Here is a 230,686-nt window from a genome sequence, read left to right as displayed (position 1 = left end):
ACCAAATCTTCGCTTACGCCAGCTTTCTCAATTTCTTTCGCAGTAAGCTGTTGGTGTGTCGTACTTGCTGGATGGATGATTAAACTTTTTGCATCCCCAACGTTCGCAACATGAGACCAAAGGCGAATAGAGTCGATCAGTTTTGCTCCCGCTTCTCTGCCACCTTTAATGCCAAATGTGACAATGGATCCCGCTCCTTTTGGTAAATATTTATCAGCCAATTTCTTATCAGGATGATCATCATTACCCGGATAGTTGACCCAAGAAACCGCAGGATGATTTTGTAGATAATCGATGATAATTTTCGTATTTGAAATATGTTCCTTCATTCTCACATGTAATGTTTCCAATCCTACGGCAAATTGAAATGCGCTCTGTGGGCTTAATTGTGGCCCTAAATCTCTAAGCAGTTGAACACGAGCTTTTGTAATAAATGCAGCTGGGCCACATGCTTCACTATACACAATTCCGTCATAGCTTGGATCTGGTTCAGTAAATCCTGGGAAATTCGGTGAATTATAATTAAATTTCCCTGCATCTACAATGATTCCGCCCATTGTCGTGCCATTCCCCAGTAACCATTTTGTTGCGGAATGAACGATAATATCAGCGCCAAAATCAATCGGTCTGCATAGATATGGTGTCGCAAACGTACTATCAATAATGAGCGGAACACCTGCTTCATGTGCAATATCTGCTACTGCTTCAATATCAAAAACACGCAAACTTGGATTCCCGATCACTTCCGCAAATACCGCTCTTGTTCGTGAAGTAATCGCTTCTCTAAAGTTTTCAGGACTATCAGGTGATACAAAATGGACCTTTATCCCATATTTCGGAAGTGTGTTGGCAAATAAATTATATGTACCGCCATACAAAGTGGAAGCAGCTACAATTTCATCCCCCGCACCTGCGATATTCATAATCGCTAACGTGATTGCAGCCATACCACTAGATACTGCTAATGCACCAATGCCCCCCTCTAATAACGCTACTCTCTCCTCGAACGTCGTTACGGTTGGGTTATGAATTCTTGAATAAATATAACCACTCTCTTTCAAACCGAACAAATTAGCTGCATGCTCTGTGCTTTTAAAAGCAAAAGCATTACTTTGATAAATTGGTAATGATCTAGCTCCAGTAGTCGGGTCAGCCTCAAGCCCACCGTGTACACTTAATGTCTCAAATCGATAATTGTTTTTTTCTTCTCCCATGCAAATCCACTCCCTTTTCGTCATTTATTCCTTATTTTTCGCCCTGGCAAACTAAGTGGATGAGAATCAAAAAAAACCTCTTTAAGAAGAGGTTTTTATCAACTCTTCTTATCTTCCAGAGCTAATACTCTGCTGGAATTAGCACCGTGTATGATATTACATACCGGTTGCCGGGCTTCGTAGGACCAGTTCCTCCACCACTCTTGATAAGAAATTATTTTAATTTTCGGTAAATTAATCTTAGGACTAATATATCACGGCCTATAGTGCTCGTCAACTTTATTTTTATTTTGCCCTACGTCAAATATTGCTGCCGGATAAATGGGAACTTAAGAAGACCCATACCTCACACGCATCGACTTTTACCGTGTCGTTGATACGAAGTGTTGTTGGGCCTTCTTTACAATTCCAGCTTTTTTAAGAGAGTATACAAATAAGGGACAGATTGGAATGCGTAAATTTTCTCCAACAATTGTCCTTCTTTAATAAGCAACAAACAAGGGACACTTTCTATCTTATATTGTATTGAGATGGCTGGAATATAGTTCATATTCATCTTGCCGCTTTTTAATTTAGGATACATCTCTAACACTACAGTTAGCATTTTTGAAGCGACCTGACAAGTTCCACACATCGGGGTATACAAATATAAGCAAAAAGTATCCTTTTGTTGAATCGCGTCATTTAATTCTCTTTCATTCCATTCTTGCATGGTAATACCTATCCTCTATTCTAAAAATTTCATTTTCACATCTATTTTAGCTGAAAGTAGCATAGTTGAAAGATGTTTTAGCGGGGCATCCGCCACTTGACGATACATTTTATCTATATAAATATGGGATGCATTGGGCAATTCACGCATCAGCTGTTTCCTAAGTTTTTCTCCAGAATCATCTGCGTCTACGAGGATATAAACATCTTTGTCTTCCAACTCTTCCACAAGTTCATCCAATCGAACTAAAGAGATTGTCCCGTTTGTACAGATAATCTCAATATCTTCATTCAAGATCTTTTTTACTTGACGCTTATCAGAAGTACCTTCGACAATAAGAATTTTTTCAACCTCAGGCTTCACGAACAACATCATCACCCATCTTTTAGTTCATTCAATGTACAAAAGTTAAGCGCCATCCATTACCATGAAGGATCAATCCTGTAGCACGCTACTCGCCTAATCCTAATGGCGGCGGTGCGGAGACGGATTTTCGGGACTTTCTATAATTAAATAAGTATACCTGCTAAGTAGGTAGGTTATATTAGAAGGTTGCGAAGCCCCGTCCCCATGTCCTTCATACAGGAAATTTCAATAATTGACCGATAAAACAAGGAAGACCGTCGCAGCAGTCTTCCTCATTTAACACGTTATCCTTCGTTAATCATTGCTTCGTAAGACTCTGCTGTCATTAATTTCTCAATTTCACTGTTGTCAGACGGTTCGACTACGATCATCCAAGCCTTCTCATAAGGGGATTCGTTGACAAACTCAGGGCTATCATTCAGATCTTCATTCACTGCAACGATTTTACCGCTGATCGGTGCATATAATTCAGAAACTGTTTTAACAGATTCCACGCTGCCGAATGGCTCGTCCGCTTTAATTTCATCGCCTACTTCTGGAAGCTCAACAAACACGATATCACCAAGCTCTGATTGCGCAAAGTGTGTAATTCCGATACGAACCGTTTCACCTTCAGTTTTAACCCATTCATGTTCTTCCGAGTAACGTAGTTCTTTTGGTGTTGTCATTAGTAAATCCCTCCAAGTATGTAGTACTATCACTCTTATAGTATAAAGTAGATTTTCCAATTTGGAAGTGTTTAAATCCAATTCTTCTCAAATTCTTCTTCTTTAAAACCGACTGTTACCTTTTTCCCGTCTGTAACAATCGGACGCTTTATTAACATTCCGTCTGAAGCTAATAACTCTAGCATCTCTTGTTCAGAAGCATCTTTCAAACGATCCTTCAATCCCATTTCACGATACTTTTGACCACTTGTGTTAAAAAATTTCTTTAATTCCAGACCACTGTTACGGAACAACTCTTTCAATTCAGAACTTGAAGGCGGATTTTCCGCGATATGGATGTCTTTGTATGTAAGTTCATGTGCATCAAGCCAATTTTTAGCTTTACGGCAAGTTCCGCATTTTGGATACCAATAAAATGTTAAGGCCATTTTCTCACCACCTATTGATAGAATACCCGTTTTTTAGTCGTAATACAAAATAAACATGACGTAAAAACACCATCATTTTCCACGGAGGATAAATAATATAGTATGCTACATTCGCCTAATCACAATGGTGGCGGTGCGAAGTTAATTTAACGAAGCCCCACCCCCATGCACTTCATTCAAAAAGACTCCCAGAATTCCTGAACAGTGAAGACGCTCAAGTTCTCAGAGTCTTTATTTCATTTTTTAATCTATAACACAAATTTTCCTGCTTCAATTAATTTAACAGAGGCTTCACGTTTTTTAGCAATAACATTGATGGGTGTATGTCTAGTTAACTTGCGAAGAGAAGAAAGCATAATACGCAATGGATCGCCCGTTTCTATAGCAATTAAAGTTTCCTTTGCATGCTGCTCGATTTCATTAAATGCTTCTTGAACGAAGATTTCTGTGTAAAGAACCTTTTGTTTGTTCTTTAGTAATCCATTTCTAGCTATTGCCTTTTCTGTACGCAGAATAACAGATTCAGCCGCATAAGCAAGTGAGACGATATCCGCAATGTTTACCAGAATTTCTTGCTCTTCCTCAAGCTTAGGTCCAAATTTTTGTGCAACAAGTCCTGCCGCAAGCAAGCCGATTTTCTTCGCATTTCTCATTAGCATTTTTTCTTGTGCCAATGGCTCATCGCTCGGTTCCTCAGGCATCATCATCATTAATTCTTCTTGGAGAGTTTGAGCTTTTTGTAGAAGGGGTAACTCGCCTTTTAACGCTTTTTTCAAGAATGTTCCCGATACCAATAAGCGATTGATTTCATTCGTCCCTTCAAAAATGCGATTGATTCGTGAATCGCGGTATGCTCGTTCAATTTCGTACTCTTGCATGAAACCATAACCGCCATGTAGCTGGACGCCTTCATCTACAACATAATCCAACACTTCTGTAGCAAAGAATTTATTCAATGAACATTCAATCGCATACTCAGCAATGGATGCTGCAACCGCTTTGCCATCTTTCACTTCTTCATCTGACAGCTGGCTCATTCTTTGTTCAAAAAGTCCAACTGTACGGTAGACTGAACTTTCGGCTGCAAAGATTTTCGAAGCCATCGTCGCCAATTTTTCTTTTGTTAAGTTAAATGATGAAATGGCTGTTTTGAATTGTTGACGTTGGTTCGTGTAGCTTACAGTAAGGTCGAAGGCACGCTTCGCCCCTCCTACTACACCTACACCTAATTTATAACGTCCGACATTTAATATATTGAAAGCAATAACGTGCCCGCGACCAGCTTCGCCAAGGAGATTCTCAATTGGCACTTGAGCGTCTTCAAGGATCAACGTACGTGTAGACGAACTTTTGATTCCCATTTTCTTCTCTTCAGCGCCGACAGATACACCTGAAAATTCACGCTCTATGATGAAGGATGAGAATTTTTCTCCATCGATTTTTGCGTATACAATGAATACATCAGCAAATGCCGAATTGGTTATCCATTGTTTTTCGCCGTTTAATACGTAGTGAGTACCTTTTTCATTCAGTCTTGCTACAGTTTTTGCCCCTAGAGCATCCGATCCTGAACTTGGCTCCGTCAAAGCGTAAGCGGCAATTTTTTCACCTGTTGCAAGCAGTGGCAAGTATTTTTGTTTTTGATCTTCGTTCCCGAAAAGAACAATTGGCAGAGAACCAATTCCAACATGAGCACCATGTGTAATTCCAAATCCGCCTGCACGAGACATTTTCTCACCAATTAGTGCGGAACTGACTTTATCAAGACCGAGTCCTCCGTATTCTTCTGGAACATCTGCCCCTAACAAGCCGAGTTCACCGGCTTGTTTCAGCAATTTCACTGAGCGATCGAATTCGTGGCTCTCTAAATATTCAACCTCTGGTAATACTTTATTAATGACAAAGTCCTCCGTTGTTTTTGCAATCATTTTTTGCTCATCCGTGTAATCCTCTGGAGTGAATATTCGATCATACGTAATGTCTTCAATAAAAAAACCGCCGCCTTTAATCAACGTTTCAGTTTGCTTAGCCATCTACCGTACCTCCTAATCGAATTCAAGCGTCAGGCCCTTCCTTGTCAGCCAAGAAAATCATTATCCAATTAACTCAAATACTCCAGCAGCTCCCATGCCGCCACCAATACACATCGTTACGATGCCAAATTGCTGATTTCTGCGTTTCAATTCATGAAGCAAGCTTAGCGTTAATTTTGTACCGGTGCACCCTAGTGGATGACCGAGGGCAATTGCACCGCCGTTTACATTCACAATTTCCTCATTTAAACCAAGTTTTCGGATGATTTGGATCGATTGTGAGGCAAACGCTTCATTCAATTCAAATAAACCAATATCTGAGAGGTCCAACCCCGCTAGTTTTAATGCTTTAGGAATTGCCGCTACCGGACCAATCCCCATAATTTCAGGAGGTACGCCAGCTACTGCAAATGAACGAAATTTCCCCAGTGGAACGAAGCCAAGTGAAGTCGCCTTCTCACGATCCATGACCATAACAGCCGCCGCCCCGTCACTTGTTTGTGAGGCGTTACCAGCGGTTACTGAACCTGTTAGTGAAAAAGCTGGTCGTAACTTGCTAAGAATATCTATTGTGGTTCCTTCACGTGCACCTTCGTCTGTCGTAAATTGATAGCTTCTTAAATCAGGCTTTAAATCCGCACCAACAGAATGAATGGTTACATCAACGGGCACAATCTCATCAACAAATTTTCCAGCCGCAATTGCCTTTGTTGCTTTTTGATGGCTCCGAACCGCAAAAGCATCTTGGTCTTCACGAGAGATGCCAAACTTCTTTGCTACTTCTTCTGCTGTATGCCCCATTCCCATATAATATTCAGGTGACGTTTCCGCAAGCTTTGTATTCGGACGAGTCACATGCCCCATCATTGGTACCATACTCATGGATTCTACTCCGCCAGCAATGACTGTATCGCTAAATCCAAGCATAATTCTTTCTGCACCATAGGCAATACTGTTCAAACCGCTTGAACAATAGCGATTGATGGTAATGGCAGGTACAGAATTGGGCAAGCCGGCAAGTGCGCCGATGTTTCTTGCCATATTTAAGCCTTGTTCTGCTTCTGGCATGGCACATCCAATGATTAAATCATCAATGCTTCCTTCGTAATTGCCAGCACGCTTCAATGTCTCTTTCACGACAAGAGCACCTAGGTCATCCGGCCGCACTTTGGCAAGAGAACCTTTTTTCGCTTTCCCAACTGGCGTTCTTGCTCCAGCTACTATTACCGCTTCCCTCATAAGGATCCTCCTTATATTAAATGTAAGAATCTACCTAAATGAACATATATCATGATTAGTTGCTCAGCGGCTTTCCTTTAAGAAGCATATGTTGCATTCTCTGCTGTGATTTTGTCATAGAAATTAAGCTTAAGAATGCTTCTTTTTCTAAGTTTAATAAGTATTGCTCATCCACCTCTGTACCAAATGGAACTTTACCGCCAGCTAGAACAAAGGCAAGCTTTTTCGCAATGACCATGTCGTGTTCAGAGAGATATCCTGTTAGGCGCATCGACTCTGCTCCTAGTAACAGAGTTGCATACCCCGATTCGCCAACTACTGGAATTTTTTCCTTTACTGGAGCCCTATAGCCTTGATCGTGCAAAGCCAGAACCACTTGCTTCGCATCATATATTAAGTGATCTGGATTTACGCTGATTCCATCCACCAGATTCAAGAAATTATTTTCACGTGCTTCTTCTCCCGATGAGGAAACCTTTGCCGTAGCAACCATTTCAAATACTTTGTTTACGACTTTCTGCAAATCAACTTCCACACCTTTTGGCAAGCTTGTCAACGTCTTATAATAAAGCTCTTTCGCTCCGCCACCGCCAGGAATTAAACCAACTCCCGCTTCAACAAGGCCCATATATGTTTCTGAAGATGCTTGAATACGAGCTGCCGGAAGACACACTTCAGCACCTCCGCCTAAAGCCATATTAAACGGGGCTGCAACAACTGGTTTCGAACTATATTTTATCTTTAACATCGCTTTTTGGAACTGAGTGATGACCATATCTAATTCGAAAATATTGTCATCCTGCGCTTCCATTAGCATTAAAGCAATATTCGCTCCGACACAGAAATTCTTCCCTTGGTTACCAATAACCAGACCTTTATAATTCGCTTCTACTTCCTCAATCGAATAGTTGATCATTTGAATGATATCAAGTCCGATTGCATTGTTTGGTGAAGTAAATTCAAGTAATGCCACATCATCACCGATATCAATTAAGGCTGCACCACTATTCTTTTTAATGACCCCTTTTTGTTTTTTCATCTTTTTTAAATCGATTACTTTAGGGTTTTCGATAACTAACTTATATTCACCATGATGGAAGTACAGCATTTCACCTTGTTCATTTTCTTTGTAAAAGTGAGTGAACCCATTTCTTAGCATTTCTTTTATCCATTCTGGTACGTGAACGCCTTCTTGCTCTAATTTCGTTACGGACTTCTCTAGACCAATCGCATCCCATGTTTCAAACGGACCATGTGTCCAACCGAATCCCCATTTCATCGCTTGATCGATTGCTACTATATCGTCTGCGATTTCACCAAGCAGTGCAGCAGAGTAAGTGAGCACCGGGGTTATTATCTTCCACAAGAGCTGTCCGGCACGATCATCCGCATATACGAGCGCCTTCATTTTATTAGAAAAACCTTTTGCCTGCTTGCTCATTTCAGTCGAGGGCGTTTTTAGTTTCTTTCTCGGAATATATTCCAAAGTTTTTGGATTAAGTTCGAGAATTTCCTTTCCTTTTTTCAAATAAAAACCTTGGCCGCTTTTACTTCCCAGCCACTCTCTTTCAACCATATTGTTTACGAAATCAGGAATCTGAAAAACTTCCTTTTCTTTACCAGCTACCTGTTCATATACATTTCTTGCTACATGAGCAAATGTGTCTAACCCAACAACATCGAGTGTACGAAACGTTGCACTTTTCGGTCTACCAATCATTGGTCCTGTGATGGAGTCTACTTCACCGATACTTAAACCTTCTTTTAACATTTCTTGTACAGTTACAAGCAAACCATATGTTCCAATTCTATTAGCTATGAAATTGGGTGTATCTTTCGCTTCGACAACCCCTTTTCCAAGGACATCTTCACCAAACTGTTTCATAAATAAAATCACTTCTGGATCCGTCATTTTTGTTGGAATGATTTCAAGCAGCTTTAAATAACGAGGAGGGTTGAAGAAATGAGTTCCTAGAAAATTCCTTTGAAAGTCTGACGAACGCCCTTTTGCCATAGCCTCAACCGAGATTCCAGATGTATTGGAACTGATGATGCTCCCTTGCTTCCTATACTGATCAACTTTTGCAAAAATTTCTTTTTTCACATGTAAATTTTCAACGACGACCTCAATAATCCAATCGACAGAGCCAAGTTTTTCTATGTCATCTTCAAAGTTACCTGCCTCAATTAGTGCGAGATTACTTTTTGAAGTAAGTGGGGCAGGCTTTTGTTTCAAGAGGTTTTGAATAGATGTACGGCTTAATCGGTTTCTAACCGCTTTATCTTCTAGTGACAATCCTTGTTTCTTTTCATCCTCAGAAAGCTCTCTGGGGACGATATCAAATATATAAGTTGGAATTCCTATGTTAGCAAGGTGTGCAGCAATCCCTGAGCCCATAACCCCTGACCCTAAAACAGCGGCCTTTCTGATTTGTCGAACCAAGTTCATATCCCCCTTACTTAATTGTTTTGAATGAATACTCATTCATTTTTTCATTAAAAAAATACGCGACCTTTTTCTATCTTAAATATAGATGATTTCAGAAAATTCCGCAATCATTATTGGCTAAAAACGCCACTTTTTCATTCAACAAATGGTGACATATTATTTCTCTAACCACAAAGACTAACGAGGTAGGAGGTGATTCGTAAATGGTTAAGCGTAAAGATAACCCATCAAAGGCTGCAGTAAGTGCAGCGAGCGTAAAAGGCAACGCAGGTCCTGGAGTAGAAGGACATGGACAAAACAAAGTGAACAGTACAAATAATCAATTTAAAAAATGAAGTTGTTCCTCACTATAGTATGTATTCCTTTTAATAGTGGTGTTCTTTAGAAGTAAGATGAGGTGGGAGGAAATATGATGCAACAAAATATGCAAGGCAACCAGCCACAGAGCCAAACTCCTATCGGGGTTATGAAACAGCCACCCAAAATGGTTTCAACGAAAGATAGCCTTTATTTAAAAGATATGCTTTCTTGGAATTTACTTGCTATGAAGAAAGCTCATTTCTTCGCCGCTCAATGCCAAGATCAACAAGTCGTGCAAGCCTTGAATAAATATGGCCAAATGCATCAGCGCCATTATAACACCGTACTTGCACATCTTAATCCTGCTCAGCAAAATAAACAGTTCCAATAATCATGATGAAAGGAGATATACAATTTGCCCAATCAAAGTAAAGTGCAAAACCCTGAATCACCTATTCCAAAAACACCACAAATGAATGAACGTGACTTCGTAAATGATATGCTGAGTACAGAAAAATATTTAAAAAGTTCTTATGGAGTAGCATTAAATGAATTGAGCAATCAAACTATGTACCAAGATATTCAATCCATCTATACCGAAGTGGAAACAGCTCAAAGGGAACTTTATTACTTAATGTTTGAAAAAGGCTGGTATGCCCTGGAACAAGAAGACACGCAAAAAATCGGCCAAGCCTATCAACAATTTAGCGGCTATAAAACGCAATTTCCTTATGGCCCTGGAATACAATAAAGTGAATCTCAATCAGCAGAGGGTTTGTTCATCGCCCATTGATTGTGTCGTCAAATCATATGCTAGCGTTTCGTTAAAGCGAGGCGACTAATGTAGGAACGTCTCCTAAGATTGCTCACTTTTTGTGAGCAATGGGCGCCATTCCATCCTGTGATAATCCGACAAGCATAGGATGGAATACGGCGTGGCGTAGATTGCCACAGAGTATTACAGCTTATGACAGAGAGGTTAGCATCTTCAACTAGATTAGGCAGTTATCCTCCGCCTAAGCCTTGTAGGTGCTGCCCCTTAATATAAAAGGAGAAGGCTAAGCCTTCTCCTTTTGTTCTCGATAATCATCGTTAAGTTTTTTTATTTCTTGAATCAGCTTAATCATATCTTGTTTTGCTTCTGGATAGGTGGCATTCCAATGCTTAGCAAGCGCAGGCATCGATTTAGCAATATACGAATAAAGTGCCCAGTATCGTACTTTTTCCTGAAGTTCAGGATCATTTTCACCAGTAAGAAGTTCCGTATATTTCTCAATTAAACCATCAAATTGCTCAGTAAATTGATTGTTCATATCAACACTCCTTTGCAAGTGATTTTTTTAAGAACCTACAAGTCAGCATTTGTGCTTTACTTATTTATCCGTAGAAAACATATATTTCTTATAATGATATCTAATACTAAAAATTAGACCCATCGCCATCATATTTCCCATCAGTGAACTCCCACCATAACTTATGAAGGGAAGCGGAATACCAGTAATCGGCAAAACACCAATAGTCATGCCAATGTTTTGAAATACGTGGAACGTAATCATACTAATGACCCCTACACAAATATACGTATAGAAGTTATTCTTCGTGTCCATCCCTGATTTCGTAATATGATAAATCAGCAAGAAGAACAAACTAACAACAATACTTGACCCAAAGAATCCGAATTCTTCCCCAATCACACTAAAGATGAAATCAGAATGACTTTCTGGCAAGTACACTTCTCTGGCACCGATGCCACCTTCTAATGCTTTTCCTGTCGTTTGCCCTGATCCAATAGCAAGCAGTGATTTCGTTAATTGATATCCTGTTGAACTGGCGTAATTATAAGGGTCTAACCAGGAATAAATCCGTCCAAATTGATATTGCTTGACCCCTAAATATTTTTCTAAAATATCAGGATGCCAGAGAACAAAATATAATATTGTTCCAGCGACTACTGTACCGCCTGCAAAAATAGGTGTTAATATCTTCCACGAAACACCTGAAACAAAAATCACTCCAACTAAAATTGCAATTAATACAAGAGAAGTTCCTAAGTCAGGCTGCAACATAACTAGCATAATTGGTGCCATCGTTACTAGACCTAATTTCAACAACAGCCAGAAATCCGTTGAAAGCGTCTTAATTGGATTTCTTTCATGATGAGCGGACGCTACATTGGCAAGCGCTATAATCAAAAACGTCTTCATGAATTCGGAAGGCTGAATCGAACCTACATGTTTAATGACAAACCAACTCTTGGCCCCATTTATGTTAGGAGCTAACGTATCTGGTGCTATCACTAGCAAGAAAAGTAAAAAAAGTCCAAATCCATATAAATACCAAGTTATTTTCTTTAATTGATCTGAATCAATGGTAATAATAGCTGCAACAATACCTACACCAACCGCGTACCAAAATACTTGTTGTATCAAAAAGTTATTTACATATTGTCCAGATGTCTGTGCACTGTATATCGCAATACAGCTCGTAATAAATAGCAGAAATAGTATAAATGCTAATGTATAATCAATTCTGGATGAAAGTTTATTTTTTGATTCCATATTACTCTCCCCTAAGAAGGATTAAGGGAACTATGTTCAGTTGCATTTTGCGAAAATAATCCCTTTCTTACATCTATCCATTATACTGTATACCTACAAAATCACAACTATATCGTTTGTTGGATATCATCACCATATAATCAAAAATGGGCACCTATCCTATTTTGTTAAATGATAACTTCCTTTTCAAAATTAAACATTGCTTATACTCTAGAAATACATTATACTACTATCATATTTAATTAAATATTCCCATTCACCGATGGGGTAGAGGCTGCAGCTTATAATAGTAAAGCGGACGAGATTCAATGAAATTCATGACTCCGTTTGAAAGGATAAGTTGCCGAAGTTTAGATAGATCATTGACTATCCAGGCTGGCGATGTTTCCGAATAGGAACATCACTGTCACGTTTATCAACGTGGAGAGCTATCTTCGGAAGGATTTAACGGACTTAAACAGCCGTCGATCTTTTTCGACTGCTGTTTTTTTATTTGCTCTTCAAAACTATTTAACCTTCCAAACAAAACCTGTATGACATGATAACAAAATGCCATCATTTACCATTTAGGATTAATCATATACCACGCTACATTCATCTATTCCTAAATGGTGGCGGTGCGGAGCCGGATTTCGAGGTACTTTCTATACTAAAATTAGTATATGCGCTAAGCAGTTTGGCTATATTAGAAGGTTGCGGAACACCATCCCCGTGTCCTTCATACAAAAGGAGTGTGTAAAATATTGGCGAATTCACCAGCTAACCCAACTCAATTAAAAAGGAGTCTTAAAGCACGCCACCTGATGATGATTTCTCTTGGAGGATCGATCGGTACAGGGATATTTTTAGCAAGTGGCGGCGCTATTCATACAGCAGGACCAGGAGGAGCACTGCTCGCCTATGCAGCTGTAGGGATCATGGTTTATTTCTTAATGACCAGTCTTGCCGAAATGGCGGCTTACATGCCAGTAGCTGGGTCATTCAAAGTGTATGCAACGAATTTTGTTGACCCAGCATTTGGTTTTGCCATCGGCTGGAACTATTGGTATAACTGGGCAATTACGATTGCAGCAGAGCTTGCTGCCGTTGTATTGATTATGAAATTTTGGTTCCCAGAAAGCCCTTCAATTATGTGGAGCGCACTTGCACTTGTGATTATGTTTGGCTTCAACTACCTGTCTGTTAAAGGCTTTGGTGAAGCAGAGTTTTGGTTTGCCCTTATTAAAGTTGTAACGGTCATTATCTTTATTATTACTGGTTTTTTAATGATTTTCGGTATTATGGGTGGAGAATCTGTTGGCTTTACTAACTTCACAATCGAGGACGCACCGTTTAATGGCGGATTCTTCGCTATTCTCGGTATCTTCATGGCAGCTGGTTTTTCTTTTCAAGGTACAGAATTACTCGGAGTAGCTGCAGGAGAAAGTGAAGAGCCAGAAAAAAATATTCCAAAAGCCATTAGCACTGTATTTTGGCGGATCCTTCTGTTTTACATTTTATCTATTTTTGTCATCGGGATGATTCTTCCTTATACAGATGAACGATTATTAAGTGATGCGGTTTCCGTAAGTCCATTTACACTTGTATTTGAACGGGCAGGATTTGCCTTTGCTGCATCTGTCATGAATGCCATTATCTTAACATCTGTATTATCCGCAGGTAACTCAGGCATGTATGCCTCTACTCGTATGCTTTGGGATTTAGCACGCGATGGTAAAGCACCGAGATTCTTAGGTAAATTGGATAAAAGAGGCGTGCCAGTCAATGCCTTAATTGCAACTACTTTAGTTGGATCGCTTGCCTTCTTAACCACTTTCTTCGGAGATGGTGCAGTTTATATGTGGTTATTAAATGCTTCTGGTATGGCTGGTTTCGTTACATGGCTCGGTATTGCCATTAGTCATTACCGATTCCGTAAAGCTTATATTGCTCAAGGAAATGACGTTAAAAATCTTCCTTATCGGGCAAAATGGTTCCCATTCGGACCATTATTAGCACTATTTCTATGTATTTTCATTATATTAGGGCAAAACTTTCAAGCCTTTACAGGCGGCGGGATCGATTGGAATGGAGTATTTGTTTCTTATATCGGTTTACCTCTTTTCTTAATCGTTTGGCTTGTCTATAAAGTTAAATACAAAACAAAATTAATTCCTTTAAAAGACTGTGATTTCGAAAGAGAATAATAAAAAAGCAAGGTCAGACTTCACATGAGAGTCTGACCTTTTTAGTATAGCCTGTTCTAATAAATTGGCTCTGTTAAACTTGCCTGTTGATTGCAACGAGAGGCGTTCGCTTTCCGCGGGCGGGTCCGGGAGCCTTCTCAGCGCTGTGCGACTGTGAGGTCTCCCTTTGATTCACTTTTCCCGTAGGAGTTCACACCTTCTGCTCCAATCAACATAGTGCCAAAATCAACAATGAGCTTTAACATAGCCAATAAATTATGGCAAGGAATCTAATATGCTTTCCTCACGTAATCCGGTGATCAAAGCTATCCCCTTACAGTTAATGTGCAGACGGAAAAACTCGTTTCACTGTTTCAGTGAATTCATTGGCAAAACCAGAAATAGGATGGCCATTTCTTACATCATTCGAATAGCCTTGCATCCGATCAATAAAGTCAGGATTCGAGGACACGTACACATTTTCAATTGATGGATCAGCTGCTCTCACTTTATCTGCTATTTTCTCCTCTACATTCCGCGCTAACTCATTGCTTCCTTTATCCGATAGCTCAGCAGCAACATAGGCACTGTTTCCCATTACCATCACTGAAGAACTATTCACTTCTCGCAATTTATTGACTTCCATAGCAAGGTCGTTTCCTTCTCGAATGTTATTATTAGTGTTGTTTCTTACATTATAGTTCCGGTTGTAGTTTCCATTGTTGTCATTGTAGTTTACATTATAGTTCCCGTCATAATTCCCGTCATAATTCCGGTTAGGATTCATGTTTGGGTTATAACTTACATTTGTTGGGTTATCCACACCTGGTTTTTTAGTTCCCTGATTGGCATTGTTGGCTGTACACCCTCCAACAAATAGTGTTGCTATTATTCCGCCCGCAATGATTGCGTTCTTCATATCCATCACTCCTTTTTAGTTATTACAAATTTAGTGTTTGTAAGAGAAGATGAAATATGTAATAAACGAAATAAATAACCTGAAACAAATACTTCCATGTAAAACACTGGTCTTGTTACCTACATCGACCTTCTTATTAAATTTACGCGTCGAAACCAAATTTTCGTTTATTTTGCAGTAAAATCATCTGCATAGACAAAAAAACAGGCAAGAAGAATCATCTTCCTGCCTGTTCCCTTATTCTCCAGATGGTTCTTGAGTAGGTGCTTCCACCGTATTATCCACCGGAGCTTCTTTACTTTCTTCGTTATTATAATTATAGTCAGAAGGTTTAATTGGTGTAAAACCCTTAGGCGTATAGAAACGCAATAAATCTCCATTCACAACCTTATCGGAGTACTGAAGTAATTTTTGCGCAAGCTGTTTTGTTGCATCAATTTCTTCTGTTTCTTCGATTAATTCCCCTGTATTGGTATCATAGTATTTCCCTTTAATTGAAGTGATAGTTGGTGTAACAAAATCTCCATTTCGGAATGGAACCAATTCGTGATGGTCTTTAGACAATAAATCTGTCCCAAATTGAACAAACTCTTTCGTATCAACACCTAATAAGTGCATAAGAGTAGGCATTAGATCAATTTGGCCTCCATACGTATGGTTGACTCCACCCTTGACACCTGGTGCATGAATCAATAAAGGTACACGTTGTAATTGTGCGTTTTCGAATTCCCCAACTTCAGTTCCAAGTACTTTGGACATAGCTCTCATATGGTTTTCTGAGATTCCATAATGGTCACCGTACATGACGATTACGGAATTATCATATAAACCGGATTCCTTTAAATAGGTAAAGAACTCCTTAAGTGCTTCATCCGCATATCTGGCTGTTTGGAAGTAATTATCAACTGATTTATCACCTGTTGTATGAGGTCCAATCGTTGTTAAGTCTTGATTTATCGAATACGGAAAATGGTGAGACACTGTGATAAACTTCGAATAAAATGGCTGTGGCAATTTATCAAGCATCGGGATTGATTCTTGATAGAAAGGCTTATCCATCAAGCCATAGCTCATTGTATCTTCTACATTCATATCGTAATAGCTTGCATCGTAAAAACGATTAAACCCAAGCGCTTTATAAATCTTATCGCGGTTCCAGAATGTCTTATAGTTACCATGAAAAACAGCAGACGTATATCCTTTTTCCCCTAAAATAGCTGGTGCAGCTTGATACGTATTTTGATCATGTGTCGTAAATGCTGAACCTTGTGGCAAGCCGTATAATGAGTTCTCAAGCATAAACTCTGCATCAGATGTTTTACCTTGACCAACCTGATGGAAGAAATTATCAAAGTACATGAAGTCTGTGCTATGCGCTAATGAGTTTAAGAATGGTGTAACTTCTTCTCCATTAAGCTTGTAATCAATAAGGAAATTCTGCATCGATTCCAAATGGAGATAGATCACATTCTTGCCTTTTTCAGCACCGAAATATTCCGGATTTGGTTCAGCATACATCGCTTTTGTAAAATTAACAATTTCAGCGATGTCAGTACTGTTTGCCGTTGCTCGCTGTGCATATGTTTTCGTATTCTGTACAGCATCATATACCATGTAATTATACATACCTAAATATTTAACAATATAGTTACGGTCAAATGTTCTTGTGAGTAGTTGCGGACGGTCTTTTTCCGCTAAAGCAAGGTTTACCGAGAAAATAGCAATCCCAGCAAGGAAAACCATAGCAACCGTACGGCGTTTTATTTTCATTTCACTCGGCTTAATTGCTTTAGAATAATACAAAGCAATTAATATGATTGTATCCAAGAAATACAAAATATCATACGGTTTGAATAACGCTAACACACTTGGACCTAAGTCTCCAAAGTTTGACGCTTGAGTAAGTGTTGGTAAAGTAATGAAGTCAGTAAAAGAACGATAATAAACGATGTTCGAGAACAAAATGGCAGATAAAATGAAATTTAACCGAATCACCCATTTATATGTTTTTTTCCCCTTTGCCAACAATGCGATCCCAAAAAATAGAACGGCTGAACTAATCGGGTTAATGAATAACAAGAATGATTGAAGTTTGTTATCTATTCCTAAATTAAATTCTACCTGATAGCCTATATATGTTTTAATCCAAAATAGTACTACTGCTATTATGAAGAAACTAAGAAGCCTAGTTTGTAAAATACTTCGACTTTTTTTAAGAAAATTATTCATGTTTCACCTCTATTAATCTAGTAATCTGAGCCTTGAACTATGAAGTAAATCCTGATTATTTGTCCTGTTAAATCATTTGCTTTTGAGCATAGAATACATACTATCATTTTCGAACAATAAGTCAAGATAAGCTCTGTGATTATCCATTTATTACCACGGATGCCTATTGTAAAGAAATTGTAACAATTAAGCAAATCCATTGTAAGGTGCTTAATACTCATTATCATATGAACTCTGTTCAAAAATAATAACAGCTTATTATTTATCGCCAACACCATAACCATTACTATAACGGACTTTCACATGACTTTCCATTAAATATCACTTTTTTTCATTTCCATATTTCCCAAGTATAAAGGCAAATTCAAGTCACTCCTTATTCCATAGTGATTCAAAAACCTTTACACTCCCTTTACAATGTTCTAAAAGAAAGAGGGTAAACTTCCATCACTTGGAATGTTGGATCCACAATTATTCTTTAAGCTGATCCTTTCATTATATCATAACCGTCTTGTTTTTTCCACTAAATTACAGAAACAAACCTCAGGCCTCTATTAATCACTTCGACAAGGATCCGATATTACAACTGGCTTTGTCGAAGTTAGTCAGCATAATTTGTGCAGTTTCGACAAGCATGAGGCATCTCACCATCGGAATGTTTGAGGTTGACAGCTCAGGAGATAGACAAACAAATTCTAAGCACTAAGAAAACTCAATTCATACCCAAAATAAAAAAACTAAGTCGGCCTTAAAAGCAAAGGGCCAAACCTGCAATACTACATACAGGATAAGGTGCGTATAAATACAATTACGCAATCCTGTATGTAGCCTACAAGGTCGACCCTTTTAAGACATCCTTAGTTTTTGTTTTTAGAATATTATTTTAGCCCTTCGGAAATTTCATTAACCATTTCCTGAACCGATTCAAGTCCACCACCTGATAGGTACCAGTATGCTGGGTCTAAATAGACGATATTACCTTCTTTGAAAGCTTTTGTTCCTTTTACTAAATCGTTTTCTATCGTTGTTTTAGCAGCAGCACCATCTCCGGCAACTGCATCACGATCGACTACAAATAAGTAGTCAGGATTTTTTTCTACAATGTATTCGAAGCTAATGCTTTGTCCATGGGTTGAAACTTCTAATTGATCGTCCACTGCCTTAACACCAAACACATCATGAATAATTCCAAAACGTGAGTTTGGTCCATATGCACTTACTTTTCCACCGTTAGAAAGAACGATAAGACCAGTTTTTTCAGGATTCACAGTTGTTTTAAGTTCGTCAATGCTCTTTTCAACATTTACTAATTCTTTAGCGGCCTCGTCTTCTTTGCCGAAGATTTCACCGAGTGTTGTAACGTTTTGTTCAAATGATTCCATGTATTTGTTTGTATCTACACCCATATAAATAGTCGGTGCAATTTTTGACAATTCTTCATATGACTCTGATTGACGACCTGAGATAATAATTAAGTCTGGAGCAACTTCTGCTAATTTTTCAAAATCCGGTTCTTTCAATCCACCAGCATTTTCTGTAGTTCCTTCATATTTATTTAAATAGTTAGGAAGTCCTTGATGTGGAACTGCAACAACACTTTCAACACCTAACTTATCTAGAGTATCAAGTGAACCCATGTCGAATACTGCAACTTTTTCAGGAAGGGTTGGCACAGTTGTTTCTCCAAGAAGATGCTTAACCGTGATCTCTTTACTTTCTGATTGAACTTCTTCTTTCTTAACTTCTTCTTTCGCATTCGCATTACTTTTTTCCTGTTTATCTGAACCGCATGCTACCATAAAAATAGCTAACATGGAGATCAATAGTGCTACATATATTTTCTTCATTTCTTCACCCCGAAAAATTTTATTATTATTTCAAATCACTTCAGCAACAAAAACCAACAATTCACTGCATGTTTATTGAATTTACCCAAAACTTCGACAAGATTGATTGATGGGGCCCCATCGTTATCTTAACGCTATATGATGGTAAATCAAATAACCGTTGCAACGATGCCTGATTTCCTTTTTGTTCGTTGAAATGATGAATAACCAAATGGAAACTTCAAGCGTAATACATACAAATTTTATTTTCATTGACGTTCTGGATCATGATATCCATATCATAAATACCTTTTAATACGTCTGTATCAATGACTTGATGGGCTGGTCCATGTTGCACAACTTTACCATCTTTTAAAGCAACAATATTATCTGAGTAGACTGAAGCAAAATTAATATCATGGATGACGATGACAATCGTTTTTCCCATTTCATCTGCCAATCTTCTTAACACTTTCATAATTTGCACAGAATGCTTCATATCTAAATTATTAAGTGGCTCATCTAAAAGAATATATTCAGTATCTTGGGCAATGACCATAGCAATATAAGCCCTTTGCTGCTGGCCGCCGCTTAATTGGTCTAGGAATTTGTCTTGCATATCCGTCAATTCCATGTACGCGATTGCTTCATCAACAAATCTCCAGTCCTCTTTCGTCAATTTCCCTTGTGAATAGGGAAATCGACCAAAAGCGACAAGTTCCTTAATTGTCAGGCGAATATTAATATGGTTCGCCTGTTTAAGAATCGAGATTTTCTTCGCAAGCTCATTGCTCTTCCATTTACTGAGTTCTTGACCTTCTATTAGAATTTCTCCTTCATCCTTAGCAATCAATCGGCTAATCATAGCTAGTACTGTACTTTTCCCAGCACCATTCGGACCGATAAACGAAGTAATCTTCCCTTTGGCAATTTCAATTGAAACATCTTCGACAACCGATTTATTATTATATTTTTTAAATAATTTTTTAACCGTTACCATGTTTTATTCTCCTTTAATAGAAGATAGATGAAATATACGCCACCGATAAAGTTAATGATGACACTTAATGTTGTTGAAAAAGTAAAGACTCTTTCTACCAACATTTGACCTCCAACTAATGCAATAATACTGATTAGCATGGCTGCAGGGATCAGATGTTTATGCTTATATGATTTTATAAATTGATACGCGACATTCGCTACCAATAACCCTAAAAACGTGATTGGACCAACAAGTGCAGTCGATATGGAAGTCAAAATCGCAACTACTAATAATATCCGTTTCATTACGAAATCATAATCGACTCCTAAATTTATTGCCTGTGCTCTCCCAAGTGACATCACATCTAAATATTTTGCAAACCGTAGGAAATAAAGCGTTGTAATAAGCATTAAAATCGCTGCTAGTAGAAGCAAATCAGTTTTTATATTGTTAAAGCTTGCGAACATCTTGTTTTGAACAATTTGGTATTCGTTTGGATCTATCAATACTTGCATGAAAGAAGACAAGCTTGAGAATAGCGTTCCGAAAATCATACCTATTAGTAATAGGAAGTAGATATTTCGGCCTTTTTCATTTTTAAACATAAATCTAAACAAAATACTGGCAAACAAAAGCATGAAAGCGACAGATAGCAAAAAGTTAAAGTTTTTATTCAGAATCGCAATATTTGTCGAACCTAGTACAAATATAACGCCTGTCTGAACGAGCATATACATGCTGTCCAGGCCTAATATACTTGGTGTTAGTATCTTATTATTTGTAACGGTTTGGAAAATGACTGTTGAAAAAGCAATAGCACTTCCGGTTATTATGATGGCCAATACCTTCACTGTCCTAAGTGGCAGAACATAAGCGATGTTAGGACCTAGTTTATAAAAAAGGAATAATGCCGTCAGTAACGTAGCAATTACTGCGAGCATAATTATTTTAAACTTATTATTCATATGCCTTTCTCCTCATTAGAAGATAAATAAATATCACACTGCCAATTACCCCTACTACAAGGCCAATTGGAATTTCAAATGGATAGATAATCAGTCGGCCCAATATGTCGCAGAAAAGCAAAAATACTGCGCCTAATGCTGCTGTATGAGAAAGGCTTTTTTTCAAGTTATCGCCTAAATAGATAGAAACAATATTCGGAATAATTAAACCTAGAAATGGAATCGTACCGACTGTTAGAAGAACGGAAGTTGCTGCTAAAGCTACAATAACAAGACCGATGTTCACAATCAGCTTGTAATTGAGCCCAAGATTGATCGCGAAATCTTCTCCCATCCCAGCTAGCGTAAACTTATTAGCAAACAAATAAGCTACCACCATTAATGGAATACTTATGTAAATCAATTCATATCTACCTGACATGATCATTGAAAAGTCTCCATTTAACCATGTATTCAAGCTTTGAAGCAAATCATATTCGTAGGCAAAGAAAGTCGTAACAGAGCCTACTATATTTCCAAACATTAATCCTACTAACGGAATGAAGATGGCATCTTTATACTTGACCTTTTCTAAAATCTTCATAAATATAAAGGTTCCAGCTAAAGCAAATGCGAACGCGACAAGCATCTTTTCGAATAGACTAGCTGAACTAAAAATAATCATTGCAACCATCAGGCCAAGTCGAGCAGAGTCCATCGTTCCAGCAGTGGTTGGCGAAACAAATTTGTTTCTACTCAGCTGCTGCATGATTAAACCCGTCACACTCATACTAATTCCAGCGACAATAATACTAACTAGCCGTGGTAATCTGCTTTGCAACATAATTTGTACTTGGTCATCTCCAAGATTTAATAAATCAATCGGGCTAATATCCTTTACACCAATGAACAAGGAAGTAAAAGATAAAACAATCAATAATACTAGTAAATATCGTAGCTTCATATTTCGTCCTACTTTTCCCTGGTCTGTTTAATTTGTCTCGAAGTAAATACGGTTGTCCTTTATGGGTCTGACCTCGCGCTCTAAAATCAGTATGTAGTCTCTTATAAACTTATCATTATCTGTATTTTGTTGTTGCGTGGTCTGACCCTTTGCTTATAAGACAGCCTTAATAGAGATAAGTTTGTAATAATGATATTCATTATCAATTAGAATGTTACAGTATCATTCTATCATTATCTGACCGAGTGTCAACCAGTTTTATGGATATGTTAGCAATTATTTCAATTGGGTGTTCTAAATTGCTGATTCATTAGCTATTTCCTATACTAAACTTAACGATTATTAACCGTTAAGTTTAGTATGGAGCACTACTAATTCTTCAGCTAGGTCAGCCAATCTGTGTTTCACATCATCGTTCTCAATTACATTTTCTTTATTGAAGCATTCATTGCTCACAAAGACATTTCTCGTAGCAACATGCGCCTTAAAATATGAAAGTATCGGTCGCAAATGATTTTCTGCAACAAGCATATGCATATTAGAGCCTGCAGTAGAAACATAACCGACAACCTTTCCTTCAAAAACGGTTGTTGGCAAATGGTCAAACAGATTTTTTAAAGCGCCTGTTAAAGAAGACTGATAGACAGGAGTCGCAATGACAAAAAAATCAGCTTGTAAAATTTTATTAATTACTGTTCGTGTATCTTCATTGTATGCATCGAAAGATCTACCATCGACAAACTCCACTTTATAGTCTTTTAAATCAAGAAGCTCAGTCTCTATATGTGGATGTTGACTCGCTTGCGTTAATACTTCATTTACGGCAACAGCCGTTTTTGTACCGATTAATGCCCCTGAAATTCCTAATAATTTCATGATGATCCCCCATCTTCTATTTTTTCTATTCTCATTTAGTCATATTTTTTATTCCACTTATTATATTAACCCAAAACAGTGTGAATTTTTAACTTTTTGCCTTTTTGAGAAGAATTAGGAAAGCATTCAAGTATCACGTTAAGAATTAGGGTGATATAATAAAGGAAAACTTCATTAAGTGGGGGCTTCCCCCGTTAATATGGGATAAAGCTACAATATTCGTTCCCAGGAAAAGCAAAAATAAAAGGAAGAGATTTTATGTTGGCATTTATCAGTAATTTATTTACGAAAAAACCAAAAATCAACCTTGAATTCTGCCAAACAAACTTAGATCGGTTTCTAGACGAAAAACAAGCAGAAAAGTATGGTGACTTTCTAAAAAATCCCCGCGTTTCCTACAAAGAGTATGAATGTTTAAGCGAATGTAAATTGTGCAAGCAGTCTGCTTACGCGAAACTGAATGGTACGATAGTTACAGCGAATGATTCTGGTGATTTATTGGCTCTGCTGAAAGAAGAAATAAAGTGAAGCATTAGTTCAAATGATGATTCGGAACGTATTATAATAGGAAAAACTTGAGTACAATCCAAATAGGATGAAACTCCAATCAGTGGGGGTTTTCTTCATCCCCCACCTACGCTTCTTCGATTCCTCTAAGCCATGCTTCATGTTTGGCTGCCCGTTCGAATCATATGTAATAGAGCAAATGCCTGGGTTCTTCTCACATCTGCTCTTTTTTATTATGAAAAGAAGAGAGTAGCACCCACCGATATTAGGATCTTAGCTTTTTCGCTTTGAACTCCTTTCCTTTAACTCCTTATAACTCGCCATTTTAACCTTTTTACTAACCATTATTGCCTTCTGACTAATCACATTACCTTTTTATCATTTAGTAAATATAAGTTTTTTCATAACAAGTGCTTCCTAGTCATATCGTTGAATAGTGGTATTCGTGCAGTTTTTAAAGGGGGGAATGTAATGGTTCAATATGTAAAAACTGAAATTGACCGGCTGATTATGCAGCTACGGTTAGATCAGCAACCAGATGGCTCCTGGCATTATCCATTTGAAATTGGCATTACACCTGACGCATTTATGATTATCTTATTAAAAACACTCGACATTCAGGATGAAGCTTTCATTCGATCTTTAACAGAAAGAATCATAAGCCGCCAAGGGAATAATGGGGCGTGGAAGTTATTCCAAGATGAACAAGACGGAAATGTCTCACTGACGATAGAAGCCTATTATGCTTTACTTTTATCTGGACTACATCAGGAAAAAGATGAGCATATGAAAAAAGCCCAACAATTCATTACTGCTAAAGGAGGGTTGAGTGAAGCAAACTGGATAACCAAAATTATGCTGACACTTACTGGGCAATTGAAATGGCCGCTTATTTTCCCAATTCCCATCGAGGCTGTATTGTTGCCCCCATCCTTCCCTATCAGTATGTATGATTTATCAGTATATGCTAGGTCAAATTTTCTGCCGATTCTACTGTGCTCTGATCATAAATTTCAAGTAAACATCACATCAGTTCCTCATTTGAAAGACTTGCTATCTTCCCGTTCGGAGGACCCATGGCATGATTTCAGATCTGATGAAGGTCGGGCCTTTGTTACTACGATTTGCTCTGGTGTCAAAAATCTTATTGGTCTTCCTTCTCTCCTGCATAAAATGGCTGTCAGCGGAATTAAAAAGTATATGCTTGAACGCACGGAACAAGACGGGACCCTTTACAATTTTTTTAGCGCTACTTTTTTTATGATTTTTGCTTTACTCTCACAAGGTCATTCAAAGAAAGATCCCATCATTCTAAAAGCTGTCGAAGGATTAAGAGCCATGTCGACTTCGATTGATGGACAGCTACATATTCAATTCACAAGGCCTGAAATTTGGAATACAGCACTCATTACTTACGCCCTTCAAGAAGCTGGATTAGAGATAGATGACCCATCGATCCAAAAAGCAGATCAATATTTGCTCGCCCGTCAACATGTTAAATACGGGGATTGGCGTCTACATAACCCCCAAACGCTTCCCGGTGGCTGGGGTTTTACGGATGGCAACACGATCAACCCGGATATCGATGACACAACAGCTGCACTAAGAGCAATATATCCAACCACTTCTTTAGAGCCATCTGTAAAAAAAGCCTATAATCGTGGGTTGTCATATGTACTATCGACACAGAATGATGATGGTGGGTTTCCCGCTTTTGAAAAAAACGTAGATAGTAAATGGTTGCAGTTATTGCCGATTGAAAATGCTGAATATATACTCATCGATCCCTCCACTCCTGATCTTACCGGAAGAACACTAGAATTCATCGGCAATTTTTCAAATAGAAAAAAAAACACCGGCGCTACAAGAAGAGCTGTAAAATGGCTACTTCAAACTCAGGAAAAAAACGGATCATGGTATGGTAGGTGGGGAATTTGTTATATTTACGGAACTTGGGCAGCATTAACGGGCCTTCGGGCTGTGGGCGAAGTGAGCAATCACCCCGCCATTCAAAAGGCAGCGAAATGGCTAATGAGCATTCAAAACGAAGATGGTGGGTGGGGAGAATCCTGCATAAGCGATCTGCGCAAGAAGTATAATGCCTTAGGAGCAAGCAATTTGACCCAAACTGCTTGGGCCGTTGATGCACTAATCTCCATTTCTCCTACACCAACACCTGCTATTGACAAAGGTATCGCTTATCTTATACATGAAGGGCAAAGATCAAACTGGACAAACGACTATCCGGTAGGCCAAGGCTTACCAGGTTATGTGTATATGCATTACCACAGCTACCGCTATATTTTCCCGCTACTTGCACTAAGTCATTATCAAAGGAAGTATCTTCATAAGTAAGTTATAGAGGGCGTATATCCTATAATGTTAGGGTCAGACCACACAACCACGACTTACAGTTCAGATTTAGCATAAGACCACTATGAACCATGTATATCGTGCATGGTCAGACCCTTTTGGGACGGCACCAGTTCCATATTTTAAATGGATTATTTCTCTTTAATCATCTGGAACACTTGCTCCACATCTTTATCCCCACGTCCAGATAGATTCACAATCAAAATATCATCTTTTGATAATTCTTTTGCTAATCTTATGGCATACGCTATTGCATGTGAGCTTTCTAAAGCTGGAATAATCCCCTCTAGCTTTGATAAGGTTTGGAAAGCTTCTAATGCTTCCTCACCACTAGCTGTCACGTATTCTGCTCTGCCATTTTCTTTCAAATAACTATGTTCAGGTCCGATCCCCTGATAATCTAATCCAGCTGCAATCGAAAATGTTGGTTTGGGGTTTCCTTCTTCATCTAACAATGTATAACTTTTAAAACCGTGAAGAACAGCTGGAACACCTTCTGATAAAGTTGGGGCTTCTTTTGGTTCCACTCCAATTAAACGAACATTTGGTTCATCCAAATAGTGGGCAAATGCACCGATCGCATTACTGCCACCACCCGTACATGCAACAACGGCAGTAGGGAGTTTCCCTTCTTTTTCCAAAATCTGAGATTTAGATTCTTTACTAATAATAGCTTGGAAGTGTTTAACCATTGTCGGGTAAGGATGTGGTCCAACAGCTGAACCGATCAGATAAAAAGTGTTTTTATAATTTTGAATTAAATCCTGTAACGCTTCATCTACCGCTTCTTTCAGTCTCCCTCTGCCTTTTTCGACTGATACGACTTTTGCCCCTAACAATTCCATTCTAAAAACATTTAGTGCTTGTCTTTCCGTATCGACTTTCCCCATATAGATTACGCATTCCATACCAAACATCGCACAAGCAGTAGCCGTAGCCACTCCATGCTGCCCTGCTCCTGTTTCAGCAATAATCCTTTTGGCACCCATCTTTTTTGCTAATAAAATTTGACCAATCACATTATTAATTTTATGAGCACCCGTATGGTTTAAATCTTCACGTTTTAAATAAATTTTGGCGCCACCGATTTGTTTGGACAAATTTTCTGCATGGGTTAATGGATTTTCCCGGCCGACATATTCTTTTAAATAAAACTCATATTCTTTTTGAAATTCTGGATCATCCTTATAGTGTAAAAATTGTTCCTCAATACCATTCATAACTTGTTGTAAATCTTCAGGAATGAAACTTCCTCCAAATTCTCCAAAGTATCCTTTGCTCTCTCTGCTCATACTCGTCATACTCGTCATTTTTTTCTAATCTCCTTTGCTATATTAATTTGTATACTGTAATTATAACTAAATTTTCAAATTATTTTAATTATTATTACCCAGACTTTAGGAAAGGGTTCAATCGATATCTTTATAGCTTGGTTTCACAAAAAAGGATCACGAATAAGATAACTCCCCAGTTTAATGACTGGGGAGTTATCCTTATTCATCATCCTTTAACGTATTACTCATTTAAAAATGCTTTTAAGGCTTTTTTATTCTTTTCCATATCGATTTCCAGAACTAAACCTACTGAATGCCTAGCATCTCTTGCTGTACCATCAATGGGTATCGTCAGCTTTTGAATATCTTGATTGCTATCTGTTAAAAACGAAGTGCCCATTCCTAATAGATTGGCGTAACTAAGATTCGTTAAGATGTACGGCTGAATCGTTCCAACCATTCTTGGTAGCTTTAACACACCTTGAACGCTAGCTAGTTTATCAGCCAGTATTTGCATGACCTTTTGTTGTCGATTGACACGGCCAAAGTCACTATCCGGACCACCGCGCCATCTGACATATCCAAGTAATTGTTCTCCGTTTAATTGTTGAATACCTGGCTGAAGAGTCATGCCTATTCCTTTTGACATTTTCTGTTCCACATCGATTTCAACTCCTTTAGGGAAGGCTACATCAATCGTTTTAGCAAATCCCTTGAAATCGATAATAGCGTAATATTGTAGATCTACATCAAAGTTTTCCTTAATCGTCTTTCTTAATAATTCGGTTTCTCCAAATGCATATGCTGCATTCAGTTTATTTTTTCGATGTCCAGGAATATCTACATAGATATCCCGCATAAGTGATACTAACTTTGATTTTTTCGTTTCTGGATTATATTGAGCAATCATAATCGTATCTGTGCGGGACTTTTCTGTCCCCCTTGTATCTACTCCAAGCAGCAGGATATTAACCCTACCTAGTTCATCTTCCACACCTTTGAATTCAATATCAGACTTTAGATTTTGATCAATATCTGCTCGCGATTTCTGCAATGCCATCTTATATTCAACAAATAAATAGCCTGCTCCCACAATTCCTATAAGAACAATCAATAGAAGAAACGATAAAAAAACCTTCTTCTTTTTCTTTCTTCTATGCTTGCCTGATCTTGTCCCTTTGCTCGGTTTTGTCATATTTGTACGCCCTTTTCGTTTGATCCACTGATTAACCATTCATTGTAGAGGTCAAACCAAGTTAGTAACTCTAGAGAAAATAGGTAGCTGATTTTACACCTTTACTTTTCATCTATTAGGGGTATTATCACACGAAGCGCCCATTAATATTACATTTTTTTAGTCTCAACATGGGTAACCTATAGAGAAAAGGGTCAGACCCCGCAACAACTAAATTAGTGTAAGCTAAGTGTATGAAACACTACATACTGTTTTAGCGTGCGAGGTCAGACCCTAATGAGGAGTTCTCGATTCAATTATTATTTGTCACTCCAATGTTGGTCAATAAACTCATCTCGTCCAGATTGTTTCCGGTCTTCCTTATAATGCTTCGGATTTTTTTTATGAAAGTCTTGATGATATTCCTCCGCCTCATAAAAAGTTCGCGCCGGAAGGATTTCCGTTACAATTGGCTTCTTAAATTTGCCACTGCTCGCCATGTCTTCTTTTGACTTTTGAGCCAATTCCAATTGCTTTTCGTCATGATAAAAGATTGCCGCTCGATATTGACTGCCACGATCTTGGAACTGACCATCTGGATCTGTTGGATCAATTTGCTGCCAAAACAACTCCAACAAACGCTCATAAGGAAAAAGCTCTGGATCGTAAGTAATTTCAACCACTTCATAATGACCGGTTGTACCTGTTTTTACTTGCTCATATGTAGGATTTTTAATGTGTCCACCAGAATAGCCAGAAACAATTCCTCCAATGCCAGGTAATTCTTCAAACGGTGTTACCATACACCAAAAACAGCCGCCTGCAAATGTTGCTTTTTGCATAATTTTTCCCCTTTCAATCTTGCATAAATAATATCATAACTTATTCGCTCCATTAGAAAGAAATCTAATGTCCGATATATTCCTACTTCCTACAATTAGAGACTGACTTTTTCAAAATGCTCGACAATAGGAAATGGATCATAATAATGATGCAAAAGCTTCTTCCACTTCTGATATTCTGCGGATTCCCTAAAGCCTATAGTATGATCCTCCAAACTTTTCCAAGTCACTAACAATAAAGTGAAACTTCAATCAGTGGGGGTTTTCTTCATCCCCCACTGATTGTTAGTCCCGTTCTAGTATCGCTAATATCTCCGCTATCGCGTAGATAAAGCGATACTACGAACCCGATTGGTTCAACTAAACCTTTGAAGATCACAAAGGTAAGTTTCACTTTATCTCACCAATCGGGCTTTTACGGGCAGTTGTCCCCCACCTTGCGCTTCTTCGTTTCCTCTTAGCCTTGAGGTGGGGGATCTTACTGCCCGTTAATGCGGGACAAATATTTCCCTTCTACCTCCAGGCAACGCTGCAAACTGTGAGTAACGTAGCCATCCATCGAAGAAATAATCTTGGAAGCTTTATGAAAAGTTTCTTCGTATTCATCCTCTAGTCCTTGTTTAACTTGTAAAAAAGCCGCTTCTAAAATCATTATGATCGCTCCCTATTTAAGCTATAACAATACATAGCACATCCATATATTTAATTCCATTTATCAAAGTTAAAAAAATCAGATAATTACCACCCTAAGTATAGCCTATGAAAAGATCTTGGTCTATTATGTTTTAGAGCTAAAAAACAAAAAGACTTGCCCGAATGGGAAGCCGTTTTGAGCGCTTGTTAAAAAGCCTTGTACAGTCCAGAAGCTCTTCGTAACTTATTTAAACCAGCCTTTTTCCTTAAATCGAGAAATTGCCTCAATCCGGTTACTTACATCTAATTTATCCAGAATGACGGAAATATAGTTGCGAACTGTGCCCGTTGTTATAAACAATTCATTGGCAATTTCTTTCGTATTTTTCCCATCTGCAACTAGACTAAGCACTTGCTTCTCCCGATCGGTTAATGGATTTTCCTCTTCGAAGGCCATATCAACAAGCTCTGGTGCATAGATACGACGCCCATCCATAATAATCCGAATCGAACTTGCTAAGTCTTCACTAGGACTATCCTTTAATAAATAGCCGCCAACTCCTGCCTTTCGCGCACGTTCGAAATAACCAGTTCGGGCAAACGTTGTAAGAATGATGATTCTGCAAGAGTGCCCCTTTAATTCTTCGGCTACATCTAACCCGCTTTTCACAGGCATCTCAATATCCATAATGCAAATATCAGGTTGAAGCCGATGAACAAGTGCCAGTGCCTCTTCACCATTGCTCGCTTTTCCAACCACTTCCATATCTTCCTCCAAATCAAGTAGAGATCCTAATGCGCCAAGTAACATGCGCTGGTCCTCTGCAATAACGATTCGTATCATACCATCCCCTCCTGTTCTGCCTTCTTAATTCCGTACGGTACGCGAATATAAAGTGTCGTGCCCTCAGAAGATTGGATTTCTAAGCTGCCATTCACGAATTCCAATCTTTCCCTCATCCCTTTTAGTCCATTGCCATGAAAATACTCGGTTTTCTGAATGCCAACCCCATCATCTTGTACTTTTATAAGCAGCTCTGTGCGCAGTTTCTCAATAGACAATTTGCACCAAGTTGCTTTGCTATGCTTGACAACATTATTTACAGCTTCCTTCAAACACATGCTTAACACGTTCTCTACTAACAATGGGGTATTGGTTAGATTCGTATCCCCTTCCATACTAAAGTTCATTTGAGCTGCTTTTAAAATTTGCTTGATCCTCAGAACTTCATCTTCAAGCTTTGTTCCTCGCATTTCGGAAACCAATTCTCGCACTTCATTCAGTGCCGTTCGAGCCGTCTGACGAATATCATTGATTTCATTTTTGGCAGACTCAGGATTAATCTCCATTAACCTGCTAGCAAGATCGCTTTTTAAACCAATAAGGGAAAGTTTCTGTCCCAACGTATCGTGCAAATCACGAGCAATTCGCTGACGCTCTTCGATTTTCACCAACTCAGAAATTCGTTTGTTTGCATCTTCTAATTTCTCTTCTAGCTCTTCAAGATTGTTCCTGCTATAAGTACTAACCGGGAGCAGGATGACACCAATCACACTAATCAGGATAAAGGGAAACTGCGATACGAAGATTTGCTTTTGAAAAATAAACCCTAAACTAACAGCGGCAATGGTTGAAACAATATGAATGATATATAGTGTGATAAATCCAGCTTTACTTTTTACATTGCCAATGAAAAAGGATAGAAATAATGAAAAATAAATATACCCATATAGTGCAGTCATTGCCACACTTATAACGATTTGAATAGCGACAAAGACGTACACTGGCCATCCTTTTAACAAAAATGCGAACCGATAGGAAGCAAAAAACAGGATAATCATGATAATCCCAAAAATGATAACTAGTAATGATGAAGATTTAAAAATAAAATAAAAAGGAAGGATACAACATATGATCCAAATATACGGGCTAAGACCAGTACTTTTTGGAAAAATATGATACCAATTCTTCATAGTGACCTCCTACCTGGCATTTAATTCTAGTATATACTACTAAATTAACAAAAAACCATTCTTTGGCATACGGAATGGTTTTTTCTGTGGAAAAGGGGCGAGGCTTCACAAAATCAGCTCCGCATCGCCACCTTTATAAAGTGATATTATTTATAGAACCTGAACTTTTTCATCGTTGGATTTTAGAGCAGGCGCTCATGGATGTTTTGAGCGGATCTTATTTTTCTTGCAAGCTTTGCTGGTCTGGTCTTATTTTAGTCGTATCAAGCAAATGCTTGATTTCTTTAAAGCTAACGAACGCTTTATTCTTTTGATCGAACAGTCTAAAACGAAGTGACTTTAAACTTGTCCCCAATGTAATCGTCGTTGCCTTTTGCAATGGCGGTGTCGATTCATGTGCCTCTTCTAAGTTATAGTTCGGAACTCTTGGAGCTAAGTGATGAACATGATGGAATCCAATATTACCTGTTACCCATTGCAAGATTTTCGGTAATTTATAATAAGAACTTCCATCAACTGCCGCTTTCACATAATCCCACTCAGATTCACTTTCAAAATAAGAATCTTCAAATTGATGCTGTACATAGAATAACCAAATCCCTAGCGAGCCTGAAACGAAGAGCACCGGAGCTTGTACCAGAAGAAAGGCCTGCCAACCGATTGCCCAGCATAAAAGTGCATAAATCGCTAAAATTGAACCATTCGTTACGTACATATTCAAACGCTCTTTGCGTCTTGCATCTTTTCGATTAAAGCGATTAGATACGAGAAATAGGTAAATCGGACCTAGTCCAAACATGACGATTGGATTTCGATAAAGTCTGTACTGCAAACGGCCCCAGGAAGAAGCGGCAACATATTCTTCTACGGTCATAACCCAAACATCACCTATTCCACGCTTGTCCAAGTTACCACTTGTAGCATGGTGAATGGAATGGCTTCTTTTCCATTGTTCGTATGGAAACATCGTGATAATTCCGCTAATCGTTCCGAGGATTGTATTTGCTTTTTTACTCTTAAAAAACGATCCGTGGGTACAATCATGGAAAATAATAAAGATCCTAACTACAAACCCGGAAGCTATGATGGCAAACACAAGTGTTAACCAATAAGATACCGCTAAGCTTTGATAAGCCGCAAACCAAAGTAAAAAAAACGGCGGGAATGTATTAAAAAGCTGTTTTACGCTTCTCATCATATCTGACTTCTCAAATGGAGCTACATTTTTTCTTAGTTCAGCAGTCTTTTGTTTACTCATGACGTCCCCCTACAAATATCGGTTAGTGAAGTGTCCCATAAAGGGTCTGCCCTCGCGCTCTAAATCAGTGTGTAGTGGTTTCATACACTGTATTTAGAAATTGTGGGGGCTACCCCTTTGCTTGACCCACCCACTTCTTATATATTTATAGTAGAATATAGTAGCATGTAATGATAGACATAAACGTCAAGTAGCCTATATGACAAATGTCATGTGCACGATGCACAAGCGCCAAGTTTCATAGAAAACTAATATAGCGTTAAAACGCCACCACCTACTATGATGGATATTTCATTAAGCACGCTACACTCGCCTAATCACAATGGTGGCGATACGGATTGTATCTGAAAAATAGATAGGCTATATGAGTAAGTCGCGAAGTCGCCCCCATGTCCTACATACAAAACGAACCTTTTACCCGTATAAGTTAATAAACCCACCATTATTATTAGTGAGCAAACGAATAAGACCCCGAAGCTAGGCTTCTGAGGTCGATAATTTTGTAATTCGGCATTTAGTTGTTAATATATTTTTCGTAAATTTCACCAAAGTCTTTCGTATGGTACTGCTCACGAACTGAAGTTAACCACGTAAAACCGAAGTCTGTTAAGTCTCTGTATGTATCTGCTAGTTTATTATCATCTGTTCTTGAATTTTGTAGAATACTGACTGCTTTATCTAAGCTCTGCGATGCCATATCAATGTAGATCTTATTTTCATGAGTGATTTCAGAAATACGCAAAAGTGACTTATATAAATCTTTTAATTGTTCAATTTGATCTTTTTTCACATCAATATCAAATTGTTCTTTCCCCACTTTAAATTTAATCTCAACATCTAAATCAATTTTTCCTGCCGTTTCTAGGAACACATCAGATATGATGTATTGAGAATACGGATATCGTTTTAGTGTTCTTTTAGAGGAAATAGCACTTTCTCCATCCACATGAACGATCGCCAAATTCGTAAAACAGTACTCATCCATTTTTGTCTTGATTAAAAAATAGATCTTTTCATCATCTTCATGCATGATATAATCGTCAGCATCTGTTTTATCATAATCCGAAGGGTGAATAATTGTTCCGATATCTGATAAACCTAATGCATCCGATGCAATTTTTTTAAACATCGTACAAACTCCTCTCAGTAATCAGTATTCCGTTTAATTTTAACAGGATACGGACTGCAGTTCTAGACCCATAACCGCCTATCATGCAAAACCTGTATGGCTTTATAACGCCACCATTTGCCATGAAAGATCACGCTACACCCACCTATTCACAATGGTGGCGGTGCGAAGCCGGAATTTTGGATGCGTTCTCGATAAAATAAATATACCTGTAAGTTGATTGGCTATATGATTAAGTACGTGAAGACCCCATGTCCTTCACACAAAGAGCAGATACCAACATTCAGCTTGGTATCTGCTCTTTTCAAATTTGACAATTAAATTCAATTCCACTCACTAACATTAAAGCTTTACTCTCTGTAAACGAAGTGCGTTTAATACGACCGATACTGAACTAAAGGCCATCGCAGCACCTGCTAACCATGGGGCCAGCAGACCAATAGCTGCAATCGGAATGCCTAATATGTTATAAGCAAATGCCCAGAACAAGTTTTGTTTAATATTTCTCATCGTTTTTTTGCTCATTAAGATGGCATCAGCTATGCTGTTCAAATCTCCACGGATAAGCGTAATATCCGCAGCTTCCATCGCGATATCCGTTCCAGTTCCAATTGCCATGCCAATATCAGCAAGAGCAAGAGCAGGGGCATCATTAATTCCATCGCCAACCATGGCCACTTTCCTGCCAGCCGCTTGAAGTTTCTTCACCTCTTCCGCTTTTTCTTCAGGAAGTACCTCAGCAATGACTTGTTCAATACCTACCTGACTGCCAATAGCCACAGCTGTTCTTTCGTTATCACCCGTTAACATGATGACATCAATATTCATCGCTTTTAATCGTTTTATCGCTTTTTGAGAAGTGGCTTTTATCGTGTCAGCAACCGCAATAACACCTGCAAGTTGTCCATCAATACTAGCGAGCATCGCAGTTTTCCCTTGTCCTTCCAACTCTTCCATGATCGATAATGCGTTAGAAAACTTCACACTATTTTGTTTCATCAGTTTGCGCGTACCTATTAGTACCATTTTCTGATCAACCGTAGCTTTTACACCGAAACCTGGAATGGCTTCAAACTCTTGAACCGATCCGAGCGGAATCTCTTTTGCTTGAATTCCTCGGACAATCGACTCTGCAAGTGGATGCTCAGATTGTTTTTCAGCTGCTCCAATTAATGAAAGAAATTGTTGCTCATTGACAAAAGGTTCTACGATGACATCCGTTAACTCTGGATTACCATTTGTGACTGTTCCTGTTTTATCTAAAATAACCGTATCAATATGATGAGTCGTTTCAAGATGTTCGCCACCTTTAAATAAGATCCCAAACTCTGCCGAACGTCCTGATCCAGCCATGATAGAGGTAGGAGTTGCAAGCCCTAAAGCACATGGGCAAGCAATTACAAGCACTGCAATCATTGCTTCAAGAGCAGAAGCAAACGCTCCGGGATTGACCCAGATTATCCAAACAAGAAAGGTGACGAGGGCAATTCCAACAACAATCGGGACAAATATGCCTGAGATTTGATCAGCGAGACGTTGTATCGGTGCTTTTTTGCCTTGTGCATCTTCCACAACTTTAATAATTTGTGACAGAGCGGTGTCTTTACCAATTTTGGTGGCTTTCATTTTTAGAAAACCATTTTTATTAAGAGTAGAGCCAAATAGAGCATCTCCAATGTTTTTATCTACAGGAATACTTTCTCCTGTTAACATGGATTCATCAACAGCCGCGTTTCCTTCAATAACCTCTCCGTCTACTGGAATTTTTTCTCCCGGCTTCACCAAAAGCGTATCGAGAACGACCACTTCCTCAAGTGGAATCTCAAGCTCAACACCATCCCTAAGGACCAGGGCCGTTTTTGCTTGCAGACCCATTAATTTTTTTATCGCTTCAGAGGAACGTCCTTTAGCTCTCGCCTCGAAAAGTTTCCCTAAGATAATGAGCGTAATCAATACGGAACTTGTTTCAAAGTACAATTGTGCTGCATGATGTTCGCCAATGTTGATAATCGCTTGATAAACACTGTAAAAATAAGCAGCAGATGTCCCCATTACGACGAGTACGTCCATGTTAGCACTTTTATTTCTTAATGCTTTATAAGCACTCACATAAAACTGTTTACCAATGATAAATTGGACGGGTGTCGCGAATATCATTTGCAGCCATGGATTCATGAGAATTGGTGGCATATAAATAAACGATGTGAATGAAAAATGCCCCACCATGCTCCACAATAATGGGAAAGATAAAATGGCCGCGATGATAAATTTCCGCTTTTGCTTTTGGATCTCCTTTTGGCGGTAATCAATCATGTCCTTTTCCTCATCTTTAATAATCGCCTTGTATCCCAATTTTTCTACTTGATGAATAATATCAGCAGGAGAAGCTTGGGAAGGTTCATATTCAACCGTTGCCTGTTCAAGTGCCAAATTTACATTTGCCATAGAAACGCCGTTCATTTTATTAAGTCCTTTTTCAATTCTCGTTGCACATGCTGCGCATGTCATTCCTGTAATAGCAAACTCTGTTTTCTCTTTGACAACCTCATAGCCTAGGTCCTGGATTTTCTTTTCAAAATCTTGATCATCTACCATATCTGGATGATAGGTAATTATAGACTTTTCAAGTGCTAAATTTACATTTGCATCTTCTACACCAGCCATTTTTTTTAAGCCTTTTTCAATTCTTGTTGCACATGCTGCACATGTCATGCCACTAATTTGCAAACTCGTTTCTTTTATTTGACTGCTCATTTTATTTCACCTCTCCAATATACCTTATAGGGGTATATTTTTTGTAAAAAAGGGAGTGCTTTATAAAGCACCCTAACTATTTATTCAACGTCATAGCCTTGATCATCTATCGTATCCTTAATTTTTTCAAGTGTTATTTTATCATGATCAAAAGCAACATCCACTTTTCCGGTCTCTAGGTGAACTTTCACTTCATTCACGCCAGCTAGCTTTGCAACATTGCCCTCAATAGCATTTACACAATGCCCGCATGACATTCCGCTCACATTTAATGTTACCTTTTCCATCTATTCAATTCTCCTTTATTTTTTCATTAATTTATGAATCGTCACTAATACTTCATCAATCACTTCTGTATCTCCCTCATTAAGTCGGTCTACGACACAATTCTTCAGATGGCCTTCTAATAAAATTTTGGCTACGCTATTAAGCGCGCTTTGAGTAGCAGCAATCTGCGTGATAACGTCATCACAATAAGTATCTTTCTCAATCAGACCTTTAATGCCGCGAATTTGTCCTTCGATACGATTTAATCGAGTTGATAGATTCTTTTTGACTAATTCAGATTGATGACCCTTTCGTACATGGGGAGAGTCTTCACTGCATGTATCGTTACTAGAATGAGTATGTTCCTTCATTTCAGTTTCCATATTCTCACCATCCTCAAAATAAATAATACCATACCCCCCTACCCTATGTAAAGTTGAATGATTCGTAACTTACGCAAACACTATTTAATACTTACAGGATTTCCCGTTTAAACTAATATATTCAAAGTGAATCAAGAAATTTACGCTAAATTACTGAACCTACATATTTTAGGCACTAGTCAATTAAAAAGAGGTGGTCCTAAATACAAAGGGTCACACCCCGCAACAACTAAATACAGTAGAAGATACGTGTATGACACGGCATACTGATTTAGTGTGCGAGATCTGACCCTTAAGAAACACTCTTCATTTTAGCTTCTTTTTTTAAAAGAAAGACCCAATGATAACAATCCTACAATTAAAGCGGCAATAGAAAGATATAATGGCGCATTGCTTGAACTTGACGTTGTTGTTTCTTCAGACACCTGTTCTTTAGCTCCATGGTCATTATTAGTAGCATCCGTTGATCCTTCTCCATGTCCATGATCATGGCCAGATCCATCACCCGGATTTACTACAGTTACAGAAGCAGGATATTGTGCATCCGGCGCTCCAATCCATTCAACTACACTGCCATCTTTATACGTTTGATATGCTTTCCAAACGATTTCTGTCGCGTCATCGGCTACTTTTCCTTGCATATTAAACTGTCCGAAGTCAGTTGGTAATAAGCCTTCTCCTTCTGCTGTCCAAGTAACACTCGTAATTTTATCAGATTCATCTTTTTGAACTTCATATTTCCAGCCTGCTTTTGGCTCGAAACGAGTGATGTTTACCTCTTGTGGGAATTTCACTTCAATTTTAGTCGTTGGAAACTCTTCGCTTTCAGACGGAACTCGGACTGTAAACACTTCATATTGCCCTTGTGCAGTTTCCATTGGCTGAACAGTAACATGTGCGCTTGCCATACCGGCAAATAAAGAAAATGCAACAATCATTACTATCGTGAATGTTAATAATTTTTTCATCGTACATTTCTCCAATCTTTTTATTAGCTTTTAGTACACAATAAAATTCTGACTGAATACATGCTCATTATCCTCTGAATCTAATATTCGCGTCTCCACGAGCCAATTCCCAGCAAACGGTAGATATTGGCCATCAACCATGTATTGAACATCCATTGATTGTTTTATCCCCGAAAATGGTACTTGAATCGGAGCGACATCAGGATTGTCTTGGTATTTTAAAAATAGCTCAACCCGTTTAATTGTTACACCCTCTTCATTAGAGCTTGCTTCAACCATAAAATGATTCGTACCAGGTACCTTTGGTGTGATCGTTGTCGTGAATTTGATATTCTTTTCTTGTTCGTGCCACACTAGTGGTTTGTTTTCTGGCATTGGACTTAAGTGAGTGAAGATCCCTACTATGATTAAAATGATGATCATCAGGCCGAAATCAATTTTCAACAATTTTCCAATTGCATTTTCCTGAGCCTTTTTCATGGTATATCGTAAAATAACGCCCGTTACAATGACTAATAAGACTAAGGCGACTTTGATTAAAAGCATAATCCCCCATGTAGTATAGAGCAGATAATGAACTTGGGGTAAAAAGATCAAGGTTGAAGCAATTCCTGTGACGAATAGAACAAGGATACTTATTAAAGCTACTTGAGAGAATATTGGTAAAAAGCGGAAAACGCGCTCTCGTTGCTTGTTCCAAAAAACAAGAATATAAAATAGCCCCCCTGCCCATATCGCAGCTGCGAGTAAATGGATGATATCTATCGAAATTGTACGAATCGGTGGATCAAATGCCATGGCATGTCCATTCATACTCTTTACTGCAAGAATCATTAATACCCACAATCTATCCAACCAGTTAAAACGGAGTAATAGTATAAAACCAGAGAGAGATAGTAGCATGGAAAGAAACCAAGATATCCCTATTGTCGTACCGGTTAATACGGACCAAATTTCACTTGGCGTCCAACTATCTAGCAGTTCTATAAATTGCATAAACCCCATGCCAATGGTTGTAGTCAAAAGCATAATTTGCAAATAGATAGCCCACTGTCGATAACTGGTCCTTATTTCTGGAATGTCCGATTTTTTCAAAGTCCCCCATATAATCCAACCAGTAGCAAGGAGCAATACAATATAATAAAGAACCCTTACTATAGAATTATAGATGCTATACAGAGCAGACTCGTTACCGGCTTTATCTAAATCAAGTTGGTTCATCTTGCTTTTTAGAACCGTTCCCTCACCTATTGAAATGACATAAGAACCTTTTACTGGATGACCATCTGCTGATAATACACTATATGATATGGCGTAGTTCCCGTTAGGCAGAGGCGGCAAATTTTGTTTTATGTATTTTTGATCTTTACCAATCTCTGTTCTACTTTTGCTAACTAGATCGCCATCCTCATTAAACACCTTTATCGAATAAAGTTCTTTTTCAAGTCTTTCATTAAACATAAGAACAATTTCTTTGGGCGAAGACTTTAAATGACTATCTGCAGCAGGAGTAGCTTTTTCTAGCAATGCATGAGCAAAAACTCCTTGTGGAACCGCAAAGATAAAAAATAGCAAACTTACTATTAAAATATTTCTTAGCAAAGTCTTATTCATACTAACAGCAACCTTTACTTTTTTCCCAATGTATTTCCATCACTTCCGAAAATGTTACAACGGTACCGCCAAACCCTCTTACAAATCTTTTTGCATGTTCTTTTTGGTTAAAGGGAAGAAGTTGCGGTTGGCAACAACCTAGATCAAGAGTTGTATCCATTACAAAGTAAGCGTTCCTAGCACTTATCGTTGTACTTGTAAAAAAATCGTCACACAATATCTCAAGAACCTCATGATCAAGCATTTGGTTACGTATGAAGCTACAATGCATACAACACGTGGTTTCTACTCTATTTTCTGTTAAAATTAATCGACAAGAGAGTCGAAAATTAATACTTTTATAACAAACCACACATTCATTTCGATTCGATACGTTTGTAGCTTGATTAGCCAAACTGATACCACCGAATGTTTTTACAACAAATCCTGACTCAACCATTGCTTTTATATCTCTATGGATGGTCATATCTGAAACCTTAAACTTTTTGCTTAACTCAGATATCTTAAGGGTTTTGCGACTTAAGACTAGCTCTTTGATCTGTTTCTGTCTCTCCCTCGCTAACAATCTATTACTTCCCCCTTCCCTTTATCTTATTACTTCTGACATACAAACCAAAACAAACCATAACAATTATTAACAAACTCTAACATTTATATTTCCAGTATACATATATGAATTACACTCAACAATCAGGAAAACCTTATTTTTATGACAATTATATGTCTTACTCGCATTAAAGAACCATCACTGCTCGGTTCATCAGATGAAGTTGTCTTAAAAAGGGTCTAATTCAATCCTTATGGGTCAGACTCGATTCATTTTTTCAAGTGCCCACAACATAAAATAAAGTAAAACTTCAATCAGTGTTCCACTGATTGTTAGTCCCGTTCGACTGTCGCTAAGATCTTCGCTTTCCCTTCAATCGACAGTACGAACTAGGGTTCAATGAATCACAGACTAAGTACGCCACGTCCTTTAGTCTTTCGTCTGTGTGACCCACATCCTATGGACGCAAACTTTACCTTTGAAGACTACAAAGGTAAGTTTCACTGTATCTCACCAATCGGGCATTTACTTTAAAAAGCGAGGCGACTAATGTAGGAACGTCTCCTAAGATCGCTCACGTCCTGCGAGCAACAGAGACGCCAACACATCCTCTGATAGTCCACAAGCATAAGATGGAATACGGCGTGGCGTAGTTTGCCACAGAGTATTACAGCTTATGATCTTAAGTAAGGCTAGGAGCCGCAACTAGATTGGCCAGTTGACCCCACCTACACTTCTCCGATTCTTCTAAACCTTGAGGTGGGGGGCTGCTCGTTAATGCGGGATAAACACTACAAAAAAGACCATTTTACCTTTACCTAAGGGAAAATCGTCTTTTTTCCTGTTTAGACTCGTGCCACCCAGAGTGAAAAATCAGGCATTCAGTTACAATAAAGAATTATTTAAGTGTATAACGCTCTTCGATCTTGTAATATTTCCAGATAAATACGGATACACCCCAAATAATTAAAAAGGCAGCCACTAAAAAATAGCCTAAATTCCCAAAATCGATTGCTGAAATATCATTCCACAATCCACCTGATAAATGCAGTTTTTCTGTTGTAATTTGTGCAAGTTCAACAATCCCTACCACTAGTGCCGCAACAACTGAAATCGCCGTTACTGTTAAATTGTAGTAAACTTTTCGAACTGGTTTATTATGTGCCCAAGCATAACTTTTCGTCATCATTATGCCATCTAACGTATCAAATAAACTCATACCAGCTGCAAATAATAATGGAAGTGAAATAATCCCGAGCACAGGTAAGTTACTTTTTGCTGCACCAGCTGACATCGTCAATAAGGAAATTTCTGTTGCTGTATCGAATCCTAAACCAAATAAGAACCCAATCGGATATATATGCCAGCTTTTTGTCACCACTTTAAATAATGGCTTTAAATAACGTGTAAAAAAGCCTTTAGCCTCAAACATTTTCTCTAAATCTGCTTCAGATACTTTTTCTTCTTTCAACCGGCGGAAAATTTTCCATAGTTGAATAAATAACATTAAATTTAATATCGCTAAAAATACTAAAAAAACGCCAGATACTGTAACACCGATAATGCCACCTATTTCTTGCATGCTAGACATGTATTTAGCAACAAACTTAACAGATACAGCTGTTATTACAGCTAATAAAAAGACGACTGTTGAATGTCCTAATGAGAAGTAGAATCCGACTCCTCTTGAATCTTTCTTTTGTGCAACTAATTTACGAATGGTGTTGTCAACTGCAGCAATATGATCAATATCAAACGCATGACGAATACCAAACACATACGCTGCGATCCCCAAGCCAATAAACGTTGGATGAGTAGGAGCTACTGTAAATAACGCTATGATTCCTAAGACATGGATTACTAAAACACCTAAAATATACCGATTCCATATAAAGTCTTTCCAGTCTCTCCCCTTCAATTCATCAACGACTCCCTTCCTTACGTAATGTACTTTCGAATTCCAATTACAGAAATAAGGATCAATAGCAAACTACATAATAAACGAAATACCGTTTTCGTATAGTTATCATGAGTACATAAACAATCGATTAACATACCGCAATATACAGTCTCTCTCACTTGTCTCCTTTAAAATATTTTGTCCGTTTCTCATCATACTTCTTCTAAAAATCAATTGTATAATTCTTCATATATCCCATTTTTAAAAATTTACTTTCTATAACCGGGTGATCCCAATTTTCATATTCATTATTACAATCAAATGCAACCTCCATCCGTGATTTAATCATTTCTCACGGATGGATAGTTATCTTCTATTGTCGATAATCTTCTGCTTATACATCGGCAAGGTTCGCTGTCTCTCAAATTAAGGTGAAGCAATTATACCTGTTAAACATGAAAAAACTCCATTCATTATACTTGCTCAACTGGTGCCACTGTAAATTTTCCATAACCGACACCTTTTAAACTTGTCAATTTATTACTGAGCTGCTGAATGTCTTTCGCTTTTCCCTTTACTACGATAAGTTCAAGACAACTGGCGTGATCCAAATGGAAGTGTGTAGTGGCCAAGATAAAATCGTGCATATCATGTTGGACTTTTGTAAGTTCATCTAGCAGATTTCTTTGGTGATGGTTGTAAAATAAAAGGATGCTTCCCGCCACAATTTGTTCTTCCTCTTCCCATGTCTGTTGAATAAGGGCGTCACGTACAAGATCACGGACAGCTTCAGAACGATTTTCGTACCCTTTCTGTTGGACTAAGTGATCAAATTTTCGAAGTAAATGACCCTCCATGGAAACTCCAAATCTTTTTAATGCTGAATCTTCCATTGCATCGTCCCCCTATTGTTTATCCCATTCTTCAATATTCCATAAAACTCCAGATCCATGATGCCCTAATGTACGAGTAGTAATGCCACTCACTTGTTTATTTACACCATATAAAGCATCTATATATACAAGAAAATTAAAAGCGGGATCTATTGCTAACTCCTGTTGGAACTGCTCATAAATTTTTGTTCGCTTCTCTTTATCCGTATTAATCCGCGCATCTGTTAATAGCTGATCTACTTTTGCATTTTGGTATGCATTCAAATTATAAAGACCGTCACCAATTTGGCTGCTGTGGAAAATGCGGTATGTGTGATCATCGGGATCAAATGGACTGCCCCAACCAATCATAAAGGCATCCGCTTCTTCAATTTTAATCGCCGACCAATCCAATGGCTTTAAGATGACTGAAACCCCGAGCGGCTTCAATTGTTCTGCTACAACATTGGCAAGCGCCACCCTGACAGGATCACTTATTGGTGAAACTAGTTCAAACTCCAAGCGTTTACCATCTTTAACACGTACACCATCGCTCCCTTTTTTCCAACCTGCATCTTCTAGTAATGTATTTGCTTTTTCGGGCTGATAAGAATACATGTCTTTTTGCGGTGCATTAGCCCATGATTTTTGTAGCGGACCGTAGGCTGGCTCCCCTTTCCCCGCTAACATGCCCTTTACAATTGCTTCGCGGTCAATTCCTAAATTCATTGCTTGACGAATTCTTGCATCCTTGAATAAAGGATTGCGGAAATTGTACATGACGGCCCGGTAATCTGCTGTTGAAATCGTCTTAACAGTAAAGTCATCTGCTGCTTTTACACTTGCAAGTTGATTAGGTTCCATAAGAGCAAGATCAATCTCTCCTGTCTTTAATTGTAATGCACGTGTATTAGCGTCCGGTACCGGTTTAAAAACGACTTCATCAAGCTTTGGTTTCACGCCATAATAAGTGTCGCTGCGCTCGACTGTAATTGTATGATCATTGCTCCACTCTTTCAGTTTAAACGGTCCATTTCCAACTGGATTCTGGTTAAAATCCGTTGTGTTAATATCTTCATCTTGCAAAATGTGTTTTGGAACAATGCCGACCTTCAGCTTGTCAAGCAAAGCCGGAAATGGATTACTTAAGATAATTTGTACTTGATTTTCTTTAAGGACATTAACTGCCTTTATTTCATTGAAATCACCTGAAATCGGTGAATTTGTCTTTGGATCGGTGATTTTATCTAATGTGAATTTAACATCTTCGGCTGTGACAGGCTCTCCATCCTGCCATTTTGCATCATCACGCAGCGTAAATGTGTAAGTCAACTGATCAGATGAAATTTCCCAATCTGTAGCCAAGTCCGCAACAATTTCATTATTTGCTGTCGGTTTTGTAAGGCCCCGGAAGATTAAGCTATCAAGCTCGCTATGCTCTTCTTCATCTAGTACTGGATTTACCTGTTCGATTTCCGCCTCTATTCCATAGACAAGCTGTTTGGTTGTTTGGGATTTATCTGCAGATTTCTCTCCAGCCTTGTCCCCAACACATCCTGAAAGTAACAACATACTTGAGACAAATGTTGATATAAGTACCGTTTTAGTTTTTTTGAATTGCATATTCTTTTCCCCCCAATTTGTTTTTTTCATGTATTCGATCACTAGGATGCAAAGTGAGCATCGACGATAATAAACAATTTGTATAGAAATTTATTGAAGAACTTAGCTCATTTGCATTTGCCTCTTCAACAATTCTTCCATCATCCATAACGAGAATACGATGGCAAAGTGCCATTGCTGCGCGAATATCATGAGAAATAAAGAGAATGGCCGTTTTTCCCTTTTTGTTAATCTCCTGCAAAAGTGACAACATTCTTGCTTGAGAACTCATATCTAAGCTGGCAAACGGCTCATCTAAAATGAGAAGCTCCGGCTCCAATAGAAGTGCCCTTGCAATCGCAACTCGCTGCTTCATTCCTCCTGAAAGCTCATAAGGGTACACGGAACAGATTTTTTCATGCAGACCGACCTTCTGCAATACTTCCTTAACTTTCTTGTGTTTGTTGTCACTTTTCTCTTTCCAATAATCCAGTCCTTCTCCAACAATTTTCTCTACATTCCAGCGAGGATCAAATGATGCTAGTGGATCCTGATGTACCCATTGCACACCTTTTCGAAATGGAGGGTCGCCATGCCAGGTGATTTTCCCCTGCTCATAAGGCTCTAATTGCAATAGTAAGCGGGAAAGGGTGCTTTTTCCACTACCACTCTCACCAATCAACCCAACAATCTCCCCTTTTTGAATGTGAAAGCTGACATCTCTCACTGCTTGTATAGATTGCTTGCGAAACCATTTCTTTTTAAAATAAGCTTTACCTACATTTTCTACTGTGACGAGTGGCCCACCAACGGCTTGATTTAGCTGCTCACGTATATTTGTAAGTTCCCGGTGATAGTGTAGCAATTGCTTCGTGTGCTCGTGAACGGGCTGATCAAATAATGGAACCACGGGGGCAGTCTCGACAACCGTTCCATTTTTCAAAACAACAACGTAATCTGCCATCTCCGCGACCACTCCGAGGTCATGTGTGATAAAAAGAACGCTGCCTCCTGTGCGGGTGCTCCAATCCTTGATTAGATGAAGGACTTCCGCCTGAATACGCGAGTCTAGTGCTGTTGTCGGTTCATCTGCAATCAGCAACAGAGGATTAAGTGCCAAAGCAAGTGCAAGCTGAACACGCTGCCGCATCCCCCCTGAAAGTTCAAACGGATACGATTCATATACATTTTCTGCGTTTTGTAACTGCATATCCTCCAATAATCGAATCGCCCGCTCTTTTACTTCTTTCTTGGAAAGTTCCGTATGAGTGGAGAATAGCTCCAAAAAATGCTGCCCAATGGTTCGCAAGGCATCAAAGGTAGCAGATGTATCTTGAAACACAAATCCCACTTGCGTTCCGCGATAAAATTGCCTTTGCTTTTTGTTCATAGTAAGCACGTTTTTATGATTAAATTCAATCTTACCGGAAGAGATGGCCATCCCTTTTGGCAGTAAATTAAGCATGGCTTTTGCAGTGATACTTTTTCCAGAACCACTTTCACCAATAATGGCAACAATTTCTCCTGTCGGTACAACAAATGAAACATGATCCAAAAGCTGCTGTTCCTCATGATCATTCTGAAGCTGTATAGAAAGGTCCTCAACTATTAATAGATATTCCTTCATTTTCTCCCTCCTTTCTTTATTTGTGGTAGTGCAAATCGGTCTTGCAGTACATCACCTAAAAAAGTAACCGCTAGAACCGTACAGGTAATTAGCAGGCCTGGAAACAATGCAATCCACCATGCGCCAGATAATAAATAACTTTGCGCCCCCATTAACATATTTCCCCATGACGGTTCGTGGGGAGGTATGCCAATCCCTAAAAAGCTTAAAGTGGCCTCTGATAAAATGGCATGGCTCACTCCGCTAATGGACATCACGATAATTGTAGGTAAGCACTGTGGCAGTAAATGTCGAGTGAGTAGTTGAGTTGATGAAGCTCCAACCACAACTGAAGCTTGGATGAAAGTTTCTCCTTTCAACGACATTATTTCTGTTCGGATTAAACGGGCGATCGGCATCCAACTTGTCATGCCGATAATAACAACAACTGAAAGCAAGCTGGATGGGATAAATACTTGAATACCGATCATTAGCAGGATGCTCGGAATGCTTAGGAGTGCATCAAGTATTCTCATCATGATTCGGTCGGCCACTCCGCCTAAAAATCCACTGATAACCCCGAATCCTGCGCCAATCACAATTGCAATGATCATAGCCGCCGCTCCAACAGTAAGTGATATCCGCCCCCCGTACAACAATCGTGTCAATACATCACGGCCCAGTTCATCCGTTCCAAATAAATGAGCAGCACTTGGCGGTTGCAAAGTTTTCGCTAATCCTATCGAAAGTGGATCATAAGATGTTAATACAGGCGCCAATATTGTCGCCAAAAGCAAGAACAAGAGATAACACAGAAGACCATTTACAAGCCATTTTCTTTTTTCACTCATCTGCCTTCCTCCTTCAACAGATGCCGCCGCAGTCTCGGATCAATCCAGGCACAAATGAGATCCACCATGAAACTACCAATAATGACGATACTCATACTCAGTAATATGGCTGCCAATAAAACCGGATAATCATGTGCAAGCGCTGCTTTTAATGAAAGTCTCCCAAGACCTGGCCATGAAAACAATGTTTCTACCACAACTGAACCAGCTAATGAAAGTGAAAGCGACATCCCCATAAAGGAAAGATAGGGAATTGAAGCATTTGGAAAGATATGTTTCCAAAGAATCGTTCTCTTAGAAATACCGCGTGCCTGAAGAGCCCAAACAAACTCTTTTTCCTGTGTGACAGCGATGTGGTTGCGCAATATACGGATATAATAACCAATATGGGACAAGCCCAGAATAAAAGCAGGCATAATAAGATGTTTCAACCAATCTCCTATTCCTCCTTGCCCCATCCCAGATGTTGGTAATACTCCTAAATAAACGGAGAAGAATAGCATGAGCATTAAAGCAAACCAAAATGATGGAAGCGACATGAAGATAAAAGAAGCAACGGTGACAGCATGGTCAAAAAACGAATAACGCCGGAGACCGGTGATAACTCCTAAAAAAAGAGACAAGACGATCGTGATAACTGCAGCCGCTAACATAAGGATAATGGTCGGTTCAACCGCATGAGCGATCATCATTTTTACTTCTTCACCCGTGTTGTATGACCGTCCCCAATCTCCTTGTAGCACACCCATGAACCACTTAGCATACTGAGTATAAATAGGTTCATCCAAACCTAGATTTTCAGCAATACGGATCTGGTCAGCCTTGCTCATTTTTTGAAGCTGATCACCATACATGGCTGCTGCAGGACTACCCGGCAGCATTCGAATAAACGCAAAACAGAGAATACTTCCAATAAGAAGTACTACAATCGATTCACTTAATCTTGAAACAATAAATCTAAGCATATGCCCTCCTTTTTTCTTTATGCAAATCAAAGAACGAACTGCTTTGTATTGCATTTATAAAATTCATTGCCAAATTCTCATAAAAGTGACACACTTTTCGAAATACGTAACACGAATGTACCTAAGTGGCAAATTATTCTCTTAGAAATTCCCCTATGTAATCATACATGTGACACGATTATCCCAATCTGTAACACGGATATACATATTGAATGGGATTTTTACAAACATCAATGCTTATACTATTATCCTTACACCGATTATGCAAGTTTTATGACAGTCCTTTTTATAAAAAATTCACAATATCATCTGGTCGGAGTGGATATAACTTAAAAAATCAAATCATTGCTAATTCTAGTGTTACAAATTTTTCAAATTATTAAATCAAGCAACAGAACGCGGAAATTGGATTCTTTAATTATGACAGTACGACATATAATTTATTCTCAAATAATAGTAGTACTTTTCAAGTATCTACGTATGAACACAATTGATTATTGCAAAAAAAAACCAGGGAAAGTATCCTTAGCCTCTACATAGGTAAAAATGAAGTAATTAGGAGAAATTATAAATGGAGGATTATCAGATCATGTATGATGTTGTCATTATCGGCGGCGGGCCATGCGGCTTAGCTACTGGCCTTGCTTTACAAGAAAAAAGGATCAGTTATGTCATTATTGAAAAAGAAGCGATTGTGAATTCCATTGTTAATTGTCCATTGGATATGCGCTTCTACAGTACTTCAGATCGTTTGGAAATAGGAAATATCCCATTCTTATCTCAAGAAGTACGCCCGACACGAACAGAGTTGTTAAAATATTATCGACTCGTTACAGAACGACAAGCTATTAATATTAAATGCCATCAAAAAGTTGAACATGTTTCAAAAGATGAAGATTCTTATACTGTATATACCGTTGATCGAATGGGTACAAATAGTTCCTATCAGACACGAATGATTGTCATCGCTACCGGAATCTTTGATCATCCGAAAAGAATCGGTGTTGAAGGGGAAAACCTAGATAAAGTTATGCACTATTACAAAGAAGGACATTCCTTCCACGGCCAAGACGTAACCGTAGTTGGCGGGAAGAACTCCGCTGTTGAAGCAGCGATTGACCTGTATCGAAACGGGGCGCGTGTCACACTTGTCCATCGTGGGGACACTGTTTATAAAGGAATTAAACCATCTTTACTGTTGGATATCCGAAATTTTGTCGAAAAGGAAAAAATAAAATTTTATCCTGATTCCAGTGTTGAGGAGATCAATGAAACAAACGTTTGCATACAAACTCCAGATGGTCCGGTCACAATTCCAAATGACTATGTATTTTCACTGATTGGCTATCAACCAGATACAACAATGCTTCAAAACATGGGGATTACAATTGATTCTCAGACATTAGTACCTACCTTTAATCCAGACACTTATGAAACAAACGTTACAAATGTTTTTCTTGCGGGTGTTGTAACAGGAGGCATTACCAATCGTGTTTATATTGAAGATGGACGATTCCATGGATTGAAAATTGCAGCTGAAGTTGAACAACGTCGTAACAGACAAGCATTGAAAAGCAGCTGATTTATTATCTACTTAGCGAAGAAAACTCCCCCAAGTGCTAAATTCTGCCACATAGGAGGAGTTTTTTCGTGAATGCGATTTTCTTATTCTAATCCACTATGAATCATCTCTAAATTCCATTTCATCATTTTAAGATAACTATCTCCATCATGACCTGGTTTTCCTGTTGAATCTGTAAATACTTTGCCTTTAATTTTAACTCCGGTTTCACCTGAAAGACTTTCCATGCTTCTCGGATCTACACTTGTTTCCACGAATAATGCAGGAACTTTCTTCTCCTTCACAATATCAACGATCCGTTTCATTTGATCTGGCGTTCCTTGGTTTTCAGTATTAATTTCCCAAATATATTGAGCGTCAAGTCCATAAGCAGCTGAAAAATACTTGAACGCCCCTTCACTTGTGACTAATACACGGCGCTGTTCTGGAATATCGGCAAATCGACTAACTGCATCGTCATGTAGCTTTTGTAACTCATTCATGTACTTTTCAGCATTTTTTTGATAAGTTTCTTTATTCGTAGGATCTTTCTCGATTAACACATCACGCGCGTTTTTTGCGTATTTAATACCATTTTCTATATTTAACCAAGCATGTGGATCTTGTTCTGTTTCTTTTCCTTTAGAAGTTAAATATTTAGGCTCAACTCCCTTGCTTAATACATATACAGGTGCATCTTTGCCGCTTTTTCCTGTTGTTTCAAGCAGTCGATCAAACCATCCGTTTCCGGTTTCTAAGTTCAATCCATTCTGAAATACGATGTCAGCGTCCGCTGTTTTTTGAAGATCTCGTGGCAATGGATCATACTCATGCGGATCCGTTCCAACAGGTACAATGCTGTAAATGTCGATTTTATCACCACCGACATTTTTTACAATATCGTAAAGAATGGAGTAAGTCGTGACTACTTTTAATTTATCATCCTTCTCTTTTGTGGATGTGTTCGCTTTTGGTGAGCATCCACTGATTACAAATAGTGCAATTAAAAATAATAACCCGATTTTTTTCATTGCGTTCCCCTCCTTTTTTTAACTTTTTATGATCCTTTAAGAGTATGACTTATCTCGTAATGCAGATTTCACCTTTCTTGCTCTAATTGTTCTAAAAAGCACACCTTGTTTAGGTGAGAATAAAAATGCCAAAGTAAAGAGAAATGCGCTGACCAAGACGATCGCCGCTCCAGAGGCTACATTGTAAATAAGACTTAAAAACAAACCGAAAATTGCTGATATTGCGCCAAATGCTGCAGACATGAAAATCATGACCGATAAACGATTGGTCAGTAGATAGGCTGTTGCAGCAGGTGTAATTAACATCGCGACAACGAGAATGACACCAACAGTTTGTAACGAAGCGACCGTTACCATCGTTAATAATGTCATTAAGAAGTAGTGAATTAAACGATTAGGTAATCCATATGCAGCTGACATGGTTGGATCGAAAGAACTGACAAGCAATTCTTTATAGAAGAAATAGACTGCTGCGAGAATAATAATCCCAATAACTAATGTGATCCACATATCTGAAGTACGGACGGCCAGCACATTGCCAAATAATATATGGTATAGATCAGTTGAGCTTTTGACCAATGAAATAAGAATAATCCCAATGGCAAAAAATGCTGTGAAAATAATCCCAATGGCAGCATCATTTTTGATCCGGCTATTTTGACTAACATATCCTATTCCAACGGCAGTTAGGACCCCGGTTAACACTGCTCCGAAGAAAAAGTTTATACCCAGCATGTAGGATATGGCTACCCCTGGTAGCACTGCATGTGATATAGCATCTCCCATCAATGCCATTCCCCTTAGAATGATAAAGCAGCCAATCACACCACATATAATCCCAACCATTACCGAGGTTAATAAGGCCTTTTGTAAAAACGTATATTCCAATAATGCATGGATAAACTCCATTAGACGGTCACCTCATTTTGTTTCATAAATGTAAGTTGTGATTCGTAAGCTTTCATCATAATTTCAGGACGAAATACCTCACTAACAGGGCCTACATCAATAAGCTCCTTATTTAATAATATAAGTTCATCAAAATAAGTATTTGCTTTACTCAAATCATGATGAACAACAAACACGGACTTTCCCTCGTCACGTAACTCTTTTAGAATTCTCACGATCGTTTCCTCACTTGTAATATCAATCCCAACGAATGGCTCATCTAAGCAAAATAAATCTGCTTTCTGCGCTAGCGCTCTCGCAAGGAAAACACGCTGCTGCTGTCCACCGGAGAGCTCTCCAATTTGCCGCTGACTAAATTTCTCCATTCCGACCTTTTCTAAACAGTGGTAGGACCATTCTCTATGTTTCTTTTTCGGTCGGCGAAATACGCCTAAACTCGGATAAGTTCCGAGAAGAACTGTATCAATCACTGATATGGGGAAGGTCCAATCCATATCACTCCGTTGTGGAACGTAAGCAATTTTTTTACGCATTTCATTGATTGATTTACCAAACACTACAACTGTACCTTGATCTTTTGGAATCAGTTCAAGTAAAGATTTAAGGAGTGTAGACTTCCCTGCTCCATTTGGTCCAATAATACCTACCAAATTCCCTTTTTCAATGTTGAAATTTATATTACGTAAAGCTTCATTGCCATGATAAGAAACAAATAAATTTTGAACAGACATTGCATACGTCATTTTCTAGACAACTCCTTACTTCATAATGTTCTATTAAATGAAACTTCAATCAGTGAAGGCTTTCTTCTTTAGCTGACCCAATCGGGCTTTTACGAGCAGTTAGCCTCACCTACGCTTCTTCGATTCTTCTAAGTCTTAAAGTAGGGGGCTTACTACCTGTTAATGCAGGATACAAGGTCTTTCCTAAAGTCATAGATTATAGTTAGAGTTATGTTTTTAGACCGAGCTTAAATATTTAACACATCGACAAATTTGTTGCACCGAGTAAACTTTTATATTTAATATCTTATTATGCTCTAGTCATTTTGTAAACAATAATTTTGATAATTTTAATTAATCACCATATTGTTCTAACCTCGTTCAGCTTGAAGGGGATTAGATTATTTTTTAGATAAATTAATAGGGATTGTTTAGTTCACATTATAAAAACGGATACTTCCAAAAAAAAGGGAGTGCTTTATTCACTAAATTGATAAGAGATAGCCACTCAAGGTCTAAAAGAATTCATAATGTGGAAGAATGCGGGGGCTACTTTCGGTTAATGCGGGATAAAAATTAATTTTTTATGGCCTTCGTTTCATACGTATCCATACTTATTCCCTTTTGAAAAGTCGATAAAGTCCATTTAAAATTAATTTCCATAAGATTGAATGAAAATGATTGTTATTATCAATACTATAAAGAGAAACTTCAATTAGTAAGGATTTTCTTCATTACTAATTGTTAGTCCGCTCTAGTGTCGCTATTATCACCAATCGGGCATTTACGGGCAAGTTATTCGCACCTAAGCTCCTTCGATCCCTCTAAGCATTAAAGTGAAGGTTTTACTGCCCGTTAATGCGGGATAAATAGGAAAAGGATGCCCTATACAGATCTACCCCACAGCTACGACAAACAATTTACACTAAAGTGGATAAACTGTTTGTTGTGTGCTAGGCTAGATCCAATCGGACATCCTCGCAAATTTTACTTAAACTTCAGGAACAAATGTTTTGCAATCCGTTTCTTCGCTATTGGATGCTTCTTTGCCCTTATGACTTACTACATAAATGGACTCGGCTTTACATTGATTACCAGAATCCCAATACTTGCAGTTATTTACCTCACATAAAACATCTTGAGCCATGATATCACACCCCCTCCTTTATTATCATTAACAAATTTGAATGGGTTAATACTACATTTATTACGTATTAAGTTACTCTACATTTTTTTAATACTGTTAAATATCTCCTGCAGATTCTCAGAATTTCCATCATATTCATCTAAATCATTCAAGAATAATGTTAATTGGACTACCCACCACTTCATGAGCCCCACCTCCAACAAATATTTTAACCTTATGCTATTCACCGTTATCCAACTTAACTATAGATAACTGATTATGAAATCATAGTACTTTTTTATGACCGCCCTGGACCTAATTTGGTATTAATAAAACAGTTCTAATCATATTGTTATAAAAGAAAACTTAGAAGGAGTGTAAACTTGTTGATAAAAGTGAAGGTTAGTTTACGGCCCATTGTAAGTAAGCTAAATTTACCAACTGTTTTGAAAACAGCGATACTTCCGGGTGACTCAAAAGAAGCATTATTTATTGCAACCCAGGTAGGAGAGATTTTTTACATAAGAGAAGGAGTTATAAGGACTTTTTTAGATATTCGCCCGCGAATTGTAAAACTTGGTAATTCTGAACCAGGTGTTTCTCCTGGTGGATATGATGAACGAGGATTGCTTGGGCTAGCGTTTCATCCAGAATTTTATTATAACGGTCTGTTTTATCTTCATTATTCAGTAGCTGGAACACAAGGTCCAGCTGCTCTTTCTGAACCTTTTAGGCCTAACCCGTGTGATCCCAGAACTTTAAATCTAAGATGGATAAATAGAGAAACTCAATATGATCATATTGATACAGTTGAAGAATGGATTTTACCATCGAATGGTCAACCTGAAAAACGACGGACATTACTAAACTTAAGAAGACCATTTTTTAATCATAATGGTGTCAATAGCCTAAATTTTTCACCTGAAACAGGAAAACTTGTCTTAACCACCGGGGATGGTGGATCAGGCTATGATCCATTTAATTTAAGCCAAAATGATATGGAAATCGCCGGTAAAATAATTGAAATTGATGTAGTTAAGAATACATTTATCCAAAATCCACCCGTAGTCACACAGTTTAATGAACTTCCCGTACCTATTCAGGAAACACTTACGGTGATTGCCAAAGGTGTTCGGAATATACCGGGCATTTCATTTCAAAGGTTTTATAATCAATATATCAAATATGTGGGAAATGTCGGACAGGTTGTGGTAGAGTCAATTTTTTCTTTCGTTCAGAATAAAACAATACCGGTTACCCAGCTTGTTCAAGCTTTTTTAATGAAATCTGAAACTGACCAAGAAGGATTTATTAACTTTGGCTGGCGGGCGTGGGAAGGTGCTTTCCCTACTGCGACTATAATGGGCTGCTCTGCAAATCCAACTTTTGATGAGAAAACAATTGCTTATTACAATGAAGCAATAACTACTTCAGTGAAACGTATTCAGCCTATAACTAATTATTTTCATAAAGATCCCCGACCAGGTAAATTTGGAGGAACTGCACTTACAGGAGTGCAAGCCTATATGGGGAATGGAATCCCCGCTTTAACAGGAAGTGTTGTGTTTACCGATCTTGCCCTGAAGGAAGAATCTCAATCTCCGGCTAGAGGGGTTTTAGCTTATACTAGGATAAGAACAGATTGTAAACTAAATGATTTTAATGTTATTCAAACCGACTATAATTTTGGGTCTCAATCAGCTTATTATGTTAGTTTGGGGACGAATCTGGATCAAACCAGACTATATTTAGGAGTTTATGGCTCTATGAATGTGACTGATTTTAACCAAGGTACTGTTTTTGAGATTATTCCGTGATTCAAAACTATATAATTCGACTTAATACCTTCAATGCATGATCTACCGAATGACCTTATCAAAACAAAAACACGCTGAAGCCATTGAGGAATTATGAGATGTATGGATAAGCAATTGCCCACCAATTTGTTGGACTATTTATCGAGATGATTTGGAAGACTAAATCGTACATTTTAAAAAATGAACGACCGTTTTTTAATAGCTGGTATTTTTTCTCCCTTCTTCAACCTACCTGCCCCTCATACAATAGAGAGGGAGCTGCCGCAGCAACTCCTGGTTCTCAACAAACACACCCGTTTGTTTAATAATATTATTAATAAGCAAGTTACTATTGTTGCCTATTAACAAGCATGGCCCGATTGGCCCTGCTTGTTATTTGACTATTACATTTCCAACCATTCCTTCATTGAAATGGTACCGACATATCAATTCATATGTACCTGGCTTTTCCGGGTTCACGGTAATGGTTTTTTCTTTTCCCGGCTGGACTTCAGCATCAATTCCAAGTTTTTCCACCGTGAAGGTGTGTTCTTTCTTACCCTTATTTTTCAATATCAACGTTGTCGTTCTTCCATTGGAAATAGTGATGACTTTCGGATTAAAGTAATCATCGTTTATCTCGACCTCAATATCTTTCACCGTCTCCATAGGTTGTGTTACGACACCGGAATCGGCAAATACGCCGATTGAGCCTGAAGTGTTTACAAACACAATCATCGCAAGCAAAACTACCAATCCTGTTAAACACTTTTTCACAAACATTCTCAAGCCCTCCTATCCTATACATTATCCTTTCCAATTCGTGAAATATTATCACTAAAAATTGGGTTCCAACGTGCTTTCAAATAGGAACTCTTTTTATCTGAAACAGTGACAAGAAAAAGATCGACTCAAATGGACGATCTTTTGTAATCCATTCTTATTTAATTAACCTCCCTTTTGGTTTAAAGGGAGCTGCCGCAGCAACTTAATATAAATGTTATTCCAGTAGTAGTCTTTAATCCAACCGTTGTTATAAAATTTACTTAATACCGCTTTTAATGATTGTAACCGAATCAGTTTTGATCATACAAATTCTCCTAATTACCGATTACCTTTAACTGTTTATATAAATAGTAGACTGTTTTCTATTTGAGTTAACAACTATTGAGTATTTATCGTACCCTTCAATGGTTCCTTTTATACGGAAACCTTCAAGACTTATTATTCGGTTAGTTCTCTTAATGCTCTCGATCTACGAACTATAAGAATTTTCCATCTGGATCGCAAAAAAACATGGTATTATTAATCTCAATGTAATGTAAACCTCTTTTTCGCCAACCAAGCGCCGCCAATTACATCAGCATCATTACCTAATGGCTGGTTCTGGTGCGAAAATAATGCACTAGAACCACAGAGTGGTAATACCCTGTTAACCTTGGGATTAAGCAGCTACTCCGAACAACTTATGAATGAATTCAACCTCATTTTGGGCAGACCTTGCCCGTTGATGAGGTTGATCTTTTTTAACCATATGCATAGCTTCGATACCACTCAAAATATTGGTGGCTGTTCGAAACGGTTTCAATCCCAACATAGAACGGACCCGTTTTTTTATAAAACGATGATCTTGTTCCACAATGTTGTTCAGATACCGTATTTGTCGTACTCGTATGCCTTCTGGCATACTTTTTTCTTCTTTTAACTCTTGAATCGCTACAGGATAAACTGGGTTCTTATCAACCGTAATCACACGTGGAGTTGTAGAATGGCAAGTAGCCAAGGCTTTCTTAAAAAAGCACTTGGCTGCTTGTTTATCTCTTAATTCACTTAGATAAAAATCAATCGTATTCCCTTCTGAATCAACTGCACGATACAAATACATCCATTGTCCTTTTACTTTTATGTATGTTTCATCTACTCTCCATGAATCATTGGTCTGCTTGAGATGACGACGAATTCTCTTATCTAAATCAGGGCCATATTGATGTACCCAACGCATAATCGTTGTGTGAGCCATTGATAGGCCACGTTCCTCCATCATTTCTACAAGATTACGAAAACTAAGGTCGTACCGTAGGTACCATCTGACAGTGAGAGGAATAATTTCTGGTTGATAATGTTTCCATTTAAATAAATTTTCCTTAGACATACTGATGACACACCTTTTTTAGAGTAATAGTATCAGTATGTCCAAGATTTAGAGATTAATTGTAATTGTCTTGAAGTTTTTGCACCAGAACCAACTACTTTATATTAGCTTCACCCACTTGTCTTCATTTAATATACGCCGTTACTTGTACCAATACGAGTTGCTCCTGCTTCTACCATTGCTTTCATAATCTCTGGAGTTCTAACACCGCCAGAAGCTTTAACACCTACATTTTCACCTACATGTTTTCTCATTAAGGCTACACCCTCTACAGTTGCACCACCTGTTGAAAAGCCTGTAGATGTTTTAATAAAATCAGCACCAGAATCACGTACAATGTCACTTACTTTTTCAATCTCTTCTTTTGTTAATAGACAAGTTTCTATAATTACTTTAACAAGCGCTTTACCTTTTGATTCTTCCACAACCGCTTCAATATCTTTTTGGACTACATCGTAATTACCCGCTTTTAATTCACCTATGTTAATTACCATATCAATTTCATTAGCACCATTTGCTATTGCATCTCTTGTTTCAAATACTTTTGTATTAGTAGTATTAGCCCCTAATGGAAATCCGATTACTGTACATACTTTTACATCAGAACCTTTCAATACTTCAGCCGCTAATGGAACCCAATATGGATTAATACATACAGATGCGAAGTCATGATCTAATGCTTCACGTAATGTCTTTTCTACAGCCGTTTTTGTTGTATCAGCTTTTAAAATTGTATGATCAATTATTTTATTGTAATTCATTTAATATTCCTCCTTAATTTAAAAAAGCATTAATTTAACTTTGATAATAAACTGTTCCCAAACTTAGGTAGTACCACGTTGAAATTATCTGCAATAGTTGCTCCAATGTCTGAAAAAGTTTTGCTTACTGGAAGTTCTTTTGGTTCTTTTATTTTCTTACTATATATAAGTAATGGAACATATTCACGTGTATGATCCGTTCCGTGATGAATTGGATCATTTCCGTGATCAGCCGTAATCATTAATAAATCATCATCTTTTAATTCTTTTAGCACTTCTGTAAGTCTAGCGTCGAACTCTTCTAACGCTTTTCCGTAACCAATAGGATCTCTTCGGTGACCAAATAAAGCATCAAAATCTACAAGATTTAAGAAGCTTAAGCCAGTAAAATCTGTATGGATTGTTTCCATAAGCTTATCCATACCATCCATATTAGACACTGTACGGAGAGATTTCGTTACACCTTCTCCATCATAAATATCTGAAATTTTACCAATTGCTAATACATCATAGCCTGAATCTTTTAATTCGTTCATTACCGTTCTTTCGTATGGCTTTAATGCGTAGTCATGACGATTTGCTGTTCTTGTAAAGTTTCCTGGCTCTCCTAAGAATGGACGCGCGATTACTCTACCTAACATATATTCTTCACGCAATGTCATTTCACGTGCAATTTTACAAATCTTATACAGCTCTTCAAGAGAAACAATTTCTTCATGCGCTGCAATTTGGATAACAGAATCAGCAGATGTGTATACAATTAATGCACCTGTTTTCATATGTTCTTCGCCAAGCTCATCTAGAATTCCTGTTCCGCTAGCTGGTTTATTACCGATTACTTTACGACCTGTTTTTTCTTCAAGCTCTTGAATTAACACATCTGGGAAACCATCTGGGAACACACGGAATGGTGTTTCAACATTAAGACCCATAATCTCCCAGTGTCCTGTCATCGTATCCTTACCATTTGAAGACTCTTGCATTTTTGTATGGTAAGCTAATGGATTTTCTGCCTTTTCTATACCTGGAATTTCTTCGATATTACTCAAACCTAACTTCGCGATATTAGGCATATTCAACCCGTTCATTTCCTCTGCTATGTGCAATAAAGTATGAGCGCCTTCATCCCGGAAATCCTCAGCATCCGAAGCTTCACCAATTCCCACAGAATCCATTACAATTAAAAATATACGTTTAAAATCTAAAGTAGTTTTCATTTTGAAGGACTCCTTTTTTCATGAAAGTAATGTATAGTAGTTTGATACGTACATTCTGTTCTATCTACTTTATAAAAATGATTAACTTCATTATATTTTTTATCTAATGTAAACCTTAACCTTTTTTAGTGGTACGACAACATTTGCCTAATCTATACTTAAAGAGAAAAGTTTTTATTTCATAATGATAAACAAAGAGTTGATTATTTTTTTATATCAAAATAATTGACCTTACCCTGCTTTCATTTTTTTAAACTTAAGAGATCCTATATGAGAGGAACCTTTTCTCCATAATTCCGGAAACGCTATACCAACTAAAATTAGGAGTATACCTACATATTGAGAAGTTCCTACATGTTCTTTTAATACAACTGCAGACATTAAAATTGCTGTAGGAAGCTCCATAGCTCCTAAGATAGATGCTAATCCAGCTCCTATTAGTGGAACTCCTTTGGAAAACATTAAGGTTGAAAAAAATGGGCCAAAAAAAGCTAAGGCAAAGCCAAACTTCAAAGCTAATTCTATTAGTAATTTTCCATTTGTAAAAAACGTGGGTGGTAAGATGAGCGCACAAATTACAAAACCACCCGAAATCATAAGTGCTGTTTTTGTAACAGGGTTTGCTTGCACAGCAACCTTTCCACTAAGAAGAATAAAGATAGTATACGACACAGCTGCTAGGAACCCATATAAAAATCCGAGCCAATGAACGCTGCTTAATCCAGTTGTAAATATATTGGTAGCGCTAAGTGTCCCTATAAATAAGGGAATTAATGAGAGTATTTTTCCCTTCCCCGGAATCTTACGATTTATAAGAGCTTCTATTAAAACTCCCATCCATGTAAATTGAAACAGAAGTACAATTGCTAATGAAGCAGAAATGTATTGGAGGGCAAGATAGTAAAACATTCCTGTTAATCCTGTTGTAGATCCAACAACAGTCAGCAGCAGAATTTCTTTTTTATTCGGCTTTAAGTACTTATGTGTGATTGTACGCTTTTTACTACCCAAAAGCACTCCTCCCCATAACAGTAGTGCCCCTATGAACATCTGTATTCCAACAACATCATTAACTATAAATCCGTCTTTATAAGCTAACTTTACAAAAGTGGACAATACTCCGTAGCTACAGGCTCCTAATATGATGTAAATGATACCTTTCAAAACCTCACCTCATTTTTCTAGTGTAGTTTTAAAAGAAGTAAAGAGAGGTAAAACACCCTTTACTTCTTTTCTCTCTATTACATTTCTTTTAAAATGCCCTTAACTAATTCAACAAATGTTGCTCTAACTCTACCTGCCACTTCAATGACTTCATCATGACTTAATGGTTGATCTAAAATTCCACATGCCATATTTGTTAAGCAAGAAATACCAAGTACTTTCATATTTCCATGAATAGCTACAAGAGCTTCTGGGACTGTTGACATACCTACAGCATCTGCTCCTAATGTACGAATCATGCGAATTTCAGCTGGAGTTTCGTAAGCTGGTCCACTCCACCAAGCATAAACACCTTGTTGTAAGGTAATATTTTGTTTTTCAGCTACCTTAGAAGCAAGATTGCGTAATTCTTTGTTGTAAACTTCAGAGACATCTGGAAAACGTGTGCCCAGTTCTTCGTTATTTGGTCCGATTAATGGGTTGTTTGCTACAAGATTTAAGTGATCTGTGATTAACATTAAATCCCCAGGTTGAAATGAAGTATTGATGGCGCCACATGCGTTTGTAATAATTAATTTTTCAACGCCAAGTGCCTTCATTACACGTACTGGGAAAGTTACTTCATCTAAAGTAAATCCCTCATAATAATGGAAACGACCCTTCATGGCTACTACAGTCTTTCCCTTTAATTCTCCAATTACCAATTCGTTTGCATGGCCAATTGCTTCAGATTTTGCAAAGTGAGGAATCTCACTATAAGGAATTTTGAAAGGGTTTTCTATTTCATCAGCAAGAGTTCCTAAGCCTGAGCCTAAAATCATTCCAATCATAGGACGATAATCTGTCTTACTCATAATGAAATCTCTAGTTTCTAAGATGTCTTGTACTTTGTGCATTACTAATTCCTCCTTGAATGAATATAAACGTATCTAAACTTAATTTGCTAATAGACAAACTGTTAAATCATGCAATACCTTCTGTAAAAATTGATGTTTCTTAACACTTCGTCAATAAAAGTTTAATTGATTTTATAGCTATTGTAAATAGAATAAAATTCATTTTGGTAAAAAGATATCAAAAATAATCTTAATTAACATTAAAAACAGTAAAAAAAACAGTTCTTTTTACATATTTAACAAAAAGAATAGTAGACCTAGCTTCTTCTTTTTTAATAAATCGGGTAAAATATTAATATATTGGTGATTTATTAAAATTATGTTTTGGAGGAAATCTATGCTAAGGCAATTTGTTGGCTTAACATCGCCAAAGGCGAAAAGCCTAAAACTTTTATATAGTTTAATTCGTAAGTTAGGACCTGTGAGGATAAATACACTATCTGAACTGACTGGATACAAACATACGACTTGTTCACGTTTACTAGACGAACTTGTACAGGAAGGACTTATATACGATAGTGGAAGTGGAGAATCAAGTGGTGGACGAAAACCCTTGATGTACGTTATCAAGCCTGACACTTATTATTTAATTGGAGTAGAAATTACCAGTTTATACACGACAGTGTTGCTCCTCGATCTAAATTTAGGTATCCTGGGCGTAGAAAAATTAAAGATGGATTCACAATGTACGGGAGAGTACACTTTAAATTTTGTGTCGCGATGCGTCGATGAGCTACTGGCTAAACATAAAATTCAAAGGGAAAAATTTCTTGGAATTGGCATCGGAGTTCTTGATCCAATTGATCAAGAACAAGGAGTTATCATAAATCCTCATGTGTTCCCTGCAGAGGGTTGGAAAAACCTAAACATTGTCAACTATTTAAAACAAAAAAATAATACCCTCGTATGTTTAGATAATGGAACAAATTTGGCAGCGTTAGCTGAATACCGTAATAACTATTGGAAAGAAACGGATAATCTAGTTTTTGTCTCCAGTGATATAGGAATTCGCTGCGGCATTATCCTCCAAGGCAGATTGATTAGTAATAAAAACGAAATAGAAGATGCTTTTGGGCACATTATAGTCGATATACATGGACAACGTTGTTCATGCGGATCATATGGCTGTCTGCAGGCATACAGTAGCCTGCCGGCCATTCGTAACGAAGTAATCCGTCGGATGAAACGTGGTAAAATCTCTCTTCTTCAAGAAAAGGTTAATGATGTGGAAGATATAGATTTTCACCATATTTTAGATGCCCTAGAGAGGGAAGATCCGCTTTGTCTAGAGATAGTGAAGGAAGCAGCTTATTATTTTGGCATCGGCCTTACTAATCTAATTTTCCTTTTACGCCCTGATATAGTAATTTGCGGAGGAACCCTAGTACCAAAACCGCTCTTCTACGAAGTGGCCTCTGAAACAGCAAAAAAGCGAATGAATTATTATCCCAATAGCCGTGTCCAGATTATTAAATCAACTGCAGCATACAATATTGTAGCTCAGGGAGCTGGATGTATGGTGTTAGATTATTTCACTGAAGAGATACTTCCATGAATATTGATAGGGTATTATAAGAGAATTTGTCTCATATTCTTATAACTACAAAAAAAGTACGGCTGAAATATACTATTTTAGCCGTACTTTTTTGGATTATGATAATTTTGCACCAGCGAGTAACAATTTCCTGTTTCGGTGTTTCCGCTTTCAAAATGGAACCGTTTATAAAAAAGATGCATTGTTTTGGAACTTGATATTTTAAGAATTGTTATCATACATAGGTTCACGCCATAAAACGATTCCAGATATCTGAAACAACATGATAAAAACTACTATTAAGCACTTACCTTAACATTCTTCATTTCATTAGGATCATGTTTGTATTTAAAGCTTACCGCAAAAACAATTGCAAGAACGAGCGCATACGCTGCAAAAACTAACCAGATACTCTGCCAATCCTTTATACCGTCTACTGTGAAATAATCCACGACTTTTCCACTTACAATTGCGCCTACATAGGCACCAACTCCGTTAACCATTGTCATGAATAAGCCTTGCGCGCTTGCACGAATTCGAGGGTCTACTTCTTTTTCTACGAAAATCGAGCCAGAAATATTAAAGAAATCAAATGCGCAACCGTACACGATCATTGATAATAGTAATAAGATAAATCCTTCAGAAGATGGATCTCCATAAGCGAAGAATACAAAACGTAATGTCCATGCGATCATACTGATTAACATGACCTTTTTTATTCCATATTTACGCAAGAAAAATGGAATAAGAATGATAAAGAATACTTCTGAAAACTGTGACATTGATAATAAAATAGATGGGTATTTAACAACAAAACTATCCTTGAACTCAGGATTCAACCCAAAGTCATGTAAAAATGGGTTTCCAAATGTATTGGTAATCTGCAGCACAGCTCCTAATAACATCGCAAATAGAAAAAAGATAGCCATTCTCTTTTGTTTAAATAGTACGAAAGCATCTAGCCCTAAAAGACTCACCCATGACTTATCCTTCTTCACCTTTGATGGTGGACAGTCAGGAAGGGTTAATGAATACAGCGCAAGCAAGAGAGAAGCACCAGAAGCAACGTATAATTGGATGCTGCTTAATTCAATTCTTAGAAGGCTAATCGCCCACATCGCGGCAATAAAACCAACTGTTCCAAAAACACGAACAGGCGGGAAGTCTTTTACTGTATCGAGTCCTGCTTTTTCTAAAGAAGCGTAAGAAATTACGTTAGATAAAGACTGGGTTGGCATGTAAACCATTGCATTAAAGAACATTACCCAAAACATGTACGTAGGGTCTGAAGCTTGTGCGGCCAGGAATAAAGCGATCGCTCCAAGAAAATGAAAGATTCCATATAATCTATTTGCTTTTACCCAGCGATCCGCAATAATCCCTGCAATACTTGGCATAAGTAGCGCAGCAAGTCCTTTTGTACTATAAACGAGCCCGACTTGTGCTCCAGTAAAATTCAAAGTATTAATCATATAAGAGCCGAGTGTAACAAGCCAAGCTCCCCAAATGAAATATTGAAGAAAAACCATGATTCTAAGCCGTGATTTTATCGTCATTTCTACTTCCTCCTAAGATGATGTGCAAAAGCACAGCGCAAAAATACATTGTCCTACATTCTTGCAATCGTTTCTTTTACTAATTTGATAAATTTCTCTTTTACCATAGCAGCCACTTCAATGACTTCATCATGACTTAATGGCTGATCTAAAATTCCACATGCCATATTTGTTAAGCAGGAAATACCAAGTACTTTCATATTTCCATGAATGGCTACAAGAGCTTCTGGGACTGTTGACATACCTACAGCATCTGCTCCTAATGTACGAATCATACGAATTTCAGCTGGAGTTTCGTAGGCTGGTCCACTCCACCAAGCATAAACACCTTGTTGTAAGGTAATGTTTTGTTCTTTCGCAACTTCTAATACGCTATTGCGTAATTCTTTGTTGTAAACTTCAGAGACATCTGGAAAACGTGTGCCCAGTTCGTCGTTATTTGGTCCGATTAATGGGTTGTTTGCTACAAGATTTAAGTGATCTGTGATTAACATTAAATCCCCAGGTTGGAATGAAGTGTTGATGGCGCCACATGCATTTGTAATTAGTAATTTTTCAACGCCAAGTGCCTTCATTACACGTACTGGAAAAGTTACTTCATCTAAAGTATATCCCTCATAATAATGGAAGCGTCCTTTCATAGCTACAACTGTCTTTCCCTTTAATTCTCCAATTACCAATTCGTTTGCATGGCCAATTGCTTCAGACTTTGCAAAGTGAGGAATCTCACTATAAGGAATCTTGAAAGGGTTTTCAATTTCATCAGCAAGATTTCCTAATCCTGATCCTAAAATCATACCAATCGCAGGACGATAATCTGTCTTACTCAAAATGAATTCCCTAGCTTCTAAAATATCTTGTAAATTATGCATTACTATAAATCCTCCTTGAATGAAATAAAAAGTGTTACTTAAATTTAATTTGATGATAGACAAAATGTTATGTATGAATACTTTTTGTAAAAATAATATTTCTTAACACTTCGTCAATAGAAGTTTAATAGATTTTATAGCAATTGTAAATAGAATAAAATTCATTTTGATAAAAAGTTATCCAGAATAATAGATGTAAAACGCTTCAATAAACGTATTAAGAGGGATTTTACATAGACTTTTTTCATATATATACAAAAACTATTAACGTTGATTATGGCATAAAAACGATTATAAAGATAAAATATGGGATTATAAAAATATTTGTATATTGAAACAGGATATTCCTATTATTCTTAGCAATACTCTTATTAAAGGATTCATGATTAGTAACTGTTCCTTCGAGGGGTAGCGTCAGGATTATGCGAAATAACAACGGTAAAGAAAGAAACCTTGTCCCGTTATTAAGCGCTTTTCTTAAAAAAGTTCACAAACTTTGCGGAGAATAGCGAAGCATCCCTTGACTGGCCTTATGGAGCAAACTCTTAATTCTCACCTCCTTCTTGGTTCTAATTGTAAACGTTAACATCATTGTAAGTAAAACCTATTTCAGCACCTCTTTTTGTATGTGAATTGATTCACATAATGATGTTGTCGTACTACATCATTCATTTTAAAAAGCTATATCTCAAGTAACACAGTAACAATATAATGTTGTAACGAAAGCAATTTCCCCATCTGTTGTTCGTACAATTAGTCTGGCATACAAGGACAAAAGAGTATTGCCAATAGCAAGCAGATATTTTATTGACTTTATCATTGAAAGGTATAGAAATCCTTTATGAAGTTTAATTAAACTTCATGTACACATAATTAAAAAGTATATGGAAACAGTAAAATGTTAAATAATTAGTATAAGACATTCTTTCAAAGAATGTCTTTTTGGCTTTCAAACCATTTAATCAAGTTTCATTATGAATAACTAAGATCTTCATTTAAATATCTAACATTCCTTTATTAAACAATCTGGACCGATTGCTGAACAAGAAAAAAACCTGCATATCAATACAGGACTTTTGATCAAACCTTTTAACAAATTATCGAACTTTATTTCAAATCCACACCCTAAGAGTTTTTTTCATATTGATTTTTATCATCTTGAGTATCTTCTCTGGAATAAAAAAATGGAAAATAACAGTTTGAATCCAGCATAAACTTTCCTAAAATAAAATAAAGCATAAACCTTCCAAACGGAAAATTTATGCTTTATGTCACATTAATATAATAGTAATTCCACCGTATGTATTTGGTGGAGACGGTGGGAATCGAACCCACGTCCAGACATAACGGCACTTAAGCTTCTACGAGTGTAGTCGACATATTATTGTTTCACTTACTCGTTTGCCTATCGACAGGCGGCAGAGCAGCTAGTCTGTTTAGTCTCTTCCTTCTTCCTCAGACGGTGGAATCCGGCGTAGCCCACTTAGAGTGAGTCCCTTACCCTACCACATGGGCCATGGAGGGAGGAACCGCTATCGACTGTTATTAAGCAGCGAAAGCGAAGTTGTTGTTTTGTTTGCCAGTTATAGGCGTTGACGTTTTAACGAGGCCGATCCCCTCGACTCGCAACCTAAGCTCGAACTATCCCTGTCGAATCCGTAGCGTCCCCAAGTATAAGAATGGAGCGTACGAGAGATGAATCGTCAGCTTGTTTGCTGATATTCAGTTGTCATCATCGGTACAAGATTTATTATAGCAGATTCCAAAGGAAAATCAATTGTAAGGTTTTGTAAGCGGACATAGGGCGGGTCTTAGCAACTTAAATAAATGTTGTTTAATATTTGGCTAAGAATTTTTATCATTTTATTCTTATAATCATTTATGCTATTACCAGCCCTATCACACATACCATGTTGGATTTTTGTAAGGTCATCTAGTAGATTTTTTTGGTGATGGTCATAAAATAAAATGATGCTTCCCGCAACAATTTGTTCATCCTTTTCCCATGAATGTTGAATAAGAGCATCTCTCACAAGGTCTCGAACCGCTTCCGAGCGATTTTCATACCCTCTTTGTTTGACTAAACCGTCAAGCTTCCGGAGTAAATTACTCTCCATAGATGGGGTCCTGCGGGCAAAACGCGGATATTATACGGTAGACATTTTTCAAAGAAAATGTTAAAACTGATTTACCATTTCATCAAAGTTACTCATAAAAAATAACCAGTTTAGAACTCAACTGATAATTTAAGCATAAGTCACATATTCAGATCATCGTTAGTTCACTAACGACCGTTCTAACAAATTATTTTTGCCGATCTTCATTATCCCAAGATCGTCATGCTAAACTAAAAACGGACTTACCGTAATCGGCAAGTCCGTGTATCTATTCGTATTTAGCCACCAACATTATGTATTTGGTGGAGACGGTGGGAATCGAACCCACGTCCAGACATAACGGCACTTAAGCTTCTACGAGTGTAGTCGACATATTATTGTTTCGCTTACTCATTTGCCTATCGACAGGCGGCAGAGCAGCTAGTCTGTTTAGTCTCTTCCTTCTTCCTCAGACGGTGGAATCCGGCGTAGCCCACTTAGAGTGAGTCCCTTACCCTACCACATGGGCCATGGAGGGAGGAACCGCTATCGACTGTTATTAAGCAGCGAAAGCGAAGTTGTTGTTTTGTTTGCCAGTTATAGGCGTTGACGTTTTAACGAGGCCGATCCCCTCGACTCGCAACCTAAGCTCGAACTATCCCTGTCGAATCCGTAGCGTCCCCAAGTATAAGAATGGAGCGTACGAGAGATGAATCGTCAGCTTGTTTGCTGATATTCAGTTGTCATCGTCGGTACAAGATTTATTATAGCAGATTCCAAAGGAAAATCAATTGTAAGGTTTTGTAAGCTGACATAGGGCGGGTCTTCGCAACTTATTAAAAAGCCCACTATCTAGAAGATGTGCTTATTTTATTAATATAGCAAAAAAATCCGGCTTCGCACCGCCACCATTGTGATTAGGTAAGTGTAGCGCACTACACGATTTAGCCTTCATGGTTAATGGTAACGTTATAACACAATAAAAGTTTTGTAAATCCCTACATCTTTTGCCGATCTCGAAATGCACGTTCAATATCACGTTTGGCTTCTTTCCTTTTCAAATCTTCCCGCTTATCATATTGTTTCTTCCCTTTACCAAGTCCGATTAGAACTTTGGCAAAACCATTTTTCAAATAGACTTTCAAAGGAACAATGGTGTAGCCTGTTTCTTTCGTTTCCCCAATCAGCTTATTAATTTCTTTACGGTGCAGTAAAAGCTTTCTCGTACGGAGCGGATCATGGTTATAACGGTTTCCCTGCTCATACGGACTGACATGCATATTGTGTAAATAGAGTTCTCCTCTATCAATTTTCGCAAAGGAATCTTTAAGATTCGCTTTTCCAGCACGAATGGATTTAATTTCTGTTCCTTGCAACACGATGCCCGCTTCAAACGTTTCTTCTATAAAATAGTCATGATATGCTTTTTTATTTTGTGCTAATTGCTTACCTGTGCCTTTTGGCATCTTAATCTCCCCTTAAAAAAACTAGTCCGCGTCCCAAAAAGGGGCTTTAGCTTGCACTCAATACACAGTTATAGTGGTATTTAACTAACAATGTATCGTTGCAGGCTCTGACCGTTTTTGGGACAGCTTCCCTGTATTTATCCCGCCTTTACGGGCAGTAAATCCCCCACCTCTAGGCTAGAGGATTCGAAGAAGTTTAGGTAGGGGACAACCACCCGTTAAAGTTCGATTGTTTCACTAACAATCAGTGGGGGATGAAGAAACCCGACTGATTGAAGTTTCACTTTATCTCTTTTTGGGTTTCTTTTTCCGTTTTGCTGCTGGAGCGTTTTCGAAGAATTTTTTCTTCTTTTTCGCCTTGCGTGCAGATCCTTCACCGTTAGTTGCATTGCGTTTTCTGCCGCCTTGACTATTCCCTCTACGGCTTCCGCCTTTACTCTCGTCTTGGTGATCCCCTTTACGTCGTCTACTTGCTCCTGCATTGGCTTTAAAGATTTTCTTTTCTCCTGATATCCGCGGACGACTATTAATCATTCCAAGAATTTCAAAATCTACCGCACGTTCATCTTTGTTCACATTGGCAACTCGAATAGAGATTTCGTCGCCGATTCGGTAAACTTTCGCTTTTCGTTCCCCAATCATCGCCAACTGTCTCTCATCGAAGCGATAGTAATCATCTGACATCGCACTTACATGAACAAGACCTTCAATTGTATTAGGGAGCTCAACGAACATACCAAAATTCGTTACTGAACTGATAATCCCTTCAAATTCTTCACCAATTTTATCAAGCATGAATTCTGCCTTTTTCAAATCATCTGTTTCACGTTCTGCATCTACGGCACGACGCTCGCGTTTTGACGTATGGTCGGCAATCTCACCAAGCTGCGCATCCCATTTCGCTTGTGTTGCATCATCCATTTTCCCTTCAATTAAATAGGTCCGTATGAGTCGATGGACGATTAAGTCTGGATATCGTCGAATTGGCGATGTAAAATGTGTATAGAACTCTGTAGAAAGACCAAAGTGACCTAGACTTTCTGGGTCATATTTAGCTTGTTGCATCGACCTTAGCATGACGGTTGAAATAACCATCTCTTCAGGCTTACCTTGTACTTCCTCAATAATCGTTTGTAATGCTCTTGGATGGACCGAATTCGCACTTCCTCGAACAATATAGCCAAAGTTCGTAATAAACTCAAAGAATCGTTGCAGCTTTTCTTCCTTAGGATCTTCATGGATCCGATAAATAAACGGCACCTTCAGCCAATGAAAATGCTCGGCTACTGTTTCGTTCGCCGCTAGCATAAATTCCTCAATTAGCCGCTCTGCGACAGATCGCTCACGAAGAACTACATCATTCGGATGCCCATCTTCATCAACAAGAACTCTCGCTTCTTTAAAATCAAAATCAATCGCACCACGTTCCATCCGTTTTTTTCGGAGAATCGCTGCCAGTTTTTCCATATCTTGAAACATCGGAACGAGCGGTTCATAGCGTTCCATTAATTCTTCGTCTTGATCGACAAGGATTTTTCTTACATCATCATATGTCATTCGTTCAGTTGTTTTAATCACACTTTCAAATATCTCGTGATTAACTACCTGTCCTGCTTCATTGATTTCCATTTCACATGATAATGTGAAACGGTCGACTTTTGGATTTAAAGAGCAAATGCCGTTTGACAAACGATGTGGAATCATCGGAATCACACGGTCTACTAAATAAACGCTCGTTCCTCTTTCAAATGCTTCACGATCGAGTGGTGAATTCTCCGTTACATAGTGGCTAACATCTGCAATATGTACGCCAAGCTTATAATTTCCATTCTCAAGCTTTGTCACCGTAACAGCATCATCCAAGTCTTTGGCGTCAGCTCCATCAATTGTTACTAACGTCTCATTTCGTAAATCACGTCGATTACCTATTTCACTTTCTTCAATGGTATCAGGAACAGCCTGAGCTTGGTCCAAAACCTCCTTAGGAAATTCAAGTGGTAATCCGTGCTTGTGAATGATCGATAAAATATCAACCCCTGGATCATTTTTATGCCCAAGAATTTGGATAACTTCACCTTCAGCACTTGTTCTACCCTCAGGGTACGAAGTCAAGCGAACAACAACTTTGTGGCCTTCCACTGCACCGCTAGAAACATTTTTTGGAATAAAAATGTCATTAGCAATTTTCTTATCATCTGGAATAACAAAGCCAAAGTTTTTGCTTTCTGAATATGTCCCGACAACTTCCTGAATGCCTCGTTCGATAATTTTTTCAACAGTACCTTCTTTTCTAGATCCAGAACTTTCTGTTGCTACTCTTACCAATACAACATCGCCATGCATGGCGTTTTTTGTTTCATTTGGCGGAATGAAAATATCATCGCTACCGGGTTCATCGGGTGTGACAAAGGCAAAACCTTTCGCATGTCCTGATAATTTTCCACGGATTAAATTCATTTTTTGCGGCAAACCGTAACGGTTGGCACGAGTGCGGATGACAAGCCCTTTTTCCTCCATTTTCACTAGTGCTTTAACAAAGTTTTTGAAATCAGCTGAATCTTCAATGCCTAATGCCTCTTCTAACTCTTGTACCGTTAACGGCTTGTATGCTTCTTCTTTCATATAAGAAAGAAGCTTATCCATATAATCACGGATTTGATCTTCCATCATATCCCTCCTTGGCAGGGTAATTTATCCAGGTATAACAAGCTTTATTCCTCCCACCTCGATTTTGGTAGGATGGGAGATAAACAGCCTGTAAATCCCGATTGTGAGATAGTGAAACTTACCGCTGTGATCTTCAGCAGTTTAGTTGAGGCCCACAGCTCAGACCCGTTGTACATAGTCTGAGTTCGTACGGTCGATGGATCGAAGCAAATGCAAAATCCTTGCGACAGTAGAACAGGACTAACCATCAGTGGAGATGCCTCCTCACTAATAGAAGTTTCACTTAATAATTGTATAAAGGTTATTCAGACCGACCAATCTAAGCTTTCTAGAAATTGGTATACGTCTTCATGAAGCTGCTCTTTCTCTTTATCAAATGTAATGATATGACCAGATTCTTCATACCATTTCAGTTCCTTTTTATCTGATTCAACTTCATTGTAAATAATATTGGCACTATCTGTATTAATCATCGTATCATGTCTACCTTGAACAACGAATGTCGGGGCATAGACATGATCAACATGATTCCGAACATCTGCCATAAGATCTCGTAATGCTGCTAATGTATTCATCGGCGTCTTCGCAAACTGTTCCATTTCCATTTCAATTTGTTCAGGCGTTTTTCCTTCATGTTTTTTAAATTCTCTTGCATATGCTAATACACCTTGATACATCTTTTCTTCACTTTTTAAATACATCGGTGCGCACATCGTTACAATACCCTTTACAGGTACAGTGTAACCTAATTTTAATGAAAATACCCCTCCTAAGGATAGACCGGCAACCGCAATTTCTTCATAGCCATTATGCTTTAGAAAATCATATCCCATCATCACATCTTTCCACCAATCAGAAGGACCGGTAGAAACAAGTTCTTCAGGAGGGACGCCATGCCCTTTATAATGAGGAGCGTGGCTTGTATAACCCCGCTTTTCTAAATATCGACCTAGCATCCGCACATCTGAAGAATTCCCAGTAAATCCGTGTAATAAGAGTACTGCACGCTTCCCGCCTTCAAACGTAAATGGCTGAGGCAACTTAATTTTCATTGTATAAAACTCCTTTATGCTTAATCTGCTCACGTTATTTTCGTTTCATCAATCGATTGATGAATACGTAAATAGTATGGAAGAAACCCAATTTTTCCTTATATGTACTGCCCTTTTATCTTTTAATTAATCGTTTGATTAAATATTCATATTAAATATTAAAACAAAAAAAGCAATTTCAAGCTATTCGAAAGACTTTAATTGGGTAGTATAAGAGTATTCAACTAATTTATCCCGGTTAACAGGCTGTAATACCTCAAGGTAAAGTTTGCGTTTAGCAACACTATTACAGGATTAACTATCAGTGGAGGATGAAACCCCTCCAATAATAGAAGTTTCACTTAATGCTCAATTGTATACTTATAGAAAAAATTACCATCATTTCTTTCCGTAAAAAAAGCCTGGCCATTAAGCCAGACGATTTCTGAGATCTTATATTATAACCCAACGTACGTTACCGCTAGTGTCAAAATAAAGAATAACACAGATAGCACAATTGTTAATCGATGTAAGACTAAATCTAGACCACGGGCCTTTTGTTTCCCAAACAATTGTTCAGCACCACCGGCAATTGCACCAGATAATCCAGCACTTTTCCCTGATTGGAGAAGAACACTTGCAATCAAACCTATTGAAACAATAATTAATAATGTTACCAATATGGTATGCAACATGAATTATACCTCCCGAAACAATTAAGCATTACTTTAACTTTACCACATTGTCAGCTACTCCACAATAAATGATTAGATAAAGTGAAACTTCCGTAAGTGAGCGCACTTCCCACTGATGGTTAGTTGAACCAATCGGGGTTTTACAGGCTGTCTTTCACCAACTTGCTAATTACAGCCTGCTAAACCGGGATAAAGTGAAACTTCAATCTGTGGGGGGTTCTACTGATTGTTAGTTCACCAATCGGCTTTTTACAGGCAACTGTCCCCAACCTATGCTTCTTCGATTCCTCTAAGCCTTGAGGTGGGGATCTTGACTTTCAGTTAATGCCGGAGAAAAGGAATTCGATACAATTATTTAATGAAATGAGGGAATTCTATGTTTCATAAGTTTATTCGACTATTAGATATCATTGCTCTTTTCTTTTCTATTATAGCCGTGTATGCCATCTTTAACTCTGGTAGTATGAATATTGTAAATATCCTATTTATCGTGATCTCACCTACTCTGCTTCTTCTATCAAAATTTAAAGGAAGTAGAACCTTATTATTTTTTGCCTATGTATGCAGTTCTATCTTTTTCCTATCCGTTTTGTATAATGGCTTTTTCAGACAAGATGATTTTTTTCACTCCGGTCTCCTTGCTGTCGGTATTAGTTTATTAGCCATTGTCTTTAGTATCTTCGCTGCTGTCATCGGTTTTGGGACAAGCACTTTAACGATTGTTTGGCTTACACTACACGGACTTGTCGTTTATGAAGCCTTACAATTGGCTGGTTTAGGTGGTTTTTTAGACACCTTTTGGTCACAAAAAGCGATTGAAACAGCCATTTCAAATGATTATGCTTTCCTTCTGATGTTTGTATGGATTGGCTTGTTTCTTGACAAATACGAGAAAGCAATCGTCCGCGAATACATTTCCAGATAATAACACATACATATTATTTCATTTCCAATCACTTTTATGTTATATAAGAATAATGACCAGTAAAATTGGAGGCTTTAAATATGTCAAAAACCAGCATGGCTACCATGCTTTTATCAGCATTATTAATCACTGCTAGTGGATGTTCACATGATGACAATTCTATCGATCAAGAACCTACAACCCAAAAAGAGAAGTCAGTTCAAGCAGAAACATCTAAAACCAAAGGCATTGCTAGTGCCGATCACAATCCAGCCGTACCTGTTACCGTTATGGATCCTGATGCAATTCCTGTTTTAATCAATAAAGAAAATATGCTTCCGGATAACTATAAGCCGGCTGACTTGGTTTATCCAGATGTTAGATTCACTTTTACTGAAAAAATTGAAAAACGAATGATGAGAAAAGAGGCTGCTGATGCGCTTGAGTCACTATTCCAAGCTGCTGACGAACAAGGAGTACCACTTGCAGGTGTATCTGCTTATCGTTCTCAAAAAACACAAACAAGTCTATTCAATCATTATGTTGAGAAAGATGGACTTGAAGCCGCTTTACTCTATAGTGCTACCCCTGGAACGAGTGAGCACCAAACAGGACTAGCCATCGATGTCACATCTTCAGATGGTTCTTGCGCTGTAGAAGATTGCTTTGGCAAAACAGACCAAGCCCAGTGGCTTGTTGACAACGCACCAACCTATGGATTTATCATCCGCTATGAGGAAGGCAAAGAATCCATCACAGGATATAAGTATGAACCATGGCATCTCCGTTATGTTGGCCAAAAATTAGCACAAGATTTAACAGATCGAGGCATAACATTAGAGGAATATTACCAATCAAATGTAGCGGTTAAATAAGAAAGAAACCAATTCAGCTTTACAAATACTTTTTTTCAAAAAAGAAAACTCCTTTTTAGAGGTCAGCTTTGTTTTAAAAACAAGACCAGGATCTCTACAATAGGAGTTTTTTTATTTAGTAAATTTTAACGCTATAAGTTCCATATATGACAGTATTTCGATTACAAATAGTTATAATTATCTTTTAAGCTTTTCCAAAAAATAGGTTAGTGTTGAATCTGCCCTACTTTTCTAATTTCTTATTTTTATAAGCCAATTCTCAATCCTAAAAATGGTAGTAAAAGTGAAACTGTGATGATAGTAAATGCAAATACTAGAATTCTAATTCGCTTACTTACTAGTATTTTTGTTTCTACTGTGTTTAATATGATGATGAATCCACAAACTAATATGATACTATATATTCTGGTTAAATAATCATTAACATATTTAGTAGCCAAAAAAGAACATATAACTATCGTTGATAATATAACAAATTGAAAATAAAATAACGTAATTATTTTCTTCATTCTACACAGCCCCTACTTTCCTCTCTCACTGGATCAAGAGAAAATACAGCACGGCTATAAGATCAAGTCAGCAAATAATCCAATTTAGTCTCCACATCGTGTCGGTAACCGGTATAACGAGATGGATTATTTTCTACCATTTTTAAGTTAAATAGTTCCCCATGCATCATAATATGAAGCAACAACCGTATACCACAACTAGTAACTAAGCAAAGAATCTCTCTCCTGTAACTAGTAATATTAAAATCCCTGGACCTTGATCAGTCATGTGAATGAAGCATCGTTATCATACATATTCTTTTTAACTAGGATTGAATTGAGCATTTCACTCATACACATGATTTCATTCGTAATAATAGTACACTTTTCCATTGCCACACTTCAAATGGCATCGCGTTTAGATTTTCCCTCATAAAAAATTTTAAAATCGCTCTTCCTCTAAACTTTTTTAAGAAAACTACCAAGCGATCCCGTGATAGAAAATCTGCGTCGATTATTGACACAGTATCTGGTCCCCTCCACTAAACACTTTTCCAAATTACTTAAGCAGATTTATTCACCGTGCAATCAACAATTGACACTATTTTTACTAGTTCCCCAGTTAAATCAAGAAAAGGAAGTTGAATAGTATTGTCGAGTGTTCTGACATTTAGTAAATATGGATAAAACGGACTACTTTCTTCATCTAATTCAGCCATATTAAGTATCTTAATAAGAGTATTGTATAGTAAAGGGATGTCATTAATTCTCTTAAATGGATTCAAAAATAAACGTGTTATTTCTTCGAGATAAGATTGCCATATATCTATTAGTAACTTTGTTCCCTTATCAGGGCTAAATCGATATTGCTCAACCTCTCCATCATCATCTATAAAACTTTGGTAAGCAGAAGAACCGTTCATTTGTAAAAAATCCCCTGTATATAATACATCTTTGTAATTTATGACAAACTTTAAGTCTCTCCGATAAAAATTGAATTCACCATTTGTGATTACTCGTTTTAACAAGTAATCTAAAGCTTGTAATTGTTGAACTGAATACATATGAACTATTCACTTCCCTTTCATCTTAACTTAAGGCTCTTTTCTAAAAAAATTGTTTTGCAATTGATGTTTTACGTAAAAAGGATGATTGGATAGGAAAGTACAAGACCCTGAGGGAATAGAAGAAAAGATGTGGCCCACAGCACCCTCTGCTGAGGAGGCTCAGCACCCCGCCCCGTGGATCGCAAGTGACCTAGAGAGGGAATGAACCTTTCCATAAGATTTGTTAGAAAACAACAAACTTTCTGAAAAAACCTAACCCAAAGAGAATTTTACCATACTTAACTATCCGTTATCACTGATTTAATTTATTATTTTCTTTCATAATGTGTTGGTAAATTACAATGAATCATAATTTATAGTGTCAGTTATCCGTATGGAATGGTAGTTAGTCTTTAATTCAAATAAAAAACCTCCTACTTTATGTGTTATACTCACACATAAAATAGGAGGTTTAGTTTAACGTTTGTACGACATCATTTAGTCGTCAATCATTCAACTCAAATTATTTTTTCAAGTTGTAGAAAGATTTGATTCCATCGTATACAGCTAATTCGCCAAGTTCGTCTTCGATGCGAAGAAGTTGGTTGTATTTCGCGATACGGTCTGTACGTGACATAGAACCAGTTTTGATTTGGCCAGCGTTTGTTGCAACAGCGATGTCTGCGATTGTAGCATCTTCTGTTTCACCAGAACGGTGAGAAACAACAGCTGTGTAGCCTGCGCGTTTTGCCATTTCGATTGCTTCAAAAGTTTCAGTTAAAGTACCGATTTGGTTTACTTTGATTAGGATTGAGTTAGAGATACCTTTTTCAATTCCTTCAGCAAGCTTCTTCGTGTTTGTAACGAACAAGTCATCTCCAACTAATTGAACTTTTCCGCCAATGCGGTCAGTCAATAGTTTGTGACCTTCCCAGTCGTTTTCATCTAAGCCATCTTCGATTGAAAGAATTGGGAATTCGTTAACTAGCTCTTCGTAGAAATTAACCATTTCTTCAGAAGTTAAGCCAGTACGGCCTTCGCCAACAAGATCGTATTTGCCTGTTTCTTTGTTATAGAATTCAGAAGAAGCAACGTCCATTCCAAGGTAAATGTCTTCTCCAGCTTTATAACCTGCTTTTTCGATTGCTTCAATAATTACTTCAAGTGCTTCACGGTTTGAACCAAGGTTTGGAGCAAATCCACCTTCATCACCAACTGCTGTATTCAAGCCTTTAGCAGAAAGAACTGATTTCAATGCATGGAATACTTCTGCACCCATACGGATTGCTTCTTTGAATGTTGGTGCTCCAACAGGAAGAATCATGAATTCTTGGAAGTCTACGTTGTTATCTGCATGAGATCCACCGTTAATGATGTTCATCATTGGAGTTGGCAATTGTTTCGCATTGAAACCACCAAGGTAACGGTATAAAGAAAGTCCTACAGATTCTGCTGCTGCATGAGCAACTGCCATAGATACACCAAGAATCGCATTCGCTCCTAGTTTCCCTTTGTTTTCTGTACCGTCTAATTCGATCATTGCACGGTCAACTCCAGCTTGGTCCGTTACGTCAAAACCGATAATTGCTTCAGCGATTACGTTGTTTACGTTATCTACTGCGTTTTGAACACCTTTACCAAGGTAACGAGATTTGTCTCCGTCACGAAGTTCTACAGCTTCGTGCTCACCAGTAGATGCTCCAGATGGAACAATAGCTCGTCCGAAGAATCCAGATTCTGTCATAATTTCTACTTCTACTGTTGGGTTTCCGCGAGAGTCAAGTACTTCGCGTCCGTATACGTGTTGAATGAATGGCATAATAATTCGCTCCTTTTTTTTACAATCCGTTTTATTTTGAAATGATAGACGTTCCTGTCATTTCAACAGGTTTTTCAACTTTTAGTAAATCAAGCATCGTTGGTGCTAGATCTCCTAGTATCCCGTCCGTTCTTAATGTTACATCATTTTTCGTAACAATAACAGGTACAGGGTTTGTTGTATGTGCTGTCATTGGATTTCCTTCCAATGTAACTACTTCATCAGCGTTACCATGGTCAGCTGTAATGATTGCCGTACCGCCTTTTGCAACGATGGCATCGACAACCTTTCCAAGACATTCATCAACCGCTTCAATTGCTTTAACAGTTGGTTCTAGCATACCTGAATGGCCTACCATATCAGGGTTTGCAAAGTTAAGAATGATGGCGTCAAACTTATCCGCGGCAATTTCGCCTAGTAGTGCATCAGTTACTTCATATGCGCTCATTTCAGGCTTCAGATCATACGTAGCAACTTTTGGTGAATTAATCAAAATTCGCTCTTCCCCTGGGAACTCCGCTTCACGTCCACCACTCATAAAGAAGGTAACGTGAGGATATTTTTCCGTTTCTGCAATTCGCAACTGGGTCAGATTATTTTGAGAAAGAACTTCACCTAATGTGTTATCAAGGTTCATCGGTTTGAATGCTACAAAGCCGTCCACTGATTCAGAAAATAAAGTTAAGCAGACGAAATGCAGATTCTTCGGATGCCCTGGACCCCGGTCAAACGAACGAAAATCTTTATTCGTAAACGTATTTGACGTTTGGATAGCTCGATCTGGACGGAAATTATAGAAGATCACTGAATCTTCATCTTGAATCGTCGTAACCGGTTTTTCGTCATCACCGACAATAACAGAAGGAAGGACGAATTCATCGAAGATTCCATTATTATAAGAATCCTCTACACATTCCTTAGCAGAACGGTAGCTTGGTCCTTCTCCGTAAACCATTGATCGATATGTTTTCTCGACACGTTCCCAACGTTTGTCACGGTCCATACTGTAATAACGTCCAGAAATCGTCGCAAACTGACCAACACCAAGTTCTTTCATTTTCGCTTCTGTCGCTTCAATATAGCCTAAGGCAGATTGAGGCGCTACATCACGACCGTCTAAAAATGCATGAACATATACTTTCTTTAATCCTTCATCTGCACAAAGTTTAAGAAGAGCAAATAAATGTTCAATATGGCTATGTACCCCGCCATCAGACAGTAAACCGAATAAGTGTAGGCTTTTATCCTTTGTTTTCGCGTCGTTAATCGCAGCAAGAAATGTTTCGTTTTGTTCAAACTCTCCGCTACGAATCGCCACGTTAACACGAGTTAAGCTTTGATAAACAATTCGGCCTGCACCGATATTTAGATGGCCTACTTCAGAATTCCCCATTTGGCCTTCTGGTAACCCTACCGCTTCCCCACTAGCCGTTAAATGAGCATGCGGGTATTGGCTCCAATAACGGTCAAAATTAGGCTTGTTAGCAGCAGACACGGCGTTGCCAGCTGTTTCTGTACGGCACCCGAATCCATCTAAGATGATAATTGCAACAGGAGATTTACTCATATTGTCCACCTTCTACTAATTGCAAGAACGATTGCGGTTCAAGACTTGCACCGCCAACTAATGCACCGTCAATATCAGACTGAGCCATATATTCTTTAATATTCTCAGGTTTCACACTTCCACCGTATTGAATACGAACAGCCTCAGATGTAGCTTTTGAAAATTGACTTGCTACAACAGAACGGATATGTGCACAAACTTCGTTAGCATCTTCGGCAGTAGAAGATTTACCAGTACCAATTGCCCAAATTGGCTCATAGGCAATGACCATATTTTGAACTTGCTCTTCTGTAAGGCCTTCAAGTGCTTTCTCAATTTGTTTTCCTACTAAATCGTTCGTCTGACCGCTTTCACGCTCTTCTAATGTTTCGCCACAGCAAACGATTGGAACAAGATTATGTTTAAAAGCTGCTAACGCTTTTTTATTCACTGTTTCGTCTGTTTCGTTGAACATTTCGCGACGCTCTGAGTGACCAATCACGACGTAATTCACACCGATATCACTAAGAGCAACAGGACTGATTTCACCTGTAAATGCGCCGTTATCTTCAAAGTGCATGTTTTGAGCTCCAATTTTGACTTCTGTTCCTTTCGCAGCTGTAACTAATTGATCAAGGAATAGCGCTGGAGCACATACTACGGAATCCATTTTATCAGAAGATGGTACAAGGCTTTTTACTTCCTCTATAAAGCTTTTCGCCTCAGAAAGTGTTTTATTCATTTTCCAGTTTCCTGCAATAATTGGTTTACGCATATTAGTCCCGTCCTCTCTTTCGTATCTTATTTATCGTTTAATGCTACGACACCTGGTAGTTCTTTACCTTCCATAAACTCTAGGGAAGCACCGCCACCTGTTGAGATATGTGACATTTTATCAGCAAGCTTGAATTTTTCAGCAGCTGCAGCAGAGTCGCCACCACCAATGATGCTGTAAGCAGATGAATCAGCAAGAGCTTGTGCAACATGTTTTGTTCCATTTGCAAAGATGTCAAGTTCAAATACACCCATCGGTCCATTCCAAATAACAAGTTTAGAGTTGTTAATTACATCCGCGTAGATTTCGCGTGTTTTTGGCCCGATATCAAGTGCTTCCCAATCAGCTGGAATTGAGTCAATAGCGACTACTTTATTGTTTACATCCGGTCCGAAGTCGTCTGCTACAACAACATCGACAGGCATGTATAAATTAACGCCTTTTTCTTTTGCTTTTTGGATGAAAGATTGAGCAAGCTCAATTTTATCTGCTTCAAGAAGTGATTTACCAATTTCATGACCTTCTGACTTAACGAATGTGTAAGCTAAGCCACCACCGATAATTAAGTTGTCCACTTTTTCTAGCAGATTTTCAATTACACCAATTTTATCTTTAACTTTCGCACCACCAATGATAGCTGTGAACGGACGTTCAGGATTAGAAAGAGCTTTACCAAGTACTTCTAATTCTTTTTCCATTAACAAGCCAGCAACAGCAGGTATATAGTTTGCAATCCCTTCTGTTGAAGCATGGGCACGGTGAGCAGCACCGAATGCATCATTTACGTATACGTCTGCAAGCTCAGCGAAAGATTTAGCCAATTCTGCATCATTCTTCTCTTCCCCAGGATAGAAACGGACATTTTCTAAAAGTAAAACGTCTCCGTCTACCATTTCAGAGATTTGTTGTGTAACAGATTCCCCATATGCTTCGTCTGTTTTACGAACGTCCTTACCTAATAATTCACTTAATCTCTTAGCAACTGGAGTTAAGCGTAACTCTTCCACTACCTGACCCTTTGGGCGTCCAAGGTGACTAGCTAGAATTACTTTCGCTCCAGCATCAATCAAGTGCTGAATTGTCGGTAATGCCGCACGAATTCTTGTATCATCGGTAACCTGACCATCTTGCATCGGTACGTTGAAATCAACTCGGCAAAAAACTCGTTTACCTGCTACGTTAATTTCCTTAATGGATTTCTTGTTCATGACCAAATAACCTCCTTTAATTAAGAAAAGCGTAAACGCCTTGTTCAGCTTCCGAAGTAAATAGGGATTGAACCATGAAGGGGTTCTTTACCTTCTTTGAGCAATCATCTTTTTCACAGGAAGCTAGCGGTGAAGAATTTCACTTGCTTTTTATCAGTCAAAAAGGGAGAGGGCATAATCCCGTCTCCCCTTTTCACTGTTATTATAGATGTTTTTCGCTTTTTTAGCCAAATATTCACAGGAATAATAATGTTTAATTTCTGTAAAGATTAAAGACCTTTTTTAGCGATGTAATCGATTAGGTCAACTACACGGTTTGAGTAACCAGTTTCGTTATCGTACCATGAAAGTACTTTAACCATGTTACCTTCCATAACCATTGTAGACAATCCGTCAATTGTAGAAGAAACAGGAACACCATTGTAGTCAGTAGATACTAATGGAAGATCATTGTAAGCAAGAATGCCTTTTAATTCGCCTTCAGCAGCTTCTTTTAACGCACTGTTTACATCTTCAGCTGTAACGTCTTTTTCAAGTTCAGCAACAAGGTCAACAATTGATACGTTTGGTGTAGGAACACGCATAGCCATACCGTTAAGTTTTCCTTTAAGTTCTGGTAATACAAGAGCTACTGCTTTCGCTGCACCTGTAGATGTAGGAATCATGTTCTCAGCTGCTGCACGTGCACGACGGTAGTCTTTGTGTGGCAAGTCAAGAATTTGTTGATCATTTGTGTATGAGTGAATTGTTGTCATCATTCCACGTTTAACTCCGAACTTGTCGTTCAATACTTTCGCAAATGGAGCTAAGCAGTTTGTTGTACATGATGCATTTGAAAGCACGTGGTGGTTAGCTGCATCATATTTATCTTCGTTAACACCCATAACGATTGTGATATCTTCATCAGATGCAGGAGCAGAAATGATTACTTTTTTCGCACCAGCTTCAAGGTGTTTTGCTGCATCATTACGAGCAGTGAAACGTCCAGTTGATTCAACAACTACTTCAACACCTAGTTCTCCCCATCCAAGTTGTGCAGGGTCACGTTCTGCTAAAACTTTGATTTTGTGTCCATCAACTACTAGGTAGTCTCCGTCAACTGATACAGTTTCTGCAAGTGTTCCGTGCACTGTGTCATATTGAAGAAGGTGTGCAAGCATGTTTGCATCAGTTAAATCGTTAATTGCCACGATTTCCACATCTGAATTTTTTAATGCTGCACGAAGAACGTTACGTCCGATACGACCAAATCCGTTAATACCAACTTTTACTGTCATAATAAAATTTCCTCCTTTATAGTTGAAAAAAGAATTTTATAAAATTATATAGTAAAGGGAATTTATCCCTTTATTAACTGTTGTGCCGCTGCTTCGTCCGTGATTAATACCGTGGTTTGTGGAGCTCTTTTCATATAAGCTCGAATTGCCTTTGCTTTAGATTCTCCACCGGCAACGGCGATCACTCGCTTTGCTTGATCAAGGTCTTCCAGCTGAATACCAATGGTTTGTACTTTGTGAACTACTTCCCCATCTTCATCAAAGTAATAGCCGAAAGCTTCACCTACGGCCTCTTTTTGTTCAAGGGTTTTGATAATTTCAGATGGTGTTTTTCTTCTTTCTGACATCACCATCGCATCACCAATCCCATGCAGGACGATAGTAGCTGATTTTATTAATGAAATAACATCTTTAATCATCGGTTCTTTCATAAACGATTGATAAGCTTCATCACTGACTTGATCGAGAAGATAGAGCACTTTATATGCAGCATTTGTTTTTTCCGCCATTTTGGCAACAATTACATTGGCTTGGTTCTGAATTTCTTCACCAAGACCTCCTCTTGCCGGAACAAACAAAATATCTTTCCCATTTGAATCTGGGGTTAACATCTTGGCCACTTCGGCCATTGTCGAGCCGCCAGTTACTGCAATGATATTTTTAGCCTTCCATTCCTTTTTCATACGGGCGGCTCCCGCTTTACCTAATTCGCTTTTTACCCACGATGATTGATCACTGTTTCCAGCAACGATAATAACTTCATTAACGTTTAATAATTGCTTAAGTTTTTGCTCCATTTTATCTAAACCCGAAATCTCCCGCATGACTCCTTCTAGTTGCTCGAGTATTTCTACTCCTTCGGTAGAAAGTCGCATTCCAGAGCTGAAAACTTCAATTAGATTTTGATCTTTCAAGAAATCTACTTCACTACGAAGTGTTCTTTCTGTCAAATCCAGACTATTCGCTAAGCTTCGGCGCCCTACAGGTTGCATAAACTTGATATAACGCAGGATATCATATCGTTTCTGCATAATCGCCAACAAATCGGGTAATACTTTCTTTTGTATATCGAGCAATGGATACATCGTTCGTAAACCCCTCAAGAATAAGTTGTGGACTATTTTCGTCCCAGCTAGACATTTTACGTCCCACCAGGAGCAAAAAAAATTCTTTCCTGCTATATACTTATTCTAGCAGGAAAAAAAACGTTCTTCAACTTATATGCTAATTTTTATTTTTCAAGCAATAACGGCCTGTTACAATCCGCGGCCTAGTAATTTATTATAAGAAAAACCAAACTTAAATAATCTGCAAAATAGGAGTCCATTTATTATATATACATAGTATCTAGTGGAATTATTATCTAGTTGGAAGCACCGCTTAAGTTAATGATTATCTGCTTCCTTTTCCACTACCATACAAAACCTGAATGGCGTTAAAACTCCACCCGTTACCATGAAGAATATAACATAAAGCACACTACACTCGCCCCATGTCCTCCATACATAATTGACGTAATTTCATTTCGTCAATTTGGCCGTACTGCACAATCTCTCCTTGCCATTCTATAACTGGAATCATGAGACCAAATCGTTCAATTAACGCATCATTCGTATAGATATCTATTTCTCTATAATCGATGCTTGTATCTTGTTTGATCCGCTCTAGAATCACCTTTGCTTTGTCGCATAATGGACAATTACTTCTTGTGTATAAGTTCCATTCTTTTGGTAGCATGCACTATTCATCCTTTTTTACTTATATCTTTTCCGTTTACTTGAGGATAGAATTCCAAGTTGATCACGATATTTAGCTACCGTCCTACGTGAAAGAACGAAACCATGCTCATTTTTTAGAATTTCCGCAAGTTCTTGATCAGAATGTGGTTTTTGTTTATTTTCAAGCTCTACAATTGTCTGTAATGCTTTTCTCACCTTTGTACCTGATACATCTTCTTGTTCTGTTGATTGAAGAGCAGAACTAAAGAAAGAGCGCATTTCTACCGTTCCAAATGCAGTTTGGACGTATTTGCTACGGACCGCACGACTAACGGTCGACTCATGAATGTCAAGGTCATCGGCAATCTCTTTCATCGTCATCGGTTTAAGAAAGCCCATACCACGAAAAAAATACTCAGGCTGCTTCTCTACAATTTTTTTCATAACGTGTAAGACGGTTTCTTTTCGCTGAAGAATTCCTTTAGACAGCCATTGATACTCCTGCCATTTTTCTTGTAAAAAGCGATTTACAGTCGGATCCTGATGGTCCTTCATTTTTCGTAAATAAGATTCATTCACATGAAGTTGGAGTGTATCACCTTCGTACTGACCGACCACAAGCTGTCCATCCTGATATTTAACAACAACATCTGGGACAATATAACTCGACTTCTCAGAAGAAAAAATGGCTCCAGGACGCGGGTTTAATGTTTGTATATAATCAAATTCATCTTGAATTTCTTTTAATGTAACCCCAAGATTTCTCGAAATCTCTTTCCATTTTTTATCAACAAATGGCATAAAGTATGTACGAAGCAACGTTTCCGCTAACGGTCTCTCTCCAGCTTGACAGACTTGAATAAGCAGGCATTCTTGAAGGCTTCTGGCACCAATACCGTAAGGTTCAAGTTGTTGCAGAATATCCAAGGACTTTAATAGAGCGCTTTCAGAAATCCCAATTGAAACAGCCGCTTCTTCTACATTAATCCTCAAGTACCCATTTTCATCAATGTTCCGAATAAGATGGATAAACGATTTCAATTCCATTTTCTTAAAAGTAGCTGTATCAATTTGGGAGAGCAAATGGTTCTCAAGAGAAGGTGCTTCTTCACCAATTTGTTCAATCCAATTCGTAGATCTCCCTGTATTCTTCACTTGATTTCTTTTCAATGGCTTTCTCGGAATCTCATGGGATACTGTTGAAGATTCAATGGTTAACAATGGATTTTCCAGCCATTTTGTCTCTAAATATTCTAGCAATTCTTGATTCGAATACTGAAGCAACGCAATAGCCTGACTTAATTCCTGCGTCATTGTCATTTTCATAATCTGGTGTTGATAGAGTCCCGGCTTCATTTCCATACTTTCCCCTCCCCTTACCATTTTACACCACGAATTCAAAAGTGAATAGCGAAACAAGGTGGAAACGCTTACTTTTTTTTAAAAAAATACTTGCTGTCCTGTTTCTTAAAACATGATGAGAAATGAAGCTACTTCCTTTGAACCTACAATGCTTTCATGTCAACTCCATTGTTGTTGACTATTTTCCCATTGATCGCACCATCAAGAACAGATATCAAACTAATCACAGTTGTAGACGAGGGCACGTTTTTAGCTACCCAAATGGATTAGGGTATACTACAAGCATTTGGTAACATAAAATTTCTAAACATTGATAAGCCTATCATGTAGTAGTTAGGATAGAATAAGCTTGCGGATGTATACTATCCCTCAAGCTTAAAAATTCAAAGCACCCATTAGTTTGAATCTAAACCTTCATAATTTCTTCACAACAAGTAGTCTCCGGACACGACCAGTTTCTTGCATGTTTCAACGTAATATCGATAAACATAGATAAGGCTGGGGAAATCCACTTGTTTTTGTGATAAGCGACTTGGGAGAAAATTTGTTTAAAGCCACCAACGCAGGGAATAATTTTTAACCTTTCTTCCTTGATTTCATCATTTACTGTCATTAACGGTAAACAAGCAATACCAAGCCCACTCATTACACAACGTTTCATCGCTTCTATACTCCAAAGCTCCATCGTGTGAGAAGGTACGATTCTCCGTTCCCCAAGATATTCTTCAAACATCGTTCGATAACTACATTCTTTCTCATTCGTAATGATACACTCGCCTATCTTTTGATTTTCGTAGCTTTTATCTAAAATATTCAGCGAACAATCAGGACTTCCAACAAGGACAATAGGTTCGTCCAACAACGGACGGACGATCAAATCTGAATCCTGCAACTGTGGCAACATGACAAATGCAATATCTGCACTACCATTAAGTATTGCTCTTTTGTTATCACCGCAGGTGGCATTACTTAAACTGATGCTTACATGAGGAAACTTCTTTCTATATTCACTTAATATGGGTTCTAAGCGGTATACCGTTAGAGATTCTGGAGCAGCAATCTTTAACTCCCCTCTCATATCCTCTCCATCGCTGGTAATGTTTTTGATCCTTCCATAGGTATCTAACATCTCTTGAGTATAGGGCAACAACTTCTTGCCGACATCAGTCAATCTTATCTTTCTACCCATCCGATCAAACAGAGGTGCTCCTAAATGTTCTTCAAGTGCCTGAATATGAGAAGTTACCGTGGATTGAGTGTAACCTAAATGTTCAGCTGCTTGTGTAAAGCTCCCCGTTTCAATAACTGTTTTAAACGTAACAAAATGGCGTATTTCCATCATTTCACCCACTTTTATTTTAATCGTACTTCTATATTATCAAGAAAATCAATGGATAACTTCAAAAATTTCAATTTTACTGATAATTATTTATGAGTTAATATTAAGAACAATAGAAAACAGGAGGATATTATTATGAAGACAACGGAGATGGTTAAGTTTTGAAACGTATACATTATAGCTGGTTTATTCTTGCCATAACATTTTGCTCCATTATTGTATCGGGAATTGTGATGTCATCATCTGGGGTTTTCATAAATCCTTTCGAAAATGAATTTGGCTGGGACCGATCTGTTATTGCACTAGCTTTTGCAATTAGCATGTTTTTATATGGGATATCAGGTCCGTTTATGGCGGCCTTACTTAATGTGATTGGCTTAAAGAAAATGATGATAATTTCTATGGCAACTTTGCTGTCAGGTATCACACTAACATTCTTTATGAATCAATCATGGCAGATGATCATCATTTGGGGTTTGATTATTGGGCTGGGATCAAGTCTTTTTTTAACTGTATTAAGTCCATATGTGGCGAATCATTGGTTTGAGAAAAGAAGAGGCCTTGCAGTAGGGATATTAACGGCAAGTACAGCTACAGGTCAGTTAATTCTACTACCTGTCTTAGCGGCTATTATAGAAAATTATTCGTGGCGTTTTGCGATTGGGTTAATTATGACCCTCATTTTCTTTATGCTTATAATCATCTTTTTATTCATGAAAAACACACCGAAAGATGTTGGAATTCTTCCATATGGACTTGAGGAAGAAACACAAGAGAGCAATGAAAGTCAGAAGGAAAATCCTATTGTCGCAGCGTTCAACGGCTTATTTAGCGCTGTAAAAGTAAAGGAATTTTGGTTATTAGCTGGGAGCTTCTTTATTTGCGGGCTTTCAACGAGCGGATTAATTGGAACACATTTTGTTTCTTACTGTATTAGTTTTGGAGTACCTTTAGTTACAGCGGCTTCAATTCTTTCGTTTATGGGAATTTTTAATCTAGTAGGAACAACTCTATCCGGTTGGCTGTCAGATCGTTTCGATAATCGATGGCTATTATTTTGGTACTACGGTTTAAGAGGGGCTTCACTTGTATTACTTCCTTATGCATTAAATGAGGGTTCTATGACTATGTTAGTTATCTTTACTGTGTTTTATGGATTAGATTGGATTGCGACTGTTCCACCAACTATTAGCATTTCAAGACAAATTTTCGGTACAAAGAAAAGTGGAATTATTTATGGTTGGATTTTTGCATCACATCAGGCAGGTGCTGCAGCAGCGGCATATGGAGGGGGTCTAATCTATAAATTTTTCAACACTTATACTTGGGCGTTCTTCTTAGCAGGAGTTTTTTGTTTATTAGCAAGCTTATTTGTCATTATTATTAAGAAACAACGTTCAAGTCAATTAACAAAAGAAGGAATAATGAATATATAACAATTCATAGAAAGCTAAAACTGCTTTTTACCCTCCATTATGTGTTATTCGTTACATGGTAACCACAATTGAAAAGCACTCAACAAAAAGAGTTCCTATGTTTGTATACAGATCATACAAACATAGGAACTCTTTGATTAAATGACGCCCTCGGCAGGAATCGAACCCACATCTCAAGAACCGGAATCTTACGTGCTATCCGTTGCACCACGAGGGCATGGCATAATTTTTTCAACAAATTTCATTATAGGTCAGTTTAGCGTTGTTTGCAAGAGGTATTACGTTTTAAAATGCAGAAATTTGGGTAGTATGGATAAAGTAGAAATGAACCCAGGCATCTTAGCTCCAAATAAGATACTATATATGAGCTAAAGAAACAGCTTTTTGGTTTTTGTCGAACGAAACATCTTTCTTTTGATTTGTTTTGTTTGACCTTAATTGACCATAAAGTGTATCATACATATATTAAGGATTTACTTACCAGAAATAACTTTTACTAAGAGGAGGAAATTAGCATGAATTTAATTCCTACAGTTATTGAACAAACTAGTCGCGGGGAACGTGCATATGATATTTATTCCCGCCTATTAAAAGACAGAATCATCATGCTTGGAAGCGCAATTGATGATAATGTGTCAAATTCAATTGTAGCTCAATTGTTATTCTTAGAGGCAGAAAATCCTGATAAAGATATTACATTGTACATTAATAGCCCAGGTGGAAGCATTACATCCGGAATGGCAATCTATGACACCATGCAATATATCAAACCTCAAGTTTCAACAGTTTGTATCGGAATGGCCGCGTCTATGGGCGCTTTCCTACTAGCAGCTGGTGAAAAAGGAAAACGTTTCGCTCTTCCAAACAGTGAAGTAATGATTCACCAACCATTAGGCGGTGCACAAGGTCAGGCAACTGAAATTGAAATTGCTGCTAGACGTATCTTGTTCTTAAAAGATAAATTAAATCAAATTCTTTCAGAGCGTACAGGTCAATCATTAGAAGTGATTCAAAGAGATACAGATCGCGATAACTTCATGACTGCTGACCGAGCATTAGAATACGGATTAATCGACAAAGTCATCACTCGTATTGATGATGTTAAGAAAAGTCTAGATAAATAATTTAAGTGTGTCCCATAAGGGTTAGACTTCGCACTCTAAATCAGTATGTCGTGTTTCATACACGTATTTTATACTGTTTTTAGATGTTGTGATGGCTGACCCTTTTTTGGGGACACTCCTTTTTAAGATCATACGTTCCTGTGAATTTGAATATACACACAAAAAGATGCCTAGCACATGTGATTCTGCAGTAAGAAAGGAAAGTTCTACCTTTTCACCTGGAAAACGAACATGTTTCTAAGCACCTTCATCATAACAACTTCAATAATTTCCGTTGTTTGATTGATCATTTATTACGCCTCTTGTTCAATAAATTGTTGCAGGGCAAAAATGGCTTCTTCTTCATCTCTTCCATCCACAATGAGCTGAATCATCGTTCCTGACCCAATCGCAAGACTCATCAGACCCATAATGCTTTTTGCATTTACTTTTCTTCCATCCTTTTCAAGGAATACATCTGATTTGAATCGGTTTGCTTCTTGTACAAATAAGGCAGCTGGTCTCGCTTGAAGACCTGTCTTCAGGCGGACCTCCACTTGCTTCTCAACCATATATTTTCCTCCTTCTTTATTTCTGGGCTACGAATCCTGCGCCGCCTCTCAATTTATCAGCAATTTCATCTATTTTTCGCAAGCGGTGATTGATGCCCGATTTGCTAATATTACCACCTGAAACCATTTCCCCAAGCTCTTTTAAGGTAACATCTTGATAAGCCACTCTCAGTTCCGCAATTTCACGAAGTTTGTCTGGTAAAATACTCAGACCAACTGTTTCATTAATATATCGTATGTTTTCTACTTGCCTTAAAGAGGCACCAATTGTTTTGTTTAAGTTTGCCGTTTCACAGTTTACAAGACGATTCACGGAATTACGCATATCACGAACGATCCGAACATCTTCAAACCGTAATAGCGCTGAGTGGGCACCAATAATATTCAGGAACTCCGCTATTTTCTCAGCTTCTTTTAAATAGGTGATATAGCCTTTTTTTCGTTCAAGAGTCTTCGCCTTGAGGTCAAATACATTCATCAATTCACAAAGTGCATCATTATGTTCTTTATAAATCGAGTAAATTTCTAAATGGTAAGACGATGTTTCCGGATTGTTGACTGAACCACCTGCTAGAAAAGCACCTCTTAAGTAAGCACGTTTACAGCACTTCTTCGCAATGAGCTCTGGTGCAATATTATGATAAAATTCAAATCCTTCACCGACAATTTTCAAGTTAGACAGTACTTCCTGTCCTCCAGAAGATAAACGAACAATGTATACATTGTTTTTCTTCAACTTCATTTTCTTACGGACTAGCAATTCCATTTGCACATCGTAGCTTTTCTTTAAAAGTGTATAGATTCTTCTAGCAATCGCTGCATTTTCTGTTTGAATATCAACTACAAGCTTTTTATTCGAAAACGAGAGCGATCCATTCATTCTAATCAGAGCACATAATTCAGCTTTGTCGCAGCAATCTTTTTCTTCTAGTGTTGTAAGTTCTTTTTTGGTTTCCGAAGCAAAAGACACGGATTCCCACCTCCAATCAGAAAAACCATCACCTGTCCTGTCCTTTTCCTACAAAAAATCTTTTACCAGACTCTAAAGGGAATCATTGAACAGGCCTAAGGCAAACATTAAAGGAAATCCTAATTTCTTATGCCCCAAGTGTTGCAGGTGTAAGGTTAGACAATAAAACTCATTATTAAAACTTAGATGGATCTTGAATTTATCCCGCTTTAACGGGCAGTAAGCCCCCCTAAAAGTTCGTGAGGAACAAAGAAAGGTAGTTTCGGGACCAACTGCCCATAAAAGCCCGATTGGTGAGATACAGTGAAACTTACCGATGCGTGAGCAGAGGTTTAGTTGAACCAATCGGGTTCGTAGTATCGCTTTATCTACGCGAAAGCGGAGATATTAGCGATACTAGAACGGGACTAACCATCAATGGGGGACCAATGCCCTACTGATGGAAGTTTCACCTTATTTCATTTACTAACATTTGATATAGCATACGCGCTACTTTTTTTGTATCGTGCCTAATTGAGTTGCCTTCAAAATTAAAAATTTGCCCTTGAACAATCTTAACTCCAAGTCTTTCCAAACTTTCTACATCAAAAACAACCGGCTTTGCAAATTCTTCTTTATAGCGATCTTGTACATTTCGTGGGATTTCTTGATTATTTACAAGAATACAATCGATAAATGAGCAATTCATATGAGAGTAGATCGCTTGAATATGGTCACTAGCTGTATAATCTTGTGTTTCCCCTGCTTGAGTCATAAGGTTACAAATATATACTTTCTTCGCCTGTGATTGACAAACCGCTTCACCAATACCCGGTACTAATAAGTTTGGCAGAATACTTGTATATAAACTACCTGGTCCGATGACAATTAAATCTGCTTGCTTGATGGCTTGGATTGTTTCTCGGAGCGGTTTAATTTTTTCAGGGCTAAGAAACACGCGCTTGATTTTTTTACCAGAAAACGGAATCTTTGACTCACCGCTTACGATCATTCCATCGGCCATCTCAGCGTGAAGAACTACGCTTTGGTTAGCTGATGGCAAAACTTTTCCTCTTACATTCAAAACTTTGCTCATTTCCTGAACTGCATGGACAAAGTCTCCAGTAATTGAGGTCATAGCAGCTAACAATAAGTTCCCGAGCGAATGCCCCGCTAGTTCATTCTTACTTGCAAATCGATGCTGGAACATTTGTTCAACAAGTGGCTCCACATCCGATAGCGCAGCAAGAACATTCCGAATATCACCAGGGGCAGGAATATCCATTTCATCACGAATCCTACCAGAACTACCTCCATCATCCGCAACCGTAACAATCGCCGTGATATCGATTTGATAGTTCTTCAGTCCGCGAAGCAACACTGGAAGACCTGTACCTCCCCCAATGACAACTACTCTTGGCTGATCAATTTCATTTGGCATTACTCTTCTCCTTAATAATCTTCTTTATGTCACGGTGAGAAACATGAGTAACATATTCATTCCGGAAAGTGTTAGCTAGATACTCAGCAAGCGTAACGGAACGGTGCTGACCACCTGTACATCCGATCGCGATAATAAGTTGAGATTTCCCTTCCCGCTTATAATGAGGAAGCATGAACACAAGCAAATCAATCAGTTTCTCTAAAAACTTCTGTGTTTCTCCCCATTTCAATACATAGCTCGATACTTCTTCATCCAAACCCGTCTTTGGTCGCATATGCTCGATATAAAATGGATTAGGTAGAAAGCGAACATCAAAAACAAGATCCGCATCAATTGGGATACCGTGCTTAAATCCAAAAGACATGACATTGACAGTAAATATCGGTTTTTTGTTTACTGAAAACTCCGTTAAGATTTTTTCTCGTAATTCCCTCGGCTTCAAGGTCGATGTCTGATAAATGATCTGCGCCCGTCCCTTTAACTCTTCTAATAAGCCACGTTCCATTTGAATCCCTTCAAGTGGAAGACCTAATGGTGAAAGTGGATGCGTACGTCTTGTTTCTTTGTAGCGACGTACAAGTACTTCATCATCCGCATCAAGGAAAAGGATTTTTGGAGTTACCCAGGATGTTTCCGCTAAGTCATCTAATGCTTTAAATAAATGATCAAAGAATTCCCTCCCGCGTAAATCCATAACCAATACAACTTTATTCATTTTATTTCCAGATTCTTTCATCAATTCAAGAAACTTGGGTAATAACGTGGGAGGTAAGTTATCAACACAAAAGAAGCCTAAATCTTCAAAACTTTGAACGGCAACCGTTTTCCCAGCTCCAGACATCCCTGTAATTATGACTAAATGCGTTTCACCGATTGGTCCTGTTCCCAATGAAATCCCCCCAAAGTTTTCTATATTATTCAACCTGGATCAAGCCGATATGATAGCAACTTGAATTCAGGTGTATACGTAAAAGTGGCATAGATGATTCCGCTTCCATGAACCATATAATCCAAAATGTGGTAGTCTCCTTCAGCCATTGGCAAATCCTTCAAATCACCAATTGAAACCCAGCTTAGGTCTCCTTCTTCGCATGAATCCACGTTAATTCCGTCTGATTCTGTAGCGAAAAAAGTGAACATCATCCACTCTTCTAAAACTTTTTCGCCTTCTTTAATAATAAACGTAAAAATCCCTTTAATTGCCGGGTTTTTTAAATATACGCCTGTTTCTTCCCGATATTCCCGAATACAGGCATCGCGAACAGATTCACCAGGTTCCATTTTGCCCCCAGGAGCAACCCACCAACCTCTTCTCGGTTTTTTTAAAAGAAGTGTTTTATTGTCCCTTACTAACACACAATTTGTGACACGTTGCACGTCCTTCACCTCAATCGACTCTAATCCAGCATTTTACTGTTATACATAAATTTATTAATTGAAATATATCAACTCTTCGCTATGTAGAGCTACACACAGCAAAAGAAATTATTTAGACAATATATTTGTTTAACTTCTATTATACTATTTTTAGATACGGGCTACAATGAACAAGAATCAGGAAATTGTCTTCAATCCTTATCCTAGACAAAAAAAAGACACAGACGTAAACATCTGTGCCATCCACTAGTTAATATTTTATAAAAGGGGGTCAATTACTACCCTTACTATACCTAAAAGATGTTGCGCCCATGTTACAACATGATTAAAACAGAATTACGAATTGTAAAAAATTCATGACTTTACTTTTAGCTTTTCATTTAGAACTTCTATATAATGTTGGGCACTTTGAGCGGCAATGCTACCATCACCTGTAGCAGTAACAATTTGACGTAGCGTTTTTTCACGAATATCCCCGGCTGCAAAGATGCCAGGTACTTTCGTTTCCATCGTATCGTCTGTCAAAATATATCCGCCTTCATTTGTAATACCTAGGTTTTCGAAAGGCTTAGATAGAGGATTCATGCCGATATAAACAAACACACCATCCGCATTTAATTCCTGTTCCTCTCCATTCACAGTCGATACGAGCGTTAAACTGCCTACTTTCCCATCTTTTTCATGAATTTCTTTCAAGGTGTGGTTCCATATGAAATTAACCTTTTCATTAGCAAACGCACGATCTTGAAGAATTTTCTGAGCACGAAGTTCCACGCGGCGGTGTACAATCGTAACCTTGGAAGCAAAACGAGTTAAATAAACGCCTTCTTCAACCGCAGAATCGCCCCCACCAATAACGAATAATTCTTTTTCTTTAAAGAATGCACCATCGCAGACCGCACAATATGAAACCCCGCGTCCGCCTAATTCTTTCTCACCTGGTACGCCAATTTTCTTATATTCTGCACCTGATGATAGAATGATTGCTTTTGCTTTATATTCCTTTGAGCCAGCGAGTACGGTTTTGTACTCTTCGCCATCGATGATTTCTTTCACATCACCATAGGCATACTCGGCTCCAAATTTCTTGGCATGATCGAACATCTTTGTTGAAAGTTCCGGTCCTAAGATCGTCTCGAACCCTGGATAATTTTCCACTTCTTCCGTATTAGCCATTTGACCACCTGGTATTCCACGTTCAATCATTAATGTTTGCAAATTCGCACGAGAGGTATAAACAGCCGCAGTCATTCCAGCCGGTCCAGCACCGATAATAATTACATCATATATTTTTTCCTCAGTCATAGTATTCACTCCCGATTATCATTACATTTAATATCCCCTATATACTACATCCTATATAACAAATAAAAATACGTCCAAATTTATGCTCACTGAAGCAAGCTATTTACTAATTTAACGTATTTTCCAAGAGTAGAAACTGAAATAAAATGTTTAGCGGCAATTTCCTGCTGACTTTTCTTTTCATTACGCAATCTATACCAAGAATATTCAACGGCTGCAGCCCAACCTGTTGGATTCACAAGTTTAATTTCATTCTTCATTGCTTCTACAAACACCGAAAACCAGGTTAAATATAGGCCTGCCTCCATTAGCTGAATGGGGTGGAAGTGCGCATACAAAATTTCAGCCGTTTGATCGGCAAATTCAATTGCTGAGTTCTCTCGATTCAATTTTTGCATTTCAACTAGTTCCAGGTATTCTTTTTCAAAATCCGTAAGAAGCGGGTTATTACAGAGAGCTGGATGTTTTAGAATATGATCCTTTTTAATCGAATGCTTGGTTAAAAAAAGAGCAAAGATTCGTTCCTCTAAATAATCACTTTCGAAGCGTTTCAAGATCGAAGGCAAATGATCCTCAAACCCATGAAGTGATGCATTCATATCTCCCCATGGCTCAAGTCCTTCTTTTTCAGGGTTTAATTCTAATACCTTTTTCCAGGCCTTCTCAGCAGTTTGCTCATTACCTATTTGATAGGCAGACACAGCTAACCAATAATAAAAGGTATCATCCCCTTCGTGTCCTTGCTTTTGGAGCTGCTTCAACCATTTATACGCCAGATTATATCGCCCAACCAAAGCAAATGTAGAACCTAGTTTAATACGGTGCTCCATTAAAATAGGGCGGACCTTTTCCAAAGTCTTGACCAGTTCATTTATCTTATCTTCACTTTGCTGATAATGATGGAAAACTAATAGATTACATAGTGCATGTAAATTTCCTGGGCTTTTTTCCAGTACTTCCTCTAACGTTTCAAACGCTTTGTCAATTTCTCCAAGATAAAAATAAGCGAGTGCTAAATTATTATACGCAGACCAATATTCTGTGTATTCTTTAATGGTTTCCTTTAACACTTCAACCGCTTTTTCGAAGTTACCTGCTTCTAAACATTCACGAGCCTTTTCTTGTTGGTAAATCAAGCCATCTTGATGAATCAAACTTTCTTCTGTTTCATCAGATTCAAATGTAATTAAATCGAGAAGATCTTCCGCGTCTTCTGTGAACTCTCCATCTTCTTCTTTATCCAAATAAGCACTCGCATGGCGATACGCTTCCTTAAACATTCCAAGATGGGCATAATTATTCGCTAGAAAATAGTGGCATTCTGTCATACATGGGTCCATGTCATTAAGAATGCTTTCAAGTAGATTATTTGAATAACTATATTCACCAATTTCTGTACAAGTAACTGCTAGCTGACATGCAATCATCGGTTCTGTTGGTTCCAATTCAAAAGCACGGATAAGAAATTTTTTTGCATTATATAAATCACGTCTGTGATAAGCTTTTAAACCTTTTGTAAAGTAATATTCTCCCGTCGGATGAAAGGAGAAAACTTTAGCTTGTTTATTCATTTTAGATTCTTTACCCATGGAATCCTCCATCTAGTAGTTGTTTAACCTACGTATTATAACATATTGGAAGAACCTTGGCATCTCGTTGCAATAGCAAACAACATTACCTAAAATAGAAATGATTGTTCTATGATTTTGTTGGCTAGACATGAAAATGAGAAAAGTATCTAATACCTTTCTCATTTTTCGTTCATTCTTTTTTAGCATGTCTTTGCTGTAATACAGCTAATACATCTGCAAATGGCAGTTCCTGTTCTTGCAGTAAGACGAACAAATGATACAGCAGGTCAGCGGATTCAAGCGAAAGTTCATCGTGGTCTCGATTCTTTGCGGCAATAATAACTTCAGCTGCTTCTTCGCCTACTTTTTTCAAAATTTTATCGACGCCTTTTTCGAATAAATAGGTTGTATATGAACCTTCTGGCATTGTTTCTTTTCTCGTTGCAATCAGTTTTTCTAATTGTAATAAGAAGTTCGCATCAGGTTTTGCTTGGAAATTTGTGTTTCTGTTTTCAAATAATGTTTCAGTAAAACAACTTGTCGTACCGGTATGACAAGCTGGACCAGACGGATTCACTTTAACAATCAGCGCATCTTGATCACAATCGTATTTTATTTCGGTAATGGTTTGTATATTTCCACTTGTTTCTCCTTTATGCCATAGCTCATTACGCGTGCGGCTAAAGAACCAAGTTTCACCCTTTTCCATGGAGAGTTGCAATGACTCTTCATTCATATACGCTAGGGTCAACACTTCTCCTGTTACGGCATCCTGAACGATAGCGGGGATCAAGCCTTTTTCATCAAATTTTATCTGCTGTTTCATCTAACAACAACACCCTTCTGTTTTAAAAAGCTTTTCACTTCTTTAACGGACGTTTCTTTATAATGAAAAATCGAGGCTGCAAGCGCTGCATCTGCTTTTCCTGTTGTAAAGACTTCTTCAAAATGAGCGGCACTCCCTGCTCCTCCAGATGCAATAACTGGAACGGAAACTGACTCGCTCACCGCTTTTGTCAAAGCAAGATTAAAGCCTTGTTTTTCACCATCATTATCCATACTAGTGAGAAGGATTTCCCCAGCGCCTCGGTTTACCGCTTCTTTTACCCAAGCAATGACTTCCCAATCTGTCGCTCGTCTGCCTCCATGTGTATAGACACGCCAAGAACCGAGCGTTTCGTCCCAACGCGCATCAACAGCGACTACGATACATTGTGAACCGAAGTAATCTGCTCCTTCTGTAATTAATTCCGGACGTAGGACGGCCGATGTGTTTAGTGACACTTTATCCGCTCCTGCCCGAAGAATTCGTTTCATATCTTCTAAAGAATTAATGCCGCCGCCAACAGTAAATGGGATAGCCAGACTTCCAGCAACAGCCCTTACCACATCAACCATTGTTTCCCGTCCTTCATGTGAAGCAGAAATATCAAGGAATACTAGTTCGTCGGCTCCTTCTTGGTCATAGAACGCAGCAAGTTCGACCGGATCTCCTGCATCTCGTAAAGATACGAACTGAACGCCTTTCACCACTCTGCCTTCTTTCACGTCCAGACACGGAATAATACGTTTAGTCAGCATTTAATCTCCCACCTTTTCTAATGCTTCCTTGACTGTGAATCGATTTGTATAGATCGCTTTGCCAACAATAGCTCCAATAACCCCATGAGCTTGATATTCCTTTAATGTGATAAGGTCTTGTAAGCTGCTTATGCCACCCGAGGCAATAACGCCTTTACCAGTTGCTTCTGCCATTGCAACAATCCCTTCCACATTTGGACCAGAAAGCATGCCATCTGTTGCAATGTCTGTAACGATAAACACTTCTGCCCCGCAATCGGCTAAAGCCTTGCCGAGGTCGATCGCTGTTGTTTCTGATGTTTGGAGCCACCCGTGCGTTGCGACTTTACCGTCTTTTGCATCGATGCCGATTGCAATATGCTTGCCATATTTACTAAGCATAGCTTTGGTGAATTCCGGGTCAGAAACAGCTGCACTACCGAGGATGACTCGTTCAACTCCACCTTCGAGATAGTGGACTACGTCTGCTTCAGTCCTGATTCCACCACCAATTTGTATGCTAGCTCCGAGCTTTTGCGCTGCTTGAATCACATATGAATCATTGATTCTACTCCCTGCCTTTGCCCCATCGAGATCAACCATATGTATCCATTCTGCTCCTTGATCGGCGAAGCTTTTTGCCATGTCAAACGGAGAATCGCCATACACGGTTTCTTGATTGTAATCACCTTGAATTAAACGGACACATTTCCCACCGCGCATATCAATGGCAGGGTAAATTGTGAAATTAGACATATTATTGCCTCCCCTTCACTAGTGACAAGTAATTTTTTAATAGGGACATCCCCATCGAACCGCTTTTTTCCGGGTGAAACTGCATACCGAAAACATTATCCTTCGCGACGATCGCCGGCACGTCCACATCATATTTAGCAGATGCAGCCACTACCTCCGTTTCATTTGTCACCACGAAGTATGAATGAACGAAATATACATAATCCTCTTCAAGTCCTTTTAAAAGAGGAGAATGATTGTTAAAAGTTAGCTTGTTCCAGCCCATATGCGGAACTTTATAAGCATTATTTTTCGAATCTCTACCAGAAAACCGTACGACTTTACCTGGTAGAAGTGACAGACCCTTTGCTGGTCCATTTTCTTCACTTTCCTCGAATAGCAATTGCATGCCTAGACAAATTCCTAATAAAAATCCACCTTTATCTACGTGATTTTTTAGAAAAGTAGCTAATTTCTTACGCTCGAGTAACATCATTGCATCCCTGAACGAACCAACTCCTGGTAAAATGATTCCATCGGCTTTTGCCAGTTCGGCAGGATCATCTGAAATAATAAACTCTGTTTGTAACCGTTCGAGTGCTTTACTAACACTGAACAAATTCCCCATGCCGTAATCGACAATGCCAATCATTTATAACAACCCTTTCGTTGATGGAATGCCTTTAACACGTGGATCGATTGTCGTTGCTTCATCAAGAGCTCTACCGAGGGCTTTGAATATCGCCTCGATGATATGGTGCGTATTTTGACCGTAATGAACAATTACGTGCAGATTCATACGAGCTTCAAGTGCCAATTTCCAAAGAAATTCATGAACAAGCTCGGTATCAAATGTGCCAACCTTCTGTGATGGAAACTCAGCACGAAATTCTAGGTGCGGACGGTTGCTAAGATCGACAACAACCTGCGCCAACGCCTCATCCATAGGCACAAATGCATTTCCGTAACGTTTAATTCCACGCTTGTCACCTAGGGCTTCAATCAACGCTTGGCCAAGACAGATCCCAATATCCTCTGTCGTATGATGATCATCTACCTCAATATCTCCCTGAGCATCAACCGTCAAATCAAAATGACCGTGCTTCGTAAATAAATCCAACATATGTGTCATAAATGGCACACCTGTTTCAATTCGAGATATTCCCTCACCATCCACCGTAAACGCAAGCTTCACATCCGTCTCACCAGTCTTCCTCACAACACTACCAACACGCTCCATACGAACCTCCTCCTAGGGGTCAGACCCCATTTCCCAAATTTATTTTCCTTGTATAAACCTTAATAAATTAACGCTTTAAGTGATTCATTTAGGGGTCAGACCCTATTTCCCGCGTGATTCCACAGCTCTGGCATGGGCTTCGAGGCCTTCAAGTCGTGCGAAGGCTGCAATTTTTTCTGCATTTTTCCTAAAGGCCGTTTGACTGTACATGATGATGCTTGATTTTTTCTGAAAATCATCCACATTTAACGGACTTGAAAAACGGGCAGTGCCATTTGTCGGAAGTACATGGTTTGGTCCAGCAAAGTAGTCACCGACTGGCTCCGTACTGTATCTTCCTAAGAAAATAGCGCCAGCATGGCGTACTTGAGCCATTACTTCAAGTGGATCTTTCGTGATAATTTCAAGATGCTCTGGTGCCAGTGTATTAACCGCTTGAATGGCCTGATTCATATCCTCGCACACAATAATCTTCCCATAATCCCGAATAGACGCTGCAGCAATCTCTCGTCTCGGAAGCATCGCCAACTGCTTATCTACTTCTTTTGCTACCTCATTAGCTAAGGTCTCATCTATAGTGACCAACACGCTGCAAGCTCTCGGATCATGCTCTGCTTGTGACAGTAAATCTGCTGCTACTTCTGCGGCAATGGCTGTTTCATCAGCGAGGACTGCAATCTCACTTGGTCCAGCAATCATATCGATCGCTACATCTCCAAACACTTCTCTCTTTGCTAACGCTACGTAGATATTTCCTGGTCCAACAATTTTATCGACCTTTGCTATTGTTTCCGTGCCATATGCAAGTGCCGCAACAGCTTGCGCTCCACCGATACGGTAGATTTCTGTAACACCAGCAATTTTTGCAGCTGCCAAAACCGAATTTGACAGTTTACCATCCTTGCCTGGAGGAGACACCATCACGATGCGTTCGACACCAGCTACCTTTGCTGGAATCACATTCATCAATACCGATGATGGATACGCAGCAGTTCCCCCTGGTACGTACACACCGACTGCATCAATTGCAGTTAGTTTTTGTCCAAGCATTGTTCCTGATTCATCTGTAGAAATCCACGAATTTTTTAACTGCTTTTCATGAAAGGAACGAATATTTACCGCTGCTTCTTCAATGATCGATCTCTCATAAGCGCTTAGTTCATTTGCTGCTCCATCTATTTCCTCGATCGAAACGGCAAATTGTTCAAGCTTTACTCGGTCAAATTGCTCTGTATAGCGAGCAACCGCTTCATCTCCAGATTTTCTAACTTCATAGATGATCTCTTGTACCGCCTTACGTTGGTCAGCCGTTCCTGAATCTACCGAACGCTTTAATGAGGTCCCTTCTGTAAAACGCTCTATCTTCATCACTCCACCTCCTCACTGATTTACTATTTTTGCAAGCCGATCAACAATTTCCGAAATTCTTTTTTCTTTAATTCGATAGCTCACAGGATTTGCAATTAATCTCGATGTCACATCGGCAATTTTTGCATATTCCACAAGTCCATTTTCCTTTAAAGTTTGGCCTGTCGACACAATGTCAACAATTCTTTCCGCGAGACCAATTAAAGGTGCTAGTTCAATCGATCCGTTCAACTTAATAATTTCTACTTGTTCACCTTGTTCACGAAAATAACTGGAAGCTACGTTTGGATATTTACTGGCGATTTTCGGCGTAATATCACTGATTTTTGTATTGGGAAGTCCAGCTACCGCTAAATAGCAAGTACTTATTTTCAAATCCAGCAATTCATAAACATCCCGTTCTTCCTCCAACATAACATCTTTCCCTGCAATTCCGACATCCGCAACACCATGCTCCACATAGGTGACCACATCCATTGGTTTTGCTAAAATAAATCGTAAATTCTCTTCTTCTACTTCTAAAATGAGTTTTCGAGAATCATCAAATTCTGGAGGGAGTCGGAAGTCTGCTTTGCGTAATAAATCTGCCGCTTCTTCAAAAATTCTGCCTTTAGGCATCGCAATGGTTAGAAAGCTATTCACTTCTTACACCTCCATTTCCGATATACAAATGAACCTCATGAAACGCCTTAGTAAATGCATCAACGTTCTCTAATGCGTTAATTTCTTGAATCGTTACGTTAATCCCTTGTTCACGCTTTTCCTTAGCAAATATTAACGCTTCTTTTCTCCGTTCTGGACTGAATACGACACATACCGTAGTTTCTGTTTCTTTTATTTCTCCCAACGCTTCGGTTAAGCGATCCATTCGGATGGCAAATCCGGTGGCAGATGTGTTCCAACCGAATTTTTCAAGCAAGCTGTCATATCGGCCTCCGTTGCCTATTGGGGAACCGACTTGATTAGCATATACTTCGAAAAGTGTACCTGTGTAATAACTCATATGACTGACTAGCGTTAAGTCAAAAGTGATAAACTCCTCGATTCCAAATTCCTTTAATTGCACGGCCAACTCTTTCAAATCTTGCAGAGTTTCTCTTCCTGTTTCACGTTCAAGCAAAGTAGCAGCCTGACTTAATGTATTCTCCTCACCTCTTAAGCTAACGAAATCAATTAATCGCTGCTTGTCAATCGACGATAAAGGCAATGATTTCACATGCTCACGATAGCCAACATAGTTTTTTTCATATAAATATTTTCGTAATACCGCTGCTCGTTCTTCATTTCCTAAAATACTAATGAATAATTCCTGTAGAAAACCAATATGTCCAATTGCTATTTTGAAATCTTTTAGACCTGTAGCTTTTAGCACATCTACAAGCAATGAAATGATTTCTGCATCAGCACTAATTGATGGATTACCGATCAGTTCGATCCCTATCTGTTCAAACTCCGCAGGGCGACCACCTTCTCTTTGCTGAGCCCGGTACACATTGGCTGAATATGCAAGGCGGAGTGGGATTTGCTGCTTTAATAGCTTAGATGCTGCAACTCGGGCAATTGGTGTAGTCATATCCGGTCTAAGAACAAGGGCATGCCCTTGCTGATCCAGCAATTTAAACAACTGCTGATCTAAGATCGCTGAAGCCTCTCCGATTGTTTCATAATATTCCAAAGTAGGTGTTTCGATAAATTGATACCCCCACCTTTTAATCTCAACACTCATGCGATTTCTTACCGATGCTTTCGTTTCATATAACAAGGGAAGCGTATCTCGCATGCCTAATGGCTTTTCAAACATAAACGGCTTGGTCACATCAACACATCCTTTAAGAATTATCTCCACTCTTATTCATTTTCGCATAACCACCCAAAATAAAACATCTGAAAATACAGATAAAACAAAATACTTTAGTTCACTACCATACTACCGAATTGAAGTTATCAATATTCTACCTTCCAAATAGCACCACGTCAAGCATAATATTTTGGGGTCAGACCCTATTTCCCAACTTCCCTCACATGCCAAAGCCCCCATATAAATCATAGGTTTGTGCACTTTCCCGCAGGGGTCAGACCCCATTTCCCATAATAAAAAGACCAGACCTTGCACTGACTATTTGTAGTTCAAATGGAGTGGTTATTCCACTTTGAACTGTGTAGTGTGCAAGGTCTGGTCCTTGGATATTAGTTATCTATTCGATTCAAATTTCCAATTGCTTCGCTCTTTCTTCTTTCGTATAAATGATGCGCATAGGGTTCCCGCCAACAAATGCGCCTTCCGGTACGTCTTTATGCACAAGTGTACCTGCCGACACAATCGCCCCATCGCCAATGACAACACCTGGTAGAATCGTTGAATTAGCACCGATTAGGACTTCATTGCCAATCACAACTTCCCCAAGTCGATATTCCTTAATTAAGTATTCATGTGCTAATATGGTTGTGTTATAGCCAATAACTGAATTTCTACCGACTGTAATTTTTTCAGGAAACATACAATCCAGCATAACCATAAGTGCAAATGAAGTTTGATCGCCAACCTTCATTCTCAAAAAAACTCGATACAACCAGTTTTTCATTCCTAAGAAAGGTGTGTATCTAGCAATCTGAATCACGCTAAAATTCTTCACAACTTTCCAAAAAGGAACCGTTTTAAAGACATGCCAAAGTGAGTTTGCATCTTCTACCGGGTACCTTGTTGTTCGCCTCATAAGGCTTACCCCTCTAAAATCGTGATTAAATCTGACATCTTCTCAAGAATATAATCGGGATTGTACTGCTCAAGATGCTCTCTGCCTTTTGCCGACCAAGCTACTCCTGCTGTTTTTGTCCCGGCATTTTGTCCAGACAATATATCATGATAGTTATCTCCAATCATGATCGATTCTTCAGGAGACGAACCTAATAAAGCCAATGCCTGCTGAACTGGCTCTGGATCCGGTTTTGCTTTTTTCACATGATCTAGTGTAACAATCACATCAAAAAATTCATCCAGCTTTGTCAACTGCAAGCCCTTCATCACAACAGCATGGATTTTTGTTGAAACAATCGCTAATTTATAGCCGCTCTCCTTCAACGTTTTTACTGTTTCATAAACCTCGTCAAACTCCGTAACTAACAAATCATGATGTTCCCAGTTATGCTTTCGATAATGAGTCACCATCTCTTCTGCACGGTTTGGATCAATACTATGAAATGTATCAATTAGCGGCGGACCATTAAAAGGAATAACATCCTCACGTTTATAGCGGTCAGGATAATAATGATTTAATGTATCCAAAAATGAAGCAACGATTAATTCATTGGTGTTAATTAATGTTCCGTCTAAATCAAATAACAAAGTTGTAATATTACTGTTCATATGCTTCCTTCCTTTGTGAAAACTCCGATCGATTCCAAATCATCCCGATAATCATCGTTAACAGTATGGCTGTTGTAAGCCTGATAACCAACAACGGCCAAACCGGAATCCCAAGCGGAATAAAGATTAATGTATCTTCAACTACAGCATGACACGCCACTAGAAAAATAAAAGCAAGCGTCATATCTTTTTTACTTACATTGTCTTCTTTAGCAGCTTGGATCATGACACCAGCACCATACGCCAATCCGATAGTGAGACCTGCCACCATCGTCATCGATGTATTAGGCTTCATTCCGAGAATTTTTGTAAATGGTGCCAAAGCCTTCGACATAACATCCAGCCACTTCAAATCTTTCATAATCTGCATAATAATCATTAATGGAATAACAATGAAAGCTAATTGTACTACCCCAGATGCAGCCCGTTCCAATCCATTTAGTAAAATCGCCCATACACCGTTAATTTCCGCTGTAGCAGGACTAACAAACCCGTATTTGGCAAGCTCTGATCCACCATGCCAAACTAGATTAATCATAACAGCAGCCAATAAAGCTAAGCCGATTCTAACTGCTAAAATAACCCAAAGCTTTACACCGACCTTCACTGCAACACCAGATTCAATAAATAAATTGTGACTAAACGATAACATGATAGCAACAATGAAAACTTCTTTCACCGATAAATCAAGTGTTAAAATCCCAGCAATTCCTGCATACAAGTTTAAAAAATTACCTAATACAAGAGGAATTGCAGCTTCACCCGGCAATCCAATCATATTCATAAAAGGAGAAATGAAATCGATGATCCATTGTAAAACCGGTGTATATTGAAGAACGGATACAATCAATGTAACCGGAAAAATCACTTTACCAAGTGTCCAAGTAGTTTGTAATCCTACCAGTAATCCCTTTTTCACCGAATGGCCAATCACTACCTCCTCACCCCCAATTCGCTCATTATGCCTCTAAGTATTTTTTATCGGAGTAGCCCCGAACCCTTCTGTAAACCCAAAGAACGATCGCCACTACAATTAATACAATGGAAATAACTTGAGCAATTCGTAGTGTTTCTGTCAACATTAAGCTGTCCGTCCGCAAGCCTTCAATGAAATATCGGCCGACTGAATACCAAATGACATAGCTTAAAAAGATCTCTCCTCTGCGCAAATTCGACCTTCTTAAGATTAGTAATAACGCTACACCCAATAAGTTCCAAAGCGACTCATATAAAAATGTCGGATGATAATAAGTCCCCTCTATGTACATTTGATTAATAATAAAATTAGGTAGATGGAGATTTTCTAAAAAGGCACGCGTCACTTCACCGCCATGCGCTTCCTGATTCATAAAATTCCCCCAACGCCCAATAGCTTGCCCTAATAAAAGGCTAGGAGCAGCTACATCTACAAGCTTCCAAAACGATAGTTTTCTAACTTTCGAAAAAACAATAGCGGTTAAAACTGCACCGATAATTGCACCGTGAATAGCGATTCCACCGTTCCAAATTTGAATGATTTGGCCCGGATTTTGCGAATAATAATCCCATTGAAAAATGACATAATAAATTCGAGCACTAATAATCGCTATTGGAACAGCAAACAGGATCATATCGACAAAAGTTTCCTTACCAATTCCTCTTCTGTCCGCTTCCTTAGTGGCAATAAACAAACCTAGAAGAACACCAACTCCGATAATGATTCCATACCAATGCACTTCCAGAAAACCTAAATCAAAAGCAATAGGATTTAACGGCTGTATATCTTGCTCCATCACATTCCCTCTTTTCTATTCTAAGAAATTTTCATTAAAATTACTGATTTCATCGAATAACCCTTACTTGGATGAAGGATCACTTAAAATTCTTCGTGCCCGCCCCCAGAAATAGTATTGTTCAACCGGCTTGAGAAGATTTCCGCTGCATTGACGCCCATTCTTTTCAAACGGAAGTTCATCGCAGCCACCTCTATAATAACTGCTAAGTTTCTTCCTGGTCGTACAGGAACCGTTAATTTCGTCACTTCAGTATCAATGATTTTCACTTTTTCCTCATCAAGACCAACCCGATCATATTGCTTATTTTTTTCCCATAGCTCTAGATTGATAACGAGTGAAATTTTCTTATTGCTTCTTACGGCACCTGCTCCAAACAAGGTCATCACATTAATAATACCCAGTCCGCGAATTTCCAATAAATGCTCAATCAGTTCAGGAGCATTACCAACTAGGGTATCCTGATCTTCCTGACGAATCTCCACACAATCATCCGCAACTAAACGATGGCCTCGTTTTACTAGCTCAAGCGCGGTCTCACTTTTACCAACTCCACTTTTTCCAGTGATCATCACGCCGACTCCATAAATATCTATCAATACCCCATGGACAGCTGTTGTCGGAGCAAGTTTACTTTCCAGAAAATTAGTTAAGTGACTAAATAGCCGGGTAGTTTTCATACTGGACCGCATCACCGGGACCGACTGTTGTTCAGACGCAATAATTAACTCTTCTGGAACCTCATGCGCACGGCTAATAATAATTCCAGGTGTAATATCCCGACATAGGTTTTCCATTCTGCTCGTTCTTTCAGGCGCACTTAGCTTTTCAAAGAAAGACATCTCTGTCATTCCAAGTAGCTGTATTCTCTCTGCGGGATAAAAATCAAAAAAACCTGCAATTTCTAAACCAGGCCGAGAAAGGTCACTTGTTATAATAGGACGATTAATCCCCTCTTCTCCACTGACTAATTCAAGATTGAATGTATCTATCAAATCTTTCACACGTACTTTTGCCATATTGTTAGCCTCCCTTGGAGTTAAATTATTTCTCTTATAAAGGTAATCTTTATTTTAGCATTTTTCTACTAATATCCAAACAAAGCTTTTGTAAAATCACTCAATTACAAAAATACAAAGAGGATGTCCCTTATTGAAAAGGGTTGACCCTTAGCGACATATACAGTTCAAATAAGCGTAAGTACCACTTTGAACAGTGTATATAGCGCGTGGCCTACCCTTGGGACATCCTCTTGTTCCCTTTTTAACCATAATAAAGTGAAACTTCAATCTTCAGTGTTCTTCATCCCCACTGATTGTTAGTGTTGCTAAGATCCAACAAATCAAAGACTAAGTACGCCGCATCCTCATGTCTTCGTCTGCAGCCCACATTCTATGGGCGCAAATTTGCCTTTGAAAACCACAAGAGGCAAGTTCCAATCGGGTTTGTTTTTACGGGCAGTTAATGCTGGATAAATCTTTACGATACTGAAATGCCACCAGTTTTCGTATCAGCAAACAAGTGTAGAACTGGAACAACATCCTTTGTCGTCTTAAATCTCAACACTTTTTGAATGACATCATTTTTCTCTTCAATAATTTGAATGCCATCTAAGTTTACATTGAAGTTACCAAGATTCGATTTCAACTCACCTTCTACTGACATTCCTGTAGGCAAGATTACATCAAGCTTTCCAGTCACTGTTTTGGCTGAAATATACTCACAATTTTGTTCATCCACACGGCAAGTCACTTGACCAGAAAATGATTGAGCATCAAGATTTTTATAGATTCCATCTACATGTATCGAACCATTTAATGTTTCTGTTTCGATTTTTTCTATAGTTGCTTGGCGAATCGATATATTCCCATTTCCCGTTTCAGCATTTAGTTTTTTTCCTGTCACGTCTTCAATGGCTATTTTTCCATTGGCAGTCTTCACTTTAAAATGATCTGCTTTTAAAGACTCTCCAGAGATAGAACCGTTAAACATACGGATATACACTTCTTCATACTCTTTATTAGGGATGTACAAAGTGACATCCGCTTTTATAAATTTCTGCAATAAATGGAAACGTAATTTTTCATCTTCTACTAAAAAATGTACTTCTTTTAATAGCGCTTCTCTTGCTTCATCCTGCATCGCGCCACGATAAACCTTCGCTTGACATTCAATTCTAATTTCATTATTCGACCACGGGATTACTCTCGTCTTCCCATTTGCAATATCTATCTCAATTTCTTTAAGGGGCGTTTGATCATGGGTAAAAATATGTGAAATCTCATGCGAAGTACCAAAATTGAGATCAAAATCCGATTCTTTGATTTTTTTCACGGCACTCTCTACGAAATCAAAGATTTTCTCTTTGGAAGAGCTGATTTTTTTATTAAAATAATCTTGTTGTTTATCGGCACCTTCTTTATCAAGAACAACTGTCGATAATTCATTGACTAGTACTTGTTCTTTCTTCTCCGATTCTTTACTCGCCTGATCTAGTTCTTCTAAAATCTTTAAAGCTTCATCCGTAGATAGTTTCCCATCTTGAACCATTTGTAGAATTCGCTTTTTTTCTTCATTCATTCCTTTTCCCTCCAATTTCAATCTATTTTTTTCACAGGGTTTTCTCGATTTTCTCTTTTATTATGAATATTATGGAAGCAATGAGTTAGTATTTTGAGTCCAAAAAAATAAAAGCACACTTACTTATTAATACGCCTACTATTCATGAAAGTTTCATCACTTACAAAATTTAACTCCAATAATTTCAAACGACATAATAATCAGCGAATCTAACGCAGTATGTCCATAGAAATGCAGGTTTGCATCCATTTTAATCAATCGTTTGATTAAGCCGCGTTATCGCAAATTTCTGCAAAGCTCATCCTTTCAGACCGTCAAAATATTCACCAATTTATACCTCATATATCCCTTGCAATACTTTGTCTCCTCCATTTTAATCAATCGTTTGATTAAGGACAAAAAACAAGACTTCAAACATTTCCGAAACCTCTACTATACATTCGACAATTTCAAACGACATAAAAAACATCTAATTTCACATCAGATGTCATTAGAGACTACATTTCCACACTCCATTTAATCAATCATTTGATTAAGCGCTATTCTACAAAATTCTTCTTATTATGATTCAACGATACCCCAAAAGGGTCTGACCTAGCACTCACTATACAGTTTTTGTGTTACTTTCACTTCATTTTAACTGTATGTGGTAGTTGCTCAGTCTGACCCTTGCATTATCCCGCATTAACGGGCAGTTGACCCCCACCCAAGTGGGGGTCAACTGCCCGTAAAAGCCCGATTGGTGAGATACAGTGAAACTTACCGCTGGGTTCTTCAGCGGTTTAGTTGAACCAATCGGGTTCGTACTGTCGATTGATCTTAGCGGAAGCGAAGATCTTAGCGACAGTAGAACGGGACTAACAATCAGTGGAAAATCCCCACTGATTGAAGTTTCACTTTATCGGACATCCTTATACATGTTCATGCTCTTTTTCTTTGATTCTCTTTTCCATTCTGATACGGTCTCTTTCAAGAATAGGTTTTAGATATTTTCCTGTATAGGACCCTTCTGCCTCAGCGATTTGTTCAGGTGTACCTGTTGCGATAATCGTTCCGCCTTTATCTCCACCCTCAGGACCAAGGTCGACCAAATAATCAGCGGATTTAATGACATCTAGATTATGTTCGATGACAAGAACAGTATCACCGTTTTCAACGAGGCGCTGAAGGACTTCAAGAAGCCTTGCAATATCATCAACATGAAGACCCGTTGTTGGTTCATCAAGAATATAGAAGGAACGGCCATTTGAACGACGATGAAGTTCAGAAGCTAACTTTACCCGCTGTGCTTCTCCACCGGAAAGTGTGGTTGCTGGCTGACCAAGTTTAATATAACCTAAGCCAACATCTTGAATTGTTTGGAGTTTTCTATTGATTTTTGGGATATTCTCAAAAAATTCAACCGCTTCTTCTACCGTCAACTCTAGAATATCAGCAATATTTTTGCCTTTATATTTCACTTCCAATGTTTCACGATTATACCGCTTTCCATGACACACTTCACAAGGCACGTACACATCAGGTAAGAAATGCATTTCAATTTTAATGATTCCATCGCCACGACAAGCTTCACAGCGACCACCTTTGACATTAAAACTAAAACGACCTTTTTTATAGCCGCGAATTTTCGCTTCATTCGTTGTGGCAAACACATCCCGAATATCATCAAATGCCCCTGTATATGTAGCGGGGTTTGAACGCGGCGTTCTTCCAATTGGTGACTGATCAATATCGATGACCTTATCAAGATGATCAACACCTTTGATTTCCCGAAAAGAACCCGGGCGAGCTTTTGCACGGTTCAGTTTTTGCGCTAATGATTTATGTAGAATCTCATTAACTAACGTACTTTTCCCAGAACCCGAGACACCAGTAACAGCTGTAAATGTACCAAGAGGAAATTTCACATTCACATTTTTGAGATTATTTTCTTTCGCTCCTTTGATTTCAATATAACGACCATCACTTTTACGACGTTCTAGTGGTAACGGAATAAATTTTTTCCCTGACAAATACTGCCCAGTTAATGAATCAGGATCATTCATGACTTCCTGTGGCGTACCTGCAGAAACAATTTTCCCTCCGTGTGCTCCTGCTCCTGGTCCTACATCAATCAAATAATCTGCAGCAAGCATCGTATCTTCGTCATGTTCAACTACGATCAGCGTATTGCCAATTTCACGCATATTCTTCAGTGTTTCAATAAGACGATCATTGTCTCTTTGATGGAGACCGATTGATGGTTCATCCAAAATATATAGAACACCCGTTAAACGGGAGCCAATCTGAGTGGCTAGCCTGATTCGCTGAGCCTCCCCACCAGATAGCGTTCCTGCCGCTCTGCTTAAAGTTAAATATTCCAAGCCAACATTGGCAAGAAAACCTAACCGCTCTTGAATTTCACGCAAAATTAATTGAGCAATTGCTTGTTCTTTTTCTGATAAATCCAGATGTTCGAAAAACTGGACGGCCTCTTCAATCGAATAAGCAGTTGTTTCACTAATCGTTTTGTTTTGGATGAGAACAGATAGGCTTTCCTTCTTCAGTCTTTGGCCTTTACAAGTTGGACAAGCATGTTGAGCCATATACTTTTCCATCTGATCACGGACATAGTCTGAACTAGTTTCTTTAAAGCGACGTTCCACGTTATTCAATACACCTTCGAAAGCGATATAGCTTTCGTGCAATCTACCGTAGTCATTTTCATAACGGAAGTAAATTTTTTCTTTTCCAGAACCATATAAAATCTTATCCAACAAACCTGTCGATAGGTCTTTAACTGGAATATCCATATCAATTCCATAATGATCAGCTATAGCTTTCAATAGTTGGGGATAATATTGCGAACTAGTCGATTCCCAAGGCGCAAGCGCATTTTGGTTTAACGTTAATTCATCATTTGGAATGACGAGCTGTTGATCGACTTCAAGTTTCGTACCAAGGCCGTCGCAATCTGGACAGGCACCGAATGGGCTGTTAAAAGAAAACATGCGCGGCTCCAGTTCTTCTACGGAGAACCCACAATAAGGGCAAGCATGATGTTCACTAAACAAAAGCTCCTCTTCCCCATTAATATCTATCAATACTTTTCCGTCACCTAGCTTTAAAGCACTTTCCATTGAGTCTGCAAGGCGCGCTGCTATCCCATCTTTAATAACGATACGGTCGATAATGACCTCAATCGAGTGTTTCTTATTTTTTTCAAGAATGATGTCTTCCCCTACGTCTAAAATCTCGCCATCTACGCGAACTCTGACATATCCTTGCTTTTTAATATCTTCCAACACTTTGGTGTGTGTCCCTTTTCTTCCTGAGACAACGGGCGCAAGGACTTGCATTTTTGTCCGTTCAGGGTATTCTAAAATCCGGTCCACCATTTGTTCAATCGTTTGTGAGGATATTTCAATGCCGTGATTAGGACATGTTGGTCTACCGATTCGTGCGTAAAGTAAACGTAAATAATCGTAGATTTCCGTTACAGTTCCAACTGTTGAACGCGGATTACGGCTTGTAGTTTTCTGATCGATTGATATGGCCGGTGAAAGGCCTTCAATTGAATCCACATCTGGCTTATCCATTTGTCCTAAAAATTGTCTGGCGTAAGCAGAAAGCGACTCAACATAGCGCCGTTGCCCTTCCGCATATATCGTATCAAATGCAAGCGATGACTTCCCTGATCCCGACAATCCCGTAAGGACGACAAGCTTGTCTCTGGGGATTGTGACGTCAATATTCTTTAGGTTATTGGCTCTAGCGCCAATAACCGTGATTTTTTCCAATGCCATTGTCTTGTCACCCTTCCACTTTCAGCTCGATTAAAAGATCACGAAGCTGTGCTGCCCGTTCGAAATCGAGGGCTTTAGCTGCTTCTTTCATTTCCTTCTCCGTGTTCATAATTAGTTGCTCTCGCTCCTGTTTCGTCATTTTAGTGAAACTAGGTGCTACATCATATGTCTCCGTATCTTCTGCTGCATGAGTCACGCGAATGGAACCACGAACCTCTTTTTGAATAGTTTTTGGAGTAATATTATGTTCTTTATTATACTGCTCTTGAATTTCTCGGCGCCGCTTAGTTTCACTAATGGCCAATTCCATCGAATTCGTTATGCGATCCGCATACATAATTACATGACCATTGGAATTCCGAGCGGCACGGCCAATCGTTTGGATAAGCGAACGCTCAGAACGCAAGAATCCTTCTTTATCGGCATCCAATATCGCAACCAATGATACTTCAGGAATGTCGAGACCTTCTCGTAACAAGTTAATTCCGACTAGTACATCATATTTGCCCATTCGTAGTTCACGAATAATTTCAATTCGTTCTAAAGTCTTTACCTCAGAATGGAGGTACTGAATCTTAATTCCAATTTCTTTTAAATAATCCGTTAAATCTTCAGACATTTTTTTCGTCAAAGTTGTGATAAGTACGCGCTCGTTTCGTTTGATTCGATCCTGAATTTCACCGATTAAGTCATCAATTTGACCCTCAATTGGTCTCACTTCAATATTCGGGTCTAATAAACCAGTCGGTCTAATAATTTGCTCGACCATTTCAGGTGTATGTTCCAATTCAAACGGTCCCGGCGTAGCGGATACAAAAACGGCTTGATGGACTTTCTCCTCAAACTCTTCGAATCGAAGCGGTCTGTTATCCTTGGCAGAAGGCATCCTGAAACCATGATCCACCAGCACTTGCTTCCTCGCCTGATCTCCGTTATACATTCCGCGGATTTGCGGCAAAGTAACATGTGATTCATCAATAACAAGTAGAAAATCCTTAGGGAAATAGTCAATCAATGTATAAGGTGTTGCCCCAGGAGGCTTCAATGTTAAATGTCTAGAATAGTTCTCAATCCCTGAACAAAATCCCATTTCACGCATCATTTCCAGATCATACCTTGTACGCTGTTCCAGGCGTTGAGCTTCTAACAGTTTATCTTCATTGCGCAGCACGACTAACCATTCTTCTAGTTCTTTCTCTATATTATCAATCGCTACCTTCATTTTCTCTTCACGTGTAACGAAATGGGAAGCTGGGAATATCGCAATATGATCCCGTTCAGCCGTAATTTCTCCCGTTAACGCATCCACTTCCCGTATTCGATCGATTTCATCACCAAAAAACTCCACACGAACACAGTGTTCATCACGAGAAGCTGGGAATATCTCAACCACATCCCCCCGTACTCGGAAAGTCCCACGGTGGAAGTCTATATCATTTCGTTCATATTGAATATCTACTAATTTATGTAGCAGTTTATTTCGATCAATCTCCATACCCGTGCGGAGGGAGACAACCATTTCTCGATATTCTTCTGGAGAACCGAGACCGAAAATACATGAGACACTAGCGATAATAATGACGTCTTGACGTTCAAATAGCGCAGATGTAGCCGAGTGACGCAGTTTGTCAATTTCATCATTAATGCTCGCATCTTTTTCAATATATGTATCCGTAGATGGAACATAGGCTTCTGGTTGATAGTAATCATAGTAACTAACAAAATAGCCGACAGCGTTATTCGGGAAAAATTCCTTGAACTCACTATACAATTGCCCTGCAAGCGTCTTGTTATGAGCAATGACTAATGTTGGCTTATTAACTTCTTTAATGACATTTGAAATGGTAAATGTTTTTCCCGTTCCAGTTGCCCCTAGCAATGTCTGATACCGTTTCTCACTTTCAATTCCTTCTACTAATTCCTTAATGGCAGCAGGCTGATCTCCTTGTGGCGAATAATTGGAGACTATCTCAAATTGATCCTTCACTAAGCAATCCTCCATTCTATAAAGTGAAACTTCAATCAGTGGGCGTTTTCTTCATCCCCCACTGATTGTCTTTGAACCAATCGGGCTTTTACGGGCAGTTATCCCCCACCTAAGCTTCCTCGATTCCTCTAAGCCTTGGGTGGGGGTTTACTGCCCGTTAAAGCGGGATAAATATTTCTTGTCTATAATGGATTTATCTACTTTCACCGTTAGGCTTTTGTCTAAAACATTCATATCTATTTATAGCCCTTTATTGAAGCATTCTATACACATTCTACCACAAAGGACAACGAAGAAACCAATAATAAGCGAACGTTCATTCGACAGATTTTCGACAATACAAAACGAATACGGCGCTTAAATTCCAATATTCATCATTTAGGATTCATCCTATAGCACGCTACACTCGCCTAATCACAATGGTGGCGGTGCGGATCCGGATTTTCTTAAAAAAGTATGCATAAGTGTAGTAGATAGGCTATATTAATAAGTCGCGCAGCCCCGTCCCCATGTCTTCATACAAAAAGGAAAATGTAAATGTAGTCAACTAAAAGCTCTGCTATCAGAAAGATTAGCCATTACAAAAAACACATGGCTCGATTTGCACCATGTGTTTATGTAGATAGAATAATAGAAATAATATTGAAGATTGCAGTATACTATTCTTCCTTCATGCTATATTCGTTTTAACATTTTCGTTGAATACCAAAAACCGACTGTTAATGAAAACGCATCTATGATAATTAAAATCCATGTATGTGTGTAACCTTTATATGCCGATGCTGCAATTAATGCAACCGTCAATGCAAGTCCGACATAACGATTAAACGTCACTCTTGAAAATAAGATAACAAGTAAGCCGGGAACGATTAGAGCAGATAAAAACTTAACCATTCTTCCATCTCCTTACAGTCCACTGTAATTTACAGCAAAGCCCATTTACTAATTAAGTAGTTTCAGTTTAATTCATTTATCAGATAAAATCCATTTGTTTACGATTTAAACCGCTTGATAAAATGAAACTTCAACCAGTGGGGTTTTCTTCATCCCCCCACCTATGCTTCTTCGATTCCCCTAAACCTTGAAGTGGAGTTGCACTGCCCATTCATGCGGGATTCATTGCAAATAAATGATATTTACAAATTAGACTCTGTAAAACTTGCCTGTTGATTGGAACGTATGGCGTTCGTTCCAATCAACAACGCGCTTCAACATAGCCAAAAATTAAAAAAAGGAGTGCTCCAAAAGAAAGGGTCAGACACTGCAACAACTAAATACAGTAAAGTTACGTGTATAAAACACAACATACTGATTTAAAGTGCACAGTCTGACCCTTAAGAGATTCAGTTCAAAACTAGATGTAGGCAAAACTATAAAGTGAATCAATCAGTAAGGGTTACTGTCCGTTAATGGGGATGAACCTTGAACAATATGTCTTAGTCTGTCCGCATTAGTAAGGCTCTGCGTCATGTCCCTTTTCAATTGCTTGTTCGGGAGCCTTTTCTCCATCTTTATTGCCAAGAGGCTTTTGACTCGATCCACCTTTTGGCGCATTTGCCAAGCCTTCTCGTAGACGGCGGCCGTATTCTTCATCTGCTTCTTCCGCCAATGCAATCATTTTGGCTTGGATTCGACTGTCTACTGGTGCAAGTCCTGAAACAAGGTTAGAGATTAGTTCATCCTTCTCCCAGTCCTCAAACATGCGATACGTTTCACCGGCTTGTTTCGTATTGTTTTGGCGATCAATGGATTCTCTCACTAATTTCCCTTCAATATAAGGGGTATATTCTTTGCCTTCTTGCTTCGCTTCTTTCAAGCCGCCAAGAAGGGAAGGTTCGTAATTGATATGCGGGTTCTGATTTCCACCTAGATCCACTCGATATTGCATTTGACCACCGCGTTGATTTGTCGCTACCCTTTTCTTAGGTGCATTAATGGGCAGCTGTAAATAGTTAGCGCCGACACGATGACGCTGCGTATCAGAGTAGGAGAATGTTCTGCCCTGAAGCATCTTATCGTCCGAAAAATCAAGACCATCTACCAAGACACCTGTTCCAAATGCGGCCTGCTCTACTTCAGTAAAATAATCTTCTGGATTTTTGTTCAGCACCATTTTCCCAACCGCAAGCCACGGGAACTGGTCTTCAGGCCATAACTTCGTATCATCTAACGGATCAAAATCCAATTCAGGATGATCGTCATCGCTCATCACTTGGACAAGCAGCTCCCATTCAGGATATTCACCGTTTTCAATTGCCTCATACAAGTCCTGGGTAGCGTGGTTGAAGTTCTTCGCTTGAATTTCTTCTGCTTCTTTTTGCGTTAAATTTTTTATCCCTTGTTTAGGTTCCCAATGGTATTTGACAAGAACAGCTTCACCCTCACTGTTCACCCACTTATACGTATTAACCCCTGACCCTTGCATCATGCGATAATTCGCTGGAATCCCCCAAGGTGAGAAGACGAAGGTGACCATGTGAAAGGATTCTGGTGAATTACAGCAAAAATCAAAAAATCGTTCATTATCCTGTATATTCGTAATTGGATCTGGCTTAAAAGCATGAATCATATCGGGAAATTTAATCGCATCACGAATAAAGAAGATTTTCAAATTATTCCCAACCAAATCCCAATTGCCATCTTCGGTATAAAACTTCACCGCAAAACCGCGTGGGTCACGTAATGTTTCCGGAGAATGTGTTCCATGGATCACTGTAGAAAAGCGAACAAAAACAGGCGTTTGTTTTCCTGCCTCTTGGAAAAGCTTAGCTCGAGTATACTTCGAAACAGGTTCATCTCCCGCTTTTCCATATGCTTCAAAATAGCCATGAGCACCGGCACCACGACCATGTACGACCCGTTCTGGAATTCGCTCCCTGTCAAAGTGGCTTATTTTCTCAATGAAATCATAATTTTCTAATGTCGTCGGTCCACGATTGCCAACCGTTCTCATACTTTGATTATTCGTTACTAGGTGCCCTTGACGATTCGTTAAGACATCTTCCGTTTGATTTGGATCATTTGATTGATTGTTTCCCACACTCTTCCTCCTCAAAAATGAACTACTATCTACCTTCCCCTTTTACCAGTAAATAATTCCAAGTTATGATATTTTTATAAAAACCCTTTTTTATTTTCATAGTAAATATTTAATTTGAAGGATTTGTAAGTTTTTTGTAAATCCCATTGACAATCCAATAATTTGAATTTATAATTTATCTTGTATTAAGTTATCTCGAATTAAAAGTATATAATTTCACGATAATATATTGGGGAGGAATTTTATCATGACAAAAACGAAGTGGACAATTGACGTAAGCCATAGTGAAGTAGCATTCTCTGTTAAACATATGATGATTTCTAAAGTGAAAGGTTCTTTTAATCAATTCGATGCAGCAATCGAAGCTGATCCAGCCGATTTAACAACGGCAAATATCACATTCACAGTCGATGTTGCAAGTGTTGATACACGAAGCGAAGACCGTGATAATCACCTTCGTTCTGCTGACTTTTTTGATGTTGAAACATATCCAACATTAACGGTTATATCGAAAAAAATCACCAAAACTGGGGATAATGAATATGAACTTATCGGAGATGTATCATTGCACGGCGTTACTCGCGAAGAAACATTCCAAGTTACATTTGAAGGTGAAGCAAAAGATCCATGGGGCAATGATAAAGCAGGATTTAGCGGATCTGGTAAAGTGAAACGCAGTGATTACGGCTTAACTTGGAATACTGCCCTTGAAACTGGTGGCGTACTTGTTGGCGACCAAATCACATTAAACTTTGACATTCAAGCTGTGAAGCAAGCTTAATTATTTTATTCACGAGAAAAGACCTTCCTGACACGGAAGGTCTTTCTCAATCTTTCCTACAATCTCAACCATTTTAGTCTTTCTTGAGGTGTTGTATTTTTTCCGAACGATCAAAATGGCCGTTTACGTTCCCCATGATCTCCCAGCAATACAGTAATAATTTCTTCTAGCTCCATTGACTCGGATTCAATCCATGCCAGTTTTTCTTGTAAAAAATAACGCTCCGCTTCGTTAGAACGACTAGTTGTAATCAATCGATCACCTTTTCGAGTAATTTCTCCTGGTACAGATTCAAATGAGAGCGGCTGTTCCATCCAGTAGCGCTTGTATTGTGTCGTTAGTTCTTCTTTTAAAAATTGTCCGATCATCTTCCCGTTCTTCATAATGACCACATAGTCTGCGAGTTTACGAATGTCCTCCACTTGGTGGGTGGCAATAATTAAGGCTTTGTCTTCCCGTTCCATCCATTCAACTAACACGTCCATCAGCATTTGTTTAGCCGGTATATCCATTTGAGCAGTCGGTTCATCTAGGACCATAACCTCGGTATCCCTTGATAGGGATAGGGCAAGATTAAGTTTCTGTCTTACACCAGGTGACAGCTTAACGTACCGTTTCATTATTGGAATATCAAACAAATCAACAAGATGCATAAATAAGTTCTGATCCCATTTCGGATACCACTTTGAGATGAACGTCATCAACTCTTTTCCATTGAACGCATTACACCCAATTAGCGACTGGGGCTGATAAGCAATACGCTGATTCCAATGATCTTCATATTGATCAAACTCTTTTCCAAAAAGATGGATTACCCCCTCTTCAGGTTTTACTAAGTTCATCATGGTCTTCAAAAGTGTACTTTTCCCTGCTCCATTATTCCCAACAAGGGCTGTAATTGTTCCTGGTTGAACGGTCAAATCTATCGGTCCAAGTTGAAAGTCATCAATCTTCTTCTTCAACCCCTTCATTTCCAACCATGGTTGCATCTTCTATTCCTCCTTCTTCTTGTTTTTTTTCATTGAAAGGATTTGTTGAAAAATCCCTTCAATTTCTTCGAAGCTATATTCATGTTGAAGTGCAGTTTCCACTCCGTTTGCTATGGCTTCATATACCACAGAAACTTTAATCTTCTCTTTCATCGATTCCGCAACCTCTGCAACAAATGTCCCTTTTCCTTGAACGGTTTTGATGAAACCCTGGTATTCAAGATCTTGATAGGCACGTCTTATCGTAATAACACTGATTTCAAGATCTTTTGAGAGTGCACGAATGGAAGGCAATGATGAGCCTGCAGCCAGATGTCCGCTCGTAATAAGTGTTTTGATTTGTGCTTCAATTTGATGATAAATCGGCACACGTGATTCTTTAGAAAGTCGAATCGGAAGCTCCATCGTGTTCCTCCTTCCTGTTGTAACAAGTTAATTGAAATAATCGTTACGATCTATTTTCTTTTTCATAGAATGTTTCCAATAAGACAGACCATAAAGTGCAGCAATTATGGAAAGTGCGGACGAAATGATTGGCCACCGCTTTGCTGCAAACATCGTCCAACCCACAATTCCGTAATTTGTATACACTGCAATAATGAGTGGAACAAACATACCTACTATGACTAACAAAATACTCGAAAACGCAACGGTGGTAGTGGTTGCTTTTTCCCCTGCGTCTGCTACAGGATAAACAAGACCCCAATATGCATTAAAGCTCAGCCAAATAATTGAAAACACTAGATACGAGTACCATGGCATAAATGCTCTTAGTTCTGGTGAGAAGGAATAAAGCAATACAAGCAATAGAAGCTGGAATGGAACAGAGTAGACAAAATAAACAATAAATCTACTTTTCACTAAAACATCCTTCTGAATAGGCAGTTGATTCAAAAATACAAAGAATGGGGAGCCATACATTCCGTCAGTCAATTTATCTAGTTGAAACCCTTTTGGTCGTACCCAGGCAGCGGCTAATGCAAATGCAAGTAAAAAGATATAATCAAACATCACGATATTTTTTTCCAAGTAGTCGTGCAAAGAGGTAATCAAGAATGCTGTAAATGGGAGAAACATGAAAATCATTAGCAAGATGACTTTTCCAATCGACTTTTTTATTTCAAACCAAGCGAGCCATAAAGCCTGTTTTGAATGACTCATAATAGAACCCTTCCTCTCTCTAAGTGTAATAGTGTTTATATCTATATACACACTATATGATAATATTTACACTTTGACAATACCAATTGTTAAAAAAATCAATTTTTGTGTTTCATTATCCAAATATTTGTTTCACAAAGTTGCAAGTGCTTAATTCCTTTCATTTAACGGCCAAATAAAAAACAGCCTGCAGATCACCTACAAACTGTTAGATCATAACTTATTCAAATGATGGTTTTACCTCAAAAATTGATTGACCACTTTTCCTAATATTCTCAGACTATTTATCGAAACTACTAGTAGATTCAATTTCTGAAAATCTTAATCTATCATAATGTTCTTTGTCCAAAATCAATTGCATAAAGGCAAGTCTCACTAATAAAAACGTCAAAAGAAAACAAATAACGATAAACATAATCCTTAATCCTTTTTTCGCTTCCATTCCCATCATGTACACAATCTCCAAGTTTAATTTTTAGAAAAAACGGTTGCAGTTAGAAATAGAATACACGTTACAGCGAAGATAATTGTCGTGATTGGTTGCGGGACTAAAATGTAAAAGATTGTGCTACATATTAAAATTAAACCACTTACTTCACTAAGAAATTTTAACGCCATATGAATCGATTCCTTTCAAATTTCTATCTTAACGACCTTTCAAAGAAAGTTGTAATCTACTATAATATAATTTATTTAATTATACATAGGTGAGCTTCTGAGCACCATGTAACAAACATCACATTTTTCTAACATTTTATAGAATATTCTGTTTTCTTTAAGAAAATAAGATGGAGTATGCTCGTTCAATGAGCTTCCGATATCTTATTAGGAGGGATCGTTGGTGAATAGTCAATCATACAAAGTTTTATTAAAATCCATCGGAATGGAAACAATTGCAAATTTTAAATACTTGCAAGGAAATAGTGAGATGATAGTTGGTCGCTCAAATAACCAGGAAAAAATCGACTTTCCTATTTTTAATAAGCTGGTTTCTCGACGACATTGTAAAATTTACTTGCAAAATGGCTTAATTTTTATCGAGGACTTGCAAAGCAAGCACGGTACCGAATTAAATGGTCAAAAATTAACTCCCTTTAAATCATATCAATTCAAGGAAGGCGATTCACTCACGTTAATTAGTGGGCTGATTGAATTCCAGATTGAAAAAAATAATGACGATACGATAGAATTTTATGTTGGGGAACGAACGAACACGGGTAAAACGGTGCTCAATGATTCGATGCAAACACTCCAAATAAAAAAAGAGTTGATTAAAATGGCTCATAAAGAATTTACCTGCTTTAAGCTTTTATTTAATCATATCGGCAACATTGCGACAAAGGAAGAAATTATCCAGACCGTTTGGCCTGAGCGTAACATCGCGTCAGATTCTCTCGTAACGGATGAAGAAATCTCCTCATTGATTTATCGAGTACGTAAGAAAGTTGGCCATCACTACACTATTAAATCCATTAAAAATAAAGGCTATTACTTAGAAGAAATGGTATAAGCCTCTCCCATAAGGATCTGATCTCGTACTTTAAATTGGTATGTAGTGTTTCATATACCTTGTACTGTCTTTGGTTGGTGTGAGGTCTATCCCTTTGCTTTAGGAGACACCCCCCTCTAATTTGCATAGAGGATCGAGGATTTCACATAAAAACCCTTATCCTCTGCTCATTTTTTATATTCGTCTATGTAGTGGCTTGAGGGCAATGGCGTTTTTTCAACTTTTCCTACAAGTTATTGCATCGCACCAATGATGATGCCAGCAATGAGGTACGTCACAAGATGGTATCCAATCGTAATGAAATATAGACCGATTGTTCTACTCTCGAACAAGAAATTCATGCCGATTTTCACAGAGATACTAACCCCTATTAGCAACCCAACAATCATTCCCGACATCATTGTTGTTTCTTTCATCATTGTTAATAGCAAGGCTAGTACGAAGGATCCTACTAAAGCAGTTAATGCTGTCAGGATATATGTGAGCGGGCTCCCCCCTGACATTTCCTCTTTTTTCAGTCCAATTTGATTCAGCCACGTATTTCCAAATAAAACGGGTGAATACCACAAAAATCCCAGTACCATTGTAATCATTGTTGTTATGAGTACCGCGAGATAATTCACTTGAGTTAAATCCACAATTTAGCACCTCCTTTTTTGTTCATTATATAATGGTTGCTGTGGAATGACATCTAAAATTTCGTCTTTTACAAAGGCTCTTTTCGTAAAGTTTGTTGGTTTTAGCAAGAAACCAATTCGAACAGATGTTGATTGTAGTGGAAGGTGCGAGACTCCTGCGGGAAAAGCGTGTTGAGGGAGACCCCGCAAGTGCAAAGCACTGAGGAGGCTTCCGAGACCGCCCGCGGAAAGCGAGTACCTGCAACGGAAATCACCCCGGGTTATTAGTGTAAAAATGATTGAAAAGCAACAAAGTATGTGAAAACAGCCTTTACAAATGATGTTGAAAAATTCACTTTTCATGATAGTCCCCCTGCTTTAATCATAACGATCATCATTCATTGTCGGCTGAACCTTGACGTTCCATATCTAGAAGCTGAGTTTTCATTTCCAAACCACCTCGATAGCCTGTCAGCGATCCGTTCTTGCCTACTACACGATGACATGGGACCGTAATTAACACGGGATTTGCTCCAATAGCTGCTCCCACCGCTCGAACAGCGGCTGGTCTCTCGATATAATTCGCGATGTCAGAGTAGGATTTTGTTTGCCCATACGGAATCTCACAGAGTGCGTTCCACACAGCAAGCTGAAATTCAGTTCCGTTATAATCAAATGGAATAGTAAAGCTCTTCCTTTTCCCTTCAAAATATTCGATTAGTTCAGCCGAGTATGGTTGAAGCTTTTCTTCATCTTCAACAAGAGAACTTCCCGGAAAACGTCGCTCTGCCCAAACGGATAATTCCTCAAACGGCCGATTCTGTGAGCCTACAAACACAAGTCCCTTCGAAGTTGCAGCCAGATAAATACTCCAATCCTTGTCTTTCAGCAATGTCCAATAAATCGTCGTTTTATTTTTTATTGCCATTTTACATCCCCTCCGATTTATGTACCTTATTCGCTAATTTGCGATATTCTTTCGGTGTATGTCCGGTTTTCTTTTTAAATAATGTTATAAAATAGGGCGTGTTCGGCATCCCTACAGACATTGCGATATCAGCAATCGTTCGATCTGAATGGAGCAAATACTTTTCTGCCTGGTTTATCCTGATTTGTTGGATAAATTCTATTGGTGTGATCCCTTTCACCTTTTTAAAAGTGCGATGCATATGATAAGGGCTCCCATGGCTCATATCAGCTAGCGTTTCGAGAGTCAGCTTTTCCATATAATTCTTTTCAATGTATTCTGTAATTAGAGCGACCCATTCGCTATCTGGCAATCGCTCCCCAGTTGGTTTACATCGTTTACACGGTCGAAAATTTGCCCGTAGTGCTTGCTCAGCATTCTGAAAAATACAGACATTTTCTTTTTTAGGAACGCGTGATTTGCATGACGGTCTACAGAATATTCCAGTCGTCTTCACTGCATAGAAAAATTGATCATTGTATGTTGCATCATTGTCGATAATGGCCTGCCATTTTTCAGCTGTCATAGATTCCTCAACTTTCAAATGATGATCGTCCTGAAGGCTATCATGGATTCTGTTTGTCATTTCCCTCACCTCTCTTTCCATTATACCCATCATTAAAACGGAACTTATGATTTTAAGAATGTAAAAGCAAGATAGTGAAATAAGTTATGTAATTTTCGTGTTACAACTTAAACTACATATTTATACGGAATGGAGGATTACAATTGCAGAAGGAAAACTGATGAAAGAACTACTGCAGGGTACAGGGAGTTATGAGGGAGCAGAAAAATTTTTAGTAGAATATTGATTTATCAGCCACGTGGCAAAGCCTATGCTACCTTTTATTTATGGGGCGTCCTCTATTAGATCATATATAGTGTCGCTTGTTCCAATCACTAATTTGATTTTTCACCGTGCTGATCACGAAAAAACCAGCTATTCATTACGCTGAAATAGCTGGTTTTTGTTCATAATTCAAATCTAAACCACCCGGCTACGGTCTTTTCGTCCTTCTTCAATAAAAAGAATCCCTAACTCGTGGTGCTCACCTTCAAAAAGGGCACGTTGAACGAAACGAATTTGCCCGTTATGGCCGATAACTTCCATCTTACAATGTGCGCGGTTTTTTTGTAATGCCCTGTAAAATTCATGTTCATTGCTCACTTGTAATCCATTCATTTTCGAAATGATGTCGCCCATTTCCAAGCCCATTTTATCCGCTGGAGTATGTGGAATCACGCCAAGAATTTTGACACCGAGCTTACTTTGGGAGAAGTAGAACGGAAGCTTACGATCTTGCATCTTGGAAAAATAGTGAATCCATTCACGACCCAGCATTGCAAGAACAACTGCCCCAATAGAAAGGTATGGGTACCAGTTACCCCATACGGCAAGCGTTGTGACAATGACAGCAAGGAAAGTAACTTTTCTTCCTTCTGTTCGTATTGCCTTTTGCGGCAGGCTTCCTTGGACGGTTTTGGCAAACCCGATTAGCATTGGAATCGCAAGCGGAGTAAAATGAAGCTCGCCCACCGTAAACACAGGATACCAGTCAATCGGTGCTGCTAACTCGCCTCCTGGAACAAGAATAAATAACGGTAGCAACCAAATTTTTCTCGCTTTATATGTACCAACTACTTGACCACGCTTCGATACGACCAAATTGGGAGATGGTCGTTTACTACCACCATTACTAATCAATATTCCTTCAGCCAATAACAGCAAACCGAGTAATACAGCTAAACCTGGATACACAGCCTTGTCTAGATTTTGAAAACCTGCTGAAAGCATAGGTATGTCTACTTTTCTTCCTGCCAGAAAAACAATCGCCAAGAAGGAAAGACCAACGATATATGCTGGCGAAAGCAAGCGTATCTGAAACGTCAATGACAACAAAATCGTAAATGCGCTCATTAAAGCAATGGCAGCAAACGGAATAACGACACCAGAGCCCATCGTTAAAATAGAAAGAACTACACCTATACAAATCCCTAAAGGCAATAGCTGACGAAGCTCCTGAAATAGACCATTAATTCGAATCGTAAAATCATGTCTTTCCTTTTTCACCCGAAGGTAGCCGACGAACAGGCTAAGAATGATCGACACATAAAAAACAGGATGCACAAAAAACAGGCCAATCCCTTGCCAACAAGCAGCTATCCAATCCACTATCACTATACCCGCACCCTTTCTATCTTCCTTGATAATATGTTAAAAACGGCTTCTGACCCAAAATGTTTATAAAAAAAACATCCATGAAGCGTCTGATCCCAACTCATGCGACGGAAAAGGTTCAGATGCTAAAAACTGTATCACCTCATGAAGGTGGCGGTGCGGAGCTGATTTTGCTAAGCCCCGCCCTTTTTCCACAGAAAAAGGATTTGTAATTTTTTTTACACTTTCTCCTATTCTACCAAATATATCGCCTTCCTGCCTATGAATACGTAGAAAAGTCATCATGAACCTATCAATATTTTTTTAGATTCAGCCTTGTAACCATAATAAGTTCGTACCATATATTTTCCTACCACACCAACCATCTATGAACACCTGCTCCTTCACCAACGATGAACAAGCTTTAGGTTCTATATACTGTATCACCTTATGAAGGTGGCGGTGTGGAGCTGATTTTAGGAAGCCCCGCCCCTTTTCCATAGAGAATAGCCCGGCCGAAGCCGGGCTACCCGTTATTATTGGTGCCTTGCCATTAATTTTAAAGCTGTACGAAGCTGCAAATCATTTTTCTCATCTTTTTTCTTTTTTGCAACGACTTCCTCTAATGCTGCGGCTGTTTTGCTATTAATATTACCGCTCACTGTTAAGTCATTTGTATTTTGAAACGCTCTGACAGCTATTTCAGTTTTTTCATCATAATACCCATCCACTCTACCGGTACTATACCCTAATGAAGTTAGAATTTCTTGTGCATTTTTTATTTGTTCATTGTTCATATCTCGTTTCAATATCTTCTCAGCAGTCAATGGATGAACATTGAAATAGGAAGGTTGATGGACTTCGATTGTCGGCGCGATTCCTTTTTGATGAATCCAATTGCCATTGGGCGTCAGCCATTTATATAAGGTAATTTTAATATTGCTACCATCTCCCATTGGAATCGCCTGCTGCACTGTACCTTTACCGAAAGTCGTCTCGCCAATAAGCGGATATCCACCAACCTCTTGCATAGCACCAGCCAAAATCTCTGAAGCTGATGCACTGCCTTTATCGGTCAAAATAGCAATTGGATAGTCTTTTTTCTTTTCATTCCCACTAAATACTTCTTTTGTTTGTCCAGAACGATATTCAATTTGCAAATATGGCTTGTCTTTCGGCAGCAATTCACCAAGAATACTCTCCACACTTGTCAAGAAACCACCCGGGTTGCCACGAACATCTATGATTAAAGCTCTGATTTTTTCTTTCTCAAGCTCTTTTAACTGTTCTTTAAAATCAGTCGCTGTATTTTGGGAAAAAGAAGTGATTTCGATATAGCCAATCTTTTTGTCATTCTCTTTTTTCACACTTGAAAATACGGTATCAAGAGGAATTTCATCACGAGTGATCGCCATTTTGATTGGATTTGTCACACCTTGGCGCTTAATTTCAAGATTTACAACAGTCCCTTTTTTACCACGTATTTTCAACTGTGCTTCATTAAGATTCATCCCTTCAATCGAATCACCATCGATGCTAATGATCTGGTCTCTCGGCTTCAACCCAGCCTTTTCGGCAGGAGAATCTTTATAAGGTGAAATAATGATGAGTTTATGATCTTCCATACCGATTTCAGTTCCAATTCCGTCAAAGGACGAATCAAGTGCATCATCGAATTGCTTTGCTGTTTCCTTATCCATATAGACGGTATACGGATCTTTTAAGGTTGAAAGCATTCCCTGTATTGCCCCTTCCACCAATTGTGTATCTTCCACTTCTTCTACATACCGTTGATAAATTAAATCATAAGCTCGCTCTACCTTTGCCCACTCTGTATTACCGTACGCGGCCGGCTCCTCACCTGGATGTTCCTCTTTATTGCCCCACAAATATTGATGAACCCCGCTATTTGGATTTGCAACATATCCTCCGCCAGCTGCCCCGATCGTTAATGATGCTACCATCGTTACAGGAAGCGTCCACTTCTTCGCTATCCTTATTTTCATATAAGCCAATCCCTTTCTATAAAGTGAAACTTCAATCTGTGGGGTTTTCTTCATCCCCACTGATTGTTAGTTAAACCAATCGGGCTTTTACGGGCAGTTATCCCCTACTTAGCTTCTTCAATTCCTCTTAGCCTTGAGATGGGGGTATTACTTTCCGTTAAAGCGGGATAACAAAGGTTATATCACAATCTATGAAAAAAAAGGACAAGATATGCGCACGAAAAAAACGAAGCTGTCCCAACATAGTCTGACCTCACTCTATATAAACGATATATAGTAGATGTGGGATCTGACCTTTCGTCATCGGACAGCCTCGTTTCGGCTTTCATTATTCAGTTTTCATTGCATTACATAGAAACATAGTTTAATGGATTCACAGCATTCGATTTCGCTGCATTCCAAGCACCCTTATGTAGTTCGAAATGAAGATGTTGCCCATATGAGTGACCGGTATTCCCCATATATCCAACTTGCTGGCCTTTTGAAACAACTTGTCCAGCACTTACACTCATCGAGTTTAGATGTGCATATACACTTGTGAAAGTTTGACCATTGATGGAATGTGAAACCATGACTACATTACCGTATGAGCTGGACTTATACGCTCGTATTACGACTCCATCTGCCGTTGCAATAACAGGCACTGTACCACTTGCAGCAATATCAATCCCATTATGTGATTTCCCCCAGCGTCCGCCAAATCCAGATGAAACATATCCCGCACTTGGACGAGTAAACGTACCAGACGAAACGGCTGGAGCACTTACGACCTCATTTGAACTTGAGCTTGAAGTTGAACTTGAACCTGAACTTGAAGCTTGTTTTGCCTTAGCAGCAGCTGCTGCGGCGGCTGCCTCTGCCGCTTTCTTTCTCGCTGCTTCAGCTTCAGCAAGACGTTTTTGTTCAAGCTGAATCGCTTGTGCAATAGCCGTTTCCTGGGCTTTAAGATTGACCGCTTCTTCTTCAAGTCCTACCATATCATGTTCTGCATGCTCTTTTTGTTTATGAAGTTCAGCTAATAACACTTCTTGCTTTTTCTTTTGTACTTGAAGCTGTTGCTTAATTTCCTGCAATTCAGCTAGCATTTTTTCTAAATCGGATTTCTTCTTTTCAACAGCGGATTGTGCTTCTTCCAGACTTTTTTTATCTTGCTCATGCTGTTTAATAATATCCTGATCAGCTTCGACGATTGTAGCAACAGCGCTCACTCTATCAATAAATTCACTGAAACTTGAAGCACCAAGAAGAACTTCTAAATAGTTCAAATTGCCGCCGCTCACTTGATAAGACACCGCACGTTCCTTCAAAAGCTCATTTCGTTTCGCAATTCGATCTTTCAACACGACAATCTCTGCTTTTAATGATTCAATTTCAGCATTCGTCTTGTTAATTTCAGCCGTCTTCTCTATTATTTTATTCTCATTTGCAGTCATGTCTTTTTCAAGCTGATCGAGCTGTTCTTCAACTGTTAACTGCTGAGACTCTAAATGTTTAATTTTAGATTCTGTTTTATGAATATCCGATTGAACATCCGTACGTTTTTCCTGAATCGTTGATTTCTTATCTTTCATTTCTTGCAATGATTCTGCATACGCACTTGGCACAGCTAAAAGGCTCCCAAGTCCTAGTATGATCGTTGCACTCATCGTGATGATTCTATTTCTATGCACTTCCCCAGTTCCCCTTTCTTCTCTCCCTTAGACTTTGATATCTTCTGCTCTATTTAGCTAGGATTCTCTGTTTTGGTACGTATTAGATTAGGTTAAAATCGGACTTGCACAGTATGTACTGACTTCTGTGTTGCGCGTCATGGCGTGCAACACAGAAGGTCATTAACGAGCTTTGATGCAATTTCCAAGCTATTTTTACCCGAGTTTTTGAACAACCTCTTATACCTTTAAAAACTTACGCACAGACATCAAACTGCCCCAAATTCCAATTAGTCCACCTAATAGAATAAGAATCGCTGAAATTTGATAAATAAATGGACTTAATGGTAGCAATTCGAAAAATGGAATGTTAATTTTCGGTGAAACGTATTTAAATAGATTCGAGTAGAATACTCCAATTAATCCAATTGGGATTACGGAACCCAACGCACCAAGCCATAAACCTTCAAGGAAGAATGGCCAGCGGATAAAATTATTCGTTGCGCCAACTAATCTCATAATCTCAATTTCTTTTCTTCTTGCCATAATCGTAATTTTAATAGTATTAGAGATCAGGAACATCGCCGTAAACAATAATCCGATAATCAAGACGACGCCAATATTTCGCGCAATATCTACTACATTGAATAAATTATCTACATATTCTTTGCCATATTTGACAGTCTGAACATATTCAAAGGTTTCAATTTTCTTAGAAACCTGGCTTACATCTTGAGGAGTCTTTGTTTTCACAACCAATACATCTCGAAGCGGATTATCTTGCTCAAATAATTTAAAGGCCTCGCCGTTCTCCCCCATACCTTCAATCATATTCGTCAGCTCTTTTTCTTTTGGAGAATATAAGACTGAATCGACTTTGGCGATTTTCTTAATTTTCGCGTCCAGTGCTTTTTGATTTTCTAAAGTTGCAGCCGGGTCGATATGTACCCGTATTTCAACATCATTTTCTACATTAGTTGCGATATGGTTCAAGTTCATCATAATGACTAAAAACACACCAACTAAAAGCAATGTTACCGTTACAGCACTTACAGAAGCAAAGGTCATCCAGCCATTTCTGAGCAAACTCTTACCACTTTCGCGAAAGTGCCGTTGCAATGTATTAAGCTTCATATCCGTATTCACCTCGCATATCATCGCGGGCAATTTTCCCATTTTCTATGGCGATTACACGATGTTTCATATTATTAACAATGTCTTTGTTGTGGGTCGCCATAACCATGGTTGTACCACTCTTATTTATTTCTTCGAAGATATTCATAATTTCCCATGATGTTTCTGGGTCAAGGTTTCCTGTTGGTTCATCAGCAATCACTACTTTAGGCGAGTTGACGATTGAACGGGCAATTGAAACACGCTGTTGTTCCCCACCTGATAGTTCAGTAGGCAACATCCGTACTTTGTGCTTCAAGCCAACAAGATCCAATACTTCCATAACCCGCTTTTTAATTTCATCAGGAGTCTTCTCAATCACTTCCATCGCAAACGCAACGTTTTCGTAAACCGTCAAAGTTGGCAATAGCTTGAAATCTTGGAACACTACGCCGATATTACGACGGAATATTGGTACCTTCGTATTTCTAATCTTCGGCAAGCTCACTCCATTTACAACGATATTTCCAGTTGTCGGAGACTCTTCCCGATACATCATTTTGATAAAAGTAGATTTCCCCGCACCACTCGGGCCTACTACATAGACAAATTCTCCAGCTTTTATTTTGACGTTGATTCCGTTTATAGCAACGACGCCGTTCGAATATGTTTTATAGACGTCTGTCATTTCTATCATATAAATAACCACCTAACTAGCTTTTTATTTCCAGAAAACAAAAGAATCAATGAACGTGTTTTACAAATCTTATTTCGACAAATTCTCTAAAAAAAACCGAAAAAACCACAGGAAACAATCCTGTTGTTTGTACAAAAGCCATTATACCATCAAAGTTTGTCAAATCCGTAATAAAAAATGTTACAGTTTCATTTCAATGTAAATTCCCAATTTTAACAGCTAATGGGTGTAAAAACAACAAAAAAACGTCCTGCACCTAAGCAAGACGTCATTCATTATGTTGTTATTTTTTTTCAGATAACCATTCAGCAACAATTGCAGCTTGGTCTTCTTTAATAAGTTTAGCTGGCATGCCGCCCTTTCCTTCTTTAATGATTGTTTCAATATCTTCTTTAGAAAGTGTCGAGCCGATAGCCTTAAGTTCAGGACCAAATGCCCCTTCAAGATTCGCACCATGACAGCTTGAACATTTGTTTTTATAAATCTGATCTGCTTCACCTGCAGACGTTGTCGTGGTCCCACCTTCATTTGTTGGTTTGTTGGCGTTGTCATTCGATCCACACGCAGCAAGAGCAAGCGTCGTTCCTAGCAATAATGTAATCAATTTTTTATTCACTAAAATGCCCCCTTAGTTAAATAATCCACATCACCAATATTATACCAGTGTTACGCGTGTTTAAAACCCTCCCCTAACACCTCAGCAGCATCCATGACGACGACAAAAGCTTTCGGATCAACGTCTTTTACTAATTGTTTCAAATTGGTGAATTCCGATTGATCAATCACACACATGAGGATCGGTCGTGAATCATCTGTATATCCTCCCTGACCCGATAATCTAGTAACACCTCGGTCTAGTACGTGGATAATTTCATGTCTCACTTCTTCTTCATGATTCGTAATGATCATTGCCATTTTAGAGCGCCTTAGACCTACTTGAATAATATCAATCGTTTTACTTGTCACATATAAGCCAATTAATGCATACAACCCTTTTTCAATGTCAAAAACAATCGCTGCACTCAACACAATTAGTCCATCAATTAACGCTACACAAGTTCCTAAGGACAGATTCGTATATTTATGGATAATTTGAGCCGCAAGATCTGTACCACCCGTTGATGCCTTACCTCTAAAAACAATTCCTAAACCTAAACCAACCCCAATGCCACCACAAATTGAACCGAGCAGTGCATCGTTTGTCCAAGGATCCCAATCTTTTGTCAAAAAGACGATTAATGGCAAGATCAATGTGCCAACTAATGATTTTGCTCCAAATTGCATGCCTAACAAGTACAGGCCACTGATAAACAACGGAATATTGAATGCCCACTGCACATATGCGGGTTCAAAGCCGAATATATCAGTCAATATCGTACTAATTCCACTAACCCCACCCGAAGCAATTTGATTCGGTAAAAGGAAGACGTTAAATGCAATCGCAATGATGGCTGCCCCCACGATTACAAGTCCATACTCACTCAATTTCTCAATCACTGGATGCTTCGGTTCTCGATATCTTTTTCTCATTTAACGGGTACTCCCTTCAACCTCTTTGCCCACGCTTTTGTTTACGATTCAAATCGTTCAAAGTAGTATAGCACCGGGATCTGACCCATGTAAATGGTATTCGGATAAAGTGAAACTTCAATCAGTGAGGGTTTTCCACTGATTGTTAGATGAACCAATCGGGCTTTTACGAGCAGTTGTCCCCCACCTACACTTCTTCGATTCCTCTTAGCCATGAGGTGGGGGGCTTACTGCCCGTTAATGCCGGATAAAGTGAAACTTCAATCAGTGGGGGTTTTCCACTGATTGTTAGCTGAACCAATCGGGCTTTTACGGGCAGTTGTCCTCCACCTACACTTCTTCGATTCCTCTTAGCCATGAGGTGGGGGCTTACTGCCCGTTAATGCCGGATAAAGTGAAACTTCAATCAGTGGGGGTTTTCCACTGATTGTTAGCTGAACCAATCGGGCTTTTACGGGCAGTTGTCCCCCACCTACACTTCTTCGATTCCTCTTAGCCATGAGGTGGGGGCTTACTGCCCGTTAATGCCGGATAAAGTGAAACTTCAATCAGTGGGGGTTTTCCACTGATTGTTAGCTGAACCAATCGGGCTTTTACGGGCAGTTGTCCCCCACCTACACTTCTTCGATTCCTCTTAGCCATGAGGTGGGGGGCTTACTGCCCGTTAATGCCGGATAAAGTGAAACTTCAATCAGTGGGGGTTTCTTCATTCTGCACATAGAGGTGGGGCATACTGTCCAAATATGTGACTCTGCGAACCCAATTTCATTCAATGTATACGCTGAACAACTATTGTGCTACAGATCTTTCTTAGTTTTTGCAATGTCAGGGAAATTAATCATAAGATTTCACGAAAGCTATGCACATAATCCAATAAATCTCCCAGCAACACAAAAGTGGGGAATAAAGTGAACAATAAAAATCCATTTCAAATAAAAAAGGTCCACTAAACAGTTTGCACTGTTTAATGGACCATCATCTATTGAATCTTATAATTTTGAACGCAGATAGGCATCGATGAATGCGTCAATATCACCATCCATGACCGCTTGCACGTTTCCGGTTTCCGTACTAGTACGGTGATCTTTCACCATCGAGTATGGGTGGAATACGTAAGATCGGATTTGGCTTCCCCAGCCGATTTCCTTTTGTTCGCCGCGGATTTCATCCAATTCTGCTTGTTGCTGCTCGAGTTCGCGTTGATATAGTTTTGCTTTTAGGAAGTTCATCGCTTGAGCACGGTTTTTGATTTGTGAACGTTCAGATTGACATGTGACTACAACACCTGTTGGAATATGTGTAATCCTGACAGCAGAATCCGTCGTATTAATATGCTGACCGCCAGCACCGGTTGCTCGATACGTATCTACTTTTAAATCTTCTGTACGAATTTCCACTTCAATGGTCTCATCAAATTCCGGCATGACTTCACAAGAAACGAAAGAAGTGTGGCGGCGGCCCGATGAATCGAAAGGAGAAATACGAACAAGACGGTGAACCCCTTTTTCTGCTTTCAAATAGCCATAAGCGTTATGTCCTTTGAAAAGAAGAGTCACACTTTTAATACCAGCTTCGTCTCCAGGCAGATAGTCGATTGTTTCTACCTTAAAGCCTCTTTTTTCACCCCAACGAGTATACATACGCAGAAGCATGGAGCCCCAATCCTGAGATTCGGTACCGCCAGCTCCTGGATGAAGCTCAAGAATGGCATTATTTTTATCATATTCTTCACTTAGTAACATTTGAAGTTCGTATTCATTCATATGTTTAGAAAGCTCGACGATTTCCACTTCAAGGTCTGCTAGTAGCTCTTCGTCGTTTTCTTCTTTTACAAGCTCATAAGTCAATTCAAGATTTTCATATGATTCATTCAGTTCAGCTAATTGATTGACTTGATCCTTCAATCCATTCGCTTCATTAATAACAACTTGTGCTTTTTGCTGATCGTTCCAAAACACTGGATCGGACATAATATTATCTAACTCAGCTATACGGGCTTCCTTCTCTTCTAAGTCAAAGAGACCCCCTAAAGTCCACTAATTTCTTAGCTGTTTTCTCAAGTTCATTTCTAATTTCTGCTAATTCCATACTATTCACCTCTTAATTATTTTCAAAAAAACGTAATCAGTCTCTACAACTATATGCAAAAAAAGACGGATTCGCAAACTGTATTTCATGTTTCCTTCTTGTTTGTATGAAGGACATGGGGACGGGTCTCCGCGACTTACTAATCTAGCCAATCTTCTTAGCTGGTATACTTCTTTTTATTATAGAAAATACCTCAAAATTCCGGCTCCGCACCGCCACCATTGTGATGAGGTGAGTGCAGCTTGATACCTGATTAATCCTTCATGGTAAATGGTATCGTTTTAACGCCATAGGAGTTTTGTTACACGAATGAAAAAAGAGACGGTAACCATTGACTAAACCGCCCCCTTTTCCTATTTACTCTACATTTCCGTGACAGTTTTTATACTTTTTGCCACTTCCGCATGGACAAGGTGTATTTCTGCCGATTTCAGGCGATTTACGAAGCGGTTTTTTCTTCACCTCTTCTGGGCCTTCTTTCGGATTGACAGCATGTCCTTGGATAACTTCCTGACGTTCTAGATTATTGCGGATTTCTGACTTCATAATATATTTCGCAACGTCATCTTCAATGGCCATGACCATATCCTCGAACATCGCAAAGCCTTCTTGCTGATATTCACGCAATGGATCAATTTGACCATATGCACGAAGATGGATCCCTTGACGTAATTGTTCCATCGCATCAATATGATTCATCCATTTACTGTCCACTGCACGTAAAACGATGACCTTTTCAAACTCACGCATTTGTTCAGGTGACAATTGCTCTTCTTTTATATCATACTGTTCTTTCACTTTCGCAAGGATGAAATCTGCTACTTCCGCTTCATCTTTGCCAGTTAGATCAGCTTCTGTTACTTCACCCTCATCGAACAGATTGCCGTGAACAAAATCGATTAAGCCTTGATAGTTCCATTCTTCACCATCCGGACTTGGGGCAAAATGAGCAATATTACGTTGAATGCTCGCTTCAAGCATATTCTCGACGATATCGCGTAAGTTCTCACTATCCAACACATCAAAACGTTGCTTATAAATGATTTCACGTTGTTGACGCAACACATCATCATATTGAAGAAGCTGTTTACGTGCATCGAAGTTATTGCCTTCAACGCGCTTCTGAGCGGATTCCACAGCACGGGATACCATTTTACTTTGGATTGGCTGCGTATCATCCATCCCAAGCCGCGCCATCATCGCTTTCATATTGTCCGATCCGAAGCGACGCATCAATTCATCTTCCATGGATAGATAGAATTGTGTCATACCTGGATCTCCTTGACGTCCAGAACGTCCACGAAGCTGGTTATCAATTCGACGACTTTCATGTCGCTCCGTACCGAGCACCACAAGACCGCCTAGTTCTTTCACACCTTCGCCGAGTTTGATATCCGTACCACGACCAGCCATATTCGTCGCTATGGTCACGGCGCCTTGTTCACCAGCATTCGCAATAATTTCAGCTTCTCGTCCATGATTTTTCGCATTCAACACATTATGCGGAATCCCTTTTCTAGATAAATACTTTGAAATAATCTCAGACGTTTCAATCGCTACTGTACCAACTAGAACTGGCTGTCCTTTAGTATGCCGCTCCGCAATCTCTTCGACTACGGCACGGAATTTCCCATCCATCGACGCATAGATTAAATCAGCGCGGTCATCCCGAATAATTTCACGGTTCGTTGGAATTACAATAACATTCATATTATAAATATTACGGAATTCTTCTTCTTCCGTTTTGGCTGTACCCGTCATCCCGGAAAGTTTTTCATACATCCGGAAGTAGTTTTGGAAGGTAATTGTTGCAAGTGTCATGCTTTCATTTTGAATCTCCAAGCCTTCTTTCGCTTCAATAGCCTGATGGAGTCCATCACTATAGCGGCGACCTTTCATTAAACGCCCAGTGAACTGGTCAACAATGACGATTTCGCCTTCTTGCACGACATAGTCGACATCAAGATGCATGCTTACATGCGCTTTTAACGCTTGATTAATATGATGATTCAAAACAACATGATTAATATCAAATAAATTTTCGATATTAAATGCCGCTTCCGAACGGTTAATTCCTTCTTCCGTCAGCTGAACCCCTTTTGTTTTTTCATCATACGTATAATGCTTGTCTAACGTAAGCGTACGAACGAAAGCATTCGCTTGGATATATAACTGAGCTGATTTTTGTGCCGAACCTGAAATAATTAATGGTGTACGTGCCTCATCAATCAAGATTGAATCCACTTCATCGATAACAGCAAAATGTAAAGGTCGTTGTACCATTTGCTCTTTATATAGAACCATATTATCCCGTAAATAATCGAAACCTAGCTCATTATTCGTACTATACGTAATATCAGCACTGTACGCTTCTTGCTTCTCTTCCTTAGACATGCCGTTCAGGTTCAACCCAACCGTCATTCCCATGAACTCATACAGCTTGCCCATTTCTTCCGCATCACGGCTTGCTAAGTATTCATTGACAGTAACGACATGAACGCCTTTCCCAGTAATCGCGTTTAAATAGACAGGAAGAGTGGAAGTCAACGTTTTCCCTTCCCCGGTTTTCATTTCAGAAATATTACCATCATGAAGGGAAATCCCCCCCATTAGCTGTACGCGGAATGGATACATTCCTAATGCTCTTCTTGCTCCTTCACGAATCGTCGCGAATGCCTCAACAAGCAAATCATCGACCGTTTCTCCTTTTTGGTAACGCTCTTTGAATTCTTCTGTTTTCCCACGCAGTTCTTCATCTGATAACGAAGCTGTTTTATCCGCTAGCATTTCAATTTGATCAGCCAGCTTCTCAAGACGCTTCACTTCTCGTTTATTCGGGTCAAACACTTTATTTAAAATATTAAGCATTCAATAACGCTCCTCTTTATATAGAAGTCTTTATTAAAAAAGAAAATATATTTTAGATTTAATTAACACTAGATCAAGGATTAATATATCCATTTTATTTCATATTAAATAGGTGCACCCTTAATATTACCATGTATAAAGTGCAGGTACAACTTCACGATATTATGAAAATTTATAGATTTAATACCGTGAAAACGTTAAAATAAGTATTAACAGCCTTACGCATGAAAATATCTGCAGAAAAGTTTTGAGGTGAGATAACATGATCGGTGATCGCGTAAAAAAACTGAGACAAGAAAATAGAATGTCCATGACAGAACTTGCTGAAAAAGCGGGAGTCGCCAAGTCCTATTTAAGCTCCCTTGAAAGAAACCTTCAAACGAACCCATCTATCCAGTTTCTCGAAAAAATCGCCTTAGTGCTGCAAATTCCTGTTGATTCTCTCCTTCACGATGAACCTGTCAAAGATGGGCTTGACGCAGAATGGATGAATATTGTTCAAGAGGCAATGAAATCCGGTGTATCCAAAGATCAATTCCGTGAATTCATTGAATTTAACAAATGGAGATTAAAGCAAGAAGAGTGATTGGAGTATGGATGATCCCATTTTTATCTCTTTACAAATCCAGAATGACGTTAACATACCACCAATTACTATGTACGATATCCCTTGAAGCACGCTAAACTCACCTAATCACAACGGTGGCGGTGCGGAGCCGGATTTCGAAGTACTTTCTTAATAAAATACGTATCTCTGCTTAGTAGATGGCTATATTAGTTCGTCGCGGAGCCCCGCCCCGTGTCCATAAACAAAACAAACCCCTTAAACGAACTGGACTTTCGTAAAAAACCAGTTTGTTTAAGGGGTTTATACGTTTAAATCGTATGATAGGTTGGTTCATCTTTTTTATTTTCTGTTGCTTTTTGCTCAAAGAAACGAAGGACTTCCTCTTTTGTCAATCCAAGTACCTTAGCTTGTACCATTAGCTCAATCCATTCTTCATCAACTATTAGATCTGCCAACCCATTCCCTCCTAAAATACTATGTATTTCAGGCAGTCCAGCCATCATAGCACAATATAATACCTTAGACCCGCGACTTTGCGTCCCTATTTTTCAATAGGTTTGCCTTTTTCTGTATATGAATTTTCTATTTTCTTTGATTATACAGAATTTTTGGTATATTTTATGTAATTTTATGCTATTAAATTTAAATATTTTACCTTATTTTTTTACATATTACGACTAAATTCTACATTTTTTCAACTAGAACAAATTAGGAAATATATGATTGAAAGAATTTTTATGTAAATATATTATATTTACCTTATCAATATTCATGACATATGATCTAGATCTTTTCGACTACGTCTCTTGGTTTTACACTTTTGGTTCGTCAAATATTGTCCAAAACTTAGACAAACATCCTTCATCATAATGGGAGACTTCTAATTAACTACCTTAAAAGTCCGTTGTTGTCCCCATCTAGTTTCACAGGGGATTAGTATTTATCGTTTGCATCATTCAATACAATATTTATATTCAAAATCCCACTATTATCTTTATTTTTTAAGTCATTAAGTTTTACCATTAGATGGATGCTTATAAGAATTGGATCATAAAATGAAATATCCTTGTAAAACATCAAAGGAGCTTTTTCAACCAAGAAAAAAAGCTCCATATACTAACGCTATTGCGATTACATAGGCAGGATGAACCTTCAATTTACCCAATAAAAAATAACTAATAATCCCAATCACTAGTGTCTGAATCCATCCGATTCCTTCATATGCAGTGAAAAAGAAATCATAAGCCATCATCCCTAGCAAGACAGCAATGATTGGACGAACGACGACTGTCATCCTTTTCACTCGAGGGGATTCTTTGTGACGCTTTAAAATACTGAGTAGACCAAGCATTAAAATGAGAGAAGGAGCGACTGAAGCGAATACCCCAATAATAGCGCCCAGTATACCAGCCTGTTCAAATCCAATATAGCCTGCCATTTTGGTAGCAATTGGGCCAGGGAGTGCATTCCCAAGGGCAATCACATCACTGAATTCATGAACAGTAAACCAACCGTATCTGTCGACTACCTCCTTTTCAATTAACGGAATGGATGCCGGACCACCACCGTAGCCGAGAATACCTGATATAAAAAAAGCCCAGAAAATCTGCAAATAAATCATGACTTTCCCGCCTCCTTATTAGGTTCAGAAACAGGGCCTCTCTTCAATAGTGCCCCAATGAGCAGGGAAAAAATGATAATAGCTGGATGCACATTTAACAGTTCCATAAACACAAACCCGAGCAAAACGAAGACAATCGTCCACAGCCAGCCGATACTGGATGAACCTGATTTTTTTAAAAAGTCTAAAGTCATAGTTAGCAGCATCACAGCGACAACAGGAACGACTGCTTGTGACATTCCTGTCACCCACGCTTGATTTTTATAAGCATTCAAGCTTTTCAAAAGCAAAATCATTAAAAGTATGGTGGGAACACAAGATGCAAACACACCATTAAGCAAGCCCCAAAAACCGCCAACACGGTACCCAATATAGCCTGCTAGCTTAGGCGCAATCGGACCCGGCAGCGCATTTCCAAGCGCCAAGACATCACCAAAATCTTCATTATTCATCCACTTATATTTCTCAACTACCTCTTTTTGCACAAGAGGTATCGCAGCAGGACCTCCGCCGAAACCAAGCATGCCAACTCTAAAAAATGCCATAAAAATATTTAATTGCTTCATATTTCACTACACCTACTTCTAATAATCTATCTTTATCATGGACTACTCTGTATGAACCATTGGCACACTGTTGATGGAATAATAGGTTAAATAGTTCTCTTCAACATTATCTAGAGAAATTTCAGTTTAATGTTCTATGCTACTAATATGATTAAGGAGTGAAGATTCAAACTGTATTTTCTCCTCTAATTCCTACAAATGTAGTTTTCACATTCAAGTTAACGTCTTTTTTATACATTACACATCACTAACTACCTAAATTCGTATGTATCAGACATAGGGGATAATCAAGGAACAATTATTATCATGACTAAGATTTTAATGAAATATTCTTTTCCCCTACTTTAGTAGCCTAAAACCAATAATATTATTTTGAATAAAAGAACTTTATTCCACAGCAATACGGTTACATGCCCTGTCTTATCATCTAATAGGAAGGGCTACAAAATCAAAATAGATATTACTTTTTGATGATATTCTACCAATATATTATTAAGGATACAGATGATGTTAAAATTCCATTAAGACTTAAATCTAGTATTTATCTTTATATTATACAGAAATTTCTCCGTATTTGTTTAGTGCCTTGGAATACATCGGATGCTTACTGCTAAATCCCGACAGATGATACCTAAATCATATAACTTTTATTAAACATAACAGGCCTGATTCTCTCCTAAGAAAGAATCAGGCCTTGTATAATTTAACTTATTTTATTTAGCTTGGTTCAATCAAACCATAGCGGCCATCCTTACGACGGTACACAACATTTGTCGTATTTGTATCTGAATTCGTATAGACGAAAAAGCTATGACCAAGCATATTCATTTGCAAGATCGCTTCTTCACTATCCATTGGTTTCAAGTCAAAACGCTTATTGCGGACAACCTCTAATTCAAGTTCGTCTTCTTCAATCGGTGCATTGTTTTTATCCTCAAACACTGGAAAAACATCAGCTGCATTCGTATTTGTACCACGGAATTTTCGGTTTACTTTTGTTTTATGTTTACGAATTTGCCGTTCCAATTTGTCAGAAATCAAGTCAATGGCTGCATACATATCAGCATTTTCCTCTTCTGCACGGAGCACCAAATTCGTCATTGGGATCGTTACTTCCACTTTAGATGTATTATGATTCACTCGTAAATTCACCATTGCCGTTGCATCCGGTGAATTGCTAAAATACCGTTCCAATTTTCCAATCTTTTTCTCTACATATTCCCGTATTGCTGGAGTTACCTCAATGTTTTCACCACGAATATTATAGTCCATAAAGTGAGTCCTCCTTCTAAAAACTATATGATATAGTTCTACGATACCCTATGCATTTCCTTCACAAACAAATAGTTTTGCCAAGTTCATGAAGAAACTATAGAAAATTGGATTAATAGTGGGGTTCGTATCCATCTTTATTATAACAATCTTTACATAAAATTAATACTGAAGAGCATTAAAAGTTTAGATAATTCTATATACTTATATCACTCTTGATAAAATTGATCATAAGGTATATAGTAACTAGTATCTAAAAAGGGAAATAAAGTAATAATATTACATATTATAACTATAAATATACCTATATTAGGAGAACTAATAAAGAATTATCCAATTAATGAAAGGAACGAGTATGGAGGTTTCAAAGGAATGATGAATCAATTATATGTACCTACTGTAGAAATAGATGGTCATATTCATTTAGTTAAATCACAGAAATATTGTGAGTGTAATAGACAATATTGTTATTTTGAACATAGCAGAAAAGATAGAAGAAAGATTAAGTTTAAACCGCTCACAAACATTGATTGCCAACAATGTAAAAATTCCTTATTACTCGTAAAACCGGATCTTACTTCTATACAAGCCTAGCAGGATTCTACGATTATTCGTGATCGATTTCACAATTACATTCGTAAAAACATTCGTGAATTTCTGCTGCCACCCCAAAGATGAAAAAAGGTTCAGGTTCCCAAGAAAATATCACCTTACGAAAGAGGCAGTGCGGAGCTAATTTTGCGAAGTCGACCCTTGTCACAGAAAAAAGAGTGCCCCTAAGTGTCAGATCCTGCAAGAGTGTGAGGTCTGACATTTATGAGCCCCCTTTTTATTCACCGCTTAATTTTTTTTATCGTAAAAAACCCCATCAACTAAAATATTATCATAAGGATTTGAATATCTGGCCGACGTCTGCTTCTTTTCATTTAACTGTCTAATATCTCGCTGAATCGCTTGTTTATGCAACAGCAATAACTTATCAACCTGTTGATTAAGAAGAACTACTTGGCGTCCTAATTGTAATTCTTCTTCAGTGAAAGGCGGATTGATAAGATGAATCCATTCTTCCCGCTCATCGAGCAGTTCGATAATCCGCTTGATTGTATCATCACGTTCTTCTAATTCTTGACGGTTTAAGATCGATAACAATTCGATCGTACAATCATTGAATTTCTGAAGCGACATTATACCTGCCCACTTTGAGTAAACTGATTTTTTCGATTCATTTGAATCGCTTCTTTCCACGTATCACGGAATTCCTTAACCAATCCCTCAACTTCTTCTATCGCCCCAAGATCATTTTTCATATTCCCTTCAATAAGGCGGCGATTCATGAAGTCGTAGAGGGTCATCATATCCTTGGACACAGCGACATCCATATTTAATGTGACCATTAATTCATGAATGATATTTTGCGCCTTAAGGAGGTTCTTATTTTTTTCTTCAATATTGCCTTCTTCAATAGCCTTCTTCCCAAGCATCATGAACTTCAAGCAGCCATTATACAACATTAAAGTCAGTTCACCTGGAGACGCTGTATTCACAGAATTTTGTTGATAAGATTGGTATGGATTATTTATGGCCATATGTACAACCTTCCTTTCTTACTTCTCTTAACTAAAATATTGCATCAACGAAGCACTTTGACTATTCGCTCTTTGAATTGCTTTTTCCATGGCAGTGAATTGATTATAATAACGTGTTTCTAGTTTCGTTAATTTCGCTTCAAACGCTGAGATTCTTGTTTCCAAACTATTAAGTGACTTTCCAATTGTAAAATTATTATTTAGGGAACCAGCTTTACCCGCTTGTTCAGTAATTGTTGCCATAGATGCCTTAAGATTAGCTCTTAATCGACGAGCTAAACCCATTTCTCCTGTTTCACTACCGTCTTTTTTACTATCTTCCTTCATAAACAAATTATAAATAGCATTTGGATCTTCAGAAATTGCAGCACGAAGTTTATCTTCGTCAATCGTTAATTTCCCACCATCTAGATAATTACTTGTAGTTGTAATTCCAAGCTTGCTTAAGGAATCCGTTCCATTCAATCCGCTAACAGATGTATAAAGGGAAGACCTCATTGTAGTTAACAAGCTCTTGAGGGTAGAATCATTCTTTAATGTCCCACTCTTCGCTTTTTCTTCCCAAAGCTTGACTTCATCCTCGGTCATCGCTTTTTTTTGTTCCGCAGTTAAAGGTGTGAAGCTTCGATATTTAGATTCACCAGTTTTATCTTTAATTTTTGCAATAACTTCATTATATTTAGTTACAAACTTCGTGACTGTATCTAGGATTGCGTCGACATCTGCTGTTGAAGAGAAAGTAACTGGATCAGTAGTCTCCTTTTTCAAAGTAATTTCCGCACCGTTAATCGTGAAGGTGTTGGAAGACCTTTCAATTTTCAAACCATTGTAGATTACAGAAGCATTTGTACCGACTGACCCGCTACCACTTTGAAACGCTCGATAACTCGTTGTATCCAATTGCATGGTTTTCGTAAAGAGGTCGCCCTTTAATTGAATTTCTGCTAAAGTCTTTACATCCCCAGTATTCTTAGCCGTCATTGAGAACTTTTGTGTTTGCTGATCAAAAAAAACGGTAACTCCAGAGTCTGCATTTATCTTGTTTATAACACTCTCTAGCGTATCTGTAGAATTGATTGTAAGAGTATATGGCTTATTCACCATGACATCTTTGCCATTTTCATCTTTCTGGACCTCTGTATCAAAGCCTCCATCTTTATTAATAGCTAGTATTGTAATAGTTTGGGATTCCCCATCTAACATTAATCCCAAGTCTTTTAATGTTTTTTTCTGATCATCTACCGAAGTTTTGTTTTTACTGAACATCGTCGCAGCTGTTGCAAGATTATCAACCTTCAAAGTTCCCGAAAAATCACTTGTAGAATTGATATTTTTCACAGAAATCGCTTCTGGATCCGAAACCCTTACTGTTTTCTTAATAAACGATTTCTGCATCCCAATTCCTTCACGAATAAGCGTATCAAGCTCGAGCAATGCTGTATTCATCGAACGGTAGTCATCCCGCTGCCACTCCGAATAGGTTTTCTTTTGTGTTAATTTATCCATCGGCACGCGTGCCGCCTGCATCATACTCTTAACGAGTTCATCAATATCCATACCACTTGCTAGTCCACTAACTCGTACCATTATTCATCACCTGCTTATATTTTTTCGTCTACCATAATACCAACAAATTCTGTCATAGCCGCATAGAAGTCCAATAGTTTTTTTGATGGGATTTCGCGAACGGTTTCGTCTGTATCATCATCCACAACTTTGACGTAATACTCATTTAATTTTTCATGAAACTCAAACCGGACAGAAGTATGAGTGGGTTGCAGAAATTGATTAAGGCTTTCTACAACATCCAGTACTTGCTTTTTGGATGGATCATTCGCTTCTTTTGCCCCTTTTTCACTATAGACAATCGTGTCTATTTCTCTTTGATAATATGAACTGACTCCTTCTGAGATGGCTGTTCTAAGTTGCGAGGAAAGGACATTCGTAGAAAGGCTCTCCAACATCGCATTTGCCTCCAATATTCGTATAGTTATCATATATATCGGAGAAAACTTGAGAAAATTTAGGTTTTATTAATAGATAATGAACAAAAGAAAACCCTGCTCTATTTAAGGCAGAGTTAAGTATAAATATTGATTAACATTCCTTTAATTTCACCGACTAGGTTTAGGATATTAGATCCATTTTTCTCTTTATCAAGCACTTCGTTTGTAAGTTCAATCACTTTCTTGTCCACTTCTTTAACAAGCTTATAAATTTTCGTAGAACCTCTATGATTGAAACCACGCTGTTCCTGAAGTTCAAGCCCATTTTTTACAGCATCATCCATGAAGTCTTTAATCATTCGTTTATATTTACGGAGATTATCGACCGTGCTGTTTTCTGCGAGTTTGTTTCCCTGTATTTCAAGTTCCGCTACTTTCTTCGTTAATCGCTCATAATTTATTTCATGACGTTTCTTATCCATCACAGATTGAAACTGGATGGAGCCTTTTGCAACTTCCTGCACTGATGCCAGCTTAGAAGGCGTGGTTCTTGTTAATCGTTGAACATCCATATATATCACCTTTTCATGTAAGCAAATCTAGTATTTTTTCTCGATTTCTTCTAATAAAAGCAAAATCTCCGCAATAGCTGCATAGAGCTGTGGTGGAACGGATTCTCCAAGATCAATATTGAGCAATGTGCCGATTAACGATTCATCTTCCTGCATTTGAATATTGTTCTGTTGCGCTAACTCAATAATCCTTTTGGCAACTTGTCCCGATCCTTGGGCAATAATCGTTGGCGCTACCTCTTGATTGTTATCATATTTTATCACCGCAGCAGTTGGTCCATTCATGGTCCGGACTTTTTTCGGATGAAAATACTGTGTTTGCCTCATATTGAAAAATCAAAACCTTTCTCTTTTTGCAGTGCTTCGCGGCTTTCCGGTTTCACAATTGCCTTAGCAGCCCTATTTTCTTCTATAAGTTCTGCCGGTTTAACGCCGATTGCATTCAATTGATACCCAATATCAGCAAAGCGTTCTTTCGTCACTTCAGTCATATCGCTCACAATCCTTTGGAGCTCTTCCTTATCACTTTTAAAAGAGAGGCCGACCTTGCGATTAGCCGCCGTTAGGACAACGCCGATTTCACCTAGCTTCTTCGTTTCAAGTGAAAAAATTAATTGACAATTTTCCCAATCGACCTTCTCGCCATTTTTGCGCGAATTTAGATAAATCTTCACGTTTTCCACTTGTTTATCGAGTAAATACGGAATCTGAAAGAATAAATTTTGCAGTCCAGAAGAATCCGGTTTATTAAGTAGCTGCTGCCCTGTGATGTGCTGGACGGCTTGCTCAGCCTGCTGTTGTAGATGCGGTTTGACATCCTCACTCCGTATAAGCCGCAATAGAGCTGCTTTCAAGTTCTCATTATTTTGATTCGGTTCTTGATGACCAGACTTAGTCATCAGCGTAACGGCTGTTTCCGTCTCATGCGTTAACCCAAGCTTACGAACCATTTCGTATACGGTTCTTGATATTGAACCCGTTTCAGTAAACGGTTGAACCGTTTGGTGAATCAAATTGGCGACTTGTTTTGTCGAAGACTGTGATTCAATTGGAAACTTATCCGTAATCATATGTTTTATTTTTACATCCGATGGCTTGAAAATGATCGATTCTACATTGGCTTTCACTTCTTTAACAATTTGGTGTGCCTTAGCATATTCACCTTGTTCAAGAAATTTCTTCGCTTCTGCTAATTGAGAGCTTGCTGATAACAGCTTTTTTTCCGTCCCCATATCCGCATATAAAAGGAAATCGCTCTGTAAAATTGCTTTATCTAGTTTATGAATCGTCGACTCCATAATTTGCTGAACATTCGCTGGCTGTACATGTCGGTGTTCAACCATTTTTGTGATCGTATCTAAGTTTCTACTAATCTCTTGACGTACCTTTTTAAAATCAATAGCCATTTGCGCCATTTTTTCTGTTATTTCCGTCACAATAACGTTCTTTGAATCTACTTTTAAACTTTGAACAGCTTCATTTATTAAGTAATTTTCTGTTTCGGAGATTTGTTTCGTGTTCATTTCCATTTCTGAGATGACAGGAGATATCTCTCCTTCTGCATGATTAGGATTAGAAGTCTCTATTGGTTGACGATTTGCAGGCTGAACGGTTGTTAAAAAATCCTCGTTGGCTTTTTGATTAGCACTCAACTCATTTGCTAGATTTTTCGATAATGCCGGGGCAGATATCTTATCGTCTGCATTAGGTTGGGGCATATTCTCTTGCACTGGGGCATCCATCTTATCCAAAATCGAAAATAATGTATCAGAAATGGCCGGGCCATGTAATGCTTCATGAACAGATTTCAGACTTAGATCAGTTATCGGGATTTGTTTGTCCGCAATAATCTTCAATGTCGCCATTTTTTGGTCAATTGTTCCGCTATCATTATTCAAATATTTTTTAAGAGCAGCAAGATTTTCTTTTGTCACAACAATTCCTTTGTCAGTAAACACTTTTACAGCATCAGTTAATGGCTGTTTAGGTTGTTCTTGAATGTTTTTTTGCTGCATATTTGTTTCACTAGCATCTCGTTCGGAAACTCGTACTAGAAATGAGCCTTCATTTGTCTTTCCTGTAATTTCAATCGAAATACGGTTTTCACTAGGGATTTCTCCTTCAAATTTCACCGTAAATAGTTTCCCATTCACAGAAACAACAGCTTCTTGATCACTTAACCGTTCTTTCACTGTCACTTGTACTATATCCCCGACATGTAACTTTGCCGATTTCCCACTAATATTTTGTAATAGAAGATTAGCATTTTGAAGAATTTGCATACCTATCACACTCCGCTCGCATTCACTTACTTATTGTATCGGCAGAAATGAAATTTTTTTTACAATCTAGTAATTTGCCAAAAAGGAAACATATCATCCTTAAAAGCCCCTCTTATTTTTCCACCTAATTAAAGTAAGTCTTATTTACTAATTTCACCAATATCATGTTATCATCATGCGAAACATGATATATTTCTTTTATTCTTTTTACAAAGGAGTTATCTAAAATGATTAAGGAATTTAAAGAATTTGCGATGCGTGGGAATGTGATTGACCTAGCAATCGGGGTTATTCTCGGTGCAGCTTTCGGTAAAATTGTTACCTCACTCGTTAATGACATCATCATGCCATTAATTAGCCTTTTGCTCGGTGTAATTGATTTCACTGATTTATCTTATAAAGCAGTAAAATATGGAATCTTTATTCAAACGATCGTTGACTTTATCATAGTAGCTATTTCGATTTTCTTATTTATTAAGCTGTTCAATAAACTTTACACACGCGAGAAAAAAGTCAAGGAAGCTCCCCCATCCATGACAAAAGAAGAAGAGCTATTGACAGAAATCCGTGATCTCCTTAAAGCAAATCAAAGAGAAACGATGTAAAACATTGCTTATTATTAAGTGACACGGACAAGGGTCAGACCCCGCAACAACTAAATACAGTAAAAGATATGTGTACGAGACACTACATACTGATTTAGCGTGCGAGGTCAGACCCTAAAAAGATATCAACTCTGAAGTTCAGCTTAATATTAGTGAATAAGTTTCACTTATTTACTCTCCACCTTTAAATGTTTCAACACATTATACCCAAAGAAGCACACCCCGATAACGGTGACTACTCCCCCAATCGTAGCAATCGGGAAGAATACTTCGCCACCTACGTCATAAATCGCTAAAGCAATACAAATCATCATGATTGGTAAACCAATATTGTGCAACCAGAAATGAACTTTTGCCGATGTTGTTTGAGCAAGCTGAGGAAAAAGATGATAAAAAATACCAGCCAATGATAGCGACATCCACCCTAACATATTAAGGTGAACATGGACCGTTTTTAATGCAAACTCGTGTGTTGCAGACATGTACAATCCGAATAAAATGCCTATCAAAAAATACACGACACCGATTTTCATCAATTTAATTCCCATCATTCCCACCCCCTACTACATCATATACGGGTACCTCGGAAATATTCTAAATAGTTCTTTGTATCCAAAACTTTTTTCACACCCTTTTGTTATACACTGTTTTACCTTGTTTTTGAAATTTCATAGCGTAGTCATGTAAAAAATGTTTATCTAAATGTTCTAGTTTCCTTTTTTAATAGTGGTTTAATTCACCTTAAAGATGGCGGGCATATAAATAAAACTGTAGAATAAAGGTATAATGTATAAACTTTTCTTAAAATGAGGTGCATGTAACATGATCATTGTCACTACGGAAAATATCGCCAACTACAAAGTAACAGAAATTAAAGGACCTGTATTCGGCTTAACGGTACGAGCAAGAGGGATCGGTAAAGACATCGTTGCTTCTTTAAAAGGACTTATAGGCGGAGAAATTAACCAATATACAGAAATGCTTGAAGATGCCCGCAAGCAAGCGATGGATCGAATGGTGGAAAATGCAAAAGTGATGGGGGCTAACGCAATCATCATGATGCGCTTTGATTCTGGAGAAATCGGTCAAAACATGAGTGAAATCGTTGCGTACGGAACAGCCGTCATCGCAGAACGGGAATAAAACAAATGGAATGGGTTCTCGGCTTTTACGGTGTACAATTAATCATTCTCCTTATCATCATTATCGGCTCCTGGTTCATTTGGGACCGCCGCTTCAAAACAAAACACGGAAAAAACGTCCCTGATGGCTTCATCCGCACGAAAGAAGTATCGATCGATCCGACTACGAAGAAAAAGCTAGTTGTATACTTCCATCCGGAAACAGGCGAGCGGTTTTATAAGGAAGAAGAATGAATGAAACATCCCTTTTCTCTAAGATAATGGGATGTTTTTTATGGAGTACTATGTACGTATAAAAAAAGGGGAGCCCCAAAAAGGTTCTAACTCCCACACACAGCATTACATCTAGATTACTTGAAACTCAAATCTGGCTAGATATATTGCTGATGGGTCTGACACCTTCACTTTAGGGACTCCCTTTTCTCATATTAGTTACTCAACCATACGTTTGTACCGTTTGGTTTTACGATATTGATTGTACCATCTGCTGATACCGCAAACCCTTGAACATGTTTCGTAACTGCAGCTGTTTGATCAAGATTATCAAGCTCAACACGAGGATATTCGCTCATGATAATTTTGATTGCTTCTTGGTATAACTTCGCTCTTTCTCCTTGTTCGACTGTGTCTGAAAGGGCTTTGTCTAACAACGCATCCACTTCTGGATTATTGTATCCTTTACCGTTACCAAGTGAACCAATTTGATTCGAATGGAATGTTTTATTTAGGAAGAAGAATGGATCTGGATACCATGACCAGCCTCCAATATACATTGGCGCTTTTCCTTTAGCAGCAATATCACTAAGTGTTCCCCATTCTGTCACTTTAATATCAACGTCAATATTTAAGTTTTCTTTCATTTGTGCTTGGAAAATCGTTGCATATGGAACGCGTGATTCTAATACGTAAAGCTCTGTTTTAAATCCATTCGCGTAATCGGTTTCCGCTAAAATCTTCTTCGCTTCAGTAGGATTATATTCTGGCTTTAGTTTTTCTAATTCTTCACTATATGCCCAAGACCCTTTTGGAATTGGCGCATAAGAGACTGTACCGCCGCCCCATTGGTTTACACCTTTTACAATTTCCTCTACATTTGTTGCTTTATAGATCGCTTCTCTTACTTTTGGATCCGCTGTTGGACCACTCATATTATTTAAATCAAGATAATCAATAGCCAATCCTGGTTCTGATAATAACTCAAGGTTTTGATCTTGTTCGATAACTTGACGGTTTTGACCTTTAATGTCTGTCGCTATATCAATATCGCCAGAACGAAGAGCATTTGTCATCATGTTCGGGTCTTTAATAATTTGATACGTGACACCATCAAGATACGGTTTTTCACCCCAGTATTTATCATGACGAACCAATTCTACTTTTTGGTCTGTTTGCCAATTTTTAAATTGGAATGGACCCGTTCCTACTAGATTAGCACCGAATTGGTCACCCCAGCCTTCTACTTCCTCTTTAGGAATAATAATGTTCCCAACATCAGTTAACATAGCTAAAAAAGAAGCGTTTGGTGCTGTTAAGTGGACAATTACTTCTGATTCTCCTGTTACTTCAACACTTTCAACGCCATCTAAACGACCTAGAGCAGATTCTTTTGCAGAACGCTCTAAGCTATATTTCACATCTTCAGCCGTCATTTTCCGACCATCTTGATATTTTCCTGGTTGGAAATAGACGTCATCTCTTAGCTTAAACGTATAAGACTTCATATCTTCTGAAGGAGTCCATTCCGTTGCTAATGACGGTGAGAAATCACTTAAATCTTGGTTATATACAACAAGAGTGTCACCGACCGATCTCATAATCTGTGACTCATACGCCCCTGTATATTTAATAGGATCTAACGTATTAGGATTTGAGGCAAGGCCAACCTTTAGGACTCCACCACTTTTAGGTTCGGTATTAGTATTTTTACTATTTTCTGAACCTTTATCTTGTGACGCTCCACCACAAGCACTAATCACTAAAGCAATAGAAATAAGAGTAAGTAATAATACTACATGCTTCATTTTCTTCACGATTGTAAAACCTCCTTGTATTATTTTTATATTTTTACTTAACGGACCCCTCAACAAGAAGACTATTTTCATAGACGTAAGATCCGATAAGTGCAAAAAGATTTTTCTTCGCTGTAGGCTCGAAGAAAAATCAATCAACCAAAATATGACTTTCCTTCAATAGAGATAAGATGGTTACCTATCGAAGAAAGTCTTTTTAAATATTGAATCACGTATTCATATATTGAATACAAATCTACCACAAATATTACAATCATGTAAATACTATTTTTCGATTAATTAGAAAATAAAAATTATTGCTAATAAGCACTTATTTACAAAAAATTAATCAAATGATAAACTATGTTTTATTCAAATAGTAAGTTAATATTTCAAATAGTGAATAAATTTAGAGGGGGTAGCGTGAATGGGAAAGTATATTTTAGGTAGAATTCTTAATATGATACCTACTTTATTGATTGTTGCGATTATTATTTTTTTAATCACCCGAATGCTTCCGGGGAATCCTGCAGCTGTAATGCTTGGACCTCAAGCTAGTGCAGCAGAAATAGAAGCTCTAACAGAAAAATTAGGATTAAACGACCCATTATATATTCAATTTTTTGACTATATAGGTAATTTACTTCAAGGGGATTTAGGAAACTCGCTAACTTATAATATGCCAATCATCGATTTGATTATGGAACGTTTTCCGAATACCGTCATACTAGCTGCTAGCGCCCTGCTCATTGCTATTATAGTCGGTGTACCAGCTGGCATTATTGCCGCTAGAAAGCAAAATTCAATTTTCGATTATGCTTTTACAACCTTTTCGCTAATGGGTGTTTCCATGCCGATTTTCTGGCTCGGAATCATGCTTGTATTATTCTTTAGTGTCAATTTAGGCTGGTTCCCTGCTACAGGAATGGGATCAATGGATGAAGGAATAGGTAACTTTATAAGCCATTTAATCTTGCCTAGTATTGCTTTAGCCACGATCCCAACTGCACAGTTTGCTAGAATTACACGATCTAGCATGTTAGAAGTCATTTCACAAGATTATGTAAAGACAGCACGCTCAAAAGGGTTACATGAATTTTTTGTCATTTGCAAGCATGCTTTTAAAAATGCCTTAACTCCATTACTTACCGTATTAGGCCTGCAAATTTCATCCATGTTAGGTGGGGCTGTCTTAACGGAGACGATCTTTAGTTGGCCAGGTATTGGATTATTAATTATTGATGCGATTGGAAAAAGAGACTTTGTTGTTGTCCAAAACATGGTCATCTTCATTGCATTGATTTATGTAGTCGTCAACCTGCTCGTTGATATCTCATATAAAGTCGTTAATCCAAGAATCAAATACGGTAAAGGAGGTACGAACTAATGGCAGAAAGCCAAGCAATTTTACAAACGACCGATGTGGTTGAAACAAATGAACGTTCTTTATTCAGAAAATTGATTCGAAATCGTTTTGCTGCCTTTGGGTTGTTCATCATGTTGCTGCTCATCTTAACGGCTATCTTTGCCCCTGTTATTGCCACGCATTCTCCTGACAAAATGAATGTAACGAAAACACTGTTAGGAATAGGAGCAGAAGGCCATCTATTAGGGACGGATAATTATGGTAGGGATATTTTTAGTAGATTAGTATACGGAGCTAGAATTTCCATTCTGGTTGGACTCGGAGCTGTTTTATTCGGCGCTGTGATCGGTTCTCTCTTAGGTGTTATTGCTGGTTATTTTGGCGGAAAATTCGATTCGATCATCATGCGAATTATGGATGGACTATCTGCGTTTCCGTTTATCTTACTCGCTATTACATTGATGAGTGTTCTTGGACAAGGACTAATGAACGTCATTATTGCCATCGGTATCGGAAACATCCCCGGATTTGCAAGAGTCGTCCGCGGCCAAGTGCTAAGTGTGAAACAGTCTGAATACATCGAAGTGACTAGATCACTAGGAGCAAAACATAGCCGGATTATCTTCCATCATATACTACCAAATAGCATTGCACCATTAATTGTCTATGCCACAATGAGCATTGCAGGTGCCATTATTTCAGAAGCCTCATTAAGCTTTTTAGGTTTAGGCGTTCAGCCACCGACAGCCTCTTGGGGTAGCATGCTCCAAGACGGAAAGAATTTTCTAGTATTAAATCCTCATATGGCTACGATTCCTGGTTTAGCTATCTTAATTACCGTTGTCGGCATTAATCTTTTTGGTGATGGACTAAGGGATGCTCTTGATCCAAAAATGAAAGTTTAATTATAGGAGGTGTCCCCTATGTCAAATGAATTACTAAAGGTCGAGAATTTAGAGGTCCAATTCAAATCCGGTTCTACAGTGACAAAAGCCGTAAATGGTGTCAGCTTTACATTAAATAGAAAAGAAAACATTGGGATCGTCGGCGAGTCTGGATCTGGTAAAAGTGTTACAGCAACATCCTTACTGCGATTAATCCCAACTCCACCTGGAAATATTTCAGGAGGGAAAATTCTTTTTGAAGGCAAAGATTTATTAACGTTATCAGATAAAGAAATGAGAGATATTCGCGGGAATGATATTTCAATGATTTTCCAAGATCCTTTAACAAGTCTTAATCCTGTTTTTTCAGTTGGCGATCAAATTATGGAGTCTATTAAACTCCATCAAAAAGTTTCTAAAAAAGAAGCGAAACAAAAAGCCATTCAAATGTTGCAGTTAGTTGGCATTCCAGCGCCAGAAAAACGATTAAATATGTACCCGCATGAGTTTTCCGGTGGGATGCGTCAGCGAGTAATGATTGCCATTGCTCTCTCATGTAATCCAAAACTGTTAATTGCTGATGAACCTACAACTGCATTGGATGTAACCGTTCAAGCTCAAATATTAGAATTAATGAAGAAATTGCAGGATGAATTCAACACGTCCATTATTATGATTACTCACGACCTAGGAGTCGTTTGGGAAATCTGTCACAAAGTACTTGTTATGTATGCAGGTAATGTGATTGAATACGGAACCGTCGAAGAAATTCACGATCAACCCATGCACCCTTACACATGGGGACTACTCGATTCACAAATAACAGAAAGCGTCGAAGATCATGAAATGCTGACAACCATTCCAGGTAGTCCACCAGATTTAAGACAAGAGATTAAAGGATGCCCATTTGCACCACGATGTTCCTACGCGAGAGACATCTGTTTTTCCAAAGCTCCTGAAATGGTTGAAGTAAAAGAAAAGCATTTTGTTGCATGCCATTTTCAAACGAAAGAAACACGATTAAATAGAAAGGAGAGATCTACTCATGTCAGAGCCGTTGTTAAAAGTTAGAGATTTAAGAAAGTATTTTCCTATAGACAGCCCTATTCCATTTAAAAAGTCTAATCAAAGTGTCAAAGCTGTTGACGGTGTTAGCTTTGACGTCATGCCTGGTGAAACACTTGGTGTTGTGGGTGAATCTGGTTGCGGAAAATCAACAATGGCTCGTCTAGTGAATCAGCTTATTTCCCCTTCTAGCGGCACGGTTGAGTTTCGGGGAGAAAATTTAATTGGAATGGATGCGAAGAAACTACGGGAAACTCGTAAATCCATTCAAATGGTATTCCAAGATCCGTACGCCTCATTAGACCCAAGAAAAACGGTCGGCGAGCTGATTGCAGAGCCTTTAGTGATCCATCGCATTGGTGACAAAGCCTCGCAAAAAAAACGTGTTCTAGAATTATTAGAGATTGTTGGTTTAAGCCATTATCACGCTAAACGATATCCTTATGAATTTTCAGGCGGACAACGCCAGAGAATTAATATCGCAAGAGCTTTAGTACTAAATCCGGATATTATTATCTGCGATGAACCGGTTTCCGCTCTAGATGTTTCTGTTCAAGCCCAAGTGATTAACTTATTGAAAGAGTTACAACGAGAATATAATCTTACCTATATTTTTATCTCACACGATTTAAATGTCGTCCGTTATATGTGTGATCGTATTGCCGTTATGTATTTAGGAAAAATCGTCGAAATGGGTACGTATAAGGAAATATATGAAAATCCTAAACATCCTTATACAAAAGCCTTATTATCTGCAATCCCGAAAGAAAGTCCACACGATAACAAAGAACGAATTATTTTAAAAGACGCGATTCCAAACCCAATTCATCCACCGACTGGATGTCATTTCCATGAACGATGCCCATTTATGATGGACATTTGCTCAACGAAGATCCCTCAGTTACTGGATACAGGCAATGGTCATATCGCATCATGTCATTTACTTAAAGAACACTAGGAGGAGAAAAAAATGTCATTCAAACATGTCATCGAACTTTATGAATTATTAGATAGTCAGTACGTAACAGGTGAAGATGTTAAAAATTATTTAAGCAATATCAAGGGTGATGGAAACATCACGGTAGAAACTGTCCATGGTGAACTCGGTTCTACTGATTTCGTTAAAATTACGATCCCAGGTAAAGATGGGAAATCCAAAGGTGGCACCGCCCCTACTTTAGGAATCATTGGACGCCTTGGTGGCATTGGTGCACGTCCTGAAATGACTGGGTTTGTTTCTGATGGAGACGGCGCACTTTCTGCTGTATCTGCTGCAGCTAAACTATTGGACATGACGAAAAAAGGCGATCAGCTTATCGGCGATGTCATTATTACAACACATATTTGTCCAACAGCACCAACTTTACCACACGATCCAGTTCCATTTATGAATTCACCAGTTGACATTTTTACGATGAATCAACATGAGGTTACAGAGGAAATGGACGCAATTTTATCTATTGACACAACAAAAGGAAATGCCATCCTAAATCACAAAGGTTTTGCGATTACACCAACCGTTAAAGAAGGTTATATTCTAAAAATAAGCGATGATTTACTGCACGTTTATACACAATCTACTGGCACACTACCTGTGACATTACCGATCACAACGCAGGATATTACTCCTTATGGAAATGGCGTTTTCCATATCAATAGTATCCTTCAGCCAGCTGTTGCCACAACTAGCCCTGTTATCGGCGTAGCAATTACGACCCAAACAGCTGTTGCAGGTTGCGGAACGGGTGCTACACACTTAACGGACGTTGAACAAGTCGTTCGCTTCGTCATTGAAGTGGCTAAAGTTTACGGTGACAATAAATGCTCTTTCTATAATGAAGAAGAATTTAATCTGTTAGAAAACTTATATGGAAAAATGGACCATCTACAAACATTAGGAAAACAAGGAGTTGTGAAATAATTGAATACTACACAACTAAAACAACAATTAATTGATGAAGTAGAAGCGAGAAAAGATGAATTATTGGAATTATGCAGTTCTCTCATCCAAATTCCAAGTGAAAATCCACCAGGGGATTCCACGGAAATCAGCCAATTCATCACAGATTATTTAACTAAATTTGATATTGCAGTAGATTGGCATGAATCAGCTGATAAAATGTACAATCTCATTTCAACGATTGGCAATCAAAACCAAGGCAAAAACCTGATCTTCTGCGGACATACCGACGTCGTTCCTGCTGGAGACCGATCTAAATGGGACTTTGACCCATTCTGCGGAGAAATCAAAGATGGCTGGATGTTAGGACGAGGTGCTAGTGACATGAAGGCTGGTCTTTCAGGCTTAATTTTCGCCACTACCCTACTTAAGCGAATGAATATCGAGCTTCCTGGTCAATTATCACTTGTCATTGTTCCGGATGAAGAAACCGGCGGAGAGTTTGGTGTACCATGGCTGTTAGAAAAAGGACTTGTGAAGGGTGATGGCTGTTTAATTGCTGAGCCATCCTCTCCAAGAAATCCGACGATTGGTCAAAAAGGTTCTTATTGGTTTGAACTTGAAGTATACGGTCAACCGGGACACGGAAGTTTATCTCCACTAGCCGGACATAACGCGATTAGCGATATGGTGAAGGCACTTTTAGAAATTCAGAAAGTATGGGATATCCAAATCGAGCTTCCTGAAGAAGTGAAACCATTAATTGAGGTAACACATCGTTATATGCGCGAAGTGGAAACAGAACGATTACAATATATCGATGTTTTCGAAAGAATCACGTGCAATATTGGCACGATTGAAGGCGGAACGAAAGCAAATGTCATCCCTGAAAGCTGTAAAGTTCAAGTGGACTGTCGTTTACCATTTGGGATTACCCAACAAGAAGTGACCTCCTTTTTAACAGAAAAATTAGATGCTCTAGGCATTCAATATGAATTAAGACGATTTGGTTTTAGAAGTGAAGCCAATTCCACAGATGCAAATGACCCTGTATGTAAAGCGATCACAGATAATATTACATTCGTAACTGGAGATGAAGCATACGGAGTGATGCAGTGGGCAAGCAGTGATGCCCGTCACTTTAGAGAATACAATATCCCTGTACTCCAATATGGTCCAGCTTACTTACCGACCATTCATGGCTATAATGAGAGAGTAAAAACAGAACAAATCATTACTTGCGCCAAAGTGTACGTTGCGGCAATCATTGATTTTCTCTACTCAAATTAACAATTCTTTTTAATTGAAACTCAGGCAATCTCTTTCTATCAGAAATATTTGGTATGATAGGGATAATGTTCTGAGTTTCATGATTGATAGGGGGATTCCATGCTAAAAACAGTTGACGTAGCACTAACAGTTATTCAGATGTTTACAAAGGACGAGCCAGAATGGAGCGGCAGTGAACTCGCTCAAAAAATGCAACTGGATCATGCGAAAATTTATCGCATTCTTGAAACCTTTGAATCACGTAATTTTTTACAAAAAGACCCAACCACCAAAAAATACTCCTTAGGTTTTGCAGCATGGGAGCTCGGCATGGCCATGTATGATCGATTAAATGTAAAGGAATTCATCCATCCGATTTTAGAAGAACTATTTCAGCAAACCGAGGAATCTGTGTTCCTTACTCTTCTAGATAAGGATGAAGCTGTTACTTTTGAGGCGATTGAGCCTGATAACAAAATAAAGTTCTCTGTAACAGTCGGCAGTCGAGCCCCCTTGTATGTTGGGGCTTCCTACCGTTCCATTCTAGCCTTTATGTCGGAAGAATTTATCAACAGCTATTTAACAAGGAACGAGTTAAAGCAGTATACAGAAAAAACAATGACAAATCCCGAAGAGATTAAAAGAGACTTAGAAAAAATCAGACAACAAGGTTGGGCAGTTAGTGAAGGTGAATACACACCAGATATCATCGCTATTGCCGTCCCTGTATTCGACCAACATCACAAAATCATAGGCTCTTTAACGATATCCGGACCGATTTATAGAATGACAGAAGAGAAAAGAAATGAATTTATCTCGCTTTTGGAAAAGGCAAAAGTAAAATTAGCCGATATCATCTACAAATTCCCATTGAAAATTAGAGCTTAACAATTTAAGAGAACATCCATCTGACTAAAATGATATCAGAATATAGAAAAGGAGATCGATCCATCTTGCAAACATATATTGACGTAGCCAAATCTGTTCTCCTTTACAATTTACATATTAAACAAGATGAACAGATTTTAATCGTAACTGATTCTTCCTTACATGAAATTGGCGAAATCTTTTCCCAAGCTGGAACTGATTTAGGCAATGAAACGATGGTAATCAAAATGGCACCTCGATCGAAATCAGGTGAAGAACCACCGAAAATCGTCAGTGAAGCAATGAATGCTGCCGATATTGTCCTTTGTATTACCGAACACTCCCTTACCCATACAAAGGCGCGAAAAGAAGCATCAGCAAACGGTGCACGCATTGCGACCATGCCTGGCCTCACATTGGATATGCTTGAAGAAGGTGCCATCTTGGCAGATTATTCAGAGGTGGAACAGCTAACTGCCGAATACTGTGACATCCTTGAAGAAGCTGAGAAAGTAGAAATTAAGAAGGACAACCAAACACTTTCCTTCTCTATCAAAGGAAGAAAAGCGATTCCTAGCACGGGCGTTTTCCGTAACAAGGGCGAATCTGGCAACCTCCCTTCCGGTGAAAGCTATATAGCCCCTCTCGAAAACTCTGCAAATGGAACGATAACCATTGACGGCTCCATTGCAGGAATCGGTGTATTAACGGAACCTGTCACACTAGTAATCGAAAATGGCAGACTCATCGATGCACACGGGGAAAAAGGAAAACAACTACTGGAACTATTAGGAGACGGCGCTGGCAGAACCATTGCAGAATTCGGCATTGGCACGAACAAAAAAGCTAGATTAACTGGCAATGTGTTAGAGGATGAAAAGGTGTTTGGCACTGTTCATATTGCCTTTGGCAGCAACAAATCTTTTGGCGGGGTTACAGAAGCAGGTGTTCACATTGATTGTGTGATTAAAGAGCCTGTTGTTTTTATAGATGGTAATCAGATTTTTTGCACTTATTTTTGATTTTATATTTTATTATTTTAGTAATACATTGATACCCTGGGATAAATTCCCCCAGGGGTTTTCTTGTCTGATAATACCTAATGCATGTCAACATCGATTTATTCTTCCCTCTGTCACCGGAATAAAAATCCCCATTTATTTCGGTTACTCACTTACTTCGGCGGGGAAACCTGTTGTTCAAGAAACTGTTTAAGTTCCTGCTCTTCTTTGTCCATGAGTTTCTCCTGTCAAACAACTTTATATGAAAAGAGACTCTAGAAAATCTAGAGCCTCTTTCATGTCTAAAATTAACGAAGAAGTTGTAGAACTCCTTGTGGTTGTTGGTTCGCTTGCTTTGCGACTGTATCTTTCGATTACAGAATAGACTATATCTTCACCCGATTTTTATAATAACTGTCAACTATCAACTGTTACAACCGGGGCTGGGCACTTCGAACAGCTTTCACTGCCCTACGAGATTCATAGTCATAGCCATTACCTTAGACCGTATTCTCTAGTCGTTGAACCTTCTCCAGAGTTTCCTCACAGGAGCTTGGCTGCTGATTATCCATTGTTTCATCCTCATCATTTTCACACCTTCACGCTTACCGTTTCCAGTTACGTTGTGGTTGATGAGGCTTTAGGAAGTTCCAGCAATTCACCCAGTAATACTCTAGCTCGTTACCAAGCTAGACGCCCTTCAATCATTATCTCAAGAGTTGTAAAACTCCTTGAGGCATTTGATTGGATTGAGCCAACATTGCTTGTGCTGCTTGAGAAAGAATTGAGTTCTTAGTTTGGTTCATCATTTCTTTCGCCATGTCTACGTCACGGATACGAGATTCCGCAGCAGTTAGGTTTTCAGAAGATGTTCCTAAGTTGTTGATTGTGTGTTCTAAACGGTTTTGGTTAGCACCTAGTTTAGAACGTTCAGCCGAAACTGTATCAATTGCTTTTTGGATTGTTGTAATTGCTGAGGCTGCATTCTTAGCATTAGATACGTCCAATCCAGATTCAACCCCAGTAGAGTCCGTTCCATTATTTACATCAGTTGATGTAGTAAATCCAGTACCAGTACCTGTTAACCCAAGGGCACTAGCTCTCATATCATTGATATTTATAGACATTGATTGGTTTTGGTTCGCCCCGATTTGAAGAGAAGCAGAATTATCATTACCAGTAACAGTTGGAGCTGTCGATGATTCTTGTCCACCTTTTTGAGTTAACTGGATCTTACCATTAACTACACTAGCTGAGTAGTTAGTACCTAATGTTCCATCTGCATTAATAGCTGCTGCTAAAGTTGCTTCATCTTTCCATCCTGCTGCTCCTGTTGCATCGTAAGCAAGTGTCGTACCATCAATCGTGATGTCTTGACTACCAGCTTTGAATTCATACACACCAGCAACTGCTGCAGAACCTGCTGAAGCATCGGCACCACCGCTAAGTGCCGAAGAAGCTGTTGCAGTTGTTTCACTACCAGGAGTTCCAGTAACGGCTACAGTAATTCCCGCAAATGAACCACCTTCAGCTGTTAATGCAGCTTCAATAGCAGTTTTGATATTCGCTGCTGACGAGAAAATACCACTAGTATCTGTATCATCAAAGTCACCATTGATAACAATTTTTTTGTTTGTTGTATCAATCGTAGCTCCTTCAGATGTTCCATCAGCTACAGTTCCGAATTCAATTGTGTAGCCATTCAAAGTTGCACCAGCGTCAGTAAAGTCAAATGTTAATGCACCAGCTGTAACACTTCCTGGGTCTGTGGCACTACCAGCTGCTACTGCAGCTTTCCCTGCAGTTACAGTACTCGCTCCACCCAATCCTTTTGAACCATCAAGTAATTTTTGAGTATTGAACTCAGTTGTATTACCAATACGGTTAATTTCAGACGTTAATTGGTTAATCTCTTTTTGGATTTCTCCACGGTCTGAATCTGTATTCGTATCGTTACCTGCTTGAGTTGCAAGTTCGCGCATACGTTGAAGAATGTCATGAGTTTCGTTCAACGCACCCTCGGCTGTTTGAATCATAGAGATACCGTCTTGAGCGTTACGAGATGCTTGGTCCAAACCACGGATTTGTCCACGCATTTTTTCAGAGATTGCAAGACCAGCTGCATCATCTCCAGCACGGTTAATACGAAGGCCTGAAGCCAATTTCTCCATTGATTTAGATTGTGCGTTTGATGCACTTCCTAACTGACGATGTGTGTTTAATGCTGCGATATTATGATTGATAATCATGTTTGTTTCCTCCTTGAGTTTTAAGGTTCCACGTCCTTGTGGGATTTGGCGATAAAAGGTGATCAAGTCTGCCGCCTGTGTCACCTTCCATCGCTCTACTAGTAATATCGTCTCGTAAATTTAATAGTTAATAGAATTAATAACTTTTTTTACTACTTTTTCTTAAAATAATCAGTTAAATTTGAAAGCAGAGTTGATTTCGTGTTAATCGCTTCATTATTTTCCTGTTGAATGGATAGATAAATTTCCTTACGATGAATCTCTACCTGTTTCGGAGCGTTGATGCCGAGTTTAATTTGTTCACCTTCAACTGCTAAGATTGTGATTTCAATGTCATTGCCAATCATAATTGATTCATTGCGTTTTCTAGTTAAAACGAGCATCATTCCTCCTCCAGTTCAGGAGAAGGGATAAGTAATTCGCGAATGGAGTAGTTGCTAGAATTCATAATGAACTGCTTTCCTAATTGATTGCTCATATTCAAAACGATCGGTGCCTGAAGGTTCGCTGTTGTTTCGTTGAATGGATCTCTTACCGTTAATATGACATATATATAGACATCTTTTTCTGAATCAATATGTAAGTCCGATATTACATCTTGTGATAGCTTTACTTCATAGTTCTGGAATATTTCAAATGGACTGCTCATAATGAACGCTATTTCCCTTGTTTTCATTGATTGTAAAACGATAAAGGGTGTCTCCTCTAATGGAAGCAAGGCAAACTTCTTCTCATTAGCAAAGCCCGGTATCCCACTTTCAAATGTAAAGTGATCTTTTTCTTTGATTTCTACTTCACCATGAAATTTTGTTTGTACTTTCATTTACTTTCACCCCGTCACTTCTGGATATAGATTAATAAAGTCAATATCCAGTGAATTTTTTTCTAGTACCTCAACATTTACATCTCCAGGTGTATATTCATGAATTGGTTTTTGCGTCTCTGCTTGAATAATCGGTTTTTGAGGGGTAGCTTCAATATTTACTTCTGCAGGCTGATAGTCGATTTGCACGCTGAAATGTGATGGAATCCAACCAACATTAAATTGCTTTTGCGGCTTCGAACCATTTTGCTTTGCAAGAGAGACAAGCACATTGCCACCTTTTTCAATATGTCTAAGTTCTTGGCCTTGGCTTGCTCTTCTTGCCATTCCATCCAGCCAATCTTGATAACCAAGCTGTGCAAATTCTTCCACACGCTTTGATAAATTCTTTAAATCCATATCTTCTCTTGCTTTTGTCTGGTCAATGGAAAGTTTTCCAGGTGTTGTTTGAATTTCCAGTATCGCCTTAGGTTGTTCAATCGACTGGATTGCTGAAGGCTGTTCAATTTTTTGGACAGCATCTTTTATATCTAAACCTGTCCTAATAAAATTTGACTGTAACCTGATCTGTGGTAGTTGCATAGTTTCTACTCCTTAATAGAAAAAGGTTGGGCCAACAAAACAAGCAAAGGGCCAGATCTCGCTACTTCCCTATACAGTATAATTTAAGTGTAGATAACACTATAACTGTGTATGGTGTGCGAAATCGGCCCCTTTATAGCATCCTTATCTTAGAAAATCAATTAACGATGGCTGAATAACTCTTGAGCCTACACTTAATGCGGCACTATGGATGCTTTCTTGTGTCGTTAAGTCCATGATTGCTTTTTCAATGTCAATGTCTTCATTTTTAGACATGATTTTTTTCGCAAAGATTTCTTGTTGGCCTAATCGTTCTGTCATTAGTTCGATCCGATTTTGTCTGGCCCCCACATGTGAACGAGTGGTTAAGAACGAATCGATCGTCCCATCTATATCATCTAATAAATCGCCAATATTTGAATCATTATTTTCAAGTGCGTCAATGATTTTTTGAATGCTTCCATCACTTTTAAGTGCTTCTCCGAATGTACTTGAAGCATCTGTATTTATTTGAATATTAATGCCAGAGAATACCTCAATCTCGATCGCAGCACTTCCGTATACAATATCCCCATTAGGATTATTGATAGGATCATTCTTTGTTGCTTCACTTTCAGATGGCTTAATATTGGTATTTTGTCCATTAAAGATATATTTCCCGCCAATTTGCGTATCGCCAATCGTAATAAGATGATCCTTTAATTCTTTAATTTCCGCTGCAATGCTTTCACGTTGTTTCTCTTCATATGTTCCATTACTCGCTTTAACTGTTAATTCTCGAATTCGCTGAAGAGCGCTAGTTGCTTGATCCAATGCATCATCTGTGCTATCAATCCAGTTTTCTGCTTCACCGATATTACGAGTAAACTGCTCAATTCGCCCCAGATCCGTACGATAGGTCATTCCCATCATCGCAGACACCGGATCGTCGGAAGGCTTTGTAAATTTCTTTTGCGATGAGATTTGTTCCTGAAGCTTTCCTAATCGATCATAACTTGAGCTTAAGTTACGAAGCATGTTATTAGAAAGCATGGATTGTGTTACACGCATTATAGTTTCCCTCCTTATCTGCCGCCAGTTCCTAAGCCATTAACAATTTTATCAAGCATTTCATCCATCATATTAATCACTCTAGATGAAGCATTATAGGCCTGCTGGAATCGAATCATGTCTGTCATTTCTTCATCAAGTGATACTGCACTGACTGATTGGCGATTATAATCCACTGAATTAGCTAAGATTGTCGAATTCGTATAGTTTTTTTCTGCTCCTTGTGAATCTACCCCCATTGCCCCGATAAGTCCTGAGTAGAATGAATCAAGACTTCCATTTAATCCTGAAGGCAATTTTTTCTTTTCACCTGGATTTAAAGGGTCATCTTCAGTTAAATACGTATATTGATTAAAATCTACTTTTTTCAAGTCTGCTAATTTTTGCGCATTTTCATTATCCGCTGATGCACCGCTCTTTCCACCCGCAGCAATCAAAGTTGGGTCATCTAAAATTTCATCACGTACTTTAATGCCCTCTGCGGGATGCTTGCCTGGTATAATTTCAAAGAAATCTTTTTCATTACCCGCTTTTTTTATGATTGTCCCATCAGCAGCTGTATCAGTTTCTTCATTTAAGGCAAAACCTCGTCTATGAATCGCATTGAACTCATTCATAAACGCTTCCGTCATATTATTTAGCTTCTGAAGCATGTCTGGATAACGTCCAACTACAGTAGTAGTAGCTCCATCCGTCTTCATATAACCATAACTCTCAATCAACCCAGCAAGCTGTCCTGAAAAACTCGTATCCTTTACAAGTCTATCGCCAAACTTCACACCATCAACCATCTTCGGCGTTGTATTTTGATCATAAGATACTTCCACCTTGTTAATTCCAAGAATACCTGATTTATTCACACTTACTAGATTCACAGGTGGCGTATACGATGTCCCGTCTTTTGTAATTAGTTCAATATTATAAAGCCCTTCTGCGATTGGCTTCGCATTCCCATAATCACTTGGTATGACATTTGTAACTTTGATATTTACAAGTTGAGAGAGGCTGTCCACAAGTGAATCACGTTTATCGTATAAGTCATTAGGCAAGAAGCCATTTGGCTCTACTTCACTAATTTGTCGATTAACTTCACTAATATTCACAAGAATAGAGTTGATCTCTTGTTCCTTAACTGTAATTTGGTTACCGATATCCTTCTGAACACTCGTTAAAGAGTTATAGTAATAATTCAAAGTGTCAGCAACCATCTGACCACTTGCTGCTACAACTGAGCGAGCACCTGAGTTTTCTGTATTGGTAGATAAGTCCTGCAATGATTTCCAAAACTTGTCGAGAGTTGCTTGCAAGCCGGTTTCTGTCGGTTCGTTCATGATTCCCTCCATCTTGACAAGTGACTCACTAAGCGTTCCGTAATAGCCTACTTTGTTTGCCTGATTACGGAATTGTACATCAAGAAAGCTTTCACGCACCCGTTGCACAGACTCTGCCTGCACACCTGTACCAAGTTGTCCCGCTACCATCGGGCTGTTCATTCCTGGTGTAGGAAAAGCTGTGGTTTGAGCAAAATTAACTCGTTGCCGGGTATACCCTGGTGTATTAGCGTTTGCAACGTTTTGTGACATTGTATATAAAGCACTTTGTGAAGTATTCAAACCCCTCTTAGCCGTTTCAAGACCCATAAAGGTTGAGATCATGATTTAGACCTCCATTTCTATTAAAATATCGTTTGATTATGCCTGCGAATCAAATATGCTTTTCGCTTGGCGATTTTTATTTTGAATCGGCTTTTCATAATTGTATTCTTGCGGCCTCGGCCGTAACATATCGAGTGATAGATTGACATACTGTAAAGATTGGTAGATGAGCTGCTGGTTCAGAGAGTTTTTTTCTTTCAGGTGGCTCGCTTCATCGTTAAGCTCCGCTCGCAAACGTACAAGTTCCTGTTTTTCAGGACCAGCGACCATTTCGATGATTTCTGTTAATGTCGCTTTTGCCATTCCGGGACTTCTAGCCATTAAAAACTCGTGAACAGCAGCTTCTCTTTCCCGATCAATCATCTCAATCGCCTTCACGTACTTCTGTTCTTCATTCAGCAAGGCAGTGAGGGCAGCCATATCACTTCGCTTGATGATGTCGGTTTTTCTTGATGCTAGATCATGTAAGCCTTTGTGGAGCTTAATCAGTTTTTCTAGAGCAGTGATGATTTGTCCAGTAGACATAATTGTTGTTCCCTCCTCTGCCTTACTTAGCATTCACTATTTCTTAAAATAGTAATTCAAAATGCTTTTCGCTGTATCTTCAGCATTCAATTTATAATTGCCCGCTTCGTATTGCGCTTTTAATTGCTCTACCTTTTTTTGTCTTTCTAAATGAATCTGGGATGTTTGCTGAAGTTCTTTGGCTGTGGAGGATATTTCAATCTTGTCCGTTGCTTTAGCGGAAGAGATCTTTGCACTATCTACTTTTTGTTGTTGACGATTATACGGGTTCATTCCCGATGGTCCAAACTGATTAATCTTCATCTCGCAATCCTCACTTTCGGCTTTTTATTGACTCCTTTTTTACTATTATCGGTTAGCTTTTCGTTTTTTTTATTTGTTTCATTTGACAATCTTTTCATGTATTTGTCGAATGTTGTCTTTTTATTAGTGTACCCTATTCATCCATTCTACTATAATAGGCACTTTGGTGATCACGTTCCGCGATTTCCCGTTTACGTTGTTCTTCTTTTTCTACCACTGCCAAATCGGCACGAATCGAGTTTGTACAATTCCCACAGATTCTTCCTTCTTTAATCATTGTTCCACATTTTTCACATGGATAGCCGAGATTCGGAAATTGCGACAAACGCAATCTACCTTTTTTGACAAATTTGATCAAAAGTTCTTCTTCCACACCAGTTCCATCGACGACTTGCTGCATCGTAGCGGTACGGTTGGCAGCTTTGCGAATATATTTATAGACGATATCAAATTTAGCTTCTTCTTCTTTAAAACAGACATCACATACGTCACGAAATTTTGATTTCACGAACAATTTATTGCAATTTGCACAATTCGTTAACTCCATCTTGCTAATCCCCTTTCAGGAAACCTGCACTCTTTGACTATTATATCGACTGAAATCGGTTAAATATTAAGGGGTTTACAAAAAACATCCTTTAGCAAATAATCCCAACCCGACAATTAAAAAAGTGACCTCAAATGGCATCCCCTTTTCCACAGAATATTCCCTATCTGGCGAGCGTGAGTGATCTAATTTCAGTTGCCCCTGCAAGTTTGAGCGCTTTAGCAGCATGTCTTAATGTTGAGCCAGTTGTGTAAATATCATCAATTAGTAGGATTTTCTTTCCTGCTACCAGTTCGGGATCGGTGATCTGAAAAACTTGTGGCAAATTAATCCTGTCGCGGCGAGATTTCTTTGATTGTTTTTCTGTATGTATTCTCGCAAGCGGATAGATGCATGTTTGACCTGCAGTAATAGCTAATGCTTCTGCTTGATTAAAGCCCCGCTCTAACAGCCGTTCTCTACTTAGCGGAATCACAGCAACAGAATCAAACGCTAATGTAAGCAACGCATCCTTTATCAAAGGGGAAAAGACTTCTGCGATAGCATAGTCACCACGATATTTAAATTTAGCAATCGTTTCTTTCATATAATCATTATAATGAAACAGCGACCGATTTTCCGTTAAAAATCCTTGCCAATCCGGATCTTGTTCCCAACGGTGGCAATCTAAACAAAGCGAACCTCTTCGAAACTCGGCTGACAAAACTCGTGAGCATATTTGGCATAACTCGCCTCTAAGCGGATCAAATTTAGTGAAACAGTCCGCACAGACTGGCGTCTCCTGTTCCTGCATTAACAAACTCATCCATGATATCTTTTGGTTTATTTCTTGATCACAAAGCAGACAGAGACGGGGTTTTAAGATAGACCAATCAAACATCTAGCAACCCTCGCTTACTTGCTTCACGGTTCATGTTTTCAATATGCCAAACAGCTTTTACCATTTCCTCGCTTTTGCCATAATGAAAAAACGTAATATTCCCGGTCGGATGGTCCGCACTTCTTCCTACTCTGCCGGCGATCTGAACAAGGGCACTTTCAGAAAACACTTGATGCTCCGCGCCAATGACCGCGACATCCAATCTAGGAATCGTCACACCACGTTCCAAAATCGTTGTTGTCAGCAAACCGGGAACTTCCCGATTACGAAGCAGCGTGACCTTTTCTTTCCGCTCGGGATCTTCTGAATGAACAGCAAGTAGATGAGGTTCGATGTTTTGAAACAGAGGTAAGCATGCTTTCATCACTTTAATACTTGGGAAAAATAAGAGAATGGGGATATTGCGTTCAATCCGATCATGAACCCAGGATTGAATTTGTAGAGGGATTTTCTTTTTCTGAAACTGCTTTTGCCAATTGCCGCTCCATTTCATCGTTGGTACTGGAATCAGCTTACGATGGTAGCGTGCTGGAATTGTCACAGCTTGAAGTTTCCCTTTTCGATAAGCATTCTGCATTTGTCGTGATGGTGTGGCGGTTAAATAAATCGTAGATGAGGTTTGTTTTTTTGCCTTCTGTACAGCTTGCTGAAGGGATATGTCCATAGAGTACGGAAAAGCGTCGACTTCGTCAATAATGATCGTATCAAAGGCATTGGCAAAACGGTAGAGCTGGTGCGTTGTCGAAACAGTTAGAGGTGCGGCTAAGTGACGGTCTTCACTGCCACCGTAAAGAGCTGCGACGTCCATGTTTGGAAAAGCCTGTCTAATTCGCGGAGCAAGTTCAAGCACGACATCCGTCCTTGGTGTGCAAATACAAACCCGTTTTCCATTTGAGATTGCAGTGTCAATTCCTTTAAACAACACCTCCGTTTTCCCAGCTCCGCAAACGGCCCATACGAGGACTTCTTCATTTTGTTCAACCGCTGCAATCACTCTGTCTGAAGCCGTTTTTTGCCCGTCAGAAAGTGTGCCATCCCAAGCCATTACTTGAGGGGGAATCGAAAAATGAAGTTCAGGTCCGGTCCATGAGTAAAGCTCCGTACATTCACTTACACGCCCCATCATAATGCAGGAACGACAATATGTGCAGTTTTTTTGACAAAGGCTGCAAGGAAACGTGTAAAACAACTGTTGATTACGATTACTACAGCGTGAACATTGATATTTACCATTCTCACGGATGACACCAACTTTTGCAGCAACATAACCTGCTTGCATATGTTCTGTAAGCAATTCAGAGGGAAAAGGAATTTCAGCAGCAAGCAGTAATCGACCCGATAAGTGGTACTGCAAATGGGGGGAATACGGAGTGGTAGTGTGAGGGGAAATCATCGAAAAAAACCTCCTATTTATTTTTCATCATCTCTATATTCGCTACTCAATAAATAATCAGAAGAGTCAGACACCGCAACAACAAAATACAATATAAAATAAGGCATAAAACACTACATACTGATTTAGAGTGCGAGGTCAGCCCCTTCTAATCCATTAATTCGGCTGGAGGATTCTTTTTTGCAAAAGTGCTTTAAATTCCTCATTTGGAACAGGACGACTAAATAAATAGCCTTGAATTTGATGGCATTCTTCTTTTTTGAGCAGATTTAATTGCTGTAGCGTCTCTACCCCTTCAGCGACCACCTTTATTTGCAAGCCTTTTGCTAAATAAATAATCGATTTTGCGATAAACATATCTTGATCGCTATGAATCATATTTTGAATGAACGATTTATCAATTTTAATCACGTCAAACGGAAATTGAGTTAAATAAAATAGAGAAGAATATCCGGTACCAAAGTCATCTAAAGAGATGGTGATTCCCATTTCCTTTAATGAATTCATCGTGTTCTTCACTACTTCTTTATTGTGCAAACAAGAGCTTTCGGTCATTTCAAATTCGATATCGCTTGGCTGAATTCCCGCTTCTTGAATCGTTCTCTCTATCATTTGAAGCCAATCTCGTTTCATAAAATGGACAGCGGAAATATTAATCGAAATCGGCACCGTAGCTAGCTGAGCATCTTTCCATTTTCTTATCTGTTTACATACTTCTTTTAAAACCCAATTATCAATATGAACAATTAAGCCGTTTCCTTCAGCAATTGGCAGGAATTCCATCGGTGAGATGAGTCCCCACTCTGGATGATTCCAACGAATTAGAGCTTCGGCACTCATCATTTCACCTGTACAACTTTCGACTCGAGGCTGAAAATGCAACGTCATTTCGTTATTTTCTATTGCCTTCCTTAAGTCCCGGCCTAAGCTATATGATTTATAGGACTCGAGACTGCTTGATCGAGATATAATATTATACTTACTTTCACCTTGTTTCTCAGCTGTGTTTAATGCAATATCGGCATTGCTTAATAAGTCCGAGCTATCTATCCCATTGTCTGGAAAAACACTAATCCCAATACTTACAGTGACATATAATTCATAACCGTCTATCAAAAACGGCTCGATTAACCCATCAATAATTTGATTTGAGATCATTTCAAGTGTTTCAATCGAGTCCAAATTAATGACTAGAACACCAAACTCATCGCCTCCGAGACGAGCAAGTTGATCATTTTCTGGTAATAGAGAAGCAAGACGAGCAGCAAATTGCACTAATAATTCATCACCACTTGGGTAACCGATTGTATCATTGATATATTTAAAATGATCAATATCAATGATCATCACAGCAAACTTCTTATCGCTATTCGCGTACTCTCTAGCAAATCGTTTTATTTTTTTATTAAATTTTCTTCGGTTTGGCAGTTGGGTTAAATGATCATGATAAGAAATATGTTTCACTTTTTCATGTAACAGATGTTGCTCTGTAATATCTGTAATAAGGCTGTCTAATTGAATAAATGTTCCGCTACCATCTAAAGTAGGGATCATATATTGTTGTATCCACTTAATATCACCGTTCTTATGGATGATACGGTATTGATGACGAACGGCGTTTCCTTTTGCTAACTCATGGTATAGATCCACAAATGGCAACAAATCTTCAGGATGAACGATGGTTGTCCATTCAGTATTATTTTCCACTTCAGCAGCTAGATAGCCGCAGATTTGTTCAATTCCTTGCGTCCAAAGAATTATTTGCCCAGTCTGCATATTTACAGAACAGACCCCAACATCAAGGTTATTATAAATTCGAGAAAACTGCTTTTCTTTTTCCATAAGCTTCGACTCAAGTGTTTTACTTTTCGTAATATCTTGAATGAAGCCAATTACACGAACTGGTAGACCTATTTCGTCAAAAAGGACTTCCATTTGTACATACACATGACGAATGGCTTGATCTCTTCTCACAACTCTACATTCAAAATGAGCACTGCCATTGTTAAATAAAGTTTGCTGGAAGGCAATTTCAAGTTTAGGATGATCATCAGGATGGACAAACTCGAGAATTTGCTTATATGATGGTGAAAATTCTTCCTCTTCACTAATACCAAGAATCAATCGTTTTTGTTTCGAAAAAAACGTGCGATCGCTCTTTATTTCGTAATGAAAACTCCCAATATTGCCAATTTCTTCAATTGTATTAAAGTTTTCTTTGCACAGAAGTAACTCTCTTTCCTGCTCCTTTAAAACAGTCATATTTTTTATGATCATATACACTTCCATGCCTTCAGAAGTAACTATCGGAAGAAGGGTAATATTTGTATAGCGAGTATCGCCATTTTTGCCAACAACTAAAGCATTAAACCGATTTGTTTTCCCTAAAAAAGCATCTGTAACATACTTTTTTTGTTCATATGTATAATCTTGAATAAACGTCTCTATAAATGATTCATTGAAGTCTTGTTCCGTATAACCAAACTGTTGTGCAAATGCTTTGTTACAGTTTAAGAGATTCCCACTGACATCCAATTTGATAACAGCATTCAGGTGATCGATAATTAGAGAATGAAAGTCTTCTTCTCTGGTCATTACATTCATTCTTTTTTCCTTAGTTTCCCCCTGAAAAGACTTATTCATCTCAATAATCCCTCTCATTTAAATTTGATGAATGATTTCTATAAATAGGTGGACTTACGATCTCCATAAAAAAAAGATAAATCACAACTATGATTACAAAAAATAGATTCTACCTTTTATGTTTTTATTTGTTAATAATACCACACTTTTGACCTAAATGATTTCTTATACAACAACAAGATCGTAGCTTTCCATAATGAAAGGGTCAGACCCCGCAACTACTAAATACCGTTTAAGACGTGAACATGACACAATAAACAATATATAGCGTATGGGGTCAGACCCTTCTTGAAAATTCTTATTACACTTTAAATCTGCCAATTTGCTCTTGTAATTCTTCAGCCATATGAGAGAGTGTGGCAGCGGATGATGAGATTTCTTCCATTGATGCCAGTTGTTCCTCTGTTGCCGCCGCTACATTTTGTGTTCTTGAAGCAGCTGCTTCGGCAATTTCAGCTAATCGTTTTTCAGATTGTAAGACTTGTTCAGATCCCGCTGAAAGCTGTTGGGAAGCAGCAGACACTTCCTGGAGCTGCGCAGATATTTCATCCACAGAATAACGAATTTGCGCAAAAGATTCTCCAGCTTTATTTACTACACTAATTCCGCCGGTCACTTCACTAGTTGTTTGGCCCATCGATTGAACAGCAAGATTTGTCTCATCTTGTATTAATGTGATGAGTTCTGAAATATTCTGAGCCGATTCAGCGGACTGTTCTGCTAATTTACGTACTTCATCCGCTACTACAGCAAACCCTCTGCCATGTTCTCCTGCTCTTGCCGACTCGATTGCCGCATTTAATGCGAGTAAATTTGTCTGCGAGGCAATGCTTGTAATTGCTTCAATAATGTTGCCAATCTCTTTTGACCGTTCACCTAGCCCTTTGACAATTTGTGATAATTGCGTAACGGTCAAATGAATCGAATTCATTTGTTCAATTGTCGTTTGAATTGCTTCGTTCCCTTCCAGCGCTTTTTGTGATGTTTCTACCGAATTGGCAGATATATTATGAGCATGGGAAGCAATCTGTTGAATACTTAGCGCCATTTCTTTTACGACCTTCGAACTCTCCTCAGTGTTCTTAACCTGCTGATCCGCTCCATGTGCCACTTCTTGAATGGTATTGGCAATTTGTTCACTTGCTTTACTCGACTCTTCTGAACTTGCCGTTAATTCCTCAGAGGCAGCGGCTACTTGTTCAGAAGTTATGTTTACTTGTGCCATCAACTCGCGCAACTTTACCATCATATTATTAAAAGAATGAGTCAATCGACCAATTTCATTTTTGGATTGATAACTCCCCGCAACGGTTAAATCCCCATTTTGCGCATTTTCCATTAGTGTTTCAATTTCTTTAATCGGATTGGTAATCATCCGCGTTATAATAAATCCAAGTACACCTTTTATCACAATAAACAGAAGAATCATGATAATAACAATATTATTACTGTCATGACTGCTCTCTGTAATACTTTTACCTAATTCGTCCGCATAACTCTCCATATATTCGCCTATTTCATTCAGTAATGAATTGGATTTTTCTCGTGCTGGCTGTACTTCCTGCTGATATTTAGCATAGCCTAAAAAATCCTTATCGCCTGACAGTACAACATTGTATACGTCTTCAACCGCATTTACATATTTCTGATACTCTTTCTTAAATTGAGATAGATGTTCCACCTCAGATTCAGATATCAGACTTTTATCTAACGCCTGTATCAACGTTTCATTGTCCTTCTTTAGCGCGTCAATTTGTTCTTTTAAATCCTGTTTCTTTTTTATATCAGATGTAAGCAACATCTCAAGTGTACTATTATCGATCGCCCGTGTGTTTATGCGAATTTGACCTTGCCATTTTACCGGAAGCAAAGCATCCCAGTACATTTGATCTGATTTTTTATTCATTTGATTCATATAGTAGTATCCAGTTCCACCGATTACACCAAAGATGATGAAAGAACTAAGTATTAGTACGAACAGTTTCTTACCAATTGCAGCATTACGTAAACCCATCATTCCTACTCCTTTTTCCTAATCTTCAAATATTTTTTGCTTAACTTATAAAAAGAAAGAGTCCAGTTACACCTGCACACATTTAGGATCAAAAATGCTATAAACATTCAGTACATTTTACCTATCCTCTCGGCAACCTGGCGATCCTTGTACACAAGTGACTTTAGACCCATGGCTTTGCGTCCTCCCCTTTCGATGAAGTTTGCTATTTTCTAGAAAGATAAGGTGAATCTTCCATATTGATTGATGCTTCGAAATTATACCATGACCACTACTAAAATAATAGATTCCTATCCGATTCTTTCGTACTAGGTAAAATGTAATAGCGCGATCCGATACAACTCTAAAAATATCAAGAATTAATCGACTACATATTCATTCGATTACTCGAAGACCCAAATCCGAGCTTATTTCACGTAAAACTAGGGCGGCCTATGCCCAAGATGCTGGATACAGAAATTTACGTGCCACATTTCCAAATTGCGTGCCGGAATAAGCACTTTTCATGCCGGATTTGAAATTTACGTGCCGGAGCGAGCTCTTTTCGTGCCGGATTCCTGATTTACGCGCCTTAGCAAGTCTTTTCGGTTCAGCATAGATAACGGATCACATACTAAAATCCTAACTAAACTAACAAAAAAACGCCCACCCCAACAGAGGTCAGACGTTCTTAAACCTTGTACCAGCCCATCGCCATGGAGCCTTCGCCAAGATGTGTGCCAATAACTGGTCCGAAATAGCTGATATCGAATTCAACATTCGGATATTGTGTTTTGAGTTCTTTTTGCCATTCTTTCGCTTCTGCTTCTCGTTTTGCATGGATAATGACTGCTTTATACGTGCCGCCTTGAGCCACATCTTGACCGAGTAGATCAGCAATTCGTTTCATCGCTTTTTTCCGGGTACGGATTTTTTCAAAAGGAACGATCACTTTGTCTACAAAATGGAGGATTGGTTTGACTTGAAGGAGGCTGCCAATCAACGCCTGGGCACTGCTCAAACGTCCGCCACGCTGCAAATGTGCCAAGTCATCCACCATAAAATAGGCACGTACGGATTGCTTGATGACGTCCAATCGAGCAAGAATCTCGTCTGGCCCTTTTCCATCTAAGGCCATCTTCGCTGCTTCAAGAACATAGAAAGCTTGAACATAACAGCTGATTTCCGAATCAAAGCCGTGCACATCTAGACTTTCAACCATCTCTCCTGCACTAACCGCTCCTTGATACGTCCCACTAATCCCACTTGATAAATGGATACTCACAACTGCCTCATACTCTTGCGCTAATTCCTCATACTTCTCGACAAATAAACCTGTTGGCGGCTGAGATGTTGTCGGAAGCTTATCCTGTGTTTTAACCACATCGTAAAATTCATCCGCTGTTATATCAATTTCTTCCCGATATGTCTCATTGCCGATCACAACTTGAAGCGGAACCATATGTATATGAAATTGTTTACGTATATGTTCCGGAATATAGGCCGTACTATCCGTAACAACTGCCGTTTTCATAAAACACTACCATCCTTATTTCATTATTCTCATTTAAACATAATCACCATTTTATCTGAAAATCCCTCTATTTGCATCATAAATCTTGCGGTACTTTTAATAGAAAGTCGGAAAGGAGCCCTTGGATTTGGATCGCAAGACCTCATTCACGTCGCGTGAAAGCCAGATCTCGAATCGCGAGACCTTTATTCCAGAGCGTAGTACTTGAATTTTGGATCACAGGAACTCGATTATACGTATAGTTTCCTTCTGAATCCATTGCATGCAAAACTCCTACAAGGTTATTACGTCACCTTTCACATGAAGATCAATCTTATAACACGCTACACTCACCTAATCACAATGGTGGCGGTGCGAAGCCAGATTTTGGACAGCTTTTCAATAATATTAGTATAACCGTTAAGTAGATTGGCTATATTATTAAATCGCGAAGACCCGCCCCATGTCCTTCAAATAAAAATCGCCCAGCCTTAATCGTTGTAACATCGATCAAGCTAGACGATTTTCGTTGGCTTCCTCCAACATTTCAGCTGTGGACATCCAATCATTTATTTATTTTACTTCAACCCAACCGTTTTTAATTGCTGAAATAACAGCTTGCGTACGGTCATTGACATTCATTTTTTGCAAAATATTGCTGACGTGGTTTTTTACAGTTTTTTCACTGATGAACAGCGTTTCACCGATTCCACGGTTACTTTGACCATCTGCTAAAAGCTGAAGCACTTCACATTCCCGACGCGTTAATAAATGAAGCGGTTTTCTGATTTCAGGTATATATAAAGAAGATTCTCTTTCTTCCATTTGTTCAATAGCAATTCGACGATACTCTTTTACTAGATTGTGGGTAACTTTCGGATGCAGGTACGATCCGCCGTCTGCCACTACTTTTACAGCTTCTACTAGCGCATCTGCGTCCATTTCTTTTAATAAATAACCTTGTGCCCCAGTCTGAAGTGCATGGGTTACATAGTTCTCATCATCATGAATCGATAGAATGATAATCTTCATATCTTGGAAACGCTCAATGAGTAATCTAGTTGCCTCCACACCATTTAGTTGTGGCATATTAATATCCATGATGACTACATCAGGACGGTGAGTTTCTACTAAATTCATCGCCTCACAACCGTCGTCCCCTTCTGCAACTACATCAAATGCAGGTTCAAATTCTAGAATTTTTTTTACACCTTCACGAAAAAGCTGATGGTCGTCTATAATAATAATACTTGTTTTCAATCGTGCTTCCCCCTTGTCTTTGTACCATTACCAAATTTATTTTTCTATCTAATCATTTATTTAAGTGGGACTTTTATTGATACGAGTGTTCCAACACCTTGATGGGAATCTATCATCATTTCGCCTTCAAGAAGCTCGACACGTTCCCTCATCCCCATTAATCCAAATGATCCTGCTTTTTGAACATCAGAATCAAAGCCAATACCATCATCCTTCACCATGACAATGACCATTTCTTTCGTCATCGAAAGCTTGACTTGGATGCTTTTCGGTTTTGCATGCTTCAACGCATTTTGAATGGATTCTTGCACGAGACGGAATAGCGCGACTTCCATATCAGACGGCAGTCTTTTTTCCTCACCTAAATTTATAAATGTCATGTTTATACCGTGGTTGTAATCTTCGGTCGTTTGCAGGTATTTTCTTAAAGTAGGTATTAACCCTAGATCATCGAGTGCCATTGGACGTAAATCATAAATAATTCGGCGCACCTCATAAAGTGCATTTCTGACCATTACCTTCAAGTTCCGAATTTCTATGATCGCTTCATCACCGCCTCGTTCGCGATAAATTCGGTCAATTAAGTCTGACCGCATCATGACATTTGCCAGCATTTGTGCCGGTCCATCATGAATTTCACGAGAAAGCTTCTTGCGCTCTTCTTCCTGCGCCTCAATGATTTTCAAGCCAAAGTCTTGTTTGCGTTTCGCATCCTCAAGCACGGCACCCACTTGCTTCAAATCACTCGTTAAATAATTCAAAACAACCGAAATTTGTGAAACAAGATGCTCTGCTCGATCAATCGTCTGTTCAAGCCCACGCAACCTTCTTTCTAAATCATCCCTACGTAGCCGCAATTGTTTCTCCATTTGACTGTTCATCTGTAAATCCGCTTGTAACTTATGAGCAACCTCATAAGCATCACGAACTTGTTGTTCAGAAAAATCATTGAAATACTTGCTCACTTCCGAAAGACGTTTTCTCGATAATTTAGCCTTTTTTTCGAGCACATCGCATTCTTCGATCACGATGGCAACCCGGATTTTCACTTCTTCAAGCTCCTTCGTTATCTCTTCAAAATCACGAAGGCATTGCTCTTTAATTTCAAATATTTCAACTTTGCTGTCTCCAACAGTCGTGATCATCGTTTCAACTATCATGTCCAAAGCTTTTACATCCATTTTTTTTAAGGACATTTAGATTCCTCCGATTACATCCAGCCTTTTGGTTGGTTTATCTCTTACATCAACGCCAATTGACTGATTTTCACTTTATTGAATAAAAGTATTCGCTTCTTAGTAGTAATTGCCAAGGTCTATTGTCGCACAAATCGCACGTAACTCGCCCTTTAGCCATTGTTCATTCATATCCTATATATGCCGTTTGACTTTCCGACTCTATATTATTATCCTAAGCCATTCTAGCCAGTATAAGCAAACGGTGAATGAATCCATTATACCTAAAAATAGGTTGACCACATAAGGAATTATAATTACATCCCTTGTAGCTCTAAGCTTCAAACGTCCCAATTTTTCCTCTAGAAATTTCAAGCTTGCTTTTTCAAACAATATATTCTTTTAAGCATAATCTCATCATCTAGTACAGAAAAATGTTATAGAACAATAGACCTTATTATACCATGAAGAAAACAGCCTAATATTAAAATTTCTTTACACACCTTACTATCGTATGACTTTTAAGAAAAAATAACTACATACTTAATACTATCGTACAAACACGTGCCCATCGAAAATTGCAGCAATATGGCGAAAGCCTTATAATAAAGAAAAGCCTTACACTCTTTTAAAAAAATTAAACATTATCTTTTTATAAATCAAACTACTATTTTTTAAAAAGAAAGGAGTTATTATGCTACAATCCTACCTAACTGTAAAAGGCAATGGCATACATGAAATCATCATTGATAAGTCCCGCTTCATTTCTCATATTGCCCGTACAGAAACAGAAGAAGAAGCCCAGGCCTTCATTCAACATATCAAAAAATTACACAAAGATGCTACACATAACTGTTCTGCCTACTTAATTGGCGAGCATGATCAAATCCAAAAGGCACTTGACGATGGTGAACCAAGCGGTACAGCTGGCGTCCCTATTCTTGAAGTACTGAAAAAAAAGGGTCTAAAAGATACGACAGTCGTTGTTACTCGATATTTTGGCGGCATCAAGCTGGGAGCAGGCGGCTTGATTCGTGCCTACAGTAAGTCAACATCAGAAGGAATTGATGCAACTGGGATTGTCGAAAGAAAGCTCATGCAGGTAATGGCTACCCATATCGATTACACCTGGCTTGGCAAACTGGAAAATGAGCTGCGATCGTCTATTTATGAAGTAAAAGAAATACATTACCTTGAAAATGTAATCATTGAAACATATGTAGAAAAGTCTGGAAAGGATGCCTTTACAGCTTGGATGACAGAATTGACTAATGGACAAAATCGGATGGAAGAAGGGGAACAGCTGTACCTCGAACGAGATAAATAATCCATTTCCTAAAACGGCTTTCTACTACCTATAATATTTATTTTACGAAACAGTAAAAAAAATGTAGAATGTTGTAGAGTATAGTTTCATAGATATATCAGTCTGGATTCTGCCCATGAAGGAGAAAGAAAAATGTCAAACCAACGCATGTACAGAGTTACCAAAAGAAGGCGCAAGAAGAAACGCAAAAAACTTGTTGCATGGTTCTTGGTTCCGCTTTTATTACTAACTATCACTGGCACTGCCTATGGAGCGTACTTGTACAATAAAGCCGCTTCTGCCATTGATAAGTCTTTTGAATCAATTGGCCTCTCATCTAAGCGTGAAGCGAAGGTCAATCCAGAGGTAGACAATACATCCATTCTATTTATTGGTGTGGATGATAGTGATTCTAGAAAGTATGAAGAGTCCACACGCTCAGATGCTTTAATACTGGCTACTTTCAATCAAAAAGATAAATCGATAAAATTATTAAGTATTCCACGAGATTCTTATGTGTACGTCCCTAAAAAAGATCGTTACACAAAGATTACACATGCACATGCATATGGCGGTCCCAAGGTCACCGTTGAAACCGTTGAAAACCTTCTTGATATTCCAGTCGATTATTATGTGCGTATGAACTTCTATGCATTCATAGATATTGTCAATGCTCTTGACGGAATCGAAGTCGAAGTTCCTTATGAATTGAATGAGAAAAACGCTGAAGATCAACATAACGCAATTCACCTTGAACCTGGCTTGCAAACCTTGAATGGTGAAGAAGCATTAGCACTTGCACGTACACGTAAGCAAGATAGCGATCTTTTACGAGGGCAACGGCAACAAGAAATTATTCAAGCTATGATAAAAAAGGCAACAACTATTCACGCTGTAACGAAATATCCTGATATAATCGAAGCGGTCGGTGGAAATATGAAAACGAACTTGACCTTTAATGAAATGAAAACATTTGTTGAGTACGCTACCGCTAAAAATGACCTGACAATTGATACCCTTCAACTCGAAGGTACAGACGGTAGAGAAAATAACTCATACGTCTTCAACCTTGATAAAGATAAGCTGACAGAAACACAAAATTTATTGAGAAAACATTTAGGGTTAACGAACAGAAAAAGCGTTGGCAGCCTTTCACACGATGATGAATGATGAATAAATTACAGTTGTACCATATAAGGTGCAGCTGTTTTTTGATTTTATTCACAATGTTTTTTTAAACGATACTCTCATAAGTAGTTTTATTTAAGCCGACTCGGTTTAACTAGGTTGTTTTATCCGTTTATTAGAATATTTGAGAGGAAATTTCATAAATTAACCCAAATTAACAAAGAATAAATATAAAATGCAATAATTGATCCAAAATCTTTTAACACTAAAAAAAGTAAAAAAACCTCTCCATAATAGAGAGGTCTTACATTAACGATCTTTCATTTGATCATTTTTTGCATTGATGAATCGCAATAAAGGTTGGTATTCCTTACCGATCAAACCTACTTTTTCTACAATAACTTCAACAGCAAGCAAGAGCACAAGACCTATTAAAATCGCGCCCCAAGACGTAGCCATCGAAAATATAAAAGCAGATAATCCGCAACATGCAGCCATTGCATAAATGAGTAATACTGTTTGTCTATGTGAAAAACCTACTTCAAGTAAGCAGTGATGCAGATGTGATTTATCTGGTGCTGATAACGGCTTCTTGTGTTTAATTCGACGAATAATCGCAAAAAATGTATCAGAAATTGGAACTCCGAGGATAATAACTGGTACGATCAATGAAATCATTGTGACATTCTTGAATCCCATAAGGGAAAGAACTGCAATCATATATCCTAAGAATAACGCTCCTGTATCACCCATAAAGATTTTCGCCGGATGGAAATTGTAAAACAAAAACCCAAGTGTGCTACCTAAAAGGATGAGAGCAACGCTCGTTACATATATATCACCTTTTAGAATCGCCATTCCTGAGATGGTAATTAATGCAATCGATGAAACACCAGCTGCAAGTCCATCAAGGCCGTCAATCAAATTAATTGCATTTGTTATACCAACGACCCAAATAATCGTTAAAGGTATAGCAAGTATTCCAAAATGAAGCTCGCCACCAAAAGGCAAGTTAATATAATCTACCTGAACGCCGCCAATAACGACAATGCCTGCTGCAACTATTTGAGCGAGAAATTTTAATTTAGCGGATAATTCGAATAAATCGTCGAAAAATCCAGTAATTATAATGATTAATCCCCCAACAAGAAGTGGGATTGTTGATAAGTCATCCGTAGGTCTTAGAAAAACCCAACCGATGAGAAAACTAATATAAATTGCCAATCCGCCAAGACGGGGCATAACTTTCTGATGAACTTTACGATAATTAGGCTTGTCAGTCGCACCAATCTTAATGGCAAATTTCTTAACAAGCGGTGTAATGATAATAGATGCCACAAAGCATAGTAACAAGGCAAGGTAAACCATGGAGTACCTCCTTAGAAATATCATATCCAAATTAAGATTAAAGAATGAGCAGATCGGTACATTTCATTTATTTGGTAGTTCAGCAAATAGTCACCTGACGCTATTCTCTTTTTTCCTAGTCCAATCAACAAAAACTGATATCATCAAATATGATACTAGAATTCTAATAAACTTACAAACTATTTTTATCTAATATGATATTACCTTGCTTTACTTGATATATACAAACGGTTAATTGTTAAATTTTACAGACTTTTACTATGTATAGCAAATACCTCTTATTTTTGGTAATATTATAACTTGAAAGAAAGAATTTATGCTAGTTAAGGAGCGTTTTACATGTTGTCCTTTCTGAAAAACACCTTTGGAGATACAAATCAAAAAAGACTTACTAAATATTATAAAATGGTGGATGAAATTAATGCATTAGAGCCAAAATATATTCAATATTCCGATGAACAGCTTAAAGAAATGACGACCCAATTTAAAGATGATTTAACAAACGGGCATACGATAGATGACATCAAATTAGATGCCTTTGCTGTAGTTCGAGAAGCATCAAAACGAGTACTTGGGATGAGGCATTTTGATGTCCAAATGATCGGCGGACTTGTCTTAACGGAAGGAAATATCGCAGAAATGGCCACGGGAGAAGGAAAAACACTAGTTGCTTCCCTTCCAAGCTATTTACGTGCTCTTGAAGGCAAAGGCGTTCATGTCATTACTGTCAATGATTACTTAGCCACTCGAGATCGGGAAAAAATTGGGCAAATTCATGAATTCCTCGGATTAACGGTCGGTTTAAATGTACCAAATATGCAGCCGAATGAAAAGAAAGCGGCCTACCTTGCGGATATTACGTACGGAGTGGGTACGGAATTCGGGTTTGATTACTTACGCGATAATATGGCTGTTAGTATTGCAGATAAAAGTCAAAGACCCCTTCATTATGCCATCATTGATGAAGTAGACAGCGTACTCGTAGACGAAGCAAAAACGCCATTAATTATCGCTGGAAAATCACATTCTAACAGCGATTTGCAACATATTGCTTCTCGTCTTGCGAAACGCTTTAAGAAAGAAGAAGATTATACATTTGATCCAGAAACGAAAGCAACAAGCTTAACCGATGATGGTATCGAGAAAGTTGAAAAAGCATTTGGCATCGATAATCTTTATGATCTTGAGCATCAAACGCTTTTTCATTATGTCATTCAAGCCGTTCGTGCCCATGTCATGTTTGAAAAAGATGTCGATTATATTATCAAAGACGGAAAGATCTTGCTAGTTGATATCTTCACTGGTCGCGTCATGGAAGGTCGATCGTTAAGCGATGGGTTGCACCAAGCGATTGAAGCGAAAGAAGGCCTTGAAATTACAGAAGAAAATAAAACACAAGCTTCTGTTACGATTCAGAACTACTTCAGAATGTATACGAAGCTATCCGGAATGACAGGTACGGCCAGAACCGAAGAAAAAGAATTTCAAAATGTGTACGGCATGGACGTGATTCAAATTCCAACCAATCGGGACAAAATCCGTGTGGATCATCAAGATGTTATTTTTAAGACACTAGACCAGAAATACCGAAAAGTAGCTGAAGAAGTAAAACGAGTGCATGCAACTGGTCAACCTATCTTAATCGGGACAACCTCTATTCTACAATCCGAAAAAGTTGCTTCCTATTTAGAGGAAGAGAACCTGCCTTTTAACTTACTTAATGCCAAAAGTGTGGAACAAGAAGTAGAATTGATTGCTATGGCTGGACAACAAGGCCAAATTACAATCGCTACCAATATGGCCGGGAGGGGAACCGACATTCTACTTGGAGAAGGCGTTGCTGAGCTTGGCGGTTTGCACGTAATTGGCACAGAAAAACATGAAAGTAGACGAGTAGACAACCAATTGCGTGGACGCGCTGGACGTCAAGGTGACCCTGGTTCCTCACAATTCTATATTTCACTAGAAGATGATATGATTAATCGATTTGCCGCAGAAGACCTAGAAAAGCTTGAGAAAAAGTTTACATCTGATAACACAGGCCTCATCACCTTTAAAAAAATCGGTGAATTCGTGGATCGTGTTCAGCGGATTGTCGAAGGGTCCCACTATTCTATGCGAGAATACAATTTAAAATTAGATGATGTTAGTAACGAACAACGAAATATTATTTATCAATTGCGCAATCGGATCATGGAAGCCGAAAACATTGATAGTCAACTAGAATCACATGTTCGAAATGCCATACAGAACGTAATTGACCAGTTTTGCTCAGAGGAGACTGCACCTGAAGAGTGGCATATTAATGAGTTGACTGCAAAAATTAATGAATTTCTACCTGGCTATCCTATAACTCTTTCAGACTCTATTCAGAATAAGAAAGAAATAGAAAAATCCATTGAGTATAACCTAGGAACATATTTTGCAAGTATCGAAACAACTCCAGCATTCTTCCAAACGTTGAAAATCTGGCTATTACAAGTAATCGATACCGAATGGATTCAACACTTAGAAAACATGGCCCGTCTAAAAGAAGGCATTGGACTACGCCAATATCAACAAGAGGACCCTTTACGCCTCTACCAAAAAGAAGGACTTGAGTTATTTACGTATACGTTTAATTCAATTGAAATGGCTATGGCTGTGAAGATCGCGCATTTCGTTCAAATGGTTAATGACCAAGTAGAAGCTTAAAAATCCATCCCAATAGTAGCTAATACAGAATCCGATAGATGTATAAAACATTACATACTTATTCAGGGTACGTCTTTACATTATAAGGAGTTAGATAAATATGGTGTCGATTTTCAAAAAAAAGATTAACAAACTTAAAAAAGAAGGAAAAGATTCTATTATTTCTTCTGGCGAGCTATTAAATGAAACGGATGTTCAGACAGATGAGGAAATTATTACTGAATTATCCATTCATCCAGAGTGGAATCTATCAAGCGAACAAAACTATGTATATCGATTCCTAAACAATGAGCTTGCCCCATTGAAACCGAATCAAATCTCATTATCTGGTATTGAATTACGACCTGAAAACAATGAAGTCGCTGCGATTGCCTTTGTTCGCAACAGCTTAAATAAAGCGATCACCTTCGAAGAAGTTAAACTATTGCTTTTGGATGAAAACAAGGAAACAATTGCTAGTCATTCCTTCGATATGAGTGTACTTGGGGAACTTCCTGCTAGAAGCAGCCGCCCTTGGATGTTCGTTTTCCCCGCTGACACAGTTTTGAAAAAAGACTTCTCAACGAAAAACTGGACAATTGCTTTTGAACTTAAAGCTAAGCACAGACTGGATCTTGCTGAATCTTGGGAAAAGGGAATGCCAGAAGCCGAGCGCAAAAAACTAGAAATGTATGTCGAAAAAATTGATCCTCCTCGTGAAGGTGAAGTGAACTTCTTAGGCTTACAAGCGAAAAAATCAGAGAACGGCGACCTTCATGTCACCATTTTAATTCGTAATGGACATAATAAAAACGTTAAAATTGAAAAGCTTCCATTAGAAATGATTGATGCTTCTAAGGAAGTCGTTGCTAAAGGCGGTTTTTCATTAGAAGATTTAGAAATTAAAGCAAACACATCCAAACCTTGGACATTTATTTTTCCAGCAGCGATGGTTTTAAAAGCAGACATGGACTTATCGACTTGGTCGTGTAAACCGGTTCAGTCATAATAGAAAGAGGGTGACCCAAGTAAGGTGTCAGACCCCACAATGCTATATCTAGTATAGTTGCTGTGCGTGGGAGTCAGACCCCTGATAGGGTACCCTCTTTCTCTATATTATTTTTTCTTTGTTGATTTAGCCTCTACTGTCACAGGCACCTTTACAGAAACACTGGCATAATTCACTGTCACAAATCCAGTACCCGGTTGAGTAGCTATAAATTTATTCCCGGACATTTTGCCAATCTGATTAATTGAAGGATCCGGTACAATTTTAACACCAGTTTTGTATATTGGTAGCAAGTTATTGTAAGAATCGAGGACAGACGTAACAACAAAATCAGTTGAATCTCCAGGTTTCAAAGTACTTGCCTTTGTTTTTTTGACTGTAATCTTTGCAGGAGGTCCATAGGGAGCAGTACTAATTGCCTGTAAAACGGTCGAAACTGGGCGCATTCTTCCATCAGATGGACTGTTAATAAGACCAGCATAGCGGCTGCCCGGATTTCTAATAGCCATCGTAGTAGAGCCACCACCATCTAGATTAATTGCTTGATAGGCACCAAGACTGACTAAATAATTGGCAAACTCTTTTAGAGTCATACCAGGGTTACCTTTCGTATTATCTACTGTAACCATGTATACTCTAGTACCAGTATCATCAACAGTAATCGCTGTTCTTGCTCTTCTAGTTTTCGCTTTAGCTGTTGACGTATCAATGGTAAGATTTGCTTTACCTTCTTGAACTAATAAAGGACCACTAGCGAGCATGAACTTTGCATTCTGCCATTTTTCATCAATATCAATGGTTAAAGCAATCTCGTCACCTATCTTCATATTCCGAACTTGATCTACTGCCATCCCTTGTGTCGAAATGACAAATCCATCTTTCGGTATCAAGGCACTCGATTTTTCACCATATGATCTTATACCCACAATTCGAGCTGTTACAGACTCACTAAAGCCAATACTCTTATTAATATCCTTTGACGTGTTCTCAGCTATCACTTCATACCCAGTTGAATTCGTTCGCGTATTCGGATAACGGAATGAGGATGTGAAAAGCACACTTTCATCTTCACCTCGCGGCCGATTAAAACCGCTTAATGGATATGTATTCCCTTGATAAGTGAAAGAAGCTTGGATGCTATAACGATCAATGATCGCCTCCCCACTTTCATCCATCCCAAATGCAGCTGGAACAGACATGAATCCCGTATCTTCTACCTCTCTTTCTGATCCCAAATTAATAATTTGCTTATTTTGAGCTAATAGATACATAGGTAGCTTGCTATCTCTCATATGGAACAACGAAGCATTCACAGCACCTATGACATGATGTTGATCATATGTGTTTGCTTTCGCAAATGCAGGAACGTTTTTCCATGTATTGAGCGGGTCATTATAACCCATCTCAATTGTTATGTTTGGATTAGCAAGATTTAAATTAAGTACATGAACCGCTTGTTTCTTCTTAGCTACAGTCGTTGTTTCATACCTAATCTGAGCACCTGGTGTTAACATAGCAGTCTTTGCATAACTATAGTTAACGCCAACGAATAACGTTGTGAAAGTCAGTAGAAGAAACAAAATACATACATTTCTATAACGCCTCAAAAAAACCATCCTTTCATTATCAAATTACATTAATCTGGTAAATACTATAATCTATTATAGACGAATACATAATTTTTCCAAGTCATTATATTCTATTAAGATAGTAGTATGTAACATTTCCCTTCTATATTAGGTGATCTACTATTTTCCCGCACAAAAAAGCTACCTGCTAAATTCATTTAGCAGGTAGCTTTTTAGACAAAGACCAACCATATCCCTTTATTTTCAACACAAAACGGAATTTTATTACTTATATATAGATTATCATATTAGGAATATTTTTCAATAGAAATATGAAAATTTTTCTTCTAATGCATATATTACCGTATAAATACTAAATTTACCATTAAAAATCCTATAAATCCCCTAAAAAATGTATTGTTGTATCATAGAATTATATATAGTATGATTTATTAAGATTTTTCAATAACTTTAGCTGCCTGATGAGGTGATCCCTTGATATTTAATTCATTCGAGTTTATCTTTTTGTTTTTACCAATCGTTTTTATCGGTTATTTCGCTTTAAATAAAGTAAACTTTACACTTTCAAAGGTTTGGTTATTCCTTTCATCCTTGTTCTTTTATGGTTGGTGGAACCCAATTTACCTTCCTTTACTACTTTTTTCCTTAATTGTGAACTACATTATTGGTACAACCCTTGGAAAAATGAAACAGCCAATGAAGAAAAAAGCACTACTAACAATAGGTATTTTATTTAATGTTGGTTTATTGGGGTATTTTAAATATTACGACTTCTTTATTACAAATGTAAATGCAGTATTTGATACAGATTACCGTGTGATGAATCTTATACTTCCGCTAGCGATTAGTTTTTATACCTTTCAGAAAATCCCTTATTTAGTAGACTCCTATCAAGGTGAAACGAAAGGTTACCATCCTTTAAATTACGGTTTATTTGTAAGCTTTTTCCCACAATTAATCGCTGGACCAATTGTTCAGCATGGCGACGTGATGGCTCAATTCGAAAACAAAGAGAACAGGAAAATAAATGCTAAAAATATTGCTACTGGGCTATTTGTTTTTGGTATCGGTTTGTTTAAAAAGGTAGGAATTGCAGATACTTTTGCCGAGATAGCCAATGCTGGCTATAGTAATCCTGCTACTCTTACTATGGTCGATTCCTGGATAACTTCTTTATCTTATACATTCCAGCTCTATTTCGATTTTAGCGGATATTCTGATATGGCAATTGGTGCTGCCTTACTATTCAATATTAGACTGCCTATTAACTTCAACTCTCCTTATAAAGCATTAAGTATTCAAGATTTCTGGAGAAGATGGCATATGACTCTTTCGAACTTCTTGACACGTTACATCTACGTCCCTCTCGGTGGAAACCGCAAAGGTCTAGTACGAACATATATAAATATTATGATTGTGTTTTTTGTGAGTGGAGTTTGGCACGGTGCTGGGTGGACATTTATCATCTGGGGATTAATGCATGGCATTGCAAGTGTAATTAATAGACTTTGGGGACAAGCAGGATTCAAATTACCGAAGCTCCTAGCTTGGTTTATTACTTTCCAATTTGTGAATGCGGCTTGGGTTTTCTTCAGAGCCCCTTCCGTACATGATGCTATTATGGTTTTAAGAAGTATGATTGGTTTGAATGGACGTGTACTTCCTACAGATCTCCAACACACCTTTTTCAACCAATTAAACATTCCATATTATGATTTTACTTTGGATGAAAACTTCTTTTGGGTAGTTGGTATATTGCTTGTTGCTTTTCTTATTTCTGTGTTCGCAAAAAATTCGATGTATTTCAAAGATCACTTAAAACCAAATTGGATTTCGGCAATCTATATCTCTGCATTAATTATTTACTCAGTATTCCAGTTACAACAAGTATCTGAATTTCTATACTTTAACTTTTAGGGTGAATGCCTATGTCATACAAAAAATTTGTAATTATTATTATGACCATTATTGTACTATTTGTTGGTAGTTCTGCTTCCTTCATTTATTTTATTGATCCTATGTGGACGTTTGGTCATAAAAATACGTACAATGATGTACAAACCGTTATTGATGAACGGCAACAAAAGCCAAATGCTATGCATTTTCAACCTTTTGATTATGATACGCTTCTCCTTGGCAGCAGTCGCTCTACGTATATTAATCAACATGACTTTAAAGGGATGAAGGTTTATAATTTTTCAGCAAGTAACCTTTCCGTGCGGGAGTATGCCCCTTTTCTTGAGTATGCTACAAAACAAAATGGAAAACAGTTTAAACGGGTTATTATCGGAATGGACTTCTTTAAAACGAGTAAAAGTGAAAGCTCATTTAACGGAAATTTAGATAAATATATCGAGACATTGAATGAACCCTTATATCGTTACAAAAATCTACTTTCATATGATTTATTGAAGTATTCGTATGAAACTTATAAAATGTCCAAAAATAATGTGCCGATGGAAGAAAGAACTTATAATCGAGACAATGTTGCCAACGCAATGCGGGTTGATTCAAAATTAACAATTGAGCAAACAAAGGAAAAAATTGAAAAGTTCCGTGATGAATTTTACGGTAGCTCTTACGATTATAATCCTAATATTAAACAGGTATTATTAAATTTAAAGGCTGCCTACCCAAATACAGAATTTATCATCTTTATGACTCCAATTTCGACTCCATTATTTAAGGAGTTGGTGGATCAAGGTCTGTTGCCTTACTACGAGCGTTGGCTCACAGAAGTAATCGATGTGTTTGGCGGAGTTTATAATTTTATGTATCCTAATACTGTTACAAATGACATTAACAATTATTTCGATGGTCATCATTTTTATCCTGAAATTGGTACATTGATTGCTCATCGAATTGATGGATCAAACGAAGGCGTTCCCGAGGATTTTGGTCAATATGTTTCAAAAGAAAACCTTAAGGATCATCTAAAATACGTTGAATCAAAAGCTAGTAATATTCATAATAGTCTCCATTAAAAAAGAGACCTAACTGACGGACCTGATTGTTAAACACAATTAGGTCCGTTTTTTTATGAGCAGGCCATTAATAAAAAATTGACTTAAATCCATTATTATTTCCAATACTTACTTTCACTTCAGTTGGTGTTCACTTATTTTTTACATTTTTATTGATAATTGCCAATTTGGAGTTATCATTAAATATAGGACATTAGATACGAGTAAAAGATAGGTTCTGTCGCTATAATGAATAGAATTTAAAGAGAGAGGGAGATTTCATTGAAAAGGTTATTACATATCTTGATGGCTATATCATTGTGTCTTGTCATATTTGTTATTCCAACTGGATCAGCCAAAGCTGATGGATTCCAAGATGTTTCGAGCTTTAAGAAAGAGATTGACTATTTGACTGAATTAAAAGTGATCAGTGGCTATTTAGATGGAACATTCCGTCCATCCGTGAAACTTACACGTGCACAAGCCGTTGTGATGATTATGCGTTCCATTGGCATGCCAGAGTCAGATTACAACATAAAAGATCCCGGATTCTATGATGTAAAGCCAACTAGTTTTGGCTATAAAGAAATTGCAGTTGCCTCGGGTGCAGGGATCATTAATGGGAAAAGCAAAACACATTTCGATCCAACCGGGAATATCACTCGTGCTGAAATGGCTAGAGTGATCGGGAACGCATTTAAACTGGAAGGTGTGTATGAGCCTGGTTTCAAAGACGTCCGCACAGACTACTGGGCATCCTCATCCATCTCATCATTGGCAGCAAACAATATTACCGTTGGATATAATGATGGAACATTTCGTCCAACACAGCCGATTGATCGCGCCCAATTTTCAGCATTCCTTGCGCGAATTATGAAGCCGAATTTCCGTCCCTCCACTGGAAAGCCAGCACATTCCATCGTGGATCTGACAGTAGAATCAACAATCGTAGATCTAGTGAAAAATCCGGATAAGCCGATTGTTTACTATATTGATGGGAAATCAAAATCACTTATCATGCTAAACCTGGAAACGAAATTCAAAAAGGTTGTGAAACTGACACATCCTGCCGAAAAGCTCGTGATTAAAAATGGAAAAATTTTCGTGACACAGCTAATCCAAGCAAGAAGCCCTTATAACTTCATGGAGATGCAAAAAGGACTCATCAATGTATACGATGCTGCAAATCTTTCTTTCCTGAAAGAAGTAAATGTAAACATCGATCCTTTTGACATCGCTGTGGATGATGAAGAAACGCTAATTATCTCATCCGGCTCCGACCAAGGCATTCATTCAGAGATCCATACGTATAGCTGGCAAACGTCAGAACAATTATCATCTGCAAATCTCTCTCCAAAACAATTAATTGAACTATCACCAACACAGAACAAAATTTATACGGTTCATAGTTCGCATTATACCGGTACAATGGAAATATTCAGTTTAGTGGAAGGTAAAATCAAGAAGGAAATCATGGTACCTCGATTCTTTGATACTTTGAAATTGAGGGGCTATGCCCAAATGTCTCCTGAAGGCAAGGTTATTTATAATGGAGATGGAACAGTATATGCATCAAGCAACGTTCCTTCTGAAGATCTAGCTCCTCTTGGCAAGCTAGCCACCCCATTTACAACGATGACGTTTAATGAAACAGGAAAGGACATGTATCTGGCTGATCGCTCAGAACAGATTTCTATTTATAAATACGATACATTGGATCCCACTTCTACTTTGCGCGCCTATGGCAAGATCGATCGTCTGGTTTATGTAGAGGAAACAGAAGAACTTTATGCATTTACCAAATTTAAACACGAAGGTTCCAAAACAGAATCCATTTTGTTGGAACGCTTTAAATTTGGAGAATAAAACAATAAAAGGTGCATATTACCACCGACTAAAGTCAATGGGAATATGCACCTTTTTCTATGTGTACGACGCTCTCTGAGGATATAATGTGTCTCAAAGTGGATTTTATTGCTAAAGATAAGCGTGAGAAACTATACAGATTACCAAAAACCTTTTCTCCAACAAGGAAATGATGCTAAAGATATCAGACGAAGTTTCAGCTTTAAAATTAATTGTTTCCAAAGGGGGAATCGGCAGTACACATTAAATATTAGCTGTTGCTGAGTAAGAACTCATTATATGAACATCCATCTTGTGTTACAGGCACATGCAAGAATAACAGGCTCATAGGAAGCACCTAAGTTTGTTCCAATTAGAGATTACACCCATGCCGGGCACACCTAAAAAAGTATGAGTCCAGTAAAATACTGAACCCATACCTAATTCAAACTGTTATTATCTATATCTATTAATTCATATACAATTTAAGCGTATACGGATCTGTACTTGCATTACCGTGGCTATCTTTCACTTCAATATAGTATTTCCCTTTTTTCAGGCTTAGGTATAGTGCTTCCTCATCTCCCATACCATAGTAATCAGCTTGTGCAACTAATTTACCATTTTGATAGACAGATATTACTCCGTCCGTCGTTTGCCCTCCAGCCAGTTTTATAACACCTGTACTATCTTTCGTAAGGGTATGTTCATACCAATCCGAATCACCGTTTGGAACGCCAGCATTGAAATAGCCTTTTGCTGTTCGAAGCAAAGATTTCTTATCTTTTATCAATTTTAAAGGTTTTGAAGGAGTTTGATTCTTTACTACCGAATTAGCATCTTCATCCTTCGTTATTGCATCGACAAAAGTAAATGTGTACGGAACCATTGAGAATGGTAGCATATCCATAAAATAACCTTCTGTTAAAATAAAATAGTTATGGCCTTTTTTCAAGTTAACAGATCCATAAATTGAGCCATAATTCCCCTTATCAATATAAGTAGCATTTCTAAACTCATTATCATCAAGTTTTCGGTTATTATTTCGGTCTTCAATAATAGTGACAACTCCAGCATATTGGCCCAATAATTCCTCTGGATATGCCTTTTTCATTGCATCTGTAATTGGTTTTGATTTTACCGAAACCCCTTTGATGCCCGATTGTGTGGCTTTATAATAAAAAACATCAATATCGTTTGGCAGAGCAAAGTTTCCGGTAAAGGAAGCGCCCGGTAAATCCTTCACATGTTCGAAAGAATCATTGTCTTCGTATTGATCTTGAGGATTATGAACAATAGCCTTTGTAGTTAACTCGTAAGGCTCAAATGAAATACCTGAGATTTCATTGTAGTAATTATTTTGAACGGCAATGATATATCTTTCTCCCTTTTTAACACCAGTGTAGCTCTTTTCTTTAACAGCAATCGTGAAGCCACTCCAATTCGTATTGTCGCCTATATAAACCAAGTTAAGCATCGGTTCTTCCTTATTTGATTTATCTTCCACTACTTGATAAATTTCTATTAATGGAGTTTTATTTTCAATATTTTTCAGTCCCAACTCAATAATCGCTGTTTGTTCCGGTTTCACTAGGAATAAGTCAACATCACTATTACTCTGTAAAAATGCAGATGTTGATGTACCGATTTTGTATGGGATCGCTGCGTCCAATTGACTTTGGACAAAAGCATTTTGCTCTTCAATGTACGGATCAGCAGCTGATTGCACGGCTGCACGGATATTAGCTACAATTTCTTCTGATTCTGGAGTATCCTCATTAACGATCCTTTCATCTCCAATTGTTGGATAGTTGTCCTCATCCACAGGAAGCGTCTTCGTATCAATTTTCACTTGATAAGGAATCAGAGATTGCTCTATTGCTTCAGATTGATCAAATGTTTGACCCATTAACAGCATAGAAATCAATTCGATAATCCCAAAATAATTCGTCGGTTTATTACTAGCTTTTAGAATATATGTACCTGGCTGCGCTGCGAAGCTAAGCTCTACTGCGTCCCCTGCTGCCCCACTGTTCGAATACGCATATGGATCATTATATTCTTCATCTTCTAATATTAACCTAAGCATCTCTGCTTTTTCTTCATCAGTTAGTAGATCTTCTTCATCTGGAGGAAAGATGTCATCCACTTTATACACACTTAGGTTTGGTTTAATACCAGGGATACCTGTTAGATTAATTTTTACTGCTTTTTCACTTTCTATTTCAAAGGTAAAGTAATCATTATCCTCTTTGTCACCTGTAAAAGTATGACGACCATTTGATTGATATGGTAAACTATCAATCTTAATCATCTCTTCAATAGACGAATCGTCCTCAGGCAATGTTTTCGCAGTTTCAACAGTTAATGAATAGTTCGAACGCTTAGAAGTAGCTGAACTATAGTTGCCATTTACATCCTTAACGCCAATTGCCACAGTTCCACTAAATGGAGCCTGTACTAGCTTTCCTTCCGTTTTTCCTGCACCTACTGTATTCACATCAATTTTTTCTACTTGATTTTTATCGCCATATAAATGAATCATCATTTTGTAATCATAGAGTTCTACTCCTTTAAGAACCGTTTGGATGTAGTCCCCTTTTTCAACTTTGAATTGGATCCATTTTTGCTCAAATGGCTTTGTAATTTCACCTGCTATTACTTGTCTTTTGCTCATATCTACTGTTTTGGCTGATTTAATAATTTCATTCTTTGTCCAATTTTCTTTCACAAAAGTTGGAATGTTCTTCGGATTAAATTGCAATGCCGAAACAATATTAACCAAGCCATTTCCATACTTTAAATCATATCCTTTATCTCCAAGGTCCGATGCAGTTTGTTCTAAAATATATTCTACCTGTGTCGGAGTTAAATTAGGATATTTAGATAGCAGCAAAGCAGCAGCTCCCGCAACAACTGGAGAAGCCATTGATGTCCCGCTCATTTTAGTGAAGCTTGATGGTTTGATAAAATCATAGACTGTACTGTACACTTCATGCCCCGGTGCTACAACATCAACAGATGCTCCGTATGTAGAGTAATTGGTTAATTTTTTGTTTTGATCAACCGCACCAACACTAATTACTCCTTCATAGGATGCCGGATAATTCGCATAGTCTGCTCCGTCATTCCCCGCAGCAGCAACAATGACGACACCTTTTTCAATCGCCTTGTTCACGGCTTCTTCAATCAATGGTGATGGTAAAGGACCACCAAGGCTCATATTGATTACTTTCGCTCCATGTTCAACTGCATAAAGGATGCCCTCCGCTATTGAATAATCAGTAGCAAACCACCCATCGAATACATCAATTGGGAGAATTTTCACATTCGGTGCGATACCATATCCACCAATCCCGTTGTCTTTATTCGCTGCAATAATTCCAGCTACGTGAGTACCATGTGAGTCCGCAAAAGGCTGACTTAAAGGATCAACGGCATTGTAACCAGGTAGTAATGTATTTTTCAAATCAGGATGCTTTCTATCAATACCCGTGTCAATAACAGCAACTGTTACAGGGTTCTTCCCTGCAAGCGATTGCGCTTTATCCACATTTAGCATAGACAAATGATATTGATCGATTACTTTCGGATCAACCGTACCAAATGACTTGTACAATACGCTTGCAGTCACTAATTGAACTTTGCTGTTTTTTTGATAATATTGAATGACTTTGTGGATGTTTTTCTTATCTTTTACTTTAACTACGGCATAATTTAATTTTGGAAATTGTTGAATAACAGTTGCCCCAGCTTTTCGATGTTCAGTAGCTGTTAATGGTTTAGTATATTTAATAATTAAACGATCCTCACTGAACTGCTGCTTTTCTTTCTCATTAGGCGTTTTGCCTTTACCAATAGATGTTATACTCGCTGATTGAATAGAGTTACTTTCGACTGCAAATGCATTAGGCGCAGCAAAAGAAGCTAGTAATATAGCACTCAAGCCCACCGCCGCTATCTTTCTATAAATTGACTTCAACTCGTTTCCCCCTTTACAATCTTATCATTGTAATTATATATGTTTTATCCTATTTTGGAAATATAATCCTAAATTAATGTACATACTATTTAGAATAAAGTTGCACATCTTTCAACAGGTACTTGATATCCCTTTATATTGTTAATTTCCTGTAAATTTTTCAAAAATATCAAATTAGTAGATGTTATTAAGGCAAAATTTATTATAAACTACACATGTCAAACTCTTTTACGTATGGTCGAAAATAATGTTTAGGAAAAGTGAGGTTTGAAATATGAGCTACAGAACAAAATCATATCGTCAATTTATAGCGACAGCAGCTGCAGCAACACTGATTACAGTTGCCTTGTCACCAATTTCTAATGCTGCAACCCCTGAATTTACAGACGTTTCTAAACGTTATAAAGAAGCGATTGATTATGTTGTATCTAAAGGAGCTAAGGGTATTACCAATACTTCTTTCGGTACTCAGAAATTCATTACACGAGCTGACGCAGCGATACTTCTATCAAATGTTCTCGAACTGAATACAGAGCACGCTCCTAATTCTGGATTTACTGATGTACCAGCTCGTGCGGTTCAAGCAGTCAATGCATTAAAAGCAATTGGAGTTACTGCTGGAAAAACAGCCACTAGTTTTGATCCTAACAGTCCTATTACTCGCGGAGAATTAGCCATTTGGATTCAAAAAGGCTTTGAACTAACTGGAAAAACAAATCTTAATTTCACGGATGTTTCAGAACGTTATCAAACGGCCATTGAAACTTTAATTTCTAATAAAATTTCTGAAGGTACTTCCAAAACTTCATTTGGAACTACTAAACTAGCTACTCGTGGTGATTTCTCAATCTTTCTTCAAAAGTCAGCATCTGTAACTGGTTTGGATGATGAAGACTATAAACTATCACTCATGCATACAAATGACACACACTCCCATGTGGAATTAGTAGCGAAGAGAGCTACTACAATTAATGAAGTTCGTGTCAGAAAGTCGGAACCATTGTTGATCGATGCTGGAGATGTAATGACTGGCACACTGTATTTTAACGAATTCCAAGGCAAAGCTGAATTAAAGTTCATGAATGATATAGGTTATGATGTCATGACATTCGGAAACCATGAATTTGACCAAGGTTCTAGTAATGAAGGTCATCAATGGCTTGTCGATTTTATAAAAGAGGCGAAATTCCCATTCGTAAGTGCCAATGTGGACTTCTCTAGCGACAAATTATTTGATGGCTTGCAAGAAATCGGAACATATTCTGACAATCCAGAAGACGGAAAAATTTATAACGGAATCATTAAAGAAGTAAACGGAGAAAAAGTCGGAATCTTCGGCTTAACAACTGCAGAAACAGTAGAAATTTCAAGTCCTAAAGATATCTCCTTTAAAAACTATATTGAAGAAGCAAAAAATTCCGTTAAAGCTTTTAAAGAGTTAGGAATTAATAAAATTGTTGCCGTTACACATCTCGGATACAATGATAATATTGAATTCGATAATGATTTAGAGCTTGCAAAACAAGTTGATGGTATTGATGTAATCATCGGTGGTCATTCCCACACTTTATTAGAAAAACCAACAGTCGTTTCAGAAGGTAAAGCCGAGCCAACGATTATCGTTCAAACGGGCGAGTATAATAATTATGTAGGAACACTTGATGTGAAATTCGATAAAAATGGTAAAGTAATCGGACAAGCAGGTAAGTTATTAAGTGTGAAAGAACGCGCTGAAGATCCAACAACAGCGATTGCCCTAAAACCGTATGCAGATAAAATCGCCGAAATTCAGGCGGAGTCTATTGGAGTCACAGCTGTTGAACCATTGAATGGAGCACGTAATTCAGTTCGTACAAGTGAAACAAACCTAGGAAACTTGATTACGGATGGCATGTTAAGCACTGCAAAAACGATTAACCCTGATACAGTCATTGCCATGACAAATGGTGGCGGGATTCGCGAGTCTATTGATGCAGGTGATATAACGATAGGGGAAGTCCTAACTGTTATGCCATTTGGAAACACTTTAGGTATCATGAACCTAAAAGGATCTGAAATTATTGACGCGCTAGAACACAGTGTAAGCCAAGCACCTGAGGCATCTGGAGGCTTCCTGCATGTTTCAGGCATGACATTTAAATATGATAGTAGTAAAAAAGCAGGTAACCGAGTTGTGGAGGTAAATATTAAAGGTGAAGACGGTAAGCTTTCTCCTCTTCAAAACGATGAGTCCTACATCGTTGCAACGAATATTTTCACGGCTAAAGGTGGAGACGGATTCGATACATTCGCTAAAGCATATGCTGATGGTCGTGTGAGTGAGCCTGGTTTCACGGATTACCAAATGTTTATTAACTACTTAAAAACGTTCGAGACTGTAGACCCTAAAGTAGAAGGCCGCATTATTGATGTTTCTGCTGCGAAATAAATCGTTCAATTTCTCCTCCCGGGAATTTATATGCCCCGGGAGGTGTTTTGGTGTTACAAGAATACTTAAAAGGAGCAACGTATATGATCGTTAAGAAACGGATTTTACCAATCTACCTTCAGAAATTGCAGGCTTTAAATAGACGATTACCGTTTGATCATCCAAAAAAATTGGAGATACAAGCCGAAATTTCCAAAAATCAAGCTGGCTATAATGGCGAGCAGTCTCTAGATTATCATTTAAGTTTTATCTCAAATACGGGCCACCTCATCCTGCATAATGTAAGAATATTAGGCGAAAACTATTACTTTCAAATTGATACCCTCATTCTGACCCCTCGTTTTTTCTTAATTATTGACGCAAAAAAATTACTCGGGTACTCTACATTTCGATTCTACTCATAGCCAACTTACACGAACACTTACTAATGGGAAAGAGGATACTTTCCCCAATCCAATTCCGCAAGTTGAAAGACAAAAGCTTCAATTAAAACTTTGGCTTAAAAGGAACAAGATACAATCCATTCCACCGATAGAGTGTATTGTAGCGATTACTAATCCATACACCTTAATAAAGACCGCTCCGAATGATTCTCTTACAAAGAGAATCGTAATACATAGTATCCACATCCCTAGTAAAGTCGATCATTTAAATGATAAGAATCAACAAGTTATTTTTACGAATAAAGATCTCCGTAGAATATCACGATTGCTTATGAAACAAGATGAACCATATGATCCTAATATACTTGATCGATTTGGTATACACGCGGACTCACTCTACAAGGGCTGCCATTGCCCACAATGTTCTGCACTACCAATGAATCGATTTCGCGGAAAGTGGGTTTGTATGAGTTGCTCCTTTTCATCCAGAGATGCCCATATTCCCGCTTTAAAAGATTACGCTCTCCTCATACAGCCTACGATAACGAATCAAGCACTCCGGGACTACCTAATTCTCCCTTCTACTTCGATTGCTTCCAAACTACTTACTTCTATGAATCTCAATCATTATGGGACAACGAAAGGGCGGGTATATCAGCTTACGTTTGATGAGGAATAGTATGGTATATGGGGTTTTCGATTAATTATTTGATATTTGGATTAATTATGTAGGGTTTTCGATTAATTATCAGTTTTCTGGATTAATTATCAGCGAAATCAGATTAAAAAAAGACAAGCATTCCATACTCTCGGAACGCTTGTCTTTGCTATTATTTATTTAGTCTTGTAGTTGAATGGTAACTCAAGATCATCGATATAGATTGTACCTGCTTCGCCAGCAAAATCAGTATGTGTAAAAGTTAAAGACATACGGTCCTTAGAAAGGACTCCATTTTTCGCTGCGGAAGTTACATACTTGCCATCTTCCAATTCAGCAATAACAAATAAATAGTCAGTCAAATCTGCTGCTGTATAATCTTCAGGCACAGCTTCTGAAAAATGAATACGCATTGTTTTGGAATCAATTAAATCCGCTGATACGATGCTACCATATTCTCCTTCTAAACTAAACATAATAGAATTGTATAACAGATTAGCAAAATCACCACGTGTAATATTTTGTACTGTACCGTAGCTTGTAGCCGTCTTACCAGCAGCAATACCAGATCCGTAAAGTGCTTCAATATGCTCCTTAAATACCCCACCTACATCTGTAAAAGGAGTTTCAATTGCATATTCAGATAGATCAAAGCTAAGATTCAAAAACTTCGCCATTGCACCGCGTGTTAATGGTTTCGTTGGTTCATAACGGTCTGCCGTCACACCAGAAACAATCCCGGCTTCTACAAGTGCGTTAACTGAGCCTGCAATACGCGGAAATGTATCTTTAAATCCTGCATTCGGAGCGCTCTCTGTATCTAGCTCTAATGTATTAGCAAGAATGACCGCTGCATCGCCTCGAGTTAAATTTTGACTTGTACCAAACTTAGTCGTAGAAACCCCATTAATAATTCCTACTGTATATAAGAAATCAACTGCTTCTGCATAACGTGAACCTACATCCGTAAACGAATAGCTTGGCTCATAATCAGATTCTGCGTGAGCAGGCGTTGCAGCCGTTGCAACTAAAGCAATTGTCGCAGCAGCTATTATGTACTTCTTAAAAGACTTAAACATTCAACTCATTCCCCTTTCAATCCTATAAAACTATCATTTCTCAAACCATACAGATTCGTTACAATCTTGTAATATGTTTGTAATGTGATTGTACCAGTGATTATCAATTTGGAATAGAGTGAAATTATTACCATTTTTGAAATATATTTTCAGACTTGTTCTCACTACTCCCATCTATATTTTAAATCACAAAAAATGGCATCAGCCTTTAATAAGGTGATGCCAAGTGGATATGTTCGATCTAACAGTTTTCACACCTTTTAATCCTCTTTAACAAATGTAGGGTAACTAAACCCTTGCCCCTGAATTAGTTCTAAAATATCGGCTCTCAGTGGTTGTTTCATGCTTTTAAGATATAATAATTTCGATTCAATCATTTTATCGAAGATTTCACTTCTCTCTATACCTATTTCTGCAAAAAGCTCCTGACTCAAAAGAAGATCGACTAAAGTCAACCACGGATAATCTCTTCCATTAAAGATCATTTCCCCGTTTATTTGATACCATAAATCTCGATCTTCTCTAATCCAGTCGGGATATAAAGCTTCAATCCCCTGCTTGATTGCCATGGCCGTATCATAATAACGCTTATCTTTTGTCTGCTGATAAGTTTCAATAAGAAAACGCATTTCGCCAAGAGCATGGTTCAATGAAACATGAGTTTTCTTACTTCCTTCAGCATAGTAGTCTGCGATTAAATATCCCGCATCATTTATTCTGATGACATTCCCAATACTATTCTGATCAACTAAAAAATCGGCGTATTTCTGATTAGCTGAAGCAAGCTTAGGGATTGCAAATAATTCACCCGTATTCTTTAAAAATAATGCCACGTTCTCATTATGCCTTGTATCGATATATGGAGCAGTCGTACCATAAGCATTTTTCAACCATGAACTCGTGTACTCCGTTTTAAAAACAGGTACGTCTCCCGCTGTAACCGCACCATCTGAAAACACATCCAAATCTGCAACAGAATTGAAGACTAAATCATAAAAATACCTTTCATTTGTCTTCTTATACTCATCTAAGTACTTACTCCCCTGAATATTACCCAAATTCCTACCAAACGCCATTTTAAAGCCAGGGTCTACAGACCAAGGAAGTTTCGAATACACTCCGTCTGCAGTCAACCATTTATTAATCGTTGTATATTCCTGAATACTTTTCGTAAACCAATTCTCGATATTTTTACGATCTTTAAATAACTGGTCATTCGCTAACAAAATCCAGTTTTCAGAAATTGCCGCTCCTGGAACTTTTAGATTTGTTCTTAATAAAACTTCATCTTTCCCTGCCGATATCTTGTAGCTTTCCCATTCTTCAATAAATTCCCGAACGGTTGACTTTTGCCCATTCGAATACGTCTTCTCTCTATTATAAGAAGTGTAATTTTTACTGATCATTGCTGATTGAAAGGACTTGTCATTTTTTTGCACTTCTAACAATCCAATCGGATGTGAGGATGGATCGGTCCCAAATGTATTATTATGTTCTCTCTTCACTTCTCCATATTCATCATAACGGATTTCATGATGTGATACTGAATCTGCAAATGGTAGCTGTACCGATGCCCGATACTCAGCTTTACTTGTGTTATGTATTTTTGTAAAAACAAAAACATCCCCGTTATCCAATTCTCTGAATGTAACGTTCAAAGAACCGACCGATTGATTTTGTTTGGAAATATCGTATATATACTGATAATCGGTAGACGATATATGTTTGAACTCCGTTTTTTTATCATAGCTTAACGTCATATCTGCTTCATTTACCTCTATTTTCACAGATTTTAAGCCACTAGGTAACTTCAATTCTATTGAGTTATTCGTCTCAACAGTATCTTGTTTCATTTTGCCAACATATATTAGCAAAAAGAAAATAAATAGTATAAACACTATACAAATAAGTACTAGCCTTTTTTTCATAATACCCTCCCAAACCCTCACAAGACATTGATACATATTATAACAAAAACAGGATTTTCAAGCACCACCAAGGATTTCACCTTTTACTTTATGCTTCTTTTTGGATATTGAAGATTCATCACCTAGGCTTACATTACTTACCACATCTCCCCTCTTCCATTTGTCTTTCTCGTTTCTGGGCTATAAGAATTAATCCCATTAATTACCAACAACAAAATAAAAAGCTCTGCCTTCTATCAAACAGGCAGAGCGAAATGGAATCTTATTTTTCAATTAATTGGGCTAATACAGTTGAAGCTTCTGCACGAGTTAAAGATTGTTTTGGATGAAAGCTTCCGCTACTTCCTAACATTAAACCCTTTGATTGTAATGCATATACAGCTTGTTTTGCATCTGCATTCATCTTTTTATCATCTTTGTAAACGGTCGTTTTACTTACATCAAAACTTTGACCATTTTGTACTAAGTAATTGTAAATCGCAAGAGCAAACTCTTCTCTAGTAATCGATTTATTAGGAGCAAATGTTGTCTGATTGACCCCTTTAATGATTTGTTTTTCAGTTGCCCAAGCAATTCCGTTCGCAAAAGGAGAAGAAGAATTTACATCCTTATATGTTGGATTTGTTGACGCTTTTACGCCACCAGCTAATCGATTTAATACAACCGCAGCTTGTCCTCTTGTAAAGCTTTTATTAGGTGCGAATGTTTGTTCAGTTACACCACTAAATAATCCTGCTTTTGTTACTGTGATAATTGAATCTTTTGCCCAATGTTTTTCAATATCTTTAAAGTTTACTGTAATTTCTGGTGCTTTCTCCTCTTCGGCAAGTAGATTCAATACGGTCACTGTTCCACTTACTTCATGACCGACAACTAATTGAGCATTGCTACCTGGCACAAAAGCTAATCCTTCTGGTGAAACATCACCAGCAATATCTTCACTAAAGTCACGTAAATTTAAGTAATCAACAAATTTAACATTGGATGGATCTGTAACATTGTACATCATTACTCCACCAATACGTTCTAAACCGATAAATGCAAAGATCTCATCACCGATTTTCCCGACTTTCACATCTTCCGGTTCAGGTCCTTTTTTACCGCTTCTATTATCTAGCTTCACATTATCATTACTAGAATTGAAGTATTCAGGGTAAAATTGTGCTGTAATTCGTTCAAAATCACTACCGCTATCATACACGACTTCCATTGTATCTGCGTCAATGATCGAGAATGAGCGTCCACCAAAAATGTATTCATACCCTGACTCAAAACCATCATAGTCAGTAGTATCGTAGAAGACAATTTCATTGCCATCTACTTCTTTTTCGATTTCATTTAGGTGGAAGTTCTCCGTATCTTCCTCCCCCCACTCACGGGCATCCCCTTCATTGGCAGTGACAAGATAGTTTTTCCCATTTACACTATATATCGTCATTCCGTCAGGCATATAAATACCAAAGTAGTTTTCGTTTTGAATTTTGATTTGTTTATCTTTGCGTAAATCGATCTCATTCCCTTTCACACTAAAATCTTTAAATCCTAGTCCATCAATGGAAACGACTTCACTAGAAGTAAGGTTGATTTTCGCAATTGCATTATTTTCCTGTAATGTTACATATGCATATTTACTATCATCACTAACTGCAATATATTCAGGTTCTAGATCAACGGAAGGTGCCGTATCTTTCTTTAAAATCACTTGTTTTTTTACAAGTCCCGCACGTTTCTCTGCGCTATCATAGGCTTCGAAAGTGATGGTCTCAGTTTTTGTATTTTTAAAGCCTTTTGAAACATCTATGACAGAAATCGTACCTTGTGGATCGACAATATTCGCCCCATATCCACCACGAGGTTCTCCTTCATTTGCCGTTAAGGCTTTTGTACCATCAGGAGAAAAAGTAATGTTATCCGGTTGTGCACCAACCTTCACGGCATTTAACAATTTCCCATCACCCGTTAAAAACACTGCGTATCCATAATCATTATACCCTTCAGCTTGTACAGACACGGCAATCACATTTTCATTTGGGTGAACAGCAATACTTGTTAAGTCGCCATATTGGAAATTTGCATCAACGGTCTTTAATAGTTCAGCAATATCGATTGATAGAAATGGTTTTAATGCAAGGGCAGATTTATCACTATATTTCAATGAAATAGCCTCTACCTTTTTCGTCTTGCCATTTACTACATATGTAGAATGATTATGTTTATTATACGAAACAATTTCCGTTGTTCCACCATCTGCGTTTTGAACACCTGAATCATAACGTGCATCTAATGATAGCTTATACTCGTGATCTGCCGCGTCAACCAAATTTGAAGGTGCTACCACTACCGCTCCCGCCATACTTAAAGCAAATAGTGATTTTGAATTAATATATTTCGACATTAATTATGTACCATCCTTTTCCTATTTTGTAATAGTTTAATAGAATTTTGTTAAGGTGATATTAAGTGAATCTTTAGTTTTGTAAACTTCAGATAAATCTGACTAAAAACATATTCCATGATTATTGTCGTTACGGTGATCCTCTTCTTAAGTAGATTGTCAAATGTGAATCCAGTAGTTCCTTCACCTTTAGTAACTACTTGACACTACTAATCTTGATATATTAAGGATTCTTTGGACTTTATATACTTCAGGATAAGAAGTACTGTTAGCGGTTATTAAATGCATTTTAATAAAATACTCAAAAGTTAGTAAACTTACCATCCATGCTTGATATGGATATTTTCCAATTAACTTAAAAGAACTGCGGAGATTTCTCTCCACAGTTCATCGTTTCGCAGTATGTTTGGTCATTCTTCATTCGTCCCAAGATTTAATCGGATTTACTAAAGGATCTTTATACGTCCCATTTAATTTATTAATGAAATCATTCAAGCTATGTCTTGGTGCGACACCTTGTCTTTTCAATGCATAAGGATTATCTCCTAATTTGACATTACCAGTTTCAGTGGTGAAAGCGAGCTTGATTCCTGCTTTACTTATTGCACTGATTGTTTCTTTATCGTATTGTCCCCACGGGTAAGCTAAGTATTGAATATGTGTAGGGTCATCATAAACTTGTCCAATATGAATCTTGCCTTTTTCAGTATCTTGATACACTTCATCATAGGTTTTACTAATAAGAAAGGGAATAAGCGAAATCGGTTCTCTTAAATGCATACAGTAAGTATGGTGTTGATAGTCGTATACATCTGTAGTTAATTTCATTTCATTAAAGCCTACATATTGAAGCGTGTTTTCATCCCAAGGCTTTGCGTATGCATTAGTTCTACAGCCAATGATAAACTGCGTCGCCTTGAAATTATTTTTTTTCAGAATAGGATAGGCTTCTGTAACAGTTGATAAGTATCCATCATCAAACGTAATCACAACCGTTGTTCCAGTTAGATTCATGTCGTGCAACAAATAATTTTCTAAATCGTTTATTGAAATAGTACGATACCCGCTTTTCTTTAAATAGTTCATTTGCTGTTCAAAGTCTGATACGCGTACGACCATATTATTACCTTTGAATTCAGTTAATTCTGGTTGAACGAGCATATGATGATACATTAATACTGGAATACCTGGATCTTCATTCACACTAGCGGATGGAACGAATCCCATTTCCCCGCCGATTTGAACTCGGTACCAATCTTTGTTTTTTGAAAGATAAGGATATCGAATATTTCTATTGATGACCCCGATAGATCTCCTGCTTTTGTCCATATTGTCGTAAATAACCGTTTTCCGTTTTGTAATAAAAGTGGAATTTACAGTTTTATTAGCAATATCTAAAACTTGTTCTTTAGATGCTGAAACGGTCTTCACATCTTTCTTCTTGATATAGCCATTGCCATTGCCAAATTTAATATAATAATAATTTGCATCTGATGAAACAATAACAAACTTCTGCCCAGACACTAGTGAGCCAACTTCAATCTTCTCACTTCCTATAAAGCTATAAACAGGCGTATCCTTAACAACTTCTATATAACTCGTATTAGCAGCAGCTTGGCTAGTAAAACAACAAATTCCTGTGACAACTGCTGCTATGATGAAACTCCTAACTAATTTATGCAATGCGAATCTTTGTCCCTTCTAATAAAAAGTGGATTAATTATTATCCCTATAAATTCCTTTTTATGTTTTATGCAGTATATATTACCTATGAAATTATACCATCTAAATGGTATATATTTTCAATTCTTTTCTAAAAATTAGGTTTATTTTCTCTAAAAGTAGATATAATTACACAAAAATAGCATCAACTGTAGTTAGTTGATGCCTCGTCGAAATACCCATTCATATTATTCTCTTTAACCTTAGCATGTGCTCCTTTTGCGGGATGTTTAACTCGCAAATGAATGACCATGTAGAGGCACCCCTTACTTACAGGAAGTTCCACTCATTACTGATTTATGTAGGTTATTAACTGGAATTATCCGTTTAATCAACCAATAGCTACGAAAAACACATTAGGAGAACTAATCATTTCTTTTAATATCTAATTCTCCTTTTTTAATAAATCTTTCACCGAGATTTGGGTGTTACTAAACCCTTGCTTGCGAATCTAGTTCACTGTTCCTTCCAAAGAGATTCATATTGTCATTTATTTACCATGCAAGACTTCCATTTACGTGAACAATTAATAGATAGTTTTCGTTTGGTCGGAGATTTTATTTTTTATAACTCTCATCGATCAATCATCTGTGATCGTCACTTCGATAGAGGAGTCTCTGCGGAACCTAAAACCTAACAATCCGCTCTATCTTTACAACAAAAGAAAAAAGCCCCATAGATTTCTCCACGGAACTTTATTATTATGCATAAAATGTCATTCAAATTAGATTGTTCTTTCATTTGAAAAGTTAGAGAAAAAATCGAAATTTCTAGCTTTATTTGTCTAACGATCCTCGAGTAGTGACTACATTCACCAGTCAACATTATTTATTAGCTTTTAATGCTTGAACCCTTGCTAATACAACCGCAAACTGGGCTCGATTAGTCGAATCATTCACACCGAATTTACCATTTTTATACCCTAACATAATTTTGTTCGTTGTCATGGCGTTTATATATGGTGTTCCCCAGTAGGATGCAGTGGTATCTTTGTAAGTAGGAGCTGAACTGTCACCTTTTAATTGAAACGCAGTACCAATAACCTTAGCTAATTGAACACGAGTTAACGGTGCATTGGGATTGAAATATTCAGCTTTCGTAAGAACTCCTGCCTCTGTAAGTTTTGCAATAGCCATATATGCTGGATGAGTTTCTGGTACATCCTTATATCCAGGGTTGGCAGGGATTGATTTAGTCATTGGAATGCTGTTATACAAGATTCCGGCCACTTCTGCTCTTGTAATCGGCTTTTCAGGGTAGATATTTCCTCTTTCATCGACATTCAGAATTTTACTTGCCAAAAGCATATTTAATTCTTTTTCAGCCCAATGTCCCTTCGGAAGATCATTTGCGGTAGGTTTAGCCTTGGCTATCATTTCTATTAGTGCATCACTCATTAATTTGTACCCCTCTTGATTCGGATGAATATTCTCAGGATTCGGAAGGTACTTCTTAGTATCATCGCCAAATTTATCATAAACTTGAACAAATGTAGCCCCTTCAGAAATTGTTAGTTGAATCGTTTGATTAAGAGTTTTTGTCAATTCAATAAGTTGCGGCTTTTGTGCATCAGAAAGGTATGGAAATGGATAATAATAACCCATGATGTAAATAGAAGCATTTGGATTAAGCTCTTTGATTGTTTGTAGAATCATCGTGTAGTTCTTAGCAAGAGTTTGAAGAGTAGATTTTACAGTAGCAGGATCAAGGATGAGGATATTTTTCTCAGCGTCAAGCTTTGCAATTTTCAATAAATCATTTGCTCCGGCAGATATAGTGATTAAATTGGCCTGTTTAACAGCTTCCCTTAATTCTGATTTCACTGTTAAATCATCCAATACGTTTTGCGTAGTGTAACCTGGAACAGCAAATTCTTTAGAGTATGTAGCCAACGAGTTTTTCCCTTTCAAATAGTCAGCAGTCATATCAGAGTAGCCACTACTAATCCCTTTCTCGGGCGTCATACCAGCAGCTAATGAATCCCCTAACGATAAATACCGTATGGTTTCAACACCATTCGCTGAGGCAGAAGGAGCCACCAATCCCACTAGTAAAGCAAAGACAAGTACCAAGCTCCATGCTCTCTTTTTAGAATTTTTAATCAATTACTCTCACTCTCCTTTTCATCTTGCATTCTAGAATTATATGAGCCTAAGTACTTATTTTATACGAAATTCAATTTTAAGTAAATTCAGAATTTTAACAATATATTTGTGGTATGATCTTTTCAAGCTTATCCAGATTCATTGTTCATCTTCACTTCTTGGCTAAATATTTATAGATTTGTTCTATCTCGGATGGGAGAGTGGCACACCGCTCAAGAAGATATTTAGTGGTATACCTTTGACACATTGTTTCTTCATGAGTAGTTGATATCTAGCAAATAACCTCTTCCAAAATATAACTATTTATGAGAAAATAGTATGGATAAGATAGGGGTGGAAAAATGAAAAAAATGGTGATGTGCCTTATTGTTGCATCTATTCTTTTAATCTCGGTTGGATCTATTAAAGCAGATGCAGCTGGATTCGTTGGGTTTGGAGACAGCAATACTGAAGGGACGTATTTCACACAATATGGATACGATCTAAATACACGATGGGTCATTCAAACTGGTGCAATAAATGCAGGGATAAGTGGAAATGACACTAATCAAGCAATGAAACGTTTCACTACTGATGTATTGGCTAAGAAACCTACGAGTGTCTCGATCATGTTCGGTCAAAATGATGGGCTATTATTGAACAATGGTAAACCACAAGTTGATAAAGTTAAATTTGAACAGAATATTACGAGTATGGTCACTCAATTAAAAGCTAGAAATATTAAAGTCTTGTTAATGACAAGCCTACCAGTACAACAAACACTTTACTACAATAAGTACCCAGATAAAAAGCACTTGTATGCGGATAAAGGTGGAATACGAATATGGCTGAACGGCTATAACGAGATTATTCGAAAAGTCGCTAAAGCACAAAACGTTCAACTTGTAGACCATTATGCAAACGCTTGGATTAAAGCAGGCGGGGGAGCAGGTTCAGACGCTCAACTTGTTGCAAGTGGCTTAATCGCACCAGATGGGTTTCATTGGACTCCAAAAGGGCATAGTATGATGACTTATTCCATTAATTATTATTTGGCAAGGTAACTAATATAGAATTATTATGCTATGTACCAAACAGGGAACCAGAAAAAGAGAAGCGGGAAAATTGCTATTAAATGAGCTTTCTTCCCGCTTCTCTTTTCATCGTTTTTCTCTTTTCCTTCCCTAATCACTTTCTTTTCAAAATTAAACGACTATTTTATATATGTACAAAAAAATGCCAGGGATAAAAACACAAAAATGTGAATAAGATGGAAAAATGCAGGATATCTAAACAATTAGACGCAAAAAGAAAGATCCTTTTTCTATGCCTTTGGTTTTCCGAAACATGTTCCCCCTACTTATTAACCCATCCACATTGCAAAAACAAAAAATGAGAACAGTGAGATTGGTATAGCTATTAACAATGTAATAAATATATATATAGCACTAATTTTCTTACTTATCTTCTTCTTTATGCTCAATAGACATGTTAGCACAATTGGAAAAATATACAGTACCCAACTAAGTATTGTAGGTATCGTTAAAAATAACCTTAGATTATCTTTCGATGTCTGATCTGCTAAATAATACGCAAAGTCTTGTGCGTATAATCCACCTACTGTTGCCATCACTAGACTGACAAGAATATAGAAACTTACAATCACCAATAAATTGGTTCTCCACATTTAGCTTTCTTCCCCCTCACTATTCTTTTTGTTCATTTCCCTCAATTGAATTTGCTTATCACTATAAATCTATTACAAATCTACTTGCATTATAAACTCTAGCGTATCTGCATTTATTAACACATCGATTTCAGTTAAAGTTATTAGATCAATAACTTTTGCTTCTACTATTTTGTTTCCCGGATTCGATACAAGACTAATTTTCCAATCTTCCTCAAGGGGCCTTTGCTAATCTTATTGATTCGGTTATCTACTAAAAGAAAAGCCTCGCAGAGATTTCTCTCCACAGAGCTTTTCAGTTAGAAGAATTTCCATTTTATTGCATGATGCCTGACACCCTGTTTCCTGTTTCTCGACAACTCAAGTATAAAGGAATGGATGATTACATGCATTTTTTGTATTTTAAATTGTGTTTGAACCCCAACAAATAGTATAGAACCTAGAAACCAGGATGATAATGAGGCTTAGGCAACAACAATCAACAACTAATAGAAAAAGTCAGAAAGCTAAATAAATAGCTCTCTGACTTTTATTTTTCCAAATTTCTGGATGGTTCCTGGCACCCTGTTATTTAGTTAGCTATACTATGAGCAATCAACATAACTACAATCCCTGCACCTATTGCTACATAAGGCCAAATACCGGCTCTTTTTTCAGTATTAGCACTAGCACCATCGGCACCATCCAACATTCCTTCCTGGAATTGACCTTTGTCAGTTATATAATGTCTATAGACAAACAATGGAATGACAATCCCCGCACTAATTAAACCGGCCCATAGAGTGCCTGGTCCCCAAATATCAGCACCAAATCCTAAGAATGTAATATTAACAAATGCAAACACTACATTTGTTATTAAAAGCCAATTTGGTGCTTTAAATGGTCGAGACCAATTTGGTCGATCCAATCGATGAATCCATCCCGAATTAAGATTAAGGAAATTGAATAGCAAGTAATTTACATTTGATATTGCAAGAACAAATGTGTAATCTGACAACGTCAGTAAGAAAATGTTTAATATGATACCCGCCCACATAGATCTAGTAGGTGCCCCGTTTTTATTAACCTTTGATAAAGATTTTGGTAACCATCCATCAACAGAGGCTTGATATAGTGTTCGGGAAGCCCCACCCATTGAGGTCATAATTGCTAGTAATAGAGATAGGATTAACAATAGGATTATAATAACCCCTATGACTACTCCGCCTCCTACCATAAGAGCCATAGCACCCCCAACTCCTTCACCACTAACAACTGAAGGATCTAGTAACCCCTTAAGTCCTAGCGCATTTTGAAAGGAGAATGGAACAAGTGTAAACATGAAGAAACACAATAAACCAGCAGATATAATGGCTTTAAATGTATCCTTTTTAGGGTTTTTAAATTCACTTGTATAACAAATTGCCGTTTCAAAAGCATAAGTTGACCAAGCAGCTAGGAACATTCCACCAAACAATAATTGAAATCCAGCCATATCCCAAGAACCTGAAAGCGGATTCATTGGTAATAGATTTTTCAACTCAATCCCATGCGTAAATAGTGGAATAACCCCGACTAAAATTAGTGGTAAAAGTGCGATAATTGCTACTATCTTTTGGAAACGCGCAGCCTTTAGAACACCTAAATTTTGTATACCAAACATTGCGAAAAGAAACAGAACCGCAACAATGAAACCGCCATTAATACGCATTGTTAGATCTGGCCTAATCCATTCTAAATTTAATAGTGTAAATTGCCAAGTTGTAAGAGCTGATCCAGCAAAAAAGTTATTTAAAACATATGACGCAGCTAGCGATGTTCCAAGAGCTAGTACAGGGGTCCACGCTAGCCAGTTACACCATACGGATATTGCAGCGGCAAATTTTGAATACCTTACCCAAGCCATTGCTCCGTATACAGATGCCCCTCCTGATTTATTAGGAAACAACCCGGCAATTTCAGCATAAGTAAATGCCTGGAGAAGCCCCATAGAAATGGATAATGTCCAAACTAACCAGGAGATATTCCCAACAGTGGCTGCGATAGATCCAATTGAAAATAATAATAGTGCTGGTACCCCACTTGAAAACCAAAAAGCATCCTTCCAAGTTAATGTTCTTTGCAATTCAGATTGGGAACCTGGTGGTGGACTCGGACTTTGTAAAACTTTAGCAGTACTTGATTCACTGGCACTCATAAACAAATTACCCCCTTATTTTTTTAAGTTATACTAGTTTTTATGTAAATTTACTCTTAGTAGTTCAGATAGATTATCAATAAATAATAAGTTGTCATAATATTAGCATCTATAGAGCAAAAAGAAAATACAATCTTATGAAAATTCTAAATTATTAGTAAATAAATTGATCCCAATTGTTTTTCGAGGAACACTATTGCTAATTTTGAACAAAAAGTAACCGTTCATAGGGAAAGAGGACTAATTTCCTGAACGGTTAAGTATAGTATGATGCAGTGTAGCTGATTTATTACCAGTTTCAGCTCTATCTGTTACTAAATCAGAAGCAGAGGAATTTGTAGTAAGTGAAAAGGATCCATAATAAAACTGTTAAACCTAAAAAGAATATTCCAAATAAAAATGAAAAAATTTTAAAGATTACAATATGATATGTCTTTGGAGCAAATTTTTCAGAAATTAATAATAGAACACTAAATATCAATTCAATCCAAGTTAAAGTATTAAAAGTAAAATCGTCATCTTCTTCATATATTTTAAAAGCAACATAAAAAGCATTTCCTGCAATAAATAAAAAAAGTAATGAACTTATTACCAACATATATATATTCATTCACAAGCATCTCTCCTGATTTGGGTTTCTCTTTCAACTAAATTGCACCTTTTATTTAAGTGTTCCATTACAGCCACAATTATTATATATGAATACGGGAATGCGCTCCTCATCAATATGGCTCTAAAACAAAAAAGACGCGTTCCTAAATAAACGCGCCCGATTGCGAAAAAAAAGGTACCAATACAAATGGCTTTCAATAATACATATTTGTTATATTATGATAAATGATGAATTGAATGATTTGGAGGAACACTATGGAACGTTTTACTTATCAAGTACCTAGGGGTAATGTACATATTTCAACAATAATGCCGATAATAAATGAACATAGTAAAACTGTTTTCGAAATGCGAAAACAGCAACATAGATTCCTTGCCCGTATCGTTAATGGGTCATTACGCTATGGCATACCTTATTGTTATAAAATTGCAAATGAGTATACAAAACCTCTTTATACTATAGACTGTGTATTCCCTGGAATTCGCTATAAATTGATCGAACATTCATCCTCACAAATAGTGCAGATTGTCCCCCTTAGAGTTCAATTAATTGAAAAGGCGTACTCGTTTAGACTTGATAGCCACGAATATTATTTTGAAAAGGACTATACAAGTTCCGGTTACTTAAAATATGACAATCAACAGGTTGCTACTGTTTCAATGCCCATTAAGTACGATATTTCTTTGGAATCTGATACCATTATTATAAAAGCAACAACTGAGGAATTCGCAGCTCTTGCTGCAGTTCTATATCATACGTTTTATTATTATGGTGCCTAAAATAAATCTGTGATCGGTTAAAGCACCAGTTAGTTCAATAAAATATTTATCCTATTTTAAGTAGTCTTCAATAATTTCTCTGAACACGTTCTTAGCTTCTTCCAATGTTACTAACTCGCCGATAACCTTACTTCCAGGGATGTTTTTTGAAAGTGGTATACCTAAAAGATACCTTTGACACTTCCATATAGGAACTTCAATTATAATTTTATTATTCTCTATTTCTATTTCTACTGAAACGAAAGAAAAATATCTAGGTTTAAGAAGAAATAAAAAAACCGATTCTCTTTTCACACTTGAGAATCGGTTGCTGGATCACTTTGATTAAATTGACAAGATAAATTCATTATAACCATCCTTATTTTGTCCTTTTATGTTCTTCATAAAATAAGCGTATTCTGGTTGAGCCTTTCCGTGTAATTCTGCTGCTTCAACTACTAACTTTATAAATTTTTTCATTTAAGATATCCCCTTCCAATATGTTATGTCTTTATTATTCAACATTGGATACCTTTTTACAAAGCCGATGAAAACGAAAACAACGACAATGTAAGCGAACACTATATATCTTTTTCTCGTAATTTCGTCGTTTTTCTTAATTTATTTATATATTTTAACTTTCTCCTATCAAGTGCAAATATTTGTATTTATACTCCTAAGTGAAGATTGTTTAATATTATTGCCGTTATTAATTCTTCAACTAATCTGGTTCAATGTTTAAGAACATTTCTTCAAGATTCCACTTAAATTCTAACATGTATACTTTGTTTACTTTAAGAGTTGTGTTCAATTAATGGGCCCTTTTATGTAATAAGGACGATAATCCTTATTACATAAAAGGGCCCGATTGCGGAAGAACTCTACTGGAAAAAATAAGAATTATACTCATTTTGGAATTGTGCTCAATTGCGACACTAATTTAACATGCCGAGTATTTGAAGTAAAAAGTAACTCAATGATTCTAACCTTGGCTAACATTATCCTTGTAGCTGATCCACTAAAGATTTTGCTTGTATATCAAGCTGACGGGCTGATTCACCAATCTCAATAAATTCACGTACTGCTTGTTCAATACGATTCTGGCTTTCAGAAATCGATTTTTCTGAACGTTCTGTTCCTAAACTAATATTTTGTACTTGTTCATTTATATTTTTCACATTAGATTGTACCTCTTGAGTTGCTACCTTAGCTTGATTGGCTAACTTTCGAACTTCGCCTGCAACAACGTTAAAGGCACGTCCATGCTCACCAGCGTGGGCTGCTTGAATTGCCGCATTCAAAGCTAATAAATTAGTTTGCGTGGCAATATCATCGATGGTTTTCACTATACCACGAATGGCTTCAGTTTGAGTTTTAAGCGTTTGTAAAACTTCCATGTTTTTGTTAGTTTGTTCAACAATTTTTATTATTGTAGATGCAACCTCATGACTACGGCTAATTCCTTTCTCCGCACGTTCTTTTAAACCCTCTGCCATTTGTTGTAAATCGCGTGTTACCTTATCTATTCCATCTTCACGAGCCGTAATATCGGTAGCCACTTTTATTACTGCTTGAATTACTCCACTTTCATCAAAAACGGGTGTATATGTTGCTTCAAGCCATATCCTCTTTCCTTGTTTCGTTACTCTTTGAATTTTTTGTTGAAAAGATTTTCCAGTTCGGAGATTTTCCCAGAAAGTATTATACTCTAAACTTTGTACAAATTCATAAGTACAGAATTGACGATGATATATATTAGACAGTTCTTCTACTCTATAACCCATCACCTGTGCAAAATTATGATTTGCCCAAAGTACCTTTCCATAAGGATCAAATTCAATCATTGCTAATGATGTTTCTAAAGCAGCAAGTACAGAATTTTGATTTAATATCTGTGTACTAGTAGGTTTTGAAAGATAGTCAATCATCATATGTTAATCTCCTATTTTTTTCAAATGTTTTTTAATTTCTACCACAATTATACTGAATATTAGGTCTTATGTCATATTTTCATTGGAGAGGACAAACCGAAAATTCAAAAAATAGGATCCCTTCATATTCAAGAAAATGGCCCGATTGCGGAACAACCCTTTAGATAACATCCAAAGGGGCAAAGCATCGTAACTTTTTTTGCAAACATCGCATCTTTTTTATAAACATCGTGACTTTATTTTAAATCCACATCTATGCTTCTTGCACGCTAATGATATTTTTAAAAAGTATATGATGGATGTTACCATCAGCATCTATATAATTTGGCTATTTAAATTATTTATGTAACGAGTAGTTCCAGTTAGTTGTTGTACGAAACCATTATTAAAAAGATTAAATGTAACAGGTGTATTAAATTCCATAGATTCACTAATAGTTCGTCCTATAGCTTCTAATTCTTGTTCATCGAGTATGGGTTGTTTTATCCGATATTCATCCACCAAAGCATCTTTTAAGGACTGTACATGCTCTAGCCGATTACAATTAGAAGAACAAAGAAGGATAACCCCTTTGGTCCGAGCGTTCTTTAATCTTAGGAGCGATGCGAAGCAGGAAGTTTCCAATGATTTTGATCTTAAAGGTTTTGAGGATTTGATCTTCAGAGTGGCCGGATCGGCCGTTAGGCAAATGGACACAGAAACCTACGGAATGTTAAGAAAGGCACTTTTCCTTTCTTTACATAACGTGGTTATCGAGCCATTTTGACCGGAGCCAGATGCCATAAAAATAGTTTTATCATTTTACAATTTCAATATTTTTCTGAGTAGACGAAATTTAGGAGAAACTTTCAAATAATGCTTTTATTTACTATTCTCTTGAGCTAAGCGGATATCAAAAAGGTGGTTGAGAGCACCCGCCTAACCTAGGAGTATTCTGACTTTTGTAAATCATGATCGATTTCATTCAATGCCAAAAGCCGATACCTATCTAAAATTAATATCGGCTTTTAACTTTTATTCACCTAAATTTTTTAATATCACTAAGAAATAATATTCACATATATACCCAACTATTTCACTCCAGTATTCGCCCTCACCATGACTTCTGCATACTTCTTCTCATCTCGTTTATTTGAGACAACTGTTCCAATAAAAGCACCGAGGAAGCCTGCTGGAATGGAGATAATCGCTGGATTTGTAAGTGGAAAGATTGGATTTCCTACAAGAATCGCAACACCTGGCTCAGGATTCAACACACTTGGACTTATCGCTACAAGCACTAACGCAGTAATCAAACCCGATAATATCCCAGTAATCGCTCCTACCGTATTAAACTTTTTCCAGTATATCGTATAAATTATAACAGGTAAGTTTGCACTTGCTGCAACACAGAAAGCGATAGAAACAAGAAATGCAACGTTTAAAGTCTGTGCAAAAAGAGCGAGAATAATAGAAAAAATAGCTACTCCAATTGATGCATAACGAGCAGCAACCATTTGCTCTTTTTCCGAAATCTTTCCCTTTTTAATAATTTGCCCGTAAATATCATGAGCAAAAGCAGATGCTCCTGATAAAACAAGTCCGGCCACTACAGCTAGAATCGTTGCAAAAGCAACAGCAGAAACAAATGACATCAGAAAATCTCCGCCAAGTGCTTGAGCTAGAAGTGGGGCAGCCATATTACCGGCAGCATTGGCGCTGATAATGTCTTGTGAACCAACAAATGCTGCTGCTCCAAAGCCAAGGAAAATCGTTAAAATATAGAATATCCCGACTACCCATGTTGCTGTGACAACAGAGCTTCTTGCGGTCTTCGCATCTTTCACCGTGAAGAATCGCATTAAAATATGTGGTAAGCCAGCGGTTCCCAGGACAAGTGCTGCCATCATTGACAACGTATCAATTCCATTGGTATATTTTACACCTGGATTTAAATATTCCTCTCCTAGCGGCATTAGCGCTTTCATATCATTAAACATCTTTAAAATATTAAAATCGAACTTAGCTAACACTAAAAACGAAATGACAACAGTACCTACCATCAGAAGCACAGCTTTAATAATTTGTACCCAGCTAGTCGCAGTCATTCCACCAAATAATACGTAAATTGTCATCATTACACCAACAAGTAAAACCGCCAACCAATAATCAATTCCTAGTAAAAGCTGAATAAGCGCTCCAGCTCCAACTAATTGAGCAATCATATAAAAAATAACAATCGTAATCGTACTGAGCGCAGCAACTGCCCGAACTTTCTTTTGCTCAAATCTAGCATTAATCATATCAGCAATTGTATATTTTCCTAGATTTCTTAACGGCTCTGCGACAATATAAAGCACAACAAGATAGGCAACTAAATAACCAATTGAGTAGAAAAATCCATCAAAACCAAAAAGAGCAATTGCACCTGCAATCCCTAAAAATGAGGCAGCTGATAAGTAATCACCTGCAATTGCAAGTCCATTTTGCCATCCTGTTAAGCCACCACCCGCTGTATAAAACTCACTCGTTGTTTTCGTTCGTTTTGCAGCCCAATAGGTGATAACAAGAGTCATTCCAACGATAAGAATAAATAATACCAAGGCGGTTGTACTCATAATTTTTCCCCATGATTTTCTTCATTTTCAATGATTTGTTCGGCAAGGTGGTCGAACTTACCTGCTTTTTTGACATAGATTATGCAAAGTATCCAAGTCATAACAAATTGTGCAAATGCATAAACCCATGTCCATGTAATTGAACCAATAGCAGGTCTGTTCAGAATTGTCGTAAAGGAAGTAAGAATTGGTAACATAAAATAGAATACTAGGAAGAATACAGTTATTGGTATGAGAAACTTTCTCTTTGATTCCAGCAAGCTTTTAAAATCTTGACTTTCAGCAATTTTTTCAAAATCATAACTTTTTTTCTCAGCTTGGATATCCTTAGCAATACTATTCATTCTATTACCTCCATCTGGAATATTATGGTTCATATGTCTATTCTAAGAAAATATCAGCTATTAATCAATAGATAATTCACCATTTATCCCGACAAAGAAAAGAATTCCAGAACATTCAAAGCGGTATAGAATGTTAGGTAGATGAGCAGACCCTTTAAGGCGCCCCAAAAGATGTACTAGGCTCGTAATCAATTACAATTTCTTATTAGCAATCATAAAAGCTAAGTGAAAACCTATTCGAAAGTTAAAACATAACTTTTTCTCTACAAAACCATTCAAAAATCACTTAGATGATATCTGAGAAACGCTACGACGAAACGAATTACAAGAAAGCCTTAAACTGTTCATTCGATTTAAAATACATAAGGTCCTAATTAATAAAAATCAAGTAATATCCTAAAGAATGTGATGCAGGGTTAACCTGTGTAATGATAATAAAGTTGTTTAATTTTGAAGCTGAAAAAACGCATTACACCGTCCGCAAACGTGGACGGTGTAATGCGTTTTTTCACAATTACTAAAAGAACCCATGAATGTAACAATAAAGGCGTTTAAAAATCTAATATACATTGAGCACGTGGATGACAAAATGGAACAGCTACAATCCATTCCCTTGATGAACCAATTAATAAACAAAGTGTTTCTGTAACAAGCTTAAATCAACAGTAATTTATCAAGTATTTCCCCATAATAAACCTCCACCTTCGGGCGGTAGTTTCATGTTTGATTAAATTCAGTTGAAATCTTCTTTAACTTTCCATACCCTCTTCTTAACAATAAAATCAAAATCTCCTTCTTACAAAGCCTTTTCAAAAAACTGGTCCAATTCAAAAAGAACACCCTCTTATTTAAGAAAGGCGTCCGATTGCGGAAGACCGTAATCAAAAGAATCAATACTTTACCGCTATTTCTTATGGTGCTAACACACCCGTTACACATTAAGTACATTTCTTCACATTCTCAATTAACATGAATAATTGGAGGATTTTGCTTCCATATAAAAGACCTATAAAAATGGGTCATGTGTATTTAATCTGTTAAAGTTTATTTTGAATTCAAAGAGATTTTCCGATTAACTATCTATTGTCTTAATAAGTGAAATCACCCTATTATTGAAGTGGAACAATAGTAAGAAAAAAATATCTATCTAATCATGCTTTTGTTTCTTTTCCTCTTCCTTTTTTCGACTCTTCTTTTCCTCTTTTTTCAATTTCTCTTCCTTTTTTCGACTCTTCTCTTCCTCTTTTTTCAATTTCTTTTCTTCTTTTTTGAGTTTCTTTCCTTCTTTATTTCCGCCATTATTAGGATGAATTATTACATTGTCGGGCTTAGGTGGAACTTCTGCAGAATCAATTCCTTTTATATAAAGTTCATTATTCACTCTGTAGACACTTTCTGGTTGCTGAAAATTTGCTGTGTCCGTTCCGAAAGCTTCCATCATTGCTTTAAACATTAACTGTGAGATTTTCGTCGTATTTCCACTCATATAGTTACCCTGTCCGTTTTGAGTGTAACCCGTCCAGACAGCCATGGTGTATTGTGGTGTATACCCTGCAAACCAGCTATCATTTGTAGCTGAGCTTGGGTATCCATATTTAGCTCGAGTTTTTTCGTCAAAATTGGTTGTACCTGTTTTCCCGGCAACATCCAGTCCAGAAACATTTGCAGTTGTTCCTGTCCCAGCACTTACGACTGTGCGTAACATATCAGTTACCATATAGGCAGTGTAATCCTGCATCACTCGTTTTGATTCCTGGGCAAAGCTAACCTCTTTGTCATCAGGGAAAATAACTTTTTGGACAAAATGTGGTTGAGTGTATACCCCTCCATTTCCAAAAGCACTAAAAGCTCCAGCCATATCCAAAGGATTAACGGTATTGCTTCCGATTGAGTAGGATTCATATACCTGATTATTCTTAAAAGTAATGCCGAGTTGCTCTGCAAAATTCTTTGCTTTTTCCATCCCTACCTCTCTCATTGTGAGTAAAGCAGGAATATTGTAAGAGTATTGTAATGCTGTCCGTATAGTTATGATACCGTGGTATTTACGGTCCCAGTTAGAAATAGGTTGACCAGTTGAATACGATGTCTTCTGGTCATGGATTAAATGACCAGTGGACCATTTTAAATGTTCAATCGCAGGTCCATAATCAAAAATAGGCTTAAATATGGAGCCAGGTTGACGTTTCATCTCGATTGCAAAGTTGTGTCCTAGAAATCCTGCTTTAAAGTCGTTTCTCCCGCTTCCAATCGCCCTAACTTCACCCGATTTTGTATCTAAAAAGACAAAGGCTCCTTGAAAATTTGAATTTGGATAAGCAATAACTTCATCTGTGCTCAGCATTCTGTCAGCATAATCCTGGGCTTTTGGATCCAATGTAGTATAAATTGATAATCCGTCCGTGTTGATGTCAACATCCTTCAATTTTCCCTTTACTTCTTTTACAGCAGCATCCAAAAATGCTTCATATGGCATGCTCTGTAGCGTATTTTTTTGTACGAGACCTTCTGTTACAGGAACTTTTTCTGCTTCCTTCATTTGTTTTTCCGTGATATAGCCATCTCGATGCATCGAGCTTAATACGATATGACGGCGCTTCGTGGCTGCTTCTTTGTTTTCCGGTATAGTTGGATCATAATTGTTAGGACTCTGTGTCAGTCCGGCTATCATCGCCGCCTGCGCAAGCGTCATTTTTTTCAAATCATCGGACTCAATACCGTAATAATTCTTAGCTGCGGCAGCCACTCCGTAAGAGCGGTTTCCAAGGTAGATTTTATTTAAATACATCATTAAAATGTCCTGCTTGGAATATTTTTTTTCCAACTGATACGCTAAGTCCCATTCTTGCACTTTACGTTTCAGTGTTTTCTCTGGAGACAGAAAAGAATTTTTAATGACTTGCTGTGTAATCGTACTACCTCCCTGAGATCCGAAATCCCCGGTTACGTTCACGAAAATCGCCTTGGCTGTCCGTTTGAGGTCGATCCCAAAATGTTCGTAAAAATGGGAATCCTCGGTGGCAATAAAGGCATGTTCCAACACTTTTGGCACTTGATTGTACGTAATTTTTGTCCGTTTTTCCCTCCCGTATTCATAAAGGAAGTTTCCGTCTTTATCATAAAATTTAGTAGAAAGTGGGTCCACTAGCTTAGAAGAATCTAAGGTAGGTGTACCCATAATCATTGAAGCGAACGTAATGGCTCCTGCTCCTGTTGAAACAAGACCGAGTACCAAACAGACAATGACCATTTTTTTTAACAACGATCCTTTTTTCAGTATACCAATACTTCTTTGTTTATTTTGGTTTGTTTTTTCCGCTTTTTTTCGTTCCTCACGAGATTGATACACTTCTTCAGACATTCATATTCTCTCCCATATAAAGATAATTAAAGTTAATATAAGATAAAAAGCCTGTGTCGATATTATAGTTTAATGTGATTAAATTTCGGGACATCTTTTTCATGAACTCCTATATAACGGATTGAAGAACGATTGATCCAATAATCCCCATGGTCACCTTTCTTAAGAAAGTATTTGCGCTGATCAATCTTTTCTACTATTTCTTGTATAACTTGTTCCTTACTAATATCTTCCTTTTTCATTATTCTTTCTCGTTTAATATCATCCTCTAAGGTATAACAAACTATAAATTCCTTCATACTAACTCCTCCATTTAAAACTTACAAAGTTGATCAAGCTCTATAAATCTACAGTTGGATGTTAATTTACTTGATCCTATTTATATAACTTCGTAAGAATTCTTAACTTTATTGGGGATTATGGGGTGTTAGTTTAAACCAAAAATAAAAAAGAGCTGCCGCAGCAACTCATTCCTATTCAACAAACCTGCTTCTTTACTTTAAGTACATAATATCACAATCTCCTTTAAAATTTAGCATAAGGATCTAATTCTCTTTAAAGGAGTTTGACTTCGTTTTACAGGCGGTACCTGTTTTACTATATTTAATTGATCGCGATCAGTATCTATATCCAAGTTCAATATTTTCTTATATGTACTTTCAGAAAGAGATAATTCTTTATGCATAAACTTAAAAGTGAAAGAATTGTTTGCCTTTCTAAATATGAATTTGAACCCAGTTTAAAGGTAATATTTATTGAACCTTTAATAAGAGGCAATCCTTGCACTCGCAGTCGAATTACTTTATAACCGTGTTCAACTAATGACTCTGTTTTAGAACTATCTATTCTTTCACGGTTTTCATGATAATAGAGACTGTCATATTCAATAACAATATTCAAATTGAGGATATATACATCAACTTCTTTAATGCCTTCTATATCTAGTTGGTAACCATTGTCTGTGAAACCAAAAACCTGTTTTAAGTAATAGGATATGAGTTCATTAAACGATGTATTCCACCGTTTCATAAACAAATAACACCCTGTATTATTAGTTGCCCTATTTTTTGCTTCTCCTTCCCATTCGTATCCACATACATGCACTTCCAATGAATCCTTTTATCAGATCCTATGGTTACATTACTCGGATCATACTTCGTTTTAATATAATCCCAATCTTTAAGTAATTCAGGCTGGCATTTGGTTATTGAGTTTTTCATTATTGCGCCTCAATTCTCCATATTTAAGATATTTATATTATTACTTACTACCATACAAAAAGGATTAAGACCAATTCACAACATACACGTTTATCTTATAATTAAAGGAAAATAAGAAAACATATCATTTATTTTAGTAGGGAGAGGATTTATTTTGTCTATTATTCGTTCATTATATGCATGCTTTAGAGAATGGATGAACTATCTCATGCCTTTTCTTTCACTTTTCTTTAAATCTTCAAACGATATTAAACTTGAAAATATTGCTCTTAGAAGTCAATTAGCACTGTATAAACAACGTTATGAAAAACAGAAGCTGCCCAAACCGACACCAACTCCAGTTTTTAGACAGCTTTGGGTTATTCTTTCTAAGTATCTGGTAAACTGGAAATCTCATTTGGTTCTTGTCAAACCTGAAACAGTCATTAAATGGCATCGAACTGCTTTCAAACAACAATGGAGACGTAAATCAAGTAAAACAGGACGACCTAGAATATCACAAGAAACGATTAATCTCATAAAAAGAGTGCATCATGAAAATCCTATGCTATCACCTGAGAAAATTCATGAAAAACTACAACTACTAGGAATAGAAAAACCTCCTGCTCCTAATACAATAGCTAAATATATTCCGAGTGTAAGAAAACCACCTACTGAAAAACAAATTCAAACATGGAAGACCTTTCTTAAAAATCATCAGTCTGTCACTTGGGCAACTGATTTCTTTACCATTCCTACGTTAACCTTTGATGTCCTTTATGTATTAGTAATTATTGATCATCAAACTCGAAAGATTATTTCTTTTGGTGTAACATACAATCCTACAGCTCAATGGACCATACAACAATTTAGGAATGCAACGCCATATGGTGAAGTACCTAAATATCTCCTTCATGATAATGACACCATTTTTCGTTCCAAAGCATTTCAACGGTTTTTATCATCATCAGGAATCACCTCAAAGAAAACGGCCTATCGTTCACCGTGGCAAAACCCGCATGCAGAAAGAGTAATCGGTACAATCAAGCGTGAACTATATTAGATCAAATCATCCCGCTTAACCAATTACACTTACATAAACTACTTCATGAATACATCCACGACTACTACAACACCGATCGAACGCATCAAGGAATCGAAGGTAAGACACCCATTTCTTCACCAGTGTATATTCCAACATCAGTAGCGGAAACAAAATTAGAAGCAACACCTGTGTTAAACGGCCTTTATCATACTTACAAAAAAGCAGCTTAACACATCACTATCTATTTTTTAAAAACCTTCGTAGAAAGGCTTATTTGGCATGCCTTTCTTTTTTGATTCTTTTATTCTCATCGTATATGCCCTTTACCTTTTGTCTAAATTGAATCTACCACCCTCAAAAATAAACGAATCATCCTATAAAAATAGGATGATTTAACCGTGGATTGAATTTTTGAAGTAGACACGTTAGTTTGATTATTGTCTCCTTATATCTTTTCTACTTTTAATTGGATATTCGTTCTGATTTAAATAATTTTTTCCTATCCACTTTTTAATTAACAAAAAAAAGCCCTGTGGTGAAATCACCACAGGGCTTTTTGCTAATTCTACTATTCTAATAGAGAATTTATATTAATTATTTAGTTACAGTTACGTTAACTGTTACTGGAGCAGCTAGTAAGTTGTTATCAGTTGCAGAAGCACCTTCTACATATAAAGACTTAATTACTAGAGTAAATGTTACTGAATCTCCTACTGCTGGAACACCAACAACGTCACTTAATAAAGATGCTGTAGTAGAAAGACTACCTGTACCTGTAGTAGAAACGTTTGCTACTGAGAAATCAACAGCAAAGTTTTCATCAGAGAATCCTAGTAATTGATCTTCGTCGATCCAAATGTTACCAGTTGTTGCTGTATTATCAATACCGTAAACAGGAGCACCAGTTACAAGTGCATTTCCTTTTGCATCTTTAACAGCTACAAGAGATTTATTATACTTGTATCCACCGTTTGTAGCAGCGCTCTTCACAGCGATGTATTCTGAAAGATCAGCATCTTCAATTAATTGAGTTGAATCAAGCTTACCAAAGATTAACTCTTCAATTGACAATGTAGTATCTGATCCAGTAAGTTTTACAGCTACTGGTTTAGTATTAACTGTTGCACTAGCTGGTACACTTGCGGAGTTAATATATTTAATTGGTAGACGTTTTGTAATTCCACCAGCAAGTACATCAACATTTACAGTACTTGAAGCTGTTAATAGTGTTAACTCATCGTTTCCTTGGAATTGAAGTGCATTTGTATCCACTTCAACATAATCATCAGATCCAACTAATGTTGCTGTAGCTGTAGTAGATAAATCTTCTAAACGATTACCTTTAGAATCTAAAGAGTAAATTTTTGCTGTAGCGAAATCGATTGAATCAACATCAGTAGTAGATACTGTATTCGGAGCATTAACATCAATTTCAGAAGCAGCAACAATATCTAATCCTGTTGGTGTTGCTGTTGTGTCAACATTTACAACATTAACAGAAATAGTTTTAGTCATAGTTGGTGTAGTATCTGAAGCATTTTTGAAATACTTAACAGACACAGTACCGTTTACAATTTTATCTTTTGTTGAAGTGACTGTGAATGTATCAGTTGTATCAGCCCCAGCATTAAAATCAATTGTATTACCTGCACCTGTTCCACCAATTACTAGTCCATCAGTGTTTGTTGTAACAGTAACTTTTCCTACTGTTCCAAATGCGAAATTGTCACCAAATTGATCAATAGCATTTACAGTAACAGTTTTTTGGTTAATACCTTCTACAGTACCAGCGTTAACTTCTTCATCTGAAAGTTTAACAGTAGTCACGTTAGTAGTAATACCTGCTAAAGCAGCTTCTTTCTTAACATCTACAGTGAAAGTTCTCTTTGTTTTATCAGCAAGAGTAACTTCGAATGAAGCTTTACCTTGTTGACCTGCGTTTGCAGTAACAGTTAAAACCGCACCAGTTACGTCAGCTGTTGCAATAATAGGGTTAACCGATTTTACTGTAGCACCAGTGAAATCAATTGCTTCTGTTTGTGGATCTTTGTTCACAGTATCAAACATAGCAACTTCTTTAGAAGTGTTAGCGTACATAGAAGTAGTTTTTGAAGCAGCGTTAAATGCTACTGTGTTTTGTGGTGTTTCAGCCAAATCAGTTACATCAGCAACTAGTGTATATCCTTGGTTAGCAACTTGATCCGCTGCAACAGCAACAGTTACTACAAATGTATTAGTTAAAACAGTTCCATCAGCTAATGTTACAGTTACTGTTACATCAGCAGTTCCTTCAGCAACTGCAGTAATATCTGTCCCATCAACAGTTCCATCTGTAGTAGCAGTAACGATATTAGTATTAGATGAAGTTACAGCAACAGATGCACCAGAAACAGCTTTACCATCTTGGTCTAATACAGAAATACCAGAAGTAGCACCAATTGTTGTTAGAGTTCCTTTAGTTAAAGCAACTGTTACACCATCTTGTACTGCCCAAGTAAACTTGCCTGTTGAGTCTGGATATGCTTCGCCTTCTGCATTTTTGAATCCAGTAGCAGTTAAAGTATATTCCTGATTACGAGTAAATGCATTGTTCACTACAACTTCTGCAGATTTTTTATCAGCTGAAAGAGTTGCTTTAACAACAGTTAAGCCACCAGAAATAGTGAAGTTAGTAAAATCAAGTTCACTTACTGGGTTTTTGAAAGTAACTTTAGCGGTAGTAGCGTTAATCGCACTTACACTTTTAACTTCAGGTGCAACAGGTGTAACGTCGTTTGCAGCTTTGTATAAGAAGATTGCATAGTCACCGCGTTTTGCAGTTTGAGTTGTACCGAATTTGTCTGCTGCAGTTCCGTTAGTGATTTTGTTAGCTACTAGAGCAGAAACTGCTTCTTTGTAACGGTCGCTAACATCTGTGAAGTTTACAGATCCATCACCTTTAAGATCGAATCCTTTTTGGATCCATACAGCTAATTCACCACGAGTGATTTTGCTGCTTGCATCAAATGAAGTAGCTGTTTTACCGCTAGTAATTCCAGCTGCTTTAAGAGCATTTACGTATTTAGCTGCACGTGCAGGTACATCAGTGAAACCAGAAGCTGGTGCAGCTTCGATGTCAAGACCTAGTACTTTTACAATTAGAACAGCTGCATCAACACGAGTAATCTCTTCGCTTACACCGAATGATGTTTCAGTAAGACCGTTTGCTCCTTTTGAAACTAAGTAATCTACTGCATCTTTATATTTATCTGATACATCTGAGAATGCTGCAGATGCTATTGGAGCGATTGCTCCTGCTACTAAAGTAGCTGTTGCTGCCGTAGCAACGAATTTACGATAAGACTTTGGTTGGTAAGCCATGTAATAAAATCCTCCCCGTTTTGAAAAAAAAATTTAATATTATCGATGATTAAACATCGAAATAAACAGAATAATTGAACCACTCTTAATCTATCATAGAAATATTTGGAAATCAAATAATATTATGGATTAAGAGATTAGACAATCTTGGTTTCTATTTTACCAAAACTAACAATTTTTTCAACTATTTTTTCACAAATTTCTCATTTTTGTTAAATATGTGTTCATCTATTTACTATGTAACGGTACGATTACCACACTTTTACATTATAACCACAATTAAAGAAAATTGGTAGAGTTTATTTTTGGAAATTTATAGAATTGCAAACTCCACCTTCTTTTGTCATCTATTCTAGTAATAAAGTCGGTTTTTCACTATTACGTTATCATTTAATAGTTTTAGGGCCAAATGCTACTTTTGTATGATTCTTCGTAAACAAGGAGGTATTCAATTTTAAAAAAAAGAACCCAAAAGGCAAACTGCCTCTTGAAGTGACCCCAAAAAGTTAGACTCGGTTATTTCATTAGGCAGCTTGTTGGGCATGGGTTCGGTATTGTACCGGACTCATGCCTTTCTTACGTCTAGTCAAGTATTTTAGTTTTTCTTTTTTTATTTCTTTTTGGAGGTAGGGGTACCTATTCCTCCAAACAAAATTTACACAACCCA

Annotated in this window: 195 protein-coding genes, 1 tRNA gene, 2 other RNA genes, 1 pseudogene and 4 riboswitches (1 of these 203 cut by a window edge); of the genes and pseudogenes, 40 read left to right on the top strand and 159 right to left on the bottom strand. The window is 38.0% G+C overall.

Annotated features, from left to right (window positions below; all coding sequences use genetic code 11):
• From HNP81_RS10515 to HNP81_RS10480, 8 genes are all read right to left on the bottom strand, one after another.
• On the bottom strand, positions 1–1,214 hold the 5' portion of the coding sequence (locus HNP81_RS10515) for an O-acetylhomoserine aminocarboxypropyltransferase/cysteine synthase family protein (protein WP_182502595.1). It extends 100 nt beyond the left edge of the window; 1,214 of the gene's 1,314 nt are visible here — the first part of the coding sequence; its start codon is at positions 1,212–1,214; the stop codon falls past the left edge of the window.
• A gap of 105 nt (positions 1,215–1,319) precedes the next feature.
• A riboswitch (SAM riboswitch) is annotated at positions 1,320–1,427 on the bottom strand.
• 187 nt (positions 1,428–1,614) lie between these two features.
• On the bottom strand, positions 1,615–1,926 hold the full coding sequence (locus HNP81_RS10510) for a thioredoxin family protein (protein ID WP_028393682.1): 312 nt from the start codon (positions 1,924–1,926) through the stop codon (positions 1,615–1,617).
• Positions 1,927–1,941: 15 nt separating this feature from the next.
• Positions 1,942–2,298 carry a toprim domain-containing protein gene (locus HNP81_RS10505; protein WP_028393681.1) on the bottom strand — a complete coding sequence of 119 codons (357 nt, stop codon included), beginning with the start codon at positions 2,296–2,298 and terminating at the stop codon, positions 1,942–1,944.
• 278 nt (positions 2,299–2,576) lie between these two features.
• On the bottom strand, positions 2,577–2,960 hold the full coding sequence (gene gcvH, locus HNP81_RS10500) for a glycine cleavage system protein GcvH (RefSeq protein ID WP_028393680.1): 384 nt from the start codon (positions 2,958–2,960) through the stop codon (positions 2,577–2,579).
• Positions 2,961–3,031: 71 nt separating this feature from the next.
• The gene (locus tag HNP81_RS10495; RefSeq protein WP_182502594.1) at positions 3,032–3,388 is read right to left on the bottom strand and encodes an arsenate reductase family protein; all 357 of its coding nucleotides are present in this window, start codon (positions 3,386–3,388) and stop codon (positions 3,032–3,034) included.
• Positions 3,389–3,636: 248 nt separating this feature from the next.
• Entirely contained in the window at positions 3,637–5,421 is a 1,785-nt protein-coding gene (locus tag HNP81_RS10490; RefSeq protein ID WP_182502593.1) for an acyl-CoA dehydrogenase FadE, read from the bottom strand.
• 60 nt (positions 5,422–5,481) lie between these two features.
• On the bottom strand, positions 5,482–6,660 hold the full coding sequence (locus tag HNP81_RS10485) for an acetyl-CoA C-acetyltransferase (RefSeq protein ID WP_182502592.1): 1,179 nt from the start codon (positions 6,658–6,660) through the stop codon (positions 5,482–5,484).
• A 55-nt stretch (positions 6,661–6,715) separates the two neighbouring features.
• On the bottom strand, positions 6,716–9,109 hold the full coding sequence (locus tag HNP81_RS10480; protein ID WP_376766736.1) for a 3-hydroxyacyl-CoA dehydrogenase/enoyl-CoA hydratase family protein: 2,394 nt from the start codon (positions 9,107–9,109) through the stop codon (positions 6,716–6,718).
• Between the two features lie 203 nt (positions 9,110–9,312).
• Between HNP81_RS10480 and HNP81_RS10475 the strand changes: the two genes are divergently transcribed.
• From HNP81_RS10475 to HNP81_RS10465, 3 genes are all read left to right on the top strand, one after another.
• Entirely contained in the window at positions 9,313–9,444 is a 132-nt protein-coding gene (locus HNP81_RS10475) for a YuzL family protein (protein WP_082191192.1), read from the top strand.
• 77 nt (positions 9,445–9,521) lie between these two features.
• Entirely contained in the window at positions 9,522–9,800 is a 279-nt protein-coding gene (locus HNP81_RS10470; protein WP_182502655.1) for a hypothetical protein, read from the top strand.
• A gap of 81 nt (positions 9,801–9,881) precedes the next feature.
• Entirely contained in the window at positions 9,882–10,160 is a 279-nt protein-coding gene (locus tag HNP81_RS10465) for a spore coat protein (RefSeq protein WP_182502654.1), read from the top strand.
• A 307-nt stretch (positions 10,161–10,467) separates the two neighbouring features.
• Here HNP81_RS10465 and HNP81_RS10460 read toward each other — a convergent pair whose 3' ends face one another.
• The gene (locus HNP81_RS10460) at positions 10,468–10,722 is read right to left on the bottom strand and encodes a YusU family protein (protein WP_028393673.1); all 255 of its coding nucleotides are present in this window, start codon (positions 10,720–10,722) and stop codon (positions 10,468–10,470) included.
• A gap of 60 nt (positions 10,723–10,782) precedes the next feature.
• Positions 10,783–11,967: an FtsW/RodA/SpoVE family cell cycle protein gene (locus HNP81_RS10455; RefSeq protein ID WP_028393672.1), complete on the bottom strand. Its 1,185-nt coding sequence runs from the start codon at positions 11,965–11,967 to the stop codon at positions 10,783–10,785.
• Positions 11,968–12,227: 260 nt separating this feature from the next.
• Positions 12,228–12,406: riboswitch (Lysine riboswitch) on the top strand.
• 304 nt (positions 12,407–12,710) lie between these two features.
• Here HNP81_RS10455 and HNP81_RS10450 point away from each other — a divergent pair.
• Positions 12,711–14,153, top strand: coding sequence for an amino acid permease (locus HNP81_RS10450; RefSeq protein WP_246399307.1), 1,443 nt, complete (start codon positions 12,711–12,713; stop codon positions 14,151–14,153).
• A 319-nt stretch (positions 14,154–14,472) separates the two neighbouring features.
• On the opposite strand, the gene HNP81_RS10445 is transcribed toward HNP81_RS10450, so the two are convergent.
• From HNP81_RS10445 to HNP81_RS10415, 7 genes are all read right to left on the bottom strand, one after another.
• A complete protein-coding gene (locus HNP81_RS10445; RefSeq protein ID WP_182502590.1) occupies positions 14,473–15,051 on the bottom strand; it encodes a YhcN/YlaJ family sporulation lipoprotein in 579 nt (192 codons plus the stop codon).
• A 237-nt stretch (positions 15,052–15,288) separates the two neighbouring features.
• Complete coding sequence (gene ltaS / locus HNP81_RS10440; RefSeq protein ID WP_028393669.1) at positions 15,289–17,280, bottom strand: lipoteichoic acid synthase; 1,992 nt, start codon at positions 17,278–17,280, stop codon at positions 15,289–15,291.
• 878 nt (positions 17,281–18,158) lie between these two features.
• Positions 18,159–19,127, bottom strand: coding sequence for a siderophore ABC transporter substrate-binding protein (locus HNP81_RS10435; RefSeq protein ID WP_028393668.1), 969 nt, complete (start codon positions 19,125–19,127; stop codon positions 18,159–18,161).
• 220 nt (positions 19,128–19,347) lie between these two features.
• On the bottom strand, positions 19,348–20,106 hold the full coding sequence (locus HNP81_RS10430; protein WP_028393667.1) for an iron ABC transporter ATP-binding protein: 759 nt from the start codon (positions 20,104–20,106) through the stop codon (positions 19,348–19,350).
• On the bottom strand, positions 20,100–21,053 hold the full coding sequence (locus HNP81_RS10425) for an iron chelate uptake ABC transporter family permease subunit (RefSeq protein ID WP_182502589.1): 954 nt from the start codon (positions 21,051–21,053) through the stop codon (positions 20,100–20,102). The genes HNP81_RS10430 and HNP81_RS10425 overlap by 7 nt, the downstream gene beginning before the upstream one ends.
• Entirely contained in the window at positions 21,046–21,996 is a 951-nt protein-coding gene (locus HNP81_RS10420; protein WP_028393665.1) for an ABC transporter permease, read from the bottom strand. The genes HNP81_RS10425 and HNP81_RS10420 overlap by 8 nt, the downstream gene beginning before the upstream one ends.
• Positions 21,997–22,338: 342 nt before the next feature.
• Positions 22,339–22,872: an NADPH-dependent FMN reductase gene (locus HNP81_RS10415; protein WP_182502588.1), complete on the bottom strand. Its 534-nt coding sequence runs from the start codon at positions 22,870–22,872 to the stop codon at positions 22,339–22,341.
• Between the two features lie 258 nt (positions 22,873–23,130).
• On the opposite strand from HNP81_RS10415, the gene HNP81_RS10410 reads away from it, so the two are divergent.
• Together HNP81_RS10410 and shc are read left to right on the top strand one after the other, a co-directional pair.
• Positions 23,131–23,400: a DUF1450 domain-containing protein gene (locus tag HNP81_RS10410; protein WP_182502587.1), complete on the top strand. Its 270-nt coding sequence runs from the start codon at positions 23,131–23,133 to the stop codon at positions 23,398–23,400.
• A 450-nt stretch (positions 23,401–23,850) separates the two neighbouring features.
• The gene (gene shc / locus HNP81_RS10405) at positions 23,851–25,734 is read left to right on the top strand and encodes a squalene--hopene cyclase (protein WP_182502586.1); all 1,884 of its coding nucleotides are present in this window, start codon (positions 23,851–23,853) and stop codon (positions 25,732–25,734) included.
• Between the two features lie 149 nt (positions 25,735–25,883).
• Here the strand turns inward: shc and trpB are convergent, their stop codons facing one another.
• The 21 genes and pseudogenes from trpB to HNP81_RS10305 form a co-directional block, all read right to left on the bottom strand.
• The gene (gene trpB / locus HNP81_RS10400) at positions 25,884–27,053 is read right to left on the bottom strand and encodes a tryptophan synthase subunit beta (RefSeq protein WP_182502652.1); all 1,170 of its coding nucleotides are present in this window, start codon (positions 27,051–27,053) and stop codon (positions 25,884–25,886) included.
• Between the two features lie 214 nt (positions 27,054–27,267).
• Entirely contained in the window at positions 27,268–28,221 is a 954-nt protein-coding gene (locus HNP81_RS10395) for an LCP family protein (RefSeq protein ID WP_182502585.1), read from the bottom strand.
• A 299-nt stretch (positions 28,222–28,520) separates the two neighbouring features.
• Entirely contained in the window at positions 28,521–29,042 is a 522-nt protein-coding gene (msrA, locus tag HNP81_RS10390; RefSeq protein ID WP_028393659.1) for a peptide-methionine (S)-S-oxide reductase MsrA, read from the bottom strand.
• 95 nt (positions 29,043–29,137) lie between these two features.
• A pseudogene (locus tag HNP81_RS23825) lies at positions 29,138–29,281 on the bottom strand (ABM domain-containing protein); the annotation flags it as partial.
• A gap of 239 nt (positions 29,282–29,520) precedes the next feature.
• On the bottom strand, positions 29,521–29,694 hold the full coding sequence (locus HNP81_RS10385) for an antibiotic biosynthesis monooxygenase family protein (RefSeq protein WP_376766735.1): 174 nt from the start codon (positions 29,692–29,694) through the stop codon (positions 29,521–29,523).
• A gap of 225 nt (positions 29,695–29,919) precedes the next feature.
• Positions 29,920–30,519: a response regulator transcription factor gene (locus HNP81_RS10380; protein ID WP_182502584.1), complete on the bottom strand. Its 600-nt coding sequence runs from the start codon at positions 30,517–30,519 to the stop codon at positions 29,920–29,922.
• On the bottom strand, positions 30,516–31,649 hold the full coding sequence (locus tag HNP81_RS10375; protein WP_182502583.1) for a sensor histidine kinase: 1,134 nt from the start codon (positions 31,647–31,649) through the stop codon (positions 30,516–30,518). Before HNP81_RS10375 ends, HNP81_RS10380 begins: the two co-directional genes overlap by 4 nt.
• Positions 31,650–31,866: 217 nt before the next feature.
• The gene (desA, locus tag HNP81_RS10370) at positions 31,867–32,907 is read right to left on the bottom strand and encodes a Delta(5) desaturase DesA (RefSeq protein WP_182502582.1); all 1,041 of its coding nucleotides are present in this window, start codon (positions 32,905–32,907) and stop codon (positions 31,867–31,869) included.
• Between the two features lie 514 nt (positions 32,908–33,421).
• On the bottom strand, positions 33,422–34,036 hold the full coding sequence (locus tag HNP81_RS10365; protein ID WP_028393654.1) for a PH domain-containing protein: 615 nt from the start codon (positions 34,034–34,036) through the stop codon (positions 33,422–33,424).
• Positions 34,037–34,378: 342 nt separating this feature from the next.
• Complete coding sequence (locus HNP81_RS10360; protein WP_182502581.1) at positions 34,379–36,790, bottom strand: heavy metal translocating P-type ATPase; 2,412 nt, start codon at positions 36,788–36,790, stop codon at positions 34,379–34,381.
• Positions 36,791–36,870: 80 nt separating this feature from the next.
• Complete coding sequence (gene copZ / locus HNP81_RS10355; protein WP_182502580.1) at positions 36,871–37,077, bottom strand: copper chaperone CopZ; 207 nt, start codon at positions 37,075–37,077, stop codon at positions 36,871–36,873.
• A 15-nt stretch (positions 37,078–37,092) separates the two neighbouring features.
• Complete coding sequence (locus tag HNP81_RS10350) at positions 37,093–37,428, bottom strand: metal-sensitive transcriptional regulator (RefSeq protein ID WP_051405122.1); 336 nt, start codon at positions 37,426–37,428, stop codon at positions 37,093–37,095.
• A 323-nt stretch (positions 37,429–37,751) separates the two neighbouring features.
• Complete coding sequence (locus tag HNP81_RS10345; protein WP_182502579.1) at positions 37,752–38,408, bottom strand: YcnI family copper-binding membrane protein; 657 nt, start codon at positions 38,406–38,408, stop codon at positions 37,752–37,754.
• A 30-nt stretch (positions 38,409–38,438) separates the two neighbouring features.
• The gene (locus tag HNP81_RS10340) at positions 38,439–40,022 is read right to left on the bottom strand and encodes a copper resistance CopC/CopD family protein (RefSeq protein WP_182502578.1); all 1,584 of its coding nucleotides are present in this window, start codon (positions 40,020–40,022) and stop codon (positions 38,439–38,441) included.
• A 1-nt stretch (position 40,023) separates the two neighbouring features.
• Positions 40,024–40,587 (bottom strand): DeoR family transcriptional regulator, encoded by a 564-nt coding sequence (locus HNP81_RS10335; RefSeq protein ID WP_182502577.1) that lies wholly within the window; start codon positions 40,585–40,587, stop codon positions 40,024–40,026.
• 880 nt (positions 40,588–41,467) lie between these two features.
• The gene (locus tag HNP81_RS10330) at positions 41,468–42,487 is read right to left on the bottom strand and encodes a HoxN/HupN/NixA family nickel/cobalt transporter (protein ID WP_182502576.1); all 1,020 of its coding nucleotides are present in this window, start codon (positions 42,485–42,487) and stop codon (positions 41,468–41,470) included.
• A gap of 455 nt (positions 42,488–42,942) precedes the next feature.
• On the bottom strand, positions 42,943–43,362 hold the full coding sequence (gene nikR / locus HNP81_RS10325) for a nickel-responsive transcriptional regulator NikR (RefSeq protein ID WP_028393646.1): 420 nt from the start codon (positions 43,360–43,362) through the stop codon (positions 42,943–42,945).
• A gap of 12 nt (positions 43,363–43,374) precedes the next feature.
• Positions 43,375–44,964, bottom strand: a complete 1,590-nt coding sequence (locus HNP81_RS10320; protein ID WP_182502575.1) for an ABC transporter substrate-binding protein — start codon at positions 44,962–44,964, stop codon at positions 43,375–43,377.
• Complete coding sequence (gene nikE / locus HNP81_RS10315) at positions 44,945–46,570, bottom strand: nickel ABC transporter ATP-binding protein NikE (protein ID WP_182502574.1); 1,626 nt, start codon at positions 46,568–46,570, stop codon at positions 44,945–44,947. Before nikE ends, HNP81_RS10320 begins: the two co-directional genes overlap by 20 nt.
• Entirely contained in the window at positions 46,567–47,400 is an 834-nt protein-coding gene (locus tag HNP81_RS10310; protein WP_028393644.1) for an ABC transporter permease, read from the bottom strand. Before HNP81_RS10310 ends, nikE begins: the two co-directional genes overlap by 4 nt.
• The gene (locus HNP81_RS10305; RefSeq protein ID WP_182502573.1) at positions 47,397–48,365 is read right to left on the bottom strand and encodes an ABC transporter permease; all 969 of its coding nucleotides are present in this window, start codon (positions 48,363–48,365) and stop codon (positions 47,397–47,399) included. The genes HNP81_RS10310 and HNP81_RS10305 overlap by 4 nt, the downstream gene beginning before the upstream one ends.
• A 571-nt stretch (positions 48,366–48,936) precedes the next feature.
• Between HNP81_RS10305 and HNP81_RS10300 the strand changes: the two genes are divergently transcribed.
• Positions 48,937–49,947, top strand: coding sequence for a YpdA family putative bacillithiol disulfide reductase (locus HNP81_RS10300; RefSeq protein WP_182502572.1), 1,011 nt, complete (start codon positions 48,937–48,939; stop codon positions 49,945–49,947).
• Between the two features lie 83 nt (positions 49,948–50,030).
• Here HNP81_RS10300 and HNP81_RS10295 read toward each other — a convergent pair whose 3' ends face one another.
• The 4 genes from HNP81_RS10295 to HNP81_RS10280 form a co-directional block, all read right to left on the bottom strand.
• Entirely contained in the window at positions 50,031–50,957 is a 927-nt protein-coding gene (locus tag HNP81_RS10295; RefSeq protein WP_182502571.1) for a metal ABC transporter substrate-binding protein, read from the bottom strand.
• Between the two features lie 36 nt (positions 50,958–50,993).
• Entirely contained in the window at positions 50,994–51,866 is an 873-nt protein-coding gene (locus HNP81_RS10290; protein ID WP_028393640.1) for a metal ABC transporter permease, read from the bottom strand.
• Positions 51,866–52,609, bottom strand: coding sequence for a metal ABC transporter ATP-binding protein (locus HNP81_RS10285; RefSeq protein WP_182502570.1), 744 nt, complete (start codon positions 52,607–52,609; stop codon positions 51,866–51,868). The genes HNP81_RS10290 and HNP81_RS10285 overlap by 1 nt, the downstream gene beginning before the upstream one ends.
• A gap of 970 nt (positions 52,610–53,579) precedes the next feature.
• Complete coding sequence (locus HNP81_RS10280) at positions 53,580–53,735, bottom strand: DUF1540 domain-containing protein (RefSeq protein WP_084552472.1); 156 nt, start codon at positions 53,733–53,735, stop codon at positions 53,580–53,582.
• Between the two features lie 365 nt (positions 53,736–54,100).
• Here HNP81_RS10280 and HNP81_RS10275 point away from each other — a divergent pair, with 365 nt between their 5' ends.
• Entirely contained in the window at positions 54,101–55,531 is a 1,431-nt protein-coding gene (locus HNP81_RS10275; RefSeq protein ID WP_182502569.1) for a PQQ-dependent sugar dehydrogenase, read from the top strand.
• A 372-nt stretch (positions 55,532–55,903) separates the two neighbouring features.
• On the opposite strand, the gene HNP81_RS10270 is transcribed toward HNP81_RS10275, so the two are convergent.
• The 7 genes from HNP81_RS10270 to HNP81_RS10240 all read right to left on the bottom strand — a co-directional run bounded on the left by HNP81_RS10270 (position 55,904) and on the right by HNP81_RS10240 (position 61,700).
• Complete coding sequence (locus tag HNP81_RS10270; protein ID WP_182502568.1) at positions 55,904–56,293, bottom strand: cupredoxin domain-containing protein; 390 nt, start codon at positions 56,291–56,293, stop codon at positions 55,904–55,906.
• A gap of 334 nt (positions 56,294–56,627) precedes the next feature.
• Entirely contained in the window at positions 56,628–56,735 is a 108-nt protein-coding gene (locus HNP81_RS24610; protein ID WP_376766740.1) for an RNA chaperone Hfq, read from the bottom strand.
• 219 nt (positions 56,736–56,954) lie between these two features.
• Positions 56,955–57,662 carry an IS6 family transposase gene (locus HNP81_RS10260; RefSeq protein ID WP_182502567.1) on the bottom strand — a complete coding sequence of 236 codons (708 nt, stop codon included), beginning with the start codon at positions 57,660–57,662 and terminating at the stop codon, positions 56,955–56,957.
• A gap of 128 nt (positions 57,663–57,790) precedes the next feature.
• The gene (gene deoC, locus HNP81_RS10255; RefSeq protein WP_182502566.1) at positions 57,791–58,423 is read right to left on the bottom strand and encodes a deoxyribose-phosphate aldolase; all 633 of its coding nucleotides are present in this window, start codon (positions 58,421–58,423) and stop codon (positions 57,791–57,793) included.
• Between the two features lie 29 nt (positions 58,424–58,452).
• Entirely contained in the window at positions 58,453–59,640 is a 1,188-nt protein-coding gene (deoB, locus tag HNP81_RS10250) for a phosphopentomutase (RefSeq protein ID WP_182502565.1), read from the bottom strand.
• 231 nt (positions 59,641–59,871) lie between these two features.
• On the bottom strand, positions 59,872–60,804 hold the full coding sequence (locus HNP81_RS10245; protein ID WP_028394008.1) for an EamA family transporter: 933 nt from the start codon (positions 60,802–60,804) through the stop codon (positions 59,872–59,874).
• A 77-nt stretch (positions 60,805–60,881) separates the two neighbouring features.
• Positions 60,882–61,700 (bottom strand): purine-nucleoside phosphorylase, encoded by an 819-nt coding sequence (locus tag HNP81_RS10240; RefSeq protein ID WP_182502564.1) that lies wholly within the window; start codon positions 61,698–61,700, stop codon positions 60,882–60,884.
• 337 nt (positions 61,701–62,037) lie between these two features.
• Between HNP81_RS10240 and HNP81_RS10235 the strand changes: the two genes are divergently transcribed.
• Positions 62,038–63,255, top strand: a complete 1,218-nt coding sequence (locus tag HNP81_RS10235; RefSeq protein WP_028394006.1) for an ROK family transcriptional regulator — start codon at positions 62,038–62,040, stop codon at positions 63,253–63,255.
• 278 nt (positions 63,256–63,533) lie between these two features.
• Here HNP81_RS10235 and HNP81_RS10230 read toward each other — a convergent pair whose 3' ends face one another.
• From HNP81_RS10230 to secG, 9 genes are all read right to left on the bottom strand, one after another.
• Positions 63,534–64,790: a nucleoside permease gene (locus HNP81_RS10230; RefSeq protein WP_028394005.1), complete on the bottom strand. Its 1,257-nt coding sequence runs from the start codon at positions 64,788–64,790 to the stop codon at positions 63,534–63,536.
• A 53-nt stretch (positions 64,791–64,843) separates the two neighbouring features.
• Positions 64,844–65,662 carry a purine-nucleoside phosphorylase gene (locus HNP81_RS10225; RefSeq protein WP_182502563.1) on the bottom strand — a complete coding sequence of 273 codons (819 nt, stop codon included), beginning with the start codon at positions 65,660–65,662 and terminating at the stop codon, positions 64,844–64,846.
• Positions 65,663–66,969: 1,307 nt separating this feature from the next.
• Positions 66,970–67,331, bottom strand: a transfer-messenger RNA (tmRNA) gene (gene ssrA / locus HNP81_RS10220).
• Between the two features lie 142 nt (positions 67,332–67,473).
• Positions 67,474–67,779 carry a ribbon-helix-helix protein, CopG family gene (locus tag HNP81_RS10215; protein WP_182502562.1) on the bottom strand — a complete coding sequence of 102 codons (306 nt, stop codon included), beginning with the start codon at positions 67,777–67,779 and terminating at the stop codon, positions 67,474–67,476.
• Positions 67,780–68,079: 300 nt separating this feature from the next.
• Positions 68,080–68,441: a transfer-messenger RNA gene (gene ssrA, locus HNP81_RS10210) on the bottom strand.
• 315 nt (positions 68,442–68,756) lie between these two features.
• Positions 68,757–69,224 carry an SsrA-binding protein SmpB gene (smpB, locus tag HNP81_RS10205; protein WP_028393631.1) on the bottom strand — a complete coding sequence of 156 codons (468 nt, stop codon included), beginning with the start codon at positions 69,222–69,224 and terminating at the stop codon, positions 68,757–68,759.
• Between the two features lie 285 nt (positions 69,225–69,509).
• Positions 69,510–71,891 (bottom strand): ribonuclease R, encoded by a 2,382-nt coding sequence (gene rnr / locus HNP81_RS10200; RefSeq protein ID WP_182502650.1) that lies wholly within the window; start codon positions 71,889–71,891, stop codon positions 69,510–69,512.
• A 305-nt stretch (positions 71,892–72,196) separates the two neighbouring features.
• On the bottom strand, positions 72,197–72,943 hold the full coding sequence (locus tag HNP81_RS10195) for an alpha/beta hydrolase (protein ID WP_028393628.1): 747 nt from the start codon (positions 72,941–72,943) through the stop codon (positions 72,197–72,199).
• A gap of 437 nt (positions 72,944–73,380) precedes the next feature.
• The gene (secG, locus tag HNP81_RS10190) at positions 73,381–73,614 is read right to left on the bottom strand and encodes a preprotein translocase subunit SecG (RefSeq protein ID WP_028393627.1); all 234 of its coding nucleotides are present in this window, start codon (positions 73,612–73,614) and stop codon (positions 73,381–73,383) included.
• A gap of 379 nt (positions 73,615–73,993) precedes the next feature.
• On the opposite strand from secG, the gene HNP81_RS10185 reads away from it, so the two are divergent.
• Positions 73,994–74,542, top strand: coding sequence for a hypothetical protein (locus HNP81_RS10185; protein ID WP_182502561.1), 549 nt, complete (start codon positions 73,994–73,996; stop codon positions 74,540–74,542).
• An 80-nt stretch (positions 74,543–74,622) separates the two neighbouring features.
• Complete coding sequence (locus HNP81_RS10180; RefSeq protein ID WP_182502560.1) at positions 74,623–75,396, top strand: M15 family metallopeptidase; 774 nt, start codon at positions 74,623–74,625, stop codon at positions 75,394–75,396.
• A 1,051-nt stretch (positions 75,397–76,447) separates the two neighbouring features.
• On the opposite strand, the gene HNP81_RS10175 is transcribed toward HNP81_RS10180, so the two are convergent.
• The 10 genes from HNP81_RS10175 to HNP81_RS10130 all read right to left on the bottom strand — a co-directional run bounded on the left by HNP81_RS10175 (position 76,448) and on the right by HNP81_RS10130 (position 87,977).
• Entirely contained in the window at positions 76,448–76,948 is a 501-nt protein-coding gene (locus HNP81_RS10175) for a hypothetical protein (protein WP_028393623.1), read from the bottom strand.
• A 505-nt stretch (positions 76,949–77,453) separates the two neighbouring features.
• On the bottom strand, positions 77,454–78,749 hold the full coding sequence (eno, locus tag HNP81_RS10170; protein ID WP_182502559.1) for a phosphopyruvate hydratase: 1,296 nt from the start codon (positions 78,747–78,749) through the stop codon (positions 77,454–77,456).
• A gap of 31 nt (positions 78,750–78,780) precedes the next feature.
• Positions 78,781–80,316 (bottom strand): 2,3-bisphosphoglycerate-independent phosphoglycerate mutase, encoded by a 1,536-nt coding sequence (gene gpmI / locus HNP81_RS10165; protein WP_182502558.1) that lies wholly within the window; start codon positions 80,314–80,316, stop codon positions 78,781–78,783.
• Positions 80,309–81,070 carry a triose-phosphate isomerase gene (gene tpiA, locus HNP81_RS10160; protein WP_028393606.1) on the bottom strand — a complete coding sequence of 254 codons (762 nt, stop codon included), beginning with the start codon at positions 81,068–81,070 and terminating at the stop codon, positions 80,309–80,311. Before tpiA ends, gpmI begins: the two co-directional genes overlap by 8 nt.
• Before the next feature lie 26 nt (positions 81,071–81,096).
• Positions 81,097–82,278 (bottom strand): phosphoglycerate kinase, encoded by a 1,182-nt coding sequence (locus tag HNP81_RS10155; protein ID WP_028393605.1) that lies wholly within the window; start codon positions 82,276–82,278, stop codon positions 81,097–81,099.
• Between the two features lie 269 nt (positions 82,279–82,547).
• The gene (gap, locus tag HNP81_RS10150) at positions 82,548–83,555 is read right to left on the bottom strand and encodes a type I glyceraldehyde-3-phosphate dehydrogenase (RefSeq protein ID WP_028393604.1); all 1,008 of its coding nucleotides are present in this window, start codon (positions 83,553–83,555) and stop codon (positions 82,548–82,550) included.
• Positions 83,556–83,617: 62 nt separating this feature from the next.
• Positions 83,618–84,640 (bottom strand): sugar-binding transcriptional regulator, encoded by a 1,023-nt coding sequence (locus tag HNP81_RS10145; protein ID WP_182502557.1) that lies wholly within the window; start codon positions 84,638–84,640, stop codon positions 83,618–83,620.
• Positions 84,641–85,034: 394 nt separating this feature from the next.
• The gene (locus HNP81_RS10140; protein WP_182502556.1) at positions 85,035–85,292 is read right to left on the bottom strand and encodes a glutaredoxin family protein; all 258 of its coding nucleotides are present in this window, start codon (positions 85,290–85,292) and stop codon (positions 85,035–85,037) included.
• 17 nt (positions 85,293–85,309) lie between these two features.
• Complete coding sequence (gene rpoN, locus HNP81_RS10135) at positions 85,310–86,635, bottom strand: RNA polymerase factor sigma-54 (protein ID WP_182502555.1); 1,326 nt, start codon at positions 86,633–86,635, stop codon at positions 85,310–85,312.
• A gap of 406 nt (positions 86,636–87,041) precedes the next feature.
• Positions 87,042–87,977 (bottom strand): LysR family transcriptional regulator, encoded by a 936-nt coding sequence (locus tag HNP81_RS10130; RefSeq protein WP_220478547.1) that lies wholly within the window; start codon positions 87,975–87,977, stop codon positions 87,042–87,044.
• A 158-nt stretch (positions 87,978–88,135) separates the two neighbouring features.
• Between HNP81_RS10130 and HNP81_RS10125 the strand changes: the two genes are divergently transcribed.
• Positions 88,136–89,410: an MFS transporter gene (locus HNP81_RS10125; protein WP_028393600.1), complete on the top strand. Its 1,275-nt coding sequence runs from the start codon at positions 88,136–88,138 to the stop codon at positions 89,408–89,410.
• A 145-nt stretch (positions 89,411–89,555) separates the two neighbouring features.
• On the opposite strand, the gene HNP81_RS10120 is transcribed toward HNP81_RS10125, so the two are convergent.
• Positions 89,556–89,627: transfer RNA gene (locus tag HNP81_RS10120), tRNA-Arg, on the bottom strand.
• A gap of 298 nt (positions 89,628–89,925) precedes the next feature.
• On the opposite strand from HNP81_RS10120, the gene clpP reads away from it, so the two are divergent.
• Positions 89,926–90,534, top strand: a complete 609-nt coding sequence (gene clpP, locus HNP81_RS10115) for an ATP-dependent Clp endopeptidase proteolytic subunit ClpP (RefSeq protein WP_028393598.1) — start codon at positions 89,926–89,928, stop codon at positions 90,532–90,534.
• A gap of 293 nt (positions 90,535–90,827) precedes the next feature.
• Here clpP and HNP81_RS10110 read toward each other — a convergent pair whose 3' ends face one another.
• The 25 genes from HNP81_RS10110 to HNP81_RS09990 form a co-directional block, all read right to left on the bottom strand.
• Positions 90,828–91,085: an HPr family phosphocarrier protein gene (locus HNP81_RS10110; RefSeq protein WP_028393597.1), complete on the bottom strand. Its 258-nt coding sequence runs from the start codon at positions 91,083–91,085 to the stop codon at positions 90,828–90,830.
• A gap of 16 nt (positions 91,086–91,101) precedes the next feature.
• Complete coding sequence (whiA, locus tag HNP81_RS10105; RefSeq protein ID WP_028393596.1) at positions 91,102–92,055, bottom strand: DNA-binding protein WhiA; 954 nt, start codon at positions 92,053–92,055, stop codon at positions 91,102–91,104.
• A gap of 448 nt (positions 92,056–92,503) precedes the next feature.
• Positions 92,504–93,475 carry a gluconeogenesis morphogenetic factor MgfK gene (mgfK, locus tag HNP81_RS10100; protein ID WP_028393595.1) on the bottom strand — a complete coding sequence of 324 codons (972 nt, stop codon included), beginning with the start codon at positions 93,473–93,475 and terminating at the stop codon, positions 92,504–92,506.
• The gene (gene rapZ, locus HNP81_RS10095; RefSeq protein ID WP_182502554.1) at positions 93,465–94,367 is read right to left on the bottom strand and encodes an RNase adapter RapZ; all 903 of its coding nucleotides are present in this window, start codon (positions 94,365–94,367) and stop codon (positions 93,465–93,467) included. The genes mgfK and rapZ overlap by 11 nt, the downstream gene beginning before the upstream one ends.
• Before the next feature lie 29 nt (positions 94,368–94,396).
• On the bottom strand, positions 94,397–94,855 hold the full coding sequence (locus HNP81_RS10090) for an NUDIX hydrolase (RefSeq protein ID WP_028393593.1): 459 nt from the start codon (positions 94,853–94,855) through the stop codon (positions 94,397–94,399).
• A 354-nt stretch (positions 94,856–95,209) separates the two neighbouring features.
• A complete protein-coding gene (gene trxB / locus HNP81_RS10085; RefSeq protein WP_182502553.1) occupies positions 95,210–96,160 on the bottom strand; it encodes a thioredoxin-disulfide reductase in 951 nt (316 codons plus the stop codon).
• 86 nt (positions 96,161–96,246) lie between these two features.
• Complete coding sequence (locus HNP81_RS10080) at positions 96,247–97,749, bottom strand: tetratricopeptide repeat protein (RefSeq protein ID WP_182502552.1); 1,503 nt, start codon at positions 97,747–97,749, stop codon at positions 96,247–96,249.
• Positions 97,750–97,921: 172 nt separating this feature from the next.
• On the bottom strand, positions 97,922–98,557 hold the full coding sequence (gene hisIE, locus HNP81_RS10075; RefSeq protein WP_028393590.1) for a bifunctional phosphoribosyl-AMP cyclohydrolase/phosphoribosyl-ATP diphosphatase HisIE: 636 nt from the start codon (positions 98,555–98,557) through the stop codon (positions 97,922–97,924).
• On the bottom strand, positions 98,554–99,312 hold the full coding sequence (gene hisF, locus HNP81_RS10070; protein WP_028393589.1) for an imidazole glycerol phosphate synthase subunit HisF: 759 nt from the start codon (positions 99,310–99,312) through the stop codon (positions 98,554–98,556). The genes hisIE and hisF overlap by 4 nt, the downstream gene beginning before the upstream one ends.
• Positions 99,313–100,047, bottom strand: a complete 735-nt coding sequence (hisA, locus tag HNP81_RS10065; RefSeq protein WP_028393588.1) for a 1-(5-phosphoribosyl)-5-[(5-phosphoribosylamino)methylideneamino]imidazole-4-carboxamide isomerase — start codon at positions 100,045–100,047, stop codon at positions 99,313–99,315. It lies immediately after the preceding gene.
• Position 100,048: 1 nt separating this feature from the next.
• The gene (gene hisH / locus HNP81_RS10060; protein WP_182502551.1) at positions 100,049–100,678 is read right to left on the bottom strand and encodes an imidazole glycerol phosphate synthase subunit HisH; all 630 of its coding nucleotides are present in this window, start codon (positions 100,676–100,678) and stop codon (positions 100,049–100,051) included.
• Positions 100,679–101,266, bottom strand: coding sequence for an imidazoleglycerol-phosphate dehydratase HisB (hisB, locus tag HNP81_RS10055; RefSeq protein WP_028393586.1), 588 nt, complete (start codon positions 101,264–101,266; stop codon positions 100,679–100,681).
• Positions 101,267–101,368: 102 nt separating this feature from the next.
• Positions 101,369–102,634, bottom strand: coding sequence for a histidinol dehydrogenase (gene hisD / locus HNP81_RS10050; protein WP_182502550.1), 1,266 nt, complete (start codon positions 102,632–102,634; stop codon positions 101,369–101,371).
• Between the two features lie 12 nt (positions 102,635–102,646).
• Positions 102,647–103,276: an ATP phosphoribosyltransferase gene (gene hisG / locus HNP81_RS10045; protein ID WP_028393584.1), complete on the bottom strand. Its 630-nt coding sequence runs from the start codon at positions 103,274–103,276 to the stop codon at positions 102,647–102,649.
• On the bottom strand, positions 103,269–104,450 hold the full coding sequence (locus HNP81_RS10040; protein WP_028393583.1) for an ATP phosphoribosyltransferase regulatory subunit: 1,182 nt from the start codon (positions 104,448–104,450) through the stop codon (positions 103,269–103,271). The genes hisG and HNP81_RS10040 overlap by 8 nt, the downstream gene beginning before the upstream one ends.
• A gap of 388 nt (positions 104,451–104,838) precedes the next feature.
• Positions 104,839–105,348, bottom strand: a complete 510-nt coding sequence (locus HNP81_RS10035) for an acyltransferase (RefSeq protein ID WP_182502549.1) — start codon at positions 105,346–105,348, stop codon at positions 104,839–104,841.
• 5 nt (positions 105,349–105,353) lie between these two features.
• Positions 105,354–105,998, bottom strand: coding sequence for a pyrophosphatase PpaX (gene ppaX / locus HNP81_RS10030; RefSeq protein WP_028393581.1), 645 nt, complete (start codon positions 105,996–105,998; stop codon positions 105,354–105,356).
• Positions 105,988–106,932 (bottom strand): nucleoside recognition domain-containing protein, encoded by a 945-nt coding sequence (locus HNP81_RS10025; protein ID WP_182502548.1) that lies wholly within the window; start codon positions 106,930–106,932, stop codon positions 105,988–105,990. Before HNP81_RS10025 ends, ppaX begins: the two co-directional genes overlap by 11 nt.
• Positions 106,933–106,957: 25 nt before the next feature.
• Positions 106,958–107,770, bottom strand: a complete 813-nt coding sequence (gene lgt / locus HNP81_RS10020) for a prolipoprotein diacylglyceryl transferase (protein WP_182502547.1) — start codon at positions 107,768–107,770, stop codon at positions 106,958–106,960.
• A gap of 83 nt (positions 107,771–107,853) precedes the next feature.
• Positions 107,854–108,789 (bottom strand): HPr(Ser) kinase/phosphatase, encoded by a 936-nt coding sequence (gene hprK, locus HNP81_RS10015; RefSeq protein ID WP_028393578.1) that lies wholly within the window; start codon positions 108,787–108,789, stop codon positions 107,854–107,856.
• Positions 108,790–109,249: 460 nt separating this feature from the next.
• Complete coding sequence (locus HNP81_RS10010; protein WP_182502546.1) at positions 109,250–110,350, bottom strand: DUF4097 family beta strand repeat-containing protein; 1,101 nt, start codon at positions 110,348–110,350, stop codon at positions 109,250–109,252.
• A 911-nt stretch (positions 110,351–111,261) separates the two neighbouring features.
• On the bottom strand, positions 111,262–114,135 hold the full coding sequence (uvrA, locus tag HNP81_RS10005; RefSeq protein WP_028393576.1) for an excinuclease ABC subunit UvrA: 2,874 nt from the start codon (positions 114,133–114,135) through the stop codon (positions 111,262–111,264).
• 7 nt (positions 114,136–114,142) lie between these two features.
• Positions 114,143–116,122, bottom strand: coding sequence for an excinuclease ABC subunit UvrB (uvrB, locus tag HNP81_RS10000; RefSeq protein ID WP_182502545.1), 1,980 nt, complete (start codon positions 116,120–116,122; stop codon positions 114,143–114,145).
• Positions 116,123–116,797: 675 nt separating this feature from the next.
• On the bottom strand, positions 116,798–117,016 hold the full coding sequence (locus HNP81_RS09995) for a CsbA family protein (protein ID WP_028393574.1): 219 nt from the start codon (positions 117,014–117,016) through the stop codon (positions 116,798–116,800).
• Positions 117,017–117,572: 556 nt separating this feature from the next.
• Positions 117,573–119,162, bottom strand: coding sequence for a catalase (locus tag HNP81_RS09990; RefSeq protein ID WP_312859667.1), 1,590 nt, complete (start codon positions 119,160–119,162; stop codon positions 117,573–117,575).
• Positions 119,163–119,409: 247 nt separating this feature from the next.
• On the opposite strand from HNP81_RS09990, the gene HNP81_RS09985 reads away from it, so the two are divergent.
• The gene (locus HNP81_RS09985; RefSeq protein ID WP_182502544.1) at positions 119,410–119,943 is read left to right on the top strand and encodes a YceI family protein; all 534 of its coding nucleotides are present in this window, start codon (positions 119,410–119,412) and stop codon (positions 119,941–119,943) included.
• A 110-nt stretch (positions 119,944–120,053) separates the two neighbouring features.
• Here the strand turns inward: HNP81_RS09985 and HNP81_RS09980 are convergent, their stop codons facing one another.
• The 4 genes from HNP81_RS09980 to HNP81_RS09965 form a co-directional block, all read right to left on the bottom strand.
• A complete protein-coding gene (locus tag HNP81_RS09980) occupies positions 120,054–120,932 on the bottom strand; it encodes an ATP-binding cassette domain-containing protein (RefSeq protein ID WP_182502543.1) in 879 nt (292 codons plus the stop codon).
• Between the two features lie 3 nt (positions 120,933–120,935).
• Positions 120,936–121,337 carry a GntR family transcriptional regulator gene (locus HNP81_RS09975; RefSeq protein WP_182502542.1) on the bottom strand — a complete coding sequence of 134 codons (402 nt, stop codon included), beginning with the start codon at positions 121,335–121,337 and terminating at the stop codon, positions 120,936–120,938.
• A gap of 27 nt (positions 121,338–121,364) precedes the next feature.
• Complete coding sequence (locus HNP81_RS09970; RefSeq protein WP_182502541.1) at positions 121,365–122,093, bottom strand: hypothetical protein; 729 nt, start codon at positions 122,091–122,093, stop codon at positions 121,365–121,367.
• Between the two features lie 280 nt (positions 122,094–122,373).
• On the bottom strand, positions 122,374–122,544 hold the full coding sequence (locus HNP81_RS09965; protein ID WP_161632359.1) for a hypothetical protein: 171 nt from the start codon (positions 122,542–122,544) through the stop codon (positions 122,374–122,376).
• A gap of 390 nt (positions 122,545–122,934) precedes the next feature.
• Between HNP81_RS09965 and HNP81_RS09960 the strand changes: the two genes are divergently transcribed.
• Positions 122,935–123,603, top strand: coding sequence for an FHA domain-containing protein (locus tag HNP81_RS09960; protein ID WP_182502540.1), 669 nt, complete (start codon positions 122,935–122,937; stop codon positions 123,601–123,603).
• Between the two features lie 233 nt (positions 123,604–123,836).
• Here the strand turns inward: HNP81_RS09960 and HNP81_RS09955 are convergent, their stop codons facing one another.
• The 12 genes from HNP81_RS09955 to secA all read right to left on the bottom strand — a co-directional run bounded on the left by HNP81_RS09955 (position 123,837) and on the right by secA (position 139,296).
• Positions 123,837–124,241 (bottom strand): DUF1761 domain-containing protein, encoded by a 405-nt coding sequence (locus HNP81_RS09955; RefSeq protein ID WP_028393568.1) that lies wholly within the window; start codon positions 124,239–124,241, stop codon positions 123,837–123,839.
• A gap of 373 nt (positions 124,242–124,614) precedes the next feature.
• Entirely contained in the window at positions 124,615–125,148 is a 534-nt protein-coding gene (locus HNP81_RS09950; RefSeq protein WP_182502539.1) for a methylated-DNA--[protein]-cysteine S-methyltransferase, read from the bottom strand.
• Between the two features lies 1 nt (position 125,149).
• The gene (locus tag HNP81_RS09945; RefSeq protein WP_182502538.1) at positions 125,150–125,773 is read right to left on the bottom strand and encodes a bifunctional transcriptional activator/DNA repair enzyme AdaA; all 624 of its coding nucleotides are present in this window, start codon (positions 125,771–125,773) and stop codon (positions 125,150–125,152) included.
• Between the two features lie 399 nt (positions 125,774–126,172).
• Complete coding sequence (locus HNP81_RS09940; RefSeq protein ID WP_182502537.1) at positions 126,173–127,366, bottom strand: PDZ domain-containing protein; 1,194 nt, start codon at positions 127,364–127,366, stop codon at positions 126,173–126,175.
• 515 nt (positions 127,367–127,881) lie between these two features.
• Positions 127,882–129,351: a S41 family peptidase gene (locus HNP81_RS09935; protein ID WP_246399306.1), complete on the bottom strand. Its 1,470-nt coding sequence runs from the start codon at positions 129,349–129,351 to the stop codon at positions 127,882–127,884.
• A gap of 347 nt (positions 129,352–129,698) precedes the next feature.
• A complete protein-coding gene (locus tag HNP81_RS09930) occupies positions 129,699–131,021 on the bottom strand; it encodes a murein hydrolase activator EnvC family protein (protein WP_312859666.1) in 1,323 nt (440 codons plus the stop codon).
• A gap of 219 nt (positions 131,022–131,240) precedes the next feature.
• Entirely contained in the window at positions 131,241–132,134 is an 894-nt protein-coding gene (gene ftsX / locus HNP81_RS09925; RefSeq protein ID WP_182502536.1) for a permease-like cell division protein FtsX, read from the bottom strand.
• Positions 132,124–132,810: a cell division ATP-binding protein FtsE gene (gene ftsE, locus HNP81_RS09920; protein ID WP_028393560.1), complete on the bottom strand. Its 687-nt coding sequence runs from the start codon at positions 132,808–132,810 to the stop codon at positions 132,124–132,126. The genes ftsX and ftsE overlap by 11 nt, the downstream gene beginning before the upstream one ends.
• 283 nt (positions 132,811–133,093) lie before the next feature.
• Positions 133,094–133,426 carry a cytochrome c551 gene (gene cccB, locus HNP81_RS09915; protein ID WP_028393559.1) on the bottom strand — a complete coding sequence of 111 codons (333 nt, stop codon included), beginning with the start codon at positions 133,424–133,426 and terminating at the stop codon, positions 133,094–133,096.
• A gap of 50 nt (positions 133,427–133,476) precedes the next feature.
• Positions 133,477–134,340, bottom strand: a complete 864-nt coding sequence (locus tag HNP81_RS09910; RefSeq protein ID WP_182502535.1) for a YitT family protein — start codon at positions 134,338–134,340, stop codon at positions 133,477–133,479.
• 989 nt (positions 134,341–135,329) lie between these two features.
• Positions 135,330–136,428, bottom strand: a protein-coding gene (gene prfB / locus HNP81_RS09905; protein ID WP_235179217.1) for a peptide chain release factor 2 whose coding sequence is annotated in 2 segments (ribosomal slippage) — positions 135,330–136,364 and positions 136,366–136,428 — 1,098 coding nt in all. Because the reading frame shifts where the segments join, the coding sequence is not laid out codon by codon here.
• 357 nt (positions 136,429–136,785) lie between these two features.
• On the bottom strand, positions 136,786–139,296 hold the full coding sequence (secA, locus tag HNP81_RS09900) for a preprotein translocase subunit SecA (protein ID WP_028393556.1): 2,511 nt from the start codon (positions 139,294–139,296) through the stop codon (positions 136,786–136,788).
• A 262-nt stretch (positions 139,297–139,558) separates the two neighbouring features.
• On the opposite strand from secA, the gene HNP81_RS09895 reads away from it, so the two are divergent.
• The gene (locus tag HNP81_RS09895; RefSeq protein WP_028393555.1) at positions 139,559–139,882 is read left to right on the top strand and encodes a helix-turn-helix domain-containing protein; all 324 of its coding nucleotides are present in this window, start codon (positions 139,559–139,561) and stop codon (positions 139,880–139,882) included.
• A gap of 290 nt (positions 139,883–140,172) precedes the next feature.
• On the opposite strand, the gene HNP81_RS09890 is transcribed toward HNP81_RS09895, so the two are convergent.
• From HNP81_RS09890 to HNP81_RS09840, 11 genes are all read right to left on the bottom strand, one after another.
• On the bottom strand, positions 140,173–140,319 hold the full coding sequence (locus HNP81_RS09890; RefSeq protein ID WP_084552469.1) for an anti-repressor SinI family protein: 147 nt from the start codon (positions 140,317–140,319) through the stop codon (positions 140,173–140,175).
• 28 nt (positions 140,320–140,347) lie between these two features.
• Positions 140,348–140,436, bottom strand: a riboswitch (cyclic di-GMP riboswitch).
• 518 nt (positions 140,437–140,954) lie between these two features.
• Positions 140,955–141,485 carry a chromate transporter gene (locus tag HNP81_RS09885; RefSeq protein ID WP_028393554.1) on the bottom strand — a complete coding sequence of 177 codons (531 nt, stop codon included), beginning with the start codon at positions 141,483–141,485 and terminating at the stop codon, positions 140,955–140,957.
• Positions 141,482–142,051, bottom strand: coding sequence for a chromate transporter (locus tag HNP81_RS09880; RefSeq protein WP_028393553.1), 570 nt, complete (start codon positions 142,049–142,051; stop codon positions 141,482–141,484). The genes HNP81_RS09885 and HNP81_RS09880 overlap by 4 nt, the downstream gene beginning before the upstream one ends.
• Positions 142,052–142,768: 717 nt before the next feature.
• Entirely contained in the window at positions 142,769–143,323 is a 555-nt protein-coding gene (hpf, locus tag HNP81_RS09875; protein WP_028393552.1) for a ribosome hibernation-promoting factor, HPF/YfiA family, read from the bottom strand.
• An 840-nt stretch (positions 143,324–144,163) separates the two neighbouring features.
• Positions 144,164–144,508, bottom strand: a complete 345-nt coding sequence (gene fliT / locus HNP81_RS09870; RefSeq protein WP_182502534.1) for a flagellar protein FliT — start codon at positions 144,506–144,508, stop codon at positions 144,164–144,166.
• The gene (fliS, locus tag HNP81_RS09865; protein WP_182502533.1) at positions 144,508–144,909 is read right to left on the bottom strand and encodes a flagellar export chaperone FliS; all 402 of its coding nucleotides are present in this window, start codon (positions 144,907–144,909) and stop codon (positions 144,508–144,510) included. The genes fliT and fliS overlap by 1 nt, the downstream gene beginning before the upstream one ends.
• A 27-nt stretch (positions 144,910–144,936) precedes the next feature.
• Positions 144,937–146,496, bottom strand: coding sequence for a flagellar hook-associated protein 2 (locus HNP81_RS09860; protein ID WP_182502532.1), 1,560 nt, complete (start codon positions 146,494–146,496; stop codon positions 144,937–144,939).
• 14 nt (positions 146,497–146,510) lie between these two features.
• Complete coding sequence (gene flaG / locus HNP81_RS09855) at positions 146,511–146,873, bottom strand: flagellar protein FlaG (protein ID WP_182502531.1); 363 nt, start codon at positions 146,871–146,873, stop codon at positions 146,511–146,513.
• A gap of 116 nt (positions 146,874–146,989) precedes the next feature.
• Positions 146,990–147,427 (bottom strand): YaaR family protein, encoded by a 438-nt coding sequence (locus tag HNP81_RS09850; RefSeq protein ID WP_182502530.1) that lies wholly within the window; start codon positions 147,425–147,427, stop codon positions 146,990–146,992.
• Positions 147,428–147,454: 27 nt separating this feature from the next.
• A complete protein-coding gene (locus tag HNP81_RS09845) occupies positions 147,455–147,754 on the bottom strand; it encodes an EscU/YscU/HrcU family type III secretion system export apparatus switch protein (protein WP_182502529.1) in 300 nt (99 codons plus the stop codon).
• Positions 147,751–149,709 (bottom strand): hypothetical protein, encoded by a 1,959-nt coding sequence (locus tag HNP81_RS09840; RefSeq protein WP_182502528.1) that lies wholly within the window; start codon positions 149,707–149,709, stop codon positions 147,751–147,753. The genes HNP81_RS09845 and HNP81_RS09840 overlap by 4 nt, the downstream gene beginning before the upstream one ends.
• Before the next feature lie 227 nt (positions 149,710–149,936).
• Here HNP81_RS09840 and mscL point away from each other — a divergent pair, with 227 nt between their 5' ends.
• A complete protein-coding gene (gene mscL, locus HNP81_RS09835) occupies positions 149,937–150,314 on the top strand; it encodes a large-conductance mechanosensitive channel protein MscL (protein ID WP_182502527.1) in 378 nt (125 codons plus the stop codon).
• A 167-nt stretch (positions 150,315–150,481) separates the two neighbouring features.
• On the opposite strand, the gene HNP81_RS09830 is transcribed toward mscL, so the two are convergent.
• Positions 150,482–150,862, bottom strand: a complete 381-nt coding sequence (locus HNP81_RS09830; RefSeq protein ID WP_028393543.1) for a hypothetical protein — start codon at positions 150,860–150,862, stop codon at positions 150,482–150,484.
• Positions 150,863–151,136: 274 nt separating this feature from the next.
• Here HNP81_RS09830 and HNP81_RS09825 point away from each other — a divergent pair, with 274 nt between their 5' ends.
• Positions 151,137–151,457 (top strand): YbjQ family protein, encoded by a 321-nt coding sequence (locus tag HNP81_RS09825; protein ID WP_028393542.1) that lies wholly within the window; start codon positions 151,137–151,139, stop codon positions 151,455–151,457.
• 5 nt (positions 151,458–151,462) lie between these two features.
• The gene (locus tag HNP81_RS09820) at positions 151,463–151,690 is read left to right on the top strand and encodes a hypothetical protein (RefSeq protein WP_182502526.1); all 228 of its coding nucleotides are present in this window, start codon (positions 151,463–151,465) and stop codon (positions 151,688–151,690) included.
• Between the two features lie 194 nt (positions 151,691–151,884).
• Here HNP81_RS09820 and HNP81_RS09815 read toward each other — a convergent pair whose 3' ends face one another.
• On the bottom strand, positions 151,885–153,477 hold the full coding sequence (locus HNP81_RS09815) for an ABC transporter substrate-binding protein (RefSeq protein WP_182502645.1): 1,593 nt from the start codon (positions 153,475–153,477) through the stop codon (positions 151,885–151,887).
• Between the two features lie 415 nt (positions 153,478–153,892).
• Between HNP81_RS09815 and HNP81_RS09810 the strand changes: the two genes are divergently transcribed.
• The 8 genes from HNP81_RS09810 to HNP81_RS09775 all read left to right on the top strand — a co-directional run bounded on the left by HNP81_RS09810 (position 153,893) and on the right by HNP81_RS09775 (position 161,838).
• Positions 153,893–154,852: an ABC transporter permease gene (locus tag HNP81_RS09810; protein ID WP_182502525.1), complete on the top strand. Its 960-nt coding sequence runs from the start codon at positions 153,893–153,895 to the stop codon at positions 154,850–154,852.
• Positions 154,852–155,736, top strand: coding sequence for an ABC transporter permease (locus tag HNP81_RS09805; RefSeq protein ID WP_182502524.1), 885 nt, complete (start codon positions 154,852–154,854; stop codon positions 155,734–155,736). The genes HNP81_RS09810 and HNP81_RS09805 overlap by 1 nt, the downstream gene beginning before the upstream one ends.
• 18 nt (positions 155,737–155,754) lie before the next feature.
• Positions 155,755–156,786 (top strand): ABC transporter ATP-binding protein, encoded by a 1,032-nt coding sequence (locus tag HNP81_RS09800; RefSeq protein ID WP_028393537.1) that lies wholly within the window; start codon positions 155,755–155,757, stop codon positions 156,784–156,786.
• Positions 156,761–157,738 carry an ABC transporter ATP-binding protein gene (locus HNP81_RS09795; protein WP_182502523.1) on the top strand — a complete coding sequence of 326 codons (978 nt, stop codon included), beginning with the start codon at positions 156,761–156,763 and terminating at the stop codon, positions 157,736–157,738. The genes HNP81_RS09800 and HNP81_RS09795 overlap by 26 nt, the downstream gene beginning before the upstream one ends.
• Positions 157,739–157,750: 12 nt before the next feature.
• On the top strand, positions 157,751–158,701 hold the full coding sequence (locus HNP81_RS09790; RefSeq protein ID WP_182502522.1) for a DUF1177 domain-containing protein: 951 nt from the start codon (positions 157,751–157,753) through the stop codon (positions 158,699–158,701).
• Entirely contained in the window at positions 158,702–159,970 is a 1,269-nt protein-coding gene (locus HNP81_RS09785; protein ID WP_182502521.1) for a M20 family metallopeptidase, read from the top strand.
• Between the two features lie 99 nt (positions 159,971–160,069).
• Positions 160,070–160,837: an IclR family transcriptional regulator gene (locus HNP81_RS09780; RefSeq protein WP_182502520.1), complete on the top strand. Its 768-nt coding sequence runs from the start codon at positions 160,070–160,072 to the stop codon at positions 160,835–160,837.
• Between the two features lie 62 nt (positions 160,838–160,899).
• Positions 160,900–161,838, top strand: a complete 939-nt coding sequence (locus HNP81_RS09775; protein WP_182502644.1) for an aminopeptidase — start codon at positions 160,900–160,902, stop codon at positions 161,836–161,838.
• Positions 161,839–162,524: 686 nt separating this feature from the next.
• Here the strand turns inward: HNP81_RS09775 and HNP81_RS09770 are convergent.
• The 16 genes from HNP81_RS09770 to HNP81_RS09695 all read right to left on the bottom strand — a co-directional run bounded on the left by HNP81_RS09770 (position 162,525) and on the right by HNP81_RS09695 (position 180,429).
• Positions 162,525–164,066 carry a flagellin N-terminal helical domain-containing protein gene (locus HNP81_RS09770; protein ID WP_182502519.1) on the bottom strand — a complete coding sequence of 514 codons (1,542 nt, stop codon included), beginning with the start codon at positions 164,064–164,066 and terminating at the stop codon, positions 162,525–162,527.
• Between the two features lie 152 nt (positions 164,067–164,218).
• Positions 164,219–164,449: a carbon storage regulator CsrA gene (gene csrA / locus HNP81_RS09765; RefSeq protein ID WP_182502643.1), complete on the bottom strand. Its 231-nt coding sequence runs from the start codon at positions 164,447–164,449 to the stop codon at positions 164,219–164,221.
• Entirely contained in the window at positions 164,449–164,889 is a 441-nt protein-coding gene (gene fliW, locus HNP81_RS09760; protein WP_182502518.1) for a flagellar assembly protein FliW, read from the bottom strand. The genes csrA and fliW overlap by 1 nt, the downstream gene beginning before the upstream one ends.
• 6 nt (positions 164,890–164,895) lie before the next feature.
• Positions 164,896–165,471, bottom strand: a complete 576-nt coding sequence (locus HNP81_RS09755) for a DUF6470 family protein (protein WP_182502517.1) — start codon at positions 165,469–165,471, stop codon at positions 164,896–164,898.
• A 144-nt stretch (positions 165,472–165,615) separates the two neighbouring features.
• Complete coding sequence (flgL, locus tag HNP81_RS09750) at positions 165,616–166,521, bottom strand: flagellar hook-associated protein FlgL (RefSeq protein ID WP_182502516.1); 906 nt, start codon at positions 166,519–166,521, stop codon at positions 165,616–165,618.
• A 14-nt stretch (positions 166,522–166,535) separates the two neighbouring features.
• Complete coding sequence (gene flgK, locus HNP81_RS09745; protein WP_182502515.1) at positions 166,536–168,176, bottom strand: flagellar hook-associated protein FlgK; 1,641 nt, start codon at positions 168,174–168,176, stop codon at positions 166,536–166,538.
• 36 nt (positions 168,177–168,212) lie between these two features.
• On the bottom strand, positions 168,213–168,701 hold the full coding sequence (locus HNP81_RS09740; RefSeq protein ID WP_182502514.1) for a flagellar protein FlgN: 489 nt from the start codon (positions 168,699–168,701) through the stop codon (positions 168,213–168,215).
• Between the two features lie 36 nt (positions 168,702–168,737).
• The gene (gene flgM, locus HNP81_RS09735) at positions 168,738–169,004 is read right to left on the bottom strand and encodes a flagellar biosynthesis anti-sigma factor FlgM (RefSeq protein WP_182502513.1); all 267 of its coding nucleotides are present in this window, start codon (positions 169,002–169,004) and stop codon (positions 168,738–168,740) included.
• 133 nt (positions 169,005–169,137) lie between these two features.
• Positions 169,138–169,551: a TIGR03826 family flagellar region protein gene (locus HNP81_RS09730; protein WP_182502512.1), complete on the bottom strand. Its 414-nt coding sequence runs from the start codon at positions 169,549–169,551 to the stop codon at positions 169,138–169,140.
• A gap of 163 nt (positions 169,552–169,714) precedes the next feature.
• On the bottom strand, positions 169,715–170,431 hold the full coding sequence (locus tag HNP81_RS09725) for a ComFC family protein (protein ID WP_182502511.1): 717 nt from the start codon (positions 170,429–170,431) through the stop codon (positions 169,715–169,717).
• Positions 170,424–171,824 carry an ATP-dependent helicase ComFA gene (locus HNP81_RS09720; protein WP_182502510.1) on the bottom strand — a complete coding sequence of 467 codons (1,401 nt, stop codon included), beginning with the start codon at positions 171,822–171,824 and terminating at the stop codon, positions 170,424–170,426. The genes HNP81_RS09725 and HNP81_RS09720 overlap by 8 nt, the downstream gene beginning before the upstream one ends.
• A gap of 156 nt (positions 171,825–171,980) precedes the next feature.
• A complete protein-coding gene (locus HNP81_RS09715; RefSeq protein ID WP_182502509.1) occupies positions 171,981–174,467 on the bottom strand; it encodes a sensor domain-containing protein in 2,487 nt (828 codons plus the stop codon).
• Positions 174,468–174,768: 301 nt separating this feature from the next.
• Positions 174,769–176,484 carry a methyl-accepting chemotaxis protein gene (locus HNP81_RS09710; RefSeq protein ID WP_182502508.1) on the bottom strand — a complete coding sequence of 572 codons (1,716 nt, stop codon included), beginning with the start codon at positions 176,482–176,484 and terminating at the stop codon, positions 174,769–174,771.
• A gap of 125 nt (positions 176,485–176,609) precedes the next feature.
• Positions 176,610–176,698, bottom strand: a riboswitch (cyclic di-GMP riboswitch).
• Between the two features lie 453 nt (positions 176,699–177,151).
• Positions 177,152–177,994 (bottom strand): fatty acid kinase binding subunit FakB, encoded by an 843-nt coding sequence (locus HNP81_RS09705; protein WP_182502507.1) that lies wholly within the window; start codon positions 177,992–177,994, stop codon positions 177,152–177,154.
• A 552-nt stretch (positions 177,995–178,546) separates the two neighbouring features.
• Positions 178,547–179,233 (bottom strand): response regulator, encoded by a 687-nt coding sequence (locus HNP81_RS09700; protein ID WP_182502506.1) that lies wholly within the window; start codon positions 179,231–179,233, stop codon positions 178,547–178,549.
• Between the two features lie 56 nt (positions 179,234–179,289).
• A complete protein-coding gene (locus tag HNP81_RS09695) occupies positions 179,290–180,429 on the bottom strand; it encodes a sensor histidine kinase (protein WP_028393516.1) in 1,140 nt (379 codons plus the stop codon).
• Positions 180,430–181,102: 673 nt separating this feature from the next.
• On the opposite strand from HNP81_RS09695, the gene HNP81_RS09690 reads away from it, so the two are divergent.
• Together HNP81_RS09690 and HNP81_RS09685 are read left to right on the top strand one after the other, a co-directional pair.
• Complete coding sequence (locus tag HNP81_RS09690; protein ID WP_182502505.1) at positions 181,103–181,735, top strand: YigZ family protein; 633 nt, start codon at positions 181,103–181,105, stop codon at positions 181,733–181,735.
• Between the two features lie 132 nt (positions 181,736–181,867).
• Positions 181,868–182,884: an LCP family protein gene (locus HNP81_RS09685; RefSeq protein ID WP_028393514.1), complete on the top strand. Its 1,017-nt coding sequence runs from the start codon at positions 181,868–181,870 to the stop codon at positions 182,882–182,884.
• A 267-nt stretch (positions 182,885–183,151) separates the two neighbouring features.
• On the opposite strand, the gene HNP81_RS09680 is transcribed toward HNP81_RS09685, so the two are convergent.
• Positions 183,152–184,210: a glycosyltransferase family 4 protein gene (locus HNP81_RS09680; protein ID WP_182502504.1), complete on the bottom strand. Its 1,059-nt coding sequence runs from the start codon at positions 184,208–184,210 to the stop codon at positions 183,152–183,154.
• A gap of 339 nt (positions 184,211–184,549) precedes the next feature.
• On the opposite strand from HNP81_RS09680, the gene secA2 reads away from it, so the two are divergent.
• Positions 184,550–186,904 carry an accessory Sec system translocase SecA2 gene (secA2, locus tag HNP81_RS09675; protein WP_182502503.1) on the top strand — a complete coding sequence of 785 codons (2,355 nt, stop codon included), beginning with the start codon at positions 184,550–184,552 and terminating at the stop codon, positions 186,902–186,904.
• 100 nt (positions 186,905–187,004) lie between these two features.
• Entirely contained in the window at positions 187,005–187,892 is an 888-nt protein-coding gene (locus HNP81_RS09670; protein WP_182502502.1) for an accessory Sec system S-layer assembly protein, read from the top strand.
• A 107-nt stretch (positions 187,893–187,999) separates the two neighbouring features.
• Here the strand turns inward: HNP81_RS09670 and HNP81_RS09665 are convergent, their stop codons facing one another.
• On the bottom strand, positions 188,000–189,499 hold the full coding sequence (locus tag HNP81_RS09665; RefSeq protein WP_182502501.1) for a phosphodiester glycosidase family protein: 1,500 nt from the start codon (positions 189,497–189,499) through the stop codon (positions 188,000–188,002).
• 456 nt (positions 189,500–189,955) lie between these two features.
• Here HNP81_RS09665 and HNP81_RS09660 point away from each other — a divergent pair, with 456 nt between their 5' ends.
• The 3 genes from HNP81_RS09660 (at position 189,956) to HNP81_RS09650 (ending at position 194,310) form a co-directional block, all read left to right on the top strand.
• Positions 189,956–191,398: an MBOAT family O-acyltransferase gene (locus HNP81_RS09660; protein WP_182502500.1), complete on the top strand. Its 1,443-nt coding sequence runs from the start codon at positions 189,956–189,958 to the stop codon at positions 191,396–191,398.
• Between the two features lie 11 nt (positions 191,399–191,409).
• Positions 191,410–192,465 (top strand): hypothetical protein, encoded by a 1,056-nt coding sequence (locus tag HNP81_RS09655; RefSeq protein WP_182502499.1) that lies wholly within the window; start codon positions 191,410–191,412, stop codon positions 192,463–192,465.
• Positions 192,466–192,726: 261 nt separating this feature from the next.
• The gene (locus HNP81_RS09650) at positions 192,727–194,310 is read left to right on the top strand and encodes an S-layer homology domain-containing protein (RefSeq protein ID WP_182502498.1); all 1,584 of its coding nucleotides are present in this window, start codon (positions 192,727–192,729) and stop codon (positions 194,308–194,310) included.
• 448 nt (positions 194,311–194,758) lie between these two features.
• Here the strand turns inward: HNP81_RS09650 and HNP81_RS09645 are convergent, their stop codons facing one another.
• Positions 194,759–198,271: a S8 family peptidase gene (locus HNP81_RS09645; RefSeq protein ID WP_182502497.1), complete on the bottom strand. Its 3,513-nt coding sequence runs from the start codon at positions 198,269–198,271 to the stop codon at positions 194,759–194,761.
• A gap of 274 nt (positions 198,272–198,545) precedes the next feature.
• Here HNP81_RS09645 and HNP81_RS09640 point away from each other — a divergent pair, with 274 nt between their 5' ends.
• From HNP81_RS09640 to HNP81_RS24605, 3 genes are read left to right on the top strand one after another with little or no spacing between them, the layout of a single operon-like run.
• Entirely contained in the window at positions 198,546–200,699 is a 2,154-nt protein-coding gene (locus tag HNP81_RS09640) for a 5'-nucleotidase C-terminal domain-containing protein (RefSeq protein ID WP_182502496.1), read from the top strand.
• Between the two features lie 50 nt (positions 200,700–200,749).
• The gene (locus HNP81_RS09635) at positions 200,750–201,103 is read left to right on the top strand and encodes a nuclease-related domain-containing protein (RefSeq protein ID WP_182502495.1); all 354 of its coding nucleotides are present in this window, start codon (positions 200,750–200,752) and stop codon (positions 201,101–201,103) included.
• Positions 201,054–201,761, top strand: coding sequence for a nuclease-related domain-containing protein (locus HNP81_RS24605; protein WP_182502494.1), 708 nt, complete (start codon positions 201,054–201,056; stop codon positions 201,759–201,761). Before HNP81_RS09635 ends, HNP81_RS24605 begins: the two co-directional genes overlap by 50 nt.
• Positions 201,762–201,916: 155 nt before the next feature.
• Here HNP81_RS24605 and HNP81_RS09625 read toward each other — a convergent pair whose 3' ends face one another.
• The 5 genes from HNP81_RS09625 to HNP81_RS09605 form a co-directional block, all read right to left on the bottom strand.
• Positions 201,917–202,819 carry an S-layer homology domain-containing protein gene (locus tag HNP81_RS09625; protein ID WP_182502493.1) on the bottom strand — a complete coding sequence of 301 codons (903 nt, stop codon included), beginning with the start codon at positions 202,817–202,819 and terminating at the stop codon, positions 201,917–201,919.
• A 260-nt stretch (positions 202,820–203,079) separates the two neighbouring features.
• Positions 203,080–204,747, bottom strand: coding sequence for an S-layer homology domain-containing protein (locus HNP81_RS09620; protein WP_182502492.1), 1,668 nt, complete (start codon positions 204,745–204,747; stop codon positions 203,080–203,082).
• 262 nt (positions 204,748–205,009) lie between these two features.
• On the bottom strand, positions 205,010–207,142 hold the full coding sequence (locus tag HNP81_RS09615; protein WP_182502491.1) for a choice-of-anchor I family protein: 2,133 nt from the start codon (positions 207,140–207,142) through the stop codon (positions 205,010–205,012).
• A 417-nt stretch (positions 207,143–207,559) separates the two neighbouring features.
• Positions 207,560–208,825, bottom strand: coding sequence for a polysaccharide deacetylase family protein (locus tag HNP81_RS09610; protein WP_182502490.1), 1,266 nt, complete (start codon positions 208,823–208,825; stop codon positions 207,560–207,562).
• Between the two features lie 863 nt (positions 208,826–209,688).
• Positions 209,689–210,969, bottom strand: a complete 1,281-nt coding sequence (locus tag HNP81_RS09605) for an S-layer homology domain-containing protein (protein WP_182502489.1) — start codon at positions 210,967–210,969, stop codon at positions 209,689–209,691.
• Between the two features lie 341 nt (positions 210,970–211,310).
• On the opposite strand from HNP81_RS09605, the gene HNP81_RS09600 reads away from it, so the two are divergent.
• Complete coding sequence (locus HNP81_RS09600; RefSeq protein WP_182502488.1) at positions 211,311–212,012, top strand: SGNH/GDSL hydrolase family protein; 702 nt, start codon at positions 211,311–211,313, stop codon at positions 212,010–212,012.
• Positions 212,013–212,311: 299 nt separating this feature from the next.
• Here the strand turns inward: HNP81_RS09600 and HNP81_RS09595 are convergent, their stop codons facing one another.
• The gene (locus tag HNP81_RS09595) at positions 212,312–212,635 is read right to left on the bottom strand and encodes a hypothetical protein (RefSeq protein ID WP_182502487.1); all 324 of its coding nucleotides are present in this window, start codon (positions 212,633–212,635) and stop codon (positions 212,312–212,314) included.
• A 571-nt stretch (positions 212,636–213,206) separates the two neighbouring features.
• A complete protein-coding gene (locus HNP81_RS09590) occupies positions 213,207–214,811 on the bottom strand; it encodes a trimethylamine N-oxide permease (protein WP_182502486.1) in 1,605 nt (534 codons plus the stop codon).
• Between the two features lie 867 nt (positions 214,812–215,678).
• On the opposite strand from HNP81_RS09590, the gene HNP81_RS09585 reads away from it, so the two are divergent.
• Positions 215,679–216,203 carry a tubby C-terminal domain-like protein gene (locus tag HNP81_RS09585; RefSeq protein ID WP_182502485.1) on the top strand — a complete coding sequence of 175 codons (525 nt, stop codon included), beginning with the start codon at positions 215,679–215,681 and terminating at the stop codon, positions 216,201–216,203.
• Positions 216,204–216,527: 324 nt separating this feature from the next.
• Here the strand turns inward: HNP81_RS09585 and HNP81_RS24250 are convergent, their stop codons facing one another.
• The 9 genes from HNP81_RS24250 to HNP81_RS24590 all read right to left on the bottom strand — a co-directional run bounded on the left by HNP81_RS24250 (position 216,528) and on the right by HNP81_RS24590 (position 225,635).
• Positions 216,528–216,662, bottom strand: a complete 135-nt coding sequence (locus HNP81_RS24250; protein WP_268745215.1) for a hypothetical protein — start codon at positions 216,660–216,662, stop codon at positions 216,528–216,530.
• Between the two features lie 518 nt (positions 216,663–217,180).
• Positions 217,181–218,113: a methyl-accepting chemotaxis protein gene (locus tag HNP81_RS09580; RefSeq protein ID WP_182502484.1), complete on the bottom strand. Its 933-nt coding sequence runs from the start codon at positions 218,111–218,113 to the stop codon at positions 217,181–217,183.
• Between the two features lie 315 nt (positions 218,114–218,428).
• Positions 218,429–218,809, bottom strand: coding sequence for a YolD-like family protein (locus HNP81_RS24600; protein WP_376766732.1), 381 nt, complete (start codon positions 218,807–218,809; stop codon positions 218,429–218,431).
• A 374-nt stretch (positions 218,810–219,183) separates the two neighbouring features.
• Positions 219,184–220,710, bottom strand: coding sequence for a solute symporter family protein (locus HNP81_RS09570; RefSeq protein ID WP_182502482.1), 1,527 nt, complete (start codon positions 220,708–220,710; stop codon positions 219,184–219,186).
• Positions 220,707–221,054 (bottom strand): DUF485 domain-containing protein, encoded by a 348-nt coding sequence (locus HNP81_RS09565; protein WP_182502481.1) that lies wholly within the window; start codon positions 221,052–221,054, stop codon positions 220,707–220,709. Before HNP81_RS09565 ends, HNP81_RS09570 begins: the two co-directional genes overlap by 4 nt.
• A gap of 1,147 nt (positions 221,055–222,201) precedes the next feature.
• Positions 222,202–224,415, bottom strand: a complete 2,214-nt coding sequence (locus tag HNP81_RS09560) for a transglycosylase domain-containing protein (RefSeq protein WP_182502480.1) — start codon at positions 224,413–224,415, stop codon at positions 222,202–222,204.
• Between the two features lie 62 nt (positions 224,416–224,477).
• A complete protein-coding gene (locus HNP81_RS09555; protein ID WP_182502479.1) occupies positions 224,478–224,714 on the bottom strand; it encodes a hypothetical protein in 237 nt (78 codons plus the stop codon).
• Positions 224,715–225,051: 337 nt separating this feature from the next.
• Positions 225,052–225,444 carry a DUF559 domain-containing protein gene (locus HNP81_RS09550; RefSeq protein ID WP_182502478.1) on the bottom strand — a complete coding sequence of 131 codons (393 nt, stop codon included), beginning with the start codon at positions 225,442–225,444 and terminating at the stop codon, positions 225,052–225,054.
• On the bottom strand, positions 225,441–225,635 hold the full coding sequence (locus HNP81_RS24590; protein ID WP_182502477.1) for a zinc-ribbon domain-containing protein: 195 nt from the start codon (positions 225,633–225,635) through the stop codon (positions 225,441–225,443). Before HNP81_RS24590 ends, HNP81_RS09550 begins: the two co-directional genes overlap by 4 nt.
• Before the next feature lie 154 nt (positions 225,636–225,789).
• Between HNP81_RS24590 and HNP81_RS23630 the strand changes: the two genes are divergently transcribed.
• A complete protein-coding gene (locus HNP81_RS23630) occupies positions 225,790–226,677 on the top strand; it encodes a DDE-type integrase/transposase/recombinase (protein ID WP_220478543.1) in 888 nt (295 codons plus the stop codon).
• Positions 226,678–227,253: 576 nt separating this feature from the next.
• Here the strand turns inward: HNP81_RS23630 and HNP81_RS09535 are convergent.
• Positions 227,254–230,019 (bottom strand): S-layer homology domain-containing protein, encoded by a 2,766-nt coding sequence (locus tag HNP81_RS09535; protein WP_182502476.1) that lies wholly within the window; start codon positions 230,017–230,019, stop codon positions 227,254–227,256.
• Between the last annotated feature and the right edge of the window lie 667 nt (positions 230,020–230,686).

This window comes from Peribacillus huizhouensis (assembly GCF_014138605.1).
GTDB lineage: Bacteria > Bacillota > Bacilli > Bacillales > DSM-1321 > Peribacillus > Peribacillus huizhouensis.
Note: the sequence above shows the minus strand (reverse complement) of the source record. Positions and strands in the feature narration are given on the sequence as shown.

Coding starts and splice junctions, on each gene's coding strand:
- HNP81_RS10280 (WP_084552472.1), bottom strand. CDS start 53,735: ATGGCTCAAGATGTTTTATGTGAGGTAAATAACTGCAAGTATTGGGAT.
- HNP81_RS10505 (WP_028393681.1), bottom strand. CDS start 2,298: ATGTTGTTCGTGAAGCCTGAGGTTGAAAAAATTCTTATTGTCGAAGGT.
- HNP81_RS10310 (WP_028393644.1), bottom strand. CDS start 47,400: ATGAGTGAAAAAAGAAAATGGCTTGTAAATGGTCTTCTGTGTTATCTC.
- fliT (WP_182502534.1), bottom strand. CDS start 144,508: ATGTCGCTTCAGAAATTCAATGATTGTACGATCGAATTGTTATCGATC.
- gcvH (WP_028393680.1), bottom strand. CDS start 2,960: ATGACAACACCAAAAGAACTACGTTACTCGGAAGAACATGAATGGGTT.
- HNP81_RS09790 (WP_182502522.1), top strand. CDS start 157,751: ATGTCATTCAAACATGTCATCGAACTTTATGAATTATTAGATAGTCAG.
- HNP81_RS10080 (WP_182502552.1), bottom strand. CDS start 97,749: ATGGGTAAAGAATCTAAAATGAATAAACAAGCTAAAGTTTTCTCCTTT.
- HNP81_RS09580 (WP_182502484.1), bottom strand. CDS start 218,113: ATGATGATTGACTATCTTTCAAAACCTACTAGTACACAGATATTAAAT.
- fliS (WP_182502533.1), bottom strand. CDS start 144,909: ATGGCCATAAATAATCCATACCAATCTTATCAACAAAATTCTGTGAAT.
- HNP81_RS09590 (WP_182502486.1), bottom strand. CDS start 214,811: ATGAGTGCCAGTGAATCAAGTACTGCTAAAGTTTTACAAAGTCCGAGT.
- trxB (WP_182502553.1), bottom strand. CDS start 96,160: ATGACTGAGGAAAAAATATATGATGTAATTATTATCGGTGCTGGACCG.
- HNP81_RS10420 (WP_028393665.1), bottom strand. CDS start 21,996: ATGAAGCTACGATATTTACTAGTATTATTGATTGTTTTATCTTTTACT.
- desA (WP_182502582.1), bottom strand. CDS start 32,907: ATGAGTAAACAAAAGACTGCTGAACTAAGAAAAAATGTAGCTCCATTT.
- HNP81_RS09795 (WP_182502523.1), top strand. CDS start 156,761: ATGTCAGAGCCGTTGTTAAAAGTTAGAGATTTAAGAAAGTATTTTCCT.
- HNP81_RS09740 (WP_182502514.1), bottom strand. CDS start 168,701: ATGTCTACTGGACAAATCATCACTGCTCTAGAAAAACTGATTAAGCTC.
- deoC (WP_182502566.1), bottom strand. CDS start 58,423: ATGAATTACAATAAAATAATTGATCATACAATTTTAAAAGCTGATACA.
- HNP81_RS09965 (WP_161632359.1), bottom strand. CDS start 122,544: ATGATGGGAATGGAAGCGAAAAAAGGATTAAGGATTATGTTTATCGTT.
- secA2 (WP_182502503.1), top strand. CDS start 184,550: ATGTTGTCCTTTCTGAAAAACACCTTTGGAGATACAAATCAAAAAAGA.
- flgM (WP_182502513.1), bottom strand. CDS start 169,004: ATGAAGATTAATCAGTTTGGACCATCGGGAATGAACCCGTATAATCGT.
- ftsE (WP_028393560.1), bottom strand. CDS start 132,810: ATGATAGAAATGACAGACGTCTATAAAACATATTCGAACGGCGTCGTT.
- HNP81_RS09805 (WP_182502524.1), top strand. CDS start 154,852: ATGGCAGAAAGCCAAGCAATTTTACAAACGACCGATGTGGTTGAAACA.
- HNP81_RS10340 (WP_182502578.1), bottom strand. CDS start 40,022: ATGAATAAGACTTTGCTAAGAAATATTTTAATAGTAAGTTTGCTATTT.
- HNP81_RS09625 (WP_182502493.1), bottom strand. CDS start 202,819: ATGTTTAAGTCTTTTAAGAAGTACATAATAGCTGCTGCGACAATTGCT.
- HNP81_RS09690 (WP_182502505.1), top strand. CDS start 181,103: ATGCTACAATCCTACCTAACTGTAAAAGGCAATGGCATACATGAAATC.
- HNP81_RS10435 (WP_028393668.1), bottom strand. CDS start 19,127: ATGAAGAAAATATATGTAGCACTATTGATCTCCATGTTAGCTATTTTT.
- HNP81_RS10035 (WP_182502549.1), bottom strand. CDS start 105,348: ATGAGGCGAACAACAAGGTACCCGGTAGAAGATGCAAACTCACTTTGG.
- lgt (WP_182502547.1), bottom strand. CDS start 107,770: ATGGAGCAAGATATACAGCCGTTAAATCCTATTGCTTTTGATTTAGGT.
- mgfK (WP_028393595.1), bottom strand. CDS start 93,475: ATGCCAAATGAAATTGATCAGCCAAGAGTAGTTGTCATTGGGGGAGGT.
- nikR (WP_028393646.1), bottom strand. CDS start 43,362: ATGGAAGATTCAGCATTAAAAAGATTTGGAGTTTCCATGGAGGGTCAT.
- HNP81_RS10495 (WP_182502594.1), bottom strand. CDS start 3,388: ATGGCCTTAACATTTTATTGGTATCCAAAATGCGGAACTTGCCGTAAA.
- HNP81_RS09570 (WP_182502482.1), bottom strand. CDS start 220,710: ATGAGTACAACCGCCTTGGTATTATTTATTCTTATCGTTGGAATGACT.
- shc (WP_182502586.1), top strand. CDS start 23,851: ATGGTTCAATATGTAAAAACTGAAATTGACCGGCTGATTATGCAGCTA.
- HNP81_RS10270 (WP_182502568.1), bottom strand. CDS start 56,293: ATGTTTGTGAAAAAGTGTTTAACAGGATTGGTAGTTTTGCTTGCGATG.
- HNP81_RS09655 (WP_182502499.1), top strand. CDS start 191,410: ATGTCATACAAAAAATTTGTAATTATTATTATGACCATTATTGTACTA.
- HNP81_RS09755 (WP_182502517.1), bottom strand. CDS start 165,471: ATGCAACTACCACAGATCAGGTTACAGTCAAATTTTATTAGGACAGGT.
- HNP81_RS10455 (WP_028393672.1), bottom strand. CDS start 11,967: ATGGAATCAAAAAATAAACTTTCATCCAGAATTGATTATACATTAGCA.
- HNP81_RS10345 (WP_182502579.1), bottom strand. CDS start 38,408: ATGAAAAAATTATTAACATTCACGATAGTAATGATTGTTGCATTTTCT.
- HNP81_RS09950 (WP_182502539.1), bottom strand. CDS start 125,148: ATGGCAATAAAAAATAAAACGACGATTTATTGGACATTGCTGAAAGAC.
- mscL (WP_182502527.1), top strand. CDS start 149,937: ATGATTAAGGAATTTAAAGAATTTGCGATGCGTGGGAATGTGATTGAC.
- HNP81_RS09895 (WP_028393555.1), top strand. CDS start 139,559: ATGATCGGTGATCGCGTAAAAAAACTGAGACAAGAAAATAGAATGTCC.
- HNP81_RS09640 (WP_182502496.1), top strand. CDS start 198,546: ATGAGCTACAGAACAAAATCATATCGTCAATTTATAGCGACAGCAGCT.
- HNP81_RS09780 (WP_182502520.1), top strand. CDS start 160,070: ATGCTAAAAACAGTTGACGTAGCACTAACAGTTATTCAGATGTTTACA.
- hisF (WP_028393589.1), bottom strand. CDS start 99,312: ATGCTGACTAAACGTATTATTCCGTGTCTGGACGTGAAAGAAGGCAGA.
- HNP81_RS10445 (WP_182502590.1), bottom strand. CDS start 15,051: ATGAAGAACGCAATCATTGCGGGCGGAATAATAGCAACACTATTTGTT.
- HNP81_RS10460 (WP_028393673.1), bottom strand. CDS start 10,722: ATGAACAATCAATTTACTGAGCAATTTGATGGTTTAATTGAGAAATAT.
- HNP81_RS09770 (WP_182502519.1), bottom strand. CDS start 164,066: ATGATTATCAATCATAATATCGCAGCATTAAACACACATCGTCAGTTA.
- hisA (WP_028393588.1), bottom strand. CDS start 100,047: ATGTCTAATTTCACAATTTACCCTGCCATTGATATGCGCGGTGGGAAA.
- HNP81_RS09535 (WP_182502476.1), bottom strand. CDS start 230,019: ATGGCTTACCAACCAAAGTCTTATCGTAAATTCGTTGCTACGGCAGCA.
- HNP81_RS09850 (WP_182502530.1), bottom strand. CDS start 147,427: ATGGATGTTCAACGATTAACAAGAACCACGCCTTCTAAGCTGGCATCA.
- flgL (WP_182502516.1), bottom strand. CDS start 166,521: ATGCGTGTAACACAATCCATGCTTTCTAATAACATGCTTCGTAACTTA.
- HNP81_RS09720 (WP_182502510.1), bottom strand. CDS start 171,824: ATGATTTCCCCTCACACTACCACTCCGTATTCCCCCCATTTGCAGTAC.
- HNP81_RS09560 (WP_182502480.1), bottom strand. CDS start 224,415: ATGTCTGAAGAAGTGTATCAATCTCGTGAGGAACGAAAAAAAGCGGAA.
- hprK (WP_028393578.1), bottom strand. CDS start 108,789: ATGGCAAAAGTACGTGTGAAAGATTTGATAGATACATTCAATCTTGAA.
- HNP81_RS09670 (WP_182502502.1), top strand. CDS start 187,005: ATGGTGTCGATTTTCAAAAAAAAGATTAACAAACTTAAAAAAGAAGGA.
- HNP81_RS09815 (WP_182502645.1), bottom strand. CDS start 153,477: ATGAAGCATGTAGTATTATTACTTACTCTTATTTCTATTGCTTTAGTG.
- HNP81_RS09685 (WP_028393514.1), top strand. CDS start 181,868: ATGTCAAACCAACGCATGTACAGAGTTACCAAAAGAAGGCGCAAGAAG.
- HNP81_RS10410 (WP_182502587.1), top strand. CDS start 23,131: ATGTTGGCATTTATCAGTAATTTATTTACGAAAAAACCAAAAATCAAC.
- HNP81_RS10180 (WP_182502560.1), top strand. CDS start 74,623: ATGTCAAAAACCAGCATGGCTACCATGCTTTTATCAGCATTATTAATC.
- uvrA (WP_028393576.1), bottom strand. CDS start 114,135: ATGGCATTGGAAAAAATCACGGTTATTGGCGCTAGAGCCAATAACCTA.
- hisH (WP_182502551.1), bottom strand. CDS start 100,678: ATGATTGGCATTGTCGATTACGGCATGGGGAATTTGTTCAGTGTTAGT.
- HNP81_RS10510 (WP_028393682.1), bottom strand. CDS start 1,926: ATGCAAGAATGGAATGAAAGAGAATTAAATGACGCGATTCAACAAAAG.
- HNP81_RS09980 (WP_182502543.1), bottom strand. CDS start 120,932: ATGCAACCATGGTTGGAAATGAAGGGGTTGAAGAAGAAGATTGATGAC.
- HNP81_RS09995 (WP_028393574.1), bottom strand. CDS start 117,016: ATGGTTAAGTTTTTATCTGCTCTAATCGTTCCCGGCTTACTTGTTATC.
- HNP81_RS10185 (WP_182502561.1), top strand. CDS start 73,994: ATGTTTCATAAGTTTATTCGACTATTAGATATCATTGCTCTTTTCTTT.
- gap (WP_028393604.1), bottom strand. CDS start 83,555: ATGACAGTAAAAGTTGGTATTAACGGATTTGGTCGTATCGGACGTAAC.
- HNP81_RS09880 (WP_028393553.1), bottom strand. CDS start 142,051: ATGAAGCAATTAAATATTTTTATGGCATTTTTTAGAGTTGGCATGCTT.
- HNP81_RS24250 (WP_268745215.1), bottom strand. CDS start 216,662: ATGAAAAAATTTATAAAGTTAGTAGTTGAAGCAGCAGAATTACACGGA.
- ltaS (WP_028393669.1), bottom strand. CDS start 17,280: ATGAATAATTTTCTTAAAAAAAGTCGAAGTATTTTACAAACTAGGCTT.
- HNP81_RS10290 (WP_028393640.1), bottom strand. CDS start 51,866: ATGGAGTTTATCCATGCATTATTGGAATATACGTTTTTACAAAAGGCC.
- ppaX (WP_028393581.1), bottom strand. CDS start 105,998: ATGAACAGTAATATTACAACTTTGTTATTTGATTTAGACGGAACATTA.
- HNP81_RS10490 (WP_182502593.1), bottom strand. CDS start 5,421: ATGGCTAAGCAAACTGAAACGTTGATTAAAGGCGGCGGTTTTTTTATT.
- HNP81_RS10385 (WP_376766735.1), bottom strand. CDS start 29,694: ATGATTTTAGAAGCGGCTTTTTTACAAGTTAAACAAGGACTAGAGGAT.
- trpB (WP_182502652.1), bottom strand. CDS start 27,053: ATGACGAGTATGAGCAGAGAGAGCAAAGGATACTTTGGAGAATTTGGA.
- HNP81_RS10295 (WP_182502571.1), bottom strand. CDS start 50,957: ATGAAAAAAATCGGGTTATTATTTTTAATTGCACTATTTGTAATCAGT.
- HNP81_RS10360 (WP_182502581.1), bottom strand. CDS start 36,790: ATGAGCAGTCAAATAAAAGAAACGAGTTTGCAAATTAGTGGCATGACA.
- rnr (WP_182502650.1), bottom strand. CDS start 71,891: ATGGAAGATCAAATCCGTGATTATATGGATAAGCTTCTTTCTTATATG.
- HNP81_RS10235 (WP_028394006.1), top strand. CDS start 62,038: ATGCTAAGGCAATTTGTTGGCTTAACATCGCCAAAGGCGAAAAGCCTA.
- ftsX (WP_182502536.1), bottom strand. CDS start 132,134: ATGAAGCTTAATACATTGCAACGGCACTTTCGCGAAAGTGGTAAGAGT.
- rpoN (WP_182502555.1), bottom strand. CDS start 86,635: ATGGAAATGAAGCCGGGACTCTATCAACACCAGATTATGAAAATGACA.
- HNP81_RS09885 (WP_028393554.1), bottom strand. CDS start 141,485: ATGATTTATTTGCAGATTTTCTGGGCTTTTTTTATATCAGGTATTCTC.
- HNP81_RS09845 (WP_182502529.1), bottom strand. CDS start 147,754: ATGAGGCAAACACAGTATTTTCATCCGAAAAAAGTCCGGACCATGAAT.
- HNP81_RS09680 (WP_182502504.1), bottom strand. CDS start 184,210: ATGGTTTACCTTGCCTTGTTACTATGCTTTGTGGCATCTATTATCATT.
- HNP81_RS10215 (WP_182502562.1), bottom strand. CDS start 67,779: ATGGAGAGTAATTTACTCCGGAAGCTTGACGGTTTAGTCAAACAAAGA.
- flaG (WP_182502531.1), bottom strand. CDS start 146,873: ATGTTGGAGAGCCTTTCTACGAATGTCCTTTCCTCGCAACTTAGAACA.
- HNP81_RS09800 (WP_028393537.1), top strand. CDS start 155,755: ATGTCAAATGAATTACTAAAGGTCGAGAATTTAGAGGTCCAATTCAAA.
- HNP81_RS09550 (WP_182502478.1), bottom strand. CDS start 225,444: ATGAAACGGTGGAATACATCGTTTAATGAACTCATATCCTATTACTTA.
- HNP81_RS10395 (WP_182502585.1), bottom strand. CDS start 28,221: ATGACAAAACCGAGCAAAGGGACAAGATCAGGCAAGCATAGAAGAAAG.
- HNP81_RS10230 (WP_028394005.1), bottom strand. CDS start 64,790: ATGACGATAAAATCACGGCTTAGAATCATGGTTTTTCTTCAATATTTC.
- HNP81_RS09820 (WP_182502526.1), top strand. CDS start 151,463: ATGGAATGGGTTCTCGGCTTTTACGGTGTACAATTAATCATTCTCCTT.
- hisB (WP_028393586.1), bottom strand. CDS start 101,266: ATGGAGCGTGTTGGTAGTGTTGTGAGGAAGACTGGTGAGACGGATGTG.
- HNP81_RS10470 (WP_182502655.1), top strand. CDS start 9,522: ATGCAACAAAATATGCAAGGCAACCAGCCACAGAGCCAAACTCCTATC.
- HNP81_RS10305 (WP_182502573.1), bottom strand. CDS start 48,365: ATGCTTAGATTTATTGTTTCAAGATTAAGTGAATCGATTGTAGTACTT.
- tpiA (WP_028393606.1), bottom strand. CDS start 81,070: ATGCGTAAACCAATTATTGCAGGAAACTGGAAAATGAATAAAACACTT.
- HNP81_RS09600 (WP_182502488.1), top strand. CDS start 211,311: ATGAAAAAAATGGTGATGTGCCTTATTGTTGCATCTATTCTTTTAATC.
- HNP81_RS10195 (WP_028393628.1), bottom strand. CDS start 72,943: ATGAAAATTAAGTTGCCTCAGCCATTTACGTTTGAAGGCGGGAAGCGT.
- HNP81_RS10465 (WP_182502654.1), top strand. CDS start 9,882: ATGAATGAACGTGACTTCGTAAATGATATGCTGAGTACAGAAAAATAT.
- HNP81_RS10350 (WP_051405122.1), bottom strand. CDS start 37,428: ATGAAGGAACATACTCATTCTAGTAACGATACATGCAGTGAAGACTCT.
- fliW (WP_182502518.1), bottom strand. CDS start 164,889: ATGAAAGTACAAACAAAATTTCATGGTGAAGTAGAAATCAAAGAAAAA.
- flgK (WP_182502515.1), bottom strand. CDS start 168,176: ATGATCTCAACCTTTATGGGTCTTGAAACGGCTAAGAGGGGTTTGAAT.
- hisIE (WP_028393590.1), bottom strand. CDS start 98,557: ATGAAACAGCAGATAAAATTTGATGAAAAAGGCTTGATCCCCGCTATC.
- csrA (WP_182502643.1), bottom strand. CDS start 164,449: ATGCTCGTTTTAACTAGAAAACGCAATGAATCAATTATGATTGGCAAT.
- copZ (WP_182502580.1), bottom strand. CDS start 37,077: ATGGAAAAGGTAACATTAAATGTGAGCGGAATGTCATGCGGGCATTGT.
- HNP81_RS10240 (WP_182502564.1), bottom strand. CDS start 61,700: ATGCACAAAGTACAAGACATCTTAGAAACTAGAGATTTCATTATGAGT.
- gpmI (WP_182502558.1), bottom strand. CDS start 80,316: ATGAGTAAATCTCCTGTTGCAATTATCATCTTAGATGGATTCGGGTGC.
- eno (WP_182502559.1), bottom strand. CDS start 78,749: ATGCCATTCATTCAACACGTATACGGACGCGAAGTACTTGACTCTCGC.
- smpB (WP_028393631.1), bottom strand. CDS start 69,224: ATGCCAAAAGGCACAGGTAAGCAATTAGCACAAAATAAAAAAGCATAT.
- HNP81_RS09910 (WP_182502535.1), bottom strand. CDS start 134,340: ATGAGAAAAAGATATCGAGAACCGAAGCATCCAGTGATTGAGAAATTG.
- HNP81_RS09705 (WP_182502507.1), bottom strand. CDS start 177,994: ATGAAAACGGCAGTTGTTACGGATAGTACGGCCTATATTCCGGAACAT.
- HNP81_RS10485 (WP_182502592.1), bottom strand. CDS start 6,660: ATGAGGGAAGCGGTAATAGTAGCTGGAGCAAGAACGCCAGTTGGGAAA.
- HNP81_RS09840 (WP_182502528.1), bottom strand. CDS start 149,709: ATGCAAATTCTTCAAAATGCTAATCTTCTATTACAAAATATTAGTGGG.
- HNP81_RS09715 (WP_182502509.1), bottom strand. CDS start 174,467: ATGAATAAGTCTTTTCAGGGGGAAACTAAGGAAAAAAGAATGAATGTA.
- HNP81_RS09810 (WP_182502525.1), top strand. CDS start 153,893: ATGGGAAAGTATATTTTAGGTAGAATTCTTAATATGATACCTACTTTA.
- HNP81_RS09945 (WP_182502538.1), bottom strand. CDS start 125,773: ATGACAAACAGAATCCATGATAGCCTTCAGGACGATCATCATTTGAAA.
- HNP81_RS09830 (WP_028393543.1), bottom strand. CDS start 150,862: ATGGGAATTAAATTGATGAAAATCGGTGTCGTGTATTTTTTGATAGGC.
- HNP81_RS09710 (WP_182502508.1), bottom strand. CDS start 176,484: ATGATGGGTTTACGTAATGCTGCAATTGGTAAGAAACTGTTCGTACTA.
- HNP81_RS10260 (WP_182502567.1), bottom strand. CDS start 57,662: ATGTCTAAGGAAAATTTATTTAAATGGAAACATTATCAACCAGAAATT.
- HNP81_RS09985 (WP_182502544.1), top strand. CDS start 119,410: ATGACAAAAACGAAGTGGACAATTGACGTAAGCCATAGTGAAGTAGCA.
- HNP81_RS10145 (WP_182502557.1), bottom strand. CDS start 84,640: ATGTATCCATTGCTCGATATACAAAAGAAAGTATTACCCGATTTGTTG.
- HNP81_RS10110 (WP_028393597.1), bottom strand. CDS start 91,085: ATGGTTGAGAAGCAAGTGGAGGTCCGCCTGAAGACAGGTCTTCAAGCG.
- HNP81_RS09975 (WP_182502542.1), bottom strand. CDS start 121,337: ATGGAGCTTCCGATTCGACTTTCTAAAGAATCACGTGTGCCGATTTAT.
- HNP81_RS10010 (WP_182502546.1), bottom strand. CDS start 110,350: ATGAATGAAGAAAAAAAGCGAATTCTACAAATGGTTCAAGATGGGAAA.
- HNP81_RS09620 (WP_182502492.1), bottom strand. CDS start 204,747: ATGAAAAAAAGGCTAGTACTTATTTGTATAGTGTTTATACTATTTATT.
- HNP81_RS10430 (WP_028393667.1), bottom strand. CDS start 20,106: ATGGTAACGGTTAAAAAATTATTTAAAAAATATAATAATAAATCGGTT.
- clpP (WP_028393598.1), top strand. CDS start 89,926: ATGAATTTAATTCCTACAGTTATTGAACAAACTAGTCGCGGGGAACGT.
- HNP81_RS10225 (WP_182502563.1), bottom strand. CDS start 65,662: ATGCATAATTTACAAGATATTTTAGAAGCTAGGGAATTCATTTTGAGT.
- HNP81_RS10155 (WP_028393605.1), bottom strand. CDS start 82,278: ATGAACAAGAAATCCATTAAGGAAATTAACGTAGCAGGTAAACGAGTT.
- HNP81_RS09555 (WP_182502479.1), bottom strand. CDS start 224,714: ATGAAGGAATTTATAGTTTGTTATACCTTAGAGGATGATATTAAACGA.
- HNP81_RS10425 (WP_182502589.1), bottom strand. CDS start 21,053: ATGAATAATAAGTTTAAAATAATTATGCTCGCAGTAATTGCTACGTTA.
- HNP81_RS10475 (WP_082191192.1), top strand. CDS start 9,313: ATGGTTAAGCGTAAAGATAACCCATCAAAGGCTGCAGTAAGTGCAGCG.
- HNP81_RS09730 (WP_182502512.1), bottom strand. CDS start 169,551: ATGGAGTTAACGAATTGTGCAAATTGCAATAAATTGTTCGTGAAATCA.
- HNP81_RS09860 (WP_182502532.1), bottom strand. CDS start 146,496: ATGGTACGAGTTAGTGGACTAGCAAGTGGTATGGATATTGATGAACTC.
- hpf (WP_028393552.1), bottom strand. CDS start 143,323: ATGGACTATAATATTCGTGGTGAAAACATTGAGGTAACTCCAGCAATA.
- HNP81_RS09725 (WP_182502511.1), bottom strand. CDS start 170,431: ATGTTTGATTGGTCTATCTTAAAACCCCGTCTCTGTCTGCTTTGTGAT.
- HNP81_RS10375 (WP_182502583.1), bottom strand. CDS start 31,649: ATGAAGAATTGGTATCATATTTTTCCAAAAAGTACTGGTCTTAGCCCG.
- HNP81_RS09695 (WP_028393516.1), bottom strand. CDS start 180,429: ATGTCCTTAAAAAAAATGGATGTAAAAGCTTTGGACATGATAGTTGAA.
- HNP81_RS09825 (WP_028393542.1), top strand. CDS start 151,137: ATGATCATTGTCACTACGGAAAATATCGCCAACTACAAAGTAACAGAA.
- HNP81_RS09595 (WP_182502487.1), bottom strand. CDS start 212,635: ATGTGGAGAACCAATTTATTGGTGATTGTAAGTTTCTATATTCTTGTC.
- HNP81_RS09565 (WP_182502481.1), bottom strand. CDS start 221,054: ATGAATAGTATTGCTAAGGATATCCAAGCTGAGAAAAAAAGTTATGAT.
- HNP81_RS09970 (WP_182502541.1), bottom strand. CDS start 122,093: ATGAGTCATTCAAAACAGGCTTTATGGCTCGCTTGGTTTGAAATAAAA.
- HNP81_RS09935 (WP_246399306.1), bottom strand. CDS start 129,351: ATGAAAATAAGGATAGCGAAGAAGTGGACGCTTCCTGTAACGATGGTA.
- HNP81_RS10320 (WP_182502575.1), bottom strand. CDS start 44,964: ATGCAATTCAAAAAAACTAAAACGGTACTTATATCAACATTTGTCTCA.
- HNP81_RS10480 (WP_376766736.1), bottom strand. CDS start 9,109: ATGAACTTGGTTCGACAAATCAGAAAGGCCGCTGTTTTAGGGTCAGGG.
- hisD (WP_182502550.1), bottom strand. CDS start 102,634: ATGAAGATAGAGCGTTTTACAGAAGGGACCTCATTAAAGCGTTCGGTA.
- deoB (WP_182502565.1), bottom strand. CDS start 59,640: ATGAAAACTACTTTAGATTTTAAACGTATATTTTTAATTGTAATGGAT.
- HNP81_RS10365 (WP_028393654.1), bottom strand. CDS start 34,036: ATGTTTAAAAAAATTGCATCGGATGCATTAGGTTTATCAGATATCGGA.
- HNP81_RS10300 (WP_182502572.1), top strand. CDS start 48,937: ATGGAGGATTATCAGATCATGTATGATGTTGTCATTATCGGCGGCGGG.
- HNP81_RS10285 (WP_182502570.1), bottom strand. CDS start 52,609: ATGACGTATGCAATGTCTGTTCAAAATTTATTTGTTTCTTATCATGGC.
- HNP81_RS24590 (WP_182502477.1), bottom strand. CDS start 225,635: ATGAAAAACTCAATAACCAAATGCCAGCCTGAATTACTTAAAGATTGG.
- HNP81_RS10130 (WP_220478547.1), bottom strand. CDS start 87,977: ATGATGGAAATACGCCATTTTGTTACGTTTAAAACAGTTATTGAAACG.
- secA (WP_028393556.1), bottom strand. CDS start 139,296: ATGCTTAATATTTTAAATAAAGTGTTTGACCCGAATAAACGAGAAGTG.
- HNP81_RS10140 (WP_182502556.1), bottom strand. CDS start 85,292: ATGCTACCAAAAGAATGGAACTTATACACAAGAAGTAATTGTCCATTA.
- HNP81_RS09615 (WP_182502491.1), bottom strand. CDS start 207,142: ATGTCGAAATATATTAATTCAAAATCACTATTTGCTTTAAGTATGGCG.
- HNP81_RS10175 (WP_028393623.1), bottom strand. CDS start 76,948: ATGTATTCAGTTCAACAATTACAAGCTTTAGATTACTTGTTAAAACGA.
- msrA (WP_028393659.1), bottom strand. CDS start 29,042: ATGCAAAAAGCAACATTTGCAGGCGGCTGTTTTTGGTGTATGGTAACA.
- nikE (WP_182502574.1), bottom strand. CDS start 46,570: ATGAAGGAATATCTATTAATAGTTGAGGACCTTTCTATACAGCTTCAG.
- HNP81_RS10415 (WP_182502588.1), bottom strand. CDS start 22,872: ATGAAATTATTAGGAATTTCAGGGGCATTAATCGGTACAAAAACGGCT.
- HNP81_RS10380 (WP_182502584.1), bottom strand. CDS start 30,519: ATGATACGAATCGTTATTGCAGAGGACCAGCGCATGTTACTTGGCGCA.
- HNP81_RS09585 (WP_182502485.1), top strand. CDS start 215,679: ATGGAACGTTTTACTTATCAAGTACCTAGGGGTAATGTACATATTTCA.